Raw genomic sequence first — 225,277 nt, forward strand, 5'->3', positions numbered from 1 at the left:
AGCTGTACGAGGCGGCCGAGCTGGACGGCGCCGACGTATGGCAGCGCCTGCGCCACGTCACCGTCCCGCAGACCCGCTTCGTGCTCCTCGTCCTGCTGCTGCTCCAGATCGTCGCGACCATGCAGGTGTTCACCGAGCCGTACGTGATGACCGGCGGCGGGCCCGAGGACTCCACGGTGACGGTGATGTTCCTGGTCTACCGGTACGCCTTCGTCTACAACGACTTCGGCACCGCCAGCGCGCTCAGCCTGCTCCTCCTGCTCGTCCTGGCCGCCTTCTCCGCCCTCTACCTGCGGGTCACCCGCGCCGCCAAGGAGTGACCGGATGTCCGCCTCGATGCGCACGCTCGTACGCCCCGCCGTCCTGCGGACCCGCAAGGGGCGACTCGTCTACTGGTCGCTCCTCGCCGTCACCCTCGTCCTGTTCACGCTGGCCTTCGCCGTACCGCTCTACTGGGCGGCGACCGGCGCCATGAAGTCCTCCACGGAACTGGCGCAGTCCCCGCCCACGTACGTACCGGAGTCCTGGCACCCGGAGAACTACGCCAAGGCGTGGCGGGAGATGGACCTGGCGGACTACTTCCTGAACACCGTCGTCCTGGCGGGCGGGGCCTGGCTGGTGCAACTGGCGGTGCAGGTGCCCGCCGCGTACGCGCTCTCGAAGCTGCGCCCCCGGTTCGGGAAAGCGGTGCTCGCACTGATGCTGCTGACCCTGATGATGCCCGCCACCGCGCTCCTCGTGCCGGTCTACCTCACCGTCGTCGACGTCCCCCTGTTCCACCGCAACCTGATCAACAGCCCGAGCGCGGTCTGGCTCCCGGCCGCCGCCAACGCGTTCAACATCTACCTCCTGAAGAACTTCTTCGACCGGATCCCCGACGAGATCCTCGACGCGGCGAAGATGGACGGCGCGGGCCCGCTGACGAGCATGTGGCGCGTGGTGCTCCCGCTGTCCCGGCCGATCCTCGCCGTCGTCTCCATCCTCTCCATCGTCACGGCCTGGAAGGACTTCCTCTGGCCGCTCCTCGTGCTGCCGGACCCCGCGGGGCAGCCGCTGAGCGTGTTCCTCCAGCGGGTGGCGTCGGACACGCCGCTCAACTCCCTGGTCGCGGGGCTCGTGCTGGCCTCCCTGCCGCTGGTCGCGCTCTTCCTCGTCTTCCAGCGCCAGATCATCGCGGGCCTGGGCGCCGGGAGCCTCAAGGGCTGAGCGGCGCCCGCCGCCTCCACCCCCGCCCACAGGCCCGTACGCGTCTCGTAGGAAAGGACACTCATTTGTCCAGCACGGAGTGGTGGCGCAGCGCTGCCATCTACCAGGTGTACGTCCGCTCCTTCGCCGACGGGAACGGCGACGGCACCGGTGATCTCGCCGGTGTCCGCGCCCGGCTGCCCTATCTGGCCGAACTGGGCGTGGACGCGCTGTGGTTCACGCCGTGGTACGTGTCGCCGCTCGCGGACGGCGGCTACGACGTCGCCGACTACCGCGCCGTCGACCCGGCCTTCGGCACCCTCGGCGAGGCCGAGAAGCTGATGACCGAGGCCCAGGAGCTGGGCCTGCGCTGCATCGTGGACATCGTCCCGAACCACGTCTCCGACCAGCACGCGTGGTTCAGGGCGGCCCTCGCGGCGGGCCCCGGCTCCCCGGAGCGGGAGCTGTTCCACTTCCGGCCGTACTCCGAGGAACCGCCCAACGACTGGGTCGGCGAGTTCGGCGGGGTGCCGTGGTCCCGCACCCCGGACGGTGAGTGGTACCTCCACCTCTTCGCGCCCGAGCAGCCCGACCTCAACTGGAACCACCCGAAGGTCCGCCGTGAGCACGAGGAGGTGCTGCGGTTCTGGTTCGAGCGCGGCGCCGCCGGCGTGCGGATCGACTCCGCGGCGCTCCTCGCCAAGGCCGACGGGCTGCCCCCGATGGACCCCGCCCGCCCGCACCCCTTCCACGACCGGCCCGAACTGCACGAGATCTACCGCTCCTGGCGGCGGATCGCCGACGCGTACGGCGCCGCGCTCATCGGCGAGATCTGGCTGCCGGACGCGGAGCGGTTCGCCCGCTACCTGCGCCCGGACGAGCTGCACACCGCGTTCAACTTCGACTTCCTCTCCCGCCCGTGGGACCCGGCGCAGCTGTGGGAGTCGATCGATCTCACCCTGACCACCCACGCCCCGGTCGGCGCCCCCGCCACCTGGGTCCTCGCCAATCACGACGTCACCCGGACGGTCACCCGCTACGGCCGGGCCGACGACACCGGCTTCGCCTTCGAACGCAAGCGCTTCGGCGTCCCCACCGATCTGGAGCTCGGCACCCGCAGGGCCAGGGCCGCGGCCCTGCTCACCCTGGCGCTGCCCGGCTCCGTCTACCTCTACCAGGGCGAGGAGCTGGGGCTGCCGGAGGTGGAGATCCCCCGGGAGCTCGTCCAGGACCCGATGCACGCGCGCTCCGGCGGGGTCGACCCGGGCAGGGACGGCTGCCGGGTGCCGTTGCCCTGGGACGGCGCCCCGGCCCCGAGCTGGCTTCCCGTGCCGCCCGACTGGGCCGGACGCGCCGCCGAACGGCAGGCACCGGACCCGGACTCGATGCTCTCCCTCTACCGGACGGCGCTGCGGCGAAGGCGTTCCCTGGGGGACGCCGGGCCGCTGCGCAGGCTCCGCACGGACGAGCGCGGGGTGCTCTGCTTCGCCCGTACCTGCGAGCCCGAAGGGAGCGACGGTGGTGCGGGCTCCACCTGGGTCACCCTGGTCAACTTCGGCCCGCACGACGTGGTGCTGCCGCCCGGCTCCGAACTGCTGCTGGCCAGCGGCCCCTTGACCGAGAAGGGGCTGCTCCCCGCCGACACCGCGGTCTGGCTGCGGTGCTGAGCGGCCTCGCCTCAGTGGGCGTTCTCCGTCGGGCGCAGGCTCTTGGGGACCTTCGCCCAGGTGAGCGCCGCGGCCACCAGCGGCAGCGCGGCCGCCATCAGGAACGTCGGCGTCATCCCGGAGGTGAACGCGTCGGAGGCCCGCGTCAGCAGGGCGCTCCCGGCCGGTCCTGTGAGCTCGGAGGCCACCCGCGCCGCCTCGCCGATCGAGTCGCTGACGGCGGCCGTGGTGTCGGCGGGGAGGCCGAGGTCGGGCAGGTTCACGCGGTACAGCGCGGTGGCGACACTGCCGAGGATCGCCACGCCCATCGCCGCGCCGAGCTCGTAACAGGTCTCCTCGACGGCCGCGGCGCCGCTGACGTCCTCGGCCGGGGTGGCGGCCATCAGCGTCACGGACGCCGCTGTCGTCGCGACGCCGACGCCGCAACCGAGCACCGCGAGCGCCACGGCGACCTCGCCGTAACCGAGCGGCCCGGACAGCTGCAGCAGCCACGGCAGGGCGAGCCCCGCCGTCATCACCACCAGGCCGCCGCCCATGACGTGCCGGATCGGCAGCCGGTGCATCAGAGCGGGCGTGATGAGCGAGGTGAGGACCAGGCCCAGCGGCGCGGGCAGCAGCCGGATGCCCGCCTCCAGCGGGGTGTAGCCCTGCCCGTACTGGAACCACTGGGTGATCAGGAACAGCGCCGAGCCCAGCGCGATCATGCCGAGGAAGATCGAGGCGGCGGCGATGGCGAAGGGCCGGGACGCGAAGAGGCGTACCCGCAGCAGCGGGTGGTCGAGGCGCAGCTGGCGGCGGACGAAGACCGTGAGCGTCACGGCGGCGAGCACGAGGAGCGCCCAGGCCACCGGGTCGGCGGGGCCGCCCTTGCCGAGCTGCTTGATGCCGCCCGCGAGGGCGAGCATGCCGACGACGGACTGGCCGACGCCCCACCAGTCCCAGCGGCCCGCACGGGGCTGGTGGGACTCGGGCAGGATCCACAGGCCGAGCGCGATGATCACCAGCGCGACCGGGATGTTGATCAGGAAGGCGGAGTGCCAGCCGTCGTGCTGGACCAGCAGGCCGCCGACGACCGGGCCGAGCGCCATGCCGCCGCCGAAGACGGCGGACCACACGGCGTAGGCGAGGGCGCGCTCGCGGGCGTCGGTGAAGACCCGCCGCAGGATCGACAGGGTGGCCGGCATGATCGCCGCGCCGCCCGCGCCGAGCAGCGCGCGGGCGGCGATGACCTGCCAGGGCGCGGTCGCGAAGACGGCGAGCAGGGAGGCCAGCGCGAAGACGCCGAAGCCGATCAGGAGCAGCCGCTTGCGGCCCCACCGGTCGCCGAGCGCGCCCGCGGTCACGAGGAGACCGGAGAGCACCAGGGCGTAGCTGTCGATGATCCACAGCTGCTGCACGGAGCTGGGCCGCAGATCGGCGACCAGGGACGGGAAGGCGACGTTCAGGATCGTGGTGTCCATGGCGATCAGCAGGAGGCTGCCGGAGAGGATCGCGAGGACGGCCCAGCGCCGTGGATCACGTTGCGGGGTCATGTGGTGTAACACCTCAATTTCGAATGAGACATTAATGTCTCACATGAAACGTAAAGGTGTCTACTGGAGTCCCTCTGTCCTCCCCGGTCACCCCACGCGCTGGAGTGCCTCCGGTGTGAGGTCCGCGAGACTCGGGTAGCCGTCGACGGCCATCAGCAGATCGGCCTCGGCGAGGAGCGAGCGCAGGACGTGGGTGACGCCGTCCGCCCCGCCGATCCCGAGGCCGTACGCGTACGGGCGGCCGACGCCGACGGCGGTGGCGCCCAGCGCGACGGCCTTCACGATGTCCGCGCCGCCGCGTACCCCCGAGTCGAAGAGCACGGGCAGCCCGTCGGCGGCCTCGACGACCGCCGGGAGCACGTCGAGCGCGGGCAGCCCGCCGTTGGCCTGGCGGCCGCCGTGGTTGGAGCAGTAGATGCCGTCCACGCCGCCGTCCCTGGCCCGCCGCACGTCCTCGGGGTGGCACAGCCCCTTCACGATCAGCGGCAGCGACGTCAGCGACCGCAGCCACGGCAGGTCGTCCCAGGTCAGCGGATTGCCGAAGACCTGCACCCACTTGAGGACCGCGGACTGCACGTCCTGTTCGGGCGCGGCGGGCAGTTGGGCGCGGAAGACCGGGTCGCTCGTGTAGTTGGCCAGGCAGTGGCCGCGCAGCTGCGGGAAGTTGGCCGTGCTCAGGTCGCGGGGGCGCCAGCCCGTGATCCAGGTGTCCAGGGTGACGACGATCGCCTTGAACCCGGACTTCTCCGCCCTGCGCACCAGGCTCTCGGCGAGCGCCCGGTCGGTCGGCGTGTACAGCTGGAAGAAGCCGGGCGTCCCGCCGAGCTCGGCGGCGACCGACTCCATCGGGTCGGCGGACAAGGTGGACGCGATCATGGGAACACCGGTCCGCGCGGCGGCCCGCGCGGTCGCCAGGTCCCCGTGGCCGTCCTGCGCGCAGATGCCGAGGACCCCGATGGGCGCCATGAACAGGGGCGAGGGCAGCCTCATGCCGAACAGGTCGACGGACAGGTCGCGTTGCGAGGCCCCGACGAACATGCGCGGTATCAGCCCCCAGCGCTCGAACGCGGTGACGTTGGCACGCTGCGTGAGCTCGTCTCCCGCGCCGCCGGCGACGTAGGAGACGACGGAGGGCGCCATCGCGGCCTGCGCGCGCGACTCCAACTCGTCGTACGACATGGGGTAAGCGGGGACGACACCGCGCAGCCCGTCGAGGTAGATCTCGTCCTGGTAGTCCTTGAAGGGGCGGGGCGTCGGGTTCATGGAGGTCGCCTTTCCCGGCGTGGAGCGGCGTGGAGCAAGGGCGGCCCAGTGTCGTTCGATGTTGACGTCAGGGTCAATGACGGCGAGGGAAGGGGCTTCGGGCGGATTGGCGATCAGTCTGCGAGGGCATCACCGTGGGGCAGGACCGTCGCGCACCTGATGCCGCGACCCCGGTGGCGACGTTGATCGCGGGTGGACGCCGGTTCGTCTTCTGGGAGGGGAGTGAGCTGCCATGCGTGCGCACCAGCGCGCCCATCGGCCCACGGAACGGGTGGAGTACGCGCTGCCGCCGGGGCCCGCGTCGGCGGGCCGGGCACGGAGGCTGGCCTCCACGTTCCTCGTCGGCACCCGGCGCCGCAAGACCGAGGTGGCCGCCGAGCGCGTGGACGACGCCACGCTGGTCGTCTCCGAGCTCGTGTCCAACGCCGTGCGGTACGCGGACGGCGGCTGCCGCCTGAGCGTCGAGGTCACCGGCAACCGGGTGACCGTCCAGGTCACCGACGCGAGCCCGGAGCGTCCACGCTTCCAGCAGCCGAGCGTCGACCGGGAGGGCGGCCGAGGCCTCGCGATGGTGCGGGAACTCGCCCACCGCCTGGAGGTCGTGGGGGCCCACCGGGGCGGCAAGACGGTGCGGGCCGTACTGGTCTGATGCCGCCGCGCGCCCCCGCCCGGGCGTGACGGCACCGGACTTCAGGAGATCTCCAGCGCGCCTCGTCCTGTCGTGACCACGGTGGCGACGGCCACGTTCATCACGCGTGCCACGTTCTCCACGATGCCGGTCGCCGCGCCCGGATCCACCCGGACGTCGAACTCGCCCGTACTCGTCACTCTCACCTCGGGCAGCTCCAGGGTGTTGGCGGGCAGTCGCCAGCGCTCCGCCAACGGCCGGATGAGATGCTCCAGTTCGGGGGCGATCCCGTTCTGCCGGTCGGCGATCACCTGCTTCGGCCGCAGGTCCGCGGGGTCCCGCACTCGGCGGGCCCGTACGCCTGACGCCCGGCGGGCCGGTCCTCCCGAGAAACTCCGTTGCGAGCGGGCTCCCCGGCGCCGGACAGTGGGGCCATGACCACCTCCCTCGTACCGCCCCCCGGCCTGGCCGTGCGCCCGGCGACGCTCGGCGACGCGGCGGCGGTGTGCGCGCTCCTGAACGAGGTCGACCTGCTGGAGATCGGCCGCGCCGACACCGAACTGTCCGCCGTCGAGGGCGACTTGAACCACCCCGAGGTGGACCTGGAGCGCGACTCCTGGCTGCTGTTCGACGGCGATCTGCTCGTCGGGTACGGGCTGCTGTGGGACGAGTCCGCGGGCGAGCGCGTCGACATCGACCACTACGTCCTGCCCGGCCGCCCCGAGGGGTCCCTGCACCTGCTGGAGCTGATGGAGGCCCGCGCGGGCGAGCGCGCCGCCGCCAACGGCGCGACCCGCGCGGTGGTGCACCTCCACCTGACCACCGAGCCCACCACGGACCCCGCGGCGCTGCGCGCGCGGGGCTGGCGCACCGTACGCCGCTACAACGTGATGACCCGTCGGCTCCGGCCGGAAGGCGACCGGATGCCCGTGCCGCCTCCCGGCGTGACCCTGCGCCCCTGCCTGGCGGACGAGGACCGCCGACGCGCCCACGCCCTGTTGCAGGAGACCTTCCAGGACCACTTCGACCACCAGCCCCGCACCTACGCGCAGTGGCTGGGCGACATCGACGCCGCACGCGTCGACTGGTCACTGATGTGGGTCGCCCACCTCGACGGGGTGGGCGACGCGGCCGTCCTGCACACCCACGACAACCGCCCGTCGATGGGCTGGATCACCAGCATCGGAGTCCTGGCCGCGGCCCGCGGCCGCGGCCTCGGCAGCCACCTCCTGCGCCACGCCTTCGGGCACTACGCGGCGCTGGGCCGCGACCGGATCGGCCTGGGCGTGGACACCGACAACAGCAGCGGCGCACTGTCCCTGTACGAACGGCACGGCATGACGCTCGACCACGCCGTCGACACCTGGGAGCTGATACGTCCTGTCTGAGGCCTGGTCTTCCGAGGCCTGGTCTCAGGCCTACTGCGGCACGTTCAGGACGAAGTCGAAGACCGCCTCCTTGGCGTTGCCGACGGAGCGCACGTTCATGAGGAGCCGGGCGTCGAAGATCGGGTCCGTGTTGTTGCGCGGCTCGCCGGGGAAGTACAGCTGCGTGGTGAGGATCGGGCGGCCCGGTGCCTGCACCTTGACGTGCAGGTGGCGGGTGCGTCCGGGGTAGAGGCCCGGCACGATCGTGGTGAGCTTGAACGCGCCGTTGGCGTCGGTGAACTGGTGCCCGCGGAAGCGGTATCCCGTGTTGTCGTACGTGCCGTAGGCGTCCGCCTGCCAGAAGTCCAGCAGGGTCCTGGCTATGGGCTTGCAGCCGAGCCCGAAGACGTAGCCGGAGACGGAGAGCCGCACGCCCGGGGTGCCGGGCTGGACGAGCGAGGTGCGCTGCGGGGAGTTGGGCTTGAAGTACGGGCCCTCCATCTGCGGGATCGTCGGGTCGTCGCCGTCGTCACAGGTCGGCGTCGCCTCCAGCGCCTCGCCGCGCTCGTGAGCGGTCCGCGCCAGGGCGGGCACGCCCATGAGGCTCACGGGCACGGCCATGCCCATCGCGGCGGCGGCCCGCAGGACCGTCTTGCGGCTGGGGCCTCTGCTGCCGTTGACCGGGCCGGGGGTGCCGGCCTCTTCGGGGGCGCCGTCGGCTGCGCCTGGGGTGCCGATCTCGTGGTCCATCGCTCCTCCTGAGCTGAAAGGGGTGGGCGGGTTCCGGATCGGCTATGAAGCTATGCGGGGGAGGAGGGTCCGGCGATGGACTCCAGCCGGTGGTCGTGGTGAATATCGCCGCCGCCGCGACGGAAGCTCCCCGGACTCGCGCCCGTCTCCCGGCGGAAGAAGCGGCAGAAGTAGGCCGGGTCGCCGAACCCGACCCGGTCGGCGACCTGACGTACCGACAACTCCGTGCGCAGCAGGAGCCGTTTGGCCTCGTGCACGCGGGTCTGGCGGATCAGTTCGCCGGGGGTGCGTCCGGTCGACGCCTTCACCGCCTCGCTGAGATAGCTCACCGAGACGCCGAGCCGTTCCGCGCACGAGCGCACCGACTGCAAGGCGCCTTCGGAGGAGCCGAGCAGCGTCACGAACTCCTCGGTCACCGAGACGGGGCGGGAGCGCGGGGGCGCGACCGGCGCGTCCGCGTGGGGCGGCGCGAGCGGCACGGCCGCCGCTCGGGGCGCGGGGAGCCGGGCCGCCCGCACCACGAGGACGTGCAGCAGGGCCCGCAGGACGCTCTGGAACCCGTGGGCCCCCGCGCGGTACTCGCCGTCGAGGTCGGCGACGAGGCGCGTGGTCCACCGTGCGGCGTCCTCGGGCAGGTCGAGCCAGGAGCGCCGGGCGAGCGTCCGCAGGACGTACCGGTCGGCGGGGTGGTCCACGAGGAAGTCGTCGGTGAAGAGGATGACCTGGCCCTCCAGGCCGGTGACGTTCTCCCACTGGTGGACCTGGCCGGGCGCGATGAAGCACAGGTTCGGCGGCCGCAGCGTGAAGCGGCTCAGGTCGACGACGTGCCCGCCGGTGCCGCCGGTGACGTGGACGATCTCGTGGAAGGTGTGCCGGTGCGGGAAGGACGCGCGCGACATGGGGCCGATGGTGTCGAACGTGCCGATGGCGAACGGCAGGGTGTTGGGCATCGGCACCTGCAGCCGGTGGGTCGGCATGCCGTCCTCGCCCGGCTCTCCGCTGTTTCCCTCACCCGGCAGAACCGTTGTGCCGCGCATGCGCAGTGCTCCTCATCCGCCGAAGGTTGGTCCGGACCATTCGGTTCCCCACCCTGGCATGCGGGGCCCGGACGGACAGGACCGTGATTGCGCCGAAACCACGGGCTCGCCCGCAGGGACTCACCAGGGGCCGGCCGGTCTCTCCCCTTCCGTGACGCCGTAGCGGCGCACGGACCGTGCCGCCGCGCGGTCGCCGCTGTCGTCGTAGTGTGCCGCGAGCAGTTCGGGCGCGCCCGGCGCCCCGCTGTCGACCGCCTGGTACAGCAGCGACCGGACGGCGGCGCGGTCCTCGGCCCGCAGGCGGGCGAGGCCGAGCAGGGCCCGGCCGTCGCCGCACTCCCGGGCGCGTTCGTACGCGGCCTCGGCGGCGGCGCGCAGACCTCGCCCCTCGCACAGCTCGCCCGCCCTGAGCAGCGCGGGCGTGCTGGACACGGCAGACAGGGTCCGGCCGAACTCCGCGTCGGCGCCCGTCCGCGCGTACGCGGCCAGCAAGTTGCCTACGGTCCGGGGCACTTGGGCGTCCCCGGCGGACCAGTCGGCCTCGACGGCTTCGATCACCCCGGCCGGATTCCCCGCTTCCCACAGCGCGTCGGCGAGCTCGCGCAACGCCTGACCGTGCCCCGCGCGGGCCATCCCCTTGGCGAGGTCGAGCGCCTCGGCCGTACACCCTTCGCGCAGCAGACGGCGTACGAGGAAGAGGCCGGTCCCCGCGTCGCCGTGCTCGGCGGCGAGCAGGGCCTGGGCGCGGGCGGCGGCGTGCTCCCCGGCGTCGGCGTACTGGTCGGGAAGGCGGCGGAGGTCCGTGACGTGTCCCTCGGCGAGCGCCTCCGCGATGGCCTGATCCCTGCGGGCCGGGTCCTTGGCGTCGTGCCACAGGCTCGCCAGATCGCCCCGGGCCGCGTGTTCGCCGAGTGCGACGGCGCGTCCGTAGGCGGCCGCAGCCTCCTCGGGGAGGTCCTGCTCGGCGTAGTAGTCGCCGAGCGCCCGCCAGACGTCGCCGTCGTCGGTCGCGGTGGCCTCGGCGAGGGCTTCCGTCCTGCGGGTGGCATCCCCCACGTCGTCGGCGACGTGGGCGAGCAGCACCCAGCCGACGGGCCATCCGCCGTCGATCGCCTTCCGCGCGGCCTCGGCCGCCGCCCGGTGATTCCCGGCCGCCGAGAACCGGGCCCCGGCCGCCAGCGACCACCACTCCCATCCGGGGCACGTGCCGAGCGCCAGCAGGGCGCGCGCCGAACCGGCCGTGTCGCCCGCCTCCTCGCGCCGGTCGGCCAGGCGCTTGAGGGTCTTCCCGTACCGGTGCTCGATCGCCGCGCGGCGCCCGGCGGCCTCGGCCCCGCGCGCGTCGCCCGCCTCCTCGCGCAGGTCCGTCAGGTACTCGTACGCGAGCGCCGAGCCGAGTCGCTCCGGTTCCGAGAGCAGACCGATCGCCTCGGCTGTCCGGCCCTCGGCCTCCAGCCGCTTCGCCTCGGCGACGAGCGCCCCGGAGTCTCCCTCGGCCGCGAGACGGCGGGCCAACGGCAGCCCCCGCGCGCTCTGCCCGTAGGCGCCGAGCTTGTCCGCGAAGTGCTCCAACTGCCAGTTCCGCAGGCCTTCCGCGGTGCGCAGGGCCCGCTCGACGTCGCCGTGTTCGAGAAGGGCCACGCACAGATCGCAGCGCGCCTGCTCGTCGTCGTCCACTGTGTCGACCACCTTCTGGAGCCAGTCGATGGACCGCGCCAACTCGCCGTCCGCGCGCAGCAGTCGCGCCAGTTCCAGTGCGGGACGCTCGTGGCCGAGGTCCAGCGCCCGCTGCGCCGCGGCGGCCGCCGCGGCCGCGTGACCGGCGCGCTGGTGGAGGCCGGTCAGCAGGCTGTACGCGCGCACGGACGGGCCCGCGTCGAGGGCCTGCCGGGCCAGCCGGGCGCTGCCGCGGTACCGGGCGCGGGAACGGGCCGCCTCCGCCAGGTCCAGCAGGTGGTGCGGCGCGGGGAGGTGCCGGACGGCCGCCTCCCACCAGCCCTCCGGCGGACAGGTCAGCGAGCGGCTCAGGGAGATCCGCTGGTCCAGGTAGTCGGCGAGCTGGTAGGTCGGTCCGGCCCCCGGTGCCCCAGGAGGGGCGGCGCCCAGCGTCGTCAGCGGCCCGGGGACGCCCCGGCACGGCGCTCCGGCGTCGCCGAGCGCGCGCGGGAACCACGTGTCGCGCCAGTCGGGGCCCTGCATGCGCAGGTACGACTCGGGCAGCAGCGCCCGCGCAGCCTCGGCCAGGAACGGTGCCGTGACGTCCTGGACGCGGCCGAGGCGCGCGGCGTCCACGGCCGCGTCGACCAGGGCGCGGGTCTCCGGGACGCCCCGGTAGCGGGCGACGAGCTCGCGGCCGCCCGCCAGGTACTGGGTGGCCTGGGCCCGGTCGGCGCCGAAGGCCTCGGCGAGCCGCGGGTCGCTCCGCACGGCCGCCGCGACATCGGCCTCGGCCGCGCTGCGGAAACAGGTGTCGGTCAGGGGGATCTCGCGGTCCTTGAGGAGCTGGGCGGCCGGGGTGTCGGGGGAGCCGGTCAGCTCCTTGTGCCGTTCGGGCCAGAGGGTGCCGAGAATCAGCACGGGCCCGCGGTCGGGGGACCCGAGCAGTTCCTGCAGGGCGCGGGCCGCCGGGTCCGTCGCCGAGGGGGTCAGATAGCGCTGCGTCTCGTTCAGCCACAGCACGGTGCGAGGGGTGGCGGGCCGTGCGGCGAGCCCGGCGACGAGGTCGTCCGCGCTCGGGGGATGCCACAGCCGCCACTCGGGGCCGAGGAGGGACAGTGCCTCGAAGCAGGCCCGGGTCTTGCCCGTCGACGAGCCGCCGACGAGTACGGCGAGTCTGCTGCGGCCCGCGGCCGCCTCGGCGGCGACGGCGCGCAGCACGCGGTCGTGCTCGCGCGTGACGTACGGCGGCTGCGGCGCGAGGTCGGTGTGCGGCGCGTCCGCGTCGATGGCCCGGTGCACGCCGAGGGCCGTCGCGTCCCGGTCCACGTCGCGGATCGCCGCCGAGGGCGGGGAGCCGGGCGCACCGGGCGGCGGATCGGTGCCGGTGTCGGCGGTCCTGAGGATGAGGCGGCGCAGCGACACGTACGTCTGGTGCTCGGACGAGTCCGGGCGGGCGATGGACGAGTGACCGCCGTCCAGGCTGGTGGCATCGGGGAACACGCTCTGCGCGGAGGCGGCCGTGACGATGTTGTCGGTGGTGCCCGCGTACACGGAGAAGGGGATGGGGCAGGTGCGGTCGGTGACCTCACGGGCGTTGACGATGTCGCGCAGCACGATGCGCTGGGTGTACTTGATCTGCGGTACCAGTGGCCGCAGTTGGCGTTCCTGGGGATGGTGCGGGCCGAGGAAGGCGCGGCGCAGCGACATGAGGATCTCGGAGCCGTCGTTGGGGCAGGCGAGGAGGACGATCCGGCCGATGCGCGCGAGGTCCCTGCCGCGTCCGTCGGTGAGCATCCGGGTCAGGTAGCGCTGCACGATCAGGCCGCCCTGGCTGTGGGCGACCACCATCAGGCGGGGCAACTCCTCGGTACGGGTGTCGATGTACTCCCGCAGGCTGTCGGCGGCGATGTCGAACGAGGGGAACGTCCGGGTGGGGGTGAAGCGCCGCAGGCCGGTGGCGTACCGGAAGGGGAGTGTCTGCACGAAGTCCAACTCGGGGTCGTCCGCGATGAGTTGGCGCAGGGGGTCCCACATGGCCGGGCTCGACCGGATTCCGTGCACCAGCACCACGCCCAGTCGACGTTCGCTCAAAGCAACCTCCGGTGTGACGGCCGAGGCCGTCGATTATCCGGCAGGTGTTCGGCAGGAACATGCCTTCCTGAAAGTGTCCCGGTGGGTCATGTGTCCCATTGGGACACTTTGAGGAGTACAGTCGAAGCATGAGCAACGGACAGGGCCGCCGGACCCGCAAGGTCCAGGAGAGCCGGGAGACCATGGCGAACGCCGCCGTGGACCTGGTCCTCGCCCACGGCCTCGACCAGGTCACCGTCGAGACGATCAGCGACCGCGCCGACGTCTCCCGCCGCACCTTCTCCCGGTACTTCACCGGCAAGGAGGACGCCGTGGTCGACGCCCTGCGCGCCGACTACGCACGGATCAACGCGGCGCTCGCCGCCCGGCCCGCGGGGGAGGGCCCGCTCACGGCCTACTACCGCGCCCTGCGGAGCTGGCTGGACCACGAACCGACCGCCTGGCACCGGCTGCCCCGCTCGGGCGACCTGCTGCGCCTGCTCCACGCGGAGCCGTCGCTGCTGCCCGCCTATCTGCGGGTCCAGGACGAGGCCGAGACCGAGTCGGTGGCGATCGTCGCGCACCGCCTCGGCCTCGACGCCGAGCGCGATCTGCGCCCGGCGCTCGCCGTCTCACTGGCGGTCGGCGCGTTCGGCACCGCCGTGCGGTTCTGGATCGCGCCCGGCGGGCACGCCCCGCTGCCGGAGCTCATCGACGCGGCGTTCGCGGCCCTGGCCGACGAGCCCGCACCCCGTACCACCACCACGTGAAACCAGGCACAGCCATGAGCGCAAACACCACAGGCAACACCTCCACCGGCACCTCCATGTCCACTACCTCCGCGGCGACGGAGTTCGCCGGGAAGACCGCCTTCGTCACCGGCGCCGCGTCCGGCATCGGCCTCGCGGTGGCGCGTCGCCTCGCCGCGGCCGGAGCGGCCGTAGTCGTCGCCGATCACAACGAAGAGGGCGCGCGGGACGTCGCCCGGGAGCTCGCCGGGACCGGCGGCCGGGCCGCGGCCGTACGGGTCGACGTCACCGACCCCGACTCCGTGCGCGACGCCGTCGAGTACGCGGTCGCGACCTTCGGCGGACTCCAGCTGGCCGTCAACAACGCCGGGATCGCCGGGGCCTCCGCCCCCACCGGCGAGTACACGGTCGAGGACTGGCAGCGCGTGATCGACACCAACCTCAACGGCGTCTTCTACTCCCTGCGCCACGAGCTGCCGCACCTGCTCGCCGCGGGCGGGGGCGCGGTCGTCAACATGTCCTCGATCCTCGGCACCAACGGCTTCGCGGGCTCCGCCGCGTACTCCGCCGCCAAGCACGCCGTCGTCGGCCTGACCAAGACCGCCGCCGTGGAGTACGCGGCCCGGGGCGTCCGCGTGAACGCCGTCGCCCCCGGCTTCATCGACACGCCGCTGCTCAGGGGCGACGAGAACCAGCGCGAGCAGCTGATCGCGCTCCACCCCCAGGGCCGCCTGGGCACCGCCGAGGAGGTCGCCGACCTCACGCTGTTCCTGCTCTCGGACCGCGCTTCGTTCATCAACGGCAGCTACCACCTGGTCGACGGCGGCTACGCGGCCCGCTGAGGAAAGCCGAAGAAGCGGGAAGAGCGGTCCGCGAAGAGGCAAGAAGAGAGAGGCACACACAAGATGTCAGGACAAGAAATCACCGGCCTGCCCGCCGAGATGAGGGCCGTCCAGTACCGCAGCGTCGGCACGGCCCCCGAAGTCGTCACGGTCCCGCGCCCCGCACCGGGCCCCGGCCAGGTGCTCCTTAAGGTCACCGCCGCCGGGGTCTGTCACTCCGACATCGCCGTGATGAGCGGCCCCGCCGAGTCCCTGGGCTTCCCGCTGCCGCTGACCCTCGGCCACGAGGGGGCCGGAACGGTCGCGGCCCTCGGCGAGGGCGTCACCGGGCTCGCGCTCGGCGACTCCGTGGCGGTGTACGGGCCGTGGGGCTGCGGCAGCTGTCTGATGTGCGCGCAGGGCAAGGAGAACTACTGCACGCGCGCCGCCGAGCTGGGCATCCGTCCGCCCGGACTCGGGGCGCCCGGCGCCATCGCCGAGTACATGATCGTGGACGACCCGCGCCACCTCGTGCCGCTGGACGGCCTCGACCCGGTGACCGCCGTGCCGCTCACCGACGCGGGTCTCACCCCGTACCACGCGATCAGGACCTCGCTGCCCAAGCTGACCCCCGGCAGCACGGCCGTGGTCATCGGCACCGGCGGCCTGGGGCACGTCGCCATCCAGCTGCTGCGCGCGCTGACCCCGGCCCGCGTGATCGCCCTGGACGTCACCGAGGAGAAGCTGCGCCTCGCCCGTGAGGTCGGCGCCCACGAGGCCGTCCTGTCGGACGCGGCGGCGGCCGACCGGGTCCGTGAGCTGACCGGCGGCCTCGGCGCGCAGGCGGTGTTCGACTTCGTCGGGGCGCCGCCCACCGCCGCGACGGCGATCGCGTGCGCCGCGGTGGAGAGCGACGTCAGCATCGTCGGCATCGGTGGCGGCGCCGTCGCCGTCGGCTTCGGAACGACCCCCTACGACACCGCGGTCCGCTCCCCGTACTGGGGCAGCAGGGCCGAACTGATCGAGGTCCTCGACCTGGCCCGGTCCGGCGTGATCGACGTCCACGTGGAGACGTACGCGCTGGAGGACGCCCCCACGGCGTACGCGCACCTGCACGAGGGCCGCGTCAACGGCCGCGCGGTCATCCTGCCCAACGGCTGAGCCGCCCCGCCTCCCGAGAAGCCCTCCAGCCCTACCGATGCCGAAGGCGGCCCCGCGAAAGGCCGCGCACTCCGGACTGTTGCGGCAGGCTGGGAGCAGGATGGAGGCAAAGCGTAGTCGTCATGGAACAGGGTGATCATCGATGCATGAAACCCCCGAGCATCCAGGGCTCCGTCGGGTGATGACGCAACTGCTCGTCGTCCTGCTCGTCCTCTACCTCGTGTGGTTCGTCATCTCATACCTCGCAGGCGGCTCGCTCGGGGCATCACTGACCGCGCCACTCATGCTCCTGGCGCCCGGAGCTGGGATTGCGGTCATCCGCTACAAGCAGTTCAAGCAGCGTTAGTTGGAGCGGTGGACCGAGCGCGTCGTCATCGCTCAGGCGCAGCGAAGGTGGCGGCCGCCCTCGGGTAGTCAGCGCTCTGCTGGCTCGCCATCAGGCGCACGAGGTGAAGATCATCCGATGCCCGATCGTGATCCACCGGTGCGCAACCCTGTATGGATCCCGGCTGTCTGAAAGGCGCCGGAGGAGGCTCTCCGGTGCCTTTCCATATGGGGAACAGAGATCGAGGGTCAGATGGGCAAGAAGGTCTGGAGAGCCGTCGTGGCCAGTGGCGCGGCGGCGGTGTTCGCAGGCGTGGCCGCGGTGCCGGCCGGGGCGGCCGAGGGTGGGGTCTCCTTCACCCGTGTGCAGGTGAACGGCGGCAAACCGATCGTGATCGGGGTGTCCAAGGAGGTCGCGGCACCCACTTCCTTCCGGATGACGACCACCCGCAAGTGGAAGTGGCCCGCGGTGTTCCTGTACCGCGGCAATACGGGTGAGCGACTGTGGCACGCCGTCGAGACGAGCGACTGCCACGAGGCGGGCTCGGGCGTCTGCGACTTCAACGAGACGATGTACTTCGACCCCAGTGTGTGGGACATGCGCAACAGCGAGGCCGGAGCCTGGAAGGTCGCGGCCGAGGTGTCCTTCGAGGGCGGCGGCGGTGACACGGACGACAAGGGCCTGACCGTCCACGTCAAGCGCAACTCCCGCCTGAGTGTGAACGCTGCGCCCGAGCCGGTGTCCGAGGGCCGGACCATCACTGTCACCGGCAAGGTCACGCGGGCCAACTGGGAGACGAGGAAGTACGCCTCCTACGGAAGCCGCCTGGTGAGCCTGCAGTTCAAGCCCAGCGGAGGCACCTCCTACACCACGGTGAAGAAGGTGCACGCCAACGGCTCGGGCGCTCTCAAGACGACCGTGAAAGCGTCCGAGACGGGCGCGTGGCGCTGGGCGTACTACGGCAACACCACCACCGGTCCTTCGACTTCGGCCGCGGACAACGTTGTGGTGCGGTAAGTGCCTGTCCGATACACCCGAGAAGTCCGCACACCCCAGAAGGCAGGTCAGGGCCGCTCCGTGGCGCGTGCGGCTCCCGGGACGCCCCGGGAGCGGTAGACGACGTAAGGGCGGGCCAGGTAGCCGAGCGGGGCGGTGAAGGCGTGTACGAGGCGGCTGAAGGGCCACAGGGCGAACAGGGCCATGCCGAGCAGCGCGTGCACCTGGTAGGTGAGGGGGGCGTCGGCCATGGCCGTCACGTCGGGGGCGAGGGCGAACAGGGAGCGGAACCAGACCGAGACGCCGAGCCGGTAGTCGTAGGAGTGGGGTCGCAGGGTGGTGGCCGTGGCGGTGAGGCCGGCCAGGATCACGCAGAGCAGGACCGGGTAGACGGCGCGGTCGCTGCGGCTGGTCGCGGCGCGCACGGCGGGCACGCGCAGCCGCCGCAGGAGCAGGATCAGGAGCCCGGCGAGGGTGGCGAGGCCCGCGGTGCCGCCCACGAGCAGGGCGTTGGCGTGGTAGAGCCACTCGTGGACGTGGGCCTTCTCGGTGAGTGACTCGGGCACGAGGAGCCCGATGGCGTGCCCGGCCACCACGAAGAGGAGGCCGTAGTGGAACAGGGGCCCGCCGACGCTCAGCAGCCGGTGTTCGTGCAACTGGCTGGAGCGGGTGGTGAAACCGAAGCGGTCGTAGCGGTAGCGCCAGGCCGTGCCGGTGACCAGGACGACGAGGACGAGGTAGGGCAGGACGCCCCACAGGGCGATGTGCAGGTGCTTCACCGGGCAGTCTCCTCCGCGTGCGGTGCGTCGGGTACCGGCCGGAGCCGGGGGAAGGGCAGGGGGACCAGGCCGACCGACTCGGCGGGCGGCCCGGTGCGGGCGAGGCGCAGGGCCGCCTCGCGCGTGGCCGGGCCCGTCCCCGGCAAGGTGTCGCAGACCGCCCGGACGACGTCGGCGTACGGGCTGCGGTGGGCCGTCAGGCCGAAGCGCAGCAGTTCCAGGGCGGCCCGGTGCTCGGTGAGCAGGGGTGTTCCGGCGGCCGGGACGCGGGCGGCGAACTCCAGCATCAGGGGCAGGAAGTCGGGCAGTTCGTCCTCGGGCGGCCGCCAGCCGTGCTCGCGGTACAGGGCCTTGAGCCCGGCCAGGGTGGGCCCGCGCCTGCGGGTGTCGCCGTCGGTGTAGTACGTCAGGTACAGGCAGCGCCGACGGCTGCGGTCGAACGTGGCGACGTACCGGGCGGCGAGCGCGAGCGGGTCCGTGTCGGCGACCTGTTCGCAGAACCGCTCCAGGAGCCGGATGCCGGCCCCCGGCACGGGCTCCAGCGCCGTGCGGACGGTGCGCAGCCGCCGCGGCCAGTCCTCGTCGGGGTAGCCGAGCAGCAGTGACGCGGCCTGATGGACGACGGCGCGGCTCACTCGGCGCCGCCCTCGGTGCGCGGGAACAGGCCGTCGGGGCGCCCGCGGCCGTTCCAGTTGAGGAGGTTGACCCGGTCGCGCAGCGACGTCCCGGCATGCTCGGGCTCCCTGCCGGGGGAGTCGGGGGCGCCGGGGGCGGTGTGGAACGCGTCCGCCTCGTACATGCCTGGCCCGCCGTGGCCGTCCAGGCTGCAGCCCGCGTCGAGGTCGTCGGCGGGGGTCTTCGCCGTGTAGCTGGTGGGGACGACGTAGCGCTCGTCGTACTTGGCGAGGGCGAGCAGCCGGTACATCGCCTCGATCCCGTCGGCGTCCATGCCGACGGCGCGGGCGATGGCGGGATCCTGCTCCTCGCCGAGGTTGACGCGCCGCATGTGGGAGCGCATCGCGGCCAGGCGGCAGAGCGCCGCCTCCACCGGCGCCGGGTCGCCCGCGGTGAACAGTTCCGCGAGGTAGGCGACGGGGATGCGCAGCGAGTCGATGGCCGCGAAGAGCTTCGCCGGGTCCTCCCCGTCGTGCCCGCTGGCGGTCAGGGACTCGACCACGGGCGACAGCGGGGGGACGTACCAGACCATGGGCATGGTGCGGTACTCCGGATGCAGCGGGAGCGCCACCTTGTACGTGCTGATCAGGGCGTGCACGGGGGAGCGCCGGGCGGCGGTGATCCAGTCGTGCGGAATGCCGGAGGCCTCGGCGGCCCGCGCCACCTCGGGGTCGTCGGGGTCGAGGAAGCACTCCAACTGGGCTTCGTACAGGTCCTGTTCGTTCTCGGTGGCGGCGGCCTCACCGACCTTGTCGGCGTCGTAGAGGATCACGCCGAGGTAGCGCAGCCGCCCCACGCAGGTCTCGGAGCAGACGGTCGGCTGGCCCGCCTCGATGCGGGGATAGCAGAACGTGCACTTCTCGGCCTTGCCGGACTGGTGGTTGAAGTAGACCTTCTTGTACGGGCAGCCGCTGACGCACATCCGCCAGCCCCGGCAGCGGTCCTGGTCGACGAGGACGATGCCGTCCTCGATGCGCTTGTACAGGGCGCCGGACGGGCACACCGCCACGCACGACGGGTTGAGGCAGTGTTCGCAGATGCGCGGCAGGTAGAACATGAACGCCTGCTCGTACTCCAGACGCACCTGCTCGTTCATCTTCTTCAGCATCGGATCGCCCGCGATGTGCGCGGGTCCGCCGCCGAGGTCGTCGTCCCAGTTCGGCCCCCACGTCACCGCGGTGGGCTCGCCGTCGATCTGGGAGTGCGGCCGTGCGGTGGGGACGTCGTCACCGAGCGGTGCGGAGATGAGGGTCTCGTAGTCGTACGTCCACGGCTCGTAGTAGTCGGCGAGCGAGGGCAGGTCGGGGTTGGCGAAGAGCCGGGCGAGGCGGCGGGCGCGGCCCCCGCTGCGGGGCACCAGGCGGCCGTGCTTGAGCTGCCAGCCGCCCCGCCACTTGTCCTGGTCCTCGTAGCCGCGCGGATAGCCCTGGCCGGGTCGGGTCTCGACGTTGTTGAACCAGACGTACTCGGTGCCCGAGCGGTTGGTCCAGGTCTGCTTGCAGGTGACCGAACAGGTGTGGCAGCCGATGCACTTGTCGAGGTTCATGACCATCGCCACTTGAGCCATGACCCGTCCGATGGGGGCTCCGTCACGGGGCATCAGTACTGAACCTCCTGGGCGCGGCGGCGGATCACGGTGACCGCGTCGCGCTGGTTGCCGGTGGGGCCGTAGTAGTTGGGGGCGAAGGAGAGCTGGGCGTGGCCGCCGATCAGGTGGGTCGGCTTGATCAGGAGTTTCGTGAGGGCGTTGTGGACGCCGCCGCGCCGCCCGGTCGCCTCGGACTTCGGCACGTTCACCAGGCGTTCCTGGACGTGGTACATGAACACCGTGCCGGGCGGCATGCGGTGGGAGACGACGGCACGGGCCACGACCACGCCGTTGTTGTTCTGCGCCTCGATCCAGTCGTTGTCCGCCACGCCGATCGCCTCGGCGTCGGCCACGCCGAGCCAGATGACCGGGCCGCCGCGGGCCAGCGTCTGCATCAGCAGGTTCTCCTGGTACTCGGAGTGGATGGACCACTTCGAGTGCGGCGTCAGATACCGCACGGTCACCGAACGCCCGTCGCCGTCCGCCCTCGGCTGCTCACCGAGTTCCGCGAGGTCCAACGGGGGCCGGTAGACGGGCAGTTGTTCCCCGTACTCGGCGATCCACGGGTGGTCCAGATAGAAGTGCTGGCGGCCGGTGAGGGTGTGCCAGGGCTTGAAGTGCTCGGTGTTGATCGTGAACGGTGCGTAGCGGCGCTCCGGGCCCTCCTTGCCCGACCACTCGAAGCTCGCCCCGACCTGCACCGGCCGGGCCTGCGTGTCGGAGAAGGTGATGCGCCGCTCGGCCACCGACGCCGCGAGTTCGCCGAGTCCGGTGTCGGCGCCGCAGCGCTCGGCGAGGCGCTCGAACCCCTCGGCGGCGAGGCGGCCGTTGGTGGTGCCGGACAGGGCGAGGATCGCCTCGCACATCTTGACGTCCGTGTCGAGCAGGGGCAGTCCGCGCACCGGCGCGCGGTGCACCGTGCCGCAGCGGCCGGCCAGCCAGTCGATCTCCGGCAGCGGGCGCACGGTCACCCCCTTGACCGTCATGCCCTGCTGCCCGGTGAGCGGGCCGAGCGCGGCCATCTTGTCGCCGATGGCGGTGTAGTCCCGCTCCACGAGCGTGAACTGCGGTCCGGTGGGCCCGTCGGGCGGCGCCTCGCCGGGGGTGTCGTGCAGCAGCGGGGCGGCGACGAGGTCGTGGGCCACGCCGAGGCGGCCCTCGGCGAGCCGGCTGACCTCGGCGGCAAGACCGTGGAAGATCTCGAAGTCGGTCCGGGCCTGCCAGGGCGGGTTGATCGCGGGGGAGAAGGCGTGCACGTAGGGGTGCATGTCCGTGCTGGACAGGTCGTGCTTCTCGTACCAGGTCGCCGCGGGCAGCACCAGATCGGCGAAGAGCCCGGTGGACGTCATGCGGAAGTCGAGGGTGAGCAGCAGGTCGATCTTGCCGCGCGGCGCCTCGTCCCGCCAGGTCACCTCGCGCGGCCGCTGCTCCGGCAGGGCCTCCTCGGCGCTCGCGTTGTCGGACGCGCCGAGCAGGTGCCGCAGGAAGAACTCGTTGCCCTTGGCGGACGAGCCGACCAGGTTGGCCCGCCACACGGTGAGCACCCTGGGCCAGTTGGCCGGGTCGTCGGGGTCCTCGCAGGCGTACGACAGGTTCCCGGCGTCGCGTTCGGCGGCCACCCACTCGGCCGGGTCGGCGCCGGCCTCGTGCACGCGCCGCCCCAGGTCGAGCGGGTTGGCGCCGAACGTCGGGTACGAGGGCATCCAGCCCTGGCGCACGGAGCGGGACACCAGGTCCGCGGTGTGCAGTCCCGCGAGGCCGCCGGGCGCGTTGGGCGCGGCGAGGGTGTCTGCGCTGAACTTCTCGTAGCGCCACTGGTCGGTGTGGAGGTACCAGTACGGCGTCCCGGCCATCTGCCGCGACGGACGCACCCAGTCCGACGCCGTGGCCAGCTGCTGCCAGCCCGCGTACGGGCGCACCTTCTCCTGCCCCACGTAGTGCGCCCAGCCACCGCCGTTGACGCCCTGGCAGCCGGTGAGCAGCAGCAGGGAGAGGAACGACCGGTAGATGGTGTCCGAGTGGAACCAGTGGTTGGTGCCCGCCCCCATCACGATCATGCAGCGGCCCCGGGTCTGCTCCGCGGTCCGGGCGAACTCCCGCGCCGCCCGCACCACCGCCTGCGCGGAGACCGAGGTGACCGCCTCCTGCCAGGCGGGGGTGCAGGGCGTGGCCGCGTCCTCGTACGACACGACCGCCGCCGTGCCCAACCCGGCCCGCGCGACGCTGTACTGAGCCAGCATCAGATCGAAGACGGTGGTCACCAGGCGCCCCCCGACACGCAGCGCGGGAACCGTGCGCCGCACCGTCGCCCCTTCCTCGTCGAAGCGGGGCAGCACCACCTCGGCCGTCTCGGCGCGGGGGTGGCCGTACAGGGTCAGGAGAGGGTCGATGTCGCCGAGGTCGAGGTTCCAGCGGCCTTCGCCGTCCTTGCCCCAGCGGTCGCCCAGGGTGCCGTTGGGCACGACCGGCCGGTCGGTGGCCGTGTCGTGCAGGACGGGCATCCAGCGCCGCGACTCCGGCGCGGCCTCCTTGGCCAGGTCCAGATCGCGGGCGGTGACGAACGCGCCGGGCGCGCGGGTACCCGTGCCGCGCTCGTCGAGCGCGACGAGGAAGGGCAGGTCGGTGAAGCGCTTGACGTAGTCCGTGAAGTACGGCACCTGCCGCTCCACGAAGCACTCCCGCAGGATCACGTGCCCCATGGCCATCGCGAGGGCGCCGTCGGTGCCCGGATGCGGGTGCAGCCACTCGTCGGCGAACTTCGTCGCGTCCGCGTAGTCCGGCGAGACCACGACGACCTTCTGGCCGCGGTAGCGCGCCTCGGCCATCCAGTGGGCGTCGGGCGTACGGGTGACGGGGACGTTCGAGCCCCACAGCATCAGATACGCGGCGTCCCACCAGTCGCCCGACTCCGGTACGTCGGTCTGGTCGCCGAACACCTGCGGGGAGGCGATCGGGAGATCCGCGTACCAGTCGTAGAAGGACAGCATCGGGGCGCCGATGAGCGAGTGGAAGCGGGCGCCGACGGCGTGCGAGGCCATCGACATCGCCGGGATCGGCGAGAAGCCGGCGATGCGGTCGGGCCCGTACTCCCCGAGGGTGTGCACGTGCGCGGCGGCCGCGATCTCCAGGGCCTCGTCCCAGCCGACGCGCACCAGGCCGCCCTTGCCGCGCGCGGACTGGTAGCGGCGCCGCTTGTCCGGGTCGCCGGTGATCTCCGCCCAGGCGGCCACCGGGTCACCGCCGAGCCGGCGCTTCGCGTCCCGGAACATCTCCACGAGCACGCCGCGCGCGTGCGGGTAGCGCACCCGGGTCGGGGAGTAGGTGTACCAGGAGAAGGAGGCGCCGCGCGGGCAGCCCCGCGGTTCGTAGTCCGGCCGGTCCGCTCCCGCCGAGGGGTAGTCGGTCGCCTGTGTCTCCCAGGTGATCAGGCCGTCCTTGACGTAGACGTGCCAGGAACACGAGCCGGTGCAGTTCACCCCGTGGGTGGAGCGCACCACCTTGTCGTGCGCCCAGCGCTCCCGGTACGGCTGGTCGTTGACGCGCTGGTCGGTGCGGAACACCGCCCGGCCCTCGGGCGTGGTCGGCGCCCTCTGCATCAATTGCCCGGCGGCAAGAAGGCGTTCGGCGGCATCTGCCGCGATCCGCTCCGCCTTCGCCCTGCCACGTCCCATGCCACGGACTCCCCTCGGGGAACTGGCCTGCCGGAATGGTCACCTCCGGCACGCGCCTCTCGACGAACGAGGATCAGACTCCTCTCGCCGGGCGCGTGATGTGGATCTCAATCAGGCCAGTTGGTTGTACCTAGAAGTTATTTTTCTCGCTCTTGACAATGGGCGTTGCGGTACGAGGCCGGACTAGCACGGTTCCTTTACCCCCGGGGGCGTGCCGCAGCCCGTCGGAATCCGTCACGCCGAGCACCGGAGGCAGGCACCCCTTGAAGACCGGCAGCTACTTCGAGCCCATCGACGACCACCGCTACAAGCCCACCGCGCACGCCAGTGGGGCCTGGGCCACCGACGAGTACCACTTCAGCCCGGTCGGCGGACTCCTCGTCCACGCGATCGAGCGGCATCTGGCCGCGCGGCCCGCCACCGGCCTGGTCCTCTCCCGGATCAGCTTCGACATCCTCGGCCGCCTCGCCCTCGACGAGTGCGAGATCCGGGTCGAGACCATCAGGCCCGGCCGCACCATCGAACTCGTCGAGGCCGTCGCCCGCATCGCCGACCGCCCCGTCGTACGGGCCCGGGCCTGGCTGCTCGCCTCGGGCGACACCGGCGCCGTGGCGGGCGGCGCCCCCGAGCCGCTCCCCGCGCCCGAGGGGCTGACACCCTGGGACATGGGCGCCGTTTGGCCCGGCGGGTACATCGCCTCCCTGGACGTCCGCCCGGTGACGCCCCCGCGGCCGGGGCGCGGGACGGCGTGGATCTCCACCCCGCTCGACCTCGTCGCCGGACGGAACGCGGGCCCGCTGGCGTCCTACGTCGCGCTCGTCGACACCGCCAACGGCATCGCCGCCCGCCAGTCGCCCACCACCTGGATGTTCCCCAACGTCGACCTCACCGTCCACCTCCACCGGCAGCCCGCAGGCGGCTGGACGGGGCTCGACACCACGGTCACCTTCGGCCCCACCGGCCAGGGCATCACCAGCACGGTCCTGCACGACGTCACCGGGCCGGTCGGCTACGCGCAGCAGATGCTCACCGTCCGCCCGATGCCGACGCGGGGCTGACGGCCGGTCAGGCCGGTTCGGTGGCGAAGCGGCTCATCGTCTCGATGCTCGCCTCCGGGGTCATCGGCCCGCCGCCCTCCAGCGCGTCCCGCAGCTCCCGGAAGTACCGCACGTACAGGTCCGGCGTGAACGTGCTGAGCATGACGGCGGGTTGGCCGGTCACGTTGGCGAAGGTGTGCGGGGCGCCCGCCGGGACCATGACGAGCGTGCCCGGCGTGGCGTCGTGCTCGTCCCGCCCGACCGTGAAGCGCACCGATCCGGTGATGACGTAGAAGCCCTCGTCGTGCTGGGCGTGGCGGTGCTGGGGCGGTCCCGGTGTGTGCGGCGCGAGGACGGACTCGGTCATCCCGAGGCGGTGCCCGGTGTTGCTGCCGTCCTCCAGGACACGCATGCGGGTGGTGCCGATGACGATCGTCTCGCCCTCGCCCGGGCGGACCACGGACACGGCGGGGCGGGCGCTTCCGGCGTTCTCGGTCTCGGTGTTCCTGCTCTCGTGGGTCATGCCCCGATTCCACCGCCGGAGCCCGTTGGCCGTCCAAGACCTGTTCCGGGGCGCCGATACCGCCTGGGTATCGTGACGGCATGGAGCTGCGCGCACTGCACTACTTCGTGGCGGTCGCCGAGGAACTCCACTTCGGCCGGGCCGCCACCCGGCTGCACATGAGCCAGCCGCCCCTGAGCCGGGCGATCAAACGCCTGGAGACCGAACTCGGCGCCACACTGTTCGACCGCTCACCGGCCGGCGTCACGCTCACCCCCGTGGGAGCCGTCCTGCTCGACGAGGCGCGCGCCCTGCTCGACCGCGCCGACCAGGTACGCGTACGCGTGGCCGCCGCGGCCGGCGCCGCGACCGTCACCGTCGGCGTCCTGGGCGGCGGCACCGACCCCGGCGTGGCCCGGCTGGCCGCCGCCTACCACCGGCTGCACCCGCGCGTGGAGGTCCGCGTCCGCGAGAGCGACCTGACCGACCCCACCTGCGGCCTGCGCGCCGGACGCGTCGACGTCGCCCTCACCCGCGGGCCGTTCGACACGAAAGGACTCACCGTGCGCGAGCTGAGCGCCGACCCGGTGGGAGCGCTGCTGCGCACCGACGACCCGCTGGCCCGCCGCGACGCCCTGACCCTGGCCGACCTCGCCGACCGCCGCTGGTTCGTGTTCCCCGAGGGCACCGACCCCGCCTGGCAGTCGTACTGGAGCGGCGGCGCACCCCGCACGGGCCCGGTCGTGCGAGCCGTCCAGGAGTGCCGCCAGGCCGTCCTCTGGAACGGCACGATCGGCATGACCCTCCTGGCCGACGAGCCCGCGGAGGGGCTCACGGTGGTGCCGCTGCTCGACATGGCGCCGAGCCGCACGGTGGTGGCATGGGCCGAGGGCGACACGAACCCGCTGATCCGCTCGTTCGTCGGGGCCGCGATCGCCGCGTACCGCGCGTGAGCGGGGCCGGGGCGGCGGCGGAGGCCCGTGAGGTGGACCACGCCTCGTGTGACGGGTGACCGGCGGGGTACCCGCCGCGTGCGGCGCGTCGGTTCACCCATCGGGTCCGCCCGGTGTGTGGCGCGTCGCGACCTGCGTGAACCTGTGAGAGGGACCCGTACGAAGGAGCGCCGCACGCCATGACCGTCCACTTCCGCCGCACCGGCCCGCACCGCCGCAGCGCCCTTCCCCGGCTCCGGGGCGGCGCGTGAGCGCCGGGCGCGCCGCACGCGCGGCGCTGTTCGACGTCGACGGCACCCTTGTGGACACCAACCACCTGCACGTGACGACCTGGTGGGAGGCGTTCCGCCAGGCAGGTCACCGGGTGTCCACGCACGCCATCCACCGGTCGATCGGGCTCGGCTCCGGCGACCTCATCGAGCACCTGCTCGGCGAGGACCGCGACAAGGACCAGGACGAGGGGATCAGCTCCGCCCACAAGGCGCTGTACGGCGCCTACTCCGACCGCCTCGCGCCGCTCGACGGGGCGCACGACCTCCTGCACGCCCTGGCGGACCGCGGCTGGCGCAACGTCCTCGCCACCTCCGCCGGAGGCCGCGAGCTCGACGCCCTGCGCAGCGCGATCGACGCGGACGAGGTGATCGTGGGGACGGCGAGCGCGGACGACGTGGCCGAGGGGAAACCTGCCCCTGACCCCGTGCACCGGGCGCTCGAGCTGGCCGAAGTGGCCCCCGAGGACGCCGTCTTCGTCGGGGACACGGTCTGGGACATGCGGGCCGCGGCACGGGCCGGTGTCCGCCCCGTCGCGCTCCTGTCGGGCGGCATTCCGCGCGCCGACCTGACGGAGGCGGGCGCGCTCGCGGTCTACCGGGACCCCGCCGATCTCCTCGCGCGGCTCGACGACAGCGTCTTCGCCCCGCTGGAAAGCGACTGACCGCGTACGCCCGTACGAAGGAGGTGGTGACATGAGCGGCACCCGTGAGCTGCGGGTCGGCCGGCGCACGGTCGAAGTGAAGCGGGCCGGGAAGGAGCTCTTCCCCCGCGAGGGCATCACCAAGGCCGACCTGGCCGAGTACTACCGCCGGGTGGCCCCGCGCATGCTCCCCGAGCTGCGCGGCAGACCCCTCATGCTCGAACGGATGCCGGACGGGATCGACGGGGACCGCTTCTACCAGAAGGAGATCTCCGACTATTTCCCCGACTGGATCCACCGCGCGTCGGTGGCCAAGGAGGACGGCGAGGTCACCCACGTGCTGTGCGACGACACCGCGACCCTGGTGTACCTCGCCGGCCAGGCGTGCATCACCCCGCACCGCTGGCTGAGCCGCGCCGACCGGCCCCGCAGCCCGGACCGCCTGGTGTTCGACCTCGACCCGTCCACCGACGGCTTCGAGCAGGTGCGCCGCGCCGCGCACCGCTTGCGCGGACTTCTCGACGAGCTGGACCTCCCCGCGGGCCTGATGACGACGGGCTCGCGCGGTCTGCACGTCGTCGTCCCGCTGAACCGGCGTGACGACGTCGACGACGTGCTCGCCTTCGCCCGCGCCGCGGCGGACACGCTCGCGGCGCGGTACCCGGAGCAGCTGACGACCGAACCGCGCAAGGACGCCCGCAAGGGCCGGCTGTACCTGGACGTCGCGCGCAACGGCTACGCCCAGACCGCGGTGGCCCCCTTCGCCGTCCGGTCCCTGCCGGGCGCCCCCGTCGCCGTACCGCTGGACTGGGACGAGCTGGAGGCACCGGAGCTGACCGCCCGCCGCTGGACGGTGACCGACCTCGGCGACCGGCTGGAGAAGGACCCGTGGGCGGGCCTCGCGCGCCGCGGACGCGGGGTGGCCCGGGCCTCCCGGCGCCTGGCCCGCCTGGAGCGCGTGCCGGGCGGCGAGAACAGGGCGACCCTGGAGACATGAGCAAAAGCGCGGTCATCGTCATCGACATGATCAACACCTATGAACACCGTGACGCGGACGTGCTCCTGCCCGCGGTGCGCAAGGCCGTGCCCGCCATGGTCCGGCTGCTGGAGCGGGCGAGGGCCGCGGGCATCCCCGTGATCTACGCCAACGACAACTTCGGCCAATGGCGCTCGCACCACGGCGAGCTGGTCGAGACCGCGCTCTCGGGGCCGCACGCCGATCTGATCGAGCCGGTCCGGCCCGACGAGGACTCGCTCTTCGTGATCAAGGCCCGGCACTCGATCTTCTTCGAGACGCCCCTGTCGTACCTGCTCTCCCAACTGGGTGTACGGCAGGTGATCCTCTGTGGTCAGGTCACCGAGCAGTGTGTGCTCTATTCGGCGCTGGACGCCCACATCAGGCACCTCGACGTGGTGGTCGTCGAGGACGCCGTCGCGGCCATCGACGCCGATCTCGCGGACGCGGCGCTGCGGATGATGCGGCGCAACATGGACGCGGAGGTCACGCCCGAGGAGCGGATCGAGCTGTGAGCGTCCGGGGGCGGAGTCAGGACGTCGCCTTGTGGCCGCGCGCACCGCGGAGGGCCTCGACGAGTTCGTCCCGGTTCATGGCGGAGCGGCCGGGGATCCCCGCGTCCGTGGCCCGTTCGTAGAGCTCCGCCTTGGTCAGGGTGTCGAGCGACCGGCCCCGCGCGCTCGCCTTGCGGCCCGTGGCTTTCGAGGACTTGCCCGGCGCCTTCCGGTTCCCGATCCCCGCGGACCGGCGCTTGGCGGCGGCGTCGCGGATGTCGGTCGGCGGCGCGGCGCTGTCGTCGCCGTCCTTCCCGCCGCCCTTCGAGGGGTTCTTCGCCCGGTCGACGCTCGCCCGCAGCGCGTCCATGAGGTCGACGACGTTGGTGGACTCGGCAGGCGGCGCCGCCTTCTCGACCGACTCGCCCGTGCGTTTGGCCTCGATGAGAGCGGCGACCTGCTCCTGGTAGGTGTCGTGGAAGTCCTCGGGCCTCCACTCGATGCGGAGGGTGTCCACGAGTTGCCGCGCCATCTTCAGCTCACGGTCGGTGACCTCGGTCCTCTGGGGAAGGTCGTCGATCTCGGCGCGCGGGTCACGGATCTCGTCGGCCCAGTGGAGGGTGTGCAGCGTCAGGAGGCCGCCCTCGGCCTTCACCGCGACCAGGTACTGGTGATTGCGCATCACGAACGTCGCGATCCCGACCCGGCCCGCCTCCGCGAGGGCTTTCTCCAGCAGGGCGTAGATCTTGGCGTACTCCTTGCCCTTCGGGCCGAGGTAGTACGTCTTGTCGAAGAAGATCGGCTCGACGTCCTTCAGGTCGACGAACCCCGAGATCTCCAGCGTCCTGGAGCGGCCGGGGGCGATGTCCGCCAGTTCGTCGGGCTCGACCAGGACGTACTCGTCGCCGGCGTCGTAGGCCTTGACGATCTCGTCGAGGGGCACTTCCTCGCCGGTGCGCTCGTTCACCCGTTTGTTGCGGACCCGATCGGACGTACCGCGCTGCAACTGGTGGAAGCGGACGGTGTGGCTCTCCGTGGCGGTGAACATCTGGACGGGCAGGGACACCAGCCCGAAGGTCACGGTGCCGCTCCACACGGGACGCGCCATGGCGATGTCACCCTTTCCTGTCTCGTCTGCTCCCCCCGGCGCTGTTCCGGTTCCTACCGCGCGTTCACCACGAAGCGCGCTCCGTCGGGGTCCCGGAGGACCGCCTCCGCCGAGCCCTCGTCGCGCAGCAGGACGCTGCCCCCGTGGGCGCGCGCGGCCCGGACGCAGGCCTCGACGTCGTCGACGGTGAAGTGGATCTGCCAGCGGGGCCGGATCGCGGGGTCGGGCGCGGAGTCCACGGCGCCCGAGTGGATGCGGGCCACCACGTCGCCCCGGCTGCGCAGGACGACCTCTTCGTCCTCGTAGTCGACCTGGCAGGCGCCCGGCTCCGCGGACGCCCAGCCGAGGACCTCGCCGTAGAAGATGGCCGCGTCGAAGGCGTTGCGGGTGTGCAGCTCCGCGAAGGTCGGTGCCGCGCCGCGCCACTTCTCCCAGCCGACCACGAGCTCGCCCTCCCAGATGCCGAAGACGGCCCCGTCCCGGTCGGCGAGCAGGGCCGCCCGGCCCGGCGGGAACGAGAGCGGCCCCACGGCGGTCGTCCCGCCGCGCTCCTGGCTGCGGCTGACCGTCCGGTCCGCGTCCGCCACGGCGAAGTACGGGGTCCAGGCGACGGCCATCTGGCCCAGGCTGTCCATGGCGGAGACACCCGCCACCGGCACCCCGTGCGCGCTCGCGAACCGGTACTCGTCGCCCAGCCTGCCCGCGCGCCACTCCCACCCCAGCACGGCTTCGTAGAACCGCTCCGCGGTCCGCAGATCACGTGCGGTCAGGCTCACCCAGCAGGGCGCGCCGAACACCGAGTCGCTGGCCGCGACCTCACTTGCGAGTGCTCCGTGGCTGTTCATGGCCGTTCCGTCCCGAGGCAGATCAGAGGGATGACGGCAGGGGTGAGGGCTCGGGGCCCGGGTCCGGGTCCGGCGCGGGGTCCGGTCCCGGTGTCGGGACGGGGCCGGGACCCGGTCGGGGCCCCGGGCCGCCCGGGCCGGGGCCGGGCATCGGCGCGGGGCGGGTATCGGGGTCCGGCGGGACGGGCACGCTCATGGCGCTCTTCCTCTCAGTGACGTCACCTCGGGCAGGATGCGGTCCGCGACCGAAGCACCGGGTCCTCCCATGGTCTCCGTGATCGCTCCCGCCCGCGAGCGCGCGCAGGGAATCGGCACATACCGGTCGGCTCTGAATAGTTTTACGGGTTTTTGTCGCTTATGTTCCGGGTATGTCGACACTCATGATCACGGCAAGGGGCGAACTGTACGACCTGGCTGCCTCCGACGCGGTTCTCGGCACGATCGGCGCCTTCGTGGGCGGTCTCGTCGTCGTCGGCGTACTGCTCTGGGCCTTCAGGCTGGGCAAGCGGGTCCGGGACCGGGAGCCCGCGCCGCCGCGCCCGGAGGAGCAGCCGAAGCTGCCCGAGTCCGGACCGGTCCACGAGATCCGGGAGATGCGGGAGCCGGACGAGGTCCCGCACGCCCAGGACGAGAGCGAGCGGCTCAGGCCGGAGAACCTGCACTCCGGGGACAAACGGAGCGACGACCAGGATCCGCCCCGCTGGACACCCGGGTCCAGCGGCTCCTTCGGGAGCGGCGGCAAGGGCTGACGCCGCCCGGACCGACACGGCGCGCCGTGCCCATGCATGGCGGCGCGCTTCGGGGACACCCGGAGCGAACCGAGCGCCACTGCGACAGGAGGAGACCCCGGATGCGTGCACTCACTTGGCACGGCAAGCGGGACGTACGGGTGGAGACCGTCCCCGACCCCGAGCTGAAGGACGCGACCGACGTCATCGTTCGGGTGACTTCCAGCGGCATCTGCGGATCCGACCTGCATCTGTACGAGGTCCTCGGTCCCTACCTCGACCCCGGCGACATCCTGGGCCACGAACCGATGGGCATCGTCGAGGAGGTCGGCAGGGACGTCACCGAGCTGGCGGCCGGCGACCGTGTGGTGGTGCCCTTCAACGTCTCCTGCCAGCACTGCTACATGTGCGACAGGGGCCTGCACTCGCAGTGCGAGACCACCCAGGTCAGGGAGCGCGGCTCGGGCGCCGCGCTCTTCGGGTTCACCAAGCTCTACGGCCAGGTGCCCGGCGGGCAGGCCGAGCTCCTGCGGGTGCCGTTCGGCAACTCCCTGCCCATCAAGGTGCCCGAGGGGCCCTCGGACGACCGCTTCGTCTTCCTCTCCGACGTGCTGCCCACCGCCTGGCAGGCCGTCGAGTACGCCGACATCCCGCCCGGTGGCACGGTGACCGTCCTGGGCCTCGGACCGATCGGCGCCATGGCGGCGCGCATCGCGCTGCACCGGGGCGCGAGCCTCGTCGTGGGGGTCGACCTGGTGCCCGAACGGCTGAGCCGCGCGCACAAGGACGGCGTCAAGGCCCTCGACCTGCGCCGCCACGGCAAGGACCTGGGCGACGCGATCCGCGACCTCACCGACGGGCGCGGCACGGACGCCGTCATCGACGCCGTGGGCATGGAGGCGCACGGCGCGCCGCTGGCCAAGGCCGCCCAGTGGGGCGTGGGCATGCTGCCCGACGCCTTGGCCGAGAAGCTCATGGACCGCGTCGCCATCGACCGGCTCAACGCCCTGCACTCGGCCGTCGACATCGTCCGGCGCGGCGGCACGGTCTCGATCTCCGGAGTCTACGGCGGCGCGATCGACCCGATGCCGATGCTGACCATGTTCGACAAGCAGATCCAGCTGCGGATGGGGCAGGCGAACGTGAAGCACTGGGTGGACGACATCCTGCCGCTCCTCACCGACGAGGACCCGCTCGGCGTCGACGACTTCGCCACCCATCACCTGCCGCTCGAGGACGGTCCGGAGGCGTACCGGATGTTCAAGGACAAGGAAGACGGGATGATCAAGACGCTGCTCAGGCCCTGAGCGCGTGAGGTGACGCGCGACCGACGGGGACGACCGACAGGGAAGGGCGCCAGCATGCACATGCCGCACTCCACGGAGTCGTTGTCAGGGGCGGCAGCACTGGTCACCGGCGGCTCCCGGGGTCTCGGTCTGCTGATGGCCGACCGGCTCGCCGCGCGGGGCGCCGCGGTGGTCGTCGCCGCCCGCGATGCCGACGAACTCGCCACGGCCCAGCGGAAGTTGCTCCACCGCAACCCCGGAGCCACGGTCCACACGGCCGTGTGTGACGTGCGGGACCAGGAGTCCGTGCACCGCGTGTTCCGGGCGGCCCACGAGACCTGCGGCGGCCCCGACCTCGTGATCGCCAACGCGGGGATCATCCAGGTGGCCCCGGTGGAGTCCATCGGCGCGACCGAGTTCAGGGACGCCATGGACACCCTGTTCATGGGGGCCGTGCACACCTCCCTCGAGGCACTCCCGTACCTCAGGGAGAGCGAGTGGGGCGGTCGCCTCGGGCTGATCTCGTCGGTGGGCGGGCTCCTCGGAGTGCCCCACCTGCTGCCCTACGCGGCCGCGAAGGCCGCGACCGGCATCCTGGCCGAGGGGCTGAACGCGGAAGCGGGACCCAGCGGCGTGAGCGTCACCGCGGTCTATCCCGGCCTGATGCGCACCGGATCGCATCTCCACGCGCAGTTCGGCGGCGACCGCAGCAGCGAGTTCGGCTGGTTCTCCGCCCTGGCGGGCGCGCCCGTGGTGTCGATGAACGCGCAGCGGGCGGCCGAGCGCATCGTCAAGGCCGTGGTACGGCGCCGCACCCGGCTGGTCCTGACGCCCGCGGCCCGCGCCGCGGACCTGGCCCACGGCCTGGCGCCCGCGACGACGACCCGGCTGAACGGCGTCATGGCCCGCCTTCTGCCCGGGGCGCCCGGGGACCGCACGGCCATGCGGCGCGGCGCCGACATCGAACCGCCCGACTCCGCTCCGGGCAGCACGTTCCAGGCGTGGGGCAGCGCTCTGAACGACAAGGCGGCCGACGCCTACAACGCGCGCCGACGGTGAGCGAGCCGTTTGTGGAGACGAACGTGGGGAAGTCAATGAAGCCATACCACTTCCATTGACAGGAGCACGGGCCATACTGGTCGGGCCCTGATCACTCACAGAACGACTCCATGACCAAGAACAGCACCCCATCGGCCACTGTCCCCGACACCGCGTGGCTCGCGCGCGGCCGCCACCTCGGAGCGGAACCCGAGCAGGACGTCCGGCGTAACCTCATCGCCCTCAAGGCGGCCGGGGTGCTCGACGACTTCCTGGACCTCGACCCCGTCGAGGCGGCCCGCTCCACCGTCCTGTACCCGCGGGGCGAGGCCGCGGACCCGGGCCCGTCGGCCCGCCGCCTCTTCGAGGCCCGCTGGCGCGTCGACGACGTCACCGTGCGCGCACAGCTGACCACGTACGCCCCCGACGGCCGCCGCAAGGAGGGCGAGGGAGCCGACTGGATCATCGCCGCCGAGGCGGAGCGGGCCTGGGACGCGCACTGGCCCTCGCCCGCCACCATGTTCTGGCCGGACAGCGACCGCATCGCCTGGGACCACGACACGGTGCCGGGCGTGCTCCTGCGGTCGGCCAACCACCTGCCCAAGGACGACGACGAACTGCGCCACCGGCTGCGGGACTGCACCCGGCAGAGCTGGTACATCCATGTCGTCGTGCACGAGGCGATGACACCGGACGCGAAGGGGCAGCGCCCCGTCTCGGTCCATCTGCCGCCGAGCCTGCGCCACCAGGTGGTCGAGCACCGGGGGACGCCGGAGCAGGCACAGATCGTCGACTTCGCGATGAAGCGGGAGCTGAGCGTACGGATGCCGCGCGGCGGCGGCGTCGTCCTGTCCGCCGGGCCGAAGGATCCGCAGTACGACGCGGACCGCTTCACGGTGCGCACCGTCTTCCTCGACGGCTCGGAACCGACCGAACTCCTCGACCGGATCAAGGAGTTCGCCGCGCTGCCGCGACCGATGCGGCCCGAGGCCGAGCAGGCCCTCGCACGGCTGCGCCAGGGCTGGCACCTGCTCACCCCGGACGAGGAACTCGCCCACGCGCAGGCCATGGTCACCAAGTACGCCGAGGCGCTGGAGGCGATGACGAACTCCTGCGACCTGTACCGGGAGGCGGCCGAGGCGGCGCAGGCGGCGCTGGCCGAGGCGGGTGGCGGCGACGGGCCGCCCGGACCGCTCAAGCTGATCGCGCCCAAGGCGGAGGGCTCCCTCCTGAACACCCTCACGAAACCGTTCGGACGCTTCCGGGACCCCCACGGCAAGTAGCCGCACCGCCCCCCTGCGGCCCTCACCGTGCCGTTCGGCGAGCCGGGCGCCACGCGGGAAGAATTCGATCTTCACGCCTGTTCTCCATCAGCAGTGAACAACTCGGCATGTTGAACAGAAGGGTGGGGCTGTGTCGGCAACGTTTAACGAGGTAACGCGCGAGCTGCTGGACGGGAGGAACTTCGCCACCGTCGCGACGCTGAACCGGGACGGTGGGCCGCAGACCTCGGTGGTCTGGATCGCGAGGGAGGGAGACACGGTGCTCTTCTCCACCACGGCGGGGCGCCTGAAGGCCAGGAACCTCGCCAGGGACCCGCGGATCAGCCTCACCGTCTTCGATACCGCGAACCCGTACCGGTCCGTGGACGTCCGGGGCACCGCCGAGCTGATCGAGGACCCGGAGAAGTCGCTGCCTCGCACGCTCTCGCACAAGTACCTCGGCGAGGACCCGCCGGCCGAGTCGGAGGAAGTGCTCCGGCTCATCGTGCGGGTGACGCCGAAGAAGGTCACGGGCTTCTCGGTCTGACGGACCTGGCATTATCGTACGGATGAGCGAGACGGACGAGCGCCGGGACATCCCGAAGGACCGCTGGGTCTTCGGCCTGGAGGAGATTCCCGCGACCGACACGGACGAGGACGGGGCATCGCACTACGTCGCCTGCGCCTTCGACACCACCGTGATCAGCGCACCCGAAGGCACGCCCCAGGAGCTGCGCTGGGCGGCGGAGGAGATCGTTTCCCAATGCGGGCCGGACTGGGCGGTGGCGTCGGTTCTCCTGCAGTGGCTCAGGATCGAAGCCGGCGATGAGCTTCAACTGGGAGTGGAGAGCTGCCATCTGGAGCGCGTCGCCGGCGATCGAATGCGCCTGGAGGCCCATTACGGCCAGTGGGACGACCTGCTTGTGCCCATCGCGGATGTCCGCCGCATGCTGATCGACATGATGCGCTTCCTCAGTGAGGAGGCCCGGCACCCCCTGCCGAGCTGGCGGATCCTGCGCCTCGGGGAACGGGACTGGACGCGGAAGCGCACCTCCGAGTAGCTGGGGTGTGGCCGTCAGGCGTACGGGGCGTCGATGTGTGCCCCGGGCCGCACGCCGTCGCCCCGCACCCGGAGAGACCCCGGGTGCGGGGCGACGGCGTCAGGACGGGCTCGCGAGACCCGGGGCCCAGGCCGCGGGCACGGCCTAGGACTGCGGCGGTTGGTCCTGGTCCCGGCCGAACTGGTCCCTGAGCTTGTCCTGGGCGGTGTCGACCTGGCTGCTGTACTTGCCCTGGGTCCGGTCGTCGACGAAGTCGCCCGCCTTGTCGACGCCCTTGCCTGCCTGGTCCTCATGGCCCTTGAGCATCTGCTTGAGCTTGTCCATGACTGACATGCGGTTGCCTGCCTCTCTGCGTCTCCGCCCCCACGTCCAGGCTTGCAGTGCGCGGCCCGGTTCGCATCCGCTGGCGTGTCGACGGCACGGAAACCGAACGTATGAACGAAAGAAGCGCTCTTTCCGGGGACCCCGCCACTCAGGGATCGAGGCGACGGCGGTCCTCGTCGTCCCACGCGCGGGTGTCGCGCGGCTCGACGTACGGCTCCTGATCGGCCGGGAGGCCACCGGCGACGGCGCGCTGCCGGGCCAGCTCCGCGTCGAACTCGAGCCCGAGCAGGATCGCCAGATTCGTTATCCACAGCCACACGAGGAAGACGATCACGCCGGCGAACGTGCCGTACGTCTTGTTGTACGAGGCGAAGTTGGCGACGTACAGCGCGAACCCGGCGGAGGAGACCATCCAGATCACCAGCGCCAGGAAGCTCCCCGGGGTGATCCAGCGGAATCCGCGGACCTTCGCGTTCGGCGTGGCCCAGTAGAGCAGCGCGATCATGACCGTGACGAGGATCAAAAGCACCGGCCACTTCGCGATCGACCAGACCGTCAGGGCCGTGTCCCCGAACCCCAGCAGGCTGCCGGCCTCCTTGGCCAGACCGCCGGTGAACACGACGATCAGCGCACTGACCACCGCGAGGACCATCAGTACCACGGTCACGCCGAGCCGGAGCGGCAGCACCTTCCAGACCGGCCGTCCTTCCGGCATGTCGTAGACGGCGTTGGCGCTCCGGATGAAGGCCGCGACGTAGCCGGACGCCGACCACACCGCGAGCACCAGGCCGACGATCGCCATGACCGATCCGGTCCCGGCATTGCCCTGCAACTGCTTCACGGCACTGCTGAGGATGTCCCGCACGGCGCCCGGGGCGAGGTCCTGGATGCTGTCGAGGACCTCGCGGCTGGCCGAGCGGCCGATGATCCCGAGCATCGAGACCAGGGTGAGCAGTGCGGGGAACAGCGACAGGATCCCGTAGTAGGTCAGCGTCGCGGCCCGGTCGGACAGCTCGTCGTCCTTGAATTCCTTGGCGGTGCCCTTGAGCACCGCCCACCAGGAGTGCTTGAGCACTTCGGCGGGGGAGTCCGGTGCCCGCCGCTCCACCTGCTCGTCGAGTCCGGCGTCGTCCCGGCCGTCCTCGCCGTGTATCCCGTGTGCTCCGTGTGTCCCATGCCGTTTCGGTGTCCATACCATTCCATCCGAGTATCCGGACGAGCGCCGTCCATCCCTCCGCGGTATGGAGCTTCCCGTGCGGTCGAGCGGACAATGACCCTCATGCGACGGTTCACACGACTCCGTGCCGCGATGGGACTCGCGACGGCCGCGGTACTGGCCGACGCTCCCGTGGGCGCCTGCTGACCTGGACGGCTCATGGACGAGGGGAACGACCACAAGAACGGCGAGGGTGACAAGAGCGACGAGGGTGACGAGCGGCGTCTGCCCGGCGGCAGGACGGTAGGTGCCGTGCGCCGGGGTGGCGCGGTCCACCGGCCCGCCCAGCCGTGGACGCCCGCGGTGCACGCCGTGCTGCGTCACCTGGAGGCGCTCGGTTTCGAGGGTGCGCCCCGGGTCCTCGGCACGGACGCCCGCGGGCGCGAGGTGCTGACCCACCTGGACGGTGAGACGGTGGGCGAGCAACTGCCCTGGCCCGGCTGGGTGTACGCGGAGCCCGTGCTGGAGGACGTGGGCCGGTGGGTCAGGCAACTGCACGACGCGACCCGGTCCTTCGTCCCACCGCCGGACGCGCGCTGGCTCGCCGGGCAGTCCTGGCGGCCCGGCCTGGTCATCGGCCACCATGACGCCGCCCCGTGGAACGCGGTCCTGCGCGACGGGCGCCTCGCGGGCTTCTTCGACTGGGACACGGCGGGCCCGTCGACGCCCGAGTTCGATCTGGCCTTCACGGCCCTGACGTGGGTCCCCCTGCACGCGCGCGGGTTCGCCGAGCGGACCGGTTTCACCGCTTTCGACGACCGCTCCCGGCGGCTGCGTCTGCTGCTCGACGCCTACGGGTACGAAGGGGACCGCCCGGCGTTCGGCGCGGTGGTGGCCGCGCGGGCCCGGACCAACGCGGACGTCATCCGCCGTATGGCCGCCGGGGGAGACCCGGTCTACACGGCCCTGGAGCCGGTCGCCGCCGAGCTGGACCGGGCGGCCCGCGAAGTCGACGCGCTGCCCGTCTCTTTCTGGCTCGACTGACGCAGCCGCTGAGCCGCACCACTCATATGAATTGCCGCCGCAGCCCCCATTTGGGGCATGCATAGTTGCACATGTTGCAACCAACCATTATTTGACCGGCAGTTCGGACAGTTTTCTCATTGGAGCTATTGCGTCCCCCCTGTCTCGCTGGGCTACTGTCGTGATCGATCATCGTTCGATGCATCTTCAACTTCCCTTGTGCGCAGACCTGTTGGAGGAGTGCGGCCATGCGAAAGACAAACAAGGCAGAAAAGGCAAACGGCGTGAACGAGACGGAGGCTGAGAAGCGGGACAGACCCTTGGGGCGAAGATCCCTGCTCTCCGGAGCCGCCGCCGTCGCCGGCGGAGCGGCCCTCACCACCGCGCTGCCCGCGACCGCCGAGGCCGCCGCCCGCCCCGGCGCCACCGCCGCGACCGCCGCCGCCACCGGCACGCAGACCACCGTCGGCACGCCCGACTACATCACCGTCTCCCCGGGTGACCCGCGCTTCCCCGACCTGGTGCGCGGCATCAACCAGCGCTGGGTCGCCACCCCCGACTACGTCCGCCTGGTCACCACCACCTCGCAGGCCGTACGGGCCGTGCAGGAGGCCGTCTCCGCGGGCAAGCGGCTCACCGTGCGCAGCGGCGGCCACTGCTACGAGGACTTCGTCTTCAACAAGGACGTCCAGGTCGTCATCGACATGTCCGGGATGACGCAGGTCTACTACGACAGCGGACGGAACGCCTTCGCGGTCGAGGGCGGCGCGTCCAACCTCCAGGTCTACGAGACGCTCTACAAGCTGTACGGCGTCACGCTCCCCGCGGGTTCCTGCGCGTCCGTCGGCGTGGGCGGCCACATATCGGGTGGCGGCTACGGCCTGCTGTCCCGCCTTCAGGGCCTGACCGTCGACCACCTCTACGGAGTCGAGGTCGTCACGGTCGACAAGAACGGCACCGCCAAGGCGGTCGTCGCCACCCGCGACTCCGACTCCGCCGCCCTGAAGGACCTGTGGTGGGCGCACACCGGCGGCGGGGGCGGCAACTTCGGCCTGATCACCCGCTACTGGCTGCGCTCGCCCGGCGCGACCGGCACCGACCCGTCCAAGCTGCTCCCCAAGCCGCCGTCCGAGGTCTTCGTGCACGCCACCGCCTTCCCCTGGAAGGACATGACCGAGGCGTCCTTCACCCGGCTGCTGCAGAACTGGGGTGCCTGGCACGAGCAGAACAGCGCGCCGGACTCCAAGTACAACTCGCTGTTCGGCCTGCTCAAGCTGAACCACATCTCCAACGGCTCGATCGTCCTGCTGACGCAGATGGACGCCACCGTGCCCGGCGCCAAGGGGCTCCTGGACGACTACCTGGCCGCCGTCACCGACGGGGTGGGCGTCACCCGGCAGGCGATGACCGAGCGGTCGGGCGAGCACGCGGCGATGCCGCAGTTCGCCGCCCCGCGCACGCTGCCCTGGTACATCGCGACCGACTACCTCAGCGGCGGCAACCCCACGCTGTACGGCAAGTACAAGTCGGCCTACGCCCGCAAGGGCTTCTCCGCCACGCAGATCAAGGCGATGTACAAGCACCTGTCCCGGACCGACTACAGCAACCCCGACGCCCTGGTCCAGGTCGACTCGTACGGCGGCCGCATCAACGCCGTCAAGCCCGGCGACACCGCGGTGCCGCAGCGCGACTCGGTGCTCAAGCTCCAGTACCAGACCTACTGGACCGACCCGGCCGACGAGGCCAGGCACCTGAAGTGGATCCGCGAGTTCTACCAGGACGTGTACGCCGAGACCGGTGGCGTCCCCGTACCGAACGAGTCCAACGACGGCTGCTACGTCAACTACCCCGACAAGGACCTGGGCGAGGCCGCCTGGAACACCTCGTCGACGGCGTGGAACAGCCTCTACTACAAGGGCAACTACGCCCGGCTCCAGAAGGCGAAGGCCGCCTGGGACCCGAAGGACGTCTTCCGCCACGCGCAGTCCGTCCGCCTGCCGTGACCCCGTAGACCGGAAGCGCCGCAGAACCGTGCGGCCACCGCCACCCTCCCGTGGGCGGTGGCCGCACGGCCCCGGCGCTCCACGGCCATTGCGGGCCGATACCCGACGGCCGTGTGAGCTTCGGGATCCGCCGGGGAACACGTGCTGTCCGGGGTCCACGGGCCCGCAGCACGCCGCGGACGGAGACAGGCATGGCCACCACGGGCGAGGACCGCCGCACGGGCACGGGGCCCAGGAGCATCCGGCTGCCGGGCATCATCCTCGGGGTGGGCCTCGGCGGCTTCGTCGACGGCATCCTCCTGCACCAGCTCCTGCAGTGGCACCACATGCTCACCAGCACCAACCACGACCGCATCGGCGTCAAGTACTACAGCCCCCACACCGTCTCCGGCCTGGAGATGAACACCGTGTGGGACGGCGTCTTCCACACCGTCTGCTGGCTCGCCGTCCTCCTGGGCCTGGCCATCCTCTACTCCCGCGTCACCCACAACCGGCGGCGCGTGTGGGCCTCCCGGGTGCTGTGGGGGTGGATCCTGGCCGGCTGGGGCCTGTTCAACCTCGTCGAGGGGCTCCTCGACCACCAGATCCTCGGCATCCACCACGTCCACGGCGGCCCCCACCAGGCATGGTGGGACGCCGGTTTCCTCGTCCTCGGCGCCCTACTCCTCGTCGGCGGGTACCTTCTCCAGCGCGGCGGCAAGGGGTTCGACCCCGATGCCCCGGTCGGCGGTCGTGAGGCACGGAGCATGTGATGCACCACGACACGCCCATGGACGGCCACACCACCAGCGCCGACCCGTCGGCGACGACGTGGCCCGCCCTCGCGCTGCTGCTCTGCGCGTTCGCCTACCTCCTGCTGGCCCACCGGGCCCGCCGCCGCAACCCCGTCCAGGGCTGGTCACCGTGGCGGACCGTCGCCTTCCTGGCCGGGCTCGCCCTGCTGGCCGCGGCCCTGCTGCCGCCGCTCGCGCCGTTCGCCCACGACGACTTCCGCGGCCACATGGCCCAGCACCTGCTCATCGGCATGTACGCGCCGCTCGCCCTCGTCCTCGGCGCCCCTGTCACGCTGCTCCTGCGGATGCTGGCCGCCGCCCGCGGCCGACGGCTCACCGCGGTCCTGCACAGCCGGGCCGCCCGGCTGCTCACCCGCCCCTCCGTCGCGCTGCTGCTGTCGACGGGCAGCCTCCTCCCGCTCTACTTCACCCCGCTGTACGACGCGACCACGGGCCACCCGGCGGGGCACTGGCTGCTGCACGCCCACTTCCTGCTGTCCGGCTGCCTGTTCGCGCACGTCATCGCGGGTCCCGACCCGGCGCCCGCGCGGCCCGGGGTGCCGGTCCGGCTCGGCTGTCTCGGCGTCGCCGTCGCCGCGCACGCCGTCATCTCCCAGCTGATGTACGGCGGCTTCTGGACCGACATCCACGCCCCCGTCGACGAGGTGCGGGGCGGCGCGGAGATCATGTACTACGGCGGCGACATCGCCGAACTCCTCCTTGCCGCCGCCCTGGTGGCCACCTGGCGCCCCGCGCCCCGGCCGCGCCCCCGCCCGGTGGCCGCCGGTAGGGCCCGCGCGTAGGGACAACGTTGAACGGAGCGATTTCACAACGGACTTCGGACCGCTGACCGTCCGCGTCGAGGAGACCGGTGAGCGGCTCGCCGTCCCCGCTGTCCTTCCTCAATCCGCACATCCGCAGCGCGGATTGAGGAAAGCGGACGCGGGTGGGTGTCAGGCCGTGCCGCCGGGCGGGGCCGCGCCGCCCGAGCCGCCCGTGAGGCCGTTCAGGAGGCCGCCCAGAAGCCCGCCCACGAGGCCGTTCAGGAGGCCGCCGAGGAGGTCCTGGTTCTTGGCGGGGGCGGTGGGTGTGTCGCCGCCGGGGGGCGGGGCCACGTCGGTCACGGCGGTGGGGGGTGCCTGGGCCTGCGCGGCGACGGTGCCCGCGCTGCCGAGTACGGCCGTGGCGGTGAGCATCACTGTGACGAGTGCGGTACGGGTGCGCATGAAGTTCCTTTGAACGGGTCGGTGGAACGAATCACTCGTTCCCTGACTCCATTCACCCGGGCGACCCGTCCGACCGCATCCGCTCGACACCCATCCGGCGGGTGGGGTCCCGGATCAGCGGGCTGAGATCTTGTGGACGGTGGTGTCCTCGGGGCCCAGCCGGCGCCCGTCCGCGGACAGCACCTCCAGCGGACGCAGCCGCTCTCCCCCGCGGCGGTCGACCAACTCCGAGTGGGGTTCGCCGGGGGCGAAGAAGTTCTGCTCGCCCCACTGCCGCAGCGCCACGATCACCGGGAAGAGCGCCGTGCCCTTCGGCGTCAGTACGTACTCGCGGTAGGCGCTGCCGTCCGAGGCGGGGACGGACTCGAGGATGCCGCCCTCGACGAGGGAGCGCAGGCGCGCCGTGAGGATGTTCTTCGCCACGCCGAGGCTTCGCTGGAACTCCCCGAAGCGCCGGCTCCCGTCGAAGGCGTCCCGCACGATCAGCAGGGACCACCAGTCGCCGATGGCGTCCACCGACCGGGCGACGGGGCATTCGCTGTCGTCGAAGCGCGTCCTGGTCACCATGCCGTCCCTCACTCCTCACGATGGTTGCAACATGCTACCAAGGGAGGCTACGGTTACGAGTGGTGGCAAGTTGCAACCGAAGTGCGAGGGGAGTCGATGCCATGTCCGGCGACTGCGAAGCCATGAGGCGACCAGCGGAGGGCCGAGGGCGCGGGCCCAGTGGGGCGGAGGCCGCGTTCGTCCTGTCCCGTGGCGTCGTCGTCCTGTTCGCCGTCGCCGCCGGGGCCGCCGTGGCCAACGTCTACCTGTCCCAGCCGCTCCTGGTGACCATCGGCCGCGACCTCGCCATGAGCCCGGCACTCGTCGGCGGCGTGGTGACCCTCACACACGTCGGGTACGGGCTCGGGCTCTTCTTCCTCGTGCCCCTCGGCGACGTGGCCGACCGGCGGCGGCTCATCGTGGCTCAACTGCTGCTCCTCGTCGCCGCGTTGGGCGTGGTGGCCGCCGCGCCCACGGCCGCGATCCTGCTCGCCGGCATCGCGGCGACGGGGCTTCTCGCGGTCGTCACGCAGACGTTGGTCGCCTTCGCGGCGTCGCTCGCCCCGCCCGCCGAGCGCGGCCGGGTCGTCGGCCTGGTCACCAGCGGCGTGGTCGTCGGCATCCTGCTCGCCCGCACGGCGTCCGGCCTCATGGCCGACCTCGCGGGCTGGCGGGCCGTCTATCTCGCCTCGGCCTCGCTCACCGCGCTGCTCGCCCTGGTCCTGTACCGCGTCCTGCCGCGCCACGGTGCCGCCCCGCCGACGACGGCTCTGCCCTACGGGCAGCTCCTGCGCTCCACGCTCACCCTCTTCGCGCGCGAACCACTGCTGCGGCTCCGGGCCCTGTTCGGACTGCTGGTCTTCGCCGCCTTCAGCACGCTGTGGAGCAGCGTGGCGCTGCCGCTCAGCGAGGCCCCGTACTCCTTCTCCCACAGCGCGATCGGCGCGCTGGGCCTGATCGGCGTCGCGGGCGCCCTGGCCGCGACGGTGGCGGGCCGCCTGAACGACCGAGGCCTCTCCCGGCGGACCACCGGCATCGCCCTGGCCCTGCTCGCCCTCTCGTGGCTGCCCCTGGCCTTCACCCGCGGCTCGCTGTGGGCCCTGTGCGTGGGCGTGGTCCTGCTCGACCTCGCCGTGCAGGCGGTCCATGTCACCAACCAGACCCTGATCTACGCGCTGCACCCGGAGGCGGGCAGCCGGCTGATCGGCGGATACATGGTCTTCTACTCGGTCGGCAGCGCCCTCGGCGCCATCGCCGCGACCTCCCTCTACGCGGTGGCGGGCTGGGGCGCCGTGTGCGCGCTGGGCGCCGCGTTCAGCTGCGTCGGGCTGATGTTGTGGGCGTGCACGCGTGGTCGGGACGGAGCAGGCCGGTGAGCGCCGGGGCCAGTGCCTGCGGTGCCGGGGCGACACCCGGATGCCCCGCGCGGCACGCGCCCCGCTCCCGCGCGGGTGATGCTGGTCGGACCTGTCCCTGCCACGGGAGGCCCCGTGATTCACGTCAGCGAGACCTTTGCCCTGCACTCAGTCGAGGAGTTCCTCACCGACGAGGAGATCTCCCAGCTCAACAAGATCGTCGAGAATGACGCGGTGCGTCCGCCCGGTGAGACGGGATCGCGCTACGAACACGCACCCGACGCCGCCCAGGCGATGCTCCAACAGGCGTTCGCACGGGCGCTGCCGTCGCTGCGCGCCGTCATGCCGAACGTCGCGGGCACCGGGCAGTGGGCGTACGCGGAGGTCGCCGAAGGGGACTGCATCCCCGTGCACGTCGACGGCATCCCCGACCCGTCGGCGCGCCCGCGGCGCGTCGGCCGCATCGGCATCGTGATCCGTACCGCACAGGCGGGCGGACAGTTCTACGTGGCCACCACGTCGAGCCCCGCGCTGTGGAGCGGCGCCGAACTGGGCGAGGCGGACGGCTTCGAGGCAGGCACCCGGCAGACCCGGAGCATGCCGCACGAGATGAGTCCCTCGCCGAGCGTCCATGCCGCGCCGAACTGGGCACAGGACATGCCCCAGACCCGCTGGACGACCGACGCGCCCGCGGGCACCGCGGTGGCCTACGGCGCCCAGCTCCTGCACGGCGTCACCCCCGTCACCCGCGGTGTCGTCCGCAAGTTCGTCACCGACCTGCTGGACACGGACACCTCGCTCTGATGACCCGCGAGGCAAGGAACGGCCCTCGCTCCGGCCGCCGGACGTCGCGTTGACGGCAGAACTCGCAGGCCGGGTGGCGCTGGTCAGCGGCGCCGCCGGAGGGATCGGCGCGGCCGTGGCGCGGCTCCTCGCCGAACGCGGCGCCAGCGTCGTGGCCACCGACGCGACACCTGCCGTACGGGAAGCGGCGGGGCCCGGCCCGCGGGGCCGCGTCCTCGACGTCACGGACAGCGCCGCGGTCGACGCCGCCGTCGACGACATCGCCCGGGAACACGACGGCAGACTGGACATCCTCGTCAACGTGGCCGGGGTGCTGCGTCCTTCGACCGGCATCGCGACCACCGACGAGGACTGGGCGCACACGTTCGCCGTCAACGCCGCGGGCGTCTTCCACCTCTGCCGCGCGGCCGGGCGGATCATGAGCCGCAGACGCCGCGGCTGCATCGTCACGGTCGGCTCCGACGCGGCCCGCGTGCCGCGGACCGGGATGGCCGCCTACGCTGCGTCCAAGGCCGCGGCCGCCCACTTCACCCGCTGCCTCGGCCTGGAACTCGCCGCCCACGGCGTCCGCTGCAACGTGGTCTCGCCCGGGGCCACCGACACCGCCATGCAACGCCGGCTGTGGACGGCCCCGGACGCGCGGGAACGCGCCGTCCAGGGGGACTTGGGGCGTTACCGGGTCCCCGTTCCGCTGGGCCGCATCGCCGACCCCGAGGACGTCGCGGAAGCCGTCGCCTTTCTCGTGTCCGACCGTGCCAGGCACATCTCGCTCCACGACCTCTCCGTGGACGGGGGCGCCGCTCTCCATGCCTGAAGGACCGGACGAGACCCCGACCGCCACCCCGGCCCACGCCCCCGCCCGGCGCCGGAGCCCCCGCACGTGACCGCGTCCCGCCCACCCACCGACGCCGACCGGGAGCAGCGGGCCGACCCGCGCCCAGCCTCTCTGCTGCACGCCTTCCGGCCCGGCACGGACCGCTTCTTCGCCTCTCCGAACGGCACGCTGCTGGCCCGCGGAGTGCACCGGCGGGTACCCCACGGCCCGCAACCGCTGCCACAACGGGTGCACGCCACGCTGACCGCCGCCCGGGCCGCCGGAAGCCCCCGGCCCGTCGTGGTGGGAGCCGCCCCCTTCGACCTGGACCGGCCCAGCGCCCTCGTGGTCCCGCGCACCCTCGAACGCGCCCCGCGCCTGACCGGGGAAGTGCCGACGCCACCGTTCGCCGCGGGACCCGGCCCCACGGTCACGTGCCTGCGTCCGGTGCCACCGCGCGAGCAGTACGCGGCCGCCGTGGCCCGCGCACTCCGCCACCTGCGCGGCCGGGACGGCTTCACCAAGGTCGTGCTCGCCCGTGCCCTCGACGTGGTCTGCGCCGAGGAAATCGACCTCGGCACCGTCCTGCGGCGCCTCGCCCACCGGGACCCGCACCAGTACCTGTACGCGGTGCCGCTGACGGACGGCCACACCCTCGTCGGCGCCAGTCCCGAGCTCCTCCTCGCCCGCCGCGGGCGCCGGGTGACCACCACACCGCTCGCCGGATCCCGGCCCCGCGGCGCCGACCCGCGCGAGGACGCCCGGCTCGCCGCCGAACTCCGCGCCTCCGCGAAGGACCGGCGCGAACACGCCCTCGTCGTCGACGCGGTGCGGGCCACGCTCGGCCCGCACTGCCGACGGCTGCACGTGCCGCCGCGGCCCCGACTGGTGCGCACCGCCTCCATGTGGCACCTGGCCACCCCGCTGACCGGCACGCTGGCCTGCGACCACCTCACCGCCCTGGACCTGGCCTGCCTCCTGCACCCCACCCCCGCCGTCTGCGGCACCCCCGCCGACGCCGCCCGCGCACTCATCCGGCGCCTCGAGCCGTACGAGCGGGACATGTATGCGGGCTTCGTCGGCTGGCAGGACGCGGCAGGCGACGGCGAATGGGCCCTCACCATCCGCTGCGCCAGGATCGGCCCGCGCACCGCGCGGCTCTACGCGGGAGCAGGCATCGTCACCGGTTCCCGCCCCTGGGCGGAGACCGCGGAGACGGAAACCAAGTTCACCGCCCTGCTGCAGGCCATCGGCGTCCGGCTGTGACGCTTCCGGGGGCCGCGCGGCACCGGCCCGTCACCAGGACTCCGTCTCCGCGGCCCCCGACAGCCGGGGCTTCGTTCGCTGCTCCCGTGCGCGCGCCCCCATGCCGAGCAGCGGGAACACGAGAACGGAGATCATCGCGGCGCCGACCAGGGCGGCCGCCTCTCCCTTCCCCAGGGCGTCCTCGTCGAGGCCGATCGTCGTGATGGCGACGACGAGGGGCAGGCAGGTGGAGGTGTAGAGCGCCAGCGCCCGGCGGCCGAGGGGGGAGAGGTCGCGAGGAGCGAGCAGGCAGGCGGGCAGTCCGCGTACGGCCAGGAAGAGGAGGAGGAAGACGGGGAGCAGCAACAGGGGGCGCCCGCCGTCGAGGAGCGAGCCGAGGTCGAACTCGATGCCGGTGACGACGTAGAAGAGCGGGACGAGGAAGCCGAAGCCCATCGCCTCCACCTTGGCCAGCACGTCTTCGCTGCTCTCCGGGGCCGCCCCGTGCAGGACGAGCCGGGTGAGCAGCCCCGCGGCGAAGGCGCCCAGGAGCACGTCGAGGCCGAACGCCTGCGAGAGCGCGAGCATCGAGACCAGCAGGAGCATCACGAAGCGGACCGCGAACTGTTCGCTCGTGTGCAGCGTCGCGCGGACGATGTGGCTGAACCAGGGCGGCCGCGGGCGCAGGGCCCAGTACACGGCGACCGCGGTGATGGCGGCGAAGACCGCGAGGACGGCCGTCGAGACCCCGGGGGAGCGGCCGCTGAGCAGCACGGAGATGGCGATGATGGGCCCGAACTCGCCGACCGCACCGAAGGCCATCAGCACGGTGCCGAAGCGCCCCTGCAGATCGCCGGCGTCCCGCAGGATGGGCAGCACCGCACCCAGGGCCGTACTGGTCAGCGCGGTGCCGATGATCATGCTGCGGGAGAGGTCGAGGCCGGTCAGGGCGAGCGCCGTGCCGAGACCCAGAAGCAGGGAGACCACCCAGGCCCCCACGGAGCGCCGCAGGGTGTCGCCGCGGATCGCGTCGAACTGGATCTCGTAGCCCGCGAGAAAGATGAGCATGCTCAGTCCCAGGTCGGAGAGCACGTGGATGAAGTCGCCCGGGTGTGCCCAGCCGAGCATGTCGGGGCCGACGACGATGCCGAGGGCGATCTCGAAGATGACCAGCGGGACCCTGACGCGGCGGCCGACGCCGCGGGCGAGCAGGGGCGCGAGGACGGCGGCGGCCATGATGAGGAGGAGCGTTCCCGGCTCTGCCACACCGTCCCCCGCTCCGCGTCGACCGATGCCTCGACCCTCGGCGGAAAGCGGCTCCCGCGCACGTGAGAGCGGACCGTGCGGGTGAGGGGGCAGGGGTGTCCGGAGGCGGCGGTCATCGGGCGGTCGGCCAGGACGTCGGGGAGACCGTCACGCGCCGCTTCACGTACGGGCCGGGCGCGTACGTCGGCGAAGGGTGAGCTCGCCGTGGAAGTTCTGCGGCACGGGCGCGAAACGGTACGCCATGGTGACGTGCTCGGCGGCGGGCACCACAAGGCGGTAGCGGGTGCACATCAGGTGGCACAGCGCGATCAGTTGGACCGTGCCGATGTCGGCACCGACGCACTTCTTGGGCGCCCAGCCGAAGGGCACGTAGTGGCCCCTGCCGAGGGGGCCGTGCGGGGCGCCCGGCAGGAAGCGGTCCGGGTCGAAGACGTCCGCGGCGTGCCAGAACCGGTGATCACGGTGGATCATGTGCGGGCTCAGCACATAGCCGCGCCCCTCCTCCAGCGTGGTGCCGCCGAGGTCGAACGAGGTCCGGGCGCGCCGCACGAGCAGCAGCGGCGGACTCCACATGCGCAGCACTTCCTTGACGAAACGGTGGGTGACCGGGGCCGCCTTCACCGGGGCGGCGCGGAACTCGTCCGGGTCGGCCCCCGCGAGTTCGACGGTCAGCCGCCGGGCCCACTCCGGTCGGCGGGCCAGCTCGTACAGGACGCTCGCGGCCGCCGCCCCCGGCGGCCCGCCGATCGCCGTGAGCACCGCGGTGACCACGTCGACCGCGCGGTCCATGCCGAGTTCCGGCAGCAGGTCGACGAACGGATCGGCCAGGTCGCGCTCCCGTGCGCGGAGTCCGGCGGCCCGTTCGCGCAGCACCCGCCGTACGACGAGTCCCGTCCGGAACTGCACCGCGGCGAACTGGAGTCGGTGCCGTAGCCCGCTCCCCGGAGAGCGGTCGATCAGCCGCATCAGCTGCTGGTCGAGGTCCTGGACGACGGAGGCGGTCTCGCGCGCGGTGAGCCCCGACAGGGCGATGGGCAGCAGAGCCCGCACGGCGACGTCCTGGGCGAGCAGGACCAGATCGACGTGGTCACCGAGGCGGGCGTCGATGATCCGTTCCATCCGCGTGATCAGACCGTTGTGGTGCTCGGCGGTGGCGAGCGAGTGCAACCGGGTGCGCCACTCGGCGCGTACGCGGGACCACGGCACCCGGGTGCTGCCGCGCCGCCGGACGATGTCGATGAAGCGGTCGCTCATGAGGAGGCCCTGCCAGTTCGCGGCGCTGACCCTGCGCGCCGCGTCCGGTTCGAAGACGGCGAGCGTGTCGTCGTTGATCCAGAAGACGCCGCCTTCGGCCTCGCTGCGGGTGCGCAGGTCGTGCAGGAAGTCGGTGGGGTGGTGCGGAGTGGTCATGGGCGTCGCCTCTCGCGCCGCACGGGAAGCCGCCCGTCACAGGCGACTTCCCGCACCCGGCCGGATCAGATGTGGTGGTAGAGGTACCAGAAGTGATAGATCCCGCCGTAGCCGGACCGGATGTTGAGGGCCGACTTGGCAGAGCGGTAGAGCTTCCTCATGCTGTTCACCTCCCCCCGGGTGAATCGGTGCGGTCGCTCAGCCGCGCGGTGAAGCGCGGCGGAGCCAGCGCGGGGCCCAGGTGGGGACCGCTCCCCGCGGCTGTGACCGAGAGGCGTCCTTCGCCGGTGGTGATGCGGACCAGGTCCTCGAGGAGAGCCATCGTCACCGTCGCGCCCGCGCAGCTGTGCGGCCCGTACCCGAAGGGGACGAACGCCGGATCACGCGGCGGCGCCGCCCACCGCTCCGGCACGAACGCGTCGGGACGGTCCCAGTGCCGAGGGTGACGGTGCGTCAAGTACGAGCACACGTCCACGTCGTCGTCCGGGCCGACCGCGACTCCGGCCAGGTCGTGCGCGCCGCTGGGCTTGCGCGTGAACAGCCACGCCACCGGCCACAGCCGCAGCGCCTCCCGGACGATCCACTCCGGTTCCGCCGTCTCGCTGCCCGGGTGCGTACCGACGAGATGGACCGCCCAGCCCAGCGCGAAGCCGACCGAGCCCACCGTGGCGAACAGGAACGACAGATAGACCTCGGCGAGATCGCCCGGCGCCGCGGTCGGGCCGCCGCCGCGGACGACCACGTCCAGCAGGTCACGCGGCTCGTCCGCAGGGGCCGCACGGCGCGCCCGGATCTCCGCGGCCAGGACGCTCATGACCCGTCGGCGGAACAGCAGCCGGGAGGCCGCCGAATGGCGCTCGCGCGCGCCCGCGAGAACCGCACGCTCCACCACGCCGTCGACCGCCCGCCGCAGCGGCAGCGGCGCGTCCCGGCACAGCAGTACGTCCGCCAGGTGGACGCGGACCAGCAGGTTGCCCGCGTCCGGCCAGCTGCTGACCGGCACCAGCCGCTGCCTGACGAGCCCGGGCAGCTCGGCCCTGCCCGCGTCGAGCCGACGGCGCATGAGCGCGCGTGCGCCGCGGCCGATGTCGATCTGCGCGGTGCGCGGCCCGAAGACCCCGGCACGGGTGTGGAAGAAGTCCGAGGTCTCGACGAACGTGCCGCGCCGGTTCCCCAGCACGTCGCGCACGGCATCCGGGCCGACCACGCACAGGCGCCCGGACGCGGAGCGCCACACGTCCCTCGTCCCGTCGAACTCCGCGCCCAGAAGGGCCAGGGGGTCCCGCCGGAAGGAGGCCGCACCGCGTCGGCTCGGAGCGGGCCGCTCCGCTGCCGCGCCGGTCGACGACTCCATGAGCGCCCCCCTTCCACTGCGCAGGGGAGGCCGCGCGCGGCATGACCGCTTCCGACCGACGTAACCGTTCCCCCGCTGCTGGACGGCCAGCCTGCTCCGGCGAGGGCCGTCTGTCACGCCCCGTGCCACCCCCGGCGCACCCCGTCCGGCGAAACCGCCGCGCGAACCACATGGTCGAAACCCGTCCGAGCCCATGAGCTGCACAACTGCCCGGCCCGCCGTCCACACCGCATCACCCCGGCTGTCCGCCCGCCCTCCGGCAGCGGATGACTCCCGTTCGGCCCGGCTGTGTAGAGCACCGGACCACGGATGGACTACGCGGGGGAGGGCGGCGGGCGGCCCGAGTCCCCCTTGAGGTAAGGGTCTTAAGGTGGCTGTGCTCGCTACCGTCTACGCAAGGAGTCGATCACATGAGTGACCTCATCCGCCTGCCGGGGCAGGGGCACAAGCTGGTCACCAAGGCGCAGGAAGTGACGTTCAAGGCCACAGGGGCACAGGGCTCGTCGGCGTCCATCTTCGAGGTGGTCGTGCCGCCCGGATTCGACACCGGCGGCCACTACCACGAGCAGGCGGAGGAGTTCTTCTACATCCTGGAGGGCGAGTTGGAGCTGCTCGCCTTCGAGCCCGCCGAACGTACGGATGACTGGCTGGACTGGGAATCCGCCGACGGCGACAGAGTCGTCCGGGCTCCCGCGGGCAGCAGCATGTTCGTGCCGCCCAACACCCCGCACGCCTTCAGGAACGCCACGGACCAGCCGGTGCGCATGCTGTTCCAGAGCTCCCCGTCACCCGAGCACGAGTACTACTTCGAAGAGATCGCGGAGATCTGGTCGGCCGGTGACTCGGTGGACCCCGAAGCGGTGAAGCGCATGCGGAGCCGTTACGACGTCAAACAGATCACGCCCATGCGATTCGAGCCGCCCGTCGCGCGGGCGACGGCCGCGACCGCTCGCTGAACATACCCCTCATACGGGCCGGGAGGGGACGGCGGGCGGACCGCCCGTCGCCCCCTCCCTCCCCTCCGTTCGTCCCTCCTTTCCTCTCCCCTCCCTCCCTCGCGTCGACCGGGCAGGGCACGCGCACCGGCCCCTCCTGAAGCCGCTGGAACGCCGTGCGTTCACTGTGGACCGCGACGGCCCGCGGATCGTCGGCAACGAGCGCACGCTTCCTGGGCATCCAGCGCACGCGCCCGTGCCCGGGCCCCCGCCCGCACCTCGCTCGGCGGGACTCCGTACGCCTTGCGGAAGGCGCGGCCGAAGTCCGCGGGGTGGCGGAAGCCCCAGCGGGCGGCCGTCGCGGCGAGGGTGCGGTGCCCCAGCGCCGGATCGGCGAGGTCCGCGTGGCAGCGTTCCAGGCGCAGGCGCCGGATCATGGCGCCCACGGTCTCCGGCTCGTGCCGGAACAGCAGGTGGAGGCCGCGTACGGAGATGTGGTGGTGGGCGGCGATCGCCGCGGGGGCCAGCTCCGGATCACTCAGGTTGTGCTCGATGAACAGCGTGATCCGGGCGCGCAGGACGGCCTTGCGCGTCTCCGGGGACAGCGTGTCCCGGTCGCCGAGCCGCCCCGCGAGGACGGTCGCGGCCAGATCCACCCCGATCGCGCCGAGCCGGGCCAGCTCCGCCGGTCCGCAGGCGCGGGCGGCCGCCGGAAGCCCGCCCAGGTACGAGCCGAGCAGGGCCGCCGACCCCGACCCGGGCCGGGTGGACAGCGACTCGGCCAGCAGCCGGTCCGCCCGGCCACCGGCCAGCGGCAGCGCGGACCGCGGCAGCCGCAGCAGCGTCAGACGGGTCTGCCGGCCCTGGTCGAGGAAGTCGCTGACGAGCGGAGCCGAGGTGGAGAACAGGGCCATGTCACCGGCCCCGAGGCAGGCCACCCCGCGGGCCTGCTCCAGCCGGACCGGGCTTCCGTGGACGAGGACCAGGTAGTACTCCTCCGGATCGTGGCGCCGTATCTGCAGGGGTGAACGCCGCGCGGTCATCGGCGAGAAGGTGAAGGCCGCCACCTGGCTGTGCGGCATCCCCACGGCCTGCACGCTGCCTCTGAAGCGGGCCGCGTGCGGGCTGCGGATCGTCACGGGCATGACCTCGTCGCCGACCATGTCGGTCCACCAGCCGAACCGCTCCGCCGCCGGGACCGCATCGGTGTTCGCGGAGACCACGGGCCCTTCCGCGCCGCCGTCGGCCCGCCGCGCCGCCTCATTGATGATGGACATTCAATGATGCTCGCGGCCGGGCACCCGCCCGGAAAGCCGACCGCCGGTCAGGAGGCGTCGTTTTTCCACCTTTCCGGGGGCGGCCGGTTCGAGCCGCCGTTGACTGCGACAGCCCCGGCCCGCACGGCGCCGTAGGGTTCGAGCGCCTGACGCAGGCCTTCGGGGACGCGGGCCGGCGTGGCCTGGTCACCGTCGCCGCGCATGCACGCGACACGCTGTCGGCCCTTTGCCACCAAGTGCTCGGTCCGGTCCCTCTCGTCGATCTTGACGTAGGCGAACTCGAACTCGATCTGGGTCTGGGTGAGGTCAACGAGCGTCATGCGGACGGACAGTTGGTCGAATGCCGTCAGTTCGGCGAAGTACTCGCATTCGCACTTGATGGTGAACAGCTTGAGACCGTGTGCCATCTCGTGCAGGACTCCGGGGGCCTTCTCCTTGAGGAACGTCTCCCTGCACCGGCCCTGCCAGCGGAAGTAGTTCACGAAGTAGACGTTGCCGACGAGGTTGGTCTCCTCGAAGCCGACCAGGTGGGGGATGTCGAAGCTCGGCACGGGTCAGCCCTTCTCGGTCACGGCGATCACGATGACCTCGTTCGGGGTGGGCGCCGCCAGCGTGGCGGCGAACGTCCACACCAGGTCGCGCCCGTGCCGCAGCACGAGCCAGCCCTTGTCGTGGGCTCGCTCGTCCAGGATCAACTTGGGCTGCGTCACGGTCACACCGAGCTTCATGACCGCCTCGCGGGCGCTCCAGACCCTGGTGGCGGCGGTGGCGAACGACTCGTCACCCGCGGTGCCGCACATCTCCGCGAGGGCGACGCCGGACAGCCCGAGGAGTCCGCGCCACTGCTCCATGCTGCGTTCCCGAACCGCTTCGATGTCGCAGCCGACGGGACGGGAGGAAGCAACGGCAGCGGTGAGGCCGGGGCCGTGGGTCGCGCTCATCGGTTCGGTCGTCTCGGGGCGGCCGTCGGGGCGGTGCCGCAACGCCACCGGGTGCCCGAACGCGGCAGCCAGCGCGCGCTCCGTGACGGCCCGGCGACTCGGTACGCGCCGGCCGCTGCCGGGACCGGCGTGCGTCCCGCTCTCGCGGAGCGAGTCCGAGGAGACCGCGGGGCGGTCGCGAACGACCGCGAGACGCAGCGGTTCGGGGAGTACGTCGTCGAGATGACGCTGCAGGTACGGACCGAGAAGCTCGGGCGTCCACGCGCGGCCCGTGTGGGGCGACGGAACGGCGGTGAGTTCGAGTGACTCCCAGATCGCGACCAGCGCACCTTGTTCGTCGCGGACGACGACGTCGTACACGTAGGTGTTCCCGTCGTGGGCGCGCTCGGCCGCCACCAGGGTGACCTCTCCGGCCTTCCGTCGCTGGGGAAACGACCGCACTCGGCCGATCTTGGAGGGCAGCAGGGTGGAGTCGGGGACACACACTTGCAGCGCATGCATGAACGCGTCTCTCGCAGCCGGGTCCGCCAGCAGCAGCGCGCCCGGCAGGACGGGAGAGAACCAGCGGCTGTCGGAGCAACGGATCCGCGCGACACATCGCCGCGCCGATATCAGACGGAAGTCGGTCACCGAACGGAACCGGGGGCCGTGGAACATGATCCGGTCATAGAAGTCGACGCCGATGTCCATCGTGGTCGGAGCGATGTTCGCGGCGCTGTCGGCGACCTTGAGCAGCGGCTCCCAGCGCTGCGTCTCGGCCGTCGGCCCCGACACCTCTGGACGCCCGGTGGGAGCCGGGACGGATTCCTCCCGGCGCAGGCACACCCCACGGAAGTGATCGACGTGAAACAGCGTTTCGGCCGATCGGATCGCGACCCGCACCTCGTCGCCGTCCCGCAGCGCGGCGATCCGGATCGTCGTCGTCCCGTCCGGCGAGACCCCGATCGGACGGGTGAACTCGATGTCGCGGAACTCGACCGGGCCGTCGTCACCGAACAGTGCCGTCGCGACCTGAGCCATCGCCTCCATGCCCATGACCGCAGGGAACAGCGCATGCCCGGAAAGCCGGTGGTCGTCGAGATACGGGTCGGCCGTCGAGGAGAGATCGGCCTCGGCGATCAACTCGATACCGGGGAAGTGCAGCATCGGACGTTCGAGGAAGCGCAGCAACGGCAGTTCGACCGGCGCGAAGGTGATGGTCGGGAGGCCGACGGCCCTTCCGAGCACCACCACGTTCGACGGGGCCGACCGCGTGCGCAGCAGATCCAGCAGGACGGCGACCCCGACGTCCGTTGGGATCGGCTCGATCCCTTCCCTGGTCAGGACGTCAAGAACGCCGAGCCGTTCGCCCATCCCCGTGCCCGACCACACCGACCACTCGATGTTCAGGCAGCGGCACCGCGGCAGTTGCTCGTCGAGCGAGTCGATGGCCGAACGCAGCCAGTCGTTGGCGGTGGCGTAGTGGCCCTCGCCGCGCAGCCCGGCGCGTCCGATGATGCTGCCGAATCCGATGACGAGCCGCAGCTCGGAGGGGTCGACCTGGTTCAGGACGTTGCGGAACCCGTCGACCTTGACGGCAACGGTGCTCGTCAGGTCGTCGTAGGTCAACGAACCAATGGACACAGGTGTGTTGATACCGGCTCCGTGCAGGATTCCGGTGATCTCTCCCAGTTCCTTGCGGATCGCCTCGGTGGCCGCGGCCACCTGCCGCACGTCGGTGACGTCGGCGGAGTAGTAGCTCACCTTGAGGCCCGAATCGCGCAGCCGAGCGACGTTCGCCGCGACCTCCACGTCGGCCGCGGCGTCGGCCCGCCCCAGCAACGCCAGTGCGCAGCCCGTCTCGTGGGCCAGGGCGGCGGCGCACTCGACCGTGATGCCGCGGGCGCCCCCGGTGACGACGACGACGTCACCGGCACCGACCGGACAGTCGTCGTGCCCGGTGGTCAGTTCACGGAGAACGGGCTCGGTCCGCCGGGCGCCGTCGTCGTAGCGGACCTCGCGGAAGCTACGGGTGCCTGCCACCTCGTCGCAGACCAGCCGCGCCGCCCGCTCGGGCGCGAGGCGGTCGGCGAGGTCCACGACCGTCGTACGGACCGCCGACGCCTCCAGATGGACCGTCTTGGCCAGAGCGGAGGCACTGTGGCCCCGGTTGACGACGACGAGCCGGGTACCGCGCTCGACGGCCAGCCTTGCCGCGTCCACCATGCGGGCCGTCATGCCGGCGGGGTCCTCATCCACGGAAGCGCCGCTGACGAGCAGGACCCCGTCGCCGACCGGGGCGGCCTCCAGCCGCTGCCGCACCGCGGGCGCGAGCGGTTCACCGGGGGGAGCGAACACCTCCCACGTGCCCGGCCGTTCCTCGTCCGGGCCGGGCGGCAGCGGGGCCGGGGCGTGCTCGACCACGAACGGCCGAACCCAGGTGCCGATGCCCGCCAGGTCGTCGACGGCCGTGCTGTCCGCTCCGTCACCGGCCGTGCGAGCGAGGTCGTCGATCGCCTCCGCCAGCTCCGCGACGGTGGCGGTCGCCACACTGGTGCTCGGCTCGGGGATCGGGGCGCCGAACGTCATGAGGACTTCGCTCATCAGCTGGGTGATCGTGATGCTGTTCAGGTGCAGATCGTCGAGGGGGCGCGTCCCGGGCTGGATCTCGGCGACCGGAAGCTCGACACGCTCGGCTATCAGATGTCGCAGGGTGTCCAGGGGGCTCCGCGTGTCGGCAGGGACGTCGGGGCGGTCGGCCTCGGCCCGGGGAGGCCGGGCCGAGGACCGAGGGACGTGGGAGACGTCCGGCGCCTGCTCGCAAGGACTCTCGAAGAAGGTGAAGCGCTTGTCCAACGACAGGGGCCGGTGGAATCGCTCGGCCGCGAGGGCCACCAGATCGGGACCGGCGCCCAGCACGTAGCAGCCTGCGAGCGTTCGCAGGACGCCGGTGACCGAGCCGTCGTCGGTGTCCATCGAGACCACCGGAACGGCCGGACACACCTCGGCCGCGAGGCCGGACAGGATCGCGCCCGGCCCCACCTCGATGAGCAGGTCACACGTTTCGGCGAGCCGCTCGAGAGCGTCGGCGAACCGCACCGGTGCCACGACCTGCCGTTCCAGGAGATCGGTGACGCTCGATCCGGGCTCCACCGGCTCGGCCGTGACCGTCGAGAACAGTCCCGCCCTCTCGACCTCGCCTACGAGGGCCTCGTCGAGGTACCCGCGCAGCTTGTGCGCGGCCGGGGCGACCAGCGGTGTGTGGAAGGCGTGGGAGACGGCGAGCCTGGCGCCGTGCAGCCCGGCCCCCCTCGCCGCGTCGACCACCGCGTCGACGGCGTTCACGGGGCCCGCGATGACCGTCTGCGTCGGGCCGTTGTAGCCGACGACGGTGACCTGCGTCCCGGTGAGCAACGGCTCGACCTGGGCCGCGGAGGCGCGGACGGACGCCATCGACCCGGTCTCGCGCGGCGCCTCCCCGGAGTCGGTTCCCGCAGGTCCAGAGGTCGCGTTGTGCATCGCCTCGCCGCGGAACGCCGCGGTCTCGACGACCGACCTCTCGTCGAAGACCCCCGCCCAGTACAGGCCGGTGAGTTCGCCGAGGCTGTGTCCGACACAGCCGGACGCCGATACTCCCGCCCGGTCGAGGATGCGCAGCCCGGCCAGGGAAGCGGTGACGATGCGCGGTTGTGCGTCCTCGGTCGCGGCGCCCGGGGGCCGGGTGCCCACCTGCCGGTAGAGGTCCTGGACGACCTCGAACCTGTGCGCGGGGGCTCCGCCGTCGCCACGCCCCGGCGCGCCCTGGCCCGGGAACAGGAACCCGATCCGGGGGGCTTTCGCCGAGTGGGCCAGGAACTGACCGCGACGAGGTGCGAACACGTGTGTTTCGCCCGCCGCGATGGCGTCAGCGAGCGCGCGGAGACTCGCTGCCGCCGCCGCGGGCTCGGCTACGACCACCGCTGCCTTGCACGCGAACTCCGAGTCGGTGCGCGCGAGTTCGGCGGACAGGTCGCCCAGTTCGGCGTAGGAACACACCGCCGCGACGTCCGCGGCGCGGCGGAGTCGGCCTTCGAGGTCCTCGAAGCCGGCTGCCGACAGCACCAACAGTTCGGCGTCCTGGGGCGTGTGCACCAGATGCCGGTGGAGAGCCGCGGGAAGCGCTTCCGCCGACCCGGCGGACTCCAGGGCCACGTGGGCGTTGATCCCCCCGAACCCCAGCGACGACGTGCCCGCGCGGCGCGGCGGTTGACCGCCCCCATGGCCCGGCGGGCCCACGGGCCGCGGTGTCGGCCACGGCCGCGGCGTGCGGGGAAGCCGCAGCCGCGTGTCGGGGAGGTCGAGTATGGGGTGCGCCTCGCTGTTGCCGGCCACGGGCGGGATCGTGCCGTGGTGCAGGGCAAGGGCGGCCTTCATCAGGCCGGCGACGCCGGCGGCGGCCTTCGTGTGCCCGATGTTGCCTTTGATCGTGCCGATGTAGACGGGCTCGGCGTCGGCCGGCCGGTCCGCGCTCAGGCGGTGGAACACTTCGAGCTCGGTCCGGTCGCCCAACGCCGTACCGGTTCCGTGCCCTTCGAAGTAGTCGACGGTCTCGGCACCGAAGCCGGCCATCCGGTAGGCCCGTTCCATGGCGAGCAGGTGGCCGTCCGCCTCGGGCCGGGAGATGCCGCCGCGCCCGTCGGAGGAGACTCCCCAGCCCGCGATGGTCGCGTAGACGCGCAAGCCTCGGGCTGTCGCGTCCTCCTCGCGCACGAGCACCAGGATGCCGCAGCCTTCGCCCGGCCAGAAGCCGTTCGACTTGCGGTCGTAGACCTTCATCTCCGCAGTCGCGAGTGCCCCGGTCTTGGCGAAGCCGACGAGTTCGAACGGGTCGATGGACGTGTCGACTCCGCCGACGACGGCGGTGTCGATCTGCCCCGCGGACAGGGCGTTGCCGGCGTTCGCCACGGCCAGCAGGGACGACGAGCAGGCTCCGTCCACGATGAAGCCGCCGCCGCCGAAATCGAAGTGGTTGCAGATGCGCCCCGCGATGGTGTTCGCCAGGCCACCGGCCAGGCTGTCCTCGTTGATCCCGGGGTAGGGAGCCTTGTACTGGGTCTCGTACGCGTCGAGGAATTCGGCGATGTCGTCGACGGTCCAGCCCTTGTCCTCCAGCGCCTTCGCCAACGTACGTCGTACGTAGGGCCACCTGAGCCTCATGCCGGTGGCCCGGGTCATGTCTCCGGTCAGGGTGTTGCCGAGGACGACGCCAGTGCGGGCACGGTCGAGCCGCTCGCCTTCGGGGAAACCGGCGTCCTCCAGCGCCGCCGCGGCGGTGTCCAGGGCCAGCCAGTGCGCGATGTCGGTGGACCGGTACACGCTCGCGGCGACGCGGTGCTTCGGCCGGTCGAATTCCCAGCCCTCGATGACCGCGGCATGAGTGGCGTAGTGCCGGTCCGGTGCGGCCGGGTCGGCGGCATAGTAGTCCGCCGTGCTCAGCCGCACGTCCGGCAGGCGCCGAAACGCCCGGCGTCCGGCAAGAACGTTCTCCCAGAGTTGCCTCGGGGTCTGCGCGTCGGGGAAGGTGCAGGCCATCCCGACGATCGCTATACGGGTCATGGACCTAGGCCTCCTGCGCGCCTCGCCGACGGTTCGGGGCCGCGGACGACTCGGGCACGGACCTGCGCTTGGCGATGAGTACGCCGATCCACACGGAGATGCCGCGGATGGCGCACACGATCGTGAGAGCGAAGAACAGCGTGTAGACCACGTTCAACAACATCAGCAGTCCGTAGACCATCGCGGACGAGGCGCCGAACATGAACTGGGCCCGTGGCTTGAACGGTGTGGTACCGGGGTCGGTGATCATGTAGTTGGTGAAGAGCAGGAAGGCCGTGCCGGTCATGGTGCCGAGCGCGGCCATCAGCGCGGCGTCGAACAGCTCATGGCGCAGGACCGCCTGGATCACGAAGCCGCCGAGCCAGCCGACGATCAACGGAATCTTGCCGGTGAGCTTCGCGTTCAGCACGGTCCCGGCGGTGGCGAGGATGACGGGGATCGCGATCCGGAACAGCGAGTTGATGTTCTCACCGAACTGATACGGCGGCGCGACGCTGACCCAGGAGCCGAAGCACAGCAGCGCGACGCTGATGCCGAGGTTCGACGGGTTCATGTAGTGGCGCATGCGGCCACCGATCGGGGCCTGGAACACGTACTTGCCGGTGACGGCGACGGAGATGCCGAAGAGGACCGGCCAGAACTGGTTGTTCGCGTACAACAGCATGTTGACCGCGAGCGCCGTGATGTGCGCGGGGAGCAGGAACTCGTAGACACCGCGCATGCCACGGCCGCGGAAGCGGGGCGCCCGGCGTTGGGCCCACGCGCTGAGGGTCTCGAAGGCGAGGTCGATCGTGTACGCGCTGGCCACCGCCAGGAACGGCCACAAGGGCGGCTGTTCGAACCCCAGCAGGGTGTAGCCGATGATGTTGAAGACCGTGATGGAGAGGGCGAAGTTCCGCAGGGCGAGGTAGCGCGGGTCCTTCCCGGCCGTCTGGACGGCCGGGGGCTTGGAGTCGGCGCGGGGCGGCTTGGCGGGCGATGACGTGGGGGATGGTGAGGTCGTTTCGGGCAGCGGAGACCGTTCGCGGACGTTCCGGTCGACGGGCTTGGGACTCTGGGTCGTCACGGGGCGCTGACCTCCTCGGCCGTGTCGGTGAGCATGAAGGTGTGCGTGCCCGGGGTGAGCCGGACGGTCTGCCGGTGGCGCTCGCCCTGGTTGTCGAGCCAGGCGAGGGTGGCGCTCACCGGCCGGGCCTCGGTGCCCAGACCGAAGTGCACGTCGAAGCCCCGCTTGCCGCTGTGTCCGCTACCGCCGTCGAGTTGGCCCTGCATCGTGCGGCCGTCGGCCGTTCGTACGGTGACTTTCGCGTTGTACGCGGGTGTTCCGGCTGCCGACAGGTCGCCGTTGTCCTTCTTGCCGGAGGTCCTGTACAGCTGGAGTTCGAGGTAGTGGCCCATGTCCGGTGAATCGTTCCGGTAGAAGGCCGGCGGGCCCCATTGCCGGGCGACGGCGAAGTCCAACGTCCCGTTCCCCCGTGTGTCGCCGACGGCGATCCCGCGGGTCGGGGTCTTGGAGTCGATGCCGACCTGATCGGCGATGTCGACGTACTCGCCGGAGCCGGTCGGTGCGTACACCGCCATCGGCTGGTGGCCCGCGATGTCGTCGTCGGGGCCCACCTTGGGCCACATGCTGGGCTCGTGCAGGAGAACGTCGTTGCTGGTGGCGAGCTCCTGCAGCCACGGCCAGCGGTTGTGCTCGGCGCCCTGGACGAACCCGGCGGTCTGCAGGACGTCGAGCTTGCCGGAGTTCTGCAGATCGGCACCCTTGATGTCCCAGGCCCATCCGGTCCAGGCCAGGCCGGCCTTCTGTGCCTGCTGGGAGAAGGGGGCGTGCCCGGAGGCGAGTTCGGAAGCCATCTTCTTCGGGGTGCGGGCGTCGTTGCGCCACACGTAGTTGCTCTCCTCCAGACCCCACGCCGTCGTGATGTTGCTGGCGATCATGTCGAACTTGCCGCGGTTGTAGAGGTCGACGAAGTCCACACCCATCCCTTTGAAGGAGTCGTTGCCCAGGACGAACGACTTGGGTGTGGTCCAGCCGCGGTGTCCCTTCGCGGTGCTGAACCGGATGTCACCGGGCTTCGACTCGTTGTAGAACAGGTGGTCGTGGCCGAAGTCGTTGGCCGCGTAGACCTCGGGCAGAAGATCGTCGGTGAGGTCTCCGCCGGCCAGGGCGAGGGTCCATCCGGTCGCGTCGTCGTACGGGATGGCCTTCTTGTCCTCCACGTACACCGGGTGCCCGCCGTCGTTGCGCACCCATCGCAGCATCCGTATGCCGCCGCCGTTCTTCGCGTTCGACATGGAGTCGTTCATGACGACGTCGTCCTGGCCGTGCGGGTCGAGGACGGCGGAGTTGGGGAAGTAGTTCCCGACCATGAGGTCGGGGTGACCGTCCCCGTCGTAGTCGGCGACCGATATGGCGTTGGTGTTCCACTGTTCGCCCGTGTACCTGTCCACGTCCTTGGCCGAGGGGACCAGTTCGGTCGGGCGGTACGCCGGTGAGCGACCGGGAGCGGACGCGTCCGCCATGAACAGAATCGGTGTGCGTCCCCAGTAGTAGACCAGCAGGTCCATCCGGCCGTCGCCGTCGAAGTCGCCGGGCGCACAGCCCATCGGCGCCATCGTCGAGTCGACGTGGAGCGGGGCGGCATCGAGGGTGAACGGGGTGAACCGGTCGGCGGCGGGAGCGGTCGGAGTGTGGGTGACGACCACCGAGTCCGTGCGGGTGTCCACGAGACACATGCCATCGGCCCGTCCGTGCCCGGTCAGGTCGTTGATGGCGACGCCCGCGCCCACGGACGATATCCACGAACGGATCTTGTGATAGGCGGGGTTGACCTCGCGGACCGTCTTCTTCGGAAGCTTCTCGTAGCCGGGCGGCATGGGGATCGACATGGACGCGAACTTGTAGTCCGGTGCGACCTCCGACGCGTCCGGCGCGGCGACCGCCGCGCGGGTCACCACGAACAGGGACGCGGCGAGCAGGACCGCGCAGAGGGCAGGTGTGAGTGTGCGGACGCGTTCCTTCATGAGCCGTCCCTCACCCGGTCGGTGTCGGGCTGTCGGGATGTCGGCAGAGAACCCCTCGTTTCGGTGGCCCAGCGCTGCATGATGCGGCGACGCCACACCTCGAACGACGCCTGCCCGTCGACCGTGTGTCCCGACGGACGGCTCTGGGTGGCGATGGCGGCCGCCTCGGCGACGTGAAGGCCCGTGATCGCCCGGACCGCGGTCTCGGTGTGCGGCTGCGCGATGTGCGCACGTGTGCGTGCTTCGGCGGCGAACACCGACCCTTGCGCGAGGGCGGGCCGGTGTTCGCCCGCCCGCTCGGCGAGTTCTTCGAGCTCGTCGGGGGGCGCGCCGCCCGCGTAGGTCGCGGCAAGGCCGAGCCCGGCGAAGAGGTCCTCGTGCCGCCGCGGTGAGAACGCCTCGATCAGCCGCACCGCTCGGTTCGGATCGGCACCCGCGACGAACCAGAGGGCTCGGCCGATTCCCTGGTCGATCGCGTGAGGGGCGTACCCGGGGTGGTGGTGCGTCACCAGGGGCGGATCGGGGTCGACGTACTGCCGTGCCACGTACTTGTCCGTGTGGAAGAAGGCTTGGTGGAAGCCGTAGCCGTCCAGGGCCAGCCACGTGAGGGTGGGGTCGGTCAGGCCGCCCGCCGCTGCCCGCCGCAGAGGCCGGGGGAGTCGGGCGAACGACCAGCCGACGCCGACGTGGATCATGTAGGTGTGCTCGTCGGCCGCTTCGAGGAGGTCGGCGACGTGGTGGCGGTGGCCCAGCGGCAGCGCGTCGCGGATGGCCATGGCCATGGCCGCGCCCTCGAAGGCGAATCCGCGCCGGATGCCGTCGATCCGCGCCAGCGTGACCGTGGCCTCAACGGCGGTCGGACTCTGGGCCGCCACGCCGAACCCCTCGATGAACGTGCCGCCGGCCATCTCCAGGGAGGCCTTCGCGTGGGGGTCGCGTTCGGGGAAGCCACGGGTGCGTAACAACGCCTGATTCGCGCCGGGAGTGAGCAGTATGCGACGGATGTGTCCTATCCACGAAACCATGCCAGCACCTCGCGTCCGACTACGCCACGTCGTCACGAGACTGGCATCGAACAGGCGTCGAGCGTTTCTCTCTCATTGCTCAATTGAAAAAAGATTAGTAATCTCTGCTTCCTCGCGGTCGTTGCCTGGCCAGTGCGGGGACCGATGTCGGCGCTGGTCAGTGACGGCTCGCGTGGACGCGTTACGAGGGAGTCGCGTAGGGGGGCGACCCGGCGCGTGGTGCAGGGGGGATGTGGATTCCCTGGTTCCTTTTCCGGGAGGGTCAGCCGACTGACCCGGGCTGCGGGGCGCCTGCGAGCCGCCCCTCATTGCGCACGTGAGGGGACCGGACGGATACCGAGTTTCCCCATCACTCTGAACCGCGCGTCAGATTCCGCCTCGCCAGGTGGGACTCCACCCTATGGAGGGAGGCCGGTAGTCACCACTGACGCGTAACGCAGAACGGGGGACGGTTTATGTCGGCAGGACGCCATTCGACCGGACGTCTGCTATTTCCGCGGGCGGGTGGGCCCGGGCGCGTTTCCCATGGGTGACGCAGTCGCCTGACCTGCTCGATGACCACCGAGACCCAGAGCATCGTTCCCCTGGCCATTATTCGATCACGAGATCGGAGGTAGCCATGTCTGATCCAGTTGGGGACAGCATGATCTACATGTGGGAGAACTGCGGATACCCACTGAGTCTCGGCGACATCGCGGCATTCGTCAGGTACAGCAAGTTTCATTTCGCCCGGAAGTTCCGGAGAGAAGCGGGATGCTCACCCGGAAGCTTTCTCTGCGCTGTCCGGATGGCACGAAGCAAACAGCTTCTGTCGACCAGCATGGCAAATGTGTCCGACATCGCGTCTTCGGTCGGATACCGGAGCCTGGGGACCTTCACCACTCGCTTCACCGAAGTCGTCGGGCTCACCCCGTCGCAATACAGGCGCTCATCCCGCGCCGATCTCACCCTCTTCGATCTGGTCGTTCCAGGCGTCGTACCCGATTTCAATCCCCGTGGCTGCGTCATGGGCCGGCTGATCGGCATTCCGCGAAATCCGGGGACGCGCACCCACGTGAGCGTGTTCTCGAGTACGAGGCCGCTCATGCCGCCGATCGCCGCCAGGTTCGTGGATTCCGACGAGGGTTTCTTCTTCGGTGGTCTGCCGCCCGGTAAATGGCTGATGCGGGCGATCGCGGTCGAGAGGGGATCCGAGGACTCCTTGGCGGAAGTGCTTGTCGGCGTGAGCGAGGAGTTCGACGTTCGGCCGGCCGACCGGATCAGCGTGGATGTCGTGCTCCAGGAGCCCACGGCGGGGATGGTCCCCTCACTGCTCGCGGTCCCGGGGCTCGACCGGTACCTCTCCAGCCTCCTGTGGAGCAGCACGCGAGCCTGTACGTGACGTGCGGTGGTCGCGCTGTGCCGACGCACCCGGGGGCGTACCGGCCTGCGCGGCCTCCGTACCGGCAACCCCGTCGCCGGGGCTCGGTCTTGACTCACATGTAAGTCCACACTAACGTAATAATTCGTTAGGGAGCTGTCCTTGGCCGTTCTGCTGAGGTGCAAGACAGGAGCAGAGTGATGCAGCCAGCACGAGACACATTTCCCAAGCAGCAGGTGGTCTGGACGATCGCGCTCGCTGCCCTCACCAACTTCATGGTGAGTCTGGACAACCTGGTCGTGGCCACCGCGTTGCCGACCCTGCACGAGGACCTCGGAGGGAACGCGGGCAACCTCAGCTGGGCGGTCAACGCGTACACGCTGGCCTTCGCGTCGCTGATCCTCACGGGTTCGACCCTGGCCGACCGCTTCGGCCGCCTGCGGGTCTTCTCGATCGGTCTGACGGTGTTCACGGTCGGTTCCATCCTGTGTGCCGTCAGTCCGTCGATGGGGTTCCTCATCGGCGCGCGGGTCGTGCAGGGCATCGGGGGCGGGATCGTGCTTCCGCTGACCCTCGCGCTCATCACCTCGGTGACCCCGCCCGAGGAGCGGGGGAAGGCCATCGGAATCTGGGGTGGCGTCATCGGCATCGCCGTAGCGTCCGGACCGGTCGTCGGTGGCGCGATCATCCAGGGCTTCAGCTGGCACTGGATCTTCTGGCTCAACGTGCCCATCGGGATCGGCGTCGTCGCGTTCGCTCGCATGCACGTGCCCGAGTCCTTCGGCGGCGCGAGGAAGATCGACCCGGCCGGCCTCCTCATGGCCACCTCCGCGGTCCTGCTCATCGTGCAGGCGCTGATTCGCGGTCCGGAGCGGGGCTGGACCGATGCCACGATCCTCGGAGGACTCATCGCCGGGCCGCTCCTGCTCGTGTGCTTCGTCCTGTGGGAGCGCCGGGTGGCGCAGCCCATGATCAACATGAGCCTGTTCCGGAACCTGAGTGTGTCCGCGGGATGCGTATCCAACTTCATCCTCAACGCGGGAATGTTCGGTCCGGCGTTCCTCCTCACCCAATACATTCAGCTCGGGCTGCGGAACGATCCCATCGAGGTCGGTGTACGCCTTCTGCCGTGGACCGCGCTGACTCTGGTGATTTCCCCGTTCGTCGGTCAGCTGGCGGACAGGATTGGTGAGCGATACCTGGTGACCGTCGGCCTTCTGTTGCCCGGAGTGGCATTCCTTTGGATTGGCGCAGAAATGTCCGATTCGGCGGTGGGGTACGGCAGCCTGTGGCTTCCGCTCCTCATTGCGGGCGTGGGCACCGCGATTGCATTCCCCTCGGTGTCGTCCGCTGTGATGCGGTCGGCGACTCCCAAGCAGGCCGGGATGGCATCCGGGTCCAGTGAGACGTTCGCGTACGTCGGCGCGGTATTCGGCGTCGCGATGGTAACCGCGTGGTTCGCCGCATTCGGGGACTACGGCACTGCTGCTAGTATGGCCGAAGGGGTTAGTCCCGCATTGGTCGGGATCGGCGTGCTCAGTATCATCGGAGCGATTATCGCCGTACTAGTCATCCGACAGCAGAAGACGGCGGCGCCTGACCATGACGAGGCTCTCGAAACAGCCGGATGAAGCATCGACCATCGCGGTCCTGCGGGCGTTCTCGGACGAGAACCGCCGCATCATGCTCGAACTGGTGGCCACCAAGGAACTGTCGGCCGGTGAGATCGCGGGGCACTTCACGGTCACCCGCCAGGCCGTCTCGCAACACCTTCGAGTGCTCAGGGAGGCGGGACTAGTCGAGGAACGTCGCGCCGGAAGGAACCGGCTCTACCGCACACGGGCCGACGGGATCGCGATACTGCACCAATACTTCAGCGACCTCTGGTCCAACAGTCTCGCGCTTGCCAAGGAAATCGCGGAGGAAGCCGAGAGTGCCACGCACAGCGACAGCGACCACGGCGACGAATCGGCCAGTAACGGGAAAGGGATGCCGGTCTAGAGCACGGGCGGTATCCTTGCGGCGTCGCGCACCGTTGCCGAACAACACCGAGGGCTAGGTTCATGAGCTCAGTAAACGCCGGGCACCCGAGTGTCGTAGCCGACCAGCATGTCGTGCGGGCGAGTGTCGTCGTGAATTGCAGTCAGGAGTCGACCTTCTCGACGTTCGTCGGCCGGGTCGGGGACTGGTGGCCCCTGCAGTCCTACTCGCTGGGGCGGGACCAGATCAAAGAAGTCGTTGTCGAGAAACACGTCGGCGGCCGTATGTACGAGGTGCGGGCGGACGGCGAGTGCAATTGGGGCGTGATTACCAGTTGGAACCCGCCGCATGGCTTCGTACTGCGGTGGGATGTCATTCCCGGCTCCGCGACCTTTGTTGAACTGATTTTCCAAAAGGTGACCGACCATTCGACGCGTGTGTCCATCGAACACACCGGGTGGGAGAATATCGACCCATCCATGCTGCCCTCGGACTGCAGTTACGGAGAAGGGTGGCGCGTCACCCTGACTCATTTCGCCGAGGAATGCGCGAAGCAGTCCGAACAGTAACTTCCCGTGCTTCAGCTTTCTCAGCCAACGGAATAGTGACCTGATCTCGGGGTGCTCGTTGATCCTGATATGCCGACGCCTCGTACTCATGACGAACGCCTAGCTGCCGCCCGCCTCCGGCTTCGGCAGGAATGGCACATGTGGCTGTCGACGGGCGGGTGTTCAGGACCGCATCTGATTCCGGTCGCGTTCGTCGAGGACGGCGACGCCATCGTCACCGCGACCGGCGAGAGCAGCAAGACCGTCCGGAACCTCCGGGAGACCGGGCGGGCGCGCGTGGCGGTAGGCACCACGTGCGACGTGGTGATGGTCGATACCGTTCTCGACGCGTTCGTGCCGGTTCCAGAGATCCCCACGGACGTCGCCGACCGCTTCGCCGCTGTCTCTCATGACCCGAGGAAGATGCAGGGCTACCTCTACATCCGGCTGCTCCCTCGCCGCGTTCAAGTGTGGAACGGATTTCACGAGTTTCGTGGCCGGACGGTGATACTCAAAGGCCAGTGGCTGTCGGACCCGGTCGACTGAACTCGGCGTCGATGGAACTGGGCGGCGACGGAACTCGGTTCAGTGGTCCGCTGGAGAGGCGGCCTCGGTGGCCAGCAGCTCGTCGGTGATCTCCTCGACGCTTCGGTGCTTGGTCTCGGATCCGAACCACAGGAACATCACGGCCGCCAGGAGCAGCGGCACCACTCCGATGAGCGCGGTCACGGCGATCGAGGGGACGGTGGTGCTGGCGACGACGACCGCGATGATCAGGACTCCGCCGAGCTTGGTCATGCCGGCCGCGAGGCCCGAGCCGCGCGAGCGCAGCATCGTGGGGTAGACCTCGGCGGCGTACGCCGAGACGACCGCCGTCACCGAACTGACCGCGGAGAGCGGCACGATGAGCAGCAACGAGAGCGCGAGGTGGTGGTCGGCCAGCGAGTCGCCCGCCACCACGAAGCCGCCCAGCGCCAGCGCCGACACCAGCGAGAGTGTGACGATCGTCCTGCGGCTTCCCCACCAGCCGTAGGCCACCGCCACGAGCACGGTGAAGGGGAGACCGAGCAGCGCCGCGTTGCGCACGACGTAGTCCGATTTCACCGCCGAGTATCCGAGGTGCTGCAGGTTGGTCGGCACCCAGAGCTGAAAGCCGAACGTGATGAGTCCCGCCCCGGCGGCGAGGACCATGATCGCGAGGGTGGAACCGGCCAACGGGCGCCGGAAGAGCTGGGGGTAGCCGTGCAGGGCGGTTGCCTCCGATACCGTGGAGTCGCCCGGGGCCTCGCGGACCTCCGCGCCGTACCTGGTCATGATCGCCTTCGCTTCGTCGTTCCGGCCGCGGGCGATCAGGTAGCGGGGCGATTCGGGGATCCAGTAGTTCAGCGCGATGAACAGCAGCCCCGTCGGCAGGCCGATGAGCCAGAGGATGCGCCAGCTGTAGGTCGGGGTCAGCCAGCCGGACAGCCAGCTCGTGATGAGGTACGCGCCGGCGATGTCACCGCCGATCAGCACCATCAGCCAGCCGCGGTGGCGGGCGGGGATCGTCTCGGCCATCAGCGCGAAGGCGATCGGGATCATGCCGCCGACGCCGATCCCCATCATGAAGCACATCAGCAGGTTCCACTTGAAGCCGGGCATCGCGCCGCAGATCGAGGTGGTGATGAAGAGTATTCCGGCCAGCAGAATCGAGGAGCGTCGGCCGATACGGTCACCGAGCCCACCCCAGATCCACGAGCCGAGGACGGTTCCGGTGATCCCTGAGAGCGGGAGCCAGGAGACCGGAATGTCACCGTGCGGATTCGCCGGGGATTTGAGCCCGTACTCCTGGGCGAACCCGGGCGCGACGAACGCCAGCGTCGCGGGCTTCATGACGTCGATCGTGATCGCGATGGCGAGAACGACGAGCAGTGCGATGTGCTGACCGCGTATCGGGGCGTCATCGATGGCGGTGACGCGGAGGGATCGCGCCGATTCTTTGATCCGGGCCCCGCGTGGGGGCAGCACGCCGTAGACGACGGCGACCAGGCCGACGGCGATGAGCGCCATCCCGGTGATCATGGCGCCATCCGGTCGCATCCCGGACATGACGTAGTGCATGTGGCGCGCCGATAAGTACATCGGCAGGTGCAGCACGACGCCCGCGGCGCACGCCAGCACTCCGAGCCAGAATGCAGCCGGGTGTTCGAAATCCCCCCGAACGACACCGAGTTTCCTCGTCGCCATGAGCAGCCCCCTCAGTAGCCGAACGCCCTGACGAGGTTAGCGGGCCGCGGTGAAGAGCACCTGCTTCCGGGATTCCTTGATCACTTCTCAGCAATCGCGGAGAAGTCAGGACTGACCGACAGCACCTGACGTGCAGACGAGAATGCTCAGCGGGCTCGGTGTCGCGATGATCTCGTCGAGTCGAAGCCCGGCGTTCCCGAGGAGTTGGCGGAACTCGTCGGCCGTACGCTCCGCGCCGCCGAGGTTGATGAGCATGTTCAGGTCCTGGAACTTGCTCACATCGGGTTCGTTCGCGGGCCGGACCACGCGAGTGATGATCAGTAGCCTCGCGCGGTCGACCATCGCTTCCCGGCAGGTACGGAGCAGCTGCGTCGCGCGTTCGTCGTCCCAGTCGTGGAGGACCGATTTCATGATGTAGCAGTCGGCTCCGGACGGGATCGTGGAGAACATGTCTCCCGCTATCGCCTGGCAACGGTGCCCCAGCCCGTTCGCGACGAATTGGTCGCGGGCCTCTCGGGTCACCTCCGGTTGCTCGAAGAGGATGCCTTCGACGTGCGGATACTTGTCGACGATCGCGGCCAGGAGGTTTCCCTGTCCGCCCGCGACGTCGACAACCGTGACGGCGCTCGAGAAGTCGTAGTTGTCGAGGATCGCGCGGACTTCGGCGGTGGAGAACGTGCTCATCGATGACTGGAACAAGGCGTGCGCGTCCGCGTGCGTGGCGAGGTACTCCCACATCGACATCCCGAAGACGTGCTCGAACGCCGGCTTTCCCGTTCTGACCGTGTGACCGAGGTGGCCGAGCGTGGGCCACTGCAGGTCCGAGCCCATCAGGCGCGCGACGGGCTGCAGCGACCCGGGGACGTCGGAGCGCAACAGCTCGCCGGTAGGTGTCAGTTCGAAGGAACCGTCGTCGCGTTCGGAGAACACCCCGATGCCGGCCAGGGCCCGCAGCAGCCGGTACATCGCTCCGGCATCGCACCGCGTCTCACGGGCGAGGTCGGATGGTCGCTGTGGCACCTCGTGCAGGTGGTCGGCGATCCTCAGATCAGCGGCCACCGCGAGGCATTGCGACGCGTAACAACCCATCAGCAGCGAGAACATCTGCTGCCGAGGGCTTGCGACAGGTGCGGCGTGACAGCCCGCGGGCGACGCCGACGATGATCCCTTGCGGCCACCAAGCTCTGAGGTCATGGTTGTTCCGATCCCTGATCAGGTCGTCGTCACAGGCCCACGGACAGTTCGGGAACGAGCGGCTGCGCCCACGTCGTCCCCGTCGTGACGGGCGACCCGTGCCGGCGGGCTGCCGGCAGGGCGGCCGCGTCGGTCTCACTCGCCCGTCCTGGCGCCGGTGGGTCAGGCGGAGGACTGATCCCACAGACCGATGGTGTTTCCGTCCGGGTCGGCGAACGTCGCGATGTTGCCGAAGCCGGGCAGCTCGGTCGGTTCCATGACCCTCGTGCCTCCCAGCTCCTCGGCCCGCTTCAGCGCGGCACCGAGGTCAGGCGCGTGGAAGTACACCCGGACGCCGGCCTCGCCCATGGCCGGACCGATCCCGCCGATCACGGACCCTTCGCCGGACTGGGTGTCGACCAGGGCGTACCCGCCCATGTCGGGTAGCTGGTTGACGTTCCAGCCGAACAGGCCGGCATAGAACGACTGGAGACGCTCGGCGTCCTCGGACGAGGTGATCTCGAAGTACGCCAGTCGCTGACCCATCCCCTGCTCCTCCCAGATAGGTACTACTTCTTAAGTCAGTCTGAACTTACCTTAGCGGCGTTCGGAGCGTCAACGGTCGGCTCGGCGGGGGAGTGGGTGGGCTCGGGGCCGCTGTCCGCCTCGATCGTGATCTCGCTATCCGAAGAGGAAGGTGAATGACCGCCACTGCTGGGACTCAAGGGAGACAGGGGAGTCAGCGTGAGCCCGCCGGAGTCCGCATCGGTGTCGATCCTGACCGTCTGGCCCGCTGTGACGCGTTCGGTGAGTACCAGCTCGGTCAGCGGATCCTCGATGTGCGTTTGGATCACCCGACGCAGCTGCCGCGCCCCTTCCATCGGGTTGTGTCCGTGGTCCGCCACGTGCTCGCGGGCGGCCGTCGTGACCTCGATCGAGATGTCGTTGGCGCTCAGCCGGTCGTCCAGGCCGTTCACCAGCAGTCCGACGATCGCCAGGATGTCGTCGCGCGACAGCTCGGGGAAGACGATGATGTCGTCGAGCCGGTTGAGGAATTCGGGCCTGAAGTGCTGTTTGAGTTCGGCGGTCACCACGTGCTTCAGATGCTCGTACCGACGGTCGCTGTCGCCGTCGGTGAAGCCGAGGCGGCCTCTGGCCAGATCGCGCGAGCCGAGGTTGGTGGTCAGGATGATGACCGTGTTCGTGAAGTCCACCCGCCGCCCCGCGGAGTCTGTCAGATGGCCTTCGTCGAGCACCTGCAGCAGTGTGTTGAAGACATCGATGTGGGCCTTCTCCACCTCGTCGAACAGCACGACCGAGAACGGCTTGCGGCGGACGCGTTCGGTCAGCTGTCCGCCCTCGTCGTGCCCCACGTATCCGGGCGGCGCACCGACGAGCCGTGAAGCCGTGTGGCTCTCGCCGAACTCGGACATGTCGAACCGCACCAGACTGTCCTGGTCATCGAAGAGGAACTCGGCCAGCGCCTTGGCCAGCTCCGTCTTGCCCACGCCTGTCGGCCCGGCGAAGATGAACGAGCCGGCCGGCCGGCGCGGGTCCCGGATTCCCGTGCGGGTACGTTTGATCGCCTTGCTGACGGCCTGGATCGCCTCGTCCATGCCGACGACGCGGCGGTGCAGCCGCTCTGCCATCTGACCGAGTTTCTGCGACTCGTACCGGGAGACCGTCGACACCGGCACGCCGGTCTGTTGCGACACGACCGCCGCCACGTCGTCGGCCACCACATCGGTCGACGGCGCATCGAGCCGGAGCGCGACCTCCGCCGCGGCCTCATCGATCAGGTCGATCGCCTTGTCGGGCAGGAACCGTGTGGGCAGGTAGCGGCAGGACAAGTCGACGGCCGCCTGGATCGCCGTGTCAGCGATGGTCACTTGATGGTGTGCCTCGAACAGCGGCTTCAGCCCGTTCAGGATGGCGACGGCGTGGTGCGGGGTGGGTTCGTCCACGTTGATCCGCTGGAAACGACGGTCGAGAGCTGAGTCCTTCTCGAGCGACTTGCGGTACTCGTCGTGGGTGGTGGCGCCGATGAGCTTCATCTCGCCGCGGCTGAGCATGGGCTTGAGGATGTTCGCGGCATCGATCGACCCCTCCGCGGCGCCCGCACCGACCAGCATGTGCACTTCGTCGATGAACACGATGATGTCGCCGCGACCCAGCACCTCCTTGAGGACGTCCTTGAGACGTTCCTCGAAGTCGCCTCGGTAGCGCGAACCGGCAACCATCGACGCCAGGTCGATCGCGTAAAGCTGCTTGTTGGAAAGCGATGGGGGGACCGCACGATCAACGATGTTGCGGGCCAGCCCTTCCACGATGGCCGTCTTTCCCACGCCGGCGTCCCCGAGAAGCACGGGATTGTTCTTCATGCGCCGCGAAAGCACCTGAGTCAGCCGTCGGATCTCCGCGTCACGGCCGATGACGGGGTCGAGCTTTCCTTCGGCGGCCTGTCGGGTGAGGTTGACACCGAACTGATCCAGGAGCTGCGAGCCCGCGGGCTTGAACGCGGCCGGTTCGACCGCGGGGGCCGGGAGTTCAGTCGCCGCGTCCGTCGCCATGGCCTTCAGAAGCTCGGAACGCAGGTCCCCCAGGTCGAGTCCGAGACTGAGCAGAATGTCGACGCTGAGATTGTTCGACGTCTGAGCGAGGAGGGCGAGCAAGATGTGCGCGGGCTCGACCGCGGGGTCACCACGGCGCTCGGCCTGGCGCGCCGCGGCGCCGAGCACCTCGGTGGTCTGCGCGGTCGTCTGCAGCTCCGTTGCCGGACGGGGTTCGGATTCCCCGAGGATGAAATGGACCCGCTCATGGAGCGTCTCCACGGAAGCGCCGTGCTCCTGGAGAACCCGCGCGGCCGCCCCTTGCGCGTGATCGGCCAGGGCGAGGAGCAGGTGCTCGGGACCGACGTAGGGATGATTGAAGCGTTGCGCCTGCCCTTCGGCCAAGCTGAGCACCTGGTCGGCGGCGTCGCTGAACTTGTCGCGCATAGGTCTTCCCCGGCTACTGATCGATAAGGCTGGACATGATGTAAGGAGCGGCCTCAATCTGGAAGTCCATGTGGGGCGCCAGCTCATTGACGGTTCCCTCGAGCGCGATCAGGCACAGCAACGGAAACGTCATCTCGGGCTCGGCGTAATAGCCGTTGCTCTGCTGGATCTGGAACAGCCGCGCGGCAAAGCGGGGAACGGAGAAGTTCGCGACATCGAGTTCGGCGGACTCCTCCACGAGCCGAACGATCTCCGCCTGGAACCGAGCCAGGTTCTGATCGTGGTGGTCGACCCCTTTGGTCGTCGTGAGCAGGATCTCCGCGCACTCCTGTCCACGCCCGGTCACCATGCCGCCGAAGAACCGGGTGAAACGCTCACGGGAGAAGTCGCTGAGCACGTGCGCGAACCCGACGTCGAGCAGCACGAGCCGTCCGTCGGGGAGCAGGTACGCGTTTCCCTGGTGCAAGTCGATGTGCACGAAGCCATGCACGAAGACGAGTTCATACATGGCGCGGACCAGCGTGGTGATGCCCTCGTCGCGCAGGCTCGGCGCGGCGGTCGCGAACATCTGACGGTCCAGGCCGGTGACGAACTCCATGGCGAGCAGTTCCGAGTGGGAGTACGCGTCGAGCGGTGCCGGAATGACGATGCGCGCTTCGTCCTTCAGGATGTCCCGAAGCCGGGTCAGCATGACGCGTTCGCGGTCCAGGTCGAGCTGGTTGAGCACGGCGGCGCACAGATCATCGACGATGGCGACGACCGGGCTGGAGCGCATCCACGGCGTCTTCGCGCACAGCCGCGCGAACCAGCGCAACATGGCCGTGTCGACGGGCACCGTCGCGGCCGCGTCGGGCCGCCGTATCTTCAATGCCACGGGAGCGCCGGGTTCGGCCTCCCACCGGTAGACGCAGGCGATCGAGCCGCTTGCCACGGGCCCCTTCGCCACCGCCGCGTACGCGCTCGCCGGCAACGGCGGGTGCGAACGTTCGAGCACCGCGAGCGCATCAGTGATGCTCATCGGGGCGACGTCGTCCTGCAGCCGCGACAGCCGCTGTGCGAGTCGTGGACCGATGAGGTCGGACCGGGTGGCCAACAGCTGGCCCACCTTGATGTAGGCCCCTCCGAGCGACTCGACGGCTCGGACGAGGGAATCGGCGGCCGCGTCCCTTGCCCGTCCCGGTCGTACGAGGGCGGCACCGGCCACGCGTGCCGTCGCTGACGCCACAGACACGAGCCGAGCCGTGGTCCGCACGGCGTCCCGGCCTCGATTCGCTGCACGTTTCATACCGACCCCGTGCCGAAGAGTTGTCGATGTGCCTCGTCCAAGAGGGGAACGGCGTCCTCGACGCCGGGATGCCGCGCCAACGCGGTCACCGGGGTGACCCGTTCGAAGACCGTCGGCTTCTTGACGCCTTCCCGACCGACGTGGAGCCGCACGGGCATGCCGTGATCGGCTTCGCTTCCGAACTCCAGGACTCGCCAGGAACGTTCGAGCACGCCGTTCCGGTGCACGAGGCGAGCCACCGGCGTCGTCCGGCCGTCGACCAGGAACTCGGTCACCGACACGTCGGCCGCCCGGTACGTGACCTGGGCCGATGCGCCCAGCGACGTCGCCCACGACGACCCATTCGATGTCACCTCGACGCAGGTCGTGGGGAGCAGACTGGGGCAGATCGTGCGCATGAGATCCAGATAGCTGATGTCCGTCAGCGGAAGGCAGTCGAACATCCGCGGCCGGTCGATCTCCTTGGGGGCGCGCATCGTCGGAATGAAGGTACGGATCCGGCAGCCACCGGGCCGCGTCACGTCTTCCCAGATCGCCACCTCGGTACGGCTCAGGGTCTGCGGGGCGTCGATCCGCACCGCGGTCAGGAACCGGTGGCCGTGAGCGGCGCGAGCGAAGGTGTATCGCATCGCGCGATGACCTATCGAGGAGGAGACACCGAATGCGTACGCTGTGAGCGGGCCCGCGCCCAGATTGACGCAGGCCCGTCCACGATCATTCACCGCCGGTTGCTCCTTGCTCAGGCGATGATGGTGGCGAACTCGACCGGGTTGGTCGCGTTCTTGATCGGGATGTGGTGCAGCAGGGCACCGATTTCGAGGTCGGCCGCCAGGAGCGTGCCGACCCGGCGGTCGCCGTCGTACAGCGCGTACGACGTCGACGTCCGGGACACGTCACCGATCGGCGGAACCATGTTGACGCGCGACTCGACATCGACGCGGACGTCGCCCGTGTCGATGACCGCGCCGAGGTTCTCGATGTCGAACCGCGGGTACAGCGCGGTCACGCAGTTCTTCATCGGGGTGATCTCGGGGTCCACCGGGCCGGGGACGAGGTTCGGCGACACAGTGGCGCCTTCGCTCTTGGTCGGGCTGTTGGTGACCCTGATCTGCCCGAACACGTCGCTCTCGCCGACGACCTGCAGCGAGAGGAACTGTGCACCGATGGTCGCCGTGCGCCACGTGAGCTCGGTCTCGCCCTCGGCGCCGATGCGCGGCTCGTGCCGGCGGTAGACGCCGATGCCGTGCAGGTCGACCAGGTCCTCGCCGAGCCCGTCGATCGAAACGTGGATGCGCTCGCGGACGGTGAAGGCCTCAAGCGCGGCCGGACCGAGGGTGTAGGGACGGATGGTGTAGAGGTCGCCGCCCCACGCGAGTTCGTGCCCCTTGACTACTTCGGCGTTGTGCAGTGCCGAACCTTCAGCGCCCTTGACAGCCGCGCCCTCGCGCAGCTCGTTCATGAGGCTCATCAGATCCTCCAGTTGAAGTTTTCGCGGTCTGGTTGAACCTGTTGTGTTTTGTCTTGGGCCGAGCCTGGATCAGGACTTGCTCGACAGCGACTGCATCAAGCCCTCCAGGGCATCGATGACGTACGCGAAGTCGATGATCCGCTCGGGCAGTTGTGTCGCGCTCGCGGTCCGGTCCCCGAGCTCGACCTCGAGCACGTCGATGAGCCGCTCAAGGTTGTTGTGCGAGATGGTCACCGGGAAGTAGCGGAGCTGCTCGGCGTACTTCGGGTCGGCCATCGGCGGGCCGGGCTCGATGCCGCGGTCGGGTCCGTAGGCGGCACGCCAGGCTTCCTGAACGGCCCTCTCGTACGTGAGGAAGGAGCCTCGGAAGTAGGGCAACCAGATCGCGCGCAGGTCCCGCGCCGACATGCGGCCCCTGACGAATGCGGCGGCCGCGGGCACCACTTCGGAGCGGTACTCCTCGAGCAGAGCCGTCGTGTCGAGACTGTGCGGAGCGGCGAGGTCGGTCATGGCGGTTCCTTCCGCGAGTCGTCGGGCGGGCTGTGCCGCCATCGGAGGGCTGCACCACTGTGACTGCTCAGGGCTGTTCGTGCCGTGCAGTGGGGCGCGCTCGTCTGCCGTCGTCCGGTGGGCCCGTGCGAGCCGCGGTAGTGCGCGGTGCGGGCCTGCGGCGAGGGGAGACTCAGCTGCGTATCACTCACTAGATCACTCTTTTTTTCTGTAGTCAATAGCCGACAGCTCACGAAATGTGCGGTGACTTGCGGCTGGTCGCCGAGCGCCCGGAGACGGCTGAGCGGGAGGGTTCTTCGAGGTTGCTGAACCCTCCGGCGGGCCCCTCGCCCGCTGCTCAAGGGTTCCGGTGACCGCACGGAATCGGTAGAACATGCTGTAGCGACCCGAGGGGAGACTTCCGTTGGCCTCATCCCAGCCCCGTCTCGCCGCAGGGGTCGACCCGGCGACCTTCACCCGTGCGCTCAGCCACTTCGTCACCGGGCTGACCATCGTGACCGGAGTGACGCGACTGGGCCCCGTGGGCATGACGTGCCAAGCGTTCTGCTCGGTCTCGCTCGAGCCGCCGCTCGTCCTGTTCTGCGCACGGAACGGCTCCGCGACCGGGCGCGTGGTAGGCGAACTCGGCGCGTACAGCGTGAACCTGCTGGGGAAGGACCAGCAGTGGATCGCGGAGCGCATGGCCACCATCGATCTCAACGGGGACCGGTTCAGGGGCGTCGACTGGCGGCCGAGTCACCTCACGGGATGCCCGGTCCTCGTCGGCGCGATCGCCCACGTCGACTGCGAGGTGCGCGATGTCCACCCCGCCGGCGACCACAGCGTCTACGTAGGGGAAGTCATCGGCGCGGAGGTCGGCGAAGCCGACGTCAGTCCCCTGACCTACTACCGCGGCGCCTACGGGTAGGGCGAAGTTCTTGACGCGGGCAGGCGGCGGCATTACGGTTTCGATACTCAAACGTGTAGCTATCTACCAGGTCGGAGTGCGCGGATGACTGACATCGCCGAGTCGACCAAGCAGAGGTTCGGTGAGATGAGCGCGCTCTTCGCCGACCCGTACCCGCTGTACCGTCACCTCCGTGACAAGGAGCCGGTCAAGTTCTCGCCCGAGCTCAACGCCTGGGTGGTCAGCCGGTACAACGACGTCAAGGCGGTGTGCGGCGACCCGGACACGTTCTCGTCGCAGGGGCTGACGCACCCCTTCGACGATCCGCATCCCGACGTCGCCGCGGTGCTGGCGACGGGCTACCCGATGGTGCCGATCGCGATCAGTACGGATGGCGAGGCGCACGCACGATTCCGCTACCCGTACGTCCAGGCCATGGCCCAGACCCGGACCAAGGAATTCGGCTCGGTCGTCGACAGCGTCGTCGACCGACACCTGGACCGCGTCGTTCCGCTGGGAAAGTGCGATCTGATCGCGGATCTGGCCCGGCCCGTCACCGTAGCGGTCATCCTGCGTTTCATGGGCATCTCGGCGGAGCACATCGACGACGCGTCCCTGTGGAGCAGGGACCTCGTCTCGTTCCTGTTCGCACCCGCCGAACTGGACGAACGCTTGCAGCAAGCACGCAATCTGGTGGCGTTCCAGCACTTCATCGCCAACGAGGTCGAGGAGCGCCGGGCCCGGCCCACATCCGACGTCATCAGCGTCATGGTCCACGACCAACTCCCCGGCGCCGAACCCCTGTCGATGAACGAGATCGTCAGCGCGCTGTGCGGGCTGGTCATGGCAGGGCACAAAACAACCATCGACACCGTGGGCAACGGCATGGCCGTCCTCCTGTCGGAGCCCGCCCGTTGGGCACACCTGTGTGCCGACCCCTCGACCATCCCGACGGTCGTCGAAGAGATCCTGCGCTACGACGCCCCTCTGCAAGGCCTGTGGCGGACGACGACCCGGGACACCGTCCTCGGGGGCGTGTCCCTGCCGGCCGGCTGCAGACTGTTCGTCCTCTTCGGCTCCGGCAACCGCGATGAGGACGCGTTCGACTCTCCCGACCAGGTGCGCGTCGACCGCACGCCCAACCGGCATCTGTCCTTCGGACACGGCGCGCACTTCTGCATCGGGGCGCCGCTGGCGAGGACCGAGGTGCAGAGGATTCTCGCGAGCCTCGCGGAAAGGCTCCCGAATCTGTCGCTCTCGCCGGAGTTCACCGGCGAACGTCACACACCCGTCCTGGGGTTCCACGGATACACGCGACTGCCGGTCGAATGGTAACGACCACCCTTCTGCCTACCAGGCTAGGAGCACGTGATGCCCCACATCACCGTTGACGCCCGGATGCCCGGCATCTTCGGGCTGTTCAACTACCGCCCCGAGACCGCCAAACCACTCCTGGAGTTCTGCGAGGCGCTGCTGCGCGACGACACCTCCCTCTCGCGGGGCGAGCGTGAGCTCATCGCCGGGCACGTGTCCCACCTCAACGCCAGTCCGTTCTGTGCCAACGGGCACTTCGCGATCGCGGCAGCCCAGCTGGACGACGGCGAGGCCATCGTCGACGGCGTCAGGTCACGATCGGCCGACACCGCGATCAGCCCGAAGATGCAGGCGTTGCTCGACATCGCGACAAAGGTGACCGCCGACGGCAAGACCGTTCAGGACGCGGATGTCGCGAAGGCACGCGAGGCCGGAGCCACCGAGCGCGACGTGCACGACGCGGTCCTCATCGCCGCCGCCTTCGCCATGTTCAACCGCTACGTCGACGGGCTGGGTGCCGTGGTGCCCGAGGACCCGGAATTCTACAAAGCCATGGCCGCGGGACTCGTCAGTCAGGGGTACGCCGCCGGCGTCCGCTCCAGGACCGAGCGCGAGCCCGCCTGACCTCGTGGGAGATCATCGATGTGCGGAATTACCGGCTGGGTGTCGTTCGATGCGGAGTTCGGTGCCCGGCCGGCCGAGGTCATCGAGTCCATGACAGCTGCCGTGTCGCGCCGCGGCCCGGATGCGACCGGAACGTTCGTACGCGCGCACGTCGCCCTCGGCCACCGGCGGCTGGCGGTGATAGATCCGGCTGGTGGCCGGCAGCCGATGGTGGCGACCGAGACCGGCCGTGAAGTGGCGCTCGTCTACAGCGGTGAGATCTACAACTACACCGAACTGCGGGCCGAACTCAGGGCGCGGGGCCGCAAGTTCGAGACGAGCAGCGACACCGAAGTCCTGCTCCAGGGCTATCTGGAGTGGGGAGAGTCGGTCGTCGAGCGGCTCAACGGGATGTTCGCCTTCGCGATCTGGGACGAGCGGCGAGAGCGGTTGTTCCTCGCGCGCGACCGCTTCGGCATCAAGCCCCTGTATGTCTACCGCATACCCTCCGGGCTCGTCTTCGGGTCCGAGCCGAAGGCGATCCTCACGCATCCGCTGGCGGACCGCACGGTCACCGCCGACGGTCTGCGGGAACTGTTCGCGATGACCGGCCAGCCCGGCTGGTCGCTGTGGCGCGACATGGACCAGGTCCGGCCGGGCACGACGTTCACGGTCGACCGCAGGGGCGCCACCCCGTACACCTACTGGAGTCTGCAGACCCGGCACCACACCGACGACCTGCCCACCACGGTCGAGCATGTGCGCGCACTGCTCGACGACATCGTCGAACGACAGCTCGTCTCGGACGTCCCCCTGTGCGTACTGCTGTCCGGCGGTCTGGACTCGAGCGCCCTCACCGGACTCGCCACCGCGACCGAGGCGGCGAAGCGCAGGCCGCTGCGGACCTTCTCCGTCGACTTCGAGGATCAGGAGGCGACGTTCGTACCCGATGAGATCCGCGATACGCCGGACGCCCCGTTCGTCCGGGAAGTCGTCGAGCTCGTCAAGACCAACCACCACCGCGTCGCTCTCGATCAAAGCACCCTTTCGAGGCCCGACGTTCGCCGTGCCGTCGTCAGCGCCCGTGGCATCCCCGCCGGGCTCGGCGACATGGACAACTCGCTGTATCTGCTCTTCCGCGCGATACGCGAACAGTCCACCGTTGCCCTTTCGGGAGAGTCCGCGGACGAGATCTTCGGGGGGTACATCTGGTTCCACCACCCGCAGTCCGTCAACGCGGACAACTTCCCCTGGCTGGCCTTCCGCAGCGCCTTCACCGCCGACCGGTTCGCCCTGCTGAACCGCGACCTGAGGGCGAAGCTGGAGCTGGAGGATTTCATCGCCGACCAGTACGCCGTCTCCCGCAAGGAAGTGGAACAGCTCCCCGGGGACGACGCCCACGAGAGGCGGATGCGGGGCATCAGCCACCAGCACCTCACCAGGTTCCTTCCCATGCTGCTCGACCGGAAGGACCGTGCCTCCATGGCCGTCGGGCTGGAGGTCCGCGTCCCGTACTGCGACCACCGCCTGGCCGAGTACGTCTACAACACGCCGTGGTCGTTCAAGACCTTCGACGGCCGCGAGAAGAGCCTGCTGCGCGAGGCCGCCGGCGCCGTGGTGCCCCGGGCCGTTCGCGATCGCGTGAAGAGCCCCTACCCGACGAGCCAGGACCCCGGGTACGCCGCCAGCCTCGTCAGCCAGCTGTCCGAGATCCTCGCGCGACCCGACCACCCCGTCTTCGCGATCGTCGACCGGCAGTGGGCACGGGCGACCACCGAGATCCCGCCGGACAAGATGCCCGGGGACGTGCGGGCCGGACTGGACCGGGTCCTCGACGTGTACCACTGGCTCGACATGTACTCGCCCGACCTGCTGCTGTAGATCTCACCGGGGCGTGATCGGCTCGCTGTTCCGCAGGGGCCTTCGCCCGGAGTTGCGCACCATCCTCGCGAGAGCCGATGGGCCAAGCAGCGACGCGGGGGACTCCACCATGTTGGCCACGTCCCACAGCCGCGCCGCGATGCTCGGGTCGTGCTGGCCCGCGACCAGGCATCGGGTGACGTACCGATTGATCATCTTCGTCGGCCAGGGACGGTGGCCGCGCGTCTCGGGATAGACGAAATCGGCTCCGGTGGCCGTCGCCCAGGCCGGCGAGACCGCACGTGCGGACAGCCGGTAGAACGTGCGGGTGAACTCCGGACCCATGACATCGGACCGCGCGAGGGCTTCCTGCAGTGCGACGACCTGAACCGCGGCAGAGGTCATGCCCTGCCCGTACAGGGCGTTGAGGCTGCACACGGAATCGCCGACACACACGAAGCCGCGCGGGTGGGCCGCGAGCCGGTGGAACAGCCGCCACTCGCTGCCCGGCAGCCGGAAGCGAACGGCCGCGCCGATGGGCCGCTCGTCCTCGATGATGGACGCTATTTTGGCGGTGGGGAGGGTGCGGGCCCAGCTGAGGTATCCGCCCAGGTCGGTCGGCGCTCCCTCGCCGTGCAGCCCGGCGAGGGTGATGATCCACCGGTCGCCCTCGATCGGCATCGCCGTGCCGAACCGCCTCCTGGCCTGCGGGTCGCTGATGACGAAGTATCCGGCGGCGCCGTCGGCCCGCACACGCGTCGAGCGATGGAAGACACGGGTCGTGTAGCGCACGTCGGACTGGACCAGCCGTACCTCGGGGCCGGGGTACCCCAGCCCGGCCAGCCAGTGGCCGGCCCGTGACCGTCTTCCGGAACAGTCCACGACGAGGCCGGCGTTGATCACCGATTCGCCGGACGGGCCGCGCACGCGGACCCCGTTGACGGCGCCGTCGCCGCCGACCAGGTCGACCGTTTCACCGGTGCGCAGTTCGACGACTCCGTTGCGCCTCACGTGCTCGCGTACCAGGAACTCCAGCAGCGGACGCGAGCACGAGATGATGGGGGCCGCCTCGGGTACCGCCGCGCGGTAGCCCTTCTGCTGCCACCACCACACCCGCTCCATGGGCATCACGACCGCGCCGTGCCGGACCAGGTCCTCCGTGATGCCGGGGCACAGGGTGTCGAGGATCTGCTCACCGCGGCGCAGGAGCGTATGAGGGTGCCGCGCCTGCGGGACGCCGCGCCGGACACCGCCGCTCGCCGTATCCAAGGTGTCGCGTTCGATGACGACGACCTCATCGAACGCGGCCGAGAGTGCCTGTCCTGTCAGCAGGCCGGCGATGCTGCCGCCGATCACCACGGCTCTCTGCACGGTGACCCCGCCTTCGGTGTCAACAACGCTCGCGCGGTGGCAGACCGGCGAGGCTCTCGGTGGTCTGGACGAAGTCCTGCCAGCTCAGCAGGAAGGAGTCGAAACGGGAGAGATCCTGGAAGTTGGAGACAGGGCCGAGCGAGATCCGTAGCGCACCGCCGGTCTGAATGCCGACCTCGTGCCGGTAGTTTTCCACCGTGTACGGGGCGTTGCTGAGCCGGCCGGCCCGTAGCAGGTCGTCCGTGGCGAGGCAGAACGCGGCCTCGCCGACGCCGGGGTTGCAGAAGCAGCCGGTCCGCAACGCTATGCCCATGTCGACGGCCCGGCCCTCGACCAGGCGCTCATCGACCACGTGGCCGTTCCTGTCCATGACGTTGAACGCGATGGTGGGTCCCCTGTCGACGACATCGCCGGGCCCGTAGACGGCGCACATCGGCATGCCGTTGTCGTGTGTCAGTTCCGTCATGCGACGCAGCGTGTACTGCAGCAGACTCGTCATGCGTGCCCGCGCCAGGTCCCGTTTGACGATGTTCGTGACGTAGTCCAGGCCGATGCCGACACCGACGGCGCCGAGGAAGTTCGGCGTGCCGTCCTCGAACCCCTCCGCTCCCGGCGCGAGCGCGTGCCAGCCTCCCATCGCGCTGGACGCGATCACGGTGCCGCCCGAGAACCAGGGGCGCCGCAGATCGGCCAGCGCCTCCTTCCTCGCCACGAGGCAGCCGATGCCGGTCGGCCAGCCGAAGATCTTGTAGAAGGACAGCGGCACGAAGTCGGGTTTGTGCTCGGCCAGATCGAGGTCCTGCGACAGCACCAGGGCGGCCGCGTCGAGCAGCACCTTCCAGCCGTGGGCGTGAGCCACGTCGATCCAGTCCAGCGAATGGCGCACCCCGGAGAAGTTGCTCTGGGCGGGATAGGCGAAGAGCGAGGGGCCGTCCGTGCCGCCGGCGAGCATCCGGTGCGTCTCGTCGACATCGGCCCTCAGGTCCGCGCCGAGCGGCACGGTCGTCACCTCGGCGCCCATCCGCTCGGCGTACTCACGAATGCCGAGGACGGAGTTGTGGTTGTCCTGGAGCAGACCGAGACGGGAGGGAGCGGCGAAGGGGAACGATTCGGCGACCAGTCGGATCGCGGCCGAGGCGTTCGCGCAGAACACCACGGTGTACTCGTCGGGTGAGCCGTTCAGGAAGTCGAGCACGGCCCGCCGCGCCGCTGTGATCGCTTCCGTCGAGCGCCGCGAGGGCAGGTTCGCCGAGTGCGGATTTCCCCAGATGCCGTCGCAGACGGAGTCGCGGTACCTGTCGAGCTGGTATCGACCGGGAAGCGCGCTGCCGGTGTAGTCCAGATACACCTGGCCGAGGCGATCCAGTTGGGAGAAGTCCCGGGCACGCAGCTCGTCGAGATGGTCCGCGGCAGCGTACTGCCGGTGATGGCTCGTGAAGTCCGCGTAACTCAGCTCGGTGGCCGACATGACGGGCTCCTCTCAGATCCAACTGGGCTCGGCAGGCAGCCACGGGCGATCAATACATAATTGTTAAGCTATCCTCCGCCTCGGTGCATTGTCAAGATCGGAAAGAGATGACGTCCGCGCGGGCGGCCGGACTCGAATGCTCGGTCGGCATGTCGCCGAATCCCTCACTTCTGTGATTGCGGGTCCCCGGTGCGGCGGATGAACCGGAGCGAGGGCGGTTCGAGGCCGGTGCGAGTCGGCATTCCCGGTGGTGGGTCCGGGCATTGGCGTGCGAAAAGCCAGGGCTGCGTGATCGCGGCGGTGTCGGTCTCGCTGATCGACGCGGCCGTGGCGAGGAACTGCGGCAGCGAGCCATGCTGGTGGCGGCGGGTCGCGCACCACGTGCGCAGACAATCCGTGAACGTGTCGTCGCCGATCGACCGGCGAAGAACATGGGCCGCCATCGCTCCGCGTTCATATACCTGAGTGGAAAGGAGGTGGGCGGGTGAGGGGTCGCCGGGTGGGATCAACCAGTAATCCGGGTCCGCGGCTCGAAGGCGATAGAAGCTGCTGAACAGCTCATCCGTGGTGCCCTCGCCGTTCTTCTCCGACCACATCCAGGACAGGTAGGTGGAGATGCCTTCGCTGATCCAGATGTCCTTCCAGGTCGAGAGGCTGACCGAGTTGCCGAACCAGTGATGCGCCATCTCGTGTGCCACGACGTACGAGTCGAGGCTCTGGTGGAAGAAGCGGTCGCCGTAGATCGGGTGGGTCTGCGTCTCCAGCGCGTGGGGGCCGGCCATGCGCGTCACCACGCCGCCGATCGCGTCGAACGGGTAGGGGCCGAGGAGGGTTTCGAGCCATGCGCGGACTGTCGGCGTGGTTTCGATGGAGGCCCGGGCCAGCGGTGCGTCGGCGTCGACCCCGTCGCCGTAGGCGGAGACCCATTGCACGCCGCGCTCGTCGAGAGTGTCGATCTCGATCCGCATCCTGTCGATGAGAAGCGAGTAGAGGTACGAGGCCACGGGTTCGGCTGTCACCCAGCGGAAGCGATTCCCGTGTGAGGTGCGCGCGTGCTCGACGAGGCGGCCGGGGGCAACGGCGACGAACCCGCGCGGCACGGTGATGGTGAGGTCGTAGGTCCCCTTGCGTGACGGGTGGTCGTTGGTGGGGAACCAGAACGCCGCCGCATGCGGTTCTCTCGCGGCGAGCGCGCCAAGAGGCGTGTTCAGCCAGGACCGTTCGCCTCGGATCTCCACCTCGCCGGGCAGGCCCGCGTAGGTGATGTCGATGTGGTGAGGGCCGGCGCCGAGGCCGGTGCCGGGTTCGATGACGAGTTTCCCGGGGACCGCCATCGGGGCCAGCGTGGAGCCGTCGACGACCACTTCACGGGCCGGCAGCCCGAAGTCGAGCGCTATGGCCGGTACGTCCGCGCCGACGGTGACCTCCAGGCGCGCCAGTCCCTTGAGCAGGCCACTGGTGATGTCGAAATCGACCTCCAGTACGTGGTGGGTGATGGTGAACAAGTCGGAACCGTCGACGGGGAAGTAGGGGTCTCCCACGCCGGCCAGGTCCGAGCCTGCCAGCAGCGAGGAGCCGGCGTGCCGGGCAGCTTCGGCCAGCACCCTGTCGAATTCCGTCCGGTCGGTCATGGCCCGAGATCCCTTGATCGTGGCGGTCCGTTCCCCGGCAGGTGCGTCTGACGTCATCGCTCACAGGCGGGCGACCGCATTGATCGCGTTGTCGACGTCGGTTTCGGAGTTCTCGATGGTGGCGGCGAGCCGGGCGTACGACCGCGGGTACGGAGTCGTGGCCGATCGGATGTGCCGTTTCGCGAGCCCGGTCACGACGTCACGCGGTTCGAGCCCGTCGACCTCGAAGCACACGATGCCCGCACTCATGTGTTCCGGCAGGGGCGTGATCAGGCGGACTCCGGGGAGTGCGGCCAGCCCTTCCCGGAGTCGCGTGTTCAGGCCGAGTACGCGTCGGCAGATCTCGGTCTTCCCGATGCTCGTCAGGAAGTCGATCGCCGCGGGAACGGCGTACAGGTACTCGTAGGCGACGAAACCACCGGGTGAGACGAATGAGGCACGTGTGGGCGGCAGATGTTTCCGGCCGACCCAGGCCTCGAACACGTCCGCGTCGAGTTCGAAGGTTGGAATCGTGGGTTCCACATATCGCCAGCTCGCGGTCCGACCCCAGATGAATCCCGTGCCGCGGGGGCCGTGCAGCCACTTGTGGACTCCTGACACGAAGAAGTCCGCACCCAGCCCGTCGACCGGCTCGTCCAGGACCCCGCAGCCATGGACGCCGTCGACCACGATCAACGGACTCGGACGTGCCCCGTACCAGGAGCGGATCGCATCCGCTGCCTTGCGTACGGGCATCCGTACCCCACTGCCGGAGTACACCCAGGTCAATCCGACGACGCGGGTACGAGAGGTGAGTGCGCCGAGCACGCGGTCGATCAGTTCGTCCTCGGTCACCGCGGCGCCGTCCTCGTAGAGCGACACGAATCGCGGGACGGCGCCGCATTTCTCGGCTTTGCGCCGGGCCGCTTCGTGATGGGAATAGTGGTCGTGCTCGGAGAGGAGGATCTCGTCGCCCGGGTGGAGTTGCAGTCCGGCGTACAGCAGGCCCAATCCGGCCGTTGTGCTCTGCACGAGCGCGAACTCGTCCGGCCGTGCCCCCACGTAATGGGCGATCGCGGATTTCACCTGGAGGATCATGTTCGCTTCGCCGGGCTCCAGCGCGGCGAGTTCGGCCCACTCCGGGCGCGCGTCTATTCGGTCGGCCAGCTCCGCGATCGCCTTGCGCACCGGTTTCGGATGCGAGGACAGCATGAATGAGGTGAAGTCGGCCCAGCCGGGCTGGAGTTTGAAATTCGCCCGCACCTCCGCCCAATTGACGCCATCCGTTGAGGCTTGCCCAGTGAGGTCGGTGTGCTTCTGCATAGGCGGATCGTTCCTCCGCGAGCACGAGGCTTGGTAGGTCACTATATGTTGGATATAGTGGCATGCTGGCGGTGTCGCCTGCAAGACATGGGAGGGTGCTGGCAGTGAGTGACCAGTCGACCGAACCGAGTGCGGACACATTCGATACCGAGCGGGCGCGGGCCGCTTCAGCCGTGGAGGTCCGCGACCACGTCACCCGTCTTGATGCGGCTCTGGGGTTCCTGGCGACGACACTGCCGCCCGCCCCACCCCGGCCGTCGGCGCCTTTCGCGGGCGAGCCGCTGCTGGTCAAGGATCTCGACCTCAAGCTGGCCGATGCGCCGTTGTGGCGCGGCAACCACGTCCTGCGCGAGCACGGCGTCGTCTCGAAACACGACGACCCCATGGGGCGGCGACTGCGAGAACTCGGGTTCGACATCGTCGGGCGGACCAAGTCCGCCGAATTCGGGCTGGCGGTGACCACCGAGCCGCTTGCCTACGGGCCGGTGCACAACCCGTGGGATCACGATCGCAGCGTCGGAGGGTCCTCCGGCGGCTCGGCGTGTGCCGTGGCCGCGAGAGCGGTGCGGATCGCGCACGGGACGGACTTGGGCGGGTCCCTGCGCATTCCGGCGGCTCATTGCGGAGTCTTCGCGTTGAAGCCCGGCCTCGTGCGGCTCGCGACGACGCCGACGTTCGCGGCGTGGAACCAGCACGGGTTCCTCGCGAGCAGGGTCGACGACCTGCGCCGGATGCTCCCGGTGCTGGGCCTGGCCAAGGCGTCCGACGCCGTTCGTTCCGGTACCGATGGTCCGCATCGGCGGCTCCGAATCGGCGTACTCGCCTCGGCCGTGAGTTCCGCGATCGACCTCGGCGGCGGCTCCGTCGAGGCGGTCGAGCGGATGGCGGACAAGCTCAGTGACCACGGCCATCAGGTGCTCGCGGCCCACCCCCAAGTGCTCGATCAGTTCGACCAGTTCGCGATGCAGACCACTCCCATGCTGGCCGGTTGGCTGGCGAAGGAGGTGGCGGACGCTTCGGAGGAGCTCGGCCGACCGCTGACGGAAACCGATATGGAGCCCGGAACGGCCCACATGCTGGCCATGGCGGCACTGGCGACGCCCGAAGCCGTCAGGGACACGGTGCGGTGGCTGGGCCGACTCGTCACGGATCTCACGGCATGGTGGGACCGGTTCGACATCCTGTTGAGCCCCACCGTGCCCGTTCAGGCGCCGCGGCTCGGGTGGTTGAACGATCCCGACACCGCGATGCACCGCACCTTCGGCATGATGCAGTACACCGCGATGTTCAACGCGAGCGGACAGCCGGCCGTCAACGTTCCCTGCGTCGGGGCGCAAGGCCTGCCCTGCGGAGTGCAGCTCGTCGGAGCGCATGGATCCGAGGCGGACTTGCTGGACCTGGCCGAACAGCTGAGCCCCGAGGAGGCGCCGGTACCGCCGGGCTAGGACACCGCCTCGACAAGACCCTCGCCGGCCGGTGGCTTGTCCCCGCCCGAGTCGAGGCTGAGCCCCAGCAGTTTCAGGCAACGCGACAGTGCCGTCGAGTCGCCGCTGATGGACATCCGTCCGGACAGCACCGCATCGAGCGGGCTGACCTGTTCGTTCCCGATCCGTATGAACGTCTCGGCGTCGGAGTCCACGACCAGCGCCGCCTTCCGCGGGGCGGGCCCTTCGACGACGGTGGCCTTCCCGTTCTCGCACGAGACGCAGAAGACGTGGTCCCCGATGCGGAACTCGTACGCTTCGTCGGCCTCCGGTGGCGGTCCGGCCGCGATCATCGCCTCCACCGCGACCATGCCCCACTCGGCACGCACCAGATCGGTGGGCTCGTAAGAGGTGATGTGCGACAGGCCCCATGAGGCCAGTCCGAGAACGACCGGCTTGAGCGCCTCACCGCTCTCCGTCAGCCGGTACTCGACTCCACGGCCGTCGCCAGGGACCGGCTCCCGTTCGATCAGCCCCTCGTCGGTGAGCATTTGCAGCCGCGAGGCGAGGAGATTCGGTCCAATGCCGACCAGGCTCTCACTGAGGAGCTGGTTGTATCGCTTCGGCCCGTTGATCAGGTCACGAATGATGAGCAGGGTCCAGCGCTCCCCGACAATGTCCAGCGCCGCAGCGACGGCACACATCTGCCGATATCGCTTCGTTCCCATATACCCTCACCTCCGTGCGCAGTTCGGCCATGCACTCTACAGTGTACTCTCCGTAGAGGTTGGACCCCTTTCTGGTAGTGGCCTCGTCTGCCGTCGGTGCGGAAGCCCGGCGGGATGAGCGCTGGGGGCCGCTGGTCAAAGCGCCTTCGTGGTGGGCGCTTTGCCAGGTGCGGAGCTCAGGCCGCGCTCAGGGCCCGGAGAGCGTGTGGAAGTCCGGCTCGCTATTTCGACATATACGTTTCCCGCGCGGGCGCCGTGGGGTCGACAACCGGCTCGATCCCGCCGTTGTTCAGGTCGTCGACGGCATGGCCGACCCAGCGGTGCGCTGGGAACACGACGAACAGTGCCCCGATCCCTCTGGTCCATTGGTCTGCCCGTGGTTCGACTTGGACGCACCGGGGTGGGCCATTGGCGCAGTGATGTGGGTGTCAGTTGAGCCAAGGGGTTCATGAATGGTGTGATGTCTCTGTCGATGGCGCTGCGGATCTCCGCGGCGCCTTTTTGATGTGGCATGTCGAACTGGATGCGGAAGGAGCGGGAAGCCGTGCTGAAGAAGGTGTTCGTGGCGCCGGATCCGGGGCGGGCGCGGTTGCGGTTCGCAGCACGGGCGGTTCTCGGCATCACGCTGGCCGTGGCCGTGTGCGGCGTCGCCGGGCACTCGCTCGCCGCGGCGATCACCGGCGGCCTCGCCGCGCTGCTCGCGCTCTTCACGGTGACGGACACGACCGTGCGGGGTCAGGCGGTCACCACCGCGCTCCTGCCCGTCGTCGGCTTCCCTGTGCTCGCCCTCGCGGCGGGGCTGCACGACTACCCGGTCGCCCGTGACATCGCCTTCCTGACCGTGATGGGGCTCGGCGTGTACGCCCGGCGGTGGGGGCCGCGCGGGCATTCGCTCGGCGTGTTCGCCTTCATGACCTTCTTCAGCACTCAGTTCCTCCACGCCGAGCTCGAGCAGCTTCCCCAGCTCTACGCGGCGGTCCTCTTCTCCCTGGCCGCCGCCTCCACCGTGCGCTTCGGGCTGTGGTGCTACGAGCGCGGGGCGCCCCTGGCCGCCGTGCCCGCCCCGCCGAGCGGTGAGGGGCTGGCGCGGGCGACCACCCGGCAGGCGCTGCAGGCCACGACGGGCGGTGCTTTCGCGCTCGCCGTGGGGCAGGCGATCTCCGGTGATCGCTGGTACTGGGCGGTGGGCGCCACATGGTGGGTCTTCGTGAACACCACATCGAGGGGCGAGACGCTCGTTCGCGGCTTCCGCAGGGTGCTCGGAACGGTCGTCGGGATCGCCGCGGGCCTGGTGCTCGTCGTGCCGCTGAACGGCGCGCCCGTCCCCAGCGCACTGCTCATCGCGATCAGCGTCTTCGGCATCTTCTACACGGCCGCCGTCTCCTACTCGTGGATGATGCTCTCGGTGACGGTCCTGGCAGGTTCCCTCTACGGCCTGCTCGGGGTGCTGGATGCGAGCCTGCTCGGATTGCGCCTGGTCGAGACCGGTGTCGGAGCCCTGGGCGCCGGACTGGCGGTGCTGCTCATCCTGCCCATCTCGACCCACTCCACGACCGACCACTGGGTGGAGCGGGCCATCCTCTGCGTGCATGCCTGCACCGCGGAAGCCGCGGCACGCCTTGCCGGGACGACGTCCGCCGATCCGGCCCCGAGGGTCGCGGAACTGGAAGCCATCCTGGGCCGGGTGCGCCTGTCCCTCGCTCCTCTCGTGCACCCGTTCAGTCCCCTGCGGGCGCGCAAGGGCCGGGCCCTGCGAGTCATCGCCCTGCTCGACGACTGCGCACGCGAAGTCCGGGGGCTGGCGTCCATCGCGGGGGACCCGGAGGCGTCCCACGACGCCCGACTCGCCGCCGCTTGCTGGCGCGTCGAGGCCGCCGTCGAATCCCTGACGGCGCGGGAACCGGCGCCGCGGGAGACGGGTACGTCCAGTGACCCGCTCCATGCGGGCGGCCTGGAGCCTGCCCTCGCTCACCTGCACAGCCTGGAGAAATCCCTCGTCGAACTCGCGGCACCGCTGCAGCGGGCGACCCGCACGCCGGCGGTCGGCAGCTGATCCGGGGTCCGGCATCCCCGCACCGCCTGGTCTAGACCGACTGCTAGCGTTCGGCCGCATGAGCGGCGTCACATCTGTGGCGCCCGGGTCGAGAGGGGACAAGCAGTGGTCGTCGGCAGGCAGGCGGGACGGGCGTACATCGGATCCTTCACCGCGGCCGGGGGGCGCGGCGTCCTCGCCGCGGAGGTCGACCCGGACACCGGCGCGCTGACTCCCGTCGGCGCCACGGACGCGGTCGCCGATCCCTCCTACCTCGCGCTCTCGCCCGACGGGGAGAGGCTCTACGCGGTCAGTGAGACCTCCGACGGCGCCGTCGCCGCGTTCCGCACCGGGGGAGGCGTGCCCGAACCGGTGGGGCGTTCCGTCCCGGTCGGCTCGGCCCCCACCCACCTCGCGCTGTACGACGGCCACGTCCTCACCGCCAACTACCGCTCGGGCAGCGTCAGCGCCGTGCCGCTGCGCGCCGACGGCGCCCTCGCCCCCACCTCGTCGAGCGAGCTGCGGCACACCGGCTCGGGCCCGCATCCGCAGCGCCAGCAGGGGCCGCACGCCCACCAGGTCCTCGCCGACCCGAGCGGCCGCTGGGCGGTCAGCGTCGACCTCGGCACGGACTCCGTGCGGGTCTGCGCGTTCGGCGAGAGCGGGCTGACCCTGCACCGGGAGGTGGCGCTGCGTCCGGGGTCCGGGCCCCGGCACCTCGTCTTCCACCCGCGCGGCGATCGCGCGTACGTCCTGAACGAGCTCAGCCCCACCCTCACCGTCTGCGCCTGGGACGCCGCCGAGGGCCTTCTCAAGCCCCTGAGCGAGCTGCCGGTCCTGGTGGCGGCCCCGGACGGCGACACGTACCCCTCGGAGGTCGTCGTCGCGCCCGACGGGCGATTCCTGTGGACGGCCACGCGCGGCCCCGACGTCATCTCGGTCATCGCCCTCGACGGGACGGGCGACGGGGCGCGGCTGACCGCCACCGTGCCGTGCGGCGGGCACTGGCCGCGCGACCTGGCCATCGACCCGGCGGGACGGCACCTGTACGCGGCCAATGAGCGCTCCGGGGACGTCACCTGGTTCACGATCGACCAGGAGACGGGCCTGCCGGTCCGGACGGGCTCCGTCGCGGCGCCCGCGGCCTCCTGCGTGATCTTCGGCTGAGTGCCGTGATGTCCGGCTGAGTGACGTGCTCTCCGGCTGGACACGGCGATGGGCCCGCCCCCACATCGGGGCGGGCCCATCGCCGTACGTTCCGGAGAATCAGTGCACCGGCGCGCCCGAAGGCTGCTGCGGCGTGATGCCGAGCGTCGTCGTGTACTTGGCGAGCGCCAGCTTGCCGATCGCCGGGTAGGGGCCGAGCGGCTCGGCGACGGAGCAGCCCGCCTCCTTCGCGGCCGCGTCGAGCAGGCCGGTGTCGAGCTCGGGGCCGATCAGGTACGGGGCGAGCGCCAGCTGGGCCGAGCCCGAACCGCGCAGCTGCTCGGCGGTCGCCGCGATGGCGCCCTCCTCGTCGAGCGCGGCGGCCATCACCGGCACGGCGAGGCGCGCGGCGAGCAGCATGCCGGTGATCCCGGCAGCCTGCACGGCCTCCTCGCCGCCGACCGTGGCGAGCACGATGCCGTCCGCGGCCGTCGCCACGGTGAACAGGCGGGCGCGGTCGGCGCGGGCCAGACCGGCCTCCGAAAGGCGCACGTGCAGCGCCTCGGCGAGCAGCGGGTGGGGGCCGAGCACATCGGACAGCTCGGCGGCGGCACGGCTGTCCATGACGGCCTGCCGGATGCGGCGCATCAGCGCGGCGTCGGGGCCCGCGAGCAGCGGCACGACGACGGCGACGGGGCCCTCGGGGTCGGCCACCTCGGCGCCGGCGGCGCGCGCCCGCTCGACGCGGGCGGTGCGCTCGGCGGCCGCGTGCGCGAGCACGGACTGCAGCGAGGGGAACTCGGGGAAGGACGTGACGGTGGCGTCTTCCTCACCGTCGAGGTAACCGATGCGGGCGTCGAGGCCGGGCAGCTCGGAGCGGGCGATGCTCACGACTTCCTCGGCGAGGCCGCGCGTGGTGGTGCTGGGGGCGCCCGGCACGGCGAGAACAAGTGCGGGCGCGCCTTCAGGAGCCGCGACGGGCTCCGGACGGCGGTGCCGGCCCGGCTGACGGGGGCGCGGCATTCGTACAGGCAGGCCGGATGCGGGCCCAGTGGGGGAGCTCATGCGCCCGCATGCTACTGGCTTGCGGGCCTGCCCTGTTCGGGGAGGGTGCAGGTGGGCGGTATAAGTCCGTTTTTGTCTGATGAATTACGTCGAGGTCATCTGTCGCCCGGTCCGTGGACGGAGAGCATGCGCGCGTCGTGCGGCAGTCGCAGCCGGTCGGCGGCGATATCGACCGCTATGCGCAGCGCGCCGTCCAGCGGGTCACCGGCCGCGGGGACCCGCCGCACGTGCGGCAGTTGCACCGCGAGTTCCTCGTACAAGGGTGCGAGGAGAGGGGGGCCCAGCTTGAACAGGCCGCCGGTGAGCGCGACTTCGCCGGGCTCGGCGGGGCAGACGGCGGCAGCGGCTTCGGCGATGTGCCGGGCCGCGCCCCGCAGAATGCCGTCCGCCACAGGGTCCTCCGTGGCGCAGCCGGCCACGTCGGGCGCGAAGGAGGCGAGGACGGCGGGCCGGTCGGCGCGGGGGTAGAGCTGCCCGGGCAGGCCGGTCACGGGGCCGAACCGGTCCGTCGCGCGGGCCAGCAGCGCCGCCGAACCGCCGCGCCTGCCGTCGTGCGCCCGCATCGCCGCTTCGAGCCCGGCGCGGCCGATCCAGGCGCCGCCGCCGCAGTCGCCGAGCAAGTGCCCCCAGCCGTCGGCGCGGTGCCAGGCGGTCAGGTCCGTGCCGATCGCGATCATGCCGGTGCCCGCGGCGACGACCGCGCCGGGGCGGTCGCCGAGCGCGCCCGCGTACGCGGTGACGGCGTCCGCGGCGAGCGCTGTGCGGCGTACGCCCAGGGTCCGTTCGAGCGCGGACGGCAGCTCGGCACGGAGGTCGTCGCCGAGGGTGGCGAGGCCCGCCGCGCCGATGGCGACCGCCGTGATGCGGCCGCCGCCCGCCTGCTCCAGGAGAGCCCGCGCCATGGGCAGGAGCTGCTCCAGGAAGTGCCCGGCGTCGATGCCGCGCGGGCCGGTGCGCACCGGCCCGGCGGAGTGCACGGGGTCGACAGGGTGCGCCGGGTCGACGGGGCGCACCGGGTCGGACCGGTACGCGCCTGGCGCCGCGCGCAGGGCGGTCCGCAGACCGGAACCGCCCGAATCGACGCCGAGGACGTACTCCCCGTGGGTCACGGCAGCCGCCAGTCCACCGGCTCCGCTCCCTGGCGGACCAGCAGGTCGTTGGCCCGGCTGAACGGGCGCGACCCGAAGAACCCGCGGTCGGCCGACATCGGCGACGGGTGCGAGGACTCCACCGACGGCAACTGCCCGAGCAGCGGCCGCAGATTGCGCGCGTCACGCCCCCAGAGGATGGACACCAGGGGCTTTCCGCGCGCGGCGAGCGCCCGTATGGCCTGCTCGGTGACCTCTTCCCAGCCCTTGCCGCGGTGTGCGGCGGGCTTGCGCGGGGCGGTGGTGAGCGCCCTGTTGAGCAACAGGACGCCCTGGTCGGTCCACGGCGTGAGGTCGCCGTTCGACGGCGCGGGCAGTCCCAGGTCGTCGCTCATCTCGCGGTAGATGTTGATGAGGCTGCCGGGCAGCGGCCGCACTTCGGGCGCGACCGAGAACGACAGGCCCACCGCGTGACCGGGCGTGGGGTAGGGGTCCTGGCCGACGATCAGGACGCGGACGTCGTCGAAGGGCTGCTGGAACGCGCGCAGGACGTGCTGCCCCGACGGGAGATAGGTGCGTCCCGCGGCGATCTCCGCGCGCAGGAAGTCCCCCATCGAGGCGATCCGTTCGGCCACCGGCTCCAGGGCCTTCGCCCAGCCTGGTTCGACGATTTCATGCAAGGGTCGTGGTGCCACGGCGTCACCCTACTGCCGTAACCGCGGGGGCGATCAACCGATGGCCGCGGCCCGCACGCAGAGCACGTCCGGCAGGTGCGAGGCGAGCAGTTCCCAGCTGTCGCCGTCGTCCGCCGAGCCGTACACCTCGCCGTTGCGATTGCCGAAGTAGAGGCCCGCCGGGTCGCAGCCGTCGCTCCCCATCGCGTCACGCAGTACCGTGCCGTAGTGATCCTCCTCGGGCAGGCCCGCGCTCAGCGGCTCCCAGCTCTTTCCGGCGTCGGCGGTGCGGTAGACGCGGCACCGGTGGTCGGCGGGGACGCGGTCGATGTCCGCGGTGATCGGGAAGACGTACGCCGTGCCGCCGCGGTGCGGATGCGCCACGGTCGTGAAGCCGAAGGTGGAGGGGAGGCCCGCGCCGATGTCCGTCCAGTGCGTGCCCGCGTCGTCACTGCGGTACACACCCCAGTGGTTCTGCAGATACAGGCGGTCCGGATCGGCCGCGTCCCGTGCGACCTTGTGCACGCACTGCCCGAACTCGGGGTCGGGGTCGGGCAGGAACGCCGCGGAAACGCCCTTGTTGGCCGGTTCCCAGCTCTCGCCGCCGTCCCGTGTGCGGAACACCCCGGCGGTCGACACCGCGACCGTCACCGCACGCGGGTCCCGGGCGTCGGTCAGCACCGTGTGCAGACCCTCTCCGCCGCCGCCCGGCACCCACTTGGAGCGGGTGGGATGCTCCCAGAGCGGACGGACGAGCGAGAAGGACTCGCCGCGGTCCTCCGAGCGGTAGAGCGCGGCGGGCTCCGTGCCCGCGTACACCACGTCCGGCTCGGCGGCCGACGGGTGCAGCTGCCAGACCCGTTCCAGTGAGGCCCCGGTGTCCTTGGGGAACTTCACGGCGGGCTTCGAGGGCTCTGTCCAGGTGCGCCCGAGGTCGTCGGAGTGAAACACGGAGGGGCCCCAGTGGGCACTGTCCCCGCCGACGAGGAGGCGCGGGGTGGGGCCGCGGGTGTCGATGGCGACGGAGTAGACCGCCTGCGCGTTGAAGTACGGGCTGTCGTCGAACTCCCAGGCACCGGCTCGCCTGCGTCCGATGAAAAGGCCCTTGCGGGTGCCTACGGTCAGGATGATGTCGGCCATGCCAACCACCTCCGGGACGTAGTTGTCTCAGGTACCGGCCAGTCTGCACCCCGGCACTGACAGTCACCCCCGGGAGCCGTATCGGCCCAGGTCAGCTGGGGTGTCTCAGATCTCGCGCGGCGGGCTTCCACGGCCCGCCGTGCCACCCCGCGACAGCTCGGCCGCGATCTCCGTGATCGCCCCGGGCCCCACCCGGCAGCACCCGCCGATCAGCCGCGCCCCCGCCGCCCGCCACGCGTCGGCCCGCCCGGCCGCGAACCGGCTCGGACCCCGCCAGGAGCGGGCCGCGGCGTCCCATGCCTCGCCGCTGTTCGGGTAGACGACGACGGGCTTGCCGGTGAGCCGCGCCGCGAGCGCCACCGCGGCGTCGGCGTCTCTCGGGTCGCAGCAGTTCACGCCGACCGCGAGGACCTCGTCCGCGTCGGCGGCGAGCGCGAAGGCCTCCTGGAGCGGCTGTCCCGCCCGCGTGCGGTCGCCCGCCACGCTGTACGACAGCCAGGCCGGGACCCCGAGCCCGCGGACCGCCCGCAGCAGCGCCCGCGCCTCGTCGGTGTCGGGGACCGTCTCCAGGGCGAGGACGTCGGGTCCGGCCTCGGCGAGGGTTTCGAGCCGAGGCCGGTGGAAGCGCTCGAGGGCGTCCACGGACAGGCCGTACCGCCCCCGGTACTCGGAACCGTCGGCGAGCATCGCCCCATAGGGCCCGGCCGACGCGGCCACCCACGCCTCGCGCCCGAGCCCGGCCCCGGCGCGGCGCGCCAACTCCACGCTCAGGAGCAGCAGTTCGCGGGTGCGGGCGGCGTCGATGCCGTGCCGCGCGAACCCCTCGTACGTCGCCTGATAGCTCGCGGTGACGGCGACCTCGGCGCCCGCCTCGTAGTAGGCGCGGTGGGCGGTCTCGATCGCCGCCGGTTCGTCGGCGAGCAGCCGCGCGGACCACAGGGCGTCGCTCAGGTCGTGCCCGGCGGCCTCCAGCTGGTTGGAGAGGCCGCCGTCGAGCACGACCGGGCGCAGGGCAAGGGCATCGGCGAGTCTCACACCGCCGACGCTAGCCGAGGAGCGGCGAGCGGGAAGTGGCAGGCCACCTGGTGTCCCTCGCCGTGGGGCGTGCTGACCGGGGGCTCGGTCGTGGCGCACACGTCCTGGGCCAGGGGGCAGCGGGTCCGGAAGCGGCAGCCCGACGGAGGCTTCGCCGCGGACGGGGTCTCGCCCTCCAGGGGGGTGCGTGCAGCGCCGGACGCGGCCTCGGGGTCGGGCAGGTTGACCGTGTCGAGGAGCCCGCGCGTGTAGGGGTGCAGGGGGTGTGCGTACACGCGCTCGGCCGGTCCCGACTCCACGAGCTTGCCCAGGTACATCACGCCGACGGTGTCCGCCAGATGGCGCACGACGGCCAGGTCGTGGGAGATGAACAGGTAGGTCAGAGCGCGCTCGCGCTGCAGTTCGCGCATCAGGTTGAGGATCTGCGCCTGTACGGACACGTCGAGCGCGGACACCGGCTCATCGGCCACGACGAGATCGGGGGAGAGCGTCAACGCCCGTGCCAGGCCCAGGCGTTGGCGCTGGCCGCCGGAGAACTCGTGCGGATAGCGGTGCACGGCGCCGCGCGGCAGGCCGACGGCGTCGAGGAGACCGGCGACCAGCCGCTCCCGCTCGGCGCGGTCGCCGACGCCCTGGATGACCAGGGGCTCGCGCAGGATCTCGCCGACCCGCATGCGCGGATCCATCGCGGCGGTGGAGTCCTGGAACATCAACTGGACGCGGCGCCGGTGCGCGCGCCGCTCGGCCCGCGACATCCGCGCCGGGTCGACGCCGTCGAACCGCACCGCGCCGCCGGTCGGCTCGTCCAGGCCCGCGACGATCCGCCCGAGCGTCGTCTTGCCGCAGCCGGACTCGCCGACCATGCCGAACGTCTCGCCCCTGCGGATCGTCAGCGACACCCCGCCGACCGCGCTGACCGTGCCGCGGCTGCGCGAGAACGGCCCGCCCTTCAGGGGGAACTCCTTGACGAGCGTGTCGAGTTCGAGCAGCACGTCGCCCGGGGCGTGGGCGGCGGGAACGGGCGGCGGCGCCACCACCTCGTCCTCGGAGGCCGCCACATCCGGCACCGGGTGGAAGCACGCGAACCGGTGCTTGGCCCCGTGCGACGTATCGTCCACGAGCCGTGGCTCCTCGGCGCGGCACGCGTCCGTCGCGAACGTGCAGCGCGGCGCGAAACGGCAGCCCGTGGGGCGCACCGCGAGGTTCGGCGGCAGGCCGGGGATGGTGTGCAGTTCGGTGCCGCTGTCGGCCGCCCGCTCGGGCAGCGCGGCGAACAGGGCCTCGGTGTAGCGGTGGCGTGGGCGCGCGAACAGGGCGCGGACGTCGGCCTGTTCGGCGACCTTGCCCGCGTACATCACCGCGACGCGGTCCACCCGGTTGGCGATGACGCCCAGGTCGTGGGTGACCAGGATCATCGCCATGCCCAGGCGGGCGCGCAGGCCGTCGACGAGTTCCAGGATCTGGTGCTGGGTCGTCACGTCGAGGGCCGTCGTCGGCTCGTCCGCGATGAGCAGCTTCGGTTCGCAGACCAGGGCCATGGCGATCGCCACGCGCTGGCGCATGCCGCCGGACAGCTGGTGCGGGTAGGCCTTCATGCGTTCGGCGGGCTGGGGCATGCCGACCAGACGCAGCATCTCCTGGGCGCGGGCCCAGGCCTCTTTCCGCGTGATGCCCTCGCGGTGCAGGAGCAGCGGTTCAGCCACCTGGGCGCCGATGGTCATCGTCGGGTTGAGGGAGGTCAGCGGGTCCTGGAAGACCATGCCGATGGTGTTGCCGCGGACGTCCTGGAGGGCGGGGGACGCGGCCGCGGCGAGGTCCGCTCCGTCGAACAGGACGCGCCCGCCGGTGATCTCGCCGCCCGGCGGCAGCAGGCCGAGGACGCTGAGCGCGGTCATCGTCTTGCCGCAGCCCGACTCGCCGACGATGCCGAGGGCTTCGCCCGCGGCGAGTTGGAGGCTGACGCCGTCGAGGGCGTGCACGGTGCGTTCCCGCGAGGCGATGTCGACGTGCAGGTCGTCGATGGTGAGGAGGGGCTCGGTCATCTGTCGTGTCTCCTGTTACTTCCGCAGCCGCACTTCGAACGCGTCCCGCAGCCCGTCACCGATGAAGTTGAACGCGGCGACGACCAGCACGATTGCGATGCCCGGCGGGAAGATCAGCCACCAGTAGCCGTTCTGGGTGTAGGTGATGCCGGCCGACAGCATCGACCCCCAGTCGGCCGACGGCGGCGGGATGCTGAGGCCGAGGAAGGCGAGGTAGCTGACGTAGAGGATCGCGTCGGCGATCTGGAACGTGCAGTTGACGATGACGGTGCCGATCGCGTTCGGCACGATGTGCTTGAAGACGGCCCGCGCACCGCCGCCGCCCATCATCCGCATGGCCTGGACGTACTCGCGGTTGCGCAGGGACAGCGACTCGCCGCGCACGAGACGCGCGGGGGAGAGCCACGCCACCGACGCGATGATCATGATGAGGACGCCCTTGCTGGGGGTGACGATCGCGGCGACCACGACGAGCAGGAACATCGCGGGGATGGCGAGCGCCGCGTCCGTGATCCGCATCATCGTGGCGTCGACCCAGCCGCCGAAGTAGCCCGCCACGGCGCCGTACACGGTGCCAAAGAGGGTGGCCAACAGGCCTGCAGCCAGACCGATTTCGAGCGAGGTCCGCCCCGCGACCATCAGGCGGCCGACCATGTCGTAGCCGAGATCGGTGGTGCCGAGGAGGTGTCCTGAGCCGCCGGGCGGCAGGTTCGCCTGCGACAGGTCGGTGTGGACCTGCTCGGTGTCGTACACCAGCGGCCCGAGATAGCTGAACGCGAGCAGCAGGAGCAGTACGACCACGCCCGTCAGGGCGAGCTTGTTGCCGGTGAAGACCTGGAGCGTGCGGCGGGCGAGGGAAGGGGTGGCCCGCGCCGCCTCTTCCTGGCCGGGAGCGATGTCGGGGGCGACGGTGGTACTCATGCCACGCTCCGTATCCGGGGGTCGAGGACGGCGTACAGGACATCGGTGAGCAGCGAGCCGACGACGGTGGCGACCCCGACGACCAGCGTCACGCCGAGCAGTACGGGGAAGTCGGAACCCTGCGCCGCGTTCCAGAACAACAGCCCCATGCCGGGGTAGTTGAACATCGACTCGACGACCAGGGCGCCGCTGAAGAGGGTCGGGAGGTACAGGCCGAGGAGCGTGGCGAGGGGGATCAGCGCGTTGCGCAGGACGTGCCTGACCATGATCCGGCGGTTCGACTGGCCCTTGGCCATCGCCGTGCGGACGTACTCCTCGGTGAGGTTGTCGAGCACCGCCGAGCGCATGTAGCGGCTGAACATCGCGATGATGCCGAAGGCCATCGTGACCACCGGGAGGATCAGCCCGGTGAAGTCGCCGAGCAGTTCGCCGATCGTCTCGCCCTGCGGCGCCTCCGCCGGGAAGACCGGCATGACCTGCGCGAACAGGATGATCATGATGAGGCCGAGGAAGAACACCGGCGTCGCGTACAGCAGGAAGGCGAGGCCCGTAAGCGCGTAGTCCGACGCCTGGCCGCGCCGCACCGCCTGCACCAGACCCAGCGGCACCGCGATGACCACCGCGAGCACGGTGGACAGGACCGTCAGGAGCAGCGTCTTCGGCAGCCGCTGCTTCAGCAGGTCGAAGACGGGCGAGTTGAGCTTGAAGGACTCGCCGAGGTCTCCGGTGAGCAGCCGCTTCAGATACATCAGGTACTGCAGGGGCAGCGAACGGTCGTACCCCTGCTGGTGGTTGAAGTGCTCGATCTGCTGCGGGGTGCCCTTCGGGCCGAGGATGGCGCGCGCGGGGCCGCCCGGCAGCAGGTGCAGGAGCACGAAGACGATGATCGAGACGAGGAAGAGGACGACGATCGCCTGGAGGAAGCGCTTGACCAGAAAGCCGGTGAAGCCGGTCACTTCTCGGCCCTCTTCTTCTTGACGTAGTACCAGTGCTGGGGAGCGAAGGTCACGGTCGGGTTCTGCGAGACGCCGCGCAGGTCGTTGCGGATCACCGAGACCTGGTACGCCGGGTTGGGCATCCACATCACGGGCAGCTGCTCCGCGAGGTACTCGCCGTACGCGTGCACGGCCTTCATGTCGGGGGAGTACTGCACGCCCCGGATGATGCGGTCCGCCTTCTCGTCGCTGTAGTTGCCGAAGTTGGCGGAGGCGCCCGTCGAGAAGAGCTGCTCGCCGCTGGGGTTGAGCGGGTAGTACCAGCTGCCCGCGGTGCCGAAGAACGACATGTCCCAGTCGCAGCCGGGGTCCTTGGCCCCGCACGGCACGGAGTTGCCGAGGACCGAGTTCAACGGCTGTTGCCGGACGGTGAGGTGGACACCGGCTTTGGACAGCGACGACTTCAGCTCCTGCATCATGTTCGTCGTCTCGGTCGATCCCGACTGGGAGAGGAGGGTCAGTTCGAGCGGCGCGTCCTTGCCGATCCCCTTGCCGCACTGGTCCGCTCCCGTGCCGGGGCGTACACAGCGTGCCGTGCCGTCCTTCGTCCGCCAGCCGTGCCGCGCAAGCAGCGCCTTGGCCTTGCCGACGGAGAAGGGGTACTGGTTCTTCGCCATCTTCTCGGACAGGTACTGGCTCTTCGGGGTCACCGGCACCGGACCGAGCGTCGGCGTCGCGCTGCCCTGCCAGATGACCTCGCTCATCGCCTTCTGGTCGACGAGGTGCTGCATGGCCTGGCGGATGTAGAGCTGGTCCATCATCGGGCCGCCGTGCGTGGAGTGGAAGTTGTAGACGATGTACGTCGCCGCCCAGCCCTCCCACGGGTCGACGCGGTAGCCCTTCTCCTCGAACTTCTCCTTCTGCGCCATCACCGACGGCGGGATGTAGCCGTAGTCGACGCCGCCCGAACGCAGCACGTTGTACTCGGAGTCGGCGGTCGTGAAGGGCTTGAAGACGACCTTGTCGAGGTGCGGCCGCTCCGACTTCGGCCCGGTGAACTTCTCGTTCGGGACGATGGTGACCTGGCCGCTGTCGCGCCAACCAGCGAGTTTCCACGGCCCGTTGACCGTCTTCCAGAGCGGGTCCGAACCGTACGAGCCGAGGCTCTTGGCGTGCCGGGTCAGCCGGGCGAAGACCGCCTTGGCGCCCGCGGGGGTGCGGTCCCAGTCGCCGACCTTCCCGCCGTCGGTCCTGGCGTCCCAGGCGTGCTGGGGCAGTGCCCGCATCAGGGTCAGCTGATTGGCGGTGAACCAGTCGGGGTTGTAGGCGCGGGTCAGGTGCAGCCGCACGGTGTGGTCGTCGAGGGTCTCGAACCGCTTGACGTTGTCGGGCATGGTGCCGACCGAGTAGTTGCCCCACTCCGCCTTGTTCGCCTTGACCAGATGGAACCAGAACTCCAGGTCGCGGGCGGTGACGGGCTTCCCGTCGGACCACTTCACGCCCTCGCGCAGCGGCACGGTCACGGTCTTGTTGCCGTTGCCGTACCGCGGCTTCAGGCCGAGCGTGCTGGGGCCGTGCGTGGTCAACTCGCCCTTCGCCCTGTTCTGCACGGCGTCGTAGACCGGCATGAAGAACAGCGACTGGATCCCGTAGTTGTACGAGGCGCCGTAACCGGGCGCGCCGATCGGGAAGATCCAGTTGGGCGTCGCGGCCGGCGGCAGCGCCATCGTGGCCGTGCCGCCCTCGACGGGTGTGCCACCGGTGGGCCCCATGTCGATGCGTCCGCCCTCGCGGGTGCAGCCGGTGAGAGCCGCCGCGAGGACGAGCAGCGCGGCCGCCGCGGACCTGAATGAGCGCATGACGATGGGCCTCCAAGGGGTACGGGGCCGGCCCGTGCCGGAGAACGACGGGGCAGCGCCCGAACGCTAGGCCGGAGGCGAAAAACAAGTCAATAGCTTCATTCGGCAAGAAGCAGAAAAGGGGGAAAGGCTGGTCAACATGGTTCGGTCCGACTTAGTGTTCGTGCCGATGCCGAACGAACGTGCCGAACTATCGGGCATCGCAGCACCACGTGCCGAAGCAACACAGAAGCAACTGGGGGCGCCATGACCGGAACACCACTCGGCGAGCCGGGTTCGGCGCAGCACATCGTGCACCTGGTCTCCTCGGGCGTGGCCACGTCCCGCGCCGACCTCGTACGGGAGTTGGGCCTCGCCCCCTCGACGGTCTCCGTGCGCGTGCAGGAGTTGGTCGACGCCGGGCTGCTCTCCGAGTCCGGCGAGGGCGCCTCGCGCGGCGGTCGCAGGCCGAGGCTGCTGCGGGTCGCCGCGCGGGGCGGCGTCGCCGTCGCCGCCGACCTCGGCAGCCACCACGCGCGCCTCGGCGTCGTCGACCTCGGCGGCACGGTCCTGGACGCCGTCGACCTGCCGCACGACATCACCGCGGGACCCGAGTCCGCCGTCGACTGGCTCTGCGAGCGGGTCGGCGAACTCGTCGCACGCCAGGGGGCCGAGGGCCGGGCCGTGCGCGCGTTCGGCGTCGCCTTCCCCGGCCCCGTCCAGCCCGCGACCGGCCGCGTCCTCAGCCCCTCCCGCATGCCCGGCTGGCACCGCTACCCGCTGCGCGACGTCCTCGCCGAACGGCTCGGCATCCCCGTCACCGTCGACAACGACGCCACGATGATGGCGGTCGGTGAACACCGCGTCGCCCGCCCCGAACTCGACCACCTCGTCGTCGTCAAGGCCGGCCGGGGCATCGGCAGCGGCATCATCTCCGCGGGCCGCCCGCACGACGGTGCCAACGGCAGCGCGGGCGACATCAGCCACGTCCGCGTCGACGCGGCGGGCGACCGGCCGTGCAGCTGCGGCAACATCGGCTGCCTGGAGACCGTCGCCAGTGGCGCCGCCCTGATCAGGGAACTCGCCCTGCAGGGCGTCGAGGTGGCCGACACCGCCGATCTGCTGCGGCTCGTCGCGGACGGCGACCCGCAGGCCACCACCCTCGTCCGCACGGCGGGGCGGCACATCGGCACCGTCCTGTCCGTCGTCGTCAACTTCTTCAACCCGCAGGCCGTCGCCCTCGGCGGCGTCCTCGCCACCGCCGAACCACTGGTCGCCGCCGTGCGCGGCGTCCTCTACGAACGCTGCCTGCCCCTCGCCACGGCCGACCTGGAGATCACCACCACGGTGGCGGGCGTCGACGCGGGCCTGCTCGGCGCGGGTCTCACGGCGCTGCGCCAGCACCTGCCGGCCCCGGCTCCCCGAACCCCCGCACACCAGGAAGAGAGCGCCCCCGCATGACCCCCTCCGCGACCCCTCGCCGCCTGCGCATCGGCATCGGCGGCATCGGCATCGAGTCCTCCACGTTCTGCCCGCACCGCTCGACCGCGGACGACTTCCGCCAGACCCGCGGGCAGGACCTCCTCGACCGCTACACGTGGACGCGCGCGGACTCCGACCTCGCCGGCACCGTGGAATGGGTGCCCCTGCTGCACGCGACCTCGCTGCCGGGCGGGCCCGTGGAAGCGGAGTCGTACCTGACCCTGAAGGATGAACTCGTCAGCCGTATCAGGGCAGCGGGCCCGCTCGACGGCCTCGTGTACGACATCCACGGCGCGATGAGCGTCATCGGACTCACCGACGCGGAGGCCGACCTCACCGAAGCGGTGCGCGCGGCCCTCGACTTCGTGGGCACCCCGGACGGCACGGGCCGCCCCATGATCTCCACCGCCATGGACCTGCACGGCAACGTCTCGCGCCGCTTCGCCGAAACGGTCGACCTGCTCACCGCCCACCGCCTCGCCCCGCACGAGGACGCCTGGGAGACCCGCGAGCGCGCCGCCCGCAACCTCGTGCGCTGCCTGCTCGACGGCGTCCGCCCGCACCGCGCCTGGGTCCAGGTCCCCGTCCTCCTGCCCGGCGAGAAGACCAGCACCCGCCTGGAGCCCGCCAAGTCCCTCTACGCCTCGCTCGCCGAGACCGAGAAGCTGCCCGGCATCCTCGACGCCGCCCTGTGGGTCGGCTACGCCTGGGCCGACGAGCCGCGCTGCAAGGCCGCCGTCGTCGTCACCGGCGACGACGCCGAACGCGCGGCGGCCGAGGCGGAGAAGCTGGCCCGCCGCTACTGGGAGGCCCGCCGCGACTTCGTCTTCGTCGGGCCCACGGGCTCCGCCGAGGAGTGCGTCGAAAGGGCGGCGGCGTCGGACGCACGGCCCTTCCTGATCAGCGACTCGGGCGACAACCCGACGGCGGGCGGCGCGGGCGACCTCGCGTACATGCTGGGCAAGCTCCTGGAGAACGACGCGATACGGTCCGGCCGGGTCACCGCCGTCCACCCCGGGATCACCGACCCGGCAGCCGTCGCCCGCTGCTTCGACGCGGGCGTGGGCACCGAGGTGACGCTGAGCGTCGGCGGCAAGGTCGACGCGCAGCACGGCGGGCCGTACGAACTGACCGGCACCGTCGTCGCGTTGCAGCGCGCCACCGACCGGAAGGACCGTGCGGAAGGCGGCGCGTACGACCGCGGCGTCGACATGGCGGCCGTCCGCTGCGGGGGTCTCACCGTGATCCTCGTCGAGCGCCGCAAGCCGTTCCACACCCTGGCCGACTTCATGGGCCCCGCCGAGGGCGGGCTCGGCGTCGACCCCCGCACGTATGACCTCGTGGTCGTGAAGATCGGCTACCTGGAGCCCGAACTGCACGACATGGCGGCCGACTGGCTCCTCGCCCTCACGCCCGGCGGCGTCGACCAGGACCTGCTGCGCCTCGGCCACCACCGGGTGGAGCGGCCGCTCTACCCCTTCGACGAGGACGCGTACGCGGATACGACGCCGGACCTGACGCCCACCCGGCTCGCCCCCCTCGCCCCCCTTTCCCCCGCTCGTTCCGTGAGGAGCTCCCTGTGAAGCGTGCCGCCACCCTGTCGGCCCTGGTCTGTCTGCTGGCCGTCACCGCCGCCGCGCCCGCGTCACCGGACGCCGCCGGGCGCCCGGACCGGCACCGGGGGACCCTCCTCGACTCCGTCCCGAAGAGGGGCGTGCTCACGTTCTGCACGACCGGCGACTACGCGCCGTTCACGAAGCTGGACCCCCGTGACGGCACGTACAGCGGGGTCGACATCGAGATGGCGCGGGACCTCGCCGAGAGCCTCGACGCCAAGCCGGAGTTCGTGGCCACGACGTGGGCGAACCTGACCAAGGACGTGGCGGCCGGGCGCTGCGCCGTCGGGGTCGGCGGTGTCTCCGTCACCCTGCCGCGCGCCCGGCAGGTCTATTTCAGTGAGCCGACGCGCGAGGACGGCAAGACACCCATCGTGCGCTGCGCGGACAAGGACAGGTTCGGCGCGGGCACGCTGAAGGACATCGACAAGCCCGGCACGACCGTCGTCGTCAATCCCGGCGGCACGAACGAGGAATTCGCGCGCGCCCACATCAAGCGGGCGGCCATCAAGGTGCACCCGGAGAACACCACGATCTTCCAGGAGATCGTCGACGGCCGGGCGGACGTGATGATGACGGACGCGAGCGAGACGCTCTACCAGTCGAAGCTCCACCCCGAACTGTGCTCCCTCCACCCCGACAAGCCCTTCACCTTCTCGGAGAAGGCGTACGCGACGCCGCGCGGCGACGACGAGTTCAAGGCGTACGTGGACCAGTTCGTGCACCTCGCCACGCATGACGGGACGTATGCGAAGTACGAGGCGGAGTGGATGAAGTAAGTGAAGTAAGTGAGCAGGGCTGGGCCGCCCCGGCGGGCTTTCCCCTCGCATCCACGGGTACCCGCAGCCCATGACTGATCGCAGCGTGGAACATCTGGCCGCCGGCGTGCCCGGGGGCGGCCTCGTGCCGTTCCTGGTGGGACTGGGCATCGTCGCCCTGTTGGTCTGGGCCGTGTGGCTCGGGATCCGGGTGCGTCGCAGGGAGCACCGGACGCCGAGGCCCGAGGAGCAGCCGCGGCTGCCGCCCGAGGGGCCCGTCGGGGAAGTGATGGAGCACCGCGAGCCCGAGGAAATGCCCCGGGACGGCGGGAGGCTGACCCCGCATCAGATCAAGGGCGCGGGCAACGCGTCGTCCCGGCCGAGGAACGACCGGCGGCGGTGAGCGCGGACCGGGGCGCTCGCCGTTTGGGCGGGCCGGCGCGGGGGACCCGGACGGCATGACCGTTCACAAGAACACCGTGCTCGTACTGGACTGCTCGGAGCCGGAGCAGCTCGCCGAGTTCTACGCCGGGCTGCTCGGCGCCGACGTGCAGTTGAGCAAGGACCCCGACTACGTAGAGGTCACGAACGAGAGCGGTGTCTGCCTTGCCGTGCACCGCGAGCGTGACTACATACCGCCGAGCTGGCCCCGTCCCGAGGACTCACAGCAGGCGCACCTGCGGATCATGGTGGCCCGTCACGACATGGACGAGGCGGAGCGCGAGGCGGTCGGCCTCGGGGCGCGGCCCGTGGACACGAAGAACAACAGTGGGCCGCGGGACACCCGGACCTACTCCGACCCCGCGGGCCACTCCTTCACCCTGGCGGCCATCCCCGAGTGACCTCACGGATCGGTCCACCGGCAGAGCAGCCGCACGAAACCGACCAGAGTGAGCGACCACAGACCGGCGAAGGCCCAGATCAGCCGGGGTTCGGACGCGCGGATGCCGGTGACGAGGAGCGTGCCGCACACGGTCGCGAGGAGGGCCACGGTGAGGGGGCGCGGCGTACGCGTCAGCGCGGTCCGCACGCGGTGCCGCAGACGCAGGAGCCACCAGCGCGCCCGCAGGTGACGGTCGGTGCGCAGGGACGCCTCCAGGGCGTCCAGGACGCGCTGCTCGTGCTCCGGAAGTCGCTCTGCCGACATCGCCGCCTCCCGTGCCCGAGGGAACCCGACCGTATCGGACGGGCCCCGGGCGCACGGGTGCCCCGAGCCGACCGGAGCTAACCGGGCGGTTCGGGGCGCGAGTGCGTCAGACGGATCGGTGGTACTGGTCCGGAACGTGCACGTCGCCGCCGAGCTCGCGCGCCGCGTGCCGGGCCCAGGAGGGGTCGCGCAGGAGTTCCCGGCCGAGCAGGACGGCGTCCGCCTCGCCGTTGGCGAGGATCTTCTCTGCCTGCTCCACCTCGGTGATCAGGCCGACCGCGGCGACCGGCAGCTCCGTCTCGGCCTTCACGCGCGCCGCGAAGGGGACCTGGTAGCCGGGCCCGACGGGGATCTTGACGCCCGCGGCGTTGCCGCCCGTGGAGACGTCGAGCAGATCGATGCCGTGCTCCTTGAGCTCGCCGGCGAAGCGGACGGTGTCGTCCGCCGTCCAGCCCGCCTCCTCCAGCCAGTCGGTGGCGGAGATGCGGAAGAACAGCGGCTTGTCCTCGGGCCACACCGCCCGCACCGCGTCGACCACTTCGAGGGCGAAGCGCGTGCGGTTCTCGTACGAGCCGCCGTACGCGTCGGTGCGCCTGTTGCTGTGCGGGGAGAGGAACTCGCCGATCAGGTAGCCGTGGGCGCCGTGGAGCTCGGCGATCTCGAATCCGGCGTCCAGGGCGCGGCGCGCGGCCTCGGCGAACTGGCCCACGATCTCGCGGATCTGCTCGACGGTGAGCTCCGTGGGCACGGGGTGCCGCTCGTCGAAGGAGACCGGGCTCGGCGCGACGGGCTGCCAGCCGTGCTCGTCGGCGGTGACCGGGGCGCCGCCCTTCCAGGGGCGGTCGGTGGACGCCTTGCGGCCGGCGTGCGCGAGCTGGATCGCCGGAACGGTGCCCTGGCTCTTGAGGAAGTCCGTGGTGCGGCGGAACGCGCGGGCCTGCGTGTCGTTCCAGATGCCCAGGTCGTACGGGCTGATGCGGCCCTCGGGGCTGACGGCGGTGGCCTCGACGATGATCAGTCCTGTGCCGCCCGCGGCACGCGCCGCGTAATGAGCGAAGTGCCAGTCCTGCGGCGCGCCCGCGTCGGGGCCGTCGGGCGCCGCCGAGTACTGGCACATCGGGGGCATCCAGACCCGGTTCGGGATCGTCAGCGATCGCAGGGTGTACGGCTCGAACAGCGCGCTCACGGCGGACTCCATTCGTTCACGGCGGGATGTGCGGAGGTGCGGATGTGCGGTTCCGCTGCTCGTACGATAAACCTCGTAGTACGGCGCATGTCAAACTACGATGAGTCTCGTACAATGACACGCAGCGAAACAGGACGAAGTGGAGCCGCCATGACGACCGCCGCCGCGACCGGCAGTACGAGCAGCAGGACGCTCGCCCACCCCGAGCCCGGGGACGTCCGGCTCGAAGGGGTGCTGCACGCCTTCGCCGACCCCATGCGGATGCGGGTGGTGCGGGCCCTGGCCCGCGAGGACGGGGAGGACGGGCTCTCCTGTTCGTACTTCGACCTGCCCGTCACGAAGTCGACGTGCACGCACCACTTCCGGGTGCTGCGCGAGAGCGGCGTCATCCGCCAGATCTACCGCGGCACCACGAAGCTGAACGTGCTGCGCCGCGACGATCTGGACGCCCTCTTCCCGGGCCTGCTCGACAGCGTCCTCGCGGCGGCCACCCGACAGGACGCCCGGCTCGCCGCGGGGATATGACACAGGCTCTGAGCTGCCGTCACCGGTGGCGTCAGCCGGAGACGTGCCGCGCCGCCTCCCGCAGTCCCTCCCAGTCCGGGATCTTCACCACGCCCCGCCCGAGCGCGCGTCCGAGCTCGGCCTCCGCGCGCTCGATGGCCAGCCAGCCGGGCCACTCGACCGGCCGCTGGCCCGCCGCGCGCAGTCCGGCCAGCGGGTCCGCCGGGACCTGCCTGCGTTCGAGCGCCGGAGCGTCGTCCAGCAGGGACGTGACCGTCTCCTTGGAGCACGGGCGGTTGGTGCCGATGACACCCGTGGGGCCGCGCTTGATCCAGCCGGCCACGTACTCGCCGGGGGCGGGCGTGCCGTCGCGCAGCACCCGGCCCGCCGCGTGCGGCACCGTGCCGCGCTCCGCGTCGAACGGCAGCCCTTCGATGGGCACCCCGCGATAGCCGACCGAGCGCAGCACCAGCTGGGCCGGGATGTCCTCGTACTGTCCCGACCCCGTCACCCCGCCCCGGCCGTCCGGCAGCGTGCGCTCGAAGCGGGTCGCGGCGACGTGGCCGCTAGCCCCCGCCGTCAGCGCGACGGGCCGCAGGAAGAAGCGCAGCCTGAGCCGTCGCGGCAGGCCCTGCGGCGGGCGGTCGGCCCAGCCGCGCAGCACCTCCACGTTGCGGCGGCTCGCCGCGGACAGGCTCGACGGGTCGGCGTACGCGGGGTCCAGCGCCAACTCCGCCGGATCGACCACGACTTCGGTGTCCGGCAGTGCGCCGAGCTCCCGCAGCTCCTTGGTGGTGAACCGCGCCTGCGAGGGCCCGCGCCTGCCCACCATGGACACCTCGCGCACCCGGCTGTCCGCGAGCACGCCGAGCGCCGCGTCCGGCATGTCGGTGGGGCGGAGTTCGGCGGCACCGCGGGCCAGCATCCGGGCGACGTCCACGGCTACGTTGCCGACGCCGATGACGACGGCGGAGTCCACGCCCCGGATGAATCCGCCCTGCGCGCCCACCGCGGGCATCGCGTCCGGGTGTGCGCTGTACCAGGAGACGAACTCGGTCGCCGAGTAGCTGCCCGGCAGGTCCTCGCCGGGCACCCCGAGCCTGCGGTCCGCCGCCGCGCCGACGCAGTAGACCACCGCGTGGTAGAGGTCGAGGAGCCGGGCCGGGGGCAGGGCGCCGGGGCCGATCTCGACGGAGCCGAGGAAGCGTACGCGCTCGTGTTCGAGGACCGTGCGCAGGTTGTTCTGCAGGGACTTGATCTTCTCGTGGTCGGGCGCGACCCCGTAGCGCACCAGGCCGTACGGGCAGGGCAGGCGGTCGAGCACGTCGACCCGCACGCCGGGCACCCGGTCCTGCTGGACGAGGGACTGCGCGGCGTACACCCCGCTGGGGCCCGAACCGACGACGGCGACCTGCAGCACGGTGGTGCTCCTTCCGCGAGGCGACCCCGGGACGGTTTCAGGATCGCACCGCGGGGCGCGCGTGTCAGGGGTCGTGGGGCCCGGGACGCCGGGAGCCTGCGCTGTCAGGGTGCCGCCGGCGCAGGTGCAGGGCCTCCGCGCGCGTGCCGTTCCCGGTCGGGTGTGGCGGCGCGGATAGCGTGCGCCTGTGCGGGACAGATCATTTATTGACGTTTCTGATCATTTTCGACCGGATTTGGGCGCGGGCATCGGCCCCCAGGAGGACCCCCTCCCGCCCTCGTTCCGCGTCCGGCTGACCTTCAGCGACGGGGCCGACGTCGACGTCCTCGCCGTGGTGTCGCACGGCCGCGTCGCGATCAGGGACCTGCGGGCCCAGCCTCCGCTCTCCCCGGACGACGTCGCCGCGCTGGTCGACTGGATCGAACGCCCGCTGCGGGGCGACCGCCCGCACGCCGCCGAGCGGCCCGGCGAGGGCGAGGGCCTGCCGGAGGAGCTCCGGCCCGCCGCGCACCGCGCCCGCCGCCCGTGGCCGCGCCGCGGCGCGGGGCGCCGGATCGCGGCAGAGGCCTACCGCGCCGCGCAGAGCGAGGGGCGGGACCCCGTACTCGCGGTGATGTGCGCGACCGGACGCGGCCGCCGCACATCGCTCAGACTGATCGCGGGGGCGCGCGACGCGGGCTTCCTGACGCCCCGCCATCACCGCAGAGGGCGCTAGCACCCCTCCCCGGGCCCGCCCGGCGTCAGTCCATCTCCCGCATCCGGCCGATCTCGCTCGACTGCTGCGCCACGACGTCGTTCGCCATCTCCTCGACCTGGATGTTGTTGCCCTCGGAGAGCACATCCGTGGTCATGGTGAGCGCTCCGGTGTGGTGAGTGATCATCAGCTTCAGGAAGAGCTCGTCGAACGCCTTGCCCTTGGCCGCGCGCAACTGCTTCAGTTGCGCCTGGCTCGCCATGCCCGGCATCGAACCGTGCTCGTGCCCGGCGTGCTCGCGCGGGCCGCCGTGGTTCTTCAGCCAGCCCTTCATTGCGCCGATCTCGGGCCGCTGTGCCGCGGCGATGCGCGACGCCAGCCGTTTTACGCGGCGCGAATCGGCGCGCGCGGGGGCGAGTTCGGTCATCTTCAGCGCCTGACCGTGGTGCACGATCATCATCTGCGTGTAGGTGAAGTCGGCCGAGTTGGGGGAGTCGTCCTCGGCCCGCTGTCGCGCGGCCTCCTTCGCGGACAGCGTCGCCGCGCTCTCACCCGGCTTGCCCGGCGCGATCACCGAGGGACCCGGCGACGCCTCGTGCCGGGCATCGGACGTGTCCCCGCCGCCCGCGCCGGAGTCGCACCCCCCGAGTACGAGAAGGGCTGTCGTCATGATCGCGCTGACGGCGGACGTGCGGCGGTTGAGCACGGTGACCTCCTGTGGCACGCGGGCGAGTTGGGGTCCGTATTAGCACGTGGATGAGTATCGGCGGCCGGAAAGTCTCGTGAACAGACCGGCGCCCTCTATTGATCTGAGCATGATGAGCACGATACTGCGGGTGTTCGTGAACCGTTCACATAAGAACGGCGACTAGGGAGGACGCAGTGACCCTGTTGAACAATCCCCGAACTCGGCGCAGACGCCTGGGAGTCGGCGCCGCGGCGGCCGGACTGCTGGCCGCGCTGCTCACCGCGGCCCCCGCGGGGGCCGTCCCCGACCCCGGTGACTCGCCCGCCGCCCCGAAGAGCGTCTCCAAGAGTGACGCCGCCCGGGCGCAGAAGGCCGTCGAGCGCGGGGAGATACCCGGGCCCGACGAGGTCGTCCACTCGGACAACATCGAACACCTCGCCAACATCCCCAAGGACGCGCTGCCCGGGTTCAACACCGACATCGCCTTCCAGGGGAAGTACGCCTTCGCCGGGAACTACGACGGCTTCCGCATCTACGACATCAGCGACCCGAGGGCTCCGAGGACCGTCTCGCAGGTCCTCTGCCCGGGCTCGCAGAACGACGTCTCCGTCTCCGGGAACCTGCTCTTCCTCTCCACCGACTCCTCCCGCAGCGACAACTCCTGCAACAGCACCACCCAGCCCGCCACGGAGAAGTCCTCCTGGGAGGGCATGAAGATCTTCGACATCAGCGACAAGGCGAACCCCAGGTACGTCTCCGCCGTCGAGACCGCCTGTGGTTCCCACACGCACTCGCTGGTGCCGGAGCGCAAGAACGTCTACGTGTACGTCTCCTCGTACTCCCCGAACGCGACGTTCCCCGACTGCCAGCCGCCGCACGACGGGATCACCGTCATCAAGGTGCCGCGCAAGGCCCCGGCGAAGGCCGCGGTCGTCAACTTCCCCGTCCTCTTCCCCGGTGAGGGGCCCGACGGCGGCGGCAATCCGGGCGGGCCGACCAACCCGGGCGTCTCCAAGACCACCGGCTGCCACGACATCACCGTGCTGCCCTCCAAGGACCTCGCGGCGGGCGCCTGCATGGGCGACGGCATCCTGATGTCCATCAAGGACCCGGAGAACCCGCGGGTCATCGACCAGGTCCAGGACAACACCAACTTCGCGTTCTGGCACTCGGCGACCTTCAACCAGAAGGCGGACAAGGTCGTCTTCACCGACGAGCTCGGCGGCGGTTCCGCGGCCACCTGCAACGAGGCCACCGGCCCCGAGCGCGGCGCCGACGGCATCTATGACATCAAGGGCAAGGGCGACAAGCGCAAGCTGGTCTTCAAGAGCTACTTCAAGATCCCGCGCCACCAGGCCGACACCGAGAACTGCGTGGCCCACAACGGCTCACTGATCCCGGTCAAGGGCAAGGACCTCATGGTCCAGGCCTGGTACCAGGGCGGCGTCTCCGTCTGGGACTTCACCGACTCCGGCAAGCCCAAGGAGATCGGCTACTTCGAGCGGGGCCCGCGCTCCACCGACAAGATCAGCACGGCGGGCGCGTGGTCCGCGTACTACTACAACGGCCGGATCTACTCGAACGACATCGAGAAGGGCCTCGACGTCCTGAAGATCAACGACAAGCGGACCGATTCCGCCCAGCGGGTCCGTCTGCACGAGCTCAACGTCCAGACGCAGCCGGACTACTTCGACTAGCCCGGCCGACCCGAGGGAAGGGGCCGCAGCGGCCCGTTCGGGGACGTTCCGTCGGGCGGTGCGCCGTCCGGCGGAACGCCGAGCTCCCAGTCCAGTCCGTACCGCTGGAACAGCTCGGCCCGCAGGGTCGGGAACGGCATCGGCGCCCCCGGGATGAGCAGGGCGAAGACCGCTCCCATCAGGAGCGCCCGCAGCAGTGGATAGTCGCGGTCGACGTCGTGCGATCCGTAGCGCACGACGGTCTCGCGCAGCAGCTCGGCGAGACGCTGCTGCTCGGGGCACTGCACGAAGCCCTCCGCCTGCAGGATGCCCGCCATGTGCGTACGCATGAGCAGCGGCTCGTCGCGGGCGAGGCCCAGGATCGCGTCGACGGCCCGCGCCATCCTCTCGCGCCCGTCATCGGTGCCCGGCTCCCGCTCCAGGGCCGCCTGCAGTGTCCGGTGCATGAGCCGGTGCACCGCGGACTGCAGGAGCTGGCGCTTGCCGGGGAAGTAGTACGACACCAGACCGCGGGCCGCACCGGCCCGGTCCGCGATATGGCCGAGCGTCGTGGCCTCATACCCGTACTCACCGACCAGCTCCACCGTCGCCTGCAGCAGACGCTCCCGGGAACGTCTGCGCAATTCTTCATTGACCGACGGGCTACGCGGGGACATTCTGTAACTCCTGCGTTGACTGGCTCCGAGCCAGTATACTCAGTGCGTCCCGGGGAGGAGTCTCCAGCGAGACTCCACACGGGTCGCAGCAGCCTGGGGCAGGCAGCACCGCGGGGGAGTGTTGCCTGCCCACAGGTGTGCGCACCCTCGATCGTCGTGTCCGGGGGTTCTTCGCGGCCGGTCGAGGAGCGGTCAGGTTCCGTCCGTGGTGCGTCCGCCGGGGCCGCGCGTGTACGTGAGCACGGCCAGCGCCACCGTCAGGGCGCCGAGCAGCCAGCCGCCGAGCACGTCGGACGGCCAGTGCACCCCCAGCCAGATCCGCGTCAGGCCGACCCCGACGACCGAGACGACGGCGAGGGCCAGGCAGGTGCGCCACAGGACGGGGCCCGCGCCGTACAACCGCAGCAGCCACAGCAGCAGACCGCAGACGACGGTCGCCGTCATCGCGTGGCCCGACGGAAAGGCCGCGAAGTGCGCCGAGTCCACGGGGTCCGGCCACACGGGGCGCGGCCGGTCGAGCGCCGCCTTCAGTCCCTGCTGCACCGCCGAGCCCACCGCGCAGGTGCCGGTGAGCCAGAGCGCGAGCCACCGCGCCCCGCGCACCGCGAGCCAGATGACCACCACCGCGCAGAGCGCACGCATCGCCCAGGGGTCCCACACCCAGTCGCTGAGGATCCGGCCGGCCCGGGTGGTGCCGGGGTCGTCCACCGCCCAGCGGTGCGTGGTGCGCGCGATGTCGCCGTCCAGCGAGAGCAGCGGATGCCACTCCAGCCCCACCAGGAGGAGCAACAGGAGCGAGGGCGCGGTGAGTGCCGCCGCGGTGAGCGCGGCACGGGAACGGGGCGGTCGGGTCGGGGAGTCGGTGGACGTGGGGTACATGGAGTGATCCTCGCCGACGGAACGGAGCTGCGGCCATCCCCGGGGAGCCCGGGGCGTGGCGCGTACCCGGCGCTGTGCCGTGTACGCACGGTCCCTGTCTGTCGGCGACGGCGGCAACCGCGCGCAGCACCGGACCTTGCCCCACCCGCACCGGGCGGCGGGCGCCTTCCTCCCGCGCCCGGGGCGTCAGCCCAGCGCCCGCAACCCCGGCACGAAGGTGACCAGGACGGGGATCACCGGCACGAGCGCCGCCGTCGCCGTGAGGCGGAGCCTGCGGCCCGCGGTCAGGCGCGGGCGGGCGGCGAGCAGCCGGTGCACGCGCTGCGGGACGTGCGCCTGGGTGGCGGGGCAGGGGCCGAACACGCCCCGGTCCTCGTTGAGTTCGACCAGGGCGAGGGCGATCGTCAGACGGCCGAAGCGCCGCGAGGCCACGTCGTCGGCGGCGAGCTCCACCAGGCGGTGCATCTCGTCGCGGAACGCGGCGAAGACCCGCACCTGCGGGAAGCCGATCGCCAGCGCGCCCGAGCAGTGCAGCAGCCAGTCGTGCCTGGCCTGCGCGTGGCCCTGCTCGTGTGCGAGGACCGCGTCGAGCTGACGCCCCTTCAGGCGGCGCAACGCGGCCGTGGTGATCACCAGTTGGGGGGCCTGCCCCGGCAGCCACCAGGCGTCGGGACGCTCGCCCTCCAGCAGGACGAGGGGGTTGCTGCCGGGCTCCTCGCCGGGCAACAGCGGAGAGCGTACGAGCAGTTCGGCCCGCCGCTCGGCCCGCCGGGAGCGGGCCCGTGCGATTTCCCGGGTCAGCATGACCGCCGTCCACACCCCGCCGGAGGCCAGTGCCACCGCGGTGGCCGCGGCCCACGGGCCGGGCGCCTGGAGGGCGTACGCCTCGACCACGGTGTGCGGCGCGGGAGCGAAGACCTGGCCGCGCACCGCCTGCCACGCGGCGGCGGCGCTGAGGGTCATCGAGAGCGCGCAGCAGAGCAGGACACCCGCCACCACGCACTGCCAAGCCCACAGCGCGACCACCGGTTCGCGCTCCGGCCAGTCGGCCCGCGCGAGCATTCGGGGGGCGACGACAGCGGTCAGGGCGCCCAGCAGCAGCAGTGCGACGGGGACCATCATGGCGCTCAGCCTATGAGGGTTGGGCTACCGGAGGGTATGGACTCTCACCCCAAGTGACGCACGCCACGGCCGACACGGGTGTAACTCCCGTACGGGTGACGACCCCGGCCGGGGCCCCGGGACGCCGTAATGTGCTGACGGTGATCGAGACCATCGTGTTCGACGTGGGGGAGACCCTCACCAAAGACGACCGCTACTGGGCATCGTGGGCGGACTGGCTGCAGGTGCCGCGCCATACCCTCTCCGCGCTCGTCGGAGCCGTCGTCGCGCGGGGCGGGGACCACACCGACGCGCTCCGGCTCGTCAGCCCGGACATGGACATCGCCTCCGCGTACCACGCGCGCGAGTCCGCGGGCCGGGGCGAGCACCTGGGCGAGGCCGACCTCTACGCGGACGTGCGCCCCGCCCTCGGCGGGCTGCGGAAACTCGGCGTCCGCGTCATCGTCGCCGGCAACGGAACGCCGCGGGCGGCCGAGCTCCTGCGCGCCCTCGACCTGCCCGCCGACCTCGTCGCCACCTCCGGCGACTGGGGCGTGGCCAAGCCGGACCCCGAGTTCTTCGCCCGGGTGCTCGAAGTGGCCCAGACCGGGCCCCGCGAGACGCTCTACGTCGGTGACCACCCCGCCCACGACATCTTCCCGGCCCAGCAGGCGGGACTGCGGACCGCGCACCTCCGGCGCGGTCCCTGGGGGTACCACTGGGCGGACGACCCGGCCGTCGTCGACACGGCGGGCTTTCGGACCGACAGCCTCACCGCGCTCGCCGCGCTGATCGCCCGCAGGGAGGCGGCGCCTACAGCGTGAGCAGCATCGCCACCATCCCGATCCCCATCGAAAGGCGGCACGCCAGCGCCACCTCCGATCGGTCCGCCCAGCCGAGCACCCCGGGTCCGCCCGCCGTCGCGGAGACCGTCCGGGGGGCGAGCCGCGCGCCCGACCACAGGACGTACCCGGCGAAGTAGAGCAGCAGCGTGCCGGTCAGGAGCGGGACGCCGGCGCCCCCGTGGCCCGCGTGCGCTCCGGGCGCCGCGGCCATCGCCACCGACATGTAGGCCATGGCGAAGGCGCCGACCAGGTGGTGGAGGTGGTGGCGGTCGGCGCGGGCCGCCCACCCGGTGTGCAGCGCGGCGGCGCCGAACACCGCGGCGCAGACCAGCCAGGCCCAGCGCGGCGGTGCGACGACGGCCGCGGGCAGTGCCATCACCGCCATGCCGAACCCCATGAGCGCCTCGCCACCGGCCGTGCGGCGCTGTTCCTCGATCCGGCTGCGCATCCGCAGCAGACAGTAGGCCCCGGTCGCCGCGCACAGCGCGACGAGCAGCCAGGCGGCCTGTGCCGGTCCGTGCACCGCACCCTCCCCCTGTCGACGGTGTCGTCGGGTCGATGCCCGGGCCCGGGGTGCCGTACGCGAGCGCACGGGGGTGCAGGGGGAGCACAGGGGAGCGGACGCGCGGCGGGGGCGGCCACGGGGGATCCGCGGGACGCCGACGGCGGCGGCCTGCGCACGCCCGCCCTGTCCGCCCCGTCTGCCCTTCTCTCCGCCCGCCGTAACCATCTCCGAGCGTAATCGTTTCCGAGTAAAACACTTGCTAACCTTTCCGTATGAGCAGTACGCCCCCGTCCCCGCATCCCTCCCCCCGCCCCGCCCGCGTCCGCCCGCTCCGCCCCGCCCGCGTCCGCCCGCTCCGCCTCGCCGGCGTGCTGCGCCCGGGCAAGCCGTCCGACATCTGGTTCAAGCCCGCGAGCAGCGTGGTCGTCGCCACCGCGCTACCGAACCTGACGCTGCTCGCCCTCGGCCGACTCGACCTCGTGATGTACACGATGGCCGGATCGTTCTGCGCCCTGTACGCCCACAACCTCCCCTACGCCGCCCGTGCGCGGACCCTGGCCCTGGTCGTCGCGGGAATGACCGCGAGCATCGCCGTCGCCCTGGTCACCGCGTCCCTGACGAGCTCCGCCGCGGTCCTCGTCGCGGTCGGCGCGCTGCTCGCCGCCGCGCAGAAGACGCTCTGCGACGCCACCCGCGTCGGACCGCCCGGCCACCTGATCTTCACCTTCATCAGCTCCGCGACCCTCTTCGCCCCGCAGGCCCTGGGCCAGGTCCCCGGTCACCTCGCGCTCACCCTCCTGGGCGGCGCCGTCGCCTGGCTCGTCGGCATGGCGCCCGCCCTGGTGCGCCCGCACGGACCCGAGCGCCGGGCCACCGCACGCGCCCTGCGCGCCGCCGCCGCGTACGCGGACGCCGCACACGCCGACGCCACCGGGCCGGGAGCCGAGCGGGCCCGCGCCGCCGCGGCGGGCGCCGTGCACGCCGCCTGGCAGTCCCTCCTGGCCACCGGAGCCCGCACCGCCGCGGCCCGGCGCGCCCTGGCCCGCCTCGTCGTCCGCGCCGAAGAAGCCCTGGCCACACCCGCCGAGGCGGACCCCGCCGCCCTGCGCTCCTGGGCGGCCGGGCTGCGCGGCACGGGCGCCGTACCGCGCCCCGGCGGCCTGCGCCCCGGCGAGGCGGACGAACTGCTCGGCGTCGCGGCCGAGCTCGCCGGGCCCGGGGTTCCGCTGTGGCGGCGGCTCGCGCCCGGCTCGCCGCTGCTGCCCATCGCGCTGCGCACCGCCGTCGGCTGCGCCCTCGCCGGGTACGGCTCGCTCGCGCTCGGCATCGGCCGCCCCTACTGGGCGCTGGTCACCGCCGCCTCGCTCTACCAGGCCAACGTCACGCTCACCTGGAACCGGGGCGTGCAGCGTGTGGTCGGCAACCTCGTCGGCGTGCTCGCCTTCGCGGCGATCGCACCGTTCGCGCACCTGGGGCACGCCGAGCTCATCGTGAGCTGCCTGGCCCTGGCCTTCGGGGCGGAGGCACTGATCACCCGCAACTACTGGCTCGGCACCGTGTGCGTGACGCCGATGGCGCTGCTCGTCACCGAGTTCGCCCGGTTCCAGCAGCCCGGGGAACTCATCCTCGACCGTGTCGTGGACACCCTCGTCGGCGCCGTGCTCGGCGTGCTGGCGGCCGTACTCGTCACCAACCGGCGCGCCGGCGACCACATCGAGCAGGCCATCGCCGCCGCCGAACGGGCCACGGAGCAGGCCGAGGCCGGTCTCACCGGCACGGGCCCGGCCGAACCGGCGCGCCGCCGCCTCACCGCCGCCCTCGTCGACCTGCGCGCCGCCGCCGACGCGGCCGCGGGCGAATGGTGGCAGCGCGCCCTGCCCGAACAGCGGGTGCTCGCCGCCGAGCGCGCCGGACACCGTACGCTCGCGGCGACGGTCCGCCGACCGAACGGTCAGGGCGGAGACGACGGTCAGGCGACGCGGACCCGCGCGAGGGCCGCCGACGCCTGGGAGGGCGCACGAGCATGACGACGGAGAACGGTCCGGTGGCAGGCCCCGGTGGGGACACCGTGGCCGCGGTGGTGCGGCAGTGGCGGGCGGTGCGGCCCGACATCGACACCGGGCCCATGGAGGTGATCGGCCGCATCAACCGCTGCGCGGCCCTCCTCCAGCAGGCCGAGGACGCCCCGCTGCGCCGGGCGGGCCTGACCCGCGCCGAGTTCGACCTGCTCGGCGCGTTGCGCCGCACCGGGCACGAACTGACACCCGGCGAGCTGGCCCGGGAGACCTTCTCGTCGGGGGCCGCCGTCACCAAGCGGCTCAAGCTCCTCCAGGAGCGGGCGCTGGTCGACCGACGGGCGGACGCGCGGGACCGCAGGGTCGCCCACGTCGGCCTGACCGACGCCGGCCGCGACCTCGTCGACGCGATCCTGCCGGAGCAACTCGCGTACGAGACGGTCGTGCTGTCCGTCCTCGACGGCGCCGGCCAGGGTCAACTCAGCGGGCTCCTGGGGGAGTTGCTGGCGCAGTTGGAGGGGCGCATCGGGGTGCGACGGGGCTGAGTGCCTGCCTCCGCGTACTGGCCCTACGCCGCGGCCACCCGCTCGTCGATCTGGTCCTGCGTCAGGTACGCGTCGGTCTTCTCGAAGTCCTTGAGCGTCGCGGGGCGTTGGGCCTGGAAGCCGGTGCGTACGTAGTCGTCGCCCGCGAGCGCGTTGAGCCCCCAGTTGGCGGCCGTGCGGAAGCGGGCGGTCACCGTGCGCAGGGCGCCCAGGTGGTAGCCGCGTGCCACGACCTGGGCGGGCAGCCCCGTCAACTGCACGCCCATCGGCTTCGACACCGCCTGGATGCCGCCCAGGTCGACGACCAGGCCCATGTCCTTGTGCCGGTAGTCGGCGAGCGGGAAGCCGCGCAACGCCGCGAGCACGTTCTTCGCGGCGGCCCACCCCTGGCGCATCGCGTGCTGCGCCGTGGGCGGGCAGATCGCGTCGCCGCCCTTGACCACGTCCGGCACGGCCGCTGCGTCGCCGAGCGCGAAGACGCCGTCGAGTCCGGGGACCGTCAGATCGGGCCGGACGACGAGCCGGCCCTTGTTCGTCTCGGCGCCGAGCGTCGCGATGAGCGGGCTCGGCGCGACGCCCGCGGTCCAGATCAGCGTCCGGCACGGCAGGACCCGGTCGTCGGTGAGCGTGACCGTGTCCTCGGTCGCCTTGGCCACGGACACGCCGAGCGAGACGTTCACGCCCCGGCGCTGCATGATCTCCATCGCCTTGTCGCCGAGCCGCTCGCCGAGCTCCGGCATCAGTTTGGGTGCGACGTCCACCACGTGCCACTTGATCTGCGACACGTCGAGGCCGGGGTAGCGCTTGACGGCGGCGCAGGTCAGTCGCTGCAGGTACGCGGCCGTCTCGACCCCCGCGTAACCACCGCCGACCACCACGAACTGCAGTCGCTGCTCCCGCTCCTCGCGGCTGGTGCTCGCCGCCGCCAGGTCCAGCTGGGAGATGACGTGGTCGCGGATCCAGGCGGCCTCGGCGAGCGTCTTGACGCCCACCGCGTACCGGTCGACGCCGGGGATGTCGAACTGTCGCGTGACACTGCCGGGCGTCAGGACCAGGTAGTCGTAGCGCTCCACGACCTCCTCGCCGTTGATCTTCCGTACGACCACGGCCTTGGCCTTGGGGTCGATGCCGACGGCGCCGCCCGGGACGATCGACGTGCGGCGCAGCATCCGGCGCAGGGGCACCGCCACCGACTGGGGGGTGAGCACTCCGGAGGCGACGTGTGGCAGCAGGGGGAGATACAGCTGGTGGTCCTGTGGGCTGATCAGCCGCAGCTCCGCCTCGTGGGGTGAGAGCTTCTTCTCCAGTTTGTGAGCGCACTCCATGCCGGCGAAACCGCCGCCGACGATGAGGATCCGGGGAGCTGCCATGGGATGTCTCTCCTGTGCTGTGGGAGATCGACTTCAGGGCTGTCAGGCGGCCAGAGCCGTGGATGATCTTCTGCGGACCGTACCCGTGGCCTTGTACCCCTGCATCTCGGATGGATTGCTCGTGTGACGTGGTTCACAGTGGCGGGGTCGTGGTGGTGCTGCCCCGGCTCGGCGCGAGCGGCCGGTTAAATGGCTGGCGCGGGGGCCGGGCACGGCGGGATGCTGCGGGGTGTCGGGGCGACGTGCGTGCCGTGCACCGCGTCCCGCCCGCGCAGAGGGGGATGGGTGATGACCATTGCCGAGTCCGGGGCGTCCGCGTCCCGGCCCGAAGTCCGTACGGGGGCCGGAACGCTGCGCGGCACCCGGGAGGCGGGCGTCGCCGTCTTCCGTGGGATTCCGTTCGCCGAGCCGCCCGTCGGCGCGCTGCGGTTCGCCGCGCCGCGGCCGGTCCGGGCCCTGAGCGGGGTGCGGGAAGCCGTCTCGTACGGGCCACCGCCTCCTCAGGGCGGTCACTTCGGGATGGACGCCCTCGCACAGGAGACGGCGGGCGACGACTGGCTGACGGTCAACGTCTGGTCGCCCGACCCCGGCCCCGGCGCGGGACTGCCGGTGATGGTGTGGATCCAGGGCGGTGCCTACACCATCGGCATGTCGGGCCTTCCCGAGTACGACGGCGGGCGCCTGGCGCGTGAGGGCGGCGTCGTCCTGGTGACGTTCAACTACCGCGTCGGGCTGGAGGGTTTCGGGCAGATCGAGGGGGCGCCCGCCAACCGCGGCCTGCTCGACCAGATCGCCGCCCTGGAGTGGGTGCGGGACCACATCCGCGCCTTCGGCGGCGATCCGGACCGCGTCACGGTCTTCGGCCAGTCGGCGGGCGGCGGGTCGGTCGCCTCGCTCCTCGCGATGGAGGGCGCGGCCGGACTCTTCGGGCGGGCCGTCGCACAGAGCGCGCAGGGCACGTTCTTCTCGCCGGAACTCGCCGCCGACATCGCCGCCTCGTGCGCCGCCGAGCTGGGGCTGCGGCCCACGGCGGACGACCTGTCCGAGGTGTCGCCGCACCTGCTGTCCGCCGCGGGGGACGCGGTCGGCGCCAAGTGCGCCGGGCTGGCCGGGCGATGGGGCGCGCCCGCGCTCCGGGCGGTCACCTTCTCACCGGTCGTCGACGGCGAGGCGCTGGCCGTCACCCCGTGGCAGGCCCTTGCCGACGGTGCCTGTCGGCACATCGACCTCCTGGTCGGCCACACGCGCCACGAACAGCGGCTCCTTACCGCGCTCGACGGGATGCTCGGCCAGGTGAGCGAGGAACAGGCCGCGACCGCTCTCGCCACCTTCGCCCCGCACCCGGACGGCGCCCGCCGCTACCGAGCGGCCTTCCCGGCGGCGGGCCCGGACGAGCTGCACGAACTGGTCCTGTCCGACTGGCTGTTCCGCATGCCGACCCTCCACCTCGCCGAGGCGCACATCGCCGCCGGTGGCCGCGCCCACGCCTACGAACTGACCTGGCCCGCCCCGGGTATGGACGGGGTGCTCGGCGCCTGCCACGGCCTCGACGTGCCCCTCGTCTTCGGCGCGCTGGACCGGGGCCAGCCCGCCGCGCTGATCGGCACGGGACCCCGCGCGGAGGCGGAGGACCTGTCCGCCCGGATGCGCGCCGCATGGACGTCGTTCGCCGCCGGGGGCGAGCCCGGCTGGCCCGCGTACGACGCCGAGCGGCGCCTCGTGCAGCTCTTCGACGCGCGGCCCACCGTCACGCACTACCCGGAGGAACGCTCTCGCCGGATCTGGCGGGACCACGTCTTCTCCGTGCTGCCGCTGCTGGAGCCGTAGCCGCGAGAACCCGTGTCAGATGCCGGGCCGGTAGCGGATCGGGTGGTCGGGCGGGACCTCGACGAGCACGATCCTGACGCCGTCCGGATCCGCGATCCACATCTCGACGAGCCCCCACGGCTCCCGCAGCGGCGGGCGCAGCACCTCGACGCCGTTGCACAGCAGCTCGTCGTAGGCCACCCGTACGTCCGCCACCTGAAGCCACAGCTGCAGCCCCGGCGCGGGCGGGGCGTCGGCGCGGCCGGAGAGTTCGAGGAAGCCGCCGCCCAGGAAGTAGACGGTGCCGCGTTCGGGGCCCGTGCCGAACTCGCGGTACACGGCGAGGCCGAGCGCCTCGCCGTAGAAGGCGCGGGAACGCTCCGGGTCGGTGGGGTGCAGCAGGGTCCTGCCGCTCAGTACATGCACCATGCGGCCGCACCTTAGCCGCCACGGCCGGGGAGTTAGGCTCGGCGCAGCAACAGATCGCGCCAAGAATCGGGAGAGCCAGGTCCATGGACACCGCCCCGCGCCCCTCATCCGGCGAGCTCACCTACCGGGACGCCACCGCCGCCGACGTCGACGCACTGGTCGCGCTCATCGAGTCGGCGTACCGCGGGGACGCCAGCCGCGTCGGATGGACCACCGAGGCGGACCTCCTCGAAGGGCAGCGCACCGACCCGCGGGGCGTCGCCGAGGTCATCGAGTCGCCCGCGAGCCGGCTCCTCATCGTCGAGCGGACCGGCGAACTCATCGCCTGCTGCCAGCTCGAACACCGCGGTGACCACGCCTACTTCGGCATGTTCGCGGTGAGCCCGGCCCAGCAGGGCGCGGGTCTCGGCAAGGTGATCATCGCGGAGGCCGAGCGGGCCGCGCGCGAGACGTGGGGCGTGCGCGAGATGCACATGACCGTGATCGACGCCCGCGAGGACCTCATCGCCTGGTACGAGCGCCGCGGCTACCGCCGTACGGGAAAGACGACGCCCTTCCCGTACGGCGACGAGCGCTTCGGCATCCCGCAACGCGACGACCTGCGGTTCGAGCTGCTGATCAAACCGCTGGTCTGAGCGGAGGCCGGGTCCGGGCGGCGGGCGGGGTCACGCTGTGAAGCGGCCCGTCCGCTTGATCTCGGGGTAGTCGGTGGTCGCCCCGTCCAACTGCAGCGCCCGCACCAGGCGCAGATCGTCCTGCGTGTTCACGACCCAGCCGATGATCCGCAGGTCGGCCTTCCTGGCCCGCTCGACGATCTCAAGGGTCAGGCGCCGGATGTTGAGGACGAGGGTGGTCGCGCCGACGGCCGTCGCACGCTCCACCACATCCGTGCCGTAGCGGCTGGCGACGAGCGCGGTGCGCACGCCGGGGACGAGCCGCGCGATCTCGGCGACCGCCTCGTCGTGGAAGGAGAGCACCTCCACCCGGGCGACCAGATCGCGGCGGAGCATGACCTCGGCCAGGGCGCGCGCGGCCGCGACGTCCTTGATCTCGGCCTGCAGCGGCGCCTTCACGGCGTCCAGGACCTCGTCGAAGGTGGGGACGCGCTCCCCGCGGCCCGCGTCGAGCTCGCGCAGTTCGGCGAGGGTCTTCTCGGCGATCGGCCCCTTGCCGTCGGTCGTACGGGCCACGTCGGCGTCGTGCATGACGACCAGGGCGCCGTCCTTGCTCAGATGCAGATCCAGCTCGATGAGATCGAGGCCCGCCGCTTGCGCGGCGATGAAGGAACGAAGGGTGTTCTCGGGCTCGACGCCCATCACCCCGCGATGACCGATGGTGAGGAAGTTCAAGGTCCACTCGCTTCCGTCGACGGAGGCTCGGCGACCGCACGGCGAGGACGGAGGAAGCCGCGCGACAATGTCGCAGCCTAATGGCCCGACACGGTGAGCGAACCGTGCGGACGCGGGTCCGTCGAGCTGTCCGTTCTGGTTCCGGCGATGCCGAGGATGAGCCCGGTGATCAGGGCGGCGACCAGGACGGCGCGGGTGCTCATGGGGGCGCTGCTCCGTACGGAGGGGGACGGCTGACCCCGCCGTCCTACCGCTCCGAGCGCCACCGGGGCGAGTCGCTTCACCCGGGGGTGGGCGCGTCCTCGCCGCGTTGACGGGACCGGCGGGGAGCGGGGACGGCGGACGCCGTGGCGCCCTCCGCGGGCTCGGGCGCCTCCAGCGCGTCGAGGTCCACGAGCATCGCCTCGGCCAGCTCCACCTCCGCCTCCAGCCGCCGCTCGCTCCACCGCAGCGCCACCTCGGGGTGGGACCAGGCCCGCGCCCCGCCCGCCCGCGCGAGCGCGTCCCGCACCTCCTTGAGCTCGCCCTTCGTCTGCGCGATGTGCTCGGCGACCAGTGCGCGCAGCTGGTACGGCGCCGTGAGGTGCCCGAGCCAGACCCGCAGCAGCAGCGGATGCTTCAGGACGGGCGGCCCGGCGTCCTGGCCGCCGTCCGCCCAGGCGGCGAGCGCGGCGCGGCCCTCCTCGGTGATGGCGTACGACCGTTTCGTACGCGGCTCCTCGGGTCCCGAGCGGCGCGACGTGGCGTACCCGAGGGCCTCCAGGCGGCGCAGTTCGGAGTAGATCTGGCTGATCGCGGGGGACCAGTAAAAGAAGCGCAGCGAGGCGTCGGCCCACTTCTTGAGTTCGTAGCCAGTGCGCTCCCCGGGGAAGGAGAGCAGACCGAGGACCGCCCAGGCCGTCGGCGGCATCGGGCTTTCCTGCCGTGGTGACGGGGTGCGCGATGTCGTGCGACGGGCTGCCATAGGCCGCATTGAAGTGAACGGCACGCTCCGGGCGCAAGGCCCGGCAAGGCCCGCCACCGGTTCTCCGGGCCGCGGCGCGCGGCGGCGCCGAGCGTGCGTGCCGGGCGTCGGGGCGCAGGCGGGGGTTCAGAGACAGGCTCTCAACCCCGGGCGCCGCCCGGGCGGCGGTTCGCCGCCAGTGTCAGGGTGCGGGCCCGCTGCGCGATCTCGTCCAGCGGCGCGGCCGGACTGTAGACGGTCAGCGCGGCGCACCGCTTGTCCAGGAGCAGGGTGTCCGGCGCCGGGGCGGTCTCGCCGTCGTACGCGAGGGTCGCCACGTCCTCGAGACCGCCGAGCCTGAGCTCCTCGACCCGCTCGGTACGGAAGACCCGCGAGCGCCGCAGCGCACCGCCCAGCGCGGAGAGGGCGACCCGGGTACGGGCCAGCGTCGCCTCCGCGTCGACCGTGCGGACGTCGAGGAGACCGTCGTCCAGGCGCGGCCGGTGCGCGGGCGCGAGTCCGTCCGGCAGGTACTGGCCGTTGCCCGCGAAGAGCAGCCACAGGGCCCGCTCGTGACCGTCGAGCCGGATGCGCAGCGGCGCCGCCGTCCGCAGCACCTCCACGAACGACACGGCCGCCGCGGGCCACTTGCCGATGCGGCCCTCCAGCTTCTCGCGCTTGCGCACCAGATCCGGATAGAGCCCGATGCTGAAGGTGTTGACGAAACCGGCGACGTCCGCGCCGTCGCCGTCGCGCACCCGGGCCAGGTCCACGCGGACGGCCTCGCCGCGCTGCACGGCGTGCGCGGTGTCCTCGAAGGTGGGCGTGCCGGCGTCCAGGGCGAAGTGGTTGAGGGTGCCGCCGGGGAACACCGCCAGCGGGATCCCGGCGGCCGCGGCGCGGCGGGCCACGGCGTTCACCGTGCCGTCGCCGCCGCAGACACCGAGCACACCGCCCGGCCCTGCGGCCCGCTCCACCGCCTCGTCCAGCACCGCGTCGAGGTCGTCACCCGGCCCGCGCGCCAGGACCTCGGCCTTCGGCAGCAGCAGCTCCAGGTGTTCGCGCGCCGGGATGCGCCCCGGAACGCCCTTGCCCGCACCGGAGTTGAGGACCACGACCAGCCCTTCGCCGTCCGGCAGCGCGGGCGCCGCGACCCGGGTCCGGCGTTGCCGCGCGGGCGAGGGGCGCGGCGGCCACCAGTAGCAGGTGACCGCCGCGGCGGCCGCGCCGAGCGCGCAGCCCGCGAGCACGTCGCCGGGGTAGTGGACCCCCACGTACACCCGGGAGAAGGCGACGGCGGCGGCGACCGGGGCGAGCAGCGCGCCGTACCGGGGTGCCTCCAGGGCCACCCCCACGGCGAACGCCGTCGCGGACGCCGCGTGGCCGGACGGGAACGACGAGGTCCACGGCGCCTTGCCCAGGTGCCGGACCGCGGGGACCGCGGTCATGACGGGCCGACGGCGGCGGACGGCGTACTTGGCCACGGCGTTCGTGGTCACCGAGGCCAGCGCGAGGGCGCCCACCCCGCGCCGCGCGGCGCGCCGGGCCGCGGGGCCGCCGGCGGCCGCGAGCACGGCCGCCGAACCGAACCAGAGACGCCCGTGGTCGGCGGCGGCGCTGAGCGGCGGCAGCAGCCCCCCGCCCGGCAGCCGTGCCGACGCCACCCGTTCGAACCACCGCCGGTCGATGCTGCCGATGCGTCCTGTCATGGCCTCACTTGATCAGGGCGGCACGGCGGCGGCCCGCGATGGTCGCCCGAACGGGGTACACCCGCGCGTCGTTCCGGTGCCGGGCACCGGGTTGGCAGGGGCGCGAGGCCGCCCGCAGCCTTGAGGAGGACCCGACAGGACGGAGAACGCCATGACGCCGAGCCGCTCCCTCGACGTACAGGTCAAGCGTGTCTACGACGAGGCGTCGCCCGACGACGGCGCCCGCGTCCTGATCGACAGGCTGTGGCCGCGCGGGGTGTCCAAGGAACGGGCGGGCCTCGACGCGTGGGAGAAGGAGCTGGCCCCGTCGAACGAGCTGCGCCGCTGGTACGACCACGATCCCGAGCGCTACGAGGAGTTCGCCGAGCGCTACCGCCACGAGCTCACGGACCCGGACCCGTCCGCGGCACTCGACCGGCTGCGGTCCCGGGCCCGTGAGGGGCGCCTGACGCTCCTCACGGCGACGAAGGACCTTCCGCACGGGCACGTGCGGGTGCTCCTCGACGTGTTGGAGCGGCGGAAGGTGTGAGGGGTGAGGATGGGGGAGACCAGAGCAGAGGCACGTCAGGAACCGGTCAGGAACAGACCCACAATCCCGCCGGGAACGCACCCGGAATCCCACAGGCTCCCCAGGAGGTACGCACCGTGCTCGTCGACCTTTCCGGCAAGACCGCACTCGTCACCGGCTCGACCCAGGGAATCGGCGCGGCGATCGCCGCCGGTCTGGCGCGGGCGGGTGCCAGGGTGGCGGTCAACGGGCGCTCCCGCGCCTCCGTCGACACCGCGGTGGACCGTCTCAAGGGCGAGTGCGGCGGCGCCGAGTTCCTCGCGGCGCCCGGGGACATCTCCACCGACGAGGGCGCTGGTCAGGTCTACGACGCCGTGCCGCACGCGGACATCCTCGTCAACAACCTCGGCGTCTTCGGCGCCGAACCCGCCCTCGACATCAGCGACGACGAGTGGCGCCGCTACTTCGAGCTCAACGTCCTGACCGCGGTGCGGATGATCCGCCACTACCTCCCGGGCATGAAGGACCGCTCCTGGGGGCGCGTCCAGAACATCGCCAGCGACTCGGCGCTCGTCACACCCGCCGAGATGATGCACTACGGCATGTCGAAGACCGCGCTGCTCGCGGTCTCCCGGGGCTTCGCGAAGGAGGCGGCGGGCACCGGCGTCACGGTCAACTCCGTGATCGCGGGGCCGACGCACACCGGCGGCGTCGAGGACTTCGTCTACGAACTGGTCGACCGCGCGCTGCCCTGGGAGGAGGCGCAGCGGGAGTTCATGACCAAGCACCGCCCCCAGTCGCTGATCCAGCGGCTCATCGAGCCGGAGGAGATCGCGAACATGGTCGTCTACCTCAGCTCGCCGCTGGCGTCCGCCACGACGGGCGGGGCCGTGCGGGTCGACGGCGGGTACGTGGACTCGATCGTTCCGTAGCGGAGGCCGCTCACGAAGGCATGTCGGGTCCGGGCCCGGACCCGGCGACGCGAGTTTGCCGGATCGGCAAAGAACGTCGCTCCCGCGCCCGCCCGCGCCGGATGCTCGTCTCCGAAGCCGCCGAAGCCGCCGAAGCTGCCGGAGCCCCAGGAGGATCCATGAACGTCCCCCAGACCGCGCCCGCCACGAACCGCACGGAGCGCGCGTACCGCGCGGACCACCCGCACCACACGGACCGTACGCACCGCCTTGTCGCCACCCCCGCGGGCCGGACCCATCTGGTGGAGCAGGGCACCGGCCCCCTCGTTCTGTTGGTGCACGGCTTCCCGGAGTCCTGGTACTCCTGGCGCCACCAACTGCCGGTCCTGGCCGCGGCCGGTTACCGCGCGGTCGCCGTCGACGTGCGCGGCTACGGCCGTTCGTCCCGGCCGCCGGAGAGCGCCGCGTACCGGATGCTCGACCTCGTCGAGGACAACGCCGCCGTGGTGCGGGCGCTCGGCGAGGAGAGCGCGGTGATCGTCGGGCACGACTGGGGCGCGACCATCGCCGCGCACTCCGCCCTCGTGCGCCCCGACCTCTTCCGGGCGGTCGGCCTGCTGAGCGTCCCGTATACGCCGCCCGGCGGCCCGCGCCCCGGCGAGGTGTTCGCGGCGATGGGCGGTGACGAGGAGTTCTACGTCTCGTACTTCCAGGAGCCCGGTCGCGCCGAGGCGGAGATCGAGCCCGACGTGCGGGGCTGGCTCGCCGGCTTCTACGCCGCGCTCTCCGCCGACACCATGCCCGGTCCCGACGCGCCGGACCCGCACTTCGTGAGCCGCGGCGGTCGGCTGCGCGACCGTTGCCCCGCGGGCCGACTGCCCGGCTGGCTCGGCGAGCGGGATCTCGACGTCTATGCCGAGGAGTTCGAGAGGACCGGCCTGACCGGCGCCCTGGGCCGCTACCGGGCCATGGACCGGGACTGGGAGGACCTCAACCCCGGCTTCACGGGCGCCCCGATCACCCAGCCCTCCCTGTTCGTCGGCGGGGCCCTGGACGCCTCCACCACCTGGCTCGCGGACGCGATCGCGGCATTCCCCGAGACCCTGCCCGGCCTGCGCTCCTCGCACGTCCTCGACGGCTGCGGGCACTGGGTCCAGCAGGAACGCCCGGACGAGGTCAACGGGCTCCTGACCGAATGGCTCGCAGGCCTCCCCGACTGACCGTCACAGGGTGACGGGCGGGCGACAGGTGCGGGGGTGCGTGCGGGGTGAACGTCGTCGTTCGGCGTGGGCGGGGGAGAGCGAACGAAGTCAACAGGGCGGTGGCGGTCGTGCTGTGGCTGGTGGCGCTCGTCGCCTTCGCCGTGCCGCTGCGCCACGCCCTCCTCGCGACGCACACCTACCTGTCCGGGTACTGGGCGACGGTCACCGAGGGGGACGACCCCGAGGCCTTCGCCTGGCGGGACCCGGCGGGCCGCACGGTGCGGGGCGTCATCCAGGGCGTGCCGGAGGACGGCGTCCGGGACGAGGAGGGGGAGGGGACGAGCGACATCACCGGCGAGCGCGTCTGGGTGTCGCGGCGCGGCGAGGCCCATATCGGCGAGTCGCCCGCCGAGCAGGACATGGTCATCGGGTACGCGGGGACGGTCGTCGTCACGGGCATCGTGCTGCTTGTCCTGCGCGCCCAGCACCAGGCACGCGCGGAAGGCGGCTGAGCCGCCGGACGATTCGGTCGGGGGAGCGGGACGGACGGGCCCGTCAGGGGAACGTGACCGAGGGGTCCACGGGCGTGAGGACCAGCCAGCGCAGCGCCGTGTCGCCGAAGCGCCCGTAGGCCGTGATGCGCACGTCGACGGGGTCGGGCGCGACCAGCGGGAAGTACATCGGGCGCGGCTCGGCGTCGGCGGAGCCCCGGCCGTCGGCCGTGCGGTCCCACAGCTCGGCGACACCGGGCTCGCGCCGCACCGTCCGCACCACCTCGTCCAGGCGTTCGTTCTCCGGCCAGCGCTGCCAGGCGAGCCGCAGCCGCCCGAGCAGCGGGGCGGCCCACTTCGTGTCCCAGTCGCGCAGCTGGTAGCGGGCTTCGGGGGAGAACGCCCAGGTCATGGCGTTCGCGTCCGCGTGGGCCAGCCACGGGCAGTGGCGCGCGGCCACGGCGTTGGCGGCGACCACGTCCCAGGCCTGGTCGCAGATCCAGCTCACCCTGCGCTGCTGGTGCAGCAGGTCGAGCAGGGCGGCGTCCGGCCGGGCGTCGACGTCCCGCTGCCGCGGTGGCTGGTGGCCGGTGCCGCGGTACAGCGCCCTCGCCTGATGTGCGGAGAGGTCCAGGATCCGGGCGACCCCGGCGATCATCTCGCGCGCGTAGCCGCGGTCCTCGCCCCGCTCCAGGGCGCGGTACCAGCGCTCGGACACGCCGAGGAGCAGGGCCATGTCGAGCTGGGTGAGGTAGCTGCGATGGCCGCGGAAGGGCACGGGGCCGGGCAGCAGACCGGGGTCCCGCGCCATCCGCCAGGCGCGCAGCATCCGCCCCAGATCCTCGCGTCGCGCGTCCGGCAACTGTAAAGACCTCGCAAAGATGATGCTGTCGTACGGAGGGTGCCGCGCGCCCTTCCCGGATCGCCGCCCGGGCGGGTGCACGGTGTCAGCCTCGCACAAGGACACCAGGACCGGAACGCGGGAGTGCCGGTAGGCGAGGGTGCCGACCTTGGGGAGCGGCGGGCGGCCAAGGTGGGCCGCCCCACCACCCGGCACGGGCGGAACTCCGCGGTACCGGGTGGCCCGGGACGACGGTCGTTCCGCCGTGCCGGCCCGCCGTTCGTACGCACGTCCGTCGCCTGCGTACGCCGTTACGGGCCCGGCACGCGACGCCCGCGCCCGCCGACCGCACACCCACGGAGAACTCGATGAGCCACTTCCTTCCGGAGAACGACGCCGTCCTGACCGCGGCCCGAGGGCTGGCCCAGGCGCATGCCGGGCTGATCGAGGTGAACAGCAGCCCCCTCTACCTGCGGGCGCTCGACGCCGACCCGGCCCGCACGGTGGCCCTGGTCTCCGGCGGCGGCTCCGGGCACGAGCCACTGCACACCGGGCTCCTGGGCCGGGGCGGCCTGGACGCCGTCTGCCCCGGCGCGGTCTTCGCCTCCCCGCACAACCGGCAGATCTACGAGGCCAGCGCGGCGGCCGCCAAGAGCGACGGCGTGCTGCACATCGTGAAGAACTACACCGGCGACGTCATCAACTTCCAGATCGCCGCGGAGCGCCTGCGCCACGACGGCATCCCCGTCGCCACGGTCCTGGTCGACGACGACCTGGCCACCGACAGCGCGGACAGCGCCACCGGCCGCCGCGGCACGGCCGCCACCGTCGTCGTCGAGAAGCTCCTGGGCGCCGCGGCGGACAAGGGGGCGACGCTGGAGGAGCTCGCCGACCTGGGACGGCGGATCGTGGCCCGCTCCCGCAGCATCGCGGTCGCGGCCCGCGCCCAGACCTCGCCCACCACGCTGAGCCCCGCCTTCGCGCTGGACCAGGGCACCCTCGACTACGGCGTCGGGATCCACGGCGAGCGCGGCATCCGCACCATCGCACGGCCCGCGACCGGCGACCTCGTCCGGCGCATGACCGACGACCTCCTCGACGCGCTGCCCGAGGGACCCGCCGAGGTGCTCGCGCTCGTCAACGGCCTGGGCGCCACCACCGAGCTGGAGCTCAACGCCATCGCCGTGCTGCTCAGCGACGAGCTCACCGCCCGCGGCGTCCGCCCGGTGCTGGTCGTCCCCGGTACCTTCACCGCCGCCCTGGACATGGCGGGCTTCTCCCTCACCCTCACCCGGCTCGACGAGGGATGGGCGGAGCTGTGGACCGCCCTCACCCGGACCCCGCTGGTCCTCCCGCGCCCTTCGCTCGCCCCGGGCCCGCCCGCGCCGGCCGCCGAGCCGGCCGCGACGAGCTCGCCGGTACGCACGCCGCGCACGGGCGGCGACCGCGCGCTGCTCGACCACTACGCCCGCACCGTCACGCAGGTCCGCGACAACCTCACCAAGCTCGACCAGCTCGTCGGCGACGGCGACTTCGGCGACAACCTCGCCGGTGGCGTCCGGCGCGCGGTGAAGCTGGCCGACGAGACCGGCGCGGACGGCACGGCGGCCCTCGCCGACGCCTTCCTCAACGACGTCGGCGGCACCAGCGGCCCGCTGTTCGGCCTCCTCTTCCAGCACCTCGCCACCGCCTCCCCGGCGGACGGCGGATCGCCGCGGGTCGGCGCACTCGCGGAGGCCGCCGCGGGCGGATGCGCCGCCATCCACCGGGTGGGCGGCGCGAGCCCCGGCGACTGCACGCTGGTCGACGCCCTCGCCCCCGCCGCCGAGTCCCTGGCCGCCGCCCGCGATGCCGGCACCGAGGCGCCGCTGACCGAGGCCGCCCAGGCCGCCATCCGCGGCGCCCTGGCCACCGCGTCGCTGCGCCCCCGGCGCGGCCGCGCCAGCTACGTCGGGGACCACGCCCTCGGCGTCCCGGACCCCGGCGCCCTCGCGGTGGCCCTGCTCTTCATGGCCCTGGCGGACATCCACGAGCCCGCCACCGCGCCGCGCCTGCCCGCACCCGGTCACATCACGGTGGTCTGAGGTCGAGGCGCACCCCTGGTCCCGGCATCCACTCTCTGACTAAGGTCAGGGAATGGATGCCGGGCAGATCGATCAGGTACGGCGGTTCAACCGCACCGTCACCGAACGCGTGGGCGTGCTCCACGACCGCTACCTGGGCCGCGACCGGCCCATCGGCGAGGCGCGGCTCCTCTGGGAGATCGGTGAGCGGGGGCAGGACGTACGCAGGCTGCGCGAGCGCCTCGGACTCGACTCCGGCTACGTGAGCCGACTGCTGCGCGCCCTGGAGGCCGACGGCCTGGTGGCGGTGGAACCGCACCCCGGCGACCGCAGGGTCCGCACGGTCCGGCTGACCGACGCGGGGCGGGCCGAGCGCGCCCTGCTCGACGAGCGCAGTGACGAGCTCGCGGGCTCCCTCCTGAAGCCGCTCAACGGCGCGCAGCGCACCCGCCTCGTCGCCGCCATGGCCGAGGTCGACCGGCTGCTCACCGCCGCGACGGTCACCCTGGACGACGTCGACCCCGACCACCCGGACGCCCAGTACTGCCTGCGCTCCTACTTCACCGAACTGCAAGAGAGCTTCGACACCGGATTCGACCCCGCCCTGAGCCTGCTGCCCGACGCGGGCGGACTGCGGCCGCCGGGCGGACTCTTCCTGGTGGCGAGGGTGCACGGCGACCCCGTCGGCTGCGCCGGCCTCAAGCTGCCGCCCGGCTCCCCGGCCGAGATCAAGCGGATGTGGGTCGCGCCCGCGGCGCGCGGCCTCGGGCTCGGCCGCCGCCTTCTCGCCGAACTGGAGACGCTGGCCGCCCGGCACGGCAGCACCCTTCTGCGCCTCGACACCAACAAGGCGCTGGAGGCCGCGATCGGCCTCTACCACTCGTGCGGCTTCCGGGAGGTTCCCGCCTTCAACGACGAGCCGTACGCCCACCACTGGTTCGAGAAGACCCTCACATAGGCTTGATCAACCTATAAGCAAGAGAGATTTGCCTAAAGGCTTTAGGTAAATGCATACTCGTTCATGTCGAACGAGGAGAGCATCATGGTGCGCGTAGGACTGACCACGGAACGCCTGGTCCGGGCCGGGGCGGAGCTGGCCGACGAGGTCGGTTTCGACCAGGTCACCGTCTCGGCGCTCGCCCGCCGCTTCGACGTCAAGGTCGCGAGCCTCTACTCGCACGTGAAGAACTCCCAGGACCTCAAGACCGGGATTGCCCTGCTGGCCCTGGCCGAGCTGGCCGACCGGGGCGCCGACGCGCTCGCCGGACGGGCGGGCAAGGACGCCCTGGCCGCCCTCGCGAACGTCTACCGCGACTACGCCCAGGAGCATCCGGGCCGGTACGCCGCGGCCCAGTTCCGGCTCGCACCGGAGGCCGCCGCCGCGAGTGCGGGCGGTCGGCACGCGGAGATGACACGGGCGATCCTGCGCGGCTACGACCTGTCGGAACCGGACCAGACGCACGCGGTCCGTCTCCTCGGCAGTGTCTTCCACGGCTACGTGAGCCTGGAGCTCGCGGGCGGGTTCAGCCACAGCGCGCCCGGCTCGCAGGAGACCTGGACGCGCGTCATCGACGCCCTCGACGCCCTGCTGCGCAACTGGCCCGCGCCGACCGCGTAGCGCCTGTCCGACGACAGGCCCCGAGACCACCCGCATTGATCAACAGGTTGAGGCAATGAACACCGCAAGGAACACGGCAGTGCATACCGATCAACACTGGACCACCACCCCCGTCACCGCGGAGCTCCTGCGCGGGGCCCTCGACGTCGAGCGCACCGAGCACGGCGTGCTGCCGCACCGGCTGCCCGCCTGGGCCCGCGCGCAGAACAACGACGGCCAGCTGGCCATGGCCGAGTCCCAGCCCTCCGGCGTGCGCCTGGTGTTCCGTACCAGCGCCACCGCGGTCGAGCTCGACACGCTGCCCACCAAGCGGGTCTACGTGGGCGCCCCGCCCCGGCCGGACGGGGTCTACGAACTGCTCGTCGACGGCAGCCCGGTCGACCGCGCGAGCGCGTCCGGCGGCAACACCCTGACCATCGACATGTCCGCGGGGACCGCTGAGCGCACCGCCGGGCGACCCGGCACCGTGCGCTTCACCGAGCGGCTGCCCGACGGCATGAAGGACGTCGAGATCTGGCTGCCGCACAACGAGACCACCGAACTCCTCGCGCTGCGCACCGACGCTCCCGTGGAGCCCGCACCGGTCTCGGACCGCAAGGTGTGGCTGCACCACGGCAGTTCGATCAGCCACGGCTCCGACGCGGCGGGCCCCACCACCACCTGGCCCGCGCTCGCCGCCTCGCTCGGCGGCGTCGAGCTGATCAACCTGGGTCTGGCCGGCAGCGCCCTGCTCGATCCGTTCACCGCCCGCACCCTGCGGGACACCCCCGCCGACCTGATCAGCATCAAGATGGGAATCAACCTCGTCAACGCGGACGTGATGCGGTTGCGCGCCTTCACCCCGGCGATGCACGGCTTCCTGGACACGGTCCGTGAGGGGCACCTCGACACCCCGCTCCTGGTGGTCTCGCCGATCCTGTGCCCCATGCACGAGGACACCCCGGGACCCAGCGCTCCGGACCTCTCCGGCTTCAGCGAGGGCCGGGTCGTGTTCAGGGCCATGGGCGACCCGGCGGAACGGGCGGGCGGCAAGCTCACCCTCAACGTCATCCGCGACGAGCTGGCCCGGATCGTGCGGCAGCGGGCGGCCGACGACCCGAACCTGTACTACCTCGACGGCCGTGAGCTCTACGGCACCGAGGACGCCGCCGAACTGCCGCTGCCCGACCAGCTCCACCCGGACGCGGCCGCGCACCGCCGCATGGGGGAGCGGTTCGCCGAGCGGGCCTTCACGGCAGGAGGAGCCTTCGCCGAAGCGGTCTTCACGGCGGCCGGGTGAGTCACTCGGCCGCTACGCCCGGTGGGCGCGGGCCAGCCGGTGCAGGTCCTGCAGCGCGTCGATGAGCACGGTGTGCCGGTGCCACTTGATCCAGGAGCCGAGGGCGCGGCTCGCGCCGTCCAGCGCCCGCAGCTGCGTCTGGGTGAAGCCGACGAGGGGGCGGGCGTGGTGGGAGGAGATCACGCCGCGGACGATGTCCTGCTCGTCGACGAGGGGGATGCTGTGGCAGGCGCGGCTGCCGGAGGCGAGGATCACGCGCCGTGTGTCGTCGTCGAAACCGGCCGATGAGGCCACCTCTTTGACGGTGACCTGGTGGCTGGCCGCGGCCGCCCGGGAGCACGACGTGTTTCCGTCGACGAACGCGAAGTAGTCGGTGAACTGCCGGGGCAGACCCGCGTGCTTGGCCATGCGCAGGATGTCGTCCTCGACCAGCTGTACGTTCCCCATGTCCGTACCGGTGACGTCCATGACACGGCGCAGCGCGGCGCCGAGGACCTCGCCCTGGTTCGTCGCGTCGAGCGAGCCCGCCCGGAGCACGCCCAGGTCCGGGGTCGGCTGCTGCGCCCGCGCGACGGTCCACGCCGCGGCGCCCGGCGCCGGACCCGGTGTGCGGACGACCGCGGAGGCCAGCTGGTGCAGCTTGATGTTGGCCCGCTGGGAGGCCTGGCGCAGCAGCGCGAACGCCTCCTGCGGTCCCGCGAGCCGGTAGCGCTCGACCAGGATGCCCTCGGCCAGCGCGATCCTGGCGCGGGCACGCGCCTGGACCTGTAGCTCGAAGACCTGATCGCGAAGCTGTTCGGTGGTGGCTTTGAGCAGTTCCACCTCTGCCCTGGGCGACGGCACCCCCTGCGACGCGGACTGATCGTCTGGCGTGGGTGCGAACGGAACGGTCAATCTGTCTCCCATGGCGTCGCCCTGATCCGGCGTTCTCGTGGTTATGTGAGCGGCAGTGGCGCCGACGTGGTCATCGGCCTGGCCCGGATCCGATCACCGGAGGGGCCCGCCCTTCACACTTCCGTGACCGTAACGCGACCGGTTGCCGATGTCATGCTCCCCCCTGCTAACCAGCCGTCGGCGCAGGTGATTCCCGGACGCGGCCCGCTCGGGAAAAGGCCGTGCGGCAGCCCTTGCTTGTTCGTGATGTGACGACTAGTCATATAGCTCATCGAAATACAGGCCATGCCGTGCAGGCACTGAGGGCACCACACCCTGGAGGGCACGTGAAGTTCTCCGTCATCTTCGAGGCACAGCTCGCCGACCCGACCGTCGAACGGGAACACCGGCTCATCCACGACAGCGTCGACCAGGCCGTACTGGCCGAACAGATGGGTTTCGACCGCATATGGGCGGTAGAGCACCATTCACTCAAGTGGTACGCGCACATGAGCGCGCCGGAAATCTTCCTGACCTGGGTCGCCGCGCGCACCAGCACCATCAGGATCGGGCACGGCGTCGTCTGCATGCCGTTCCACTTCAACCATCCGGCGCGGGTCGCCGAACGCGCCGCCATGCTGGACCTGCTCTCCGGCGGGCGGCTCGACCTCGGCGCGGGCCGGGGCGGCACGGAGCAGGAGACGTCGCTGTGCGGGGTCGACAGGGACCGAACGGCGCAGGAGGTCGAGGAGGCGCTGAGGATCATCGGAAAGGCCTGGGAGAAGGAGGAGCTGGAACATCACGGCGAGCTCCTCGACATCGGCCCCCATCCGATCCTGCCGCGCCCCGCGCAGACCCCGCACCCGCCGCTCTTCCTCGCCTGCAGCAGGACCGAGACCCTGACGCAGGCCGCCGAACTCGGCATCGGCGCGCTCGTGATGGGCTTCGCGGGTCCCGAGTCGATCGCCGGAATGCGCCAGGCGTACGACGCCGCGATCGCCGCCCGCACCGACGCGCGGTTCGTGTCGAGCGTCGTCAATGACCACTTCTCCGTGCTCTGCCCGACGATCGTGCTCGACGACGGGGTGGCCGCGCGGCGCGTCGGCATCCGCGGGCAGCGGTTCTTCGCGCAGTCCATCGGGCACTGGTACGGCGGCGCGGGCATCCCCGACGAGGCGGTCGTCGAGGGCGGCGACGAGGCCGCCGAGATGCGCAGGGCGGCCGAACAGGTCGTCGCGCGGCTGCACGAGCACGACATTCCGGTGCGGCCCACCTCGACAGCCACGTTCAACGCCGACCACGCGTACGGCACCGCGGACGATGCCATCGCCTACGTGGAGCGCCTGCGCGACGCGGGGGCCGACGAGATCATGTGCCTCGTCCAGATGGGCACCGTCCCGCAGGAGGCCTGCATGGAGACCCTGCGGCAGTGGGGCGAAAAGGTCATCCCCCACTTCCGGCCCCGGGGAGCGGCCACGCCGTGACGCGACGGAACGACGCGGGCCCCGCCGGGGCGGCCGCGCCCGGCACCGACCGCCTCGACCCCCTGGCCAGGCCCCTCGTGGACGCCCTGACCGCCACCTTCCCCGACCTCGGCGGCACCGTCACCGACGCCGTCGAGGCGCGGCGGATCCTCGCCGCCGCACCCGCACCCGCGCCCGGTGCGGCCCGGCCCGCCGTCGGGCCGGTGGCGGACCGGACGGTTCCGGGGGTGCCGGGCACGCCCGCGATCCCGGTCCGTGTCTACCTCCCGGACCGGGAGCGGCACCCGGGACCCCGCCCGACGGTCGTCTTCCTCCACGGCGGCGGCTACACGCTCTGCGGGCTCGACTCCCACGACGCCACGGCCCGCCGCCTGGCCGCCGGGGCCGGCGCCGCCGTGGTCTCCGTCGGCTACCGCCTCGCGCCGGAACACCGCTTCCCGGCGGCCGTCGACGACGCGTACGCCGCACTGTGCTGGGCCGCGCGCGAAAGCGCCGTGCTCGGCGGCGATCCCCACGCGCTCGTCACCGCGGGGGACAGCAGCGGCGGCGGCCTCGCCACCGCCGTGACGCTCAGGGCGCGGGACGAGGACGGCCCCGCCGTGGCGCTGCAGGTGCTGCTCTACCCCGTACTGGACGCGGCCCAGGACACCACCTCGTACCGCGAGAACGCGCGCGGGTACTTCCTGGCCGCCGCACACATGCGCTGGTTCTGGCGGCAGTACCTCGGGCCCGGCGGGGACGGCACGCATCCCCTCGCCTCGCCGCCGCGCGCCGCCGACCTCACCGGGCTGCCGCCCGCGCACCTCGTCGTCGCGGGCTGCGACCCGCTGCGCGACGAGGGGCTGGACTACGCGGAGCGCCTGCGCACGTCCGGCGTGGCCGTCACCCTGGTCCACCGCCCGCGGATGTTCCACGGCTTCCTCGGCTTCCCGGGGTTGCTGCCCGACGCGAGGCAGGCCCTGGCGGGGGTGGCAAAGGCGATCGACTCCCTCGCTGCCCACAGGAAAAACAGCGGTGGAACAGGGGGTGGCGCAGGATAATTTCCCGAGACCCCCCTTGTCGCGGAGAACCTCGCACGCATACGGTGTTCTGACGCGAGGTTCTCCCGTGGAAGGTGGGTCATGACGGAAATTCTTGTGCAGGCGGGTACGGAGGGTGCGGCTCCTACCGCTGAGGGGCGGGTGGTGGACCACCCGGCGTGGCCGGTGCTCAAGGACGCCGTCGAGGACATCCGGCCCTGGCAGTCGGCGGACGGGTCCATCGACTTCGAGGCGGACGGTGCCCCGGCGAGGAGCATCGCCGAACTCGCCGTGGACCGCGTGATATCCGCGGTCGACGAGCTCTCCCCGCTCCTCCCGCACGACGCGGCGTACCACCGGGCGCTCGTCGCGGACCTGCGCCGCTGGGCCGAGGACGGATTCCGGGTGCCGGACTTCCTCGACTCGCTGCTCGCCTTCCAGCCCGCGGCGCGCCGCGAGGACGGCCTGCAGCACCTGGTCGTCTTCCCGATGTACACGCAGAACGGCAACCCCGACCGCAATTTCGAGGCGGTCGTGCTGCGCATGGTCTGGCCCGACTGGCTGGCCGACCTCGAGCGCACGCGCTACGACAACCCGCTCTTCTGCGGCATCACCTTCGAGGACTTCACCGCCGGGTACGACACGAACTCGGCCGTCCTCTTCCCCGAGACCATCGCGGTGCGCGAGGCCCCCGAGCGCTTCTCCTGGGGCGGCATCTTCTGCGACCGCGAGGCGGCCCGCTTCCGCCGGGTCACCGAGGCCGCCGTGGACCTCCTCGGGCTCGAACTGCCCGACGACATCCGCGAGATGGTCGGCGACCAGGACCGCTGTGAGCAGGCGTTCGTCCTGTGGGACATGGTCCACGACCGCACCCACAGCCACGGCGACCTGCCGTTCGACCCGTTCATGATCAAGCAGCGCCAGCCGTTCTGGATGTACGGCCTGGAGGAGCTGCGCTGTGACCTCACCGCCTTCAAGGAGGCCGTGAAGCTGGAGGCCGAAGGCGTCCCGCAGGCGCGCGACGTGCAGTTCGCCGTCCTCTTCGACCGGATGTTCCGCTTCCCGGTCACCGGCGACCGCGTCAAGAACTACGACGGGCTCGGCGGCCAGCTCCTCTTCGCCTACCTCCACAAGCACGACGTGGTCCGCTGGACCGACAACCAGCTCAGGATCGACTGGGAGCGCGCCCCGCAGGTCACCAACCAGCTGTGCGGCGAGATCGAGGACCTCTACCGGGCCGGCATCGACCGCCCGAAGCTCGTCCACTGGTTCGCGGCGTACGACCTGGTCTCCCGGTATCTCGCCCCGCACCCCGGATCGCGCTGGGCCAAGGGCCCCGACGCCCTGGACACCTCGCTGCCGCCGCGCAAGCTCGTCGACGAGGTGCTTCCCGACGAGTTTCCGCTCAGCATGTTCTATGAGGCGCTCTCCAAGAAGCTGAAGAACGTGATCGCCTCCACCAAGGGGATCACCGCTTCTTCGAGCGCCGAGAAGGCCGCCGCGTGAGCGGCCGCCAGGAGGAGGCGAGGACCATGTCCGCACTCGATGGAGCCGTGATCGCGGTGGCCGGAGCGGCCGGCCCCGCGGGCCGCGCCACCCTGCTCAGGCTGGCCGAGGCAGGGGCCACGGTCGTGGCGTCGGACGCCGACCCCGCGCGCCTCGCCGAAGCGGTGGACGCCGCGCGGTACGCGCACGGCGGGGCGACCGTCATCGGAGACACGGTCGATCTGCTGGATCTGGACGCGGCCCGCGAGTGGGCGACGCGCGCGGAGAAGGAGTTCGGGCGGATCGACGGCCTGGTCCACCTCGTCGGCGGCTGGCGCGGCAGCAAGAGCTTCGCCGAGACCGACCTCGCGGACTGGGACCTCCTGGAGAAGCTCCTGATCCGTACCGTGCAGCACACCTCGCTCGCCTTCGAGGACGGTCTGCGGCGCAGCGACCGCGGCCGCTATCTGCTGATCAGCGCGGCGGGCGCGAGCAAGCCGACCGCGGGCAACGCGGCGTACTCCGCCTCCAAGGCGGCGGCCGAGGCCTGGACGCTCGCCCTCGCGGACGCCTTCCGCAAGGCGGGGGGCGAGGACGGCCCGCGCGCGGCGGCTGCCATCCTGGTGGTCAAGGCGCTGGTGCACGACGCGATGCGCGCGGAGCGGCCCAACGCGAAGTTCGCGGGCTTCACGGACGTCAAGGAGCTGGCCGAGGCCATCGCCGGTGTCTGGGAGAAGTCCGCCGGTGAAGTGAACGGAAACCGCTTGTGGCTGACCGAGAAGCCGTGACCGCGCGCGATACGACCGCTCGTGACGACATGCCCGTGAACCCCCCGAAGACCGACGCCCGGCGCCGGCACGACCCGGAACTGCGCGGCTTCGCGAGCGACAACTACGCGGGCGCCCACCCGGAGGTCATGGCGGCCCTGGCGCTCGCCAACGGCGGCCACCAGATCGCCTACGGCGAGGACGACTACACGGACCACCTCCAGCAGGTGATCCGCGGCCACTTCGGCCCCACCGCGGAGGCCTTCCCGGTCTTCAACGGCACGGGGGCGAACGTGGTGGCGCTCCAGGCGGTCACGGACCGCTGGGGCGCGGTGATCTGCGCCGAGTCCGCGCACATCAACGTGGACGAGGGCGGCGCCCCCGAGCGCATGGCGGGCATCAAGCTGCTGACCGTGCCCACGCCCGACGGCAAGCTCACCCCGGAGCTCATCGACCGCCAGGCGTTCGGCTGGGACGATGAGCACCGCGCGATGCCGCAGGTCGTCTCGATCGCGCAGAACACCGAACTGGGCACGCTCTACACGCCCGACGAGATCCGCGCGATCTGCGACCACGCGCACCAGCTCGGCATGAAGGTGCACCTCGACGGCTCCCGCATAGCCAACGCCGCGGCCGCGCTCGACGTCCCCATGCGGACCTTCACGAACGCGGTGGGCGTCGACATCCTGTCGCTGGGCGGCACCAAGAACGGTGCGCTCTTCGGCGAAGCGGTCGTGGTCATCAACCAGGACGCCGTCCGCTCCATGAAGCATCTGCGCAAGATGTCCATGCAGCTCGCCTCCAAGATGCGCTTCGTCTCGGTGCAGTTGGAGGCGCTGCTCGCCAAGGACCTGTGGCTGCGCAACGCGCGGCACGCGAACGAGATGGCGCAGCGCCTCGCGGAAGGCGTCCGGTCCGTGCACGGCGTGGAGATCCTCTACCCCGTACAGGCCAACGCCGTCTTCGCCCGCCTGCCGCACGACGTGAGCGAGCGCCTGCAGAAGCGCTACCGCTTCTACTTCTGGGACGAGGCGGCCGGTGACGTCCGCTGGATGTGTGCGTTCGACACCCGCGAAGAGGACGTCGACGGGTTCCTGGCGGCGCTCAAGGAAGAGATGGCGCGCTAGGAACCAGGTCTGCATAGGTATACGGCCGTCCGCAAAGTCATTGACGTGCGGTCGGCCGTATTCCTATGCTCCCGTGGCATGCGACTGATCCAGGAAAACCCTGACCTGTCGGCGTACTTGGCCGCCGACGAGGTCGTCGACCACCACCACCCGCTGGTCCGCGAGACGGCGGCCGCTCTCGCAAAGTCATCCGCCGATACGTACGACTACGCGCGCGCCGCCTTCGAGTTCGTGCGCGACGCCGTGCCGCACTCGCAGGACGCGGGCCGCACGGAGGTCACCTGGCGCGCCTCCGACGTCCTGCGGGAGCGCACCGGCATCTGCACCGCCAAATCGCACGCCCTGGCCGCCCTGCTGCGCGCCGAGGACATCCCGACGGCGTTCTGCTACCAGCGGCTGCGGGACGACAACACCAGCGGCTACTCCCTGCACGGCCTGGTCGCCGTACGCCTCGACGGCGCCTGGCACCGGCAGGACCCGCGCGGCAACGTACCCGCCGGTGTCGACGCGCAGTTCCGTCTTGGCGAGGAGCGGCTGGCCTGGCCGGTGGACCCGGCGGCCGGTGAGGTGGACTACCCGGCCCTCTACGCCGAACCGAGCCCGGTGGCGCTGCGCGCGCTCAAGGAGGCCACGGACCGGCCGCACCTCTGGCGCATCTACCCCGCCCGGCTGTGAGGGGCGAGCCGTGACGGAGCGGTCCGGTCAGGTCGCCTCGGCGGCCTTCACCTCGGCTGGGGTCGGCGCCGTGCCGCCCAGGTGTGCCGGCATCCACCACGTGTCGTCGGGGCCCTTGGGGCGCACCGGGTAGGCGCGCTGGGCGGCCTCGAGGAGCTCCTGGCAGCGCTCGCGAAGGCGTCGCGTGATCGCGCCCGCGTACTGGTCCTTCGGCGCTTCCACCGGCTCACCGACGCGGATCGTGATCGGGATGTGGCTGCGCTTGAAGTTGCGCGGCTGCCCCTTGGTCCACAGTCGCTGCGTGCCCCACAGTGCCATCGGGACCAGCGGGACCCCGGCCTCCTGCGCCAGCCGCGCGGCGCCCGACTTGAACGTCTTCAGCGTGAACGACGGCGAGATCGTCGCCTCGGGAAAGACGCCGATGATCTCACCCGAACGCAGCGAGTCGAGCGCGTGCTGGTAGGCGGTCTCACCCTGCTTGCGGTCCACGGGAATGTGCTTCATTCCGCGCATCAGCGGCCCGGAGATCCTGTGCCGGAACACCGACTCCTTGGCCATGAAGCGCACGAGCCGCTTCTGCGGAAGCGCGGCGAGACCGTCGAAGATGAAGTCGAGGTAGCTGATGTGGTTGCTGACGAGGACAGCGCCGCCCGTGCGTGGGATGTTCTCCGACCCCTTGCAGTCGATCTTCAGGTCCCATGCCTTGAACAGGGTTTTCGCGGCACCGATGACCGGACGGTAGACAAGCTCTGCCATGGGTGGGGAGGGCCCTTCGTTTCTCTGCCGGGGGAGGGGGCTCCCGGCGGGAGGTTACGCAGCCGTAGGTTTTTCGGCGTTGCGCAGATCGTGCCCCAAGAACGGACGACTGACCAGCCTTGGTGCCCCCGACCCGGGAGATTCTCGTCACGTAGGAATGTTTGCGGGCCCGAAGGCGCTGTACCGGGGAGTGACCGGAGCGAGGCCCTGGGGGCGGGAGGCAGAAGTGCCAGGACACGACACCGGGCGGCGGCTCGGCGCGGCCGACATCGGTGAGCGGCTGGGGGAGCGGGCGACGCTCGTCCAGTTCTCCAGCGCCTTCTGCCAGCCTTGCCGTGCGACGCGCAGGGTCCTCGCGGACGTGGCCGCGCTGGTCCCGGGGGTCTCCCACGTCGAGATCGACGCCGAGGCCGAGCTCGATCTCGTACGGGAACTGCGCGTGGTGAAGACACCCACCGTCCTCGTCCTGGACGCGGCCGGACGCGAGGTGCGCCGCGCGGCCGGGCAGCCCCGCAAGGCCGATGTCATCGCCGCGCTGGGGGAGGCCGTGTGACCGGACGCCCCGCAGGTCACAGTCGTCGGCGGGCGTTGCGGCCGTGACGCATCTTTCATCTCCCGGAAAGGGCTTGACTGCATGTGGCAGCTATCGCGAGCCTGCTTCCATGCCCCGGGACCTCCTGTTGTACGAGCGCGTCCACGTGGACCTCGCCCGCCATGCCAGCGCGCGCTGTCCGCAGTGCTGAGCACCGACGTCTTCGCTCGTACCTCCGGCAGAAGGACAACCCCATGACGGCATCGCCGGCCCTCAGTGCCCCCCGTCCCGCCACCCCCGATCTGCTGCGCTCGGTCTTCCGGCAGCACGCCGCGGGTGTCGCCGTGATCACCGCCGCCCGCGGCTCCCGCCCGGTCGGCTTCACCGCCACCTCGCTCGCCTCGGTCTCCGCCGAGCCGCCGGTGGTCTCGTTCGGCATCGGCACCGGCTCCTCCAGCTGGCCCACGGTCTCCGAGGCCGAGTTCGTCGGCGTCCACATACTCGGCGAGCACCAGAAGGAGCTCGCCGCGACGTTCGCGCGCAGCGGGGCCGACCGCTTCGGCCCGTCCACGAGCTGGCGCGCGGGGCCCGAGGGGGTCCCCGTCCTCGACGGCGCGCTGGCCTGGCTGGTGTGCCGGGTCGTCGCGCGCGTGCCCGCGGGCGACCACCGCATCGTGCTCGCCCAGGCCGTCGTCGGCGACGGCGTCGACGACGGGCGCCCGCTCCTCTACCACCAGGGGCGCTTCAACGCTCTGCGCGACTGAGAGTTCCCGCCCGGCAGGGTTCCGCCCGATTACGGAGCGTTGGGAAGGTCACAGTTCAAAGCGCTTGCTCAGGGGGAATGAACTGGGTGTACTCATGAGTAATATTTCGGTCGGAGCGGGGGCCGCCCCGACCGGGATCCGCCGCTTCAGGCGCCTATGCTGCCTGCAAGAAGGCAGTAGCCATCAGCCTAGGCAGCAGCCCAGTAAAGACGATGCAGTAGGAGACCCGGCGTGAGCTTGAGGATCGTTGTCTGTGTGAAGTACGTGCCCGACGCCACCGGCGACCGGCACTTCGCCGATGACCTGACCGTCGACCGGGACGACGTCGACGGTCTGCTGTCCGAGCTCGACGAGTACGCGGTCGAGCAGGCGCTGCAGATCGCCGACGAGGCGGACGACGCGGAGATCACCGTGCTGACCGTCGGCCCCGAGGACGCCAAGGACGCGCTGCGCAAGGCGCTCTCCATGGGCGCCGACAAGGCCGTCCACGTCGAGGACGACGATCTGCACGGCACCGACGTGATGGGCACCTCGCTGGTGCTCGCGAAGGCCATCGAGAAGACCGGCTACGACCTGGTCATCACCGGCATGGCCTCGACCGACGGCACCATGGGCGTGCTGCCGGCGATCCTCGCGGAGCGCCTCGGCGTCCCGCAGGTCACGCTGCTCTCCGAGGTCTCCGTCGAGGACGGCACCGTCAAGGGCCGCCGTGACGGCGACGCCGCCAGCGAGCAGCTGGAGGCCTCCCTGCCGGCCGTCGTGTCCGTGACGGACCAGTCGGGCGAGGCCCGTTACCCGTCGTTCAAGGGCATCATGGCCGCCAAGAAGAAGCCGGTGGAGTCGCTCGACCTGGGTGACCTGGACCTGGAGGCCGAAGAGGTCGGCCTCGAGGGCGCCTGGACCAAGGTCGACTCCGCCACCGAGCGTCCGGCCCGCACGGCCGGCACGATCGTCAAGGACGAGGGCGAGGGCGGCAAGCAGCTCGCCGAGTACCTCGCGGGCCAGAAGTTCATCTAGCCGCCGGCGGGCCCGGGGCTCACCCCGGGCCGGCCCAGAGGCTCGCAGAGCCCGCCAACCGCCCCCAGATTCTTCGCACTCGCAGGAGATTGAAGTCCCATGGCTGAAGTTCTCGTCTACGTCGACCACGTGGACGGCGCCGTCCGCAAGCCCACCCTGGAGCTGCTGACCCTGGCCCGCCGCATCGGCGAGCCCGTCGCCGTCTCCCTCGGCACCGGCGCCGAGGCCACCGCCGCCACGCTCGCCGAGCACGGCGCGGTCAAGGTCCTCACCGCGGACGCTCCCGAGTTCGCCGACTACCTCGTCGTACCGAAGGTGGACGCGCTGCAGGCCGCGTACGAGGCCGTCTCCCCGGCCGCCGTGCTCGTCCCGTCGTCCGCCGAGGCCAAGGAGATCGCGGCCCGTCTCGCGGTCCGCATCGGCTCCGGCATCATCACCGACGCCGTCGACCTCGAGGCCGGCGACGAGGGCCCGGTGGCCACGCAGTCCGCGTTCGCCGCCTCGTACACCACCAAGTCCCGCGTCTCCAAGGGCACCCCGGTCATCACGGTCAAGCCGAACTCGGCCGCCGTGGAGGCCGCCCCGGCCGCGGGCACCGTCGAGGCCCTCACGGTCTCCTTCTCCGAGAAGGCCACCGGCACCAAGGTCGTCTCGCGCACCCCGCGCGAGTCGACGGGCCGCCCCGACCTGACCGAGGCCGCCATCGTGGTCTCCGGCGGCCGCGGCGTGAACGGTGCCGAGAACTTCGCGATCATCGAGGCGCTCGCCGACTCGCTCGGTGCCGCCGTCGGCGCCTCGCGCGCCGCGGTCGACGCCGGCTGGTACCCGCACTCCAACCAGGTGGGCCAGACCGGCAAGTCGGTCTCCCCGCAGCTGTACATCGCCTCGGGCATCTCCGGCGCGATCCAGCACCGCGCGGGCATGCAGACCTCGAAGACCATCGTGGCCATCAACAAGGACGCCGAGGCCCCGATCTTCGACCTGGTCGACTACGGCGTGGTCGGCGACCTCTTCGAGGTCGTCCCGGCGCTCACCGACGAGGTCAAGTCCCGCAAGGGCTGAGCCCGTCGTACGTCCGAGGCCCTCGTCCCCGCGGTGCGCGGGGGCGGGGGCCTCGGCGCGTCACAGCGTCAGCGTCGCCTGGACCGGCAGGTGGTCGCTCGGGTACTGCCCGCCGAGCGTGAACGTGTTCATCGACGCGGCGTGGACCTGCGCCGTCGGCCGGGTGAGGACCCAGTCGATCCGGCCGCCGTCCGGAGTGAGCGCCGCGTAACCGTGGAACGTGCCGTACGCCTTGCCGCGCTCCTTCGCCGCGTCCCAGGTGTCGACGAGCCCGGCGGCCAGCATGGTGTCGTACACCGGGTTCTTGTGGGCCACCGCGTTGAAGTCGCCCGTCACGACCACCGGCCGGGACGCGTCGAAGCGGCCGATCCGCTCGGCGAGCAGCGTCGCCGAACGCGCGCGTGCGTTCTGGCTGACGTGGTCGAAGTGGGTGTTGAGGACGTACAGCTGGGTGTTGGTGATCCGGTCGAGGAAGCGGACCCAGGTGGCCATGCGGGGCGAGTTGGCCCCCCAGGTGTTGGACGCGATGAGGCTCGGGGTGTCGGAGAGCCACAGGTGCTCGTACTCCAGCGGGGCCAGCCTGCGGGTGTCGTAGAAGACGGCCATGAACTCGTCGCGGCTGCCGCCCCCGACGCCCGTGCCGATCCAGTCGTAGTCGGCGCCGAGATCGGCCTCGATGTCCTGCAGCTGGTAGTACAGGCCTTCTTGGGAGCCGATCACGTGCGGCTTGGCGCGGAGCAGCAGCTCCCGGGTCACCGGGCGGCGTGCGGACCAGGGGTGCGGCTGTCTGCTGCTCGCGAAGCGCAGGTTGAACGACATCACGTCGAGGCGGGCGTCCGGCGCCGGAGCGGCGTGTGCGGGGCCCGCCGAAAGCGCCGTGCCGAACAGCGGGAGGGCCGCGCCCGCGGCGAGCGCGCGCAGGCCACTACGGCGCGAGAAGGGGGAGTCGATCGGCACAGGTCTCCTTGTGTTCGGGCCGCGCGGCCGGCACCGGGGGCGCGGGGAGGATGGGGACACCCTGTCCGTGTCGGCGGCCCGCGAGGGGCCGGGACACGCGTGAATGCGGCCGGTCGGCTACGGATGCAGGACACGGGAAGGTGTTGACCAGCAGGAAGGTCGCGGATAACTTCGCTATACGGATTGTTGATTCCGTGGAGCGGAAATGTCGGGCGCGGCACCGAGCGTGTGGAGGATGCAGGAATGGGTCAGCAAGAGCAGGTGGCAACGAGCCTCGCCGGAGCGGTCAGCGAGGGCATCAGCGCTTCCCTCGCCCCCGTGGACGCGGAGCTCGCGCGCCGCTACCCCGGAGACCCCGGCACCCGCCAGCCCGTCCACACCGTGTACGTCCCCGGCGAGCAGTTCGACGCCGACTCGATCCGCACCTGGGGCGACAAGGCGCTCGCGATGCTCGACGAGCACGCCCCGGACGCCGCCTCCTTCGCCGCGGTCCTCGGCCTGACCGACGACCTCGCCGACGCCGTCTACACGCGCGTGCGCACCAAACTGGAGCGCGAGCCGGTCGAAGACCTGCGCATCGACTTCGAGGACGGCTACAAGGGCGCCGACGAGGACCAGGACGCCGCCCGCGCGGCCCGCCTCGTCGCCGAGGCGTACCGGAACGGCACCGCCGCCCCGTACATGGGCATCCGCATGAAGTGCATGGAGGAGGCGGTACGCGACCGAGGCATCCGCACCCTCGACATCTTCCTGTCCGGCCTCATGGAGGCGGGCGGCCTCCCCGACGGCCTCGTCCTGACGCTGCCCAAGGTGACGTACCCCGAGCAGGTCACCGCGATGGTGCGGCTCCTGGAGGAGTTCGAGAAGGCGCGCGGCCTGGAGCGCGGCCGCATCGGCTTCGAGATCCAGATCGAGACGAGCCAGTCCATCCTCGCCACCGACGGCACCGCCGCCGTCGCCCGCATGATCCAGGCCGCCGAGGGCCGCGCCACCGGCCTGCACTACGGCACCTTCGACTACAGCGCCTGCCTCCACGTCAGCGCCGCCTACCAGGCCAGCGACCACCCGGCCGCCGACCACGCGAAGGCCGTCATGCAGGTCGCCGCCGCCGGCACCGGAGTCCGCGTCTCCGACGGCTCCACCAACGTCCTGCCCGTGGGCACCACCGAGCAGGTCCACGACGCCTGGCGGCTGCACTACGGCCTGACCCGGCGCGCCCTGGCCCGCGCCTACTACCAGGGCTGGGACATGCACCCCGGCCACATCCCCACCCGCTACGCCGCCGTGTTCGCGTTCTACCGCGAGGGCTTCGAGGCCGCCGCCGCACGCCTGGCCGCCTACGCCGGTCACCACGAGGGCGGCGCCGTGGCCGACGAGCCCGCCACCGCCAAGGCCCTCGCCGGCTACCTGCTGCGCGGCCTGGACTGCGGCGCCCTCGACGCCGGCGAGGTCACCCGCCTCACCGGCCTCACCCTGGCCCGCCTGCAGGGCTTCTCGGGCCCGCGCCGCGGCGACCTCACGGGATCGGGCAAGTAACACCGGAGCTCGGCCGTCACTGCTGCCCCGTAGTCTGTACGCCACGGAAAGTGGTGTCGCAGGAACGGGGCAGCGGTGCATTCGGGGGACCAGGAACAGACGGACGGGGTCGGCAGACTCCTCGCCGGGCGCTATCGCGTCGTGGCTCAGCTGGGACGCGGCGGCATGGGCGTGGTGTGGCGCGCCGTCGACGAGGTGCTGCACCGCGAGGTCGCGGTCAAGGAACTGCGCACGTACACGGACGCGGCCGGCCCCGAACTCGCCGACCTGCGGGTGCGGATGCAGCGCGAGGCCCGCGCGGCCGCCCGCGTGCGCCACTCCGGCGTGGTCGCCGTGCACGACGTCGCGGAGGTCGACGGACGGCCGCTCATCGTCATGGAGCTCGTCGACGGCCCCTCCCTGGACGACGTCCTGCGCGACCGCGGCACCCTCGGCCCCCGCGAAGCCGCCGGTATCGGCGCCAAGGTCATGGAGGCCCTGGCCGCCGCGCACCGCGCGGGCGTACTGCACCGGGACGTGAAGCCCGGCAACATCCTCCTCGAAGCCGGCGGCCGCGTCGTCCTCACCGACTTCGGCATCGCCACGATGGACGACCCCGGCGACGGCTCGTCCACCCACCTCACCCGCAGTGGCGAACTGATCGGCTCGCTCGACTACTTGGCGCCCGAGCGCGCCCAGGGCCACGAGCCGGGACCCGCATCCGACGTCTGGGCGCTCGGCGCCACGCTGTACGCCGCGGTCGAGGGCTCCTCGCCCTTCCGCCGTACGTCGACGTGGTCCACGCTCACCGCGATCGTGGTCGATCCGCTCCCCGAGCCCCGACGCTCGGGGCCCCTGACCTCCGTACTGCAACAGCTCATGCACAAGGACCCGCAGGCGCGCCCGGACGCGGAAACGGCGCGGCTGCTGCTCGCCGACGTGGCGGCGGGAGCGCACGCCCCCGCTGCGCGGGAGCCCGCGCCGGGACCGTACGGGACCACGGAACGCAGCATCCCCAGCACGCCCCCGCCAGGCTTCGGCCCCCCGCCCGCCGCGACACCGCCCGCCGCGACACCGCCCTCTCTGCCACCGCAGGGCCACGCCGCCCCCGCGAGCCGCGCCGAGACGCGCTCCACCGCCCGGCGCCCGCGCCGCGGCCGTGCCCTGCTCGCCGCCGCCGCGGTCACCGTCGTCCTGGCGGCCACCGGAGCGGCCGTGGCGTTCCTCGGTGGCGAGGAGGACAGCGGCAGTCGGGCCCGGCAGGACGTGGGTGCGGGCGGCGAGGGCCCGGCCGGGGACGACGACAGCCGCGGCCCGCTCGGCGGCGGGTCGAAGCGCCCCGAGCCGTCGGGGCAGGGCGACAAGAAGGCCCGCGAGCCGGACCGGAAGCCGTCCGGCGACACCGGCAAGGCCGACAAGGCCGACGACAAGGACCGCAAGCACCGCCCGGCCAAGGGCGCCGACGGAAAGGACGACGACGGGTCCCCCTCGCGCCCCGACCCCACCGGCAAGCCCACCGCGGGCGGCTCCGGAGGATCGTCGGACAGCGGTGACGGCGCCGCACCGGCCTGTCATCCGGCAGGCGGCGGCAAGTACGACTGCCAGGTGTGGCGCACCGCGAAGTCGTACACGGCGGGCGGCGCCCCGGCGGGCACGCTGAACTCGGGCACCAACTACTTCTACTGCCAGCAGAACCTGGGCCGCCGCGAGACGTACGGCCGCTGGACGAACGTCTGGTGGGCCAGGACGGACGACGACAGCGGCAACACCGGCGTCTTCGTCAGCGACGTCTACCTCAAGGGCGGCGACAACGACAAGCCGCTGCCCGGCCTGCCCACGTGCTGACGCCGGATACCGACGAGCTGTACGCGCGTGTCGAGGCCGCCGCGGCGGGCACGCCGTACTGGCTGCGGCGGACGGAGCAAGGGTTCGACCTGTACGTGGACGTCCCTCGAACGGGCCGTGAGGAGCGGCTGCACACCTACCGCGTCGCACTGCGCCCGCCGGAGAAGACCTTCACCATGACGGACGTCGTACGGACCGTGCGGCGCGGCCCGTTCGGAGCGTCGAGCACCACGGTGGAGACAGGCCGCGTCCGGTACCGGACGTGGGGCCGATCGCCGGACGGCAGTGAGCGGCACGCCTTCTCCTCCGCCGACGGCCACCGGTTGATCCGGACCGCGGCCGGGGGACTGGGCTGGGCCGAACTCAAGCCCGCCGCGCAGCGGGCCGCCCTGGTCGCCGGAGCCGTCGGCGGCCTCATCGCGGTCGGCGTGCTGATCGGTCTCGCGGTGGCCTTCTGGCCCTGAGCGCCTGTCTCTGAGGGCCTGTGGCGCGCTCCGAGCCCCGTGAAACCCCGGCCTCAGCCCGCCGGCGGCAGCTCGCCCGATCCGCGCGTGATGAGCCGTGTCGGCAGCTCCACCCGCTCCGGGGCCTCCGAAGCACCGTCCAACTGCCGGAACAGTCGCTCGGCCGCCGTCCTGCCCAGCTGCGCCGCGTCCTGCGCGACGACGGTGACGCCCGGGCTCAGCAGATCCGCGAGTTCGATGTCGTCGAAGCCGACGAGGGCCACCGGGCGGTCGAGCGCGGCCAGGACGCGGACGACCGTCACCGTCACACGGTTGTTGCCCGCGAAGACCGCCGTGACCGGCTCGGGGCCGCTCAGCATCTCCTCGGCCGCCGCGCGCACCCGCTCCGGATCGGTGACGCCGAGCGAGACCCACTCCTCGTCGACCGGGATGCCCGCGTCCTCCATCGCGGCGCGGTAGCCGCGCAGCCGCTCTATGGCGGTATGGATGCGCGGCTGGTCGCCGATGAAGCCGATGCGGCGGTGACCGTGCGCGATGAGGTGCGCGACGCCGTCCCGCGCGCCGCCGAAGCTGTCGGAGAGCACCACGTCGGCGTCGATCTTCCCGGCGGGCCGGTCGACGAAGACGGTGGCGACACCGGCGGCGATCTCCGGCTCCAGATAGCGGTGGTCGTCCCCGGCCGGGATCACCACGAGCCCGTCCACCCGCCGCGCGCACAGCGCGAGCACCAACTCCTGCTCGCGGTCCGGGTCCTCGGCGCTCGACCCGTTGATGAGCAGCGCGCCGTGCGCCCGGGCGACCTCTTCGACGGCGCGGCTGAGCGGTCCGTAGAAGGGGTCGGCGAGGTCCTCCAGGACGAGGCCGATGCTCGCGGTGCGGCCCTTGCGCAGCACGCGCGCACTGTCGTTGCGGCGGAAGCCCAGGGCCTCGATGGCCTCCTGGACGCGGCGTTCGGTGTCGGGCGTGACGCCCGGTTCGCCGTTCACGACGCGCGACACGGTCTTCAGGCCGACCCCCGCGCGCGCGGCGACGTCCTTCATAGTCGGCCGGTTGCCGTACCGGTTCTCGGGTCGTCGGGCGGCGGTCTCGGCCACGGTGCGCAGTCCTGTCCTGTCGTACGAAGTCGTCCACGGAGTAGTCCACGGGGTCCCCATGGGACGTCCACGCTTCTTTCACGGGGGCCGTCCATGAGCATGTGGCGTCGAGCATAGGGCCTGGACAACGTTGTCAGATGCAGGGGAGACTGACCTTCGCACTCTCCGGCCTGCCGATACACCAGGAGACCCGACACAGATGCACATGGACCTCGTCGCCGCACTCGACATCGGCGGCACCAAGATCGCCGGAGCCCTGGTGGACGGCCGCGGCCGGATCCTCCTGCGCGCGCAGCGGCCGACTCCCGCGCGCGAGGACGGCGACACTGTGATGCGGGCGGTCGAGGAGGTCGTCGGGGAGCTGACGGCGGGTGAACCGTGGGGCCGGGTCAGGGCCGTGGGCATCGGCAGCGCGGGCCCCGTCGACGCGTCGGCCGGCACGGTCAGCCCCGTCAACGTCCCCGGCTGGCGCGGCTACCCGCTCGTCGACCGCGTGCGCGCGGCCACCGGCGGCCGTCCCGTCGCCCTGGTCGGCGACGGCGTGGCGATGACCGCCGCGGAACACTGGCAGGGCGCCGCCCGCGGCCACGACAACGCTCTGTGCATGGTCGTGTCGACGGGTGTCGGCGGCGGCCTCGTCCTGGGCGGCAAGCTGCACCCGGGCCCCACCGGCAACGCGGGCCACATCGGCCACATCAGCGTGGACCTCGACGGCGACCCCTGCCCGTGCGGTGCGCGCGGCTGCGTCGAGCGGATAGCCAGCGGCCCCAACATCGCGCGCCGCGCCGTGGCGAACGGCTGGGTCCCGGGGCCCGACGGCGACACCTCCGCGGCGGCGGTGGCGACCGCGGCCCGCGCCGGGGACCCGGTCGCGGTCGCGTCCTTCGAGCGGGCGGCGCAGGCGCTGGCCGCGGGCATCGCCGCCACGGCCACGCTCGTCGAGATCGACATCGCGGTGATCGGCGGGGGAGTGGCGAAGGCGGGCGACGTCCTCTTCACGCCGCTGCGCAAGGCTCTGCGGGACTACGCCACGCTCTCCTTCGTCCAACGGCTGACGGTGGCACCCGCGTTGATGGGCACGGACGCGGGCCTGGTGGGAGCTGCGGCGGCCGCACTCGACATCGAGCCGAGCGCGGCTGTGGGCGTGCGGTCGACGGTGGGTGGCTGACTCTCCGGGAGGAGGGCCATCTCCGGGAGGGGGGAGGGCCACCGTCCGGCGCGCGGACCGGGGATCAGTGGGTCGTTTCCGCGCGCCGGGCCGGGGATATGGCACAGGCTCTCAGCTTGTTCTTTATCTACCAGGATCTTCCGGGCTTGCCGATGGCCTTGAGACTGTCGGGGCGTTTGACGGTTTTGCCGACGTCGTAGCGGGGTGCCCGGTGTTTGTTCTTGGCGCCGGGAGGCCGTCCGGGGCCGGCTCCTCGGGGTTTGGGAACACGGGTCGGGCAGGCGAGGTGAGCGCGGATGTTCCTGAACCCCCGGCGGACCCGGGCCGGGGTGAGCCGGTCGGGGGCGGTGGGTTTTTCCCAGGGCCGGCGGAGGTCGGCGGCGAGTGGACGGGCAAGTCGGAGCTGGGTGTGGGCGACGATCAGGATCCAGGTCCAGCGGTCCGCTGCTTCGGGAGTGCGGAGTTTCGGGGTGGTCCAACCGAGGGTCTGCTTCACGAAGCGGAAGGTGTGCTCGAGGTCGAAGCGGCGGAGGAATGCCTGCCAGAAACGGTCCACGTCATTCCGGGTAGCGCCGGTCTTGGAGGACCACAACCACACCGGTGGGGCATCTCGGTCCTTCGATAGATGTTCAACCTCCAGCCGGATCAACGTGCCTTCCACCAAGGGAAGTTCACCGTCGTGGTCGAGCCAGGAGGAGCGGTGGGTGAGTCTCGGGTGGACCCGGTCCCATACCTGGGTTTCGGCCCTGCCGTAGTTGGTGGTGTCGGTGACGGTCGTGATAACGGGCTCGGGCCAGGTCTCCGGCTTGGTGAAGTGGAATTCCGGGCCGTGCTTGGGCGGGCGTCCGCCCTTCGGGTCGTAAACGCGGGGTGGTTTTGGCAGCCGCATGACGCGGTCGGAGCGGACCCGGCCGACCAGCTCGACGGGGAGGTCACGCAGGACCCAGGCCAGGCGGGTGACGTCGTAGCCGGCATCGCTGACGATCACGATATGCGGGTCGCCGTTCCGCCAATGCCCTGCGGCGATGAGCCTCTCGACGACACCCCGCAGCTGGTCAGCGGTGATCGCGGTCGCGTCGTCCGCCGGTCCGAGTCGGACCGCGTCGAGGATCGCGGTCCAGGACGTGGCGCCCGGCTCCAACACGGCGACGAAGGAGTAGGGCCAGCCCGGAATGAATTGTGACGCCGTCTTCGCACGGCCGTAGACGTGGCAGAACAGACGGTCCGCTGAGCAGGGCGCGTCCGAGCGGAGCCACGGTGACACATCGACCGCCAGGACCAGACGGCCGCCGTCGAACCGCGGCAGCGACAACCCGGCCAGCACCGTCCGCAGCCGATCGACGTCGATCCGGCCGTGGTTCAGCCCGCCATACATCGCTCCGTGCCCACGACGATGCTCGGGCAGCAGCGTCAAGTCCACCGGAGACTTCACCGCACCGTCCGCACACAGCACCGCATCCACCAACTCGAACAACTCGTCGCGCCGAGTGGTCAGACACTCGTAAAACTCGCCCCGGAAGCGTGACGCTTCCGCGAACGCTTCCCTCCGGACAGCATCAGGCAGCAGACTCACCCTCACGGCCTTCGTCGTGGTCACGTGCACCTTGGTCGGAGCACACGATCAGACGAAGGCCGCCTCCACGTCCGGCAAATCACCAGGTGAGCGACCCAGTTCTAGTCACTGTTCGAGGCCGGTAGGTAAAGAACAAGCTCAGCAGCTCAGCTTCGCCTCCGCCCAGTCGCCGTGGTCCGAGTCGATGCCGTCGCCGCCGTCCGTGGCGACGAGGCGTACGACCCGGGCACCGGTCACGTCCGCGGTCAGCTCCCGGGCGGGCAGGGCGTTGGTGAGCGTGCCGGTCGAGGCGGCCTTCTCGCCGTCCGCCCAGATCTCGAAGGCGACCGTGCCCTTCGTGCCCTTCTCGTCGTCGACGCCCACCTGCGCGGTGACCTGCTCGCAGGCGGCTCCGGTGTAGTACTCGACGGCGCTCTGCGCGTGCACTCCGAGACCCTTCGCGTACACCTTCCCACCGATGGTGATCGGCTTTCCGTCGCCCGGGCGCTCCTCGCCGTTGCTGGTGTCGCGCTCCACGGGTCCCCAGCCGTTGGTCGTCGAGAGCCAGGGCAGACCGCTCAGCGACGAACTGCCCGCGGGTGGCGCGACGACCACCCGCGAGGTGAGCGGCAGCACCTGCTCGACGCGCGTGCCCCGCGGCGAGCGGTAGGTGACCTTGAGGGGTATCTCGTACGGTCCCGCCTTCGCGCCCGCGGGCGGGGTGACCGACCAGGACGTGGCGAGCGTCCGGCCGGTCCGCAGCGAACCCGCCGTGCTCGGCGTGGTGGCCCGCACGGCCCATCCTTCGGGGGCGCCGAGCGAGACGGAGACCCGCTGGGCCGTCGACCGGCCCAGGCCGGTGACCTCGGAGGTGACCTTCGCGGTCTTGCCCGCCTCCGCCAACAGGCCGCCCCTCAGGCCCAGTTCCACGGCCGGCGGGTGATGTGACCACTGACCGTCGGCGGCCACGCGCAGCAGCACCGTGCCGTGCGCCGGGACGGTCGCCGCGATCCGGCCCGCCGTGTCGTAGCTCTTGTGCTGCCACAGGTCGCGCAGCGTGTACGCCGCGGCGTTCGGCAGCCCGACCGCCTTCGCCGTCGTCGCGACGGACTGCGCGCTGTCGGTCTCGTTGAACAGGGCGACGGCGCGGCTGCCGTCCTTCATCTCCTTGGCGACGACCCAGCGGCCGCCTTCCGACGAGACGACCTCGCCCTGCTTGCCGAGCGGGTCCTGGTCGACGGCGATGACTTCTTCGTTGCCGAGGATGTCGAAGGTCGCGGGGGTGGCCTTGCGCAGGTCGGACCCGATGAGCAACGGCGCGGCCATGATCGACCACATAGAGAAGTGCGTACGGTACTCGGTGTCCGTCATGCCGCCGTTGCCGACCTCGAGCATGTCCGGGTCGTTCCACCTGCCGGGCCCCGCGTGCGGTGCGAGCGGCAGATTCTGCTTCATGATCGACAACATGGAGCCCCAGTTGTCGCTGATGTCGCCGGTGGTGCGCCAGAGGTGGCCGACGTCCGCGGCCCACTCCCAGGGCTTGTTCTCGCCCCATTCGCAGATGCTGTAGACGATGGGCCTGCCGGTGGATTCGGCGGCCTCCTTGAGGGCGTCCCGCATCGCGACGTACCGCTGTTTCGCGTCGACGCCCTGGTTGTTGCAGTTGTCGTACTTGAGGTAGTCGACACCCCAGTCGGCGAACTGCCGCGCGTCGCTGCGCTCATGGCCGAGCGCACCGGGGAATCCGGCGGAGTTGCAGGTCTTGGTGCCAGCGCTGGTGTAGATGCCGAGCTTGAGGCCCTTGGCGTGCACATAGTCCGCAACTGCCTTGATTCCGTTGGGGAACCGTGCGGGGTCGGGCACCAACGTGCCGTTCGCGTCGCGCTGCGGCAGTGCCCAGCAGTCGTCGAGGTTGACGTACTGATACCCGGCGTCCTTGAGGCCCTTCTCGACGAAGAGGTCGGCGATCCCCTTGACCATCGCCTCGTCGAATTCGGCTCTGCAATGGGTGGAGTTCCAGTTGTTGAATCCCATGGGCGGGGTGAGGGCGAGGCCGTCGGGCAGCCGCACGCCGGGATCGGTGGCGGCCGGTGCCGAGGCGGCGGGGCCGGTGGTGTCACGGGCCGCGGCGGGCGTGGCCAGCCCGGCGGCGCACAGCAAGGCGGCGGTCAGCGATCCGACCACTCTTCGGCGGGTGGTGCGGGCGGGGAGTTGACGCATCGTTACGTTCCTCCGTACTCGCGGAAGATGGGGGGCTTGCATGTACGTGTCACACGCGCGCTTACGGTAGGGCTTGTTGGACTCTGTTGGAAGAGGAGCGGTACTGGTTCGGCCGCCCGGTGCCGGAACCCTTGACGGCAGTGCCTCTGGGGAGTGAGATCCCAACCCTCGCGTTCGGTTGTGTTCGGTTGAACCCCGAGGAGGGGGACATGGCACAGTCATCGTTCAGCGGATCCGTCCCGCCGGAAGGCGGGGGCGGACATCGGATGTCCCGGCGCGATCTTCTGCGCGGCACCGCCGTCGGCGCCGGGGCCGTCACCCTTCCCGTACTGCTCAGCGCCTGCGGTGAGAAGCCGGGCGGCAAGAAGAACCACGTCACCATGGGCTCCAACTCCTCGGACGAGGTACCGAAGAAGGCGTTCCAGGACGCCTTCGACGTGTACAAGAAGAAGACCGGGAAGACGGTCGAGGTCCACACCACAGAGCACAACGAATTCCAGCAGAACATCACGCGCTATCTGCGCGCCACGCCCGACGACGTCTTCATGTGGTTCGCCGGATACCGCATGCAGTACTTCGCGGAGAAGGACCTTCTGGTCGACATCAGCGATGTGTGGAAGGGCTTCCGAGGCTTCTCCCCGGCGCTGAAGGAGCAGTCCACGCACAAGGGCAAGCAGTACTTCGTGCCGTACTACTACTATCCCTGGGCCGTCTTCCACCGCACGAGCCTCTTCAAGAAGCACGGTTACGAACAGGCCAGGACCTGGGACGAGTTCATCGCCCTCGCCAGGAAGATGCACAAGGACGGAATTCCGGTCGCGTTCTGCGACAAGGACGGCTGGCCCGCGATGGGCACCTTCGACTACATCAACCTGCGACTGAACGGATACGCATTCCACAAGAGCCTGATGGCGGGCGAGGAGGCCTGGACCGGTGCCAAGGTCAAGGAGGTCTTCGACCTGTGGCGCGAACTCATGCCGTACTACCAGAAAGGCGCGCTCGGCCGCACCTGGGAGGAGGCCGGTCAGGGCCTGCAGCGCCGCCGGACGGGCATGGCCGTCTTCGGAATGCCGCACCCGGGCCAGCAGTTTCCCGAGGAAGAGCGCGACGACATCGACTTCTTCGCCTTCCCCGAGATCGACCCCGAGCACCGCCAGGACGCGGTGGAGGCGCCGATCGACGGATTCCTGATCGCCGAGAAGGCCAAGAACAAGGACGCGGGCAAGGCGCTCCTGAAATGGCTGGGCACCCCTGCGGCCGAGGACATCTATCTGGCCGGCGACCCGAACAACGTGGCCGTCAACGACGGCGCCGACACCTCCACATACACCCCGCTGCAGAAGAAATCCGCCGAGCTGGTCTCGGGCGCCCGCCAGATATCGCAGTTCCTGGACCGCGACACCCGCCCCGACTTCGCGCAGACCGTCATGATCAAGGCGCTGCAGGACTTCATCGACAACCCGAAGGACGTCGACGGCCTGGTCAACAGCATCGAACGGCAGAAGAAGGACATCTTCTCGCAGGATGTCGGCTGACGATGAGCCGGCCGACCGTATCCGCGCGAAAGGCGGGCGCGCGGCGTCCGACCCGGTTCACACGCCGTGACACCGCCGTCCTCGGAGTGCTCCTCGGCATTCCCGTCCTGATCGAAGCCGTCGTCATCTGGGGGCCGACGCTCGCCTCCATCGGCCTCTCCTTCACCTCGTGGGACGGAATCGGCGACATCGAGTGGGTGGGCGGCAAGAACTACGAAAGCCTCGTCGACACCTATCCGGCGTTCTGGCCGGCCGTGCGCCACAACCTGCTCTGGATCGCCTTCCTGGGCCTCGTGGCCACGCCGTTCGGACTGCTCCTCGCGGTCCTCATCGACCGCGGAGTCCGCTTCAGCCGCTTCTACCAGTCCGTTCTCTACATGCCCGTGGTGCTCTCGCTCGCAGTCGTCGGATTCATGGCACAACTGCTCCTCGGCACCGATCAGGGCGTGATCAACACGGCGCTCGGCAACGAAGAGGACCCGATCGACTGGCTCGGAAATTCCGACCTCAACATCTGGATGATGATGCTCGCCGCGAGCTGGCGGCACACCGGATACGTGATGATCCTCTATCTCGCCGGTCTCAAATCGGTGGACCCCGCCCTCAAAGAGGCGGCCGCGATCGACGGCGCCAATACCCGGCAGACCTTCTTCCGCGTCGTCTTCCCCACGTTGCGCCCGGTCAACGTCATCGTCGGCGTGATCACGGTCATCGAAGCGCTGCGCGCCTTCGACATCGTGTACGCGGTGAACAAGGGCCGCAACGGCCTGGAACTGCTCTCCGTACTCATCACCGACAACATCATCGGCGAGGCGAGCCGCATCGGATTCGGCTCGGCCATCGCGGTCGTCCTGCTCACCGTCTCCCTGGGATTCATCGTGACGTTCCTGGTCCAAGAGCTGCGAGGTGCGCGCGACCGATGACCGCAGACATCCGCCCCGCGTTCCGCGGCCGACTGCCCGCGACACCGCCCGCGGCCCCGCGGACCGGCCGCCCCCGGCGCCGCGGAGCACTCGGCGTCCCCCTCTTCCTGGCGGCGGTCTCCCTCGCCTTCCTGGCCCCCCTCCTGCTCGCCGTATACGCGTCACTGCGTCCGTACGAGGAGACGGCGAAGAACGGCTACTTCTCCTGGCCCGACCGCCTGTCCTTCGACTACTACCGCGAGGCCTACACCCAATCCGGTATGGGCACGTACTTCACCAATACGCTCCTGATCGCCGTCCCCGCGGTGCTCGTGACGCTCTTCCTCGCGGCGTTCGTCGCCTTCGCGGTCTCGCGTCTGCGGATGCGCGGCGGACTGGTGCTCCTGATGCTGTTCACGGCAGGCAATCTGCTGCCCCCACAGGTCATCGTCACCCCGCTCTACGCACTGTTCCTGGAGATCCCGCTGCCCTGGTGGATGTCGGACTCGCTCACCCTCTACGACTCCTTCTGGGCTCTGATCCTCGTCAACGTCGGCTTCCAGATGGGTTTCTGCGTCTTCGTCCTCTCCCATTTCATGCGGACCCTGCCGAAGGAGATCCTGGAGGCGGCGATCGTCGACGGCGCGGGGGTCTGGACCCAGTTCTGGCGCATCACGCTGCCACTGTGCCGCCCCGCGCTCGCGGCGCTCGCCACCCTCGAATTCACCTGGATCTACAACGACTTCCTCTGGGCCCTCATCTTCATCTCCACCCCCGACAAACTCCCGATCACGTCCTCACTGAACAACCTCCGCGGCCAGTTCTTCACGGACTACAACCTCCTGGCCGCAGGCTCGGTCCTGGTGGCCCTCCCGACGGTCCTCGTCTTCCTCCTGCTGCAGCGGCACTTCATCGCGGGGCTGACGCTGGGGGCCGGGAAGGGCTGAGTGGAGACGTGTCGTACCGACGTTCAGCTGCTGAAGGGGACCGCGTCGGCCGGATTGGCGTGCCAGTTGGTGGAGATGGGCTTGTCGATCAGGGTGGGGCTGGGGAGACGGAGGGCGACGGTGTTGTCCTCGTCACCGGAGACGGCGAGGAAGAGCCGGCTGAGCTCGGTGCCGTAGTCGTCGTTGGTGGTCTTGGGGTTGATCCCGGCGTAGGCGGCGGTGGACCCGGAGAGCTTGACGCTGTCGGTGATGGCCTGCTCGGCGGGCGTCACCTGGGTGTCGGGGGAGGAGCCGAAACCGGCGGAGGGGATGGTCCCCTCCAGGTAGCAGGTGACGCCGGGCTTGGCCTTGGCGGTGATGAGGAAGTAGCCGCCGGCCTGGGACTTCTCCGTGAGCTTGAAGGTCAGGTCGTTGGTCGCGCAGGTCTGCCTGGCGGCGCGGCTGTCGCCCTGGCCGCCGCCGATGGCGAGCGCGGTGGAGGTGCCGGCGGCCGTGAGGGCGGTCGCGGCGACGGCGGTGACGAGGAGGCGGGTGGAGCGGCTGACAAGGCGTGAACGCATCGGGAACTCCAAAGGTGCGGAGAGACATCGGTACCGCCCGGCGGACTGCTCGGGCTGACCAGAGCGTGCGCCGCAACCCGTCCCACCCACCACCCATGACCGGCATTACGGAACGCTGGAACGCGGGAACGGCCCCTGACCAGCGCGGACGTCCAGGCCCTGGAACGTGCGACTGGAACGAGGGACTGGGTCGGCCACCGACCGAACTCCGCACCTCGTACGACCTGTACGCCCCCTGCGCCCCTACGAACTCTGCCTGCGGAGTTGCTCCAGCATTCGCCGCTGGTGGCGGTGGCCGATCGTCTCGTAGCCGATGACGGTGACGAAGGGGGCGAGCATCACGATCAGCAGACACACCGCGATCGGGACTCCCGCCGCGGCCAGCAGGACGGCCGCGAGCAGCACGGCGAGCGTCAGCGAGATCAGGAGCAGGTGGAAGCGGTCCGCGGCGGACATGAGCAGGGCGTGCAGCAGGTAGACCATCAGCAGGTAGAGGCCGACCGGGAGGGCCAGGGACAGGACGACGGCGACATCGCCGAGTTCGGAGTGATGCTCCAGTCGCAGGCCCGCCACGTGCAGTCCGGCGCCGGCGCCGGCGATCCCGATGAACAGCGGGATGTGGCCGTAGCCGAAGAGGTACCCGCGGCTGCGGCGGTGCACGAGGACGTCGCCGAACGGCGTGGCGAAGTACACCCACCACATACCGAAGGTCAGCCCGACACCGGCGATGACGACGGCGACGGCGTTCCCGCTCCAGTCCATCCCGTCCGCGCCGCCGAGCAGGTCGCCCGAGGAGGCGACGGTGCCGACGACGCCCTCGCCGAGAACGATGATCGCGAACAGGCTGTAGCGCTCCGCGACGTGGTGGGGGTGCCAGGGGGTGCCGCCCGCGGTGCCCTGCGTGAGTACCGGAAGGACGAGTTCCAGCGCGCCGAGCACGACGAAGGCGATGAACACGGCGGCGAGTGGCAGCCGGGTGAAGGCGACGACGACCCAGCCGATCTGGGCGATCACGGTCCAGCGGATGTTCGCCATGCAGACGCGGCGGTACGAGGGGGACTGCCGGGCGGCGCGCCACCACTGCAGGACCATCGCGACGCGCATCACGATGTACCCGATCACCATCACGCGCAGTTCGAGGTGTGCTCCCTCCTCGACGGAGTGGAACATGGCCGGCAGGCCGAGCGAGAACACGACGACGCCGATCATCTGCACCATGGTCAGGGCCCGGTAGAGCCAGTCGTCGGTGCCGAAGGCGGAGGCGAACCAGCTGAAGCTGATCCAGGCGACGCTGATCGCGAACATCGCCAGCACGAAGGCGGTGACCGCCTGTCCCGGGTGCCCGTCGGCCGCCATCTCGGCAAACCGGGAGGCGGCCGTCCCGACCGCGACCACGAAGGTGAGGTCGAACAGAAGCTCCAGCGGCGAGGAGACCCGCTCCCGCTCGTCCGGATCACGTCCCGTCATGGGCACCATGCTGTGCGCCAACTTGCCGTTGTCGTTGCCGGTGCTCGTGCCTGTGTCGGCAGGATGTGCGGAATCACTCATGGGCAGCATTATGTTGTCTGCCCTCCAACAATCCGGTGAGCCCTGCCGGGACGGCGCGGAGGAGCGGGGCCTCGGCTCTCGCCGGTCTCAGTTTTCCGTGTTCCCGGAGGTCTCGGGCTGGTCCACCAGCGCCGCGCTCAGCGTGGGTGCTGGTTCCAGCAGCGTCGTGAGGCGGGTGACGCGCAGCATGCGCAGCATCATCGGGTGGGTGCAGACGAGGCGCAGGTGGCCGCCTCTGGCGGTTACGCGGCGGCGGAGCCGCATCAGCAAGGAGAGGCCGGAGCAGTCGAGGAAGTCGACCTGGGAGAGGTCGACGATCACGAGGGCTTCGGGGCCCGAGGCCACGGCCTCCAGCAGTGGCTCCGATCCGCTGGCTGCCACGAGGTCGATGTCGCCGTGCAGTTCGACGACGACCGCGGGGCCGTACCCGTACACCCGCGGCGGTCGATCGGAGGCCTCGCACGTGTAGTCGCTCAGTGTTTCCTGCCGCATAAATCCCCCAGCGCCGGGGCCGAAGCGCCCCGAAGAAGCGCGGCCCAACAGAAGTGGCCGTTGCGAGAGTCACCGGGGGCCGGGGTGGCTGCGGGGAAACGGTATCGGGGACCGGCGCGCTCCGGGGTGACGGAACGATTCATGCAAGGGCTTCGCCACGCGAAGGGGTGAATGTTGGGAATCCGGCTTGACGTGGGGGCCTCGGGTCGGGCAGGAGAGGCGGGATGTGGGCGGGGGGAGGGGGAGGCGTCCGTTCCCGGGCTGTCTGACATCCGGATATCAGGCTGTCTGACATCCGGGCACCGGGCTGTCCGACATCCGCGCGTCGGCGACGATTCCGCTCCCATCAGCGCCTGGTTTCCATGGCAGGGTGTTGCGGGCAAGCCACAGGGGGCCAACAGAAGAGGGGGAACCGTGATCGTCTGGATCAACGGCACGTTCGGTGCGGGCAAGACCAGCGCCGCACGGGAACTGATCGAGCTGATCCCGAACAGCACACTCTTCGACCCCGAGGTCATCGGCGCCGCACTGCCGCACCTGCTGCCGCCCAAGCGCCTCGACGAGGTGAGCGACTACCAGGACCTGCCGATCTGGCGCCGCCTCGTCATCGACACCGCGGCCGCCCTGCACGCCGAGGTGGGCGGCATCCTCGTGGTGCCGATGACGCTGCTGCGCCAGGAGTACCGCGACGAGATCTTCGGCGGTCTCGCCTCGCGCAGGATTCCCGTGCGCCACGTGCTTCTCGCCCCGGACGAAACGATCCTGCGCGAGCGAATATCGGGCCGCGACGTGCCGCCGGACCTGCCCGACGGAGACCTGCGCGTGCGCCAGTGGTCCTTCGACCACATCGAGCCCTACCTCGCGGCGCGCGCCGCCTGGCTGGACGCCGACGCCCACCGCATCGACACCAGCACCCTCACCCCGTACGAGACCGCCGAACGCGTCGCCGAAGCCGTCCGCACCGACTCCGCCTCCGTGTGCGACATCGTGCAGACTCCGGAGCCCACTTCGGAGACCCTCGCCGCCGGCGTGCTGCTCTTCGACGAGCACGACCGCGTCCTGCTCGTCGACCCGACGTACAAGGCGGGCTGGGAGTTCCCGGGCGGCGTCGTCGAGCCCGGCGAGGCACCCGCGCGCGCGGGCGTACGCGAGGTGGCGGAGGAGACCGGCATCCAACTGGCCCACACTCCGAGCCTGTTGGTCGCCGACTGGGAGGCGCCCCGGCCACCCGGCTACGGAGGGATGCGTTTCCTCTTCGACGGTGGCCATCTCGACGGCGACGAAGCCCGCCGCATGCTCCTGCCGGGCCCGGAACTGCGCGGCTGGCGCTTCGTGACCGAGCAGGAAGCCGCCGAGCTGCTTCCCGCCGTACGGTACGAACGCCTGCGCTGGGCGCTGCGCGCACGCGAACGCGGGGCCGCGCTCTACCTGGAGGCGGGCGTCCCCCTCAGCGGACAGCCCGGTGCCACCCCACCGTGCCGCCACGCGTGACTCCGGGAACGGAAAAGGGGCGCCCGGCCGTCGGCCGAGCGCCCGGTACCGGACCCGCGCCGGTCAGCTCGCCGCGTACTTCCGCAGGAACAGCGCCTCGGCCACCGACAGACGCTCCAGCTCCTGCGGCGACACGCTCTCGTTCACCGCGTGGATCTGCGCCTCCGGCTCGCTCAGGCCGATGAGCAGGATCTCCGCGCGCGGGTAGAGGGTCGAGAGGGTGTTGCAGAGCGGGATCGAGCCGCCCTGACCCGCGTACTGCATCTCCTCGCCCGGGTAGGCCTCACCCATCGCCTCGGCCATCGCCGCGTACGCCGGGCTCGTGGTGTCCGCACGGAACGGCTGACCCTGCCCGACCTGCTCCGTCCGCACCCGCGCACCCCACGGAGTGTGCGCCTCCAGATGGGCCCTGAGCAGCTTCGTCGCCTCGGCGGCGTCCACACCCGGCGGCACCCGCAGGCTGATCAGCGCCCGCGCGCTCGCCTGCACCGACGGTGTCGCACCGACCACCGGCGGGCAGTCGATGCCGAGGACCGTGACGGCGGGGCGCGCCCAGATGCGGTCGGCGACCGAGCCCTCACCGATGAGCTCGACGCCGTCGAGGACCTTGGCGTCCCGGCGGAAGTCACCTTCCTCGTACTGAAGCCCGTCCCAGACGGTGTCGCTCGTCAGACCGTCGACCGTCGTCGACCCGTCCTCGGCGCGCAGCGAGTCCAGCGCACGGACCAGCGCGGCGAGGGCGTCCGGGGCGGCGCCGCCGAACTGTCCCGAGTGGAGATTCCCTTCGAGGGTCTCCACGTGGACGCGGACCAGCGTCATGCCGCGCAGCGTCGAGGTGACCGTCGGCAGGCCGACGCGGAAGTTGCCCGCGTCGCCGATGACGATCGTGTCGGCCGCGAGCAGCTCGGGGTGAGCCTCCGCGTACCGCTCGAGGCCGCCCGTGCCCTGCTCCTCCGAGCCCTCCGCGATCACCTTCACGTTCACGGGGACGCCGCCGTTCGCCTTCAGGGCGCGCAGCGCGAGCAGGTGCATGATGACGCCGCCCTTGCAGTCGGCGCTGCCCCGGCCGTACCAGCGGCCGTCGCGCTCGGTCAGCTCGAAGGGCGGGGTGGCCCACGCGGCCTCGTCGAGGGGCGGCTGCACGTCGTAGTGCGCGTAGAGGAGAACGGTCGGCGCACCCTCCGGGCCCGGCAGGAAGCCGTACACCGACTGCGTGCCGTCCGGAGTGTCGAGCACCCCGACGTCCTGGAAGCCCTCGGCGCGCAGGGCGTCCGCGACCCAGCCCGCCGCGGCCTCGCTCTCGCTCCTCGGGAACTGATCGAAGTCCGCCACCGACTTGAAGGCCACCAGTTCGGTGAGCTCCGCCTTCGCCCTCGGCATCAGTGAGGCGACGGTCTCGGCGATCGGATCCGGCGACATGGGCACGCTCCTCGTAGGTGCGACGTTGTACGTGTGGGTAGATGTGATCCTCCCACAGGAGGGACCCGTGGGCCTCCGCCGTAGGATGCCTGGGGACAGCGCGGCCAACAGCGGGATCAGGAGCGGTAGACCAACGTGAGCAGCGAGAACTCGTCGGACGACACCGGGTACGTGTGGGACGTCGTCGTGGTCGGAGCCGGCCCCGCGGGGGCCTCGGCGGCCTATGCGGCAGCGGTCGCCGGACGCACCGTGCTCCTCCTGGAGAAAGCCGACATCCCCCGCTACAAAACGTGCGGCGGCGGCATCATCGGCCCCTCGCGCGACTCCCTGCCCCCCGGCTTCGAGCTGCCGCTGCGCGACCGGGTGCACGCGGTGACGTTCTCCCTCGACGGCAAGTTCACCCGCACCCGCCGCTCCCGGCACATGCTCTTCGGGCTCATCAACCGCCCCGAGTTCGACCAGCAGCTCGTCGAGCACGCGCAGAAGGCGGGCGCCGAGCTGCGCACCGGAGCCACGGTCGCGCGCGTGGAGCAGCACGGTCCCGACGTGCCCGACCGCCGTACGGTGGCCGTCGTGCTGCAGGGCGGCGAGACCGTCCTCGCCCGCGCCGTCGTCGGAGCCGATGGCAGCGCCAGCCGCATAGGGGCACATGTCGGCGTGAAGCTCGACCAGGTCGACCTCGGGCTCGAGGCCGAGATCCCGGTGCCGGAGACCGTCGCCGAGGACTGGGCGGGGCGGGCGCTCATCGACTGGGGTCCGATGCCGGGCAGTTACGGCTGGGTCTTCCCCAAGGGCGACACCCTCACCGTCGGAGTGATCTCCGCGCGCGGCGAAGGCGCGGCCACCAAGAGGTACTTGGAGGACTTCATCGCCCGGCTCGGCCTCGCCGGTTTCGAGCCGAGCGTCTCCTCGGGGCACCTGACGCGCTGCCGCAGCGACGACTCGCCGCTCTCGCGCGGCCGGGTGCTGGTCTGCGGCGACGCCGCGGGGCTCCTGGAGCCGTGGACCCGCGAGGGCATCTCCTTCGCGCTGCGCTCCGGCCGGCTCGCGGGGGAGTGGGCGGTGCGGATCGCCGAGGCGCACGACGCGGTGGACGCCCGCCGCCAGGCCCTGAACTACGCCTTCGCCATCAAGGCCGGACTCGGCGTGGAGATGAGCGTCGGACGGCGCCTGCTCAAGGCCTTCGAGCGCCGCCCCGGCGTACTGCACACGGCGATCACGGGCTTCCGTCCCGCGTGGAACGCCTTCGCGAAGATCACGCGCGGTTCGACGACGCTGGGCGAGCTGGTCCGCACCCATCCGATGGTGGGCCGCGCCCTGCAGGGGCGGGACCGCTAGCGGTCGGGCCGTTCACGGGCTAGCAGCCGTACCAGTTGGTCCACGTGCCGTTGCCGTTGAACGTGTTGCACCAGTGGCCGCCGTCACCCCCGAGCACCTGCAATACCGGGCTTCTTCATCGCGCGATCAGGTGATTCAAACGAGGCGGCCCAGAGCCACTGAGCTCCCGAACCACCGGGGATGAGACGGGATTTGCCTGTGCGTTTCGGTCGGCGGGAACCGTTCGCTAGTGGCATAGGCGGTGGTCGGCGGCGGACAAGCTACGGTTTGTGGGTTACCCACAGAAGTTCCGCAGGCCAGCGGTGTGCCCAGTCGGATGGGTCGGTCTCGTTGTAGCCGTTGGGTGTTCCCGGTTCGGGCCGTGGCTCGATAAGGTCGTCGATGACAAGACCCGCGCCGCGCAGGACCTTGACCCAGTCGCCGTAAGTGAGCTGATAGCTGGTCGCGCCGTCGTCTTCGGCGATGGTGTTGAGTCCGAAGTAGTCCTGCTGCAGCGTCGTGGTCACGCGACCGGCGGCTTCGTCGTAGCACGCTTCGAACCAGGGGCTGGCGACGTTGAACACCAGGCGCCCGCCTCGGTTCAAGACGCGTGCGGCCTGCGGGACGGCCAGGTGCGGGGGCGCCCAGCTGAGCCCACCGAAGTCGCAGAACACGAGGTCGAAGGTGTCGGCGGCGAAGGGGAGTTGTTCGGCGGCGCCTTGCACGAGCGAGTAGCGGTCCGCTCCCATCGCGCGGGCCGCTGCGCTGAGTTGGGCCTCGGACAGGTCGAACGCGACCACCGTGACGCCCTCGGCGGCAAGCGCCCTGGACCACTGGCCGGCGCCGCAGCCGAGTTCGAGGACGCGCTTGCCGGTGACGTCGCCCAGGGCGTGCAGGTGCGCGTCGGGGATGGAGTACATGCCCCACAGCCGGGGTGTGGCGCCGATCTGCGGGTCGTGCTCGTGCTGGTAGGAGCTGCTGATCCGGTTCCAGAACCGCCGGTTGGCGGGGATGCTGTCCACGTGCCGACTCCAGCACTGCCTGCCTGGACCGGTCAACATGATTAGGGCCCTGGGTGGCCCTCGCCCCGGCCCCCTCCGGCCCGGCCCTCGCCCAGGTCCGGCCCTGGCTCGGCCCATGACCCGCCGGACGAGTCGTGGGCCCCGCTATGACCCACGGTTCACGCACGCCGCTTCTGCACGGTGATCCGGAAGACGGGGTGGTCCGGTGCCGCCGCCAGGATCTCCTCGTCGGAGGACTTGGCGGTGACACCCTTGAAGTACTGGTTGACCTCCCAGCCCCACTGCTCCAAGTAGCCGCGCAGAAGCGGCAACTTCTCGGCGTCGGCCACCTCCACGGCGGTGAACACCCGCACCTTGCGCCCCACCCGCAGCTCCCCTCCGCCGGCCGCGCGCATGTTCCGCACCCACTGGGAGTGTCCGCGCGCCGACACGAGGTACTGGCCCCGGTCGCCGTCGTGCGTGTACGGGTTGACCGGGATGCGCTGCATCTGGCCGCTCTTGCGGCCCCGCACGGAGAGTTCGGCGCTGCCCATCAGGCTGACGCCGTGCCGCGCCAGCCAGCCGATCACTCCGTTGAAGCGGGCGTTGAGAGGGCTGCCCTTGAGGTAGTAGGGGGAGGGGGTGGCGGGCGTCGATGACATGGCGGTCTCCCAGGGCTCATGAAGGTGGTGGCGGGTGCGTGGATGGTGCGTGGGTGCGTAGGTCCGTGGGTGGGTCGGGCTCATTCGGACTTCGAGAGCAGTGCTCTCGCTTGAGAACAGTGTGTACCGGATCGGCGATCCAAAGCAAGAGCAGTGCTCTCAAATTTGGGCGCTGCTCACTTCCGGGTGCGGCGCGGCGGCCGGGACGAGGGTGCTGATGCCTGCTGATGCGCTGCTCCCGATTGGGTCCGTCGCTCGCAGGTGAGGCCGCCGCCCGCGACGGGGTGCACCGCTCACGGTTGCGCTCACCGCACTCGACCCTGCCCAACGCTCCGGAGGGCGTGCACTGCTTACGTACACACGCACCGCTCTCGATTGTGTGCACTGATCCGAACTGCGTGCACCGCTCCCACCCCATGGCACACTGGGCCGTATGACCAGCAGCAGCAGCGCCAGCGCCACCAAAGGAGCCCGGGCCCGGGCCCGTGAGGAAGTCACCGCCGCGATCAAGGACGAGGCTCGCCGACAGCTTGCTGCCGAAGGGGCCGCCAAGCTCTCCCTGCGGGCCGTCGCTCGGGAGCTCGGCATGGTTTCCTCCGCGCTCTACCGGTACTTCCCCAGCCGCGACGACCTGCTGACCGCGCTCATCATCGACGCGTACGACTCGCTCGGCTCCGCCGCCGAGGCGGCGCACGCGGGTGTTGCCGGTGAAGAGCCGCTTCGGCGCTGGACCGTGATCTGTGAAGCGGTGCGGGGTTGGGCGCTGGAGCGTCCGCACGAGTACGCGCTCATCTACGGCTCGCCCGTGCCCGGGTACAGCGCGCCGGACACGACCGTCCGGGCCGCCGCGCGCGTGGGGCAGTTGCTCATCGACGTCGTGCGTGATGCCCACCGGGGCCGAGGGGTCGCCCTTCGGCCGTTGCCCGGCGAGTTGCGCTCCGAGGGTGAGCGGATCGCGGCGGACGTCGCGCCGGATCTGCCTCCGGCTGTGATCACGGCGATGGTCGCGGCGTGGGCGCAGCTGTTCGGGCTGGTGAGCTTCGAGGTGTTCGGGCAGTACAACCGGCTCGTGGAGGACCGCTCGGCGTTCTTTTCGCACGCGGTGCGGCAACTCGCCGATGGCGTAGGTCTGTTGCCGCAGGGCTGATGTGCTTGGCCACAAGGCTGATGTGCCTTGCCGCAGGGCTGACCCCGCAGGGTTAGTGCGCAGCCGGGGCGCCAACGGCCGGGCATTATCAGGTACTTCTGGCGCCCGTGCGTACAACTTCCCTTATACGGAGCAAACTGCTGCTCGCGGCGCGGAGCCGCCCATAGAGTGACCTGTGAGTCATCGAGCAGCAGCCCCCGAACTTTTCCGAGGACGTCCCGGAAGAGGAAGGAGGGGGTGCTTCGTGCACAAGCTCGATGAGTCGTCAGACTGGACGTACTGGAGTCTGGTGGTCATGTTGATCCAGATGGCGCTGGATCTGACCGTGCAGATCAGTCGTCTGGTCTGACGCGCTCACCCCGGGGGTCGGCCTTTCGGTCGGCCCCCACCCTCTTTGCCGCCCCGGGTCCGGGACTCTCTGTGATTCCGGTACCGACGGCGGTTCTGGAACCGACCGTACATGCCGGTTTCCGTGGGTACCTGCGATTCAACCTATCCGCGTGGATCGCCGGAGGCCAGGATTCCAAGATCGCTTCGGCCTGCGGGACCGTTCTTGTGACAGGGCGGGTCCCGAAGTGCCACTATGCCCCGCCGCACCACAGGCACGGCATCACAGACGTCCGCATCCCGCGGCAGGCTACTCCCGCGGGAGTACGCGTGATCACCACGCCCGTCGGACGCCCGCGGGCGCCCGCGCGGTCTAGCGTGACCGCCATGAACGAGCAGCGCGAACGCAGGCCGGGCGGTCCGCCCCCGGCCTGGGGCGGACCGCCGATGTGGCGGCAGGGGCCGCCTTGGTGGAACGCCGGGGCCGAGGAGCGGCCGGAGCGCCGGCTGCCCTGGCTGACGACATTCGTGCTCACCGTGTTCGTGCAGATCGGGTCCGGCTTCGCCGGGCACGGTCAGGGGGGCCGTGAGCAGCTCACCCCCTTCGCGAGGGTGCTGTTGTTCCTGGCCACGGCGGCCCTGCTGCTGCGTCACCGCCACCCCGCGCCCGTCGTGTTCGCCACTGCCGGGCTCACGCTGGTATACATCGCTGCCGGGTTCCCCTACGGGCCGGTCTTCCTCGCTGTCGCGGTGGGCTGCTTCGCCGCCGTCGTCGCAGGGCACCGGCGCGCGGGCTGGGGTGCCGTGGGCGGGCTCTGGGCCGGGCATCTGTTGATCGCGCACTGGCTCTACCGCTGGCTGCCGCCCGGGGGCGACGGTGCCCGTCCCTGGAGTCAGGAGATCGCGGGCGCCGTATGGGTCGTCGCGATCGTCGCGGTGTCCGAGCTGGGCCGCGTACGCCGTGAGCAGTGGGCCAAGGAGCGTGCCGAGCGCGCGCAGGCCGCCGAGCGGCGCGCGGGCGAGGAGCGGCTGCGGATGGCGCGGGAGCTGCACGACGTTCTCGCGCACAGCATTTCCGTCATCAACGTCCAGGCGGGTGTGGGCCTGGCTCTGCTCGACTCCGACCCCGAACAGGCCCGCACGGCTCTGACCACCATCAAGGCTGCGAGCAAGGAGGCGCTGGGCGAGGTACGCCAGGTGCTGGGCACCCTGCGCGCCCCCGGCGACGCGCCCCGTGCCCCTGCGCCCGGCCTCGACCGGCTGCCGGAACTCGTGGAGCAGGCGGGGAGCGCCGGGCTGACCGTCGACGTCACCACCGAGGGCGCCCCCGCGAAGCTGCCGCCCGGCGCGGACCTCGCCGCGTTCCGCATCGTCCAGGAGGGGTTGACGAACGTCGTACGTCACTCGGGGTCGCGCCACGCGCGCGTACTGGTGCGCCACGAGAGGGCCGTGCTCACCTTGCTCATCGAAGACGACGGTCCCGCCACCGGCACCGACGCGGGTGGCAGCGGCAACGGACTCGCCGGAATGCGGGAGCGTGCCGCCGCCCTCGGTGGCACGATCGAGGCGGCCTCGCGGCCGGACGGCGGCTTCCGCGTGACCGCCGTTCTGCCCCTGGCCGGAGGCGCGGGCCAGAACCCCGGGACCCGTACCGCATCTCGGGCCGACACCGGTCCCGTACCTCGGGCGGACACCCGCCCCGTACCTCGGGCGGACGCCCGCCCCGTACCTCGGGCGGACACCCGCCCCGCATCTCCGCAAGACCCCCGTACCGCATCTCAGGAGGACCAGTGATCCGCGTACTGCTCGCCGACGACCAGTCCCTGGTCAGGGCAGGCTTCAAGGCGTTGCTCGGCGCGCAGCCGGACATCGAGGTCGCCGGGGAGGCGGCCGACGGCGAGGAGGCGGTGCGGATGGTCCGGGAACTGCGCCCCGACGTCGTCCTGATGGACATCCGCATGCCGCTGCTCGACGGCCTGGCCGCCACCCGGCGGATCACCGACGAGCCCGGTCTGGACGACGTGAAGGTGGTCATGCTCACCACCTTCGAACTCGACGAGTACGTCTTCGAGGCGATCCGCTCCGGGGCCTCCGGCTTCCTGGTCAAGGACACCGAGCCGGACGAACTGCTGCGTGCGGTGCGGGCGGTGGTCGCGGGTGACGCGTTGTTGTCCCCCGGGGTGACGCGGCGCCTCATCGCCGAGTTCGCGGCCCGTTCCAAGGAACCCGCGGCAGCCGACGGGCTCGGTGGACTGACCGAGCGGGAACGGGAGGTGATGGCCCTGGTCGGCATCGGCCTCTCGAACGAGGAGATCGCCCGCCGTCTGGTCGTCAGCCCACTCACCGCCAAGACCCATGTCAGCAGGACGATGGTGAAGCTGGGCGCTCGGGACCGCGCCCAACTCGTCGTACGCGCCTACGAGTCGGGCCTGGTCCGCCCCGGCTGGCTGGGCTGACGTGCGACGATTGCCTTACGCGCGCGTTTAATGCGTGTGCCATTTAATGCATGCGCATTTAATGACGGTGCAACAAAGTCGGGGAATTCTGCTACCGTGCCGTGTCATGGCGGGGAAAACGGCCGAGCAGGGCCTGGTGGATCAGTGGCGCGACATTCTCGCGCTGCACGCGCGCACGCTGTGCGAACTCGACCGCGCGCTGCACCCGCACGGCGTGGGGGCGAGCGACTTCGAGGTGCTCGACGTGCTGGCGGAGGGGTCGTCGGACGACGGCGGCTGCACGTTCCGCGTGCAGGAGATCTCCGCGCAGGTCCATCTGAGCCAGAGCGCGCTCTCCCGACTCATCGGACGCCTGGAGAAGGACGGGCTCGTGGAGCGCGGGATGTGCAGCGAGGACCGTCGCGGCGTACGCGTCTCCCTCACCGACAAGGGGCGTGCGCTCCACGGCGAGGTACGGCCCGTCCAGCGGGCGGTTCTCAAGCGGATGCTCGACGACCACCAGAGCTGAGCCGGGCGGTAGGGCTCCGAACGACCTGTACCCCTGCCTGCAAGCCCTGCCCGCGAGCCCTGCTTGCAAGCCCCGTAGCCCGGTCATCCGCAGTCAGCTCATCACGATCGACGACTTCTCCCGCCACAGCGCCGCCACCGACCGGTCGCCCGTCACCTCCGGGAGCGGCAGCCGGTTCCACAGCCCCAGATAGAGGCGTGCCGCCTGCCCCGACACCTCGCAGTCGGCGGGCGCCGTCGTGCCGCGCTCCGTGACCGGCGGTCCGTCGGACAGGCGTACGGTCCACGTCCGCTCGCCACCCGGCGCATCCGTGGCCCGGACCCGCAGCACCCGCGGCTCCTCGCTGCGCACCCGGCTCTTCTTGCGCGCGTGGAATCCGAGCAGCAACTCCTCGATGCCGTCCACGGCGAAGTCGACGCCGACCGGTGACGGCGTGCCGCCGCGCGCGGACTCGGCGTCCACCCGGTGGACGGTCGTCTCGTTGGCCTGTCGCCGGGCCCAGAAGGCCAGCGGGGAGGGTGCGGGCAGGAAGGCCCAGCACTCGACGTCCTGCGGCGCGGAGGCGAGCGTCGCGACCAGTGCGGCGTGACCCTCGCGGAACCACGCGACGAGCGCGTCCCCGTCCAGGTCGGGGAGTTCGCCGCCCAGCCGATAGGAGGTGCGCCGCTCGGCGATGAAGGCGGCGGCCCAGCGGTGCACCATCCCCGTGTGCTTCAGGAGGTCCCGCACCTGCCAGTCGGGGCAGGTGGGAACCTTGGCGTCGGGTCCGGCCTCCGCGGCGGCCGAGGCCAGCAACCGGCCTTCCCTGTCCACCACTTGGATGTGCTCGGAAATGTCCATGCGGCAGATTGTGTCGGATGGAGCGCCCTCGAACCGGGGCCTCCGCATGATGTCAGGCCGTTTCCGTAGGCTCCGTACGCTCTGTGTGACGGGTCGCGAAGCCGATGACCGACGCGACGGCGGCGAGCAGGGCGACGCTCGTGAGCGCCGTGGGCAACGAGTACCAGTCCGCCATGAACCCGATCAGGGGCGGCCCCACCAGCATGCCGCCGTAGCCGAGCGTCGACGCGGCGGCGACCCCTCCGGGACCGGCGAGTGCGCCCGCGCGCTCGACCGCCACCGGGAAGATGTTGGCCAACCCGAGCCCGGTCACGGCGAACCCGGCCAGGGCGAGGCCCGCCGAAGGGGCGAGGGCGGCGAGCAGCATCCCGACGCACGCCGTCGCGCCGCCGCCGATCACGGTGCGGGTCCTGCCGAGCCGTTCCAGGAGCGCGGTGCCGGAGAGCCGGCCGATCGTCATGGCGAGGGCGAAGCACGCATACCCGGCGGCGGCGATGCCCGGGTGCGCGTGCAGGTCCTCCTCCAGGTGGAGCGGGCCCCAGTCCGCGATGGCGCCCTCGCCGTACGCGGTGCACAGCGCGATGAGCCCGAAGACGGTCACGAGCCCGCGCGTGCGGCGGTCCGTGCGGTGGCCCGTGCGGCGCGTTCCGCCGCGCTTCGCCGGGGCGTCCGTGGGGGCGTCGTCCGAGGCGGGAGCGGATCCGCGAAGCCCGGCGCAGGCCCCGTATCGCAGCAGGGCGGGCGCCGCCGCGGCGGTGATCGCCAGCCCGACGACGGTGATGCCGAGCAGGTGGCGGGTGGGGGAGAGGTGTCCCGCGACCAGGCCGCCGAGGCCCGAGCCGAGCATGCCGCCCAGGCTGAACGCCGCGTGGAAGCTGGGCATCACCGGCCGCCGCAGCGCGCGCACGAGGTCGACGGCCGCGCTGTTCATCGCGACGCTGATGCCGCCGTACGAGGCCCCGAAGAACAGCAGCACCAGCCCCAGCACGAGGACCGAGCTCGTCAGTGGCGGCAGTGCGACGCTCAGGGGCAGTGCCACCGCGCAGGCCACCGTCATCGGGATGCTGCCGTAGCGCCTGCAGAGGCGGCCGGTGAGCGTCATGGTCACGACGGCCCCGGCGGAGACCGCGAGCAGCGCGAGTCCGAGTTGGCCCGCCGATGCCCCCGTCTGCTCCTTGATGGCGGGGATGCGGACGACCCAGCCCGCGAAGACGAAGCCGTCGAGGGCGAAGAAGACGGTGAGGGCGATGCGCAGTCGGCGGAGGTCGAGGTCGCGTTCGGTGGGCCGCGGCGCTGCGGTCCCGAGTTTGTTTAGTAGCGGCACAAAGTCAGAGTAGAGGTGTGCACGGCTGACGTTCAAGACGGTTTCGGAGGGCTGCGGGACGTTTCGGGAGAGGCCTGGGGGCAGCCACCGCGCACGGCCGGGGGAGTGGTCACGACGCGGAGCCGGGGAACGGCCCGGCGAAGGAACGCGGAACGGCCCGGCGGAGGAACACGGCACGGCCCGGCGGAGGAACACGGCACGGTCACGGTGAGGAACGAGCGGATGGCGGATGAACGGCGAGGCCGTGTACGGATCATGGGAGACTCGCCCTCATGAACGGCAAGGCTGACCCCCGTGCCGAGGGGGAAGTGACCACGCGTACCCGCCTGGAGCGAGGGCGCGGCGCGCTGGGTCCCGCGCTCGAACTGGTCCACACGGGGCGCGCTCCCACCCGTGCCGTACTCACCGCCGAGCTCGGCGTCACACGCGCCACGGCGGGCGCCGTCGCCGCCGAACTGGAGGCGCTCGGACTGATCCGGATCGACGCGAAGCCCAGCGCGGCCGCGGGCTCGCAGGGCCGCCCTTCGCATCGGCTCGCCGTCGCGGAGGAAGGGCCGGTGGCGCTCGCCGCGCAGGTGCACGCCGACGGCTTCCGGGCCGCGCTCGTCGGGCTCGGCGGCGGCATCGTGGCGACGGCGCCGGGCTGCGAGACGGTCGGCGCCGACCCCGCACAGGTCATCGGGGCCGTCGTCGAGGCGGGTGCGGAGCTGCTGCGCGAGACCGGCAGGCGGTGCGTGGGCGCGGGCCTCGCCGTGCCGTCCGCGGTGGCCGAACCGGAGGGCACCGCCCTGAACCCGCTGCACGTGGCGTGGGCCGCGGGTGCGCAGGTCCGCCAGATCTTCGCCGACTGCGTACGGGACGCGGGCATCGAGGGACCGGCCTTCGCGGGCAACGACGTGAACCTCGCCGCACTCGCCGAACACCGCCACGGCGCGGGGCGCGGCGCGCGTGACCTGCTGTGCGTGGCGACCGGCCACCGCGGCGTCGGCGGCGCGCTCGTCCTCGACGGCCGTCTGCACACCGGGAGTTCGGGCCTCGCCCTGGAGGTGGGCCACCTCACCGTGAACTCCGAGGGGCGCCCCTGCTACTGCGGCAGCCGTGGCTGCCTGGACGTCGAGACGGACCCCCTCGCCTTCCTGACGGAGGCGGGGCGCGAGCCGGGACCCGAGGGACTGCTCGTACAGGCCCGTGAACTGCTGCGTGACGCGTACGGCGACCCGGCCGTACGCTCCGCCGCCGAGGCCCTCATCGACCGGCTCGGCCTCGGGCTCGCGGGCCTGGTCAACATCCTCAACCCCGACCGGATCGTCCTGGGCGGGCTGCACCGCGCCCTCCTTGAGGCGGATCCGGAGCGGCTGCGGGCCGTGGTCGCCGACCGGAGCCTGTGGGGGCGCAGCGGGAGCGTGCCGATCCTGGCGTGCACGCTGGACCACAACAGCCTGGTGGGGGCCGCCGAGCTGGCCTGGCAGCCGGTGCTCGACGACCCCCTGGGAGCCCTGGCTCGGCCGGGGCCCGCGTCACGCGTCGGGTCCTAGCCGGGCGTGCGGCTCCGGGCGGGGGTACTGCCCCGGGACGGCGTACTGCTTCAGACGGGCTGGGGTGCCTCGGCCTCGTCCCCCGTCTTCCGTACGGCGTCGGCGGACTCGGTGATCTGCCCGTTGACCGACGCGGAGGCCGGAGCAGAGGCCCGGCGCCGCAGCAGATCCGGCACCAGCGAGACGAGGCCGAGCGCGGCAAGGGCGGCGCCGATCCACAGCGGTGCCCGCAGCCCGTACGTGTCGATGGCCGGCCCGCCGACGGAGGTGGCGATGATGATGCCGAGGGTGATGAAGGACGAGTGGACGGTGTTCACCAGCGACCGCGCGTTGCCGACTCGCTGGACGCGGGTGACCAGGGCCGGGTTCATGGTGACGCCGACCAGGCCGATGCCCAGCATGAACACGACGGCGGGCACGGTCAGTCGGGCGAAGAGCGCGAAACCGACGAGGAAGGCCAGGTTCAGCGCGAGGCCGACGAGCAGCACGGGGAGGGTGCGACGGTCGGCGAACCGGCCCACGACGGTGTTGCCGATGACGGTGGCGGCGCCGTACGCGACGAGCAGCAGCGGCACCGTCCCGGTGGAGAAGCCCGTGAGCTCGGTGAGGATCGGGTTGAGGTAGCTGAACGCGGAGAACGTGGCGCCGATCACGAAGGTGCTGGTGGTGAGGGTGAGCCAGAGCCGGGGGTTGCGGAAGGCGCCGAGCTCCTGCCGGAGACCGCCGCTCTCCTCGCCGTCGCCGTCGGTGCCCGGAACGCCGACGAACGTGGCCGCCGCGGCGAGCGCGGTCAGTACGGTGATCGCCCAGAACGCGGCGCGCCAGCCCAGGTGTTCACCGACGACCGTGGCGAACGGAAGGCCCAGCAGGGTGCCGAGCATCAGCCCGTTGAGGGCCACCGCGACGGCTCGGCCGCGCACTTCGGGCCGGGTGATGCGCGACGCCAGCGATATGGAGACGCCGAAGAAGGCCTGGGACGCGATGCCGGTGAGCACGCGGGCCACCAGCATGGTGCGGTAGTCGGGAGCGAGGGCGGCGAGTACGTTCCCCGCGAGGAAGACGCCGAACAGCAGTATCAGCGCGGACTTCTGACGCATCCTCAGAACGGCGACCGTGAGGAAGGGGCCGCCGAGTGCCATCGCCGCGGCGAAGGCGGTGATGAGGTAGCCGATCTGCGGAATCGTGGCGTCAAGCCCGTCGGCCATCTGCGGCATCAGTCCTGCGACCACGAATTCACTGGTCACCATGGCGAAGATGCCTAGGGCCAGTACGTATACGGCGCGGGGCATGGCGGGTTCTCCTGTCGGGCAAGGTCCGGGCTGGTTTTGGATAGATCAGTACAGAAAAAGGGCGTGCGAAGGCCCGGTGGGTGTGCGGAGGGGCGGATGGGTGAGGGCCGGTCGCGGATCGCTAGCGGGCCGCGAGCGCGTCCATGGCGGTCTCGGCGATGGCCTGCAGGGCGGCCCGGTCGGCGCCGGCCTGCGCGGAGACCCGCATGCCGCCGATGACGGCGTTGACGAAGCGGGCGAGCGCGTCCGCGTCCCGGGTGGACGTGATGTCGCCGTCGCGCTGGCCGGTGCGGATCGTGGCGCGCAGCACGGTGAGCCGTGCCGCGAGGTCGCGCTCCAGCAGGTCGGCGGCCGCCGGGTCGCGGCCGGCGAGCTCGACGGTCGTGTTGACCGTGAGACAGCCGATGCTGTGGCCGTTCTCGCGGTGCTCGATGTCTCCGTCGATGACCCGGGCGAGCAGGGTGCGCACGCGCTCCGTGGCCGACAGCTCCACGTTCTCCAGGATCTCGGCCTGGGGGGCGTTCATGCTGTCCATGTACCGGGCCAGGGCCCGCCGGAACAGGTCGTGTTTGCTGGTGAAGGTGTTGTAGATGCTGCTGCGGCCCAGGCCGGTGGCTTCGCACAGGTCCTGGGTCGAAGTGGCCTCGTACCCGTTCGTCCAGAAGGCGTGCATCGCCGCGTCCAGGGCCCGTTCCTCGTCGAAACTCCTCGGTCGGGCCATGTCGGTACCGTACAGTTTTGGAACGACCGGTGCAATACGCGGCGGTGATCCACCGGCGGGGCGGACGCGACGCCCCCGCGCGTGCTCACCCGGCGGGCCACTCCACCCCGAAGGCCCGCCCCGGGTTCGTCGTCAGGATCCGTCCCACCAGATCCCCTCCCACGGCGTGTTCGAGCCGGGGCCGCACCCCGCGCAGCAGGTGCGGCATGCCGGGACCGCCCCGCACCGAACGCGCCCCCGCCGTCGTCGTGTCGCCCCCCAGGAGGATCCGGTCGCCGAAGCCCGCGTCCGCCAGGGAGCGCACCGCGTCCGGCATGCGCCAGTCCGTGGCGTGGTGGGTGCGGGAGGGGCCGTCGAAGGCCACGTAGGCGCCCGCCCCGGCGGCCCGCAGGTGGCAGGCGAGGTCGGGGGAGCGGTTCAGGTGGCCGAGGATCACCCGGTGCGGAGGGACGCCGAACTCGCCGCAGAGCAGGTCGAGTACGTCCGGCGCGCCGGTGCCGAGCTCCAGATGGACGGAGATCGGTGCGCCCGTCGCACGGTGTGCCTCGGCCGCTGCCGCCATCGTCCAGCGCGCGTGGGCGTCGAGTCCGTGGAAACCGCCCGCGACCTTGATCAGCCCGGCCCGCACGCCGGACTCTCCGATGCCCTCGGTGAGTTCGCGTACGAAAAGCGCGGCGAGGCCGTCCGAGCGGATCCGGGCGAGGAACTCCGGGGTGTAGTGGGCCGCTTGGTGCAGTCCGGTCGCCGCCACCAGATGGACGCCGGACGTTCTGGAGAGCGCGGGCAGCCGCCCGGCGTGCCGTCCCATGCCGTGCGGCGTCCACTGCACGACACTCCGTCCGCCCACAGCGCGGAACGCCGCGAGTTCGGCGGCCGCCTCCTCGGCCGAGTCCAGCTCCTGGCCCGGGAGTTGGGGGCTGCGCAGGAAGAGGTGGTCGTGGGCGTCGCAGACTCCGAGGTCCTCCGGTGCGATGTCCCCGAGAACGGTGCGGACCACGCGGTCCGCGGACCCGGTCACCAGTGCCGCCCGCGCGGCAGCTTCTCCCGCTCGGGGGTGGAGAGGTGCAGCACCTGAAAGACGTCGCCGACGGCTTCGGGGCTCTCCTGGTCCCAGAGTGAGAAGTGGACGGCCTCCCACGTGCGCGGATCGATGGCGGTCAGCGCGCTCACGGCCCCTTCGCGCCGGGCCGTCACCCGTGCCTCGTCGGCGAGTTCGCGCGCGAGCTCGGGCAGCCGGGTCGGCTCGGGTATCCGCTGCCGACGGCGGACCGCCGACCTCGGCACACCGGCTGCCGCGCCGCCCTCTGCGCACGCGGTGCCCTCCTCGTACGCGAGGACCGTCCAGTTCTGCACCGTCGGCCGCCCGAAATCGTCGACGAGGCCCTGGAAGCCGGGGCCCCAGAGGAAGGAGTTCATGCCCTCGGTGGTGTTCCAGAGGTAGAACGGCGCGTACTGGTTCACCGGCGAACCGTCCCTGCCGCGCTCGCGCATCAGATAGGCCTTGAAGCCGAGCCCGGCAAACCGGTCCAGGAGGTGACCCTTGGACTCGACGCGACGGCGGATGACGCCCATGTCGTAGTCGGCGGGCAGAGTGATCTCGTACTGCAGGGCGTGCATCGTGTACTCCCGTGGAAGCAGGATCAGTTGGGGAAGGCGGCGGGGTCGACCAGCGGTGCCCAGTCGGCGGTGGTCCCGTCCTCGGCCGCCTCGACGACGGCCAGGTGGGTCATGAACGTGCGCGACCCGGCGCCGTGCCAGTGCGACTCGCCGGGCTCGATCCACACGGTGTCGCCGGCCCGGATCGGCTCGACCGGGCCGCCCTCGCGCTGCACGAGCCCTTCGCCCTCGGTGACGTGCAGGACCTGGCCGTGCGGGTGGCGGTGCCATGCGGTGCGGGAGCCCGGGGTGAAGTGCACGCTGTACATGCGCAGGCGGGACGGTGCTTCGGGGGCGGCGATCTCGTCGAGCCAGACGGTGCCGGTGAAGTGCTCGGCGGGTCCCTGTCGGCTGTCGGGTCGGTTCCGGGTGATGTGCAACGTACGCGTCCTCAGGGGTGGGTGGCTCGAGACGTGGATGTAGGGGTGCGGCGGGTGCGGGCGAGATGCGGCGCCGCGTGCCGCGTCACGCGGTGGGTGCTGTGCGGGCCGCGGCGAGCAGCGCGAGCAGGCCGCGCACCGCGGCGTCGAACGCGGCGGGCGCACCCGACGAGCGGGCCAGCACGTACCCGCCCTGCACCGTGGCGACGACCGCCGACGCCACGTCGCGCGGATCGAGCGCGTCCGTGAACTCGCCCCCGGCGCAGCCCTCTTCGACGATCCCGGCGATCCGCTCGCGCAGCCAGTCGAGGGTCTCGGTGACGGGCGCGCGCAGTTCGTCGCTCGCGATGACGTCCGGGTCCATCGTGAGCCGCCCGACCGGACAGCCCTTCAACACGTCGCGCTCGCGCAGCAGATAGGCCTCGATGCGGGCGTACGCCGGTCCGGGGCCGCTCAGGACCGCCTCGGCGGCGGCGCGCATCTCCTCGGCGGTGCGTCGGATCGCGGCGAGCGCGAGGTCGGGCTTGCCCGCGAAGTGGTGGTACATGCTGCCCTGCCCCGCGCCCGCGTGCTGCTGGATGGCCTTGGGGCTCGTGCCGACGTAACCCCGCTCCCAGAGGAGCTCGCGGGTGGACTCGATCAGACGCTCCGGAGTGCTCATGAAGCCACTGTACATACTAGTAGGTACAGAGATCCACCGGCGGTGGGAGCAGCCGGTTCCGCCGTACGTACTCCCGGGGTGGTACGCCCGGTGCCGCTGGCCGTACGACGACGTGAGGGCGGTGCCGGGGCGAGTTTGGAGGCATCACAGAAACCCGTTCCGAGGAGATGAGTCCAATGCAGACCCTGGCGCAATGGGACGGCGGGCCCGGCCCGTGGATCCTCTTCTTCCCGCTGATCTGGGCGGCCGTCGTCATCGGCGTCGTCACCCTGCTCCGCCGCACCGTGTGGCGCGGCCGGCGCGGCCCGTTCCGGGGCGCGGCCGGTTTCGCCCGGCACACCGGCGTCGACGACAACTCGCCCATCGCCGTGCTCGGCCACCGCTTCGCGGCCGGCGAGATCGACGAGGACGAGTACTGGCGGCGGCTGACCGTCCTCAACGAGGAGTTCGGCCGTCAGGCCAAGGGCGGTGCGGCATGAGCACCGCCACCGGACGGATGGCCGGGGCGGTGCGTACCGACGCCGCCGGGGTCTCCGGCGCCGTGAAGGTCTACGGCAGCGGAGACACCGCCGTACGGGCCCTGGACGGGGTGAGCGTCGGCTTCCCGGCCGGACGCTTCACCGCGATCATGGGCCCGTCCGGGTCCGGCAAGTCCACCCTGATGCACTGCGCGGCGGGCCTGGACACACTCACGTCGGGCACCGCCTTCATCGGCGACACCGAGCTCGGCACGCTGGACGACCGGCGCCTGACGCTGCTGCGCCGCGACCGCGTCGGCTTCGTCTTCCAGGCCTTCAACCTGGTGCCGACGCTGACCGTCGCGGAGAACATCACCCTGCCCATGGACCTCGCGGGCGTCCGCGGCGACGACGAATGGACCGATGCGCTCGTCGACGTCGTCGGGCTGCGCGACCGGCTGCACCACCGGCCCGCCGAACTCTCCGGCGGCCAGCAGCAACGCGTCGCCGTGGCACGGGCGTTCGCGGGACGGCCCGACGTCGTCTTCGCGGACGAGCCGACTGGCAACCTCGACTCGCGCTCCGGCGAAGAGGTGCTGAACCTGCTCGGCAGGGCGGTGCGGCAGATGGGCCGCACCGTCGTCATGGTCACCCACGACCCGGTGGCCGCCGCCCACGCCGACGAGGTCGTCTTCCTCGCCGACGGGCGCCTCGTGGACCGGATGGAGGCCCCGACGGCGGACCGGGTGCTCGACCGCCTGAAGGCCTTCGACGCGGGACCGCCCGCCAGAATTTCGGCGACCCTCGGCTCAGCACCCGGTCCCGGCGCCGGCCAGGGCCCAGGAACGAAGGAGGCGTCGTCATGAGTTCCCCGAGCTCCCTGAGCGCCTCCGTCCGTATCAGCCTCTCCTCCCTGCGCGGCCACAAGCGCCGCTTCGCCGGCACCTTTCTCGCCGTCATGCTCGGCGTCGCCTTCCTCGCGGGCACCCTCGTCATGGGCGACACCCTGCGCGCCGGCTTCGACACGATGTTCGGCAACGCCGCCCGCGGCACCGACGCCGTCGTCCGCAGCGCCGACACCATCACCACCCCCGACGACAGCAAGGGCACGCGCAAGCCCGTCAGTACCTCTCTCGTCGAGAGGATCGAGAAGTCCGAGGCCGTGGCGGCCGCCGCGCCCAGCGTCCAGGGCGCGGGCCAGCTCCTCGGCAAGGACGGCGAGCCCATCGGCGGCCAGGGCCCGCCCACCGTCGCCGGGAACTGGATCGACGACGCCCGGCTCAACCCGTACCGACTCGCCGAAGGGCGCGCCCCGTCGAAGCCCCGCGAGGTCGTCGTCAACCGGGGCGCCGCCGAGACCGGCGACCTCGAAGTGGGCGACACGACGATCCTGCGCACCCCTGACCCCGTCGAGGTGAGGATCGTGGGCCTCGCGGCCTTCGGCGGCGAGGACGGCATGGCGCAGACCACCTTCACCGGCATGACGCTCGCCGACGCCGAGAAGTACCTCACCCCGAAGCCCGGCGAGGCCTCGGCCATCCAGGTGCGGGCCGGCCCGGGCGTGAGCGAGCGGGAACTCGTCGAGGCGCTGACGCCCGCACTGCCCGAGGGAGTCGAGGCGATCACCGGCGAGGCGTCGGCGGCGGAGAACACCGACAACATCTCCGGCCAGTTCCTCGACCTCTTCACCACGTTCCTGCTGGTGTTCTCCGGCGTGGCCCTGCTCGTTGCCACCTTCAGCATCCACAACACCTTCGCCATCGTCGTCGCCCAGCGCACCCGCGAGAACGCGCTCCTGCGCGCCCTCGGCGCCTCGCGCCGACAGGTCACCGTGTCGGCCCTCGTCGAGGCGGGCGTCGTCGCCGTCGTCGCGTCGGCCGCCGGCCTCGCGGGCGGCATCGGCATCGCGGCCGGTCTGCAACAGCTCTTCCCCGCCATCGGATTCCCCTTTCCCGAGGGCGACTTGGTGATCAGTGCGCTGTCCATGCTGCTGCCGCTCGCCGTCGGCGTCGTGGTCTGTCTCGGCTCCGCTCTCGCGCCCGCCGTACGGGCCGGACGCACCGCGCCGCTCGCCGCGCTGCGCGAGACCGCGGTGGACCACTCGGCCGCCTCGCGCCGACGCGCCGCGGTGGGGGCGGCCCTCGCCCTGCTCGCGGTAGGTCTCGCCCTGACCGGCGTCCTGGCCAGCCCTTCCGTGTGGCTGGCCGGGTCCGGCGCGGTGCTGGCCCTCGTGGCGTTCGTGGTGCTCGGACCGGTCGCTTCCGCGCGCGTGGTACGGGTCCTCGGCGGGCCCCTCGACCGGCTGCGCGGCGTCCCCGGCGGCCTCGCCCGGCGCAACGCCCTGCGCAGCCCCAAACGGACCGCGGCCACGGCGAGCGCGCTGATGATCGGCGTCGCCGTCGTCTCGCTCTTCACGGTCTTCGGCGCCTCGCTGAAAGCCACGATGGACCAGACCGTGAACCGCTCCTTCGCCGGCGACGTCGCGGTGAGCACTCCCGGCTTCGGCGCGGGCGGCAGCGGTCTGAGCCCGAAACTGGCCCCCGCGCTCGCCGAGCGGCCGGAGGTCGAGACCGCCGTCGGGCTCGGCAAGGGCGCCGCGGAGGTCGACGGCGAGGGGCGCGCCCTGACCGTCACGGACCCGGGTCCGTTCGCCGAGTCCTTCGACCTCGGGCACGTGGACGGATCCCTGGCCGCGCTCGGCGACAGGGGCATCGCGATCACCCGCTCGGAGGCGGCGAAGCAGGACCTGAAGGTCGGGTCCCGGGCCGAACTGGCCTTCGCCGACGGCACGAAGGAGACTTTCACGGTCCGCGCCGTCTACGGCCGTTCCGAGCTGGCCGGTGACTACGTCGTCACCCGTGAGGCCTGGGCCCCGCACCGTATGCAGGACTCCGACAGCCTCGTCTCCGTCACCTTCAAGGACGGCGTGAGCACGGCCGAGGGCAAGGCGGCGGTCGCCGAGGTCGCGCGGGACCACGGCAATCCGGACGTGCAGACCCGCGCCGAGTACGCTCGGACCTCGGCGGGCGGCATCGACATGATGCTGACCCTCGTCTACGCGCTGCTCGCCCTCGCGGTGCTCATCGCGCTGCTCGGCATCGCCAACACGCTGACGCTGGCGATCCACGAACGCACGCGTGAGCTGGGCCTGTTGCGCGCGGTCGGGCAGACCAGGGCACAGCTGCGGGCCATGGTCCGCTGGGAGTCGGTACTCGTCGCCGCCTTCGGGACGGCCGGTGGGCTCGCGCTCGGCGGCTTCCTCGGCTGGGTCCTGGTCAAGGCGTCCGACGGCGCGACCGAGAGCGCCTTCGCGTTCGCCGTGCCACCGGTGCGGCTCGCGGTGGTCGCCCTGGTGGGCCTGACGGCGGGAGCCTTGGCGGGCCTGCGCCCGGCTCGTCGGGCGGCGCGTCTCGATGTGCTGCGGGCCATCGCCACCGAGTGACGCCGGGGCCGCCCGCGTACGCGCGATGGCCTACGGGCACGGGTGGATGCCGCGAGCGGACGATCACCGCCCGGTCAGCCGGCAACGGCCGACCGGGCGGGAGTCTTTCCGCGCACCCCGTACACGGGATACGAGGACATGGTCCCGGCGGGGACAGGGATGGGAAGCGTGAACCACACGATCTTCCCCGCGTCGCCCTGCGGGCTCACGCCCCACGCCTCGCTCACGGCGGCGACCATCGCGAGTCCCCGCCCACACGTGGCGAAGGGATCCGCGTCACCGATCCGGGGAAGCCGGGGATCGTGGTCGTGGACGGAGACCGTGAGGCGGTCGAGCAGCAGCTCGATCTCCACGGTGCACACCTTGTCCGGCTCGGCATGCCGATGGACGTTGGTGAGCAGTTCCGTCACCCCCATGGCGGCCAGGTCGATCAAGGGATCCAGATGCCAGTAGCGCAACTGCGCAGATACGATTCTGCGGACCTGGCGGATCCGCGATGGCAGGGCTTGGAGCTCTACCGTGCAATGCCTGCTTGGCTGGCTGATCACGGCTGCGACTCCCCGAATTGAGGTCCGGAAGAAGACGACGTTCGGATCCAGCAGGGGCCGCGTGGTCTGCCGCCTGCTGTGTGGCCGGCGGGCTGGTTCGCAGCGTCATCGCCGGTAAACCCAGAGTGATGTGAGACCAGAGTGACCCAGGGGGTGCGGGCCTGCAACTCGCACGTCCGGATCGGGGCCCCGCTCAGCCTCGCGGGCGGTGGTGCTCCGTGGCGCTGCGCACCGCTTCGATGAATCTGCGCACCGTCGGCGGTCCCGCTTCACCGGGCCTCGGTTCGTGCTCGCCGAGGGTGAGGCGATACCGGGTGCCGTTCACCTCGGCCAGTGCCCGGTCGTCCGCGGCGAACCACGGCTTGCCCGTGCGGACCGCCTGCAGCGGCGCGCTGTCGATCTCCGTGCCGTAGCTGGTGAGCAACTCCAGTCGGCCGTCACTGATGCGTACCTGTCCGGCGCGCGTGAGGGAGCGCAACCGGCGCTCGATCTGTACGCCTGTGGCCGTGAATTCCGGCTCCGCCATGGCATCGCCCCCTGGTGCGCTTCGATGAGCCGCTTGTCACGGGACGGGTGCCCCGTGCCGTGAAGTCTGCACGTAGCGGGCGCCCAGCACCAGGGCGCGTAGACACGACCGCCGACCGGTCTCGCTCGCCCGTCCGGGGCTTCCGGAAAGCTTTACCCAAGGCTGTGACACCTGTGCCTTTGAGGTGCTCAAAGGTGTGTTTATGCAGGTGAGGGGCGTGTGGCGGGTGTTTAAGATCGATGCGTACGGCCGCGTCGAATCGCGTCCGGCACGACGCGAAGGAGCCCCGCCGTGACCACCCCGCAGCAGGATCGAGTCGACGAGCCGATGCCGACGCTCGACATCGACCACAGCGACGACGCCTACCGGGCCTGGCTCAAAGAAGCCGTCCGCAAGGTCCAGGCCGACGCCAACCGTTCGGCCGACACCCACCTGCTGCGCTTCCCGCTGCCCGAGCAGTGGGGCATCGACCTGTACCTCAAGGACGAGTCGACCCATCCGACGGGCAGCCTCAAGCACCGCCTCGCCCGCTCGCTGTTCCTGTACGGCCTGTGCAACGGCTGGATCAGGCCGGGCCGCCCGGTCATCGAGGCGTCCAGCGGCTCCACGGCCGTCTCCGAGGCGTACTTCGCGAAGCTGATCGGGGTGCCCTTCATCGCGGTGATGCCCCGCACGACCAGCGCCGAGAAGATCCGCCTCATCGAATTCCACGGCGGGCAGTGCCACTTCGTGGACGACTCACGCACGATGTACGCGGAGTCCGCGGCCCTCGCCGTCGAGACGGGCGGCCACTACATGGACCAGTTCACCTACGCCGAACGGGCCACCGACTGGCGCGGCAACAACAACATCGCCGAATCGATCTACCAGCAGCTGCGGTTGGAGCGCTACCCCGAGCCCGCGTGGATCATCGCCACGGCGGGCACCGGCGGCACCTCCGCGACCATCGCGCGCTATGTCCACTACATGCAGCACGACACCCGCATCTGTGTCGCGGACCCGGAGAACTCCTGTTTCTTCGACGGCTGGACGAAGAGCGACCCGGACGCGACGAGCGACTGCGGCTCCCGCATCGAGGGCATCGGCAGGCCCCGCATGGAGCCGAGTTTCCTGCCCGGCGCGATCGACCGCATGATGAAGGTGCCGGACGCCGCGTCCGTCGCCGCCGTACGGGCGCTGGAGCGGGCCATCGGCCGCAAAGCGGGCGGCTCGACCGGTACGGGGCTGTGGAGCGCGCTGAAGATCGTCGCCGAGATGGTGGCCGCGGGCCGGACGGGCAGTGTCGTGACCCTGCTCTGCGACCCCGGCGACCGCTACCTGGACAAGTACTACTCGGACGCGTGGCTGGCCGAACAGGGGCTGGACATCACGCCGTACGCGCAGGCGATCGACACGCTCCTCGGTACGGGGGCGTGGCCCGAATAAGGCCTGGCCTCCCCGTGGGGGTCAGAGCGTGTGTCACATCCCCGGCCGGGGATGTGACACACGCTCTTATGCCGTGGCCGTGCTGAGCCGCCGGTCCAGGGCCGTGACGGCGTCGCGGAACGCCCGGCCGAGTCCCGCGCGGCCGAGCCGCAGGGCGCCGCGCAGCGGGGCGGCGCCGTCCGCGGCGAACGTCCACTGCACCCGCGTGCCGCTGCCGGTGGGGGAGAGCCGCCACTCCTCCAGGAGGGCGCGCAGGCCGGGGACGTTGGTCTCGTCGACGCGGTAGGCGTACCGCACCGGCGCCTCGGCCGCGAGGACCGACTCCCGGAAGAGGGTGCCGCCCTTGAGCCGGACCTCGCGGCCGGTGCCGCCGCCGGTGGGCCGGCACAGGGTGACGGCGTCGAACCACCGGGGCCAGCTCGTCACGTCGTCGGCCAGGGCGCGGTGGACCGCCTCGGGCGGTGCGCTCACCTCGCGTACGAAGACCAGGCGCAGCGGAGCGGAATCGACGAAGTCGAGACCTACGGGACTCAGTCGGCGTGCCATCGAACTCTGCCCCCTGCGGAACGAGACGGGTGACCGGGCCCGGACACCTTAGCTGGCGGGCCGTCAGATGTCTGTGCGGGGTTCGGAGTCGACGTGATCCACGGCGTCTTCAGCGTCTTCGGCCGTCCCGTCGGCGGCCGCGGTGTCGGCGGAACCGGCCGTCTCCTCGGCCGCCGGGCGCTCACCCGTGACCACGAGCCGGTTCAGATGCTCGGAGATCTCCACGCGCGCCTGCGCGGGCAGCCCCGCGTCGGTCACCAGCGTGTCCACCTGCGAGAGCGTGGCGAACGAACTCAGGCCCACCGTCCCCCACTTGGTGTGGTCCGCGACCACGACCACGCGGCGCGCCGACTGCACGAGGCGCCGGTTCGTCTCGGCCTCGGCCAGGTTCGGCGTCGAGAGACCGGCCTCGAGCGATATGCCGTGCACCCCGAGGAAGAGCACGTCGAAGTGGAGCGCCCCGATCGCCTGGTCCGCGACCGGGCCGACCAGCGAGTCCGACGGCGTGCGCACGCCACCGGTCAGCACGACCGTCGCCGCGCCCTGCCGCTGCCCCGACGTGCGCTGAGCGGAGTGGAAGACGTCCGCCACCCGCACCGAGTTCGTCACCACCGTCAGGTCCGGCACGTCCAGGAGGTGGTGCGCGAGCGCGTACGTCGTCGTGCCGCCGGACAGGGCGATCGCCGTGCCGGGCACCACCAGGGACGCCGCGGTCCGCGCGATGTCCTCCTTGGCGGTCAGCTCCAGACCCGACTTGGCCTCGAAGCCCGGCTCGTGCGTACTCGCCTCGACCACCGGCACGGCGCCGCCGTGGACCTTCTCCAGGACACCCTGGCGGGCCAGCGCGTCCAGGTCGCGGCGCACGGTCATGTCGGACACGCCGAGCTTGCGGGTGAGTTCGTTGACGCGGACGCCGCCGCGGCGGCGCACCTCGTCGAGGATCAGTGCACGGCGCTGCTCGGCGAGAAGGTTCTGATGGTCGCTCACGCCGGTCCGGCCCTTCTGCCCCGTCACTCTGGTCGCGCCCGGGCGGCGCGCTGCCTCATCCTCGCACGGGCCGCCGACGGCCGTCCCACCGCCCGGGCGGCCCTCCACGGACGGCGAACGGCACGCCGGAGACCCGGCGCGAGCAGACGCGGAAGGAGGAGATTGCGTGACGAGGGGTGCGCGGAGACCCGCGACCCGAGATCCTGGTTCCCTCATCATGCGCATCTCGGGGAAGCGGAACAGTGGAGCGTGCCACGCAGGACGAGACCGCCCTGGAACTCCTGGTCCACGGAGTCGGGGGAACCACACCGGAACAGATGCTGGGCGACCCGCGCACCGTGCGGATCTCCGGCGACGACACGGCGGCCGTCTTCCGCCGCGCCGAGGACGCGGACGCCGAACGGCGCCCCGACGACTACCGCGGCAAACCGGTGCCGGAGGCGTACGTCTGGTGCAACCTGACCTCCGGCAACGGCTCCCGCGCCCTGTGGCTCCTGCTGCTGCCCTTCATGGTCGTCAACATCGCCCACTGGATGCGCCCCACCTCGCGCCACCGCAAACGGCTCGTGCGCACCTACGGCCTCCTGGTGCGCCTCGTCGGCCTCACCCTCACCGTGCTGCTCGTCGCCGCCGCCTGCGAGCTCGCGATCGACCTCATGGCCTGGCAGTGCGCCGGCACCCCCCGGTGCGCCGAGGACCGCGCCTGGCTCGGCTTCCTCGCCACCGACGAGGCCGGGAACGGCGGCTGGTGGTCCCAGCCCGGCCGCCGCCTCGCCCTCGCCGCCCTTCTGCCCGCCGCGCTCACCGGCCTGCTCTGGTACCTCTCCCACCGCACCTGGAGCGCGTACGAGTCCCAGCAGCCCCTGCCCCACCAGCCCGACCCGGAGGAGGAGACCAGCCGCACCGCGCTCGGCAGGCCCGGCTTCTGGTACGGCCGGCGCCTGGTGGCCAGGCTGCGCGCCGCCCACACGGCCGCCGGACTGCTCACCGTCGCCGGGGCGGTCGGCACCTCGGCCGCACGGCGGGACCGGCGCGCCGGAGGCCCCGCCCTGCTCGACGCGCTGGGCTGGGCGCTCGACTCGACACTCGTCCTGGGCGGGGGAGTCGTCGTCTGGGTGGTGTGTCGCAGGGGGCGCAGCGAGAACCGGCTCGACCGGAAACTGGACAAGACCCTGGTGCGCTGGCTTCCGCTGGGCGCCCTCGCCCTGCTGGCCCTCGCCCTGGTGTACGCGGGCTGGTCGCGCCCCGGCTGGCGCTCCGAGGGCAGGCTGCCGGGCAACGCCACGTTCGGCGGCCTCGCGCTCGTCCAGGGTCTCCTGATCCTGTGCCTGGCCGCCGTCGCCCACTTCCTGTACCGCTCCTCACCCGATTCACGCACGGCCATCCGGGGCTTCGGCGGACCCGCCGTCGCCATGCTGTCCTGCGCGCTCGGCGGCGTCATGACCGGCGGCGGGGCACAGCGCGTGGCCGACTGGCTGGACGGCAGACAGGGGTCGATCGACGGACCGCCCGCGCTGCTCACCTGGCAGGCGTCCGTGATCCCGCTCCTGCTCGTGGTCGTCGCGGCGCTGTGCGGCTGGTTCGCCGTGCGCACCCTCCAGCGCAAGCACCGCGAGATGGCGCACGTACCGGCGGACTACCCCGGCGAGCCGAAGGACACCACCCGCACCCGCCGCATCGCCGGCACGCGCGCGCGTGCCGCCCTCACCGACCGGGCGCCGCTGCTCGTCGGCATCGTCTCCGCCGTCACCCTGCTGCTCGGCGCGGGCGCGCTCACCGGCGCCTGGGCCACCGACGAGGTACCGGCGCAGGCCGCCCAGGGGCTGCCCGACGTCCTGGAGGGGGCGGCCGAGACGTCGCAGGCGCTCGGCTCCTGGCTGATCGGCTTCGGTTTCATACTGTTCGTCACCTGGGGCCGCCGCGCCTACAAGGACGCGTCGGCCCGCCGCACCATCGGCATCCTCTGGGACGTCGGCACCTTCTGGCCGCGCGCCGCCCACCCCTTCGCGCCGCCCTGCTACGCCGAGCGTGCCGTGCCCGACCTGACCTGGCGGATGGCCGCCTGGACGCGTGCCACCAGCGCCACGGGCGGCCGCCTCGTCCTCTCCGGGCACTCCCAGGGCAGCGTCCTCGCCGCCGCCGCGGCCTGGCAGCTGCGCCCGTCGGTCCGCAGACGCGTCGCCCTGCTCACCTACGGCTCACCCCTGGAGCGCCTCTACGGCCGCTGGTTCCCCGCCCACTTCGGCCCGGCCGCCCTGTCCTCACTGCACCGCGAGGTCGACTGCTGGCGCAACCTGCACCGCACCACCGATCCGATCGGCGGCCCCATCCAGCTGCACGGCGAGTGCGGCCCGCAGGTCGACAGGCCCGCGCTCAAGGACCCCCTCGCCTACGGCCGTACGGAGGAGCATCCGCTCCCCGCGCCGATCCTCGGGCACGGCGACTACCAGGCCGACCCCGCGTTCGCGGAGGAGCGGGCGCGGCTGCTCGCCCGCCTCAAGCCGGAGGTTCCGGCGCCCCGTCCCGCCGCGCCGGACGGGGTCACACCAACTCCGGCAGATCCTCCGGATACAGCAGGGTGAGCTCGTCCGTACTCGGCTCGTCGAGCTGGGCGACCCGGCCCGCGTGCCGCTCCACCATCGCCTCGAAGGTCTGCCGCGCGGTGCGGCCGTTGCCGAACCCGGGCCCCTTGGGGAGCACCGTGAAGTACTTCAGGAGCGCCTCGGACGTGCCCGTGCCGAGGCGGTACTCGTGCTCGTCCGCCTGCTGCTCCACGATCCGCAGCAGCTCCTCGGGCGCGTAGTCGCTGAAGGTGATGGTCCGTGAGAAACGGGACGCCACACCGGGGTTCACGGAGAGGAACCGCTTCATCTCCGCGGTGTAGCCCGCGACGATGACCACGACGGCCTCGCGGTGGTCCTCCATCAGCTTCACGAGCGTGTCGATGGCCTCCCGGCCGAAGTCGCGCCCGGAGTCCTCCGGCGAGAGCGCGTACGCCTCGTCGATGAACAGCACTCCGCCGCGCGCCCGGTCGAACGCCTCCTGCGTACGGATCGCCGTCGAGCCGATGTGCTCCCCGACCAGGTCCACGCGCGAGACCTCGACGAGGTGGCCGCTCTCCAGAACGCCCAGCGAGGCCAGGATCTCGCCGTACAGCCGGGCGACGGTCGTCTTGCCTGTGCCGGGGGAGCCGGTGAAGACCAGATGGCGGCGGACGGACGCGGCCTTGAGACCGGCCTGCTGCCTGCGGCGGCCCACCTCGATCATGTCGGTGAGGGCACGCACCTCGCGCTTGACGCTGTCGAGGCCGACCAGCGCGTCGAGTTCGCCGAGGACCTCCTTGGAGACGCGGGAGGGCTTCTCGGCCTGGGCGGGCGCGGCCTGCGGTGTCTGCTGGGCGGGCAGGGAGCCGAGCAGCCCGACGGTCTGCGTAGCCGTCTGGACGGCGGGCGCCGTCGGCGCCGCGGGCGCGAGGGCGCGCAGGCCGCCGCTCTCGTCGCTCACGCAGTCCTCGACGAGCGGCCCCTCCTCGGCGAACTCGAAGCCGCCGCGGGCGCACCGCTCCGTACGGCACTTCTTCAGCGTCGTACGGCAGCCGTCTATGACGTGGAAGCCGTAGCCCCCGCTGCCGCTGACCCGGCAGCCGTGGAAGCTGCCGCGGCCGCCCGCGGAGACGTAGAAACCGGCCTCGGCGGGTGAAGTGACCGTGCAGCGCTCGATGGTGGGGTCCGCGCCCTTGGTGACGATCACGCCCGTCTGGACGGCGTCGACGGTGCAGTTGGCGAGGGTGCCGCCGCTGCCGTGGTCGCGGAACCAGGCGCCCGTAGCGGCCTCGCGGATGCGGCAGTCGTCGAGCTGCGCGGTCGCGCCGTCGCTCACCGACACGGCGGTGTTGCGCACCTGGGAGAGGTCGCTGTCGACGACGTCGGCGCGCGATCCGCGGTCGAGGACGAACAGCGCGTCCGGCACGTCGTGCACCCGGCACGACTCCAGGACCGCCGTGGCGCCGTCGCTGACCCAGACCGCCGGGTAGTCGCCGGTGCTGTCGTGGATCTCGCACTGGTTGGCGTCCACGCGCGTGCCCGGGTCCCAGACCGACAGGCCGTTGCGGCCGAAGCGGCTGACCGTCGACCGGGTGAGGGTGAGCACGGAACGGGAGCGCAGGTCGACCGCGTTCTCCGGGATGTCGTGGATGCGGCAGTCGGCGAGGGTGAGCACGGCGTCCGTGTCGAGCGTGACGCCGTCGGAGGTGGTGCGGTGCACGTCGCAGTCGGTCAGGTGCGCCGCGGCCCGCCCGGTGACCTGTACGCCCGAGCCCTTGACCTCGTACACCTCGCAGCCGATGGCCTCGAGTCCGCTGTGCTCCCCGGTCACCGAGAGGCCCGCGCCCGAGGCGTGGTGCACCCGGCAGCGCTCCAGGCGGGGGTGTGCGCCGCCGCGCACCGCGACGCCGGACTGGCCCGCCGCGACGATCTCGCACTCCTCGAAGACCCCGCCGCCGCCGTCGAGCACGGCGATGCCGATGCCGCCGGGGTTGTCGACGGTGCAGCGGCGCACGGTGGGCCGCGCGCCGCCGCGCACCTCGATGCCGGCCGCGGAGCGGGTCACGACGCGGATGCCGATGAGTTCCGGGGCGCCGTCCTCGACGAGCAGCGCGGGCGCGGAGGAGTCCTGTCCCTCGATGTGCAGGTCCTGGACGACCGCTGAGGCCCGGACGGTCAGCGGCACGCCGTCGGAGGGTGCGATGCGCACCGAACCGGGCGAGCTCTCGGGGCCGCGCAGGGTCACCGCGCGCTGGACGACGAGGTTCTCGCGGTAGGTGCCCGCGGCGACGGTCAGTATGTCCCCGTCGCTCGCGGCCTCCAAGGCAGCGGCGAGCGAGGCGTACTCGCCGGTGCGGCGCCGCCACCGCGACGTGCCGGTGTGCGTCACCTGGACCGTGCCCTGTGCCATGGAGTTGCTCTGCCCCCACCAAGTCGTACGCGGGATCCTGCGTCGTCGTGCCGTGCCACTCGTGCCGTGTCACCGCGCAGGGAGCCGAAGAGTTCGGCCGGTCCACCGTAGCGCGCGGGAGCAGGCGGAGTTGACCCGATGGCCAGGCTCTCACCTGCGCGGCCTTGCGCAGGCTTGTTCGAGGACGCGGGGCGGCGGCGCGGACAGTGGCGCGGGACAGTGGGCGGTCGGCCGCGCCGGGCGGGTCAGGAACCGGTGCCGGTCCTGCCCCAGTCGGGGCCCGCCTTGTCCCAGGCCCGGTCGAGCCGTTCGTACCGCCCCCGGACGATGCGCCAGAGGATCATCCTGCGGGCGCCCTCGATGAGTCCGGCGGTCGCCGCCGCCGCGCCGAGACCCGCGAGGACCGCGTGCGTGGTGGCGGTCGCGCCGTCCAGCGGGCGGCCCACGACCCGGCCGCGCTCGTCGGTCCACAGCCTGAAGTGGTCGCCCGCCTCGGGGGTCTTGAGGTCGGACAGGACGATGCCGAAGCGGTCGGTGCGGTCCGGGGCCGTCCAGCGGGCGAGCACCCGGCTGTGCGCGTCACGGGCCGACGAGGTCTCGGGGTCGGGGTCGAGCGGAGGGGAGTCGATCTTCCGCAGGACGGTGCCGACGGCGCTGTGGCGGTTCTCGTGCTGCTGGCGCACCGAGCCGAGCAGGGCGTCCCGCGACAGGTCCGCGGTCAGCACGCCGAGGACCGGCACGGCGACGACGATCAACACCAGGGTGACCAGGGCCAGCCAGGCCTCGGCGAGATCGGTGCCGCGGCGCAGCGGATTGTGGCGCCACCGCCAGAGACCGACGATCGTCCGCACTGCCCTGCACCCCCTTCCGCGTCCGTCTCGACCAGGAACGGCACGGACCACGCGCGGAAGGCGAGAAGGGAGGGCGAGATCACCCTCCGAGGTCGCCTCCTTGGCGTTGCCCTTCACATCCACGATTCCCAACGACCGTGCCCCGTCTTCGAGTTCCCCGTCCGGGCTCGGATCATTCGGGAATCACGAAACGGCCACCGATGCGGATGATTCCGGTCGATTCGGTCGTCGGCGGTCGCCCCGCCCGGCCTCGTCCCGTCAGACCTCCACCGGCACGGTCACGGTGGGCTCGGGCGCTTCGCCGTCGGGGTCTCGCGGCCGGGCGGTGCCTCGGCGGCGGTCGACGGCGGTCGGCTGCGTCATGCGGCCATCCTGCCAGCGGTCACTGACAGGAAGGGCCACAGACGGTCAGTACCCGCGGTACGGGCGGTCGTACGGGTCCTCGTGCGGCGCCGGAGCCGGGCGGGGCGCCGCGGGGCGCATCGCCTCGTACCCGGTGCCGGGAGCGGGTCGCTGGGGCTGGGCGCCCGGGTAACCGCGCGGAGCCCCCGCCTGTTGCGGGATGTACGGCGACGGCGCCTGCTGCAGCGGTGCGGGCTGCGGGGCCTGCGCGTAGCCGTACGCGGGGTTGTGATGGGACGGGGCGGCCGGCAGGGCGGGCAGCGCGGCCGGGAGGGCAGGCAGGTGACTGCCCGTGTCGTACGCGGAAGGGACCCGGATCGGGGCGATTTGCGGAGTGCCCCGCTCTGCGACGAGGGAGTCGTAGATCGGAGTGTCCGGGAAGGACGGCGCGGAGTAGTAACCGCCGCCATAGGTGGAGCGGGGGGAGGTCATGCTCCATAAGTTAAGCCCTTGATGTGCTGGTTGGGGAGACCGATAAGAGGGTTGTTTCACGTGGTGACTGTGGTGGGGGATCCCCCAATGCGAGCGAACTTGGGAAAATCGGTCGCCGAGCGACGTCTGGATCGTGTAAAGGCCGAGGTCCTGGCGGGTTACCCGGGGTTGGCCGTGCCGGTCCCCGGGAGGCGGTCGTGGGCCTCTGTGTGGTCCAGGTAATAGGTTGGTCATGAACGAAACGGCGAACCCGCCGGACGCGGCGACTTGTGATGGGGGCGGACATGACAATGTCTAAAGGATCGAATGTTCCCGTACCGGCACCCGCGGTGCGGATCGAATTGGGGTGGGGTTCCGGAGCCGGGGTGCCGGACGCCGACGCGTCGGCGCTGCTGCTTTCCGCCGCCGGAAAGGTGCGCTCCGACGCGGACTTCGTCTTCTACAACCAGCCGGCGCACTCCTCCGGAGCGGTGCGGCACGAGGGCAAGCAGCGGTCCGCCACCGGTGTGAGCGACGTCCTTGCGGTCGACCTCGCCCGCGTGGAGCCGGAGATCGAGACCGTGGTGCTCGCCGCGTCGGCGGACGGCGGCACCTTCGGGCAGATCCCCGGCCTGTACGTCCGCGTCCTCGACGCGTCCAGTGGCGCCGAACTCGCGCGCTACGACAGCTCCGACGCGACGGTGGAGACCGCCTTCGTCCTCGGTGAGCTCTACCGACGCCAGGGCGCGTGGAAGTTCCGCGCCGTCGGCCAGGGGTACGGCAGCGGCCTCGAAGGCCTCGCGACGGACTACGGCATCACGGTGGACGAGCCGCAGCAGGCGGCCCCCGCCCCGGCGACACCGGCTCCGGCGCCCGCTCCGGCAGCTCCGGTCCCGCCCGCGCCGGCCGCTGCGCCCGTCCCGCCCGTGGCCGCGCCGCCCGCTCCGCCCGCCGCCGCGCCCGCGCCCGTGCGCCTGACCAAGGTGACGCTGACGAAGGACGCGCCGTCCGTCTCCCTGACGAAGCAGGGCGGCACCTCGGGAGGCATGCGCGTCAACCTCAACTGGGAGGTGCGCAAGCAGTTCAAGGGCTGGGGCGCCAAGCTCGGCAGGGCCGTCGCGATGCACGCCGATCTCGACCTCGACCTCTGCGCCCTCTACGAACTCACCGACGGCCGCAAAGGCGTCGTCCAGGCACTGGGCAACGCCTTCGGAGCGCTGCACCAGCCGCCGTACATCCTGCTCGACGGCGACGACCGCACCGGCGCCGTCGCCACCGGCGAGAACCTCACCATCAACCTGGACCACATCAAGGACTTCCGCCGCATCGTCATCTTCGTGACCATCTACGAAGGCGCGCGCAGCTTCGCCGACCTCAACGCCACCGTCACCCTCCAGCCGCAGCACGGCGCCCCGATCGACTTCTCGCTCGACGAGTGCACGGTCCCCTCGACCGTGTGCGCCCTGGCGCTGATCACCAACAACGGCGGCGACCTCGTCGTCCAGCGCGAGGCCCGCTATCTGGTGCCGGAGCGCGGCGTGAGCCCGCAGCGCACCATGGACCACGCCTACGGGTGGGGCATGAACTGGACGCCCGGCAGGAAGTAGCGGGACGCCGGGCCTCAGCGCTGCTCGGGCGCGGGTTCCGCGGCGGCGGTGTCGGGGCGCGCGTAGGTACGTCCCTTCCACGCCGCACCACGCCCCCTGTAGTGCTGCACCGCCGAGTCCACGGTCATCAGGAGATAGAGGAACGCGGTGCCGGGCAGCAGCGGGGCGAGCCAGAGCGGCTGACGGTAGTAGCGCAGCATCGGCAGATAGGTCGCGGTCATCACCAGCCAGGCCAGGCCGCCGGCCGCCGTTGTCACCGCGCTCCCCGCGGCCAGACCCGCGAACAGCGTCACGGGCGGGGCGAGATACACCAGGGCGAGGCCGCCGACCGTGCCGAGGAGCAGGAGCGGATGGTGCCGCAGCTGTGCGTACGCGCTGCGCGACACCATCCGCCACAGGTCGCCGAGGCGCGGATACGGACGCACGCTGTCGACGCGCTCGGCGAGGCCCAGCCAGATGTGACCCCCGGAGCGCCGCACCGCCCGCGCGAGCGCCACGTCGTCGATCACCGCCTGCCGGATGGCGTCCGGGATCCGGGCGCGCTCGGCCGCGTCCGTACGCAGCAGCACGCAGCCGCCCGCCGCCGCGGCCGTCCGTGACCCCTTCCGGCCGATCCTGCGGAAGGGGTAGAGCTGCGCGAAGAAGTAGACGAACGCCGGGACCACCAGGCGCTCCCACCCGCTCTCCACCCGCAGCCGGGCCATGAGGGAGACGAGGTCGAAGTTCCCGGCGCCCGCCGCGGCCACCAACTGCCGCAGGCTGTCCGGTTCGTGGGCGATGTCCGCGTCGGTGAGCAGCAGGTATGCGGGCTCACGCGCGCGTGCGAGGCCGATTCCGTGGCGTACCGCCCAGAGCTTGCCCGTCCACCCCGCGGGCGGCTCACCGGGGGAGGCGACGGTGAGCGGCAGCCCGCCGTGGCGCTCGGCCAGCGCACGGGCCAGCTCGCCCGTACCGTCCGAACTGCCGTCGTCCACGAGGAAGACCTCGGCCCGCCCCGGATAGTCCTGCGCGAGCAAGGACGGCAGGCTCAGCGGGAGCACGTCCGCCTCGTCCCTGGCGGGGACGACGACACAGACCGACGGCCAGTGGGCGGGGTCCCGGCGCGGTGGCAGACGTACGTCTGTACGCCAGAAGAAGCCCTGCCCCAACAACAGCCACAGCCACGCGGCAAGCGATCCGGTGGCGATCCACGCAACGGCGCTCATCCGCCGAAGTCTGCCCCACGGGAAGGGGCCTGTGGGGCCCATCGACTATGGTGACCGGGTGAAGATCGCGCTCATGGACTCCGGTATCGGACTGCTCGCCGCCGCGGCCGCGGTACGCCGCCTGCGGCCCGACGCCGACCTCGTGCTCTCCTCGGACCCCGACGGAATGCCGTGGGGGCCGCGCACGCCCGAAGACCTCACGGAGCGCGCCGTCGCCGTCGCCGAGGCCGCCGCCGCACACCGTCCCGACGCGCTGATCGTGGCCTGCAACACCGCTTCCGTGCATACGCTGCCCACGCTGCGGGCCCGTCTGGAGCCCGGGATCCCGGTCATCGGGACCGTGCCGGCGATCAAGCCCGCGGCCGCCGGTGGCGGTCCGGTGGCCATCTGGGCCACGCCCGCCACCACCGGCAGCCCCTACCAGCGGGGCCTCATCGACGAATTCGCGGACGGCGTCACCGTCACCGAGGTGCCCTGCCCCGGTCTCGCCGACGCCGTGCAGTACGCGGACGAGCAGGCCATCGACGAGACCATCGCCGCCGCGGCGGCCATCACCCCGCGTGATGTAAGGGCCGTCGTCCTGGGCTGTACCCATTACGAGCTCGTCGCCGAGCGCATTCGCGCCGCCGTCCAGCAGCCCGGCCTGCCGCCCATGGTCCTGCACGGCTCGGCCGGCGCGGTGGCCGCCCAGGCGCTGCGCAGGACCGGAGCGCTCTCCGGCACGAACGCCACGGCCGCGCCGCCCGGCCTCACCGTCCTGCTCAGCGGCCGCGAGGAACAGCTGCCGCCCGCGGCGCTCGCGTACGCGGAGGGCCGCATGCTCGCGGCGGTCGGCTCGGCGCTCTGAGCCGCTGCTCCCGCGGTCCTCACGGCTGAGTCGCCGCTTATCCCCCCGGCGGTCACCCTGTGTGATCCAGTGGCTTCATGGCGGATTCTGAGTAGTCTCGAAGCATGACGGACCAAGCCCCGGAAGAGCGGGCCGCTTCCGACAGCCCGCCCGAAGTCTGGACCGGACGTGCGACCAACCGTGCGCAGTGGCTCCTGGCGTGCGCCGGGGCCGCCTGCCTGGCACTCGGCATCGAACTCGCGGTGGACTCCATGTGGACCTCCGGCATCGCGCCGCTGGTCATGTCCGTCGTGGGATGCATCGCCGTCGGACTCCTGATGCTCTTCGGGACGCTCGCCTTCGTGCACGTGGCCGTGAAGGTCGACAAGGACTGCCTGGAGGTGCGCTGCGGCCATCTGGGACTTCCGCGCCGCCTCATCCCGCTCTCCCACGTCGTCGGCGCGGACTTCGCGCCCGCCGTCACGCCCCGGCAGTGGGGCGGCTGGGGCTACCGCTGGCGCCCCGAGAAGGGCACCGCCGTCGTGGTCCGGCGCGGCGAGGGCCTGGTGCTCAGCCTGGGCGACGGACACAAGTTCACGGTGACGGTGGACAACGCCGAGGCTGCGGTGCGCGCCATCCGCGACCGGCTCGGCCTCAAGGACAACGGCGCCTGACCGCCCCGTCGGCGCGAGCCTCGCCGACGCGCGCCTCGTTCAGCGGGGCCGGGGAAGCGAGCCGTCCCGCGGTTCGTCGTTGAGCGGCCGCGCCGTGGCGATCCCCGCGAGCAGCCCCGCACCCGTCGTCACGGTCGTCACGCTCAGCGCGTTGCCCACCGCGGCCACGGCCGCGAGCGCCGTGAGGGCCGCCCCCGCCGACAGCACGACCTGGGTGGGGCCAGGCGAGCGCCACAGGGCGTGGAGCAGCCAGCAGAAGACCGCCGCCAGCAGCGCCGCCCCCACGAGCCCCTGCTCCGACGCCTGCTGCAAGGGCGCCGAGTGCGGCTTGCCGTCGGCCACGAGGTCCTCGGCGACGACCGGGCTGACCTCGCCGAACCGCCCGGGTCCCACACCCATCACCGGGTCACGCTCCGCGAGGCCCAGCGCGTCGTGCCACAACAGCACCCGGTGCTGTCCGAGCCCGCCCGCCAGGGGCGCCGTCAGACCGTCGGGCAGCGCGTCGTCGGCGACCGCCAGACAGACGCCGGTGATCAGCACCGCCGCGGCCGCGAGTCCGGCGATGCCCAGCGTCCTGTTGCGCACCCGGGCCGCCGCGAGCGAGCAGAGCAGCACCGCGGCGGCGCCCGCGCACCCGACCGGCGAGCCGAGCGCCGCGGCGACGACCGCGACCCCCGCGGTGAACAGCCGCAGCACGAGACGGGCCGACGGAGTGCGGGCCGCCCACGCCGCACAGCAGGCCGCGCCGGCCGACAGGATCAGCAGCGCGGCCGTGGCACCTGCGTGGCCGAGCGGGGAGGAGGGGGTGAGCGCGAGACGCGGCGCGGTCACGGCGAGCCCGAGCCCTGCGAGCGCCCCCGCGCAGGGCGCGGCGACCGGGAGCAGCGCTCCGCAGATGCGCCCGCCCGCATAACCGGCGGCCACGGCGAGGACCGCGAGGAGCATCCCCTCGGGACTGCCCCCGTGCACCCCCGCGGTGATCAGCGCCCAGGCGGCGCACGCGCCGAGCAGCGCCCCGCCCGTCGCGTCGGACGCACTCCGTCGTTCCGGCGCCGCCGCCGGACCGGCCGACACAGCTGTCCCCGTAGATCCCACCCCGTCGCCCCCCGGTGTATGACGGGTCCCCACCGGCGGGCCCGCTCCACGAGGGCGTGCACCGGCCGGTGTCAGGGACCCGGCCACACGTTAACGGCTGACGCCCCCCTTTGGAGCCAGTTGTGCAGGAACGATACGGCGGACGCTCCCGTGCCCGGCCCCGCCGTACCGCCCGGCCGAGCTGTCGGGCCCCAGGTGACGCGCCGTACACTCCCCGGGTGACCGCCACCACCACTCCCGTAGACGAGCCGGACCAGCTCGAACCACAGACTTCGCAGGTCGCACGCGGCGTGCGGGTCCTGCGACGGCTCGTGCCCGCCGCAGTGGCGGCCCTCTCCGGAGTGCTGCTCTACGTAAGCTTCCCGCCCCGCACGCTGTGGTGGCTGGCGCTCCCGGCCTTCGGGCTCCTCGCCTGGTGTCTGCACGGCCGCAGCTGGAAGGCGGGCCTCGGCCTCGGGTACCTCTTCGGCCTCGGCTTCCTGTTGCCGCTCCTCGTGTGGACCGGCGTCGAGGTCGGCCCCGGCCCGTGGCTGGCGCTCGCTGCCGTCGAGGCGGTCTTCATCGCCCTGGTCGGCGCGGGCATCGCGGCCGTCTCGCGCCTGCCGGGCTACCCCTTCTGGGCGGCGGCCCTCTGGATCGCGGGTGAGGCGGCACGCGCGCGCGTGCCCTTCAACGGCTTCCCGTGGGGCAAGATCGCCTTCGGACAGGCGGACGGCGTCTTCCTGCCGCTCGCCGCGCTCGGCGGCACCCCTGTGCTCGGCTTCGCGGTCGTCCTGTGCGGCTTCGGGCTGTACGAGATCGTCCGCCGGGTCCGCGAGGCACGCGGCGCCGGGGCCGTACGCCGCGGTGCTGCCGCCGCTGCGGTGCTCAGCGTCCTCGTCCCGGTGGCCGGGGCCTTCGCCGCGCGCCCGCTCGTCAGCGACACGGCGGAGGACGGCACCGCGACCATCGCCGCGATCCAGGGCAACGTCCCGCGCGCGGGACTCGACTTCAACGCTCAGCGCCGCGCCGTACTCGACCACCATGTGCGCGAGACCGAGCGCCTCGCCGCCGAGGTGAAGGCGGGCAGGGCCGAGCGCCCGGACCTGGTCCTGTGGCCGGAGAACTCCTCCGACGTGGACCCGTTCACCGACCCCGAGGCGCGCCGCGCGATCGAGCGCGCGGTCGCCGCGATCGGAGTGCCGGTCTCCATCGGCGGCGTCGTCGAGCGCGAGGACGGCAAGCTCTACAACGAGCAGATCCTCTGGGACCCGAGGAAGGGCCCCACGGACACCTACGACAAGCGCCAGATCCAGCCCTTCGGCGAGTACATCCCGCTGCGCTCCCTCATCAGCTCGTTCAGCAGCGACGTCGACAAGGTGCGCCAGGACTTCAGCCGGGGCACCGCGCCCGGCGTCTTCACCATGGCCGGCACCCGGGTGGGCATCGCGACCTGTTACGAGGCCGCCTTCGACTGGGCCGTGCGCGACACCGTCACCAACGGCGCGCAGATCATCTCGGTGCCCAGCAACAACGCCACCTTCGACCGCAGCGAGATGACCTACCAGCAGCTCGCGATGTCCCGGATCCGCGCGGTCGAGCACAGCCGCGCCGTCGCGGTGCCGGTGACCAGCGGCGTCAGCGCCGTGATCATGCCGGACGGCAAGGTCAGGGCCAAGACGACCTGGTACACCGCCGATTCCCTCGTGGAGGAGGTCCCGTTGCGCTCGTCGCGGACCCCCGCCACCCGGTTCGGCACCCTGCCCGAGGGCATCCTGGTGCTGCTCGCCGCGGGCGGGCTCGGCTGGGCGGTGACGTCGGCGGTGCGGAGCCGGCGGGCGGCGACGGAGCGGTAGACCGGCCACGCCCCGAGCGGCGGCCGGGCGCCGTTAGGGTCGGAGCATGGCTACTCCTGATTTCATCCGCACGATCCGGGCCGACGCCGGCCAGCAGCTCCTCTGGCTCCCCGGAGTCACCGCCATCGTCTTCGACGACGAGGGAAGGGTGCTGCTCGGGCGGCGCTCCGACAACGGCAGGTGGTCGGTGATCGGAGGCATCCCGGAACCCGGTGAGCAGCCCGCGGAGTGCGCGGTGCGCGAGGTGTACGAGGAGACGGCCGTGCACTGCGTGCCCGAGCGCGTCGTCCTGGTGCAGGCGCTGGAACCGGTCACCTACGACAACGGCGACAACTGCCAGTACATGGACATCACCCTGCGCTGCCGCGCCGTCGGCGGAGAGGCCCGGGTCAACGACGACGAGTCGCTGGAAGTGGCGTGGTTCGACGTGGACGCGCTGCCCCCGCTGCACGAGTTCTCCCTGTTCCGGATCAAGCAGGCGATGGCGGAGGCCCCCACCTGGTTCGAGCCCACGCCCGAGCGGTGAACCGGCCCTCGGGCGCACGACGGGAACTGCTTCCCGGGGGCGGACTCGTCCTGGACGTACGCGACGGCGACGTACGCGACGCCGACGTGAGCGATGGCGGGCCCGCCCGGCCCCCGCTGCGGTTCGAGGCGGTGACGGAGCGCCGGTGGGTCTTGCGCCAGGGAGAGCGGACGCTGATCGAGGCACGGTCGGAGGGTGAAGGCTGCTGCCGTGACCTGCGGCTGCGACGCCTGCCCGGCCACCGCTCGCCGCTGCCGTCCCTGTCCGCCGCGACCATGCGCACCGGCGCCGACTGGCCCCACCGGTACGCGCGGTGGCTGGAGGACACGGCGCACGGGCCGCTGCACCGCGGACGCTGGAGCCTGCTCCCGCGCCCGGCGTTCGCACCGGGGATCTGGAGCGTAGACCTCGTCAGGGACTGGCCGGACGCGACCCTCGAACTGCTCTGCGGCGGCGGCTGGCACGGGGTGCTGCCGCTGCGCCCGCTCCCGGCGCCGGACGACCCGCACGTGAAGGCCTGCCGCAAGCACGTCCGGGAGGGCACCCTCGCCCCCGTCCTGCTGTGGTGGGTCTCCTTCCTGGACGGCTGGCTGCTCCTCGACGGTCACGACCGGGCCGCCGCCGCGCTGGCGGAGGGCGCGGAGCCGCACTGCGTGGAGCTGGCGCGCGTACCGGACGACGCCGACTGGCGGGCGACCGCCGCGGCGGTCACCGAGGCGCACGAGGAGCTGGCGGCGCGACTGGCCGCGCAACCCGCGGGGCCGCACACCGAGCGCCAACGGGAGGCGGTGGACCGGGGCTGTGCGGACACGCTCTCGACCCTGCCGTACGACCCGGCCGCCACCCCTTGCTTCGAGGAGCCGGACCTCACGCCTTGACGGCCTCCGCGATCCGCAGCGCGGCCTGCGCGGGCGTGAGGTGCGTCGTGTCGACGACCTCGGCCTCGGCGTGCAGCCAGGTGCGGGCCGCCTCGGCGTAGGGCTCCAGGTGCGCGAGGCGGAAGGGGGAGGGCAGGGGTGAGTCGCCCGCGATGCGGCCGCGGAGGGTGTCCTCGTCGGCGTGGAGGACGAAGTGCCGTACAGGGATGGCGTGTTGGGCAAGACCTGAGCTGATCTCGCGCCAGTACCGCTCGACCAGGACGGTCATCGGCATCACCAGCGTGCCGCCGGTGTAGTCGAGCACCTGGCGGGCCGTCTCGACGACGAGCGGTCGCCACGGTGGCCAGTGCTGGAAGTTGCCCGTCCAGGGCAGCCCCGGCGTGATGTCCATGAGCGTTTCGCCGACCTTCTCGGCGTCGAACACCCTTGAGTCGGGAAGGAGTTGCTGCACCAGCGCGCTGGTCGTCGTCTTGCCCGCGCCGTGGGTTCCGTTGAGCCATACGATCATGGATTCGACGGTAGCGGCGCCGGGGCCCCGGGTCTGTGCCGATCGTGGCACAGAAGGCGCTCTCCGTTAGCCTGAGGGCACGATGAACCGTTTGAGCACGTCATGGGGCGCGTACGACCTCACCCGCTTCCCGGAGGACCCCCGCGACCAGCTGCGCGCCTGGTCGGCGGCCGACGCCTATCTGCTGCGGCACCTGGCGGGGGAGGAGGGGGCAGCGGCCGTCGACCTCTGCGGACCGGAACCCGCAGCCGTGGCTGTCGTCGGCGACCGGTGGGGCGCCCTCACCACCGCTCTCGCCGGGCACGCGCGCGTGCCCGTGCAGATCACCGACTCCTTCCTCGCGCAGCAGGCCACCCGGGCCAACCTCGCGCGGGCGGGGCACGCGCCGGACGCGGCGCGGCTCCTGACGACCAGGGACACGCCGCCCGCCCGCGTCGACGTGCTCCTGGTCCGCGTACCCAAGAGCCTCGCGCTCCTGGAGGATCAGCTGCACCGGATCGCGCCCGCCGTCCACGAGGGCACCGTCGTCGTCGGCACCGGCATGGTGACCGAGATCCACACCTCGACCCTCGACCTCTTCGAGCGGATCATCGGGCCGACCAGGACGTCCCTCGCCCGGCAGAAGGCGCGGCTCATCTTCAGCACGCCCGACCCGGCGCGCGCGGCGGGCCCCAGCCCCTGGCCGGGCAGGTACGTGCTGCCCGCAGACTCCGGAGCCGGCGCCGGTCTGACCGTCGTCAACCACGCGGGCGTCTTCTGCGCCGACCGGCTCGACATCGGCACCCGCTTCTTCCTCAAGCACCTGCCGCGCGCGCGGGGCGGCGCGCACGTCGTCGACCTCGGCTGCGGCAACGGCGTGCTCGGCACCGCCGCCTCCGTCGCGGACCCGGACGCCACCGTCACCTTCATCGACGAGTCGTTCCAGGCCGTGGCCTCCGCCGAGGCCACCTTCCGGGCCAACGCCGCCGAGGACGCCAAGGCGCACTTCGTGGCCGGCGACGCGCTCGCGGCCGTGCCCGAGGGGACGGTGGACCTCGTCCTGAACAATCCGCCCTTCCACAGCCACCAGGCCACGACCGGCGCGATCGCCCGCCGGATGTTCACCGGCGCCCGCGCCGCCCTTCGCCCCGGCGGCGAGCTGTGGGTCATCGGCAACCGCCACCTCGGCTACCACGTGCAGCTCCGCAAGCTCTTCGGCAACGCGGAGGTCGTGGCGAGCGACCCGAAGTTCGTGCTGCTGCGGGCGGTCAAGAGCGGACACCGACGTCCCCGCCCGGTGGCGGACGCCCCCCGCGACTGATGTGCTGGGGCCCACCGGCCGTGGTGCACGGCCGGTGTCCCCACGAAGGGCGGGCCGCCTCCCGCACGACCGACACGACTGACCCGCCGCTCCCGTGGAACCCGCGCAGCGCTCCGCCGTACCCCGAACCGGCGTACGTTCCGAATCTTGCGAGGAGAGAAGCCCGTGGCACCCCTGGCGAAGGACCACCTGGAGGCACTCGACGCCCACTGGCGTGCCGCCAACTACCTGGCCGCCGGTCAGATCTACCTGATGAGCAACCCCCTGCTGACGGAGCCGCTGCGGCCCGAGCACATCAAGCCGCGCCTCCTCGGCCACTGGGGCACCTCGCCCGGCCTCAACCTCGTCCACACGCACCTCAACCGGGTCATCAGGGAACGCGACCTGGACACACTGTGCATCTGGGGGCCCGGCCACGGCGGCCCCGCCGTGCTCGCCAATTCCTGGCTGGAGGGCTCGTACGGCGAGATCTACCCCGACGTGACGCGGGACGCGGAGGGCATGGCGAAGCTTTTCCGCCAGTTCTCCTTCCCCGGCGGTGTGCCGAGCCACGTGGCGCCCGAGACGCCGGGTTCGATCCACGAGGGCGGCGAGCTCGGCTACTCGCTCGCACACGCCTACGGCGCCGCGCTCGACAACCCCGACCTGCTGGTCGCCTGCGTGATCGGTGACGGCGAGGCGGAGACCGGACCGCTGGCCGGGTCCTGGCACGCGAACAAGTTCCTCGACCCCGTCCACGACGGCGCGGTCCTGCCGATCCTCCACCTCAACGGCTACAAGATCGCCAACCCGACCGTCCTCGCCCGGCTGCCCGAGGACGAACTCGACGCGCTGCTCAGGGGCTACGGCCACGAGCCCGTGTACGTGAGCGGCGACGACCCCCTCACCGTCCACCGGGCGATGGCCGAGGCCATGGACCGGGCACTCGACAGCATCGCCGCCATCCAGCGGGCGGCCCGCGGCGGCGACGGGGACGGCCGCCCGCGCTGGCCCGTGATCGTGCTGCGCACGCCCAAGGGCTGGACCGGGCCGAAGAGCGTGGACGGGGAGCCCGTCGAGGGCACCTGGCGCGCGCACCAGGTCCCGCTGGCCGGCGTCCGCGACAACCCCGAGCACCTGCGGCAGCTGGAGGAGTGGCTGCTCTCGTACCGCCCGCGCGAACTCTTCGACGCCGACGGCAGCCCCACCGGCCAGGTCCGGTCCTGCCTCCCCGAGGGCGAGCGCCGCCTCGGCGCCACCCCGCACGCCAACGGCGGCCGGCTCACCCGCCCGCTGCCCCTGCCGCCGCTGGAGCGGTTCGCCGTCACCGTCGACAAGCCGGGCACCACCCTGCACGAGCCGACCCGGGTCACCGGCGGCCTCCTCGAACAGGTCATGGCCGACACCGCCGACCGCCGCGACTTCCGGGTGGTGGGCCCGGACGAGACAGAGTCCAACCGGCTCGGCGCGCTCTACGAGGCCACGGGCAAGGCCTGGCAGGCCCGCACCCTCGACACCGACGAGCACCTGGCCCGCGACGGCCGGGTCATGGAGGTCCTCTCCGAACACCTCTGCCAGGGCTGGCTCGAGGGGTACACGCTCACCGGGCGCCACGGCCTGTTCTCGTGCTACGAGGCGTTCGTCCACATCATCGACTCGATGGTGAACCAGCACATCAAGTGGCTGAAGACGTCGCGTGCCCTGCCCTGGCGCGCGCCCGTACCGTCGCTGAACTACCTGCTGACCTCGCACGTGTGGCGCCAGGACCACAACGGCTTCTCGCACCAGGACCCCGGCTTCGTCGATCACGTGCTCAACAAGAGCCCGCACGTCGTACGGGTCTACCTCCCGCCGGACGCCAACACCCTGCTGTCCGTGACCGAGCACGCCCTGCAGAGCCGCGACTACGTGAACGTCGTCGTCGCGGGCAAGCAGCCCTGCTTCGACTGGCTCACCCTCGACGAGGCCCGCGCGCACTGCGCACGCGGCGCGGGCGTCTGGGAGTGGGCCGGGACCGACGACGGGGCGCGGGACCCGGACGTGGTCCTGGCCTGCGCGGGGGACGTGCCCACCCAGGAGGTCGTCGCCGCCGCGGCGCTGCTGCGCGAGCACCTGCCCGAGCTCGCCGTCCGGGTCGTCAACGTCGTCGACATCGCCCGCATGATGCCCCAGGAGGAACACCCGCACGGCATGGCGGACTCCGAGTACGACGCGCTGTTCACCCGCGACAAGCCGGTGATCTTCGCTTACCACGGCTACCCGTGGCTGGTGCACCGGCTCGCCTACCGCCGCCACGGGCACGCCAACCTGCACGTGCGCGGCTACAAGGAGGCCGGTACGACGACCACGCCCTTCGACATGGTCGTCCGCAACGACCTGGACCGCTACCGCCTCGTCATGGACGTCATCGACCGCGTCCCGGGCCTGGCCGTGCGCGCGACGGCCGTGCGCCAGACGATGGCGGACGCCCGCACCCGCCACCACGGCTGGATCCGCGAGCACGGCACGGACCTCCCCGAGGTCGCCGACTGGACGTGGCCCTTCTGAGCCAGGAACTGTTCCCCCGCACCCGGACCGTCCTCGGCCCGGGTGCGGTGCACCTGCCGGACTGGCTGACGCCCGAGGAGCAGTTGCGGCTCGTGGCGGCGTGCCGCGAGTGGGCCAGGCCACCCGCCGGGCTGCGGCTCGTCAGGACTCCCGGCGGCGGCACGATGACGGCCCGGCAGTTCTGCCTGGGCTGGCACTGGTACCCGTACGGCTACGCGCGCACCGTCGTCGACGGGGACGGTGCCCCGGTGAAGCCCATGCCGCCCGCCCTCGCCGAGCTGGGCCGCAGCGCGGCCGAAGCGGCCGGTCACACCGTCGGGGAGGCGTACGACATCGCCCTCGTCAACTTCTACGACGCCGACGCGCGGATGGGCATGCACCGCGACAGCGACGAGAAGTCCGATGCTCCCGTGGTGTCGCTGAGCCTCGGCGACACGGGTGTCTTCCGCTTCGGCAACACCCGGACGCGCACGAAGCCGTACACGGACATCGAGCTGCGCAGCGGCGATCTGGTGGTCTTCGGCGGTCCGTCGCGCCTCGCCCACCACGGGGTGCCGCGGGTGTTCCCCGGCACCGCGCCACCAGAGCTCGGCCTCACCGGGCGGCTGAACATCACCCTGCGCGTGAGCGGTCTGGACTAACCGTCGACGAGCGCGTCGGGGGAGGAGCGGCCCGCTACGCCGCGTCGTGGAAGACGAGCCCCAGCGACCTCCGCAACCCCGACCGCACCGTGCTCACGCCGTGCCGCACCGGCCCCGCCGACCAGCCGCGCGCGGAGCGGACCGGGCGGTCGCGGGTGGTGAAGATCAGCCCGTGGCCCTGCTCCAGGACGGCCGACGTGCCCCGGGACTGCGCCCGGGGTCGCTGCTCGACGAGCAGGAACTCCCCGCCCGTGTAGTCGGCGCCGTGCTGGTCCAGGCCGATGACGACCTGCAGCGGGAAGACCATGTCGCCGAAGAGGTCGCGGTGCAGGGCGTTCCAGTCGCCCTCCTCGTAGCGGAGGAGGATCTGCGCGGACCTGGTCTGACCCGCCGCGTGGCACCGGTCGAGCCACTCCTCCAGGGTGTCGGGCCAGGGCGCCGGACGGCCGAGGCGATCCGCCCAGTCGCGGGCGACCGTGAGCAGGTGCGGATAGAGGGCTGACCTCAACTCGGCTATGGGGGAGGGGAGTTCATGAGTGAAGTAGCGGTACTGTCCCGCGCCGAAGCGGTGGCGAGCCATGTCGACCGTGGAACGGAACAGGGTGAGGTCGTCGTACAGCCCGGCGATGCGGCGGCACTCGGCCGGGTCGAGCAGCCGCGGCATGAGCGCACAGCCGTGCGCGTCGAGCTCGGCGGCCAGGGCCGGCCAGTCGGCCGCGTCGACCGCCGCGCCGACGGTCCGTGCGGCGGTCGTCATGCCGATTCCAGGTCGAGGAGCCGCCGCTTGCTCTCCAGGCCGCCCGCGTACCCCGTCAGGGAGCCGTCGGCGCCGATCACCCGGTGGCACGGGCGCACGACGAGCAGCGGATTGCGGCCGATGGCGGTGCCCAGGGCGCGGACCGCGGCGCGCGAGAGGCCGAGCTGCTCGGCGAGCCGTCCGTAGGTGGTCGTGGTGCCGTAGGGGACGGTGTCCAGGGCGTCCCAGACCTTGCGCTGGAACTCGGTGCCCGCCCCGGTGGCGTACTCGATGTCGAAGTGGGTCAGGCTCCCCGAGAAGTACGAACGCAGCTGCGCGGTGATCGCCCCGAACGCCTCGTCGTCGCGCGTCCAGCCGTCCAGGACGACGGCGCCGCCCTTCTGGCCCGGCAGCGACAGCGAGGTCAGGGCGGTGCCGCCGGCGGCGGTGGCCGACTCCTCGCCCACCAGCAGCAGCTCGCCCAGCGGGCTGTCGATCGTCGTGTAGACGGTCATCGGACTCTCCTCGGTCGTGCCGCGTTCCGTGCGGTTCTCCTTGCTGACATGGACCAGTCTGCGTCGCGCGCGCGACTGCGGCTGGCGGGATTCGGACATGACGCTGCGCTGCCGCGGAGCCGTCCGCGGATTCACCTTATGCAACTAGTTGCATAAGGCTTGGTGCCTGGTCTACAACTGTCCTGTAGACACCGCGTACGGAGGGGCCGCATGAGCCGTTACCCGAACCTGCTGAACCCGCTCGACCTGGGCTTCACCACCCTGCCCAACCGGGTCGTGATGGGCTCCATGCACGTGGGCCTGGAAGAGGCCCCGAACGGCTTCGAGCGGATGGCGGAGTTCTACGCGACCCGCGCGCGGGGCGGCGTCGGCCTCATCGTCACCGGCGGCATCGCCCCGAACGAGGTCGGCCGCCCCTGGGACGGCGGCGCCAAGCTGACCACCGAGGCGGAGGCGCGCGAGCACGCCGCCGTCACGGCGGCCGTGCACGCCGAGGGCGGCAGGATCGCGATGCAGATCCTGCACTTCGGCCGGTACGCCTACCACGACAAGCTGGTCGCGCCGAGCCCGATCCAGGCGCCCATCAGCCCCTTCGTGCCCCGCGAGCTCACCGACGACGAGGTCGAGCAGACCGTCGAGGACTTCGTGCGCGCCGCCGAGCTCGCCAAGCTCGCCGGGTACGACGGCGTCGAGGTGATGGGCTCCGAGGGGTACTTGATCAACGAGTTCATCGCGGCCCCCACCAACCAGCGCACCGACCGCTGGGGTGGCGCCTACGAGAACCGCATCCGCTTCCCCGTCGAGATCGTCCGCCGCACGCGCGAACGCGTCGGCACGGACTTCATCATCATCTACCGCCTGTCCATGCTGGACCTCGTCCCCGGCGGCTCGACCCTCGAAGAGGTCGTCCAGCTCGCCAAGGAGATCGAGGCCGCGGGTGCCACGATCATCAACACCGGCATCGGCTGGCACGAGGCACGCATCCCCACCATCGCGACGTCGGTGCCGCGCGGCGCGTACAGCTTCGTGACGAAGAAGCTCATGGGCGAGGTCTCCGTGCCGCTCGTGGCCGTCAACCGCATCAACACCCCTGAGATCGCCGAGCAGTTGCTCGCCGAGGGTGCCGCCGACATGGTGTCCCTGGCCCGCCCGCTCCTCGCCGACCCGGACTTCGTCAACAAGGCGAAGGACGAGCGGCCCGAGGCCATCAACACGTGCATCGGCTGCAACCAGGCCTGCCTGGACCACACCTTCAACCTGCAGATCACCTCGTGCCTGGTGAACCCGCGCGCCTGCCACGAGACCGAGCTCGTGCTCTCGCCGACCCGCACCAAGAAGCGCATCGCCGTCGTCGGCGCGGGGCCCGCCGGGCTCGCCTTCGCCGTCTCGGCGGCCGAGCGGGGCCATGACGTCACCCTCTTCGACGCGGCCGCCGAGATAGGCGGCCAGCTCAACGTCGCCCGCAAGGTGCCGGGCAAGGAGGAGTTCGACGAGACCCTGCGCTACTTCCGCACCCAGCTCGCGCTGCGCGGCGTCGACGTCCGCCTGAACACCGTCGTCACCGCCGAGGAGCTCGCGGGGGCCGCGTACGACGAGGTGGTCGTCGCCGCCGGTGTCACCCCACGCGTCCCGGACATCCCCGGCATCGACCACCCCAGCGTCGTCGGCTACCTCGACGTGCTGCGCGGCGAGGCGCCGGTGGGGGAGCGGGTCGCGATCATCGGTGCGGGCGGCATCGGCTTCGACGTCGCCGAGTTCCTCACCGACGGCGGCGAGAAGGCGAGCCTGGACCCGGCGACGTACTTCCGGCAGTGGGGCGTCGACATGGACTACCGCGAGCGCGGCGGACTGATCAAGCCCGAGCGGCCGACGCCGCCGCGCACCGTCCACCTGCTGCAGCGCAAGACGTCCAAGGTCGGCAAGGGCCTCGGCAAGACCACCGGCTGGATTCACCGCACCGAACTGCGCCACCGCGGCGTCGCGATGGTGGCGGGCGTCAGCTACGACCTGATCGACGACGCGGGCCTGCACATCACCGTCGAGGGGGAGCCGTCCGTGATCCCCGTCGACACCGTCGTGCTCTGCTCGGGACAGGAGCCGCGCCGCGACCTGCACGAGGAGCTCGCCGCCGCCGGAATCACCGCGCACCTCATCGGGGGCGCGGACATCGCCGCCGAGCTGGACGCCAAGCGCGCCATCAAGCAGGGCACGGAGCTCGCCGCGGCGCTGTGAGAAGGGGCCGGGTCCCTAGGATTGGCCCATGTCACTCCCGCACGCGATCCTCACCGCCCTCCTGGAGAAGCCGTCGTCGGGCCTGGAACTGACCCGCAGGTTCGACAAGTCGATCGGCTACTTCTGGTCGGCCACGCACCAGCAGATCTACCGCGAGCTGGGCAGGCTGGAGCGCGAGGGGGCCATCCGCGCGCTGCCGCGGCAAGGGGCCACGCGCGGACAGAAGAAGGAGTACGAGGTCCTGGCCGCGGGCCGCGCCGAACTGGCCCGCTGGACGGCCGCGAGCCAGGACCCGAAGCCGATGCGCGACACCCTGCTGCTGCGCCTGCGCGCCGCGGCGGTCGTCGGCACGGAGGGCATCCAGGAGGACCTGCACCGCCATCTCGACCTGCACCGGCGCCAGTTGGCCGAGTACGAGGAGATCGAGCGGCGGGACTTCCCACCCGGTAAGGATGCCATCGAGGACCGGCTGCGCCACGTGGTGCTGCGCGCCGGCATCGATCTGGAGACGTTCTGGACGCAGTGGCTGACGCGGGCGATCGAGGAACTCGGGGCGCCGGCCCCGCCCGCCGGTGGCGGCCCTGCGCGCGGCTAGCTGATGTTGATGTGGATGTTGAAGCGGATGTTCCCCACCGTCACGAAGAAGTTGCCCTGCTTGGTGCGGCGCTCCAGCGTGTCCCCGGTGGTGCCCTTGCCCTTCAACTCCTTGTTCTCCACCGGCAGATAGTCGAATCCGCGGAACAGCTTGCCCTCGGTCTTCGCCGCGATGCCGCCCACCCGGCGCCAGTGGCCGCACAGATCGTCGTAGCGGTCCTGGGAGAGCTTCGTGCCGTACGTCATGTTGAGGCCACCGCCGCCGACGTACTGCGCGCACGCCTGCTTGAACAGGGTGACGGCGTGGTCGTCGAAGGAGTCGACGTCCTCGATCCGGCCCAGGATCTCCTCCTGGTCCTGGGAGATCTTCGCCTGCCTGGCCGCCTTCTGCGTCGAGTTCTGGCGCTCCTGCTGGTCCCCGAGGATGGCCTTCTCGGCCGTGTGGATGCCGTCCTCCTTCTTGCACGCGATCTCCAGCGTGTTCTGCCAGGTGCCGGCGGAGATCCATTCCCGCGCGAAGTCGATGCGGTCGCAGAAGGCGAGGAGCAGGACCTCGGCCTCCTTCTCGCTCTCCGCGTAGACGACGCCCTTGTACTCCTTCGTCATGGCGACTCTCCCTCCCCGGTGCCGCGGGCGCGGCGTGTGGGTGTCCGGGCACGACTCCCGGATGCGCAACGTCTCACCACAGGAGGGAACCGTCATCAGGTGGCGCCGCTTCCGTTCCCCAGCGTCGCCTGCGTCGGGTCCCACTCCAGCGGCAGCGGCTCCGGCGGTACGAGTTGGGTGGCGAGCGGCAGGAACTCCGAGCGCCGCGCCGAGTGCGTGATCGCCGTCATCGTCTGCAGGACGTGCAGGGCGAGCGCGCCGGACGCCCGGTGGGCGACGCCGCCGCGCAGGGCGCGGGCCATGTCGACGACGCCGAGGCCGCGCCCGTCGGTACGCCCCCGCACGGGCAGTTGGCGCCACGCGTCGTCGCCGCTCGGCAGCAGCTTCAGCGGGCCGCCGAACGTGTTCGGGTCGGGCACCGCGAGCGTGCCCTCGGTTCCGGTGATCTCGAAGCGGGTGCGGCGCAGCGCCGAGTCGAAGCTGAACGTCGAGGCGGCCCGCACGCCGGAGGCGAACCCGATGAGCGACGACACGTGCGTCGGCACGTCGACGGGGAACACCTGCCCCGCCTTCGGCCCCGACCCGACGACGCGCTCCTCGCGCGCGCGTGCCGTCGTCGCGGCCACCTCGCTGACGCTGCCGAACAGGGCGACGAGGGAGGTCAGGTAGTACGGCCCGAGGTCGAAGAGCGGCCCCGCGCCCGGCTGGTAGAAGAACGCCGGGTCGGGGTGCCAGGCCTCGGGGCCGGGACCCTGCGTCACGGTCGCCGCCGCCACCGGCACGCCGATGTGCCCGGCGGCCACGGACCGCAGCGCCGACTGCAGGCCCGCCCCGAGGAATGTGTCCGGCGCGTTGCCCACGCGCAGCCCGCGCTCCGACGCCTCGGCGAGCAGCTTCTCCGCCTCCGCGGGCGCGAGCGTGATGGGCTTCTCTCCGTACACGTGCTTTCCGGCGCGCAGGGCGGCCGCAGCCACCTGCGCGTGCGCAGCGGGCACGGTGAGGTTGACGACGAGTTCGACCTCGGGCAGGGCGAGCACCGACGCGGGGCCGCCCGCCTCGGGTATGCCGTGCGTGCGGGCCGCTGCGACCGCCCGCCGCTCGTCGAGGTCGGCGATGGCCACGACCCGGACGTCCGGGAACCGGCTCAGCGTGCGCAGGTACTCGGCGCTGATGACGCCCGCGCCGACGACGGCGACGCCGACCGGTCCCGAGTTCACGCCGTCTCCAGGGAGGCGAGGTAGGTGCGGCTGGCGGCGAGCTCGGTGAACAGGGTGTCGGCGTCGCCCGCGCAGGAGTCGAACTCGACGATCCGCCATGCGTCCGGCGCGGCGGCGAGGATCTCCGGGACCGGCATGGTGCCGCCGCCGAGCGCCACGTTCGGGTCCTCCTTGGTGCCGGGCCCGTCCTTGAGGTGCAGGGCCCGCACCCGGTCGCCGAGGCGGCGCAGGAGCCCCGGCACCTCGGCGCCGCCGACCGCCGCCCAGTAGGTGTCGACCTCCAGGAACACGGCGGGATCGAGGAGTTCGGCGAGTATGTCGACGGCGTGCAGGAGCCCCGCTTCTCCCTCGTCGAAGCGGGGCTCGATCTCCCACCAGTGGTTGTGGTAGCCGATGCGTATGCCGTGCCGTTCGGCAAGCGCCGCAAGGGAGTTGAGCCGGTCGGCGGCGCGTGCGAGTCCGTCGCGCGAGGTGAACTCCTCGGGCGGGATGCCCGCGGGCACGATCGCGAGGTCGGTGCCGAGGGCCGCCACCGCGTCGAGCACGGCGACCGGGTCCGGGCCGAGCAGCTGTACGGCGTGCGTGCCGGAGACGGTGAGCCCGAGGTCGTCGACGATCCGCCGCAGCCCCTTCGGGTCGCCGAGCACGTCGTACGTCTCCACGGCGCCGTACCCCGCGGAGGCGAGGCGGCGCAGCGTGCCCTCCCGGTCGGCGACGAGCTGATCGCGCACGGAGTAGAGCTGAACGCTGAGCGGTCGTGGCATGAACGCGCCCTCCCTGTCGGCTGGGAGGACGGTAAGGCGGTTCAGGGGGGCGGGCAAGGGTGCGTGGTGTGCGTGCGCCGCCGCCCGCCACGCGGGGGTGTGCGTGCGCCACCGTCCCTCACCCGTGGCGTGCGTGCGCCACCCTCCGGCACGCGACGGCCGCCCACCCTCGGTGCTGACGGGCGGGCGGCAGTCGCGGATGCCGGGGTCAGGAACGGCCCGAGGCACCCCGGCGGCGCAGGTACCAGACTCCGCCCGTCGCGGCCGCGGCCACCAGGGCCCCGCCGGTGACGAGCGTGAGCGTGCCCCGGTCCTCGGTTCCGCCCCCGAGTCCGCCGCGGACGCCGCGCGCGGGCGCGGTCGTCGACGAGGCCGTCGGCCCGGCGCCGACGGTGACGGTCTGCGGTCCGGCTGACGAGCCGTCCTTGCAGGTGACGAGCACGGTGTAGGTGCCGGCGCTGACGTTCTGCCAGGTGGCGCTGTCGTTCGTCAGCTCCACTTGGCGGCCTCCGGCGAAGCTCGCGTTGGCGCCGCCCATCAGTGAGGCCGTGCCGCCGCCCGAGCCGCACGCGGTCGTGGTGGCCCGCACGGTGGATCCGGTGGCGGTGACGGTGAGGTCGCCGCCCGCGAACGCCGACGGAGCACCCAGGACCAGCGGCAGCGCGGCGGCGACGACCGTCAGGCCGGCGCGGACACCTATCTGAGTAGTACGCATGAGTCTGCCCTCCGGTGGCACGGGAGGCGGTACAACCCATGCGCCGCCGAGAGTCGGGGATATCGCCCGTGCTACCTGACGACGAGCCAACGCGGCGCGAGCGGCGTCCGCATGCGGACGGCGGCCGGGCAGGTGACGGAATCCTTCGTCCGGCGCAGGGCGGCGCCACCGGGGGCGGTCACTGCGGGGCCGGGACCAGTCCTGCTTCGACCAGGCCCGCGTGCACCGCCTGCCCGAGGGCGTGCACCGCGGACTGCGGGCGGACCATCACGGTGAACTCCTTGATCCGGCCCTTTTCGTCGAAGTGCAACAGGTCGATGCCGTGCACCTCTTTCCCGTTCACGGTGGTGCGGAACAGCAGGACGTCCGACTGCGCCACGGTGCCGTCGGCGCTGGTCTGCGCCTCGCCCGCGTACCCGCCGACGTACCGGAAGTCCTCGAACGTCCGCAGCAGGACGCCGAAGAGGCCGAGCACCATGGGGCGGCCTTCGAACGGGGTGAACTTCACCGGGCTGTAGAGGCGGACGTCCGGCGTGAACAGCTCCTCCAGCGCGCCGAGATCGCGCTGCTCGACGACGGCGCGGAAGCGCGCGGCGGTGGGATGCGTCGTGGTTCCCGTCATGGTTCCTCCCGAAATCATGCGGCGGCGCACCGTGCCGCCCCATAGTCATGAATCTGAGTAGTCACATACATGACTATGATGAGGGGGCGAGGCGGCGGAAGGGAAGGGGAACCGGACGATGGCTCTGCGGCACGCGGTGCTCGCGGCACTGCTGGACGGTGAATACAGCGGCTACCAGCTGGCCAAGGGCTTCGACATCGGCGTCGCCAACTTCTGGTACGCGCTGCCCCAGCAGCTCTACGCCGAGCTGGCCAGGCTGGAGACGGAGGGCCTCGTCACCGGCCGTGAGGTGGTCCAGGAGGGCCGGCCCAACAAGCGCCTGTTCACGGTCACCGACGAAGGCCTCGCCGAGATGGAGCGGTTCGCCGCCCGCGCCGCGAAGCCGTCCTTCATCCGCGACGACCTGCTGGTCAAGGTGCAGGCCGTCGACGGAGTCGCCGCCGCTCCGGTGATCGAACAGCTCACGGAGCGCGCCGCGGTGGCCGACGCGAAGACCGAACTCCTGGAGAAGCTCCTGGTACGGCTGCGGGGCGACGCGGACGAGGACGACTTCCTGCGCACCGGCGAGCGCGTCGGCCCCTACCTGACCTGCCTGCGCGGGCTCGCCTTCGAACGGGAGACCCGCGACTGGTGCAGGCGCGCGGCGGCCCTCCTGACGGAGCGGGCGGCCGCCGTTCCGTAGCCCGTCGCCAGCGCTCCCCGAGCCGTTCGAGCGTCTCGACGACCTGGCGGGTGCCGTCCTCCCGGGCCAGTTCGGCGGCGATGTCCTGCGGCGGTCACCGCTCGCTCGAAGTGTTGCGTGCCGCGGGCGTGCCGAGGCCCCGGATCAGGTCGGCGGCCTTCTCCGCGATCATCACGGTGGCCGTGTTCGTGTTGGCCGAGACGATCGTCGGCATGACCGAGGCGTCCACCACCCGAAGGCCCCGTAGACCGCGCACGGTCAGATCGGGGGCCACGACCGCGTCGGGCCCCGTCCCCATCGCGCAACTGCCCACTGGGTGGAAGTCTCATCGGTGACGTCGGGGCCGGGGAGCACCTCGCGCGGGCGCCACGGGGCGAAGGGTGCCGCCGCCGCGATCTCCCGTGCCGTCCCGATGCCCCGCAGCATGCGCCGGACGTCCGACTCCCGGCCCAGGTAGTCCGGGTCGATCAGCGGCGGCGTCGCCGGGTCGGGATCTGCCAGGCGTATCGAACCGCGGCTGTCGGGCACGGTGGACACCGCCAGGGTGAACCCGTTGGCCGGGACCGGCATCGTCGGCGGGTGGTACGGCACGTGGATGCACAGCAGCTGCATGTCCGGGCCGGGCGCGCGGGCGTCGCTGCGCCACGACAGGGACGTCTCGGCGAGGCTGGTCTGCGGGGGCGGCAGGAGCCGTCCCGCTTCGTGGACGACGGGGCACAGCGGGTGGTCGTGCAGGTTGCGGCCGACGCCGGGCAGGTCGTGGCGGACCGCGACGCCCGCCTGCCGCAGTTCGTCGGCGGGGCCGATGCCGGAGAGCAGCAGGAGCCGCGGGGAGTCGACCGCCCCGCAGCTGACGATCACCTCGGTCGTCGCGCGGACGGTGCGCCGGGCGCCGTCGCGCCACATCTCCACGCCGGTGCAGCGGTCGCCGTCGAAGAGCAGGCGCAGCGCGCGGGATCCGGTCGAGACGGTGAGGTGGGGCCGGCCGGCCCGGACGGGGTGGAGGTAGGCGTGTGCGGTGCTCTGGCGTCGCCCGTCCGAGATGTTCAAGTCGTGCCAGCCGACGCCCTCCTGGTCGCTCCCGTTGAAGTCGTCGGTCCGGGGGTGCCCGGCCGCGGCCGCGGCGTCGACGAAGGCCTGGGAGAGGGGGTGGCCGCCCTCCTGAGCGGTCTGCGGGCGCAACGGCCCTTCGGCGCCCCGGTACTTGGGGTCCTTGCCGTGGACCGTCTCCATGCGCTGGAAGTACGGGAGGGTCTCGTCGAAGCCCCAGCCCGTGCATCCCAGGGCGGCCCAGCGGTCGTAGTCGTTGCGGTGACCGCGCAGGTGGATGAGGCCGTTGATGGCGCCCGAGCCGCCGAGCGTCCGCCCCCGCGGGAAGGCCCGCGCGGCCCGGTCGGCGCCGGTCTGCCGGACCGTGGTGTAGGCGTGGTCGACCTCGGTGCCCTGGAGCGCGGGCCAGGCGGTGGGCTCCGCGATCTCCGCCTTGTCGTCCTCCCCGCCCGCCTCGATCAGCAGGACCCGGCTCTCCCCGTCCTCGGACAGCCTGGCCGCCAGCACACAGCCGGCCGACCCCGCACCCACCACGATGTAGTCCCACTCACCCGACAACGTCCGCCCACTCCCTCATGCTCGTCCGACCCTCGCCGCTCCCGCCTCGCGCGCCTCTCAAGTAGCCGTGCTAATACGGCAGTTGCGCGAGCAGAGTTCCGATTGTGTCCGAGAGTGACAGAAGCGGCGCCGGAAAACGCGGGAGCAGCACGCAGCACGATTTCGTCGGCTCGATCACCGTGCGGTGTCCCGGCTACTCCCGCGGTACGGCGCATCGCGCGACGGATCCCTACTACGGCCTGCCGCTCTGGCTCCAGGTGAAGCCTCCCTGGTCTCCGCCTGCGCGACTCCGCTCAAAGACTCAAAGACTCAAGACTCAAAGGCAGGCTCTCAGCCCGTGGTGACGGTCCGTTCGGGCGAGTAGCCGCCCCACGTACCGTCCGGGAGCCTGGGGCGGATCCGCACGCGGTGCCGCTCCCCGGCCTTCCTGCCGATGTAGAAGCTGTGCTCGGCCTTGTCGCGCGGCGCCGTGCCACCGAAGACGAGCGAGGTGGCGGTGCGGCCGTCCAGCTGGATCCGGTATTCCGCGACGGCGCCGCCGGTGCGCGGCGGCGTCCAGGAGAGGTCGATGTAGTACGCCCCGTCCGCACGGTGCGTGCGCGCGCGGAAGTCGGTCGGCGCGGTCCCGCGCCCCGAGCCCTTGCCCGCCGCGGTGGTGAGGCGGACCTCGGGACTCGCGGGGGAGAAGTTGTCGGCGGCGTCCCGCGCCTTGACCGTGAAGGTGTAGTGGGTGCCCGGCCGCAAGCCGGTGACCAGCGTCGCGGTCTGGCCCCCGCCCACGCTGTGGATCTTCGAGCCGCCCTGGTAGACCTCGTACGAGGCGACACGCCTGTTGTCCGAGGAGCTCGCCCAGGAGAGCATCACCGCGCTGCTGCCCGCGGCCTTGCCCGTCAGGCGGCCGGGCCGCGTCGGGACCTCGTGGTCCGCGGCGGCAGCGGCGGGCGTCGTGACCGAGAGCCGCCTGCTGTCCTCGCTGACATTGCCCTCGGCGTCGCGGGCGCGCACCGTGAAGGTGTACGTGGTGGACGCCTTGAGGCCGACGATGTCCACCATGTGCTCCCTGCCCGGCACCTCCTTCACCTTCTTGGTACCCCGGTACACCTCGTACCCCGTGACTTCCGTGTCGTCGACGGCCTGATTCCACATGACGTGGGCGGTCGTGGCGCTGCCCGC

205 protein-coding genes and 3 pseudogenes (2 of these 208 running past the window's edge) are annotated in these 225,277 nt (G+C 71.6%); 105 read left to right on the forward strand and 103 right to left on the reverse strand.

Annotation, left to right across the window (positions count from 1 at the left end):
• The 3 genes from ACZ69I_RS11450 to ACZ69I_RS11460 form a co-directional block, all read left to right on the forward strand.
• Window positions 1–320 carry the 3' end of a carbohydrate ABC transporter permease gene (locus tag ACZ69I_RS11450; protein WP_470831704.1) on the forward strand. The gene continues 631 nt to the left of window position 1, outside the view, so only the last 320 of its 951 coding nucleotides appear in the window; the start codon falls outside the window, past its left edge; its stop codon occupies window positions 318–320.
• Between the two features lie 4 nt (window positions 321–324).
• Window positions 325–1,206, forward strand: a complete 882-nt coding sequence (locus ACZ69I_RS11455; RefSeq protein ID WP_470831705.1) for a carbohydrate ABC transporter permease — start codon at window positions 325–327, stop codon at window positions 1,204–1,206.
• A 65-nt stretch (window positions 1,207–1,271) separates the two neighbouring features.
• Complete coding sequence (locus ACZ69I_RS11460) at window positions 1,272–2,852, forward strand: glycoside hydrolase family 13 protein (protein ID WP_470831706.1); 1,581 nt, start codon at window positions 1,272–1,274, stop codon at window positions 2,850–2,852.
• A gap of 11 nt (window positions 2,853–2,863) precedes the next feature.
• Here the strand turns inward: ACZ69I_RS11460 and ACZ69I_RS11465 are convergent, their stop codons facing one another.
• Window positions 2,864–4,384 (reverse strand): MFS transporter, encoded by a 1,521-nt coding sequence (locus ACZ69I_RS11465; RefSeq protein ID WP_470831707.1) that lies wholly within the window; start codon window positions 4,382–4,384, stop codon window positions 2,864–2,866.
• 87 nt (window positions 4,385–4,471) lie between these two features.
• Window positions 4,472–5,647, reverse strand: a complete 1,176-nt coding sequence (locus ACZ69I_RS11470) for an alpha-hydroxy-acid oxidizing protein (RefSeq protein WP_470831708.1) — start codon at window positions 5,645–5,647, stop codon at window positions 4,472–4,474.
• Window positions 5,648–5,879: 232 nt separating this feature from the next.
• Between ACZ69I_RS11470 and ACZ69I_RS11475 the strand changes: the two genes are divergently transcribed.
• On the forward strand, window positions 5,880–6,296 hold the full coding sequence (locus ACZ69I_RS11475) for an ATP-binding protein (protein ID WP_467675971.1): 417 nt from the start codon (window positions 5,880–5,882) through the stop codon (window positions 6,294–6,296).
• A 41-nt stretch (window positions 6,297–6,337) separates the two neighbouring features.
• Here ACZ69I_RS11475 and ACZ69I_RS11480 read toward each other — a convergent pair whose 3' ends face one another.
• The gene (locus tag ACZ69I_RS11480) at window positions 6,338–6,619 is read right to left on the reverse strand and encodes a hypothetical protein (protein ID WP_470831709.1); all 282 of its coding nucleotides are present in this window, start codon (window positions 6,617–6,619) and stop codon (window positions 6,338–6,340) included.
• Window positions 6,620–6,709: 90 nt separating this feature from the next.
• On the opposite strand from ACZ69I_RS11480, the gene ACZ69I_RS11485 reads away from it, so the two are divergent.
• The gene (locus ACZ69I_RS11485; protein ID WP_470831711.1) at window positions 6,710–7,663 is read left to right on the forward strand and encodes a GNAT family N-acetyltransferase; all 954 of its coding nucleotides are present in this window, start codon (window positions 6,710–6,712) and stop codon (window positions 7,661–7,663) included.
• Between the two features lie 33 nt (window positions 7,664–7,696).
• Here the strand turns inward: ACZ69I_RS11485 and ACZ69I_RS11490 are convergent.
• From ACZ69I_RS11490 to ACZ69I_RS11500, 3 genes and pseudogenes are all read right to left on the reverse strand, one after another.
• Window positions 7,697–8,392: pseudogene (locus tag ACZ69I_RS11490) on the reverse strand (dioxygenase family protein); the annotation flags it as partial.
• A 50-nt stretch (window positions 8,393–8,442) separates the two neighbouring features.
• Window positions 8,443–9,429, reverse strand: coding sequence for a helix-turn-helix transcriptional regulator (locus ACZ69I_RS11495; RefSeq protein WP_467675967.1), 987 nt, complete (start codon window positions 9,427–9,429; stop codon window positions 8,443–8,445).
• Between the two features lie 120 nt (window positions 9,430–9,549).
• Window positions 9,550–13,179: an alpha/beta hydrolase gene (locus ACZ69I_RS11500; RefSeq protein ID WP_470831712.1), complete on the reverse strand. Its 3,630-nt coding sequence runs from the start codon at window positions 13,177–13,179 to the stop codon at window positions 9,550–9,552.
• Window positions 13,180–13,307: 128 nt separating this feature from the next.
• On the opposite strand from ACZ69I_RS11500, the gene ACZ69I_RS11505 reads away from it, so the two are divergent.
• From ACZ69I_RS11505 to ACZ69I_RS11525, 5 genes are all read left to right on the forward strand, one after another.
• On the forward strand, window positions 13,308–13,928 hold the full coding sequence (locus tag ACZ69I_RS11505) for an acyl-CoA-like ligand-binding transcription factor (RefSeq protein WP_470831714.1): 621 nt from the start codon (window positions 13,308–13,310) through the stop codon (window positions 13,926–13,928).
• Between the two features lie 56 nt (window positions 13,929–13,984).
• Window positions 13,985–14,749 carry an SDR family NAD(P)-dependent oxidoreductase gene (locus tag ACZ69I_RS11510; RefSeq protein WP_470831716.1) on the forward strand — a complete coding sequence of 255 codons (765 nt, stop codon included), beginning with the start codon at window positions 13,985–13,987 and terminating at the stop codon, window positions 14,747–14,749.
• Window positions 14,750–14,848: 99 nt separating this feature from the next.
• Window positions 14,849–15,889, forward strand: coding sequence for an NAD(P)-dependent alcohol dehydrogenase (locus ACZ69I_RS11515; protein ID WP_467676443.1), 1,041 nt, complete (start codon window positions 14,849–14,851; stop codon window positions 15,887–15,889).
• 181 nt (window positions 15,890–16,070) lie between these two features.
• The gene (locus ACZ69I_RS11520; protein ID WP_470831717.1) at window positions 16,071–16,235 is read left to right on the forward strand and encodes a hypothetical protein; all 165 of its coding nucleotides are present in this window, start codon (window positions 16,071–16,073) and stop codon (window positions 16,233–16,235) included.
• 231 nt (window positions 16,236–16,466) lie between these two features.
• Complete coding sequence (locus tag ACZ69I_RS11525; protein ID WP_470831718.1) at window positions 16,467–17,231, forward strand: hypothetical protein; 765 nt, start codon at window positions 16,467–16,469, stop codon at window positions 17,229–17,231.
• A gap of 47 nt (window positions 17,232–17,278) precedes the next feature.
• Here the strand turns inward: ACZ69I_RS11525 and narI are convergent, their stop codons facing one another.
• From narI to ACZ69I_RS11545, 4 genes are read right to left on the reverse strand one after another with little or no spacing between them, the layout of a single operon-like run.
• A complete protein-coding gene (narI, locus tag ACZ69I_RS11530; protein WP_470831719.1) occupies window positions 17,279–17,989 on the reverse strand; it encodes a respiratory nitrate reductase subunit gamma in 711 nt (236 codons plus the stop codon).
• Window positions 17,986–18,624, reverse strand: coding sequence for a nitrate reductase molybdenum cofactor assembly chaperone (narJ, locus tag ACZ69I_RS11535; RefSeq protein ID WP_470831720.1), 639 nt, complete (start codon window positions 18,622–18,624; stop codon window positions 17,986–17,988). Before narJ ends, narI begins: the two co-directional genes overlap by 4 nt.
• Window positions 18,621–20,264, reverse strand: coding sequence for a nitrate reductase subunit beta (gene narH, locus ACZ69I_RS11540; RefSeq protein ID WP_470831721.1), 1,644 nt, complete (start codon window positions 20,262–20,264; stop codon window positions 18,621–18,623). Before narH ends, narJ begins: the two co-directional genes overlap by 4 nt.
• On the reverse strand, window positions 20,264–23,923 hold the full coding sequence (locus ACZ69I_RS11545) for a nitrate reductase subunit alpha (protein ID WP_470831723.1): 3,660 nt from the start codon (window positions 23,921–23,923) through the stop codon (window positions 20,264–20,266). The genes narH and ACZ69I_RS11545 overlap by 1 nt, the downstream gene beginning before the upstream one ends.
• Window positions 23,924–24,186: 263 nt before the next feature.
• Between ACZ69I_RS11545 and ACZ69I_RS11550 the strand changes: the two genes are divergently transcribed.
• The gene (locus ACZ69I_RS11550) at window positions 24,187–24,981 is read left to right on the forward strand and encodes a thioesterase family protein (RefSeq protein WP_470831725.1); all 795 of its coding nucleotides are present in this window, start codon (window positions 24,187–24,189) and stop codon (window positions 24,979–24,981) included.
• A 7-nt stretch (window positions 24,982–24,988) separates the two neighbouring features.
• Here the strand turns inward: ACZ69I_RS11550 and ACZ69I_RS11555 are convergent, their stop codons facing one another.
• Window positions 24,989–25,483: a cupin domain-containing protein gene (locus tag ACZ69I_RS11555; protein ID WP_470831727.1), complete on the reverse strand. Its 495-nt coding sequence runs from the start codon at window positions 25,481–25,483 to the stop codon at window positions 24,989–24,991.
• 80 nt (window positions 25,484–25,563) lie between these two features.
• Here ACZ69I_RS11555 and ACZ69I_RS11560 point away from each other — a divergent pair, with 80 nt between their 5' ends.
• The 4 genes from ACZ69I_RS11560 to ACZ69I_RS11575 all read left to right on the forward strand — a co-directional run bounded on the left by ACZ69I_RS11560 (window position 25,564) and on the right by ACZ69I_RS11575 (window position 28,858).
• A complete protein-coding gene (locus ACZ69I_RS11560) occupies window positions 25,564–26,415 on the forward strand; it encodes a LysR family transcriptional regulator (RefSeq protein WP_470831728.1) in 852 nt (283 codons plus the stop codon).
• 247 nt (window positions 26,416–26,662) lie between these two features.
• Window positions 26,663–27,349, forward strand: coding sequence for an HAD family hydrolase (locus tag ACZ69I_RS11565; RefSeq protein WP_470831730.1), 687 nt, complete (start codon window positions 26,663–26,665; stop codon window positions 27,347–27,349).
• A gap of 31 nt (window positions 27,350–27,380) precedes the next feature.
• Window positions 27,381–28,325: a non-homologous end-joining DNA ligase gene (gene ligD / locus ACZ69I_RS11570; protein WP_470831732.1), complete on the forward strand. Its 945-nt coding sequence runs from the start codon at window positions 27,381–27,383 to the stop codon at window positions 28,323–28,325.
• Entirely contained in the window at window positions 28,322–28,858 is a 537-nt protein-coding gene (locus ACZ69I_RS11575; RefSeq protein WP_470831733.1) for a cysteine hydrolase family protein, read from the forward strand. Before ligD ends, ACZ69I_RS11575 begins: the two co-directional genes overlap by 4 nt.
• Window positions 28,859–28,874: 16 nt before the next feature.
• Here the strand turns inward: ACZ69I_RS11575 and ku are convergent, their stop codons facing one another.
• The gene (gene ku / locus ACZ69I_RS11580) at window positions 28,875–29,945 is read right to left on the reverse strand and encodes a non-homologous end joining protein Ku (RefSeq protein ID WP_470831735.1); all 1,071 of its coding nucleotides are present in this window, start codon (window positions 29,943–29,945) and stop codon (window positions 28,875–28,877) included.
• Window positions 29,946–29,998: 53 nt separating this feature from the next.
• Complete coding sequence (locus ACZ69I_RS11585) at window positions 29,999–30,790, reverse strand: VOC family protein (RefSeq protein WP_467675935.1); 792 nt, start codon at window positions 30,788–30,790, stop codon at window positions 29,999–30,001.
• Between the two features lie 368 nt (window positions 30,791–31,158).
• On the opposite strand from ACZ69I_RS11585, the gene ACZ69I_RS11590 reads away from it, so the two are divergent.
• From ACZ69I_RS11590 to ACZ69I_RS11615, 6 genes are all read left to right on the forward strand, one after another.
• Complete coding sequence (locus tag ACZ69I_RS11590) at window positions 31,159–31,539, forward strand: DUF6479 family protein (protein ID WP_470831737.1); 381 nt, start codon at window positions 31,159–31,161, stop codon at window positions 31,537–31,539.
• Between the two features lie 101 nt (window positions 31,540–31,640).
• Window positions 31,641–32,825, forward strand: a complete 1,185-nt coding sequence (locus tag ACZ69I_RS11595) for a zinc-dependent alcohol dehydrogenase (protein WP_470831739.1) — start codon at window positions 31,641–31,643, stop codon at window positions 32,823–32,825.
• Window positions 32,826–32,879: 54 nt separating this feature from the next.
• A complete protein-coding gene (locus ACZ69I_RS11600) occupies window positions 32,880–33,863 on the forward strand; it encodes an SDR family NAD(P)-dependent oxidoreductase (RefSeq protein WP_470831740.1) in 984 nt (327 codons plus the stop codon).
• A gap of 110 nt (window positions 33,864–33,973) precedes the next feature.
• Complete coding sequence (locus ACZ69I_RS11605; RefSeq protein WP_470831742.1) at window positions 33,974–35,125, forward strand: hypothetical protein; 1,152 nt, start codon at window positions 33,974–33,976, stop codon at window positions 35,123–35,125.
• Between the two features lie 130 nt (window positions 35,126–35,255).
• A complete protein-coding gene (locus ACZ69I_RS11610; protein WP_470831744.1) occupies window positions 35,256–35,651 on the forward strand; it encodes a PPOX class F420-dependent oxidoreductase in 396 nt (131 codons plus the stop codon).
• Between the two features lie 22 nt (window positions 35,652–35,673).
• Entirely contained in the window at window positions 35,674–36,165 is a 492-nt protein-coding gene (locus tag ACZ69I_RS11615; protein ID WP_470831746.1) for a hypothetical protein, read from the forward strand.
• A gap of 144 nt (window positions 36,166–36,309) precedes the next feature.
• Here the strand turns inward: ACZ69I_RS11615 and ACZ69I_RS11620 are convergent, their stop codons facing one another.
• Both ACZ69I_RS11620 and ACZ69I_RS11625 read right to left on the reverse strand, forming a co-directional pair.
• Window positions 36,310–36,498, reverse strand: coding sequence for an antitoxin (locus ACZ69I_RS11620; protein WP_389718790.1), 189 nt, complete (start codon window positions 36,496–36,498; stop codon window positions 36,310–36,312).
• A 139-nt stretch (window positions 36,499–36,637) separates the two neighbouring features.
• The gene (locus ACZ69I_RS11625) at window positions 36,638–37,687 is read right to left on the reverse strand and encodes a YihY/virulence factor BrkB family protein (protein ID WP_470831748.1); all 1,050 of its coding nucleotides are present in this window, start codon (window positions 37,685–37,687) and stop codon (window positions 36,638–36,640) included.
• 177 nt (window positions 37,688–37,864) lie between these two features.
• Here ACZ69I_RS11625 and ACZ69I_RS11630 point away from each other — a divergent pair, with 177 nt between their 5' ends.
• The 4 genes from ACZ69I_RS11630 to ACZ69I_RS11645 all read left to right on the forward strand — a co-directional run bounded on the left by ACZ69I_RS11630 (window position 37,865) and on the right by ACZ69I_RS11645 (window position 42,247).
• Window positions 37,865–38,689, forward strand: coding sequence for a phosphotransferase (locus ACZ69I_RS11630; RefSeq protein ID WP_470831750.1), 825 nt, complete (start codon window positions 37,865–37,867; stop codon window positions 38,687–38,689).
• Window positions 38,690–38,988: 299 nt separating this feature from the next.
• The gene (locus tag ACZ69I_RS11635) at window positions 38,989–40,671 is read left to right on the forward strand and encodes an FAD-binding oxidoreductase (protein ID WP_470831752.1); all 1,683 of its coding nucleotides are present in this window, start codon (window positions 38,989–38,991) and stop codon (window positions 40,669–40,671) included.
• A 191-nt stretch (window positions 40,672–40,862) separates the two neighbouring features.
• Window positions 40,863–41,423 (forward strand): DUF2243 domain-containing protein, encoded by a 561-nt coding sequence (locus ACZ69I_RS11640; RefSeq protein ID WP_467675914.1) that lies wholly within the window; start codon window positions 40,863–40,865, stop codon window positions 41,421–41,423.
• Between the two features lie 17 nt (window positions 41,424–41,440).
• Window positions 41,441–42,247 (forward strand): cytochrome c oxidase assembly protein, encoded by an 807-nt coding sequence (locus tag ACZ69I_RS11645; protein ID WP_470832041.1) that lies wholly within the window; start codon window positions 41,441–41,443, stop codon window positions 42,245–42,247.
• Between the two features lie 150 nt (window positions 42,248–42,397).
• On the opposite strand, the gene ACZ69I_RS11650 is transcribed toward ACZ69I_RS11645, so the two are convergent.
• Entirely contained in the window at window positions 42,398–42,670 is a 273-nt protein-coding gene (locus ACZ69I_RS11650) for a hypothetical protein (RefSeq protein ID WP_467675912.1), read from the reverse strand.
• Window positions 42,671–42,784: 114 nt separating this feature from the next.
• Window positions 42,785–43,237, reverse strand: coding sequence for a winged helix-turn-helix transcriptional regulator (locus tag ACZ69I_RS11655; protein WP_470831754.1), 453 nt, complete (start codon window positions 43,235–43,237; stop codon window positions 42,785–42,787).
• A gap of 122 nt (window positions 43,238–43,359) precedes the next feature.
• Between ACZ69I_RS11655 and ACZ69I_RS11660 the strand changes: the two genes are divergently transcribed.
• The 4 genes from ACZ69I_RS11660 to ACZ69I_RS11675 all read left to right on the forward strand — a co-directional run bounded on the left by ACZ69I_RS11660 (window position 43,360) and on the right by ACZ69I_RS11675 (window position 47,455).
• Window positions 43,360–44,592 carry an MFS transporter gene (locus tag ACZ69I_RS11660; protein ID WP_470831755.1) on the forward strand — a complete coding sequence of 411 codons (1,233 nt, stop codon included), beginning with the start codon at window positions 43,360–43,362 and terminating at the stop codon, window positions 44,590–44,592.
• Between the two features lie 114 nt (window positions 44,593–44,706).
• Window positions 44,707–45,375, forward strand: coding sequence for a hypothetical protein (locus ACZ69I_RS11665; RefSeq protein WP_470831757.1), 669 nt, complete (start codon window positions 44,707–44,709; stop codon window positions 45,373–45,375).
• Between the two features lie 49 nt (window positions 45,376–45,424).
• Complete coding sequence (gene dhbA / locus ACZ69I_RS11670; RefSeq protein ID WP_470831759.1) at window positions 45,425–46,189, forward strand: 2,3-dihydro-2,3-dihydroxybenzoate dehydrogenase; 765 nt, start codon at window positions 45,425–45,427, stop codon at window positions 46,187–46,189.
• A gap of 66 nt (window positions 46,190–46,255) precedes the next feature.
• A complete protein-coding gene (locus tag ACZ69I_RS11675) occupies window positions 46,256–47,455 on the forward strand; it encodes an isochorismate synthase (protein WP_470831760.1) in 1,200 nt (399 codons plus the stop codon).
• A gap of 30 nt (window positions 47,456–47,485) precedes the next feature.
• Here ACZ69I_RS11675 and ACZ69I_RS11680 read toward each other — a convergent pair whose 3' ends face one another.
• The 4 genes from ACZ69I_RS11680 to ACZ69I_RS11695 form a co-directional block, all read right to left on the reverse strand.
• Entirely contained in the window at window positions 47,486–48,700 is a 1,215-nt protein-coding gene (locus tag ACZ69I_RS11680) for a cation:proton antiporter (protein ID WP_470831761.1), read from the reverse strand.
• A gap of 159 nt (window positions 48,701–48,859) precedes the next feature.
• Window positions 48,860–50,110, reverse strand: a complete 1,251-nt coding sequence (locus ACZ69I_RS11685) for a cytochrome P450 (RefSeq protein ID WP_470831762.1) — start codon at window positions 50,108–50,110, stop codon at window positions 48,860–48,862.
• A gap of 65 nt (window positions 50,111–50,175) precedes the next feature.
• On the reverse strand, window positions 50,176–50,271 hold the full coding sequence (locus ACZ69I_RS11690; protein ID WP_467675895.1) for a hyalucidin A family RiPP precursor: 96 nt from the start codon (window positions 50,269–50,271) through the stop codon (window positions 50,176–50,178).
• Window positions 50,272–50,276: 5 nt separating this feature from the next.
• The gene (locus ACZ69I_RS11695; protein WP_470831763.1) at window positions 50,277–51,464 is read right to left on the reverse strand and encodes a cytochrome P450; all 1,188 of its coding nucleotides are present in this window, start codon (window positions 51,462–51,464) and stop codon (window positions 50,277–50,279) included.
• A gap of 410 nt (window positions 51,465–51,874) precedes the next feature.
• Here ACZ69I_RS11695 and ACZ69I_RS11700 point away from each other — a divergent pair, with 410 nt between their 5' ends.
• The gene (locus ACZ69I_RS11700; protein ID WP_470831764.1) at window positions 51,875–52,420 is read left to right on the forward strand and encodes a cupin domain-containing protein; all 546 of its coding nucleotides are present in this window, start codon (window positions 51,875–51,877) and stop codon (window positions 52,418–52,420) included.
• Between the two features lie 161 nt (window positions 52,421–52,581).
• Here ACZ69I_RS11700 and ACZ69I_RS11705 read toward each other — a convergent pair whose 3' ends face one another.
• Genes ACZ69I_RS11705 through ACZ69I_RS11730 form a run of 6 tightly spaced genes read right to left on the reverse strand, consistent with a single transcriptional unit; the run spans window position 52,582 to window position 64,243 of the window.
• Window positions 52,582–53,676: a helix-turn-helix domain-containing protein gene (locus ACZ69I_RS11705; RefSeq protein ID WP_470831765.1), complete on the reverse strand. Its 1,095-nt coding sequence runs from the start codon at window positions 53,674–53,676 to the stop codon at window positions 52,582–52,584.
• A gap of 47 nt (window positions 53,677–53,723) precedes the next feature.
• Window positions 53,724–54,227: an acyl-CoA thioesterase gene (locus ACZ69I_RS11710; protein ID WP_467675886.1), complete on the reverse strand. Its 504-nt coding sequence runs from the start codon at window positions 54,225–54,227 to the stop codon at window positions 53,724–53,726.
• A 3-nt stretch (window positions 54,228–54,230) separates the two neighbouring features.
• Window positions 54,231–60,191 carry an SDR family NAD(P)-dependent oxidoreductase gene (locus tag ACZ69I_RS11715; RefSeq protein ID WP_470831766.1) on the reverse strand — a complete coding sequence of 1,987 codons (5,961 nt, stop codon included), beginning with the start codon at window positions 60,189–60,191 and terminating at the stop codon, window positions 54,231–54,233.
• Window positions 60,192–60,195: 4 nt separating this feature from the next.
• The gene (locus ACZ69I_RS11720; protein WP_467675882.1) at window positions 60,196–61,257 is read right to left on the reverse strand and encodes an enediyne biosynthesis protein; all 1,062 of its coding nucleotides are present in this window, start codon (window positions 61,255–61,257) and stop codon (window positions 60,196–60,198) included.
• Entirely contained in the window at window positions 61,254–63,218 is a 1,965-nt protein-coding gene (locus tag ACZ69I_RS11725) for a CRTAC1 family protein (RefSeq protein ID WP_470831767.1), read from the reverse strand. Before ACZ69I_RS11725 ends, ACZ69I_RS11720 begins: the two co-directional genes overlap by 4 nt.
• The gene (locus ACZ69I_RS11730; RefSeq protein WP_470831768.1) at window positions 63,215–64,243 is read right to left on the reverse strand and encodes a DUF1702 family protein; all 1,029 of its coding nucleotides are present in this window, start codon (window positions 64,241–64,243) and stop codon (window positions 63,215–63,217) included. Before ACZ69I_RS11730 ends, ACZ69I_RS11725 begins: the two co-directional genes overlap by 4 nt.
• 652 nt (window positions 64,244–64,895) lie before the next feature.
• Between ACZ69I_RS11730 and ACZ69I_RS11735 the strand changes: the two genes are divergently transcribed.
• The 5 genes from ACZ69I_RS11735 (at window position 64,896) to ACZ69I_RS11755 (ending at window position 68,677) form a co-directional block, all read left to right on the forward strand.
• Window positions 64,896–65,624: a helix-turn-helix transcriptional regulator gene (locus ACZ69I_RS11735; protein WP_470832042.1), complete on the forward strand. Its 729-nt coding sequence runs from the start codon at window positions 64,896–64,898 to the stop codon at window positions 65,622–65,624.
• 179 nt (window positions 65,625–65,803) lie between these two features.
• Entirely contained in the window at window positions 65,804–67,234 is a 1,431-nt protein-coding gene (locus tag ACZ69I_RS11740) for an MFS transporter (protein WP_467675874.1), read from the forward strand.
• Complete coding sequence (locus ACZ69I_RS11745; protein ID WP_389718845.1) at window positions 67,206–67,604, forward strand: ArsR/SmtB family transcription factor; 399 nt, start codon at window positions 67,206–67,208, stop codon at window positions 67,602–67,604. Before ACZ69I_RS11740 ends, ACZ69I_RS11745 begins: the two co-directional genes overlap by 29 nt.
• Before the next feature lie 62 nt (window positions 67,605–67,666).
• Entirely contained in the window at window positions 67,667–68,152 is a 486-nt protein-coding gene (locus ACZ69I_RS11750; RefSeq protein WP_470831770.1) for an SRPBCC family protein, read from the forward strand.
• A 138-nt stretch (window positions 68,153–68,290) separates the two neighbouring features.
• Window positions 68,291–68,677: a pyridoxamine 5'-phosphate oxidase family protein gene (locus ACZ69I_RS11755; protein WP_470831772.1), complete on the forward strand. Its 387-nt coding sequence runs from the start codon at window positions 68,291–68,293 to the stop codon at window positions 68,675–68,677.
• A 39-nt stretch (window positions 68,678–68,716) separates the two neighbouring features.
• Here ACZ69I_RS11755 and ACZ69I_RS11760 read toward each other — a convergent pair whose 3' ends face one another.
• From ACZ69I_RS11760 to ACZ69I_RS11795, 8 genes are all read right to left on the reverse strand, one after another.
• Complete coding sequence (locus ACZ69I_RS11760; RefSeq protein ID WP_470831774.1) at window positions 68,717–70,357, reverse strand: MFS transporter; 1,641 nt, start codon at window positions 70,355–70,357, stop codon at window positions 68,717–68,719.
• Window positions 70,358–70,462: 105 nt separating this feature from the next.
• Complete coding sequence (locus tag ACZ69I_RS11765; RefSeq protein ID WP_470831776.1) at window positions 70,463–71,551, reverse strand: methyltransferase; 1,089 nt, start codon at window positions 71,549–71,551, stop codon at window positions 70,463–70,465.
• A 162-nt stretch (window positions 71,552–71,713) separates the two neighbouring features.
• On the reverse strand, window positions 71,714–72,076 hold the full coding sequence (locus ACZ69I_RS11770) for a VOC family protein (protein ID WP_467675863.1): 363 nt from the start codon (window positions 72,074–72,076) through the stop codon (window positions 71,714–71,716).
• Window positions 72,077–72,111: 35 nt separating this feature from the next.
• Window positions 72,112–74,526, reverse strand: coding sequence for an ATP-dependent Clp protease ATP-binding subunit (locus ACZ69I_RS11775; RefSeq protein ID WP_470831778.1), 2,415 nt, complete (start codon window positions 74,524–74,526; stop codon window positions 72,112–72,114).
• 13 nt (window positions 74,527–74,539) lie between these two features.
• Window positions 74,540–75,631, reverse strand: coding sequence for an ABC1 kinase family protein (locus tag ACZ69I_RS11780; RefSeq protein WP_470831779.1), 1,092 nt, complete (start codon window positions 75,629–75,631; stop codon window positions 74,540–74,542).
• A gap of 176 nt (window positions 75,632–75,807) precedes the next feature.
• The gene (locus ACZ69I_RS11785) at window positions 75,808–76,389 is read right to left on the reverse strand and encodes a hypothetical protein (RefSeq protein WP_470831781.1); all 582 of its coding nucleotides are present in this window, start codon (window positions 76,387–76,389) and stop codon (window positions 75,808–75,810) included.
• 161 nt (window positions 76,390–76,550) lie between these two features.
• On the reverse strand, window positions 76,551–77,279 hold the full coding sequence (locus ACZ69I_RS11790) for a DUF6073 family protein (protein ID WP_467675854.1): 729 nt from the start codon (window positions 77,277–77,279) through the stop codon (window positions 76,551–76,553).
• Window positions 77,280–77,348: 69 nt separating this feature from the next.
• Window positions 77,349–77,789, reverse strand: coding sequence for a hypothetical protein (locus tag ACZ69I_RS11795; protein WP_467675851.1), 441 nt, complete (start codon window positions 77,787–77,789; stop codon window positions 77,349–77,351).
• A gap of 403 nt (window positions 77,790–78,192) precedes the next feature.
• Between ACZ69I_RS11795 and ACZ69I_RS11800 the strand changes: the two genes are divergently transcribed.
• The 4 genes from ACZ69I_RS11800 to asnB all read left to right on the forward strand — a co-directional run bounded on the left by ACZ69I_RS11800 (window position 78,193) and on the right by asnB (window position 82,473).
• Complete coding sequence (locus ACZ69I_RS11800) at window positions 78,193–78,696, forward strand: flavin reductase family protein (RefSeq protein ID WP_470831783.1); 504 nt, start codon at window positions 78,193–78,195, stop codon at window positions 78,694–78,696.
• A gap of 84 nt (window positions 78,697–78,780) precedes the next feature.
• On the forward strand, window positions 78,781–80,010 hold the full coding sequence (locus ACZ69I_RS11805; protein WP_470831784.1) for a cytochrome P450: 1,230 nt from the start codon (window positions 78,781–78,783) through the stop codon (window positions 80,008–80,010).
• Window positions 80,011–80,046: 36 nt separating this feature from the next.
• Complete coding sequence (locus ACZ69I_RS11810) at window positions 80,047–80,613, forward strand: carboxymuconolactone decarboxylase family protein (protein ID WP_470831786.1); 567 nt, start codon at window positions 80,047–80,049, stop codon at window positions 80,611–80,613.
• 18 nt (window positions 80,614–80,631) lie between these two features.
• Window positions 80,632–82,473 (forward strand): asparagine synthase (glutamine-hydrolyzing), encoded by a 1,842-nt coding sequence (gene asnB, locus ACZ69I_RS11815; RefSeq protein ID WP_470831787.1) that lies wholly within the window; start codon window positions 80,632–80,634, stop codon window positions 82,471–82,473.
• Window positions 82,474–82,476: 3 nt separating this feature from the next.
• On the opposite strand, the gene ACZ69I_RS11820 is transcribed toward asnB, so the two are convergent.
• The 4 genes from ACZ69I_RS11820 to ACZ69I_RS11835 all read right to left on the reverse strand — a co-directional run bounded on the left by ACZ69I_RS11820 (window position 82,477) and on the right by ACZ69I_RS11835 (window position 88,224).
• Window positions 82,477–83,823 carry an FAD-dependent oxidoreductase gene (locus tag ACZ69I_RS11820; protein ID WP_470831789.1) on the reverse strand — a complete coding sequence of 449 codons (1,347 nt, stop codon included), beginning with the start codon at window positions 83,821–83,823 and terminating at the stop codon, window positions 82,477–82,479.
• A 19-nt stretch (window positions 83,824–83,842) separates the two neighbouring features.
• Complete coding sequence (locus ACZ69I_RS11825) at window positions 83,843–85,291, reverse strand: aminotransferase class V-fold PLP-dependent enzyme (protein ID WP_470831790.1); 1,449 nt, start codon at window positions 85,289–85,291, stop codon at window positions 83,843–83,845.
• Window positions 85,292–85,455: 164 nt separating this feature from the next.
• Window positions 85,456–86,922, reverse strand: a complete 1,467-nt coding sequence (locus tag ACZ69I_RS11830; protein WP_470831792.1) for a M1 family metallopeptidase — start codon at window positions 86,920–86,922, stop codon at window positions 85,456–85,458.
• A 60-nt stretch (window positions 86,923–86,982) separates the two neighbouring features.
• Entirely contained in the window at window positions 86,983–88,224 is a 1,242-nt protein-coding gene (locus ACZ69I_RS11835; protein ID WP_470831794.1) for an aminotransferase class V-fold PLP-dependent enzyme, read from the reverse strand.
• Window positions 88,225–88,328: 104 nt separating this feature from the next.
• On the opposite strand from ACZ69I_RS11835, the gene ACZ69I_RS11840 reads away from it, so the two are divergent.
• The gene (locus ACZ69I_RS11840) at window positions 88,329–89,669 is read left to right on the forward strand and encodes an amidase family protein (protein ID WP_470831795.1); all 1,341 of its coding nucleotides are present in this window, start codon (window positions 88,329–88,331) and stop codon (window positions 89,667–89,669) included.
• Here ACZ69I_RS11840 and ACZ69I_RS11845 read toward each other — a convergent pair.
• Window positions 89,666–90,376 carry a winged helix-turn-helix transcriptional regulator gene (locus tag ACZ69I_RS11845; protein WP_467675830.1) on the reverse strand — a complete coding sequence of 237 codons (711 nt, stop codon included), beginning with the start codon at window positions 90,374–90,376 and terminating at the stop codon, window positions 89,666–89,668. The two genes, ACZ69I_RS11840 and ACZ69I_RS11845, sit on opposite strands and share 4 nt — an antisense overlap.
• A gap of 544 nt (window positions 90,377–90,920) precedes the next feature.
• Here ACZ69I_RS11845 and ACZ69I_RS11850 point away from each other — a divergent pair.
• Complete coding sequence (locus tag ACZ69I_RS11850; RefSeq protein WP_470831797.1) at window positions 90,921–92,429, forward strand: FUSC family protein; 1,509 nt, start codon at window positions 90,921–90,923, stop codon at window positions 92,427–92,429.
• A gap of 105 nt (window positions 92,430–92,534) precedes the next feature.
• Complete coding sequence (locus ACZ69I_RS11855; RefSeq protein ID WP_470831799.1) at window positions 92,535–93,575, forward strand: lactonase family protein; 1,041 nt, start codon at window positions 92,535–92,537, stop codon at window positions 93,573–93,575.
• Between the two features lie 99 nt (window positions 93,576–93,674).
• On the opposite strand, the gene ACZ69I_RS11860 is transcribed toward ACZ69I_RS11855, so the two are convergent.
• The 9 genes from ACZ69I_RS11860 to ACZ69I_RS11900 form a co-directional block, all read right to left on the reverse strand.
• Entirely contained in the window at window positions 93,675–94,619 is a 945-nt protein-coding gene (locus ACZ69I_RS11860; RefSeq protein WP_470831801.1) for a sirohydrochlorin chelatase, read from the reverse strand.
• Window positions 94,620–94,714: 95 nt separating this feature from the next.
• Window positions 94,715–95,728: an N-acetylglucosamine kinase gene (locus tag ACZ69I_RS11865; RefSeq protein WP_470831803.1), complete on the reverse strand. Its 1,014-nt coding sequence runs from the start codon at window positions 95,726–95,728 to the stop codon at window positions 94,715–94,717.
• Window positions 95,725–96,402, reverse strand: coding sequence for a uracil-DNA glycosylase (locus tag ACZ69I_RS11870; protein WP_470831804.1), 678 nt, complete (start codon window positions 96,400–96,402; stop codon window positions 95,725–95,727). Before ACZ69I_RS11870 ends, ACZ69I_RS11865 begins: the two co-directional genes overlap by 4 nt.
• 33 nt (window positions 96,403–96,435) lie before the next feature.
• Window positions 96,436–97,521: a WD40/YVTN/BNR-like repeat-containing protein gene (locus ACZ69I_RS11875; RefSeq protein ID WP_467675820.1), complete on the reverse strand. Its 1,086-nt coding sequence runs from the start codon at window positions 97,519–97,521 to the stop codon at window positions 96,436–96,438.
• A 105-nt stretch (window positions 97,522–97,626) separates the two neighbouring features.
• Window positions 97,627–98,556, reverse strand: a complete 930-nt coding sequence (mmuM, locus tag ACZ69I_RS11880; RefSeq protein ID WP_470831806.1) for a homocysteine S-methyltransferase — start codon at window positions 98,554–98,556, stop codon at window positions 97,627–97,629.
• The gene (locus tag ACZ69I_RS11885; protein ID WP_470831807.1) at window positions 98,553–100,598 is read right to left on the reverse strand and encodes an ABC transporter ATP-binding protein; all 2,046 of its coding nucleotides are present in this window, start codon (window positions 100,596–100,598) and stop codon (window positions 98,553–98,555) included. The genes mmuM and ACZ69I_RS11885 overlap by 4 nt, the downstream gene beginning before the upstream one ends.
• Window positions 100,599–100,613: 15 nt before the next feature.
• On the reverse strand, window positions 100,614–101,519 hold the full coding sequence (locus ACZ69I_RS11890) for an ABC transporter permease (protein WP_467675814.1): 906 nt from the start codon (window positions 101,517–101,519) through the stop codon (window positions 100,614–100,616).
• Window positions 101,516–102,475 (reverse strand): ABC transporter permease, encoded by a 960-nt coding sequence (locus tag ACZ69I_RS11895; RefSeq protein WP_470831808.1) that lies wholly within the window; start codon window positions 102,473–102,475, stop codon window positions 101,516–101,518. Before ACZ69I_RS11895 ends, ACZ69I_RS11890 begins: the two co-directional genes overlap by 4 nt.
• The gene (locus ACZ69I_RS11900) at window positions 102,472–104,313 is read right to left on the reverse strand and encodes a peptide ABC transporter substrate-binding protein (RefSeq protein ID WP_470831809.1); all 1,842 of its coding nucleotides are present in this window, start codon (window positions 104,311–104,313) and stop codon (window positions 102,472–102,474) included. Before ACZ69I_RS11900 ends, ACZ69I_RS11895 begins: the two co-directional genes overlap by 4 nt.
• A 246-nt stretch (window positions 104,314–104,559) precedes the next feature.
• Here ACZ69I_RS11900 and ACZ69I_RS11905 point away from each other — a divergent pair, with 246 nt between their 5' ends.
• The 5 genes from ACZ69I_RS11905 (at window position 104,560) to ACZ69I_RS11925 (ending at window position 108,990) form a co-directional block, all read left to right on the forward strand.
• The gene (locus ACZ69I_RS11905) at window positions 104,560–105,753 is read left to right on the forward strand and encodes an ROK family protein (RefSeq protein WP_467675808.1); all 1,194 of its coding nucleotides are present in this window, start codon (window positions 104,560–104,562) and stop codon (window positions 105,751–105,753) included.
• Window positions 105,750–107,357: a M81 family metallopeptidase gene (locus tag ACZ69I_RS11910; RefSeq protein ID WP_470831811.1), complete on the forward strand. Its 1,608-nt coding sequence runs from the start codon at window positions 105,750–105,752 to the stop codon at window positions 107,355–107,357. Before ACZ69I_RS11905 ends, ACZ69I_RS11910 begins: the two co-directional genes overlap by 4 nt.
• Window positions 107,354–108,169 carry a transporter substrate-binding domain-containing protein gene (locus ACZ69I_RS11915; protein ID WP_470831813.1) on the forward strand — a complete coding sequence of 272 codons (816 nt, stop codon included), beginning with the start codon at window positions 107,354–107,356 and terminating at the stop codon, window positions 108,167–108,169. Before ACZ69I_RS11910 ends, ACZ69I_RS11915 begins: the two co-directional genes overlap by 4 nt.
• A gap of 70 nt (window positions 108,170–108,239) precedes the next feature.
• Window positions 108,240–108,551: a DUF6479 family protein gene (locus ACZ69I_RS11920; RefSeq protein WP_467675801.1), complete on the forward strand. Its 312-nt coding sequence runs from the start codon at window positions 108,240–108,242 to the stop codon at window positions 108,549–108,551.
• 55 nt (window positions 108,552–108,606) lie between these two features.
• Window positions 108,607–108,990, forward strand: coding sequence for a VOC family protein (locus ACZ69I_RS11925; RefSeq protein WP_467675798.1), 384 nt, complete (start codon window positions 108,607–108,609; stop codon window positions 108,988–108,990).
• Between the two features lie 2 nt (window positions 108,991–108,992).
• Here the strand turns inward: ACZ69I_RS11925 and ACZ69I_RS11930 are convergent, their stop codons facing one another.
• Window positions 108,993–109,295, reverse strand: a complete 303-nt coding sequence (locus ACZ69I_RS11930) for a DUF3040 domain-containing protein (protein ID WP_467675796.1) — start codon at window positions 109,293–109,295, stop codon at window positions 108,993–108,995.
• 106 nt (window positions 109,296–109,401) lie between these two features.
• Complete coding sequence (locus tag ACZ69I_RS11935; protein WP_467675794.1) at window positions 109,402–110,481, reverse strand: NADH:flavin oxidoreductase/NADH oxidase; 1,080 nt, start codon at window positions 110,479–110,481, stop codon at window positions 109,402–109,404.
• Between the two features lie 150 nt (window positions 110,482–110,631).
• Here ACZ69I_RS11935 and ACZ69I_RS11940 point away from each other — a divergent pair, with 150 nt between their 5' ends.
• Window positions 110,632–111,006 carry an ArsR/SmtB family transcription factor gene (locus tag ACZ69I_RS11940; RefSeq protein ID WP_470831816.1) on the forward strand — a complete coding sequence of 125 codons (375 nt, stop codon included), beginning with the start codon at window positions 110,632–110,634 and terminating at the stop codon, window positions 111,004–111,006.
• Window positions 111,007–111,037: 31 nt separating this feature from the next.
• Here the strand turns inward: ACZ69I_RS11940 and ACZ69I_RS11945 are convergent, their stop codons facing one another.
• Window positions 111,038–112,405, reverse strand: a complete 1,368-nt coding sequence (locus ACZ69I_RS11945; RefSeq protein WP_470831818.1) for an FAD-dependent oxidoreductase — start codon at window positions 112,403–112,405, stop codon at window positions 111,038–111,040.
• A gap of 235 nt (window positions 112,406–112,640) precedes the next feature.
• On the opposite strand from ACZ69I_RS11945, the gene ACZ69I_RS11950 reads away from it, so the two are divergent.
• Window positions 112,641–113,120 carry a DUF6214 family protein gene (locus ACZ69I_RS11950; protein WP_470831820.1) on the forward strand — a complete coding sequence of 160 codons (480 nt, stop codon included), beginning with the start codon at window positions 112,641–112,643 and terminating at the stop codon, window positions 113,118–113,120.
• A gap of 25 nt (window positions 113,121–113,145) precedes the next feature.
• Here ACZ69I_RS11950 and ACZ69I_RS11955 read toward each other — a convergent pair whose 3' ends face one another.
• Window positions 113,146–113,805, reverse strand: a complete 660-nt coding sequence (locus ACZ69I_RS11955; protein WP_470831821.1) for a DUF305 domain-containing protein — start codon at window positions 113,803–113,805, stop codon at window positions 113,146–113,148.
• A 176-nt stretch (window positions 113,806–113,981) separates the two neighbouring features.
• On the opposite strand from ACZ69I_RS11955, the gene ACZ69I_RS11960 reads away from it, so the two are divergent.
• Window positions 113,982–115,484, forward strand: a complete 1,503-nt coding sequence (locus tag ACZ69I_RS11960; protein WP_470831823.1) for an LVIVD repeat-containing protein — start codon at window positions 113,982–113,984, stop codon at window positions 115,482–115,484.
• Here ACZ69I_RS11960 and ACZ69I_RS11965 read toward each other — a convergent pair.
• The 3 genes from ACZ69I_RS11965 to ACZ69I_RS11975 form a co-directional block, all read right to left on the reverse strand.
• Complete coding sequence (locus ACZ69I_RS11965) at window positions 115,481–116,140, reverse strand: TetR/AcrR family transcriptional regulator (RefSeq protein WP_470831824.1); 660 nt, start codon at window positions 116,138–116,140, stop codon at window positions 115,481–115,483. The two genes, ACZ69I_RS11960 and ACZ69I_RS11965, sit on opposite strands and share 4 nt — an antisense overlap.
• 192 nt (window positions 116,141–116,332) lie before the next feature.
• A complete protein-coding gene (locus ACZ69I_RS11970; RefSeq protein ID WP_470831826.1) occupies window positions 116,333–117,019 on the reverse strand; it encodes a phosphatase PAP2 family protein in 687 nt (228 codons plus the stop codon).
• Window positions 117,020–117,205: 186 nt separating this feature from the next.
• Window positions 117,206–118,141, reverse strand: coding sequence for a M56 family metallopeptidase (locus tag ACZ69I_RS11975; RefSeq protein WP_470831827.1), 936 nt, complete (start codon window positions 118,139–118,141; stop codon window positions 117,206–117,208).
• Window positions 118,142–118,281: 140 nt separating this feature from the next.
• Here ACZ69I_RS11975 and ACZ69I_RS11980 point away from each other — a divergent pair, with 140 nt between their 5' ends.
• Window positions 118,282–118,944 carry an HAD family hydrolase gene (locus tag ACZ69I_RS11980; protein WP_470831828.1) on the forward strand — a complete coding sequence of 221 codons (663 nt, stop codon included), beginning with the start codon at window positions 118,282–118,284 and terminating at the stop codon, window positions 118,942–118,944.
• Here the strand turns inward: ACZ69I_RS11980 and ACZ69I_RS11985 are convergent.
• Window positions 118,934–119,488, reverse strand: coding sequence for a DUF5134 domain-containing protein (locus ACZ69I_RS11985; protein WP_470831829.1), 555 nt, complete (start codon window positions 119,486–119,488; stop codon window positions 118,934–118,936). The genes ACZ69I_RS11980 and ACZ69I_RS11985 overlap by 11 nt on opposite strands.
• Before the next feature lie 254 nt (window positions 119,489–119,742).
• On the opposite strand from ACZ69I_RS11985, the gene ACZ69I_RS11990 reads away from it, so the two are divergent.
• Window positions 119,743–121,497: an FUSC family protein gene (locus ACZ69I_RS11990; RefSeq protein ID WP_470831830.1), complete on the forward strand. Its 1,755-nt coding sequence runs from the start codon at window positions 119,743–119,745 to the stop codon at window positions 121,495–121,497.
• On the forward strand, window positions 121,494–122,030 hold the full coding sequence (locus tag ACZ69I_RS11995) for a MarR family winged helix-turn-helix transcriptional regulator (protein WP_467675774.1): 537 nt from the start codon (window positions 121,494–121,496) through the stop codon (window positions 122,028–122,030). Before ACZ69I_RS11990 ends, ACZ69I_RS11995 begins: the two co-directional genes overlap by 4 nt.
• A 23-nt stretch (window positions 122,031–122,053) precedes the next feature.
• Here ACZ69I_RS11995 and ACZ69I_RS12000 read toward each other — a convergent pair whose 3' ends face one another.
• On the reverse strand, window positions 122,054–123,400 hold the full coding sequence (locus ACZ69I_RS12000; RefSeq protein ID WP_467675771.1) for an NAD(P)/FAD-dependent oxidoreductase: 1,347 nt from the start codon (window positions 123,398–123,400) through the stop codon (window positions 122,054–122,056).
• Window positions 123,401–123,688: 288 nt separating this feature from the next.
• On the opposite strand from ACZ69I_RS12000, the gene ACZ69I_RS12005 reads away from it, so the two are divergent.
• Window positions 123,689–125,227 carry a carboxylesterase/lipase family protein gene (locus ACZ69I_RS12005; RefSeq protein ID WP_470831832.1) on the forward strand — a complete coding sequence of 513 codons (1,539 nt, stop codon included), beginning with the start codon at window positions 123,689–123,691 and terminating at the stop codon, window positions 125,225–125,227.
• 15 nt (window positions 125,228–125,242) lie between these two features.
• On the opposite strand, the gene ACZ69I_RS12010 is transcribed toward ACZ69I_RS12005, so the two are convergent.
• Window positions 125,243–125,635 (reverse strand): VOC family protein, encoded by a 393-nt coding sequence (locus ACZ69I_RS12010; protein WP_467675767.1) that lies wholly within the window; start codon window positions 125,633–125,635, stop codon window positions 125,243–125,245.
• A gap of 83 nt (window positions 125,636–125,718) precedes the next feature.
• Here ACZ69I_RS12010 and ACZ69I_RS12015 point away from each other — a divergent pair, with 83 nt between their 5' ends.
• Window positions 125,719–126,270 (forward strand): GNAT family N-acetyltransferase, encoded by a 552-nt coding sequence (locus ACZ69I_RS12015; RefSeq protein WP_467675765.1) that lies wholly within the window; start codon window positions 125,719–125,721, stop codon window positions 126,268–126,270.
• A 30-nt stretch (window positions 126,271–126,300) separates the two neighbouring features.
• On the opposite strand, the gene ACZ69I_RS12020 is transcribed toward ACZ69I_RS12015, so the two are convergent.
• The 4 genes from ACZ69I_RS12020 to ACZ69I_RS12035 all read right to left on the reverse strand — a co-directional run bounded on the left by ACZ69I_RS12020 (window position 126,301) and on the right by ACZ69I_RS12035 (window position 129,636).
• Window positions 126,301–126,984 carry a glycerophosphodiester phosphodiesterase gene (locus ACZ69I_RS12020; protein WP_470831834.1) on the reverse strand — a complete coding sequence of 228 codons (684 nt, stop codon included), beginning with the start codon at window positions 126,982–126,984 and terminating at the stop codon, window positions 126,301–126,303.
• A gap of 77 nt (window positions 126,985–127,061) precedes the next feature.
• Window positions 127,062–127,187: a hypothetical protein gene (locus tag ACZ69I_RS12025; RefSeq protein WP_467675760.1), complete on the reverse strand. Its 126-nt coding sequence runs from the start codon at window positions 127,185–127,187 to the stop codon at window positions 127,062–127,064.
• Window positions 127,188–127,264: 77 nt separating this feature from the next.
• Window positions 127,265–127,894, reverse strand: a complete 630-nt coding sequence (locus tag ACZ69I_RS12030; RefSeq protein ID WP_470831836.1) for a PadR family transcriptional regulator — start codon at window positions 127,892–127,894, stop codon at window positions 127,265–127,267.
• A 194-nt stretch (window positions 127,895–128,088) separates the two neighbouring features.
• Window positions 128,089–129,636: a phosphatase PAP2 family protein gene (locus ACZ69I_RS12035; protein WP_470831837.1), complete on the reverse strand. Its 1,548-nt coding sequence runs from the start codon at window positions 129,634–129,636 to the stop codon at window positions 128,089–128,091.
• A gap of 151 nt (window positions 129,637–129,787) precedes the next feature.
• Here ACZ69I_RS12035 and ACZ69I_RS12040 point away from each other — a divergent pair, with 151 nt between their 5' ends.
• The 4 genes from ACZ69I_RS12040 (at window position 129,788) to ACZ69I_RS12055 (ending at window position 132,769) form a co-directional block, all read left to right on the forward strand.
• Window positions 129,788–130,165 carry a DUF488 domain-containing protein gene (locus ACZ69I_RS12040; protein ID WP_467675754.1) on the forward strand — a complete coding sequence of 126 codons (378 nt, stop codon included), beginning with the start codon at window positions 129,788–129,790 and terminating at the stop codon, window positions 130,163–130,165.
• A 116-nt stretch (window positions 130,166–130,281) separates the two neighbouring features.
• Window positions 130,282–131,076 carry an SDR family NAD(P)-dependent oxidoreductase gene (locus ACZ69I_RS12045; protein WP_470831838.1) on the forward strand — a complete coding sequence of 265 codons (795 nt, stop codon included), beginning with the start codon at window positions 130,282–130,284 and terminating at the stop codon, window positions 131,074–131,076.
• Between the two features lie 158 nt (window positions 131,077–131,234).
• On the forward strand, window positions 131,235–132,275 hold the full coding sequence (locus ACZ69I_RS12050) for an alpha/beta fold hydrolase (protein ID WP_470831840.1): 1,041 nt from the start codon (window positions 131,235–131,237) through the stop codon (window positions 132,273–132,275).
• A gap of 101 nt (window positions 132,276–132,376) precedes the next feature.
• Window positions 132,377–132,769: a hypothetical protein gene (locus ACZ69I_RS12055; protein WP_467675748.1), complete on the forward strand. Its 393-nt coding sequence runs from the start codon at window positions 132,377–132,379 to the stop codon at window positions 132,767–132,769.
• A gap of 43 nt (window positions 132,770–132,812) precedes the next feature.
• Here ACZ69I_RS12055 and ACZ69I_RS12060 read toward each other — a convergent pair whose 3' ends face one another.
• Window positions 132,813–133,610 (reverse strand): helix-turn-helix domain-containing protein, encoded by a 798-nt coding sequence (locus tag ACZ69I_RS12060; RefSeq protein ID WP_467675746.1) that lies wholly within the window; start codon window positions 133,608–133,610, stop codon window positions 132,813–132,815.
• A 347-nt stretch (window positions 133,611–133,957) separates the two neighbouring features.
• Here ACZ69I_RS12060 and ACZ69I_RS12065 point away from each other — a divergent pair.
• From ACZ69I_RS12065 to ACZ69I_RS12085, 5 genes and pseudogenes are all read left to right on the forward strand, one after another.
• Window positions 133,958–134,929: pseudogene (locus ACZ69I_RS12065) on the forward strand (dihydroxyacetone kinase subunit DhaK); the annotation flags it as partial.
• A 111-nt stretch (window positions 134,930–135,040) separates the two neighbouring features.
• Window positions 135,041–135,673 (forward strand): DAK2 domain-containing protein, encoded by a 633-nt coding sequence (locus tag ACZ69I_RS12070; RefSeq protein WP_470832044.1) that lies wholly within the window; start codon window positions 135,041–135,043, stop codon window positions 135,671–135,673.
• 52 nt (window positions 135,674–135,725) lie between these two features.
• Window positions 135,726–136,610: a GNAT family N-acetyltransferase gene (locus tag ACZ69I_RS12075; protein ID WP_470831841.1), complete on the forward strand. Its 885-nt coding sequence runs from the start codon at window positions 135,726–135,728 to the stop codon at window positions 136,608–136,610.
• 84 nt (window positions 136,611–136,694) lie between these two features.
• On the forward strand, window positions 136,695–137,270 hold the full coding sequence (locus ACZ69I_RS12080) for a TetR/AcrR family transcriptional regulator (protein WP_470831843.1): 576 nt from the start codon (window positions 136,695–136,697) through the stop codon (window positions 137,268–137,270).
• A 79-nt stretch (window positions 137,271–137,349) separates the two neighbouring features.
• Window positions 137,350–138,549 (forward strand): GDSL-type esterase/lipase family protein, encoded by a 1,200-nt coding sequence (locus ACZ69I_RS12085; protein ID WP_470831844.1) that lies wholly within the window; start codon window positions 137,350–137,352, stop codon window positions 138,547–138,549.
• Window positions 138,550–138,561: 12 nt separating this feature from the next.
• On the opposite strand, the gene ACZ69I_RS12090 is transcribed toward ACZ69I_RS12085, so the two are convergent.
• A complete protein-coding gene (locus ACZ69I_RS12090; protein ID WP_467675738.1) occupies window positions 138,562–139,371 on the reverse strand; it encodes an ANTAR domain-containing protein in 810 nt (269 codons plus the stop codon).
• A gap of 398 nt (window positions 139,372–139,769) precedes the next feature.
• Here ACZ69I_RS12090 and ACZ69I_RS12095 point away from each other — a divergent pair, with 398 nt between their 5' ends.
• From ACZ69I_RS12095 to ACZ69I_RS12120, 6 genes are all read left to right on the forward strand, one after another.
• Complete coding sequence (locus ACZ69I_RS12095; RefSeq protein ID WP_470831845.1) at window positions 139,770–140,906, forward strand: LLM class flavin-dependent oxidoreductase; 1,137 nt, start codon at window positions 139,770–139,772, stop codon at window positions 140,904–140,906.
• A complete protein-coding gene (locus ACZ69I_RS12100; RefSeq protein ID WP_470831847.1) occupies window positions 140,903–141,946 on the forward strand; it encodes an alpha/beta hydrolase in 1,044 nt (347 codons plus the stop codon). The genes ACZ69I_RS12095 and ACZ69I_RS12100 overlap by 4 nt, the downstream gene beginning before the upstream one ends.
• Before the next feature lie 81 nt (window positions 141,947–142,027).
• Entirely contained in the window at window positions 142,028–143,431 is a 1,404-nt protein-coding gene (locus tag ACZ69I_RS12105) for a DUF6421 family protein (protein ID WP_470831849.1), read from the forward strand.
• A 26-nt stretch (window positions 143,432–143,457) separates the two neighbouring features.
• Window positions 143,458–144,198 carry an SDR family NAD(P)-dependent oxidoreductase gene (locus ACZ69I_RS12110; RefSeq protein WP_470831851.1) on the forward strand — a complete coding sequence of 247 codons (741 nt, stop codon included), beginning with the start codon at window positions 143,458–143,460 and terminating at the stop codon, window positions 144,196–144,198.
• Window positions 144,199–144,233: 35 nt separating this feature from the next.
• Window positions 144,234–145,304 (forward strand): threonine aldolase family protein, encoded by a 1,071-nt coding sequence (locus tag ACZ69I_RS12115; RefSeq protein WP_470832045.1) that lies wholly within the window; start codon window positions 144,234–144,236, stop codon window positions 145,302–145,304.
• A 78-nt stretch (window positions 145,305–145,382) separates the two neighbouring features.
• Window positions 145,383–145,979 carry a transglutaminase-like domain-containing protein gene (locus tag ACZ69I_RS12120; protein ID WP_470831852.1) on the forward strand — a complete coding sequence of 199 codons (597 nt, stop codon included), beginning with the start codon at window positions 145,383–145,385 and terminating at the stop codon, window positions 145,977–145,979.
• Window positions 145,980–146,006: 27 nt separating this feature from the next.
• Here the strand turns inward: ACZ69I_RS12120 and ACZ69I_RS12125 are convergent, their stop codons facing one another.
• Window positions 146,007–146,735 (reverse strand): lysophospholipid acyltransferase family protein, encoded by a 729-nt coding sequence (locus tag ACZ69I_RS12125; protein ID WP_470831854.1) that lies wholly within the window; start codon window positions 146,733–146,735, stop codon window positions 146,007–146,009.
• A gap of 226 nt (window positions 146,736–146,961) precedes the next feature.
• Between ACZ69I_RS12125 and ACZ69I_RS12130 the strand changes: the two genes are divergently transcribed.
• The 4 genes from ACZ69I_RS12130 (at window position 146,962) to ACZ69I_RS12145 (ending at window position 150,110) form a co-directional block, all read left to right on the forward strand.
• A complete protein-coding gene (locus tag ACZ69I_RS12130; protein WP_389718961.1) occupies window positions 146,962–147,288 on the forward strand; it encodes a thioredoxin family protein in 327 nt (108 codons plus the stop codon).
• A 233-nt stretch (window positions 147,289–147,521) separates the two neighbouring features.
• Entirely contained in the window at window positions 147,522–148,031 is a 510-nt protein-coding gene (locus ACZ69I_RS12135) for a flavin reductase family protein (protein ID WP_470831856.1), read from the forward strand.
• A 231-nt stretch (window positions 148,032–148,262) separates the two neighbouring features.
• A complete protein-coding gene (locus ACZ69I_RS12140; protein WP_389718965.1) occupies window positions 148,263–149,048 on the forward strand; it encodes an electron transfer flavoprotein subunit beta/FixA family protein in 786 nt (261 codons plus the stop codon).
• A gap of 99 nt (window positions 149,049–149,147) precedes the next feature.
• Window positions 149,148–150,110: an electron transfer flavoprotein subunit alpha/FixB family protein gene (locus ACZ69I_RS12145; RefSeq protein WP_467675721.1), complete on the forward strand. Its 963-nt coding sequence runs from the start codon at window positions 149,148–149,150 to the stop codon at window positions 150,108–150,110.
• Window positions 150,111–150,170: 60 nt separating this feature from the next.
• Here ACZ69I_RS12145 and ACZ69I_RS12150 read toward each other — a convergent pair whose 3' ends face one another.
• A complete protein-coding gene (locus tag ACZ69I_RS12150) occupies window positions 150,171–151,067 on the reverse strand; it encodes an endonuclease/exonuclease/phosphatase family protein (RefSeq protein ID WP_467675719.1) in 897 nt (298 codons plus the stop codon).
• A gap of 243 nt (window positions 151,068–151,310) precedes the next feature.
• Between ACZ69I_RS12150 and ACZ69I_RS12155 the strand changes: the two genes are divergently transcribed.
• The 3 genes from ACZ69I_RS12155 to ACZ69I_RS12165 all read left to right on the forward strand — a co-directional run bounded on the left by ACZ69I_RS12155 (window position 151,311) and on the right by ACZ69I_RS12165 (window position 154,891).
• Window positions 151,311–152,603 (forward strand): DUF6986 family protein, encoded by a 1,293-nt coding sequence (locus ACZ69I_RS12155; protein ID WP_470831859.1) that lies wholly within the window; start codon window positions 151,311–151,313, stop codon window positions 152,601–152,603.
• A 75-nt stretch (window positions 152,604–152,678) separates the two neighbouring features.
• Complete coding sequence (locus ACZ69I_RS12160) at window positions 152,679–154,427, forward strand: serine/threonine-protein kinase (protein ID WP_470831861.1); 1,749 nt, start codon at window positions 152,679–152,681, stop codon at window positions 154,425–154,427.
• Window positions 154,421–154,891 carry a hypothetical protein gene (locus ACZ69I_RS12165; protein WP_470831862.1) on the forward strand — a complete coding sequence of 157 codons (471 nt, stop codon included), beginning with the start codon at window positions 154,421–154,423 and terminating at the stop codon, window positions 154,889–154,891. The genes ACZ69I_RS12160 and ACZ69I_RS12165 overlap by 7 nt, the downstream gene beginning before the upstream one ends.
• A gap of 53 nt (window positions 154,892–154,944) precedes the next feature.
• On the opposite strand, the gene ACZ69I_RS12170 is transcribed toward ACZ69I_RS12165, so the two are convergent.
• A complete protein-coding gene (locus tag ACZ69I_RS12170) occupies window positions 154,945–155,985 on the reverse strand; it encodes a LacI family DNA-binding transcriptional regulator (protein ID WP_467675710.1) in 1,041 nt (346 codons plus the stop codon).
• 199 nt (window positions 155,986–156,184) lie between these two features.
• Between ACZ69I_RS12170 and ACZ69I_RS12175 the strand changes: the two genes are divergently transcribed.
• Window positions 156,185–157,153, forward strand: coding sequence for an ROK family protein (locus ACZ69I_RS12175; RefSeq protein ID WP_470831864.1), 969 nt, complete (start codon window positions 156,185–156,187; stop codon window positions 157,151–157,153).
• Window positions 157,154–157,280: 127 nt separating this feature from the next.
• On the opposite strand, the gene ACZ69I_RS12180 is transcribed toward ACZ69I_RS12175, so the two are convergent.
• Both ACZ69I_RS12180 and ACZ69I_RS12185 read right to left on the reverse strand, forming a co-directional pair.
• Window positions 157,281–158,726, reverse strand: a complete 1,446-nt coding sequence (locus ACZ69I_RS12180; RefSeq protein ID WP_470832046.1) for an NF041680 family putative transposase — start codon at window positions 158,724–158,726, stop codon at window positions 157,281–157,283.
• Window positions 158,727–158,864: 138 nt separating this feature from the next.
• A complete protein-coding gene (locus ACZ69I_RS12185) occupies window positions 158,865–160,925 on the reverse strand; it encodes an NPCBM/NEW2 domain-containing protein (RefSeq protein ID WP_470831865.1) in 2,061 nt (686 codons plus the stop codon).
• A gap of 266 nt (window positions 160,926–161,191) precedes the next feature.
• Between ACZ69I_RS12185 and ACZ69I_RS12190 the strand changes: the two genes are divergently transcribed.
• The 3 genes from ACZ69I_RS12190 to ACZ69I_RS12200 are packed head-to-tail and all read left to right on the forward strand — an operon-like array spanning window position 161,192 to window position 164,309.
• A complete protein-coding gene (locus tag ACZ69I_RS12190; protein ID WP_470832048.1) occupies window positions 161,192–162,460 on the forward strand; it encodes an ABC transporter substrate-binding protein in 1,269 nt (422 codons plus the stop codon).
• A gap of 2 nt (window positions 162,461–162,462) precedes the next feature.
• Window positions 162,463–163,383, forward strand: coding sequence for a carbohydrate ABC transporter permease (locus tag ACZ69I_RS12195; protein ID WP_470831867.1), 921 nt, complete (start codon window positions 162,463–162,465; stop codon window positions 163,381–163,383).
• The gene (locus tag ACZ69I_RS12200; protein WP_470831868.1) at window positions 163,380–164,309 is read left to right on the forward strand and encodes a carbohydrate ABC transporter permease; all 930 of its coding nucleotides are present in this window, start codon (window positions 163,380–163,382) and stop codon (window positions 164,307–164,309) included. Before ACZ69I_RS12195 ends, ACZ69I_RS12200 begins: the two co-directional genes overlap by 4 nt.
• A 23-nt stretch (window positions 164,310–164,332) precedes the next feature.
• On the opposite strand, the gene ACZ69I_RS12205 is transcribed toward ACZ69I_RS12200, so the two are convergent.
• The 3 genes from ACZ69I_RS12205 to ACZ69I_RS12215 form a co-directional block, all read right to left on the reverse strand.
• Complete coding sequence (locus tag ACZ69I_RS12205) at window positions 164,333–164,869, reverse strand: DUF4232 domain-containing protein (RefSeq protein ID WP_470831869.1); 537 nt, start codon at window positions 164,867–164,869, stop codon at window positions 164,333–164,335.
• A gap of 243 nt (window positions 164,870–165,112) precedes the next feature.
• Complete coding sequence (locus ACZ69I_RS12210; RefSeq protein ID WP_467675698.1) at window positions 165,113–166,417, reverse strand: low temperature requirement protein A; 1,305 nt, start codon at window positions 166,415–166,417, stop codon at window positions 165,113–165,115.
• An 87-nt stretch (window positions 166,418–166,504) separates the two neighbouring features.
• Complete coding sequence (locus ACZ69I_RS12215; protein ID WP_467675695.1) at window positions 166,505–166,909, reverse strand: anti-sigma factor antagonist; 405 nt, start codon at window positions 166,907–166,909, stop codon at window positions 166,505–166,507.
• 414 nt (window positions 166,910–167,323) lie between these two features.
• Here ACZ69I_RS12215 and ACZ69I_RS12220 point away from each other — a divergent pair, with 414 nt between their 5' ends.
• Entirely contained in the window at window positions 167,324–168,400 is a 1,077-nt protein-coding gene (locus ACZ69I_RS12220; protein ID WP_467680015.1) for an NUDIX domain-containing protein, read from the forward strand.
• 63 nt (window positions 168,401–168,463) lie between these two features.
• Here ACZ69I_RS12220 and ACZ69I_RS12225 read toward each other — a convergent pair whose 3' ends face one another.
• On the reverse strand, window positions 168,464–169,819 hold the full coding sequence (locus tag ACZ69I_RS12225) for a M20/M25/M40 family metallo-hydrolase (RefSeq protein ID WP_470831870.1): 1,356 nt from the start codon (window positions 169,817–169,819) through the stop codon (window positions 168,464–168,466).
• Between the two features lie 135 nt (window positions 169,820–169,954).
• On the opposite strand from ACZ69I_RS12225, the gene ACZ69I_RS12230 reads away from it, so the two are divergent.
• Window positions 169,955–171,157, forward strand: a complete 1,203-nt coding sequence (locus ACZ69I_RS12230; protein ID WP_467680011.1) for a geranylgeranyl reductase family protein — start codon at window positions 169,955–169,957, stop codon at window positions 171,155–171,157.
• Window positions 171,158–171,417: 260 nt separating this feature from the next.
• On the opposite strand, the gene ACZ69I_RS12235 is transcribed toward ACZ69I_RS12230, so the two are convergent.
• Window positions 171,418–172,158 (reverse strand): class I SAM-dependent methyltransferase, encoded by a 741-nt coding sequence (locus ACZ69I_RS12235; protein WP_470831873.1) that lies wholly within the window; start codon window positions 172,156–172,158, stop codon window positions 171,418–171,420.
• 158 nt (window positions 172,159–172,316) lie between these two features.
• A complete protein-coding gene (locus ACZ69I_RS12240; protein ID WP_470831874.1) occupies window positions 172,317–172,799 on the reverse strand; it encodes a nitroreductase family deazaflavin-dependent oxidoreductase in 483 nt (160 codons plus the stop codon).
• A gap of 433 nt (window positions 172,800–173,232) precedes the next feature.
• Here ACZ69I_RS12240 and ACZ69I_RS12245 point away from each other — a divergent pair, with 433 nt between their 5' ends.
• From ACZ69I_RS12245 to ACZ69I_RS12260, 4 genes are all read left to right on the forward strand, one after another.
• Window positions 173,233–173,946, forward strand: coding sequence for a TetR/AcrR family transcriptional regulator (locus ACZ69I_RS12245; RefSeq protein ID WP_470831876.1), 714 nt, complete (start codon window positions 173,233–173,235; stop codon window positions 173,944–173,946).
• Between the two features lie 714 nt (window positions 173,947–174,660).
• Complete coding sequence (locus tag ACZ69I_RS12250; protein WP_470831878.1) at window positions 174,661–176,067, forward strand: sensor histidine kinase; 1,407 nt, start codon at window positions 174,661–174,663, stop codon at window positions 176,065–176,067.
• On the forward strand, window positions 176,064–176,729 hold the full coding sequence (locus ACZ69I_RS12255) for a response regulator (RefSeq protein WP_470831879.1): 666 nt from the start codon (window positions 176,064–176,066) through the stop codon (window positions 176,727–176,729). The genes ACZ69I_RS12250 and ACZ69I_RS12255 overlap by 4 nt, the downstream gene beginning before the upstream one ends.
• 106 nt (window positions 176,730–176,835) lie before the next feature.
• Window positions 176,836–177,237 carry a MarR family winged helix-turn-helix transcriptional regulator gene (locus ACZ69I_RS12260; protein ID WP_467679997.1) on the forward strand — a complete coding sequence of 134 codons (402 nt, stop codon included), beginning with the start codon at window positions 176,836–176,838 and terminating at the stop codon, window positions 177,235–177,237.
• Window positions 177,238–177,330: 93 nt separating this feature from the next.
• Here ACZ69I_RS12260 and ACZ69I_RS12265 read toward each other — a convergent pair whose 3' ends face one another.
• Together ACZ69I_RS12265 and ACZ69I_RS12270 are read right to left on the reverse strand one after the other, a co-directional pair.
• Complete coding sequence (locus tag ACZ69I_RS12265; protein ID WP_470831881.1) at window positions 177,331–178,077, reverse strand: maleylpyruvate isomerase family mycothiol-dependent enzyme; 747 nt, start codon at window positions 178,075–178,077, stop codon at window positions 177,331–177,333.
• Window positions 178,078–178,129: 52 nt separating this feature from the next.
• A complete protein-coding gene (locus tag ACZ69I_RS12270) occupies window positions 178,130–179,401 on the reverse strand; it encodes an MFS transporter (protein WP_470831883.1) in 1,272 nt (423 codons plus the stop codon).
• A gap of 272 nt (window positions 179,402–179,673) precedes the next feature.
• Between ACZ69I_RS12270 and ACZ69I_RS12275 the strand changes: the two genes are divergently transcribed.
• Window positions 179,674–180,936 (forward strand): ROK family protein, encoded by a 1,263-nt coding sequence (locus tag ACZ69I_RS12275; protein ID WP_467679991.1) that lies wholly within the window; start codon window positions 179,674–179,676, stop codon window positions 180,934–180,936.
• Between the two features lie 50 nt (window positions 180,937–180,986).
• Here ACZ69I_RS12275 and ACZ69I_RS12280 read toward each other — a convergent pair whose 3' ends face one another.
• The 6 genes from ACZ69I_RS12280 to ACZ69I_RS12305 all read right to left on the reverse strand — a co-directional run bounded on the left by ACZ69I_RS12280 (window position 180,987) and on the right by ACZ69I_RS12305 (window position 185,658).
• A complete protein-coding gene (locus ACZ69I_RS12280) occupies window positions 180,987–182,225 on the reverse strand; it encodes an MFS transporter (RefSeq protein WP_470831885.1) in 1,239 nt (412 codons plus the stop codon).
• Window positions 182,226–182,346: 121 nt separating this feature from the next.
• Window positions 182,347–182,946, reverse strand: coding sequence for a TetR/AcrR family transcriptional regulator (locus ACZ69I_RS12285; RefSeq protein WP_467679987.1), 600 nt, complete (start codon window positions 182,944–182,946; stop codon window positions 182,347–182,349).
• Between the two features lie 85 nt (window positions 182,947–183,031).
• Window positions 183,032–183,967, reverse strand: a complete 936-nt coding sequence (locus ACZ69I_RS12290; RefSeq protein WP_470832049.1) for a phosphotriesterase family protein — start codon at window positions 183,965–183,967, stop codon at window positions 183,032–183,034.
• Complete coding sequence (locus ACZ69I_RS12295) at window positions 183,961–184,563, reverse strand: DUF4865 family protein (RefSeq protein WP_470831887.1); 603 nt, start codon at window positions 184,561–184,563, stop codon at window positions 183,961–183,963. The genes ACZ69I_RS12290 and ACZ69I_RS12295 overlap by 7 nt, the downstream gene beginning before the upstream one ends.
• 23 nt (window positions 184,564–184,586) lie before the next feature.
• Window positions 184,587–184,982 (reverse strand): (R)-mandelonitrile lyase, encoded by a 396-nt coding sequence (locus ACZ69I_RS12300; RefSeq protein ID WP_470831889.1) that lies wholly within the window; start codon window positions 184,980–184,982, stop codon window positions 184,587–184,589.
• Between the two features lie 85 nt (window positions 184,983–185,067).
• Window positions 185,068–185,658: a TetR/AcrR family transcriptional regulator gene (locus ACZ69I_RS12305; RefSeq protein ID WP_470831891.1), complete on the reverse strand. Its 591-nt coding sequence runs from the start codon at window positions 185,656–185,658 to the stop codon at window positions 185,068–185,070.
• A 161-nt stretch (window positions 185,659–185,819) separates the two neighbouring features.
• Between ACZ69I_RS12305 and ACZ69I_RS12310 the strand changes: the two genes are divergently transcribed.
• The 3 genes from ACZ69I_RS12310 to ACZ69I_RS12320 are packed head-to-tail and all read left to right on the forward strand — an operon-like array spanning window position 185,820 to window position 189,543.
• Window positions 185,820–186,122 (forward strand): SHOCT domain-containing protein, encoded by a 303-nt coding sequence (locus ACZ69I_RS12310; RefSeq protein ID WP_470831892.1) that lies wholly within the window; start codon window positions 185,820–185,822, stop codon window positions 186,120–186,122.
• Complete coding sequence (locus ACZ69I_RS12315) at window positions 186,119–186,967, forward strand: ABC transporter ATP-binding protein (RefSeq protein ID WP_470831894.1); 849 nt, start codon at window positions 186,119–186,121, stop codon at window positions 186,965–186,967. The genes ACZ69I_RS12310 and ACZ69I_RS12315 overlap by 4 nt, the downstream gene beginning before the upstream one ends.
• Before the next feature lie 14 nt (window positions 186,968–186,981).
• Window positions 186,982–189,543 carry an ABC transporter permease gene (locus tag ACZ69I_RS12320; RefSeq protein WP_470832051.1) on the forward strand — a complete coding sequence of 854 codons (2,562 nt, stop codon included), beginning with the start codon at window positions 186,982–186,984 and terminating at the stop codon, window positions 189,541–189,543.
• 74 nt (window positions 189,544–189,617) lie between these two features.
• Here the strand turns inward: ACZ69I_RS12320 and ACZ69I_RS12325 are convergent, their stop codons facing one another.
• Both ACZ69I_RS12325 and ACZ69I_RS12330 read right to left on the reverse strand, forming a co-directional pair.
• Window positions 189,618–190,091, reverse strand: coding sequence for an ATP-binding protein (locus ACZ69I_RS12325; protein WP_470831896.1), 474 nt, complete (start codon window positions 190,089–190,091; stop codon window positions 189,618–189,620).
• A gap of 193 nt (window positions 190,092–190,284) precedes the next feature.
• A complete protein-coding gene (locus ACZ69I_RS12330; protein WP_467679968.1) occupies window positions 190,285–190,617 on the reverse strand; it encodes a hypothetical protein in 333 nt (110 codons plus the stop codon).
• A gap of 327 nt (window positions 190,618–190,944) precedes the next feature.
• On the opposite strand from ACZ69I_RS12330, the gene cds1 reads away from it, so the two are divergent.
• Window positions 190,945–192,042 (forward strand): L-cysteine desulfhydrase Cds1, encoded by a 1,098-nt coding sequence (gene cds1, locus ACZ69I_RS12335; RefSeq protein WP_470832052.1) that lies wholly within the window; start codon window positions 190,945–190,947, stop codon window positions 192,040–192,042.
• A 66-nt stretch (window positions 192,043–192,108) separates the two neighbouring features.
• On the opposite strand, the gene ACZ69I_RS12340 is transcribed toward cds1, so the two are convergent.
• On the reverse strand, window positions 192,109–192,588 hold the full coding sequence (locus ACZ69I_RS12340; protein WP_470831897.1) for an SRPBCC family protein: 480 nt from the start codon (window positions 192,586–192,588) through the stop codon (window positions 192,109–192,111).
• A gap of 63 nt (window positions 192,589–192,651) precedes the next feature.
• Entirely contained in the window at window positions 192,652–193,575 is a 924-nt protein-coding gene (locus tag ACZ69I_RS12345) for a DeoR/GlpR family DNA-binding transcription regulator (RefSeq protein WP_470831898.1), read from the reverse strand.
• Window positions 193,576–193,892: 317 nt separating this feature from the next.
• Between ACZ69I_RS12345 and ACZ69I_RS12350 the strand changes: the two genes are divergently transcribed.
• A complete protein-coding gene (locus ACZ69I_RS12350) occupies window positions 193,893–196,157 on the forward strand; it encodes a hypothetical protein (protein WP_470832053.1) in 2,265 nt (754 codons plus the stop codon).
• Here the strand turns inward: ACZ69I_RS12350 and ACZ69I_RS12355 are convergent.
• The 3 genes from ACZ69I_RS12355 to ACZ69I_RS12365 form a co-directional block, all read right to left on the reverse strand.
• On the reverse strand, window positions 196,117–198,528 hold the full coding sequence (locus ACZ69I_RS12355; RefSeq protein ID WP_470831900.1) for a right-handed parallel beta-helix repeat-containing protein: 2,412 nt from the start codon (window positions 198,526–198,528) through the stop codon (window positions 196,117–196,119). The two genes, ACZ69I_RS12350 and ACZ69I_RS12355, sit on opposite strands and share 41 nt — an antisense overlap.
• Before the next feature lie 245 nt (window positions 198,529–198,773).
• A complete protein-coding gene (locus ACZ69I_RS12360) occupies window positions 198,774–199,379 on the reverse strand; it encodes an Rv1733c family protein (RefSeq protein ID WP_470831901.1) in 606 nt (201 codons plus the stop codon).
• 408 nt (window positions 199,380–199,787) lie between these two features.
• A complete protein-coding gene (locus ACZ69I_RS12365; protein WP_470831902.1) occupies window positions 199,788–200,213 on the reverse strand; it encodes a DUF6643 family protein in 426 nt (141 codons plus the stop codon).
• 272 nt (window positions 200,214–200,485) lie between these two features.
• On the opposite strand from ACZ69I_RS12365, the gene ACZ69I_RS12370 reads away from it, so the two are divergent.
• Window positions 200,486–201,799, forward strand: a complete 1,314-nt coding sequence (locus tag ACZ69I_RS12370; RefSeq protein ID WP_470831904.1) for a TerD family protein — start codon at window positions 200,486–200,488, stop codon at window positions 201,797–201,799.
• Window positions 201,800–201,813: 14 nt separating this feature from the next.
• On the opposite strand, the gene ACZ69I_RS12375 is transcribed toward ACZ69I_RS12370, so the two are convergent.
• Window positions 201,814–203,004, reverse strand: coding sequence for a glycosyltransferase (locus tag ACZ69I_RS12375; protein ID WP_467679954.1), 1,191 nt, complete (start codon window positions 203,002–203,004; stop codon window positions 201,814–201,816).
• Window positions 203,005–203,062: 58 nt separating this feature from the next.
• Between ACZ69I_RS12375 and ACZ69I_RS12380 the strand changes: the two genes are divergently transcribed.
• Both ACZ69I_RS12380 and ACZ69I_RS12385 read left to right on the forward strand, forming a co-directional pair.
• Complete coding sequence (locus tag ACZ69I_RS12380) at window positions 203,063–203,851, forward strand: glutamate racemase (protein WP_467679952.1); 789 nt, start codon at window positions 203,063–203,065, stop codon at window positions 203,849–203,851.
• A gap of 104 nt (window positions 203,852–203,955) precedes the next feature.
• A complete protein-coding gene (locus ACZ69I_RS12385; RefSeq protein WP_467679950.1) occupies window positions 203,956–204,504 on the forward strand; it encodes a hypothetical protein in 549 nt (182 codons plus the stop codon).
• Between the two features lie 39 nt (window positions 204,505–204,543).
• Here the strand turns inward: ACZ69I_RS12385 and ACZ69I_RS12390 are convergent, their stop codons facing one another.
• A complete protein-coding gene (locus tag ACZ69I_RS12390; RefSeq protein WP_470831907.1) occupies window positions 204,544–205,578 on the reverse strand; it encodes an O-antigen ligase family protein in 1,035 nt (344 codons plus the stop codon).
• A 239-nt stretch (window positions 205,579–205,817) separates the two neighbouring features.
• Between ACZ69I_RS12390 and lnt the strand changes: the two genes are divergently transcribed.
• The 3 genes from lnt to ACZ69I_RS12405 are packed head-to-tail and all read left to right on the forward strand — an operon-like array spanning window position 205,818 to window position 208,838.
• Window positions 205,818–207,434, forward strand: a complete 1,617-nt coding sequence (lnt, locus tag ACZ69I_RS12395) for an apolipoprotein N-acyltransferase (RefSeq protein ID WP_470831909.1) — start codon at window positions 205,818–205,820, stop codon at window positions 207,432–207,434.
• 46 nt (window positions 207,435–207,480) lie between these two features.
• Window positions 207,481–207,960 carry an NUDIX hydrolase gene (locus tag ACZ69I_RS12400; protein ID WP_467679944.1) on the forward strand — a complete coding sequence of 160 codons (480 nt, stop codon included), beginning with the start codon at window positions 207,481–207,483 and terminating at the stop codon, window positions 207,958–207,960.
• Complete coding sequence (locus ACZ69I_RS12405) at window positions 207,957–208,838, forward strand: hypothetical protein (RefSeq protein ID WP_470831911.1); 882 nt, start codon at window positions 207,957–207,959, stop codon at window positions 208,836–208,838. Before ACZ69I_RS12400 ends, ACZ69I_RS12405 begins: the two co-directional genes overlap by 4 nt.
• Here the strand turns inward: ACZ69I_RS12405 and ACZ69I_RS12410 are convergent.
• The gene (locus tag ACZ69I_RS12410) at window positions 208,828–209,346 is read right to left on the reverse strand and encodes a P-loop nucleotide/nucleoside kinase family protein (RefSeq protein ID WP_470831912.1); all 519 of its coding nucleotides are present in this window, start codon (window positions 209,344–209,346) and stop codon (window positions 208,828–208,830) included. The two genes, ACZ69I_RS12405 and ACZ69I_RS12410, sit on opposite strands and share 11 nt — an antisense overlap.
• A gap of 82 nt (window positions 209,347–209,428) precedes the next feature.
• On the opposite strand from ACZ69I_RS12410, the gene ACZ69I_RS12415 reads away from it, so the two are divergent.
• The 3 genes from ACZ69I_RS12415 (at window position 209,429) to ACZ69I_RS12425 (ending at window position 213,813) form a co-directional block, all read left to right on the forward strand.
• On the forward strand, window positions 209,429–210,646 hold the full coding sequence (locus tag ACZ69I_RS12415) for a methyltransferase (RefSeq protein ID WP_470831914.1): 1,218 nt from the start codon (window positions 209,429–209,431) through the stop codon (window positions 210,644–210,646).
• A gap of 165 nt (window positions 210,647–210,811) precedes the next feature.
• Complete coding sequence (locus tag ACZ69I_RS12420; protein ID WP_467679936.1) at window positions 210,812–213,172, forward strand: phosphoketolase family protein; 2,361 nt, start codon at window positions 210,812–210,814, stop codon at window positions 213,170–213,172.
• On the forward strand, window positions 213,169–213,813 hold the full coding sequence (locus ACZ69I_RS12425; RefSeq protein ID WP_470832055.1) for an alpha-ketoglutarate-dependent dioxygenase AlkB family protein: 645 nt from the start codon (window positions 213,169–213,171) through the stop codon (window positions 213,811–213,813). The genes ACZ69I_RS12420 and ACZ69I_RS12425 overlap by 4 nt, the downstream gene beginning before the upstream one ends.
• A 34-nt stretch (window positions 213,814–213,847) precedes the next feature.
• Here the strand turns inward: ACZ69I_RS12425 and ACZ69I_RS12430 are convergent, their stop codons facing one another.
• Together ACZ69I_RS12430 and ACZ69I_RS12435 are read right to left on the reverse strand one after the other, a co-directional pair.
• Window positions 213,848–214,570 (reverse strand): 2OG-Fe(II) oxygenase, encoded by a 723-nt coding sequence (locus ACZ69I_RS12430; protein WP_470831916.1) that lies wholly within the window; start codon window positions 214,568–214,570, stop codon window positions 213,848–213,850.
• Window positions 214,567–215,064, reverse strand: a complete 498-nt coding sequence (locus ACZ69I_RS12435) for a methylated-DNA--[protein]-cysteine S-methyltransferase (RefSeq protein WP_467680106.1) — start codon at window positions 215,062–215,064, stop codon at window positions 214,567–214,569. The genes ACZ69I_RS12430 and ACZ69I_RS12435 overlap by 4 nt, the downstream gene beginning before the upstream one ends.
• Window positions 215,065–215,274: 210 nt before the next feature.
• On the opposite strand from ACZ69I_RS12435, the gene ACZ69I_RS12440 reads away from it, so the two are divergent.
• Window positions 215,275–217,296, forward strand: a complete 2,022-nt coding sequence (locus ACZ69I_RS12440; protein WP_470831918.1) for an oxidoreductase — start codon at window positions 215,275–215,277, stop codon at window positions 217,294–217,296.
• Window positions 217,297–217,324: 28 nt separating this feature from the next.
• Complete coding sequence (locus tag ACZ69I_RS12445) at window positions 217,325–217,891, forward strand: PadR family transcriptional regulator (protein WP_470831920.1); 567 nt, start codon at window positions 217,325–217,327, stop codon at window positions 217,889–217,891.
• Here ACZ69I_RS12445 and ACZ69I_RS12450 read toward each other — a convergent pair.
• The 5 genes from ACZ69I_RS12450 to ACZ69I_RS12470 all read right to left on the reverse strand — a co-directional run bounded on the left by ACZ69I_RS12450 (window position 217,888) and on the right by ACZ69I_RS12470 (window position 221,814).
• Window positions 217,888–218,496, reverse strand: a complete 609-nt coding sequence (locus ACZ69I_RS12450) for a hypothetical protein (protein ID WP_470831921.1) — start codon at window positions 218,494–218,496, stop codon at window positions 217,888–217,890. The two genes, ACZ69I_RS12445 and ACZ69I_RS12450, sit on opposite strands and share 4 nt — an antisense overlap.
• A gap of 95 nt (window positions 218,497–218,591) precedes the next feature.
• Complete coding sequence (locus tag ACZ69I_RS12455) at window positions 218,592–219,713, reverse strand: Gfo/Idh/MocA family protein (protein ID WP_470831923.1); 1,122 nt, start codon at window positions 219,711–219,713, stop codon at window positions 218,592–218,594.
• Window positions 219,710–220,477 carry a sugar phosphate isomerase/epimerase family protein gene (locus tag ACZ69I_RS12460; RefSeq protein WP_470831924.1) on the reverse strand — a complete coding sequence of 256 codons (768 nt, stop codon included), beginning with the start codon at window positions 220,475–220,477 and terminating at the stop codon, window positions 219,710–219,712. Before ACZ69I_RS12460 ends, ACZ69I_RS12455 begins: the two co-directional genes overlap by 4 nt.
• A gap of 208 nt (window positions 220,478–220,685) precedes the next feature.
• Entirely contained in the window at window positions 220,686–221,192 is a 507-nt protein-coding gene (locus tag ACZ69I_RS12465) for a hypothetical protein (RefSeq protein ID WP_470831925.1), read from the reverse strand.
• Window positions 221,193–221,370: 178 nt separating this feature from the next.
• Entirely contained in the window at window positions 221,371–221,814 is a 444-nt protein-coding gene (locus ACZ69I_RS12470) for a nuclear transport factor 2 family protein (protein ID WP_470831927.1), read from the reverse strand.
• A 118-nt stretch (window positions 221,815–221,932) separates the two neighbouring features.
• Between ACZ69I_RS12470 and ACZ69I_RS12475 the strand changes: the two genes are divergently transcribed.
• On the forward strand, window positions 221,933–222,496 hold the full coding sequence (locus ACZ69I_RS12475; RefSeq protein WP_470831928.1) for a PadR family transcriptional regulator: 564 nt from the start codon (window positions 221,933–221,935) through the stop codon (window positions 222,494–222,496).
• A gap of 223 nt (window positions 222,497–222,719) precedes the next feature.
• Here the strand turns inward: ACZ69I_RS12475 and ACZ69I_RS12480 are convergent.
• Window positions 222,720–224,080: pseudogene (locus ACZ69I_RS12480) on the reverse strand (GMC family oxidoreductase); the annotation flags it as partial.
• Between the two features lie 354 nt (window positions 224,081–224,434).
• On the reverse strand, window positions 224,435–225,277 hold the 3' portion of the coding sequence (locus ACZ69I_RS12485) for a fibronectin type III domain-containing protein (protein ID WP_470831929.1). Its footprint extends 147 nt past the window's final position; 843 of the gene's 990 nt are visible here — the last part of the coding sequence; the start codon falls outside the window, past its right edge — the gene reads right to left on this strand; its stop codon occupies window positions 224,435–224,437.

The sequence above is a fragment of the Streptomyces sp. NPDC036815 genome (assembly GCF_055609205.1).

Bases quoted from the DNA above. Each gene is read 5' to 3' on its own strand.
- ACZ69I_RS11455 (WP_470831705.1), top strand. From the start codon at position 325: ATGTCCGCCTCGATGCGCACGCTCGTACGCCCCGCCGTCCTGCGGACC.
- ACZ69I_RS11465 (WP_470831707.1), bottom strand. From the start codon at position 4,384: ATGACCCCGCAACGTGATCCACGGCGCTGGGCCGTCCTCGCGATCCTC.
- ACZ69I_RS11470 (WP_470831708.1), bottom strand. From the start codon at position 5,647: ATGAACCCGACGCCCCGCCCCTTCAAGGACTACCAGGACGAGATCTAC.
- ACZ69I_RS11475 (WP_467675971.1), top strand. From the start codon at position 5,880: ATGCGTGCGCACCAGCGCGCCCATCGGCCCACGGAACGGGTGGAGTAC.
- ACZ69I_RS11485 (WP_470831711.1), top strand. From the start codon at position 6,710: ATGACCACCTCCCTCGTACCGCCCCCCGGCCTGGCCGTGCGCCCGGCG.
- ACZ69I_RS11495 (WP_467675967.1), bottom strand. From the start codon at position 9,429: ATGCGCGGCACAACGGTTCTGCCGGGTGAGGGAAACAGCGGAGAGCCG.
- ACZ69I_RS11505 (WP_470831714.1), top strand. From the start codon at position 13,308: ATGAGCAACGGACAGGGCCGCCGGACCCGCAAGGTCCAGGAGAGCCGG.
- ACZ69I_RS11510 (WP_470831716.1), top strand. From the start codon at position 13,985: ATGTCCACTACCTCCGCGGCGACGGAGTTCGCCGGGAAGACCGCCTTC.
- ACZ69I_RS11515 (WP_467676443.1), top strand. From the start codon at position 14,849: ATGAGGGCCGTCCAGTACCGCAGCGTCGGCACGGCCCCCGAAGTCGTC.
- ACZ69I_RS11520 (WP_470831717.1), top strand. From the start codon at position 16,071: ATGACGCAACTGCTCGTCGTCCTGCTCGTCCTCTACCTCGTGTGGTTC.
- ACZ69I_RS11525 (WP_470831718.1), top strand. From the start codon at position 16,467: ATGGGCAAGAAGGTCTGGAGAGCCGTCGTGGCCAGTGGCGCGGCGGCG.
- narH (WP_470831721.1), bottom strand. From the start codon at position 20,264: ATGCCCCGTGACGGAGCCCCCATCGGACGGGTCATGGCTCAAGTGGCG.
- ACZ69I_RS11545 (WP_470831723.1), bottom strand. From the start codon at position 23,923: ATGGGACGTGGCAGGGCGAAGGCGGAGCGGATCGCGGCAGATGCCGCC.
- ACZ69I_RS11555 (WP_470831727.1), bottom strand. From the start codon at position 25,483: ATGACCCACGAGAGCAGGAACACCGAGACCGAGAACGCCGGAAGCGCC.
- ACZ69I_RS11560 (WP_470831728.1), top strand. From the start codon at position 25,564: ATGGAGCTGCGCGCACTGCACTACTTCGTGGCGGTCGCCGAGGAACTC.
- ligD (WP_470831732.1), top strand. From the start codon at position 27,381: ATGAGCGGCACCCGTGAGCTGCGGGTCGGCCGGCGCACGGTCGAAGTG.
- ACZ69I_RS11575 (WP_470831733.1), top strand. From the start codon at position 28,322: ATGAGCAAAAGCGCGGTCATCGTCATCGACATGATCAACACCTATGAA.
- ku (WP_470831735.1), bottom strand. From the start codon at position 29,945: ATGGCGCGTCCCGTGTGGAGCGGCACCGTGACCTTCGGGCTGGTGTCC.
- ACZ69I_RS11585 (WP_467675935.1), bottom strand. From the start codon at position 30,790: ATGAACAGCCACGGAGCACTCGCAAGTGAGGTCGCGGCCAGCGACTCG.
- ACZ69I_RS11590 (WP_470831737.1), top strand. From the start codon at position 31,159: ATGTCGACACTCATGATCACGGCAAGGGGCGAACTGTACGACCTGGCT.
- ACZ69I_RS11595 (WP_470831739.1), top strand. From the start codon at position 31,641: ATGCGTGCACTCACTTGGCACGGCAAGCGGGACGTACGGGTGGAGACC.
- ACZ69I_RS11600 (WP_470831740.1), top strand. From the start codon at position 32,880: ATGCACATGCCGCACTCCACGGAGTCGTTGTCAGGGGCGGCAGCACTG.
- ACZ69I_RS11605 (WP_470831742.1), top strand. From the start codon at position 33,974: ATGACCAAGAACAGCACCCCATCGGCCACTGTCCCCGACACCGCGTGG.
- ACZ69I_RS11615 (WP_470831746.1), top strand. From the start codon at position 35,674: ATGAGCGAGACGGACGAGCGCCGGGACATCCCGAAGGACCGCTGGGTC.
- ACZ69I_RS11620 (WP_389718790.1), bottom strand. From the start codon at position 36,498: ATGTCAGTCATGGACAAGCTCAAGCAGATGCTCAAGGGCCATGAGGAC.
- ACZ69I_RS11625 (WP_470831748.1), bottom strand. From the start codon at position 37,687: ATGGTATGGACACCGAAACGGCATGGGACACACGGAGCACACGGGATA.
- ACZ69I_RS11630 (WP_470831750.1), top strand. From the start codon at position 37,865: ATGGACGAGGGGAACGACCACAAGAACGGCGAGGGTGACAAGAGCGAC.
- ACZ69I_RS11640 (WP_467675914.1), top strand. From the start codon at position 40,863: ATGGCCACCACGGGCGAGGACCGCCGCACGGGCACGGGGCCCAGGAGC.
- ACZ69I_RS11645 (WP_470832041.1), top strand. From the start codon at position 41,441: ATGGACGGCCACACCACCAGCGCCGACCCGTCGGCGACGACGTGGCCC.
- ACZ69I_RS11650 (WP_467675912.1), bottom strand. From the start codon at position 42,670: ATGCGCACCCGTACCGCACTCGTCACAGTGATGCTCACCGCCACGGCC.
- ACZ69I_RS11655 (WP_470831754.1), bottom strand. From the start codon at position 43,237: ATGGTGACCAGGACGCGCTTCGACGACAGCGAATGCCCCGTCGCCCGG.
- ACZ69I_RS11660 (WP_470831755.1), top strand. From the start codon at position 43,360: ATGAGGCGACCAGCGGAGGGCCGAGGGCGCGGGCCCAGTGGGGCGGAG.
- ACZ69I_RS11685 (WP_470831762.1), bottom strand. From the start codon at position 50,110: ATGACCACTCCGCACCACCCCACCGACTTCCTGCACGACCTGCGCACC.
- ACZ69I_RS11690 (WP_467675895.1), bottom strand. From the start codon at position 50,271: ATGAGGAAGCTCTACCGCTCTGCCAAGTCGGCCCTCAACATCCGGTCC.
- ACZ69I_RS11695 (WP_470831763.1), bottom strand. From the start codon at position 51,464: ATGGAGTCGTCGACCGGCGCGGCAGCGGAGCGGCCCGCTCCGAGCCGA.
- ACZ69I_RS11700 (WP_470831764.1), top strand. From the start codon at position 51,875: ATGAGTGACCTCATCCGCCTGCCGGGGCAGGGGCACAAGCTGGTCACC.
- ACZ69I_RS11705 (WP_470831765.1), bottom strand. From the start codon at position 53,676: ATGTCCATCATCAATGAGGCGGCGCGGCGGGCCGACGGCGGCGCGGAA.
- ACZ69I_RS11715 (WP_470831766.1), bottom strand. From the start codon at position 60,191: ATGACCCGTATAGCGATCGTCGGGATGGCCTGCACCTTCCCCGACGCG.
- ACZ69I_RS11725 (WP_470831767.1), bottom strand. From the start codon at position 63,218: ATGAAGGAACGCGTCCGCACACTCACACCTGCCCTCTGCGCGGTCCTG.
- ACZ69I_RS11730 (WP_470831768.1), bottom strand. From the start codon at position 64,243: ATGGTTTCGTGGATAGGACACATCCGTCGCATACTGCTCACTCCCGGC.
- ACZ69I_RS11735 (WP_470832042.1), top strand. From the start codon at position 64,896: ATGTGGGAGAACTGCGGATACCCACTGAGTCTCGGCGACATCGCGGCA.
- ACZ69I_RS11740 (WP_467675874.1), top strand. From the start codon at position 65,804: ATGCAGCCAGCACGAGACACATTTCCCAAGCAGCAGGTGGTCTGGACG.
- ACZ69I_RS11745 (WP_389718845.1), top strand. From the start codon at position 67,206: ATGACGAGGCTCTCGAAACAGCCGGATGAAGCATCGACCATCGCGGTC.
- ACZ69I_RS11750 (WP_470831770.1), top strand. From the start codon at position 67,667: ATGAGCTCAGTAAACGCCGGGCACCCGAGTGTCGTAGCCGACCAGCAT.
- ACZ69I_RS11755 (WP_470831772.1), top strand. From the start codon at position 68,291: ATGTGGCTGTCGACGGGCGGGTGTTCAGGACCGCATCTGATTCCGGTC.
- ACZ69I_RS11760 (WP_470831774.1), bottom strand. From the start codon at position 70,357: ATGGCGACGAGGAAACTCGGTGTCGTTCGGGGGGATTTCGAACACCCG.
- ACZ69I_RS11765 (WP_470831776.1), bottom strand. From the start codon at position 71,551: ATGACCTCAGAGCTTGGTGGCCGCAAGGGATCATCGTCGGCGTCGCCC.
- ACZ69I_RS11770 (WP_467675863.1), bottom strand. From the start codon at position 72,076: ATGGGTCAGCGACTGGCGTACTTCGAGATCACCTCGTCCGAGGACGCC.
- ACZ69I_RS11775 (WP_470831778.1), bottom strand. From the start codon at position 74,526: ATGCGCGACAAGTTCAGCGACGCCGCCGACCAGGTGCTCAGCTTGGCC.
- ACZ69I_RS11790 (WP_467675854.1), bottom strand. From the start codon at position 77,279: ATGAGCCTCATGAACGAGCTGCGCGAGGGCGCGGCTGTCAAGGGCGCT.
- ACZ69I_RS11795 (WP_467675851.1), bottom strand. From the start codon at position 77,789: ATGACCGACCTCGCCGCTCCGCACAGTCTCGACACGACGGCTCTGCTC.
- ACZ69I_RS11805 (WP_470831784.1), top strand. From the start codon at position 78,781: ATGACTGACATCGCCGAGTCGACCAAGCAGAGGTTCGGTGAGATGAGC.
- ACZ69I_RS11810 (WP_470831786.1), top strand. From the start codon at position 80,047: ATGCCCCACATCACCGTTGACGCCCGGATGCCCGGCATCTTCGGGCTG.
- asnB (WP_470831787.1), top strand. From the start codon at position 80,632: ATGTGCGGAATTACCGGCTGGGTGTCGTTCGATGCGGAGTTCGGTGCC.
- ACZ69I_RS11825 (WP_470831790.1), bottom strand. From the start codon at position 85,291: ATGTCGGCCACCGAGCTGAGTTACGCGGACTTCACGAGCCATCACCGG.
- ACZ69I_RS11830 (WP_470831792.1), bottom strand. From the start codon at position 86,922: ATGACCGACCGGACGGAATTCGACAGGGTGCTGGCCGAAGCTGCCCGG.
- ACZ69I_RS11835 (WP_470831794.1), bottom strand. From the start codon at position 88,224: ATGCAGAAGCACACCGACCTCACTGGGCAAGCCTCAACGGATGGCGTC.
- ACZ69I_RS11845 (WP_467675830.1), bottom strand. From the start codon at position 90,376: ATGGGAACGAAGCGATATCGGCAGATGTGTGCCGTCGCTGCGGCGCTG.
- ACZ69I_RS11860 (WP_470831801.1), bottom strand. From the start codon at position 94,619: ATGAGCTCCCCCACTGGGCCCGCATCCGGCCTGCCTGTACGAATGCCG.
- ACZ69I_RS11875 (WP_467675820.1), bottom strand. From the start codon at position 97,521: ATGGCCGACATCATCCTGACCGTAGGCACCCGCAAGGGCCTTTTCATC.
- ACZ69I_RS11885 (WP_470831807.1), bottom strand. From the start codon at position 100,598: ATGACCGAGCCCCTCCTCACCATCGACGACCTGCACGTCGACATCGCC.
- ACZ69I_RS11890 (WP_467675814.1), bottom strand. From the start codon at position 101,519: ATGAGTACCACCGTCGCCCCCGACATCGCTCCCGGCCAGGAAGAGGCG.
- ACZ69I_RS11900 (WP_470831809.1), bottom strand. From the start codon at position 104,313: ATGCGCTCATTCAGGTCCGCGGCGGCCGCGCTGCTCGTCCTCGCGGCG.
- ACZ69I_RS11905 (WP_467675808.1), top strand. From the start codon at position 104,560: ATGACCGGAACACCACTCGGCGAGCCGGGTTCGGCGCAGCACATCGTG.
- ACZ69I_RS11910 (WP_470831811.1), top strand. From the start codon at position 105,750: ATGACCCCCTCCGCGACCCCTCGCCGCCTGCGCATCGGCATCGGCGGC.
- ACZ69I_RS11920 (WP_467675801.1), top strand. From the start codon at position 108,240: ATGACTGATCGCAGCGTGGAACATCTGGCCGCCGGCGTGCCCGGGGGC.
- ACZ69I_RS11925 (WP_467675798.1), top strand. From the start codon at position 108,607: ATGACCGTTCACAAGAACACCGTGCTCGTACTGGACTGCTCGGAGCCG.
- ACZ69I_RS11930 (WP_467675796.1), bottom strand. From the start codon at position 109,295: ATGTCGGCAGAGCGACTTCCGGAGCACGAGCAGCGCGTCCTGGACGCC.
- ACZ69I_RS11940 (WP_470831816.1), top strand. From the start codon at position 110,632: ATGACGACCGCCGCCGCGACCGGCAGTACGAGCAGCAGGACGCTCGCC.
- ACZ69I_RS11965 (WP_470831824.1), bottom strand. From the start codon at position 116,140: ATGTCCCCGCGTAGCCCGTCGGTCAATGAAGAATTGCGCAGACGTTCC.
- ACZ69I_RS11970 (WP_470831826.1), bottom strand. From the start codon at position 117,019: ATGTACCCCACGTCCACCGACTCCCCGACCCGACCGCCCCGTTCCCGT.
- ACZ69I_RS11975 (WP_470831827.1), bottom strand. From the start codon at position 118,141: ATGATGGTCCCCGTCGCACTGCTGCTGCTGGGCGCCCTGACCGCTGTC.
- ACZ69I_RS11990 (WP_470831830.1), top strand. From the start codon at position 119,743: ATGAGCAGTACGCCCCCGTCCCCGCATCCCTCCCCCCGCCCCGCCCGC.
- ACZ69I_RS11995 (WP_467675774.1), top strand. From the start codon at position 121,494: ATGACGACGGAGAACGGTCCGGTGGCAGGCCCCGGTGGGGACACCGTG.
- ACZ69I_RS12000 (WP_467675771.1), bottom strand. From the start codon at position 123,400: ATGGCAGCTCCCCGGATCCTCATCGTCGGCGGCGGTTTCGCCGGCATG.
- ACZ69I_RS12005 (WP_470831832.1), top strand. From the start codon at position 123,689: ATGACCATTGCCGAGTCCGGGGCGTCCGCGTCCCGGCCCGAAGTCCGT.
- ACZ69I_RS12010 (WP_467675767.1), bottom strand. From the start codon at position 125,635: ATGGTGCATGTACTGAGCGGCAGGACCCTGCTGCACCCCACCGACCCG.
- ACZ69I_RS12015 (WP_467675765.1), top strand. From the start codon at position 125,719: ATGGACACCGCCCCGCGCCCCTCATCCGGCGAGCTCACCTACCGGGAC.
- ACZ69I_RS12025 (WP_467675760.1), bottom strand. From the start codon at position 127,187: ATGAGCACCCGCGCCGTCCTGGTCGCCGCCCTGATCACCGGGCTCATC.
- ACZ69I_RS12030 (WP_470831836.1), bottom strand. From the start codon at position 127,894: ATGCCGCCGACGGCCTGGGCGGTCCTCGGTCTGCTCTCCTTCCCCGGG.
- ACZ69I_RS12035 (WP_470831837.1), bottom strand. From the start codon at position 129,636: ATGACAGGACGCATCGGCAGCATCGACCGGCGGTGGTTCGAACGGGTG.
- ACZ69I_RS12040 (WP_467675754.1), top strand. From the start codon at position 129,788: ATGACGCCGAGCCGCTCCCTCGACGTACAGGTCAAGCGTGTCTACGAC.
- ACZ69I_RS12050 (WP_470831840.1), top strand. From the start codon at position 131,235: ATGAACGTCCCCCAGACCGCGCCCGCCACGAACCGCACGGAGCGCGCG.
- ACZ69I_RS12075 (WP_470831841.1), top strand. From the start codon at position 135,726: ATGGATGCCGGGCAGATCGATCAGGTACGGCGGTTCAACCGCACCGTC.
- ACZ69I_RS12080 (WP_470831843.1), top strand. From the start codon at position 136,695: ATGGTGCGCGTAGGACTGACCACGGAACGCCTGGTCCGGGCCGGGGCG.
- ACZ69I_RS12105 (WP_470831849.1), top strand. From the start codon at position 142,028: ATGACGGAAATTCTTGTGCAGGCGGGTACGGAGGGTGCGGCTCCTACC.
- ACZ69I_RS12110 (WP_470831851.1), top strand. From the start codon at position 143,458: ATGTCCGCACTCGATGGAGCCGTGATCGCGGTGGCCGGAGCGGCCGGC.
- ACZ69I_RS12120 (WP_470831852.1), top strand. From the start codon at position 145,383: ATGCGACTGATCCAGGAAAACCCTGACCTGTCGGCGTACTTGGCCGCC.
- ACZ69I_RS12125 (WP_470831854.1), bottom strand. From the start codon at position 146,735: ATGGCAGAGCTTGTCTACCGTCCGGTCATCGGTGCCGCGAAAACCCTG.
- ACZ69I_RS12135 (WP_470831856.1), top strand. From the start codon at position 147,522: ATGACGGCATCGCCGGCCCTCAGTGCCCCCCGTCCCGCCACCCCCGAT.
- ACZ69I_RS12145 (WP_467675721.1), top strand. From the start codon at position 149,148: ATGGCTGAAGTTCTCGTCTACGTCGACCACGTGGACGGCGCCGTCCGC.
- ACZ69I_RS12155 (WP_470831859.1), top strand. From the start codon at position 151,311: ATGGGTCAGCAAGAGCAGGTGGCAACGAGCCTCGCCGGAGCGGTCAGC.
- ACZ69I_RS12175 (WP_470831864.1), top strand. From the start codon at position 156,185: ATGCACATGGACCTCGTCGCCGCACTCGACATCGGCGGCACCAAGATC.
- ACZ69I_RS12185 (WP_470831865.1), bottom strand. From the start codon at position 160,925: ATGCGTCAACTCCCCGCCCGCACCACCCGCCGAAGAGTGGTCGGATCG.
- ACZ69I_RS12190 (WP_470832048.1), top strand. From the start codon at position 161,192: ATGTCCCGGCGCGATCTTCTGCGCGGCACCGCCGTCGGCGCCGGGGCC.
- ACZ69I_RS12195 (WP_470831867.1), top strand. From the start codon at position 162,463: ATGAGCCGGCCGACCGTATCCGCGCGAAAGGCGGGCGCGCGGCGTCCG.
- ACZ69I_RS12200 (WP_470831868.1), top strand. From the start codon at position 163,380: ATGACCGCAGACATCCGCCCCGCGTTCCGCGGCCGACTGCCCGCGACA.
- ACZ69I_RS12205 (WP_470831869.1), bottom strand. From the start codon at position 164,869: ATGCGTTCACGCCTTGTCAGCCGCTCCACCCGCCTCCTCGTCACCGCC.
- ACZ69I_RS12210 (WP_467675698.1), bottom strand. From the start codon at position 166,417: ATGAGTGATTCCGCACATCCTGCCGACACAGGCACGAGCACCGGCAAC.
- ACZ69I_RS12215 (WP_467675695.1), bottom strand. From the start codon at position 166,909: ATGCGGCAGGAAACACTGAGCGACTACACGTGCGAGGCCTCCGATCGA.
- ACZ69I_RS12225 (WP_470831870.1), bottom strand. From the start codon at position 169,819: ATGTCGCCGGATCCGATCGCCGAGACCGTCGCCTCACTGATGCCGAGG.
- ACZ69I_RS12240 (WP_470831874.1), bottom strand. From the start codon at position 172,799: ATGTCATCGACGCCCGCCACCCCCTCCCCCTACTACCTCAAGGGCAGC.
- ACZ69I_RS12245 (WP_470831876.1), top strand. From the start codon at position 173,233: ATGACCAGCAGCAGCAGCGCCAGCGCCACCAAAGGAGCCCGGGCCCGG.
- ACZ69I_RS12250 (WP_470831878.1), top strand. From the start codon at position 174,661: ATGAACGAGCAGCGCGAACGCAGGCCGGGCGGTCCGCCCCCGGCCTGG.
- ACZ69I_RS12260 (WP_467679997.1), top strand. From the start codon at position 176,836: ATGGCGGGGAAAACGGCCGAGCAGGGCCTGGTGGATCAGTGGCGCGAC.
- ACZ69I_RS12265 (WP_470831881.1), bottom strand. From the start codon at position 178,077: ATGGACATTTCCGAGCACATCCAAGTGGTGGACAGGGAAGGCCGGTTG.
- ACZ69I_RS12275 (WP_467679991.1), top strand. From the start codon at position 179,674: ATGAACGGCAAGGCTGACCCCCGTGCCGAGGGGGAAGTGACCACGCGT.
- ACZ69I_RS12280 (WP_470831885.1), bottom strand. From the start codon at position 182,225: ATGCCCCGCGCCGTATACGTACTGGCCCTAGGCATCTTCGCCATGGTG.
- ACZ69I_RS12285 (WP_467679987.1), bottom strand. From the start codon at position 182,946: ATGGCCCGACCGAGGAGTTTCGACGAGGAACGGGCCCTGGACGCGGCG.
- ACZ69I_RS12295 (WP_470831887.1), bottom strand. From the start codon at position 184,563: ATGCACGCCCTGCAGTACGAGATCACTCTGCCCGCCGACTACGACATG.
- ACZ69I_RS12305 (WP_470831891.1), bottom strand. From the start codon at position 185,658: ATGTACAGTGGCTTCATGAGCACTCCGGAGCGTCTGATCGAGTCCACC.
- ACZ69I_RS12310 (WP_470831892.1), top strand. From the start codon at position 185,820: ATGCAGACCCTGGCGCAATGGGACGGCGGGCCCGGCCCGTGGATCCTC.
- ACZ69I_RS12315 (WP_470831894.1), top strand. From the start codon at position 186,119: ATGAGCACCGCCACCGGACGGATGGCCGGGGCGGTGCGTACCGACGCC.
- ACZ69I_RS12330 (WP_467679968.1), bottom strand. From the start codon at position 190,617: ATGGCGGAGCCGGAATTCACGGCCACAGGCGTACAGATCGAGCGCCGG.
- cds1 (WP_470832052.1), top strand. From the start codon at position 190,945: ATGCCGACGCTCGACATCGACCACAGCGACGACGCCTACCGGGCCTGG.
- ACZ69I_RS12340 (WP_470831897.1), bottom strand. From the start codon at position 192,588: ATGGCACGCCGACTGAGTCCCGTAGGTCTCGACTTCGTCGATTCCGCT.
- ACZ69I_RS12350 (WP_470832053.1), top strand. From the start codon at position 193,893: ATGCTGGGCGACCCGCGCACCGTGCGGATCTCCGGCGACGACACGGCG.
- ACZ69I_RS12355 (WP_470831900.1), bottom strand. From the start codon at position 198,528: ATGGCACAGGGCACGGTCCAGGTGACGCACACCGGCACGTCGCGGTGG.
- ACZ69I_RS12365 (WP_470831902.1), bottom strand. From the start codon at position 200,213: ATGACCTCCCCCCGCTCCACCTATGGCGGCGGTTACTACTCCGCGCCG.
- ACZ69I_RS12370 (WP_470831904.1), top strand. From the start codon at position 200,486: ATGGGGGCGGACATGACAATGTCTAAAGGATCGAATGTTCCCGTACCG.
- ACZ69I_RS12375 (WP_467679954.1), bottom strand. From the start codon at position 203,004: ATGAGCGCCGTTGCGTGGATCGCCACCGGATCGCTTGCCGCGTGGCTG.
- ACZ69I_RS12385 (WP_467679950.1), top strand. From the start codon at position 203,956: ATGACGGACCAAGCCCCGGAAGAGCGGGCCGCTTCCGACAGCCCGCCC.
- ACZ69I_RS12400 (WP_467679944.1), top strand. From the start codon at position 207,481: ATGGCTACTCCTGATTTCATCCGCACGATCCGGGCCGACGCCGGCCAG.
- ACZ69I_RS12410 (WP_470831912.1), bottom strand. From the start codon at position 209,346: ATGATCGTATGGCTCAACGGAACCCACGGCGCGGGCAAGACGACGACC.
- ACZ69I_RS12415 (WP_470831914.1), top strand. From the start codon at position 209,429: ATGAACCGTTTGAGCACGTCATGGGGCGCGTACGACCTCACCCGCTTC.
- ACZ69I_RS12430 (WP_470831916.1), bottom strand. From the start codon at position 214,570: ATGACGACCGCCGCACGGACCGTCGGCGCGGCGGTCGACGCGGCCGAC.
- ACZ69I_RS12435 (WP_467680106.1), bottom strand. From the start codon at position 215,064: ATGACCGTCTACACGACGATCGACAGCCCGCTGGGCGAGCTGCTGCTG.
- ACZ69I_RS12440 (WP_470831918.1), top strand. From the start codon at position 215,275: ATGAGCCGTTACCCGAACCTGCTGAACCCGCTCGACCTGGGCTTCACC.
- ACZ69I_RS12445 (WP_470831920.1), top strand. From the start codon at position 217,325: ATGTCACTCCCGCACGCGATCCTCACCGCCCTCCTGGAGAAGCCGTCG.
- ACZ69I_RS12450 (WP_470831921.1), bottom strand. From the start codon at position 218,496: ATGACGAAGGAGTACAAGGGCGTCGTCTACGCGGAGAGCGAGAAGGAG.
- ACZ69I_RS12460 (WP_470831924.1), bottom strand. From the start codon at position 220,477: ATGCCACGACCGCTCAGCGTTCAGCTCTACTCCGTGCGCGATCAGCTC.
- ACZ69I_RS12465 (WP_470831925.1), bottom strand. From the start codon at position 221,192: ATGCGTACTACTCAGATAGGTGTCCGCGCCGGCCTGACGGTCGTCGCC.
- ACZ69I_RS12470 (WP_470831927.1), bottom strand. From the start codon at position 221,814: ATGACGGGAACCACGACGCATCCCACCGCCGCGCGCTTCCGCGCCGTC.
- ACZ69I_RS12475 (WP_470831928.1), top strand. From the start codon at position 221,933: ATGGCTCTGCGGCACGCGGTGCTCGCGGCACTGCTGGACGGTGAATAC.